This is a genomic window from Lentisalinibacter sediminis (assembly GCF_040706615.1).
GTDB classification, from domain to species: Bacteria; Pseudomonadota; Gammaproteobacteria; order Steroidobacterales; family Woeseiaceae; genus Lentisalinibacter; species Lentisalinibacter sediminis.
Genome location: NZ_JAPDRF010000001.1, coordinates 395,824 through 576,965, shown reverse-complemented (window position 1 = coordinate 576,965; position 181,142 = coordinate 395,824). Strand labels below are relative to the sequence as shown.

General features: G+C 67.9%; 175 protein-coding genes, 3 tRNA genes, 1 pseudogene and 2 riboswitches (1 of these 181 running past the window's edge). Of the genes and pseudogenes, 96 read left to right on the top strand and 83 right to left on the bottom strand.

Features of this window, described 5'->3' with window-relative positions; translation table 11 throughout:
• Positions 1 to 164 precede the first annotated feature (164 nt).
• Genes ACJMKX_RS02825 through ACJMKX_RS02810 form a run of 4 tightly spaced genes read right to left on the bottom strand, consistent with a single transcriptional unit; the run spans position 165 to position 2,144 of the window.
• A complete protein-coding gene (locus tag ACJMKX_RS02825) occupies positions 165 to 974 on the bottom strand; it encodes a peptidylprolyl isomerase (protein ID WP_405220740.1) in 810 nt (269 codons plus the stop codon).
• 35 nt (positions 975 to 1,009) lie between these two features.
• Positions 1,010 to 1,288, bottom strand: a complete 279-nt coding sequence (locus ACJMKX_RS02820; RefSeq protein ID WP_405220738.1) for a BolA family protein — start codon at positions 1,286 to 1,288, stop codon at positions 1,010 to 1,012.
• Positions 1,285 to 1,584 (bottom strand): YciI family protein, encoded by a 300-nt coding sequence (locus tag ACJMKX_RS02815; RefSeq protein ID WP_405220736.1) that lies wholly within the window; start codon positions 1,582 to 1,584, stop codon positions 1,285 to 1,287. Before ACJMKX_RS02815 ends, ACJMKX_RS02820 begins: the two co-directional genes overlap by 4 nt.
• A 2-nt stretch (positions 1,585 to 1,586) precedes the next feature.
• The gene (locus tag ACJMKX_RS02810) at positions 1,587 to 2,144 is read right to left on the bottom strand and encodes an inner membrane-spanning protein YciB (protein WP_405220735.1); all 558 of its coding nucleotides are present in this window, start codon (positions 2,142 to 2,144) and stop codon (positions 1,587 to 1,589) included.
• Between the two features lie 125 nt (positions 2,145 to 2,269).
• Between ACJMKX_RS02810 and ACJMKX_RS02805 the strand changes: the two genes are divergently transcribed.
• From ACJMKX_RS02805 to rluB, 4 genes are all read left to right on the top strand, one after another.
• Positions 2,270 to 2,890: an L-threonylcarbamoyladenylate synthase gene (locus ACJMKX_RS02805; RefSeq protein ID WP_405220784.1), complete on the top strand. Its 621-nt coding sequence runs from the start codon at positions 2,270 to 2,272 to the stop codon at positions 2,888 to 2,890.
• Between the two features lie 139 nt (positions 2,891 to 3,029).
• Positions 3,030 to 3,857 (top strand): segregation and condensation protein A, encoded by an 828-nt coding sequence (locus tag ACJMKX_RS02800; protein ID WP_405220782.1) that lies wholly within the window; start codon positions 3,030 to 3,032, stop codon positions 3,855 to 3,857.
• 21 nt (positions 3,858 to 3,878) lie between these two features.
• Positions 3,879 to 4,694: an SMC-Scp complex subunit ScpB gene (gene scpB / locus ACJMKX_RS02795; RefSeq protein WP_405220733.1), complete on the top strand. Its 816-nt coding sequence runs from the start codon at positions 3,879 to 3,881 to the stop codon at positions 4,692 to 4,694.
• 11 nt (positions 4,695 to 4,705) lie between these two features.
• Positions 4,706 to 5,572 carry a 23S rRNA pseudouridine(2605) synthase RluB gene (gene rluB, locus ACJMKX_RS02790; protein ID WP_405220731.1) on the top strand — a complete coding sequence of 289 codons (867 nt, stop codon included), beginning with the start codon at positions 4,706 to 4,708 and terminating at the stop codon, positions 5,570 to 5,572.
• Here rluB and ACJMKX_RS02785 read toward each other — a convergent pair.
• Genes ACJMKX_RS02785 through ACJMKX_RS02760 form a run of 6 tightly spaced genes read right to left on the bottom strand, consistent with a single transcriptional unit; the run spans position 5,544 to position 11,241 of the window.
• Positions 5,544 to 6,293, bottom strand: a complete 750-nt coding sequence (locus tag ACJMKX_RS02785) for a YciK family oxidoreductase (RefSeq protein WP_405220729.1) — start codon at positions 6,291 to 6,293, stop codon at positions 5,544 to 5,546. The genes rluB and ACJMKX_RS02785 overlap by 29 nt on opposite strands.
• The gene (locus ACJMKX_RS02780; RefSeq protein ID WP_405220728.1) at positions 6,290 to 7,129 is read right to left on the bottom strand and encodes a squalene/phytoene synthase family protein; all 840 of its coding nucleotides are present in this window, start codon (positions 7,127 to 7,129) and stop codon (positions 6,290 to 6,292) included. Before ACJMKX_RS02780 ends, ACJMKX_RS02785 begins: the two co-directional genes overlap by 4 nt.
• Before the next feature lie 3 nt (positions 7,130 to 7,132).
• Entirely contained in the window at positions 7,133 to 8,524 is a 1,392-nt protein-coding gene (gene rmuC, locus ACJMKX_RS02775) for a DNA recombination protein RmuC (protein WP_405220726.1), read from the bottom strand.
• Entirely contained in the window at positions 8,521 to 9,195 is a 675-nt protein-coding gene (gph, locus tag ACJMKX_RS02770) for a phosphoglycolate phosphatase (protein ID WP_405220724.1), read from the bottom strand. The genes rmuC and gph overlap by 4 nt, the downstream gene beginning before the upstream one ends.
• On the bottom strand, positions 9,192 to 9,923 hold the full coding sequence (gene ubiG / locus ACJMKX_RS02765; protein WP_405220722.1) for a bifunctional 2-polyprenyl-6-hydroxyphenol methylase/3-demethylubiquinol 3-O-methyltransferase UbiG: 732 nt from the start codon (positions 9,921 to 9,923) through the stop codon (positions 9,192 to 9,194). Before ubiG ends, gph begins: the two co-directional genes overlap by 4 nt.
• A complete protein-coding gene (locus ACJMKX_RS02760; protein WP_405220720.1) occupies positions 9,916 to 11,241 on the bottom strand; it encodes a TRZ/ATZ family hydrolase in 1,326 nt (441 codons plus the stop codon). Before ACJMKX_RS02760 ends, ubiG begins: the two co-directional genes overlap by 8 nt.
• Before the next feature lie 309 nt (positions 11,242 to 11,550).
• Here ACJMKX_RS02760 and gyrA point away from each other — a divergent pair, with 309 nt between their 5' ends.
• From gyrA to ACJMKX_RS02685, 15 genes are all read left to right on the top strand, one after another.
• A complete protein-coding gene (gene gyrA / locus ACJMKX_RS02755) occupies positions 11,551 to 14,106 on the top strand; it encodes a DNA gyrase subunit A (protein WP_405220718.1) in 2,556 nt (851 codons plus the stop codon).
• 46 nt (positions 14,107 to 14,152) lie between these two features.
• Positions 14,153 to 15,253: a 3-phosphoserine/phosphohydroxythreonine transaminase gene (gene serC, locus ACJMKX_RS02750; RefSeq protein WP_405220780.1), complete on the top strand. Its 1,101-nt coding sequence runs from the start codon at positions 14,153 to 14,155 to the stop codon at positions 15,251 to 15,253.
• 56 nt (positions 15,254 to 15,309) lie between these two features.
• The gene (gene pheA, locus ACJMKX_RS02745; protein WP_405220716.1) at positions 15,310 to 16,410 is read left to right on the top strand and encodes a prephenate dehydratase; all 1,101 of its coding nucleotides are present in this window, start codon (positions 15,310 to 15,312) and stop codon (positions 16,408 to 16,410) included.
• Positions 16,407 to 17,717: a 3-phosphoshikimate 1-carboxyvinyltransferase gene (gene aroA, locus ACJMKX_RS02740; protein ID WP_405220714.1), complete on the top strand. Its 1,311-nt coding sequence runs from the start codon at positions 16,407 to 16,409 to the stop codon at positions 17,715 to 17,717. Before pheA ends, aroA begins: the two co-directional genes overlap by 4 nt.
• A complete protein-coding gene (gene cmk, locus ACJMKX_RS02735) occupies positions 17,714 to 18,403 on the top strand; it encodes a (d)CMP kinase (RefSeq protein ID WP_405220713.1) in 690 nt (229 codons plus the stop codon). Before aroA ends, cmk begins: the two co-directional genes overlap by 4 nt.
• 114 nt (positions 18,404 to 18,517) lie before the next feature.
• Complete coding sequence (rpsA, locus tag ACJMKX_RS02730) at positions 18,518 to 20,200, top strand: 30S ribosomal protein S1 (protein WP_405220711.1); 1,683 nt, start codon at positions 18,518 to 18,520, stop codon at positions 20,198 to 20,200.
• 68 nt (positions 20,201 to 20,268) lie between these two features.
• Positions 20,269 to 20,601, top strand: a complete 333-nt coding sequence (locus ACJMKX_RS02725; RefSeq protein WP_405220778.1) for an integration host factor subunit beta — start codon at positions 20,269 to 20,271, stop codon at positions 20,599 to 20,601.
• A gap of 93 nt (positions 20,602 to 20,694) precedes the next feature.
• A complete protein-coding gene (locus tag ACJMKX_RS02720) occupies positions 20,695 to 20,994 on the top strand; it encodes a lipopolysaccharide assembly protein LapA domain-containing protein (RefSeq protein ID WP_405220709.1) in 300 nt (99 codons plus the stop codon).
• Positions 20,981 to 22,195: a lipopolysaccharide assembly protein LapB gene (gene lapB, locus ACJMKX_RS02715; RefSeq protein ID WP_405220708.1), complete on the top strand. Its 1,215-nt coding sequence runs from the start codon at positions 20,981 to 20,983 to the stop codon at positions 22,193 to 22,195. Before ACJMKX_RS02720 ends, lapB begins: the two co-directional genes overlap by 14 nt.
• 115 nt (positions 22,196 to 22,310) lie before the next feature.
• Entirely contained in the window at positions 22,311 to 22,598 is a 288-nt protein-coding gene (locus ACJMKX_RS02710) for a ComEA family DNA-binding protein (RefSeq protein ID WP_405220706.1), read from the top strand.
• Between the two features lie 106 nt (positions 22,599 to 22,704).
• A complete protein-coding gene (gene galU, locus ACJMKX_RS02705) occupies positions 22,705 to 23,577 on the top strand; it encodes a UTP--glucose-1-phosphate uridylyltransferase GalU (RefSeq protein WP_405220704.1) in 873 nt (290 codons plus the stop codon).
• Positions 23,574 to 24,116 (top strand): hypothetical protein, encoded by a 543-nt coding sequence (locus ACJMKX_RS02700; protein ID WP_405220702.1) that lies wholly within the window; start codon positions 23,574 to 23,576, stop codon positions 24,114 to 24,116. The genes galU and ACJMKX_RS02700 overlap by 4 nt, the downstream gene beginning before the upstream one ends.
• Positions 24,117 to 24,418: 302 nt before the next feature.
• Positions 24,419 to 25,216 carry a mechanosensitive ion channel family protein gene (locus tag ACJMKX_RS02695; RefSeq protein WP_405220701.1) on the top strand — a complete coding sequence of 266 codons (798 nt, stop codon included), beginning with the start codon at positions 24,419 to 24,421 and terminating at the stop codon, positions 25,214 to 25,216.
• On the top strand, positions 25,209 to 26,075 hold the full coding sequence (locus tag ACJMKX_RS02690) for a magnesium transporter MgtE N-terminal domain-containing protein (protein ID WP_405220699.1): 867 nt from the start codon (positions 25,209 to 25,211) through the stop codon (positions 26,073 to 26,075). Before ACJMKX_RS02695 ends, ACJMKX_RS02690 begins: the two co-directional genes overlap by 8 nt.
• Positions 26,072 to 27,382 carry a magnesium transporter gene (locus tag ACJMKX_RS02685; RefSeq protein WP_405220697.1) on the top strand — a complete coding sequence of 437 codons (1,311 nt, stop codon included), beginning with the start codon at positions 26,072 to 26,074 and terminating at the stop codon, positions 27,380 to 27,382. The genes ACJMKX_RS02690 and ACJMKX_RS02685 overlap by 4 nt, the downstream gene beginning before the upstream one ends.
• Before the next feature lie 155 nt (positions 27,383 to 27,537).
• Here ACJMKX_RS02685 and ACJMKX_RS02680 read toward each other — a convergent pair.
• A tRNA-Asn gene (locus ACJMKX_RS02680) sits at positions 27,538 to 27,613 on the bottom strand.
• A 62-nt stretch (positions 27,614 to 27,675) separates the two neighbouring features.
• The gene (locus ACJMKX_RS02675) at positions 27,676 to 28,875 is read right to left on the bottom strand and encodes a pyridoxal phosphate-dependent aminotransferase (protein WP_405220695.1); all 1,200 of its coding nucleotides are present in this window, start codon (positions 28,873 to 28,875) and stop codon (positions 27,676 to 27,678) included.
• 125 nt (positions 28,876 to 29,000) lie between these two features.
• On the opposite strand from ACJMKX_RS02675, the gene uvrB reads away from it, so the two are divergent.
• The 10 genes from uvrB to ACJMKX_RS02625 all read left to right on the top strand — a co-directional run bounded on the left by uvrB (position 29,001) and on the right by ACJMKX_RS02625 (position 36,772).
• Positions 29,001 to 31,025, top strand: a complete 2,025-nt coding sequence (gene uvrB, locus ACJMKX_RS02670; protein ID WP_405220693.1) for an excinuclease ABC subunit UvrB — start codon at positions 29,001 to 29,003, stop codon at positions 31,023 to 31,025.
• A gap of 59 nt (positions 31,026 to 31,084) precedes the next feature.
• Positions 31,085 to 31,159 (top strand) — tRNA-Val (locus tag ACJMKX_RS02665).
• Between the two features lie 238 nt (positions 31,160 to 31,397).
• Complete coding sequence (gene infC, locus ACJMKX_RS02660) at positions 31,398 to 31,931, top strand: translation initiation factor IF-3 (RefSeq protein ID WP_405220776.1); 534 nt, start codon at positions 31,398 to 31,400, stop codon at positions 31,929 to 31,931.
• Positions 31,932 to 32,039: 108 nt separating this feature from the next.
• The gene (gene rpmI / locus ACJMKX_RS02655) at positions 32,040 to 32,237 is read left to right on the top strand and encodes a 50S ribosomal protein L35 (RefSeq protein WP_405220692.1); all 198 of its coding nucleotides are present in this window, start codon (positions 32,040 to 32,042) and stop codon (positions 32,235 to 32,237) included.
• Positions 32,238 to 32,250: 13 nt separating this feature from the next.
• Complete coding sequence (gene rplT / locus ACJMKX_RS02650; RefSeq protein ID WP_405220690.1) at positions 32,251 to 32,610, top strand: 50S ribosomal protein L20; 360 nt, start codon at positions 32,251 to 32,253, stop codon at positions 32,608 to 32,610.
• Between the two features lie 36 nt (positions 32,611 to 32,646).
• Positions 32,647 to 33,636, top strand: coding sequence for a phenylalanine--tRNA ligase subunit alpha (gene pheS, locus ACJMKX_RS02645; protein WP_405220688.1), 990 nt, complete (start codon positions 32,647 to 32,649; stop codon positions 33,634 to 33,636).
• Positions 33,633 to 36,008: a phenylalanine--tRNA ligase subunit beta gene (pheT, locus tag ACJMKX_RS02640; RefSeq protein ID WP_405220686.1), complete on the top strand. Its 2,376-nt coding sequence runs from the start codon at positions 33,633 to 33,635 to the stop codon at positions 36,006 to 36,008. The genes pheS and pheT overlap by 4 nt, the downstream gene beginning before the upstream one ends.
• Positions 36,008 to 36,307: an integration host factor subunit alpha gene (ihfA, locus tag ACJMKX_RS02635; RefSeq protein ID WP_405220684.1), complete on the top strand. Its 300-nt coding sequence runs from the start codon at positions 36,008 to 36,010 to the stop codon at positions 36,305 to 36,307. Before pheT ends, ihfA begins: the two co-directional genes overlap by 1 nt.
• Positions 36,288 to 36,644, top strand: coding sequence for a MerR family transcriptional regulator (locus tag ACJMKX_RS02630; RefSeq protein WP_405220682.1), 357 nt, complete (start codon positions 36,288 to 36,290; stop codon positions 36,642 to 36,644). The genes ihfA and ACJMKX_RS02630 overlap by 20 nt, the downstream gene beginning before the upstream one ends.
• 51 nt (positions 36,645 to 36,695) lie before the next feature.
• Positions 36,696 to 36,772: transfer RNA gene (locus ACJMKX_RS02625), tRNA-Pro, on the top strand.
• 21 nt (positions 36,773 to 36,793) lie between these two features.
• Here ACJMKX_RS02625 and ACJMKX_RS02620 read toward each other — a convergent pair.
• On the bottom strand, positions 36,794 to 38,062 hold the full coding sequence (locus ACJMKX_RS02620; protein ID WP_405220680.1) for a hypothetical protein: 1,269 nt from the start codon (positions 38,060 to 38,062) through the stop codon (positions 36,794 to 36,796).
• Between the two features lie 245 nt (positions 38,063 to 38,307).
• On the opposite strand from ACJMKX_RS02620, the gene ACJMKX_RS02615 reads away from it, so the two are divergent.
• The 4 genes from ACJMKX_RS02615 to ACJMKX_RS02600 all read left to right on the top strand — a co-directional run bounded on the left by ACJMKX_RS02615 (position 38,308) and on the right by ACJMKX_RS02600 (position 45,339).
• Complete coding sequence (locus ACJMKX_RS02615; RefSeq protein ID WP_405220678.1) at positions 38,308 to 39,708, top strand: FAD-binding oxidoreductase; 1,401 nt, start codon at positions 38,308 to 38,310, stop codon at positions 39,706 to 39,708.
• Positions 39,705 to 40,796: a serine/threonine-protein kinase gene (locus tag ACJMKX_RS02610; protein ID WP_405220676.1), complete on the top strand. Its 1,092-nt coding sequence runs from the start codon at positions 39,705 to 39,707 to the stop codon at positions 40,794 to 40,796. The genes ACJMKX_RS02615 and ACJMKX_RS02610 overlap by 4 nt, the downstream gene beginning before the upstream one ends.
• Before the next feature lie 165 nt (positions 40,797 to 40,961).
• On the top strand, positions 40,962 to 42,653 hold the full coding sequence (ilvD, locus tag ACJMKX_RS02605) for a dihydroxy-acid dehydratase (protein ID WP_405220675.1): 1,692 nt from the start codon (positions 40,962 to 40,964) through the stop codon (positions 42,651 to 42,653).
• A 10-nt stretch (positions 42,654 to 42,663) separates the two neighbouring features.
• Positions 42,664 to 45,339, top strand: coding sequence for a bifunctional aspartate kinase/diaminopimelate decarboxylase (locus tag ACJMKX_RS02600; protein ID WP_405220673.1), 2,676 nt, complete (start codon positions 42,664 to 42,666; stop codon positions 45,337 to 45,339).
• On the opposite strand, the gene hisE is transcribed toward ACJMKX_RS02600, so the two are convergent.
• From hisE to ACJMKX_RS02555, 9 genes are read right to left on the bottom strand one after another with little or no spacing between them, the layout of a single operon-like run.
• A complete protein-coding gene (gene hisE / locus ACJMKX_RS02595; RefSeq protein ID WP_405220672.1) occupies positions 45,329 to 45,640 on the bottom strand; it encodes a phosphoribosyl-ATP diphosphatase in 312 nt (103 codons plus the stop codon). The two genes, ACJMKX_RS02600 and hisE, sit on opposite strands and share 11 nt — an antisense overlap.
• A gap of 4 nt (positions 45,641 to 45,644) precedes the next feature.
• Complete coding sequence (hisF, locus tag ACJMKX_RS02590) at positions 45,645 to 46,412, bottom strand: imidazole glycerol phosphate synthase subunit HisF (RefSeq protein ID WP_405220774.1); 768 nt, start codon at positions 46,410 to 46,412, stop codon at positions 45,645 to 45,647.
• On the bottom strand, positions 46,394 to 47,125 hold the full coding sequence (hisA, locus tag ACJMKX_RS02585) for a 1-(5-phosphoribosyl)-5-[(5-phosphoribosylamino)methylideneamino]imidazole-4-carboxamide isomerase (protein WP_405220772.1): 732 nt from the start codon (positions 47,123 to 47,125) through the stop codon (positions 46,394 to 46,396). Before hisA ends, hisF begins: the two co-directional genes overlap by 19 nt.
• A 5-nt stretch (positions 47,126 to 47,130) precedes the next feature.
• On the bottom strand, positions 47,131 to 47,739 hold the full coding sequence (gene hisH / locus ACJMKX_RS02580) for an imidazole glycerol phosphate synthase subunit HisH (RefSeq protein WP_405220670.1): 609 nt from the start codon (positions 47,737 to 47,739) through the stop codon (positions 47,131 to 47,133).
• 2 nt (positions 47,740 to 47,741) lie between these two features.
• Entirely contained in the window at positions 47,742 to 48,887 is a 1,146-nt protein-coding gene (hisB, locus tag ACJMKX_RS02575; RefSeq protein ID WP_405220770.1) for a bifunctional histidinol-phosphatase/imidazoleglycerol-phosphate dehydratase HisB, read from the bottom strand.
• The gene (gene hisC / locus ACJMKX_RS02570; protein WP_405220668.1) at positions 48,806 to 49,879 is read right to left on the bottom strand and encodes a histidinol-phosphate transaminase; all 1,074 of its coding nucleotides are present in this window, start codon (positions 49,877 to 49,879) and stop codon (positions 48,806 to 48,808) included. Before hisC ends, hisB begins: the two co-directional genes overlap by 82 nt.
• Entirely contained in the window at positions 49,876 to 51,195 is a 1,320-nt protein-coding gene (gene hisD / locus ACJMKX_RS02565; RefSeq protein ID WP_405220666.1) for a histidinol dehydrogenase, read from the bottom strand. The genes hisC and hisD overlap by 4 nt, the downstream gene beginning before the upstream one ends.
• Before the next feature lie 29 nt (positions 51,196 to 51,224).
• The gene (hisG, locus tag ACJMKX_RS02560) at positions 51,225 to 52,127 is read right to left on the bottom strand and encodes an ATP phosphoribosyltransferase (RefSeq protein ID WP_405220664.1); all 903 of its coding nucleotides are present in this window, start codon (positions 52,125 to 52,127) and stop codon (positions 51,225 to 51,227) included.
• A gap of 37 nt (positions 52,128 to 52,164) precedes the next feature.
• Positions 52,165 to 52,473, bottom strand: a complete 309-nt coding sequence (locus ACJMKX_RS02555) for a YerC/YecD family TrpR-related protein (protein ID WP_405220662.1) — start codon at positions 52,471 to 52,473, stop codon at positions 52,165 to 52,167.
• Positions 52,474 to 52,625: 152 nt separating this feature from the next.
• Positions 52,626 to 52,748, top strand: a riboswitch (SAM riboswitch).
• Between the two features lie 101 nt (positions 52,749 to 52,849).
• On the opposite strand from ACJMKX_RS02555, the gene metB reads away from it, so the two are divergent.
• Genes metB through metX form a run of 3 tightly spaced genes read left to right on the top strand, consistent with a single transcriptional unit; the run spans position 52,850 to position 56,505 of the window.
• Positions 52,850 to 54,037: a cystathionine gamma-synthase gene (gene metB / locus ACJMKX_RS02550; protein ID WP_405220660.1), complete on the top strand. Its 1,188-nt coding sequence runs from the start codon at positions 52,850 to 52,852 to the stop codon at positions 54,035 to 54,037.
• Between the two features lie 57 nt (positions 54,038 to 54,094).
• Positions 54,095 to 55,420, top strand: coding sequence for an O-acetylhomoserine aminocarboxypropyltransferase/cysteine synthase family protein (locus ACJMKX_RS02545; RefSeq protein ID WP_405220658.1), 1,326 nt, complete (start codon positions 54,095 to 54,097; stop codon positions 55,418 to 55,420).
• Positions 55,417 to 56,505: a homoserine O-acetyltransferase MetX gene (gene metX / locus ACJMKX_RS02540; protein ID WP_405220656.1), complete on the top strand. Its 1,089-nt coding sequence runs from the start codon at positions 55,417 to 55,419 to the stop codon at positions 56,503 to 56,505. Before ACJMKX_RS02545 ends, metX begins: the two co-directional genes overlap by 4 nt.
• A 29-nt stretch (positions 56,506 to 56,534) precedes the next feature.
• Here metX and leuB read toward each other — a convergent pair whose 3' ends face one another.
• The 6 genes from leuB to ACJMKX_RS02510 form a co-directional block, all read right to left on the bottom strand.
• Entirely contained in the window at positions 56,535 to 57,602 is a 1,068-nt protein-coding gene (gene leuB, locus ACJMKX_RS02535; RefSeq protein ID WP_405220654.1) for a 3-isopropylmalate dehydrogenase, read from the bottom strand.
• Positions 57,590 to 58,174, bottom strand: a complete 585-nt coding sequence (gene leuD / locus ACJMKX_RS02530; protein ID WP_405220652.1) for a 3-isopropylmalate dehydratase small subunit — start codon at positions 58,172 to 58,174, stop codon at positions 57,590 to 57,592. The genes leuB and leuD overlap by 13 nt, the downstream gene beginning before the upstream one ends.
• A gap of 4 nt (positions 58,175 to 58,178) precedes the next feature.
• On the bottom strand, positions 58,179 to 59,588 hold the full coding sequence (gene leuC / locus ACJMKX_RS02525) for a 3-isopropylmalate dehydratase large subunit (RefSeq protein ID WP_405220769.1): 1,410 nt from the start codon (positions 59,586 to 59,588) through the stop codon (positions 58,179 to 58,181).
• 11 nt (positions 59,589 to 59,599) lie between these two features.
• Positions 59,600 to 60,562, bottom strand: a complete 963-nt coding sequence (locus ACJMKX_RS02520) for a branched-chain amino acid transaminase (RefSeq protein ID WP_405220650.1) — start codon at positions 60,560 to 60,562, stop codon at positions 59,600 to 59,602.
• Between the two features lie 24 nt (positions 60,563 to 60,586).
• Entirely contained in the window at positions 60,587 to 62,164 is a 1,578-nt protein-coding gene (locus ACJMKX_RS02515) for a 2-isopropylmalate synthase (RefSeq protein ID WP_405220648.1), read from the bottom strand.
• A gap of 283 nt (positions 62,165 to 62,447) precedes the next feature.
• The gene (locus tag ACJMKX_RS02510; RefSeq protein ID WP_405220646.1) at positions 62,448 to 63,425 is read right to left on the bottom strand and encodes an NADPH:quinone oxidoreductase family protein; all 978 of its coding nucleotides are present in this window, start codon (positions 63,423 to 63,425) and stop codon (positions 62,448 to 62,450) included.
• A 224-nt stretch (positions 63,426 to 63,649) separates the two neighbouring features.
• Between ACJMKX_RS02510 and ACJMKX_RS02505 the strand changes: the two genes are divergently transcribed.
• The 8 genes from ACJMKX_RS02505 to ACJMKX_RS02470 all read left to right on the top strand — a co-directional run bounded on the left by ACJMKX_RS02505 (position 63,650) and on the right by ACJMKX_RS02470 (position 70,858).
• Positions 63,650 to 64,870 (top strand): acyl-CoA dehydrogenase family protein, encoded by a 1,221-nt coding sequence (locus ACJMKX_RS02505; RefSeq protein WP_405220644.1) that lies wholly within the window; start codon positions 63,650 to 63,652, stop codon positions 64,868 to 64,870.
• Between the two features lie 398 nt (positions 64,871 to 65,268).
• Positions 65,269 to 66,051 (top strand): DUF3450 domain-containing protein, encoded by a 783-nt coding sequence (locus tag ACJMKX_RS02500; protein ID WP_405220642.1) that lies wholly within the window; start codon positions 65,269 to 65,271, stop codon positions 66,049 to 66,051.
• Positions 66,051 to 67,430 carry a MotA/TolQ/ExbB proton channel family protein gene (locus ACJMKX_RS02495; RefSeq protein ID WP_405220640.1) on the top strand — a complete coding sequence of 460 codons (1,380 nt, stop codon included), beginning with the start codon at positions 66,051 to 66,053 and terminating at the stop codon, positions 67,428 to 67,430. Before ACJMKX_RS02500 ends, ACJMKX_RS02495 begins: the two co-directional genes overlap by 1 nt.
• A 12-nt stretch (positions 67,431 to 67,442) precedes the next feature.
• Positions 67,443 to 67,970, top strand: a complete 528-nt coding sequence (locus ACJMKX_RS02490; RefSeq protein ID WP_405220638.1) for a MotA/TolQ/ExbB proton channel family protein — start codon at positions 67,443 to 67,445, stop codon at positions 67,968 to 67,970.
• Positions 67,971 to 67,991: 21 nt separating this feature from the next.
• Positions 67,992 to 68,405, top strand: a complete 414-nt coding sequence (locus ACJMKX_RS02485) for an ExbD/TolR family protein (protein ID WP_405220636.1) — start codon at positions 67,992 to 67,994, stop codon at positions 68,403 to 68,405.
• A 74-nt stretch (positions 68,406 to 68,479) separates the two neighbouring features.
• A complete protein-coding gene (locus ACJMKX_RS02480; RefSeq protein ID WP_405220767.1) occupies positions 68,480 to 69,082 on the top strand; it encodes an energy transducer TonB in 603 nt (200 codons plus the stop codon).
• 34 nt (positions 69,083 to 69,116) lie between these two features.
• Positions 69,117 to 70,433, top strand: a complete 1,317-nt coding sequence (locus ACJMKX_RS02475) for a tetratricopeptide repeat protein (protein ID WP_405220635.1) — start codon at positions 69,117 to 69,119, stop codon at positions 70,431 to 70,433.
• Between the two features lie 104 nt (positions 70,434 to 70,537).
• Positions 70,538 to 70,858 carry a 2Fe-2S iron-sulfur cluster-binding protein gene (locus ACJMKX_RS02470; RefSeq protein ID WP_405220633.1) on the top strand — a complete coding sequence of 107 codons (321 nt, stop codon included), beginning with the start codon at positions 70,538 to 70,540 and terminating at the stop codon, positions 70,856 to 70,858.
• 26 nt (positions 70,859 to 70,884) lie between these two features.
• Here ACJMKX_RS02470 and ACJMKX_RS02465 read toward each other — a convergent pair whose 3' ends face one another.
• The 4 genes from ACJMKX_RS02465 to ACJMKX_RS02450 all read right to left on the bottom strand — a co-directional run bounded on the left by ACJMKX_RS02465 (position 70,885) and on the right by ACJMKX_RS02450 (position 74,910).
• Complete coding sequence (locus tag ACJMKX_RS02465; protein WP_405220631.1) at positions 70,885 to 72,048, bottom strand: acyl-CoA dehydrogenase family protein; 1,164 nt, start codon at positions 72,046 to 72,048, stop codon at positions 70,885 to 70,887.
• A 123-nt stretch (positions 72,049 to 72,171) separates the two neighbouring features.
• Positions 72,172 to 73,041, bottom strand: a complete 870-nt coding sequence (locus tag ACJMKX_RS02460) for a VOC family protein (protein ID WP_405220629.1) — start codon at positions 73,039 to 73,041, stop codon at positions 72,172 to 72,174.
• On the bottom strand, positions 73,038 to 73,685 hold the full coding sequence (locus ACJMKX_RS02455; protein ID WP_405220627.1) for an isochorismatase family protein: 648 nt from the start codon (positions 73,683 to 73,685) through the stop codon (positions 73,038 to 73,040). Before ACJMKX_RS02455 ends, ACJMKX_RS02460 begins: the two co-directional genes overlap by 4 nt.
• A gap of 1 nt (position 73,686) precedes the next feature.
• A complete protein-coding gene (locus ACJMKX_RS02450; RefSeq protein WP_405220625.1) occupies positions 73,687 to 74,910 on the bottom strand; it encodes a CaiB/BaiF CoA transferase family protein in 1,224 nt (407 codons plus the stop codon).
• 185 nt (positions 74,911 to 75,095) lie between these two features.
• On the opposite strand from ACJMKX_RS02450, the gene ACJMKX_RS02445 reads away from it, so the two are divergent.
• From ACJMKX_RS02445 to ACJMKX_RS02435, 3 genes are all read left to right on the top strand, one after another.
• Complete coding sequence (locus tag ACJMKX_RS02445) at positions 75,096 to 76,022, top strand: hydroxymethylglutaryl-CoA lyase (RefSeq protein ID WP_405220623.1); 927 nt, start codon at positions 75,096 to 75,098, stop codon at positions 76,020 to 76,022.
• A 139-nt stretch (positions 76,023 to 76,161) separates the two neighbouring features.
• Positions 76,162 to 78,219 carry a hydantoinase/oxoprolinase family protein gene (locus ACJMKX_RS02440; protein ID WP_405220621.1) on the top strand — a complete coding sequence of 686 codons (2,058 nt, stop codon included), beginning with the start codon at positions 76,162 to 76,164 and terminating at the stop codon, positions 78,217 to 78,219.
• 18 nt (positions 78,220 to 78,237) lie between these two features.
• Positions 78,238 to 80,160, top strand: coding sequence for a hydantoinase B/oxoprolinase family protein (locus ACJMKX_RS02435; RefSeq protein ID WP_405220619.1), 1,923 nt, complete (start codon positions 78,238 to 78,240; stop codon positions 80,158 to 80,160).
• Positions 80,161 to 80,184: 24 nt separating this feature from the next.
• Here ACJMKX_RS02435 and ACJMKX_RS02430 read toward each other — a convergent pair whose 3' ends face one another.
• The gene (locus tag ACJMKX_RS02430) at positions 80,185 to 80,529 is read right to left on the bottom strand and encodes a hypothetical protein (RefSeq protein ID WP_405220617.1); all 345 of its coding nucleotides are present in this window, start codon (positions 80,527 to 80,529) and stop codon (positions 80,185 to 80,187) included.
• 74 nt (positions 80,530 to 80,603) lie between these two features.
• Positions 80,604 to 80,753, bottom strand: a complete 150-nt coding sequence (locus ACJMKX_RS02425) for a hypothetical protein (protein WP_405220615.1) — start codon at positions 80,751 to 80,753, stop codon at positions 80,604 to 80,606.
• Between the two features lie 62 nt (positions 80,754 to 80,815).
• On the opposite strand from ACJMKX_RS02425, the gene ACJMKX_RS02420 reads away from it, so the two are divergent.
• Positions 80,816 to 81,469: a GntR family transcriptional regulator gene (locus tag ACJMKX_RS02420; RefSeq protein ID WP_405220613.1), complete on the top strand. Its 654-nt coding sequence runs from the start codon at positions 80,816 to 80,818 to the stop codon at positions 81,467 to 81,469.
• A 12-nt stretch (positions 81,470 to 81,481) separates the two neighbouring features.
• On the opposite strand, the gene ACJMKX_RS02415 is transcribed toward ACJMKX_RS02420, so the two are convergent.
• The 3 genes from ACJMKX_RS02415 to ACJMKX_RS02405 are packed head-to-tail and all read right to left on the bottom strand — an operon-like array spanning position 81,482 to position 83,764.
• Positions 81,482 to 82,066, bottom strand: a complete 585-nt coding sequence (locus ACJMKX_RS02415) for a peroxidase-related enzyme (protein ID WP_405220611.1) — start codon at positions 82,064 to 82,066, stop codon at positions 81,482 to 81,484.
• Positions 82,067 to 82,082: 16 nt separating this feature from the next.
• Positions 82,083 to 83,153 carry a TRAP transporter substrate-binding protein gene (locus ACJMKX_RS02410; RefSeq protein WP_405220609.1) on the bottom strand — a complete coding sequence of 357 codons (1,071 nt, stop codon included), beginning with the start codon at positions 83,151 to 83,153 and terminating at the stop codon, positions 82,083 to 82,085.
• The gene (locus tag ACJMKX_RS02405; protein WP_405220608.1) at positions 83,150 to 83,764 is read right to left on the bottom strand and encodes a glutathione S-transferase family protein; all 615 of its coding nucleotides are present in this window, start codon (positions 83,762 to 83,764) and stop codon (positions 83,150 to 83,152) included. Before ACJMKX_RS02405 ends, ACJMKX_RS02410 begins: the two co-directional genes overlap by 4 nt.
• Positions 83,765 to 83,966: 202 nt before the next feature.
• Here ACJMKX_RS02405 and ACJMKX_RS02400 point away from each other — a divergent pair, with 202 nt between their 5' ends.
• From ACJMKX_RS02400 to ACJMKX_RS02380, 5 genes are all read left to right on the top strand, one after another.
• Complete coding sequence (locus ACJMKX_RS02400; protein WP_405220606.1) at positions 83,967 to 84,467, top strand: TRAP transporter small permease; 501 nt, start codon at positions 83,967 to 83,969, stop codon at positions 84,465 to 84,467.
• 1 nt (position 84,468) lies between these two features.
• Positions 84,469 to 85,731, top strand: a complete 1,263-nt coding sequence (locus ACJMKX_RS02395; protein WP_405220604.1) for a TRAP transporter large permease — start codon at positions 84,469 to 84,471, stop codon at positions 85,729 to 85,731.
• Between the two features lie 82 nt (positions 85,732 to 85,813).
• The gene (locus ACJMKX_RS02390; RefSeq protein WP_405220602.1) at positions 85,814 to 86,296 is read left to right on the top strand and encodes a peroxiredoxin; all 483 of its coding nucleotides are present in this window, start codon (positions 85,814 to 85,816) and stop codon (positions 86,294 to 86,296) included.
• 8 nt (positions 86,297 to 86,304) lie between these two features.
• A complete protein-coding gene (locus ACJMKX_RS02385) occupies positions 86,305 to 87,321 on the top strand; it encodes an NADP-dependent oxidoreductase (protein ID WP_405220600.1) in 1,017 nt (338 codons plus the stop codon).
• Positions 87,321 to 87,986 (top strand): hypothetical protein, encoded by a 666-nt coding sequence (locus tag ACJMKX_RS02380; protein ID WP_405220598.1) that lies wholly within the window; start codon positions 87,321 to 87,323, stop codon positions 87,984 to 87,986. Before ACJMKX_RS02385 ends, ACJMKX_RS02380 begins: the two co-directional genes overlap by 1 nt.
• Before the next feature lie 99 nt (positions 87,987 to 88,085).
• Here ACJMKX_RS02380 and ACJMKX_RS02375 read toward each other — a convergent pair whose 3' ends face one another.
• Complete coding sequence (locus tag ACJMKX_RS02375) at positions 88,086 to 89,030, bottom strand: electron transfer flavoprotein subunit alpha/FixB family protein (RefSeq protein WP_405220596.1); 945 nt, start codon at positions 89,028 to 89,030, stop codon at positions 88,086 to 88,088.
• Positions 89,030 to 89,779, bottom strand: coding sequence for an electron transfer flavoprotein subunit beta/FixA family protein (locus tag ACJMKX_RS02370; RefSeq protein ID WP_405220594.1), 750 nt, complete (start codon positions 89,777 to 89,779; stop codon positions 89,030 to 89,032). Before ACJMKX_RS02370 ends, ACJMKX_RS02375 begins: the two co-directional genes overlap by 1 nt.
• A gap of 131 nt (positions 89,780 to 89,910) precedes the next feature.
• Between ACJMKX_RS02370 and ACJMKX_RS02365 the strand changes: the two genes are divergently transcribed.
• From ACJMKX_RS02365 to ACJMKX_RS02355, 3 genes and pseudogenes are all read left to right on the top strand, one after another.
• The gene (locus ACJMKX_RS02365) at positions 89,911 to 90,759 is read left to right on the top strand and encodes a sulfurtransferase (protein WP_405220592.1); all 849 of its coding nucleotides are present in this window, start codon (positions 89,911 to 89,913) and stop codon (positions 90,757 to 90,759) included.
• 259 nt (positions 90,760 to 91,018) lie between these two features.
• Positions 91,019 to 91,354 (top strand): annotated as a pseudogene (locus ACJMKX_RS02360) (hypothetical protein); the annotation flags it as partial.
• A 221-nt stretch (positions 91,355 to 91,575) separates the two neighbouring features.
• Positions 91,576 to 93,159, top strand: a complete 1,584-nt coding sequence (locus ACJMKX_RS02355) for an FAD-binding oxidoreductase (protein WP_405220590.1) — start codon at positions 91,576 to 91,578, stop codon at positions 93,157 to 93,159.
• A gap of 46 nt (positions 93,160 to 93,205) precedes the next feature.
• On the opposite strand, the gene ACJMKX_RS02350 is transcribed toward ACJMKX_RS02355, so the two are convergent.
• Positions 93,206 to 93,508, bottom strand: coding sequence for a YciI family protein (locus ACJMKX_RS02350; protein ID WP_405220588.1), 303 nt, complete (start codon positions 93,506 to 93,508; stop codon positions 93,206 to 93,208).
• Positions 93,509 to 93,676: 168 nt separating this feature from the next.
• Here ACJMKX_RS02350 and ACJMKX_RS02345 point away from each other — a divergent pair, with 168 nt between their 5' ends.
• Genes ACJMKX_RS02345 through ACJMKX_RS02325 form a run of 5 tightly spaced genes read left to right on the top strand, consistent with a single transcriptional unit; the run spans position 93,677 to position 98,782 of the window.
• Positions 93,677 to 94,192 carry a MaoC family dehydratase gene (locus ACJMKX_RS02345; RefSeq protein WP_405220586.1) on the top strand — a complete coding sequence of 172 codons (516 nt, stop codon included), beginning with the start codon at positions 93,677 to 93,679 and terminating at the stop codon, positions 94,190 to 94,192.
• Between the two features lie 32 nt (positions 94,193 to 94,224).
• Entirely contained in the window at positions 94,225 to 95,403 is a 1,179-nt protein-coding gene (locus ACJMKX_RS02340) for an acyl-CoA dehydrogenase family protein (protein WP_405220585.1), read from the top strand.
• Complete coding sequence (locus ACJMKX_RS02335; protein WP_405220583.1) at positions 95,400 to 96,587, top strand: CaiB/BaiF CoA transferase family protein; 1,188 nt, start codon at positions 95,400 to 95,402, stop codon at positions 96,585 to 96,587. Before ACJMKX_RS02340 ends, ACJMKX_RS02335 begins: the two co-directional genes overlap by 4 nt.
• A 40-nt stretch (positions 96,588 to 96,627) precedes the next feature.
• The gene (locus ACJMKX_RS02330; RefSeq protein ID WP_405220582.1) at positions 96,628 to 97,359 is read left to right on the top strand and encodes a hypothetical protein; all 732 of its coding nucleotides are present in this window, start codon (positions 96,628 to 96,630) and stop codon (positions 97,357 to 97,359) included.
• A 25-nt stretch (positions 97,360 to 97,384) separates the two neighbouring features.
• Positions 97,385 to 98,782 (top strand): MFS transporter, encoded by a 1,398-nt coding sequence (locus tag ACJMKX_RS02325; protein WP_405220580.1) that lies wholly within the window; start codon positions 97,385 to 97,387, stop codon positions 98,780 to 98,782.
• Here the strand turns inward: ACJMKX_RS02325 and ACJMKX_RS02320 are convergent.
• A complete protein-coding gene (locus ACJMKX_RS02320; RefSeq protein ID WP_405220578.1) occupies positions 98,776 to 99,252 on the bottom strand; it encodes a DUF3598 domain-containing protein in 477 nt (158 codons plus the stop codon). The two genes, ACJMKX_RS02325 and ACJMKX_RS02320, sit on opposite strands and share 7 nt — an antisense overlap.
• Before the next feature lie 238 nt (positions 99,253 to 99,490).
• Here ACJMKX_RS02320 and ACJMKX_RS02315 point away from each other — a divergent pair, with 238 nt between their 5' ends.
• From ACJMKX_RS02315 to ACJMKX_RS02305, 3 genes are read left to right on the top strand one after another with little or no spacing between them, the layout of a single operon-like run.
• Complete coding sequence (locus ACJMKX_RS02315) at positions 99,491 to 100,729, top strand: aminotransferase class I/II-fold pyridoxal phosphate-dependent enzyme (protein WP_405220576.1); 1,239 nt, start codon at positions 99,491 to 99,493, stop codon at positions 100,727 to 100,729.
• 44 nt (positions 100,730 to 100,773) lie between these two features.
• Entirely contained in the window at positions 100,774 to 103,428 is a 2,655-nt protein-coding gene (locus tag ACJMKX_RS02310) for a PD-(D/E)XK nuclease family protein (protein ID WP_405220574.1), read from the top strand.
• Entirely contained in the window at positions 103,425 to 106,850 is a 3,426-nt protein-coding gene (locus ACJMKX_RS02305) for a UvrD-helicase domain-containing protein (protein WP_405220572.1), read from the top strand. The genes ACJMKX_RS02310 and ACJMKX_RS02305 overlap by 4 nt, the downstream gene beginning before the upstream one ends.
• Here the strand turns inward: ACJMKX_RS02305 and ACJMKX_RS02300 are convergent.
• Genes ACJMKX_RS02300 through gspG form a run of 8 tightly spaced genes read right to left on the bottom strand, consistent with a single transcriptional unit; the run spans position 106,828 to position 112,364 of the window.
• The gene (locus ACJMKX_RS02300) at positions 106,828 to 107,568 is read right to left on the bottom strand and encodes a type II secretion system protein N (RefSeq protein ID WP_405220570.1); all 741 of its coding nucleotides are present in this window, start codon (positions 107,566 to 107,568) and stop codon (positions 106,828 to 106,830) included. The genes ACJMKX_RS02305 and ACJMKX_RS02300 overlap by 23 nt on opposite strands.
• Positions 107,568 to 108,050 (bottom strand): type II secretion system protein GspM, encoded by a 483-nt coding sequence (gspM, locus tag ACJMKX_RS02295; protein WP_405220568.1) that lies wholly within the window; start codon positions 108,048 to 108,050, stop codon positions 107,568 to 107,570. The genes ACJMKX_RS02300 and gspM overlap by 1 nt, the downstream gene beginning before the upstream one ends.
• Positions 108,047 to 109,327, bottom strand: coding sequence for a type II secretion system protein GspL (gspL, locus tag ACJMKX_RS02290; RefSeq protein ID WP_405220566.1), 1,281 nt, complete (start codon positions 109,325 to 109,327; stop codon positions 108,047 to 108,049). Before gspL ends, gspM begins: the two co-directional genes overlap by 4 nt.
• 3 nt (positions 109,328 to 109,330) lie before the next feature.
• Positions 109,331 to 110,269 carry a type II secretion system minor pseudopilin GspK gene (gene gspK / locus ACJMKX_RS02285; RefSeq protein WP_405220564.1) on the bottom strand — a complete coding sequence of 313 codons (939 nt, stop codon included), beginning with the start codon at positions 110,267 to 110,269 and terminating at the stop codon, positions 109,331 to 109,333.
• On the bottom strand, positions 110,266 to 110,880 hold the full coding sequence (gene gspJ, locus ACJMKX_RS02280; RefSeq protein WP_405220562.1) for a type II secretion system minor pseudopilin GspJ: 615 nt from the start codon (positions 110,878 to 110,880) through the stop codon (positions 110,266 to 110,268). Before gspJ ends, gspK begins: the two co-directional genes overlap by 4 nt.
• Positions 110,877 to 111,299 carry a type II secretion system minor pseudopilin GspI gene (gene gspI, locus ACJMKX_RS02275; protein ID WP_405220560.1) on the bottom strand — a complete coding sequence of 141 codons (423 nt, stop codon included), beginning with the start codon at positions 111,297 to 111,299 and terminating at the stop codon, positions 110,877 to 110,879. Before gspI ends, gspJ begins: the two co-directional genes overlap by 4 nt.
• Complete coding sequence (gene gspH / locus ACJMKX_RS02270; RefSeq protein WP_405220558.1) at positions 111,296 to 111,880, bottom strand: type II secretion system minor pseudopilin GspH; 585 nt, start codon at positions 111,878 to 111,880, stop codon at positions 111,296 to 111,298. Before gspH ends, gspI begins: the two co-directional genes overlap by 4 nt.
• A gap of 22 nt (positions 111,881 to 111,902) precedes the next feature.
• Positions 111,903 to 112,364, bottom strand: a complete 462-nt coding sequence (gene gspG / locus ACJMKX_RS02265) for a type II secretion system major pseudopilin GspG (protein ID WP_405220765.1) — start codon at positions 112,362 to 112,364, stop codon at positions 111,903 to 111,905.
• 96 nt (positions 112,365 to 112,460) lie between these two features.
• Between gspG and rrtA the strand changes: the two genes are divergently transcribed.
• The 11 genes from rrtA to ACJMKX_RS02210 all read left to right on the top strand — a co-directional run bounded on the left by rrtA (position 112,461) and on the right by ACJMKX_RS02210 (position 122,007).
• The gene (gene rrtA / locus ACJMKX_RS02260) at positions 112,461 to 113,090 is read left to right on the top strand and encodes a rhombosortase (RefSeq protein WP_405220556.1); all 630 of its coding nucleotides are present in this window, start codon (positions 112,461 to 112,463) and stop codon (positions 113,088 to 113,090) included.
• 76 nt (positions 113,091 to 113,166) lie between these two features.
• Entirely contained in the window at positions 113,167 to 114,099 is a 933-nt protein-coding gene (gene fabD, locus ACJMKX_RS02255; RefSeq protein ID WP_405220554.1) for an ACP S-malonyltransferase, read from the top strand.
• Positions 114,100 to 114,102: 3 nt separating this feature from the next.
• Positions 114,103 to 114,849, top strand: a complete 747-nt coding sequence (fabG, locus tag ACJMKX_RS02250) for a 3-oxoacyl-ACP reductase FabG (RefSeq protein WP_405220552.1) — start codon at positions 114,103 to 114,105, stop codon at positions 114,847 to 114,849.
• A 225-nt stretch (positions 114,850 to 115,074) separates the two neighbouring features.
• On the top strand, positions 115,075 to 115,320 hold the full coding sequence (acpP, locus tag ACJMKX_RS02245; RefSeq protein ID WP_405220550.1) for an acyl carrier protein: 246 nt from the start codon (positions 115,075 to 115,077) through the stop codon (positions 115,318 to 115,320).
• Positions 115,321 to 115,392: 72 nt separating this feature from the next.
• On the top strand, positions 115,393 to 116,634 hold the full coding sequence (gene fabF, locus ACJMKX_RS02240) for a beta-ketoacyl-ACP synthase II (protein WP_405220548.1): 1,242 nt from the start codon (positions 115,393 to 115,395) through the stop codon (positions 116,632 to 116,634).
• A 75-nt stretch (positions 116,635 to 116,709) separates the two neighbouring features.
• Complete coding sequence (locus ACJMKX_RS02235) at positions 116,710 to 118,074, top strand: aminodeoxychorismate synthase component I (RefSeq protein WP_405220546.1); 1,365 nt, start codon at positions 116,710 to 116,712, stop codon at positions 118,072 to 118,074.
• Positions 118,074 to 118,940: an aminodeoxychorismate lyase gene (gene pabC / locus ACJMKX_RS02230; RefSeq protein ID WP_405220763.1), complete on the top strand. Its 867-nt coding sequence runs from the start codon at positions 118,074 to 118,076 to the stop codon at positions 118,938 to 118,940. The genes ACJMKX_RS02235 and pabC overlap by 1 nt, the downstream gene beginning before the upstream one ends.
• Positions 118,941 to 118,959: 19 nt before the next feature.
• Positions 118,960 to 119,982 (top strand): endolytic transglycosylase MltG, encoded by a 1,023-nt coding sequence (gene mltG, locus ACJMKX_RS02225; RefSeq protein WP_405220544.1) that lies wholly within the window; start codon positions 118,960 to 118,962, stop codon positions 119,980 to 119,982.
• A gap of 2 nt (positions 119,983 to 119,984) precedes the next feature.
• Positions 119,985 to 120,620: a dTMP kinase gene (gene tmk, locus ACJMKX_RS02220; protein WP_405220543.1), complete on the top strand. Its 636-nt coding sequence runs from the start codon at positions 119,985 to 119,987 to the stop codon at positions 120,618 to 120,620.
• Between the two features lie 4 nt (positions 120,621 to 120,624).
• Entirely contained in the window at positions 120,625 to 121,650 is a 1,026-nt protein-coding gene (locus tag ACJMKX_RS02215; protein ID WP_405220541.1) for a hypothetical protein, read from the top strand.
• An 18-nt stretch (positions 121,651 to 121,668) separates the two neighbouring features.
• Entirely contained in the window at positions 121,669 to 122,007 is a 339-nt protein-coding gene (locus ACJMKX_RS02210; protein ID WP_405220539.1) for a PilZ domain-containing protein, read from the top strand.
• 18 nt (positions 122,008 to 122,025) lie between these two features.
• On the opposite strand, the gene ACJMKX_RS02205 is transcribed toward ACJMKX_RS02210, so the two are convergent.
• The 3 genes from ACJMKX_RS02205 to ACJMKX_RS02195 all read right to left on the bottom strand — a co-directional run bounded on the left by ACJMKX_RS02205 (position 122,026) and on the right by ACJMKX_RS02195 (position 126,069).
• Positions 122,026 to 123,078, bottom strand: coding sequence for a cyclic nucleotide-binding domain-containing protein (locus ACJMKX_RS02205; RefSeq protein ID WP_405220537.1), 1,053 nt, complete (start codon positions 123,076 to 123,078; stop codon positions 122,026 to 122,028).
• 148 nt (positions 123,079 to 123,226) lie between these two features.
• Positions 123,227 to 125,281 (bottom strand): 3-hydroxyacyl-CoA dehydrogenase NAD-binding domain-containing protein, encoded by a 2,055-nt coding sequence (locus tag ACJMKX_RS02200; protein WP_405220535.1) that lies wholly within the window; start codon positions 125,279 to 125,281, stop codon positions 123,227 to 123,229.
• A 47-nt stretch (positions 125,282 to 125,328) separates the two neighbouring features.
• Entirely contained in the window at positions 125,329 to 126,069 is a 741-nt protein-coding gene (locus ACJMKX_RS02195; protein WP_405220533.1) for an endonuclease/exonuclease/phosphatase family protein, read from the bottom strand.
• A gap of 204 nt (positions 126,070 to 126,273) precedes the next feature.
• On the opposite strand from ACJMKX_RS02195, the gene ACJMKX_RS02190 reads away from it, so the two are divergent.
• From ACJMKX_RS02190 to glpQ, 3 genes are all read left to right on the top strand, one after another.
• A complete protein-coding gene (locus ACJMKX_RS02190; protein WP_405220531.1) occupies positions 126,274 to 126,720 on the top strand; it encodes a TIR domain-containing protein in 447 nt (148 codons plus the stop codon).
• A 99-nt stretch (positions 126,721 to 126,819) separates the two neighbouring features.
• A complete protein-coding gene (locus tag ACJMKX_RS02185) occupies positions 126,820 to 127,842 on the top strand; it encodes an NAD(P)/FAD-dependent oxidoreductase (protein ID WP_405220529.1) in 1,023 nt (340 codons plus the stop codon).
• A 16-nt stretch (positions 127,843 to 127,858) separates the two neighbouring features.
• Positions 127,859 to 128,860 (top strand): glycerophosphodiester phosphodiesterase, encoded by a 1,002-nt coding sequence (gene glpQ, locus ACJMKX_RS02180; RefSeq protein ID WP_405220528.1) that lies wholly within the window; start codon positions 127,859 to 127,861, stop codon positions 128,858 to 128,860.
• A 27-nt stretch (positions 128,861 to 128,887) separates the two neighbouring features.
• Here glpQ and ACJMKX_RS02175 read toward each other — a convergent pair whose 3' ends face one another.
• The 4 genes from ACJMKX_RS02175 to corA form a co-directional block, all read right to left on the bottom strand.
• The gene (locus ACJMKX_RS02175) at positions 128,888 to 131,413 is read right to left on the bottom strand and encodes a TonB-dependent receptor (protein ID WP_405220526.1); all 2,526 of its coding nucleotides are present in this window, start codon (positions 131,411 to 131,413) and stop codon (positions 128,888 to 128,890) included.
• Between the two features lie 76 nt (positions 131,414 to 131,489).
• A complete protein-coding gene (locus ACJMKX_RS02170) occupies positions 131,490 to 132,533 on the bottom strand; it encodes a FecR domain-containing protein (protein ID WP_405220524.1) in 1,044 nt (347 codons plus the stop codon).
• Between the two features lie 10 nt (positions 132,534 to 132,543).
• Positions 132,544 to 133,155, bottom strand: a complete 612-nt coding sequence (locus tag ACJMKX_RS02165; protein WP_405220522.1) for an RNA polymerase sigma factor — start codon at positions 133,153 to 133,155, stop codon at positions 132,544 to 132,546.
• 222 nt (positions 133,156 to 133,377) lie between these two features.
• Positions 133,378 to 134,346: a magnesium/cobalt transporter CorA gene (gene corA, locus ACJMKX_RS02160; RefSeq protein WP_405220520.1), complete on the bottom strand. Its 969-nt coding sequence runs from the start codon at positions 134,344 to 134,346 to the stop codon at positions 133,378 to 133,380.
• Between the two features lie 141 nt (positions 134,347 to 134,487).
• Here corA and ACJMKX_RS02155 point away from each other — a divergent pair, with 141 nt between their 5' ends.
• Positions 134,488 to 135,240, top strand: a complete 753-nt coding sequence (locus ACJMKX_RS02155; RefSeq protein WP_405220518.1) for an SDR family NAD(P)-dependent oxidoreductase — start codon at positions 134,488 to 134,490, stop codon at positions 135,238 to 135,240.
• A 10-nt stretch (positions 135,241 to 135,250) separates the two neighbouring features.
• Here the strand turns inward: ACJMKX_RS02155 and ACJMKX_RS02150 are convergent, their stop codons facing one another.
• The 12 genes from ACJMKX_RS02150 to ACJMKX_RS02095 form a co-directional block, all read right to left on the bottom strand.
• The gene (locus ACJMKX_RS02150) at positions 135,251 to 135,646 is read right to left on the bottom strand and encodes a TraR/DksA family transcriptional regulator (RefSeq protein WP_405220517.1); all 396 of its coding nucleotides are present in this window, start codon (positions 135,644 to 135,646) and stop codon (positions 135,251 to 135,253) included.
• 115 nt (positions 135,647 to 135,761) lie between these two features.
• Positions 135,762 to 136,064: a P-II family nitrogen regulator gene (locus ACJMKX_RS02145; RefSeq protein ID WP_405220515.1), complete on the bottom strand. Its 303-nt coding sequence runs from the start codon at positions 136,062 to 136,064 to the stop codon at positions 135,762 to 135,764.
• A gap of 13 nt (positions 136,065 to 136,077) precedes the next feature.
• Complete coding sequence (locus tag ACJMKX_RS02140; protein WP_405220514.1) at positions 136,078 to 137,007, bottom strand: sodium-dependent bicarbonate transport family permease; 930 nt, start codon at positions 137,005 to 137,007, stop codon at positions 136,078 to 136,080.
• A 12-nt stretch (positions 137,008 to 137,019) separates the two neighbouring features.
• Positions 137,020 to 138,720 (bottom strand): Na(+)/H(+) antiporter subunit D, encoded by a 1,701-nt coding sequence (locus ACJMKX_RS02135; RefSeq protein ID WP_405220512.1) that lies wholly within the window; start codon positions 138,718 to 138,720, stop codon positions 137,020 to 137,022.
• Positions 138,713 to 139,012, bottom strand: a complete 300-nt coding sequence (locus tag ACJMKX_RS02130; protein WP_405220510.1) for a hypothetical protein — start codon at positions 139,010 to 139,012, stop codon at positions 138,713 to 138,715. Before ACJMKX_RS02130 ends, ACJMKX_RS02135 begins: the two co-directional genes overlap by 8 nt.
• Positions 139,009 to 140,475 (bottom strand): proton-conducting transporter transmembrane domain-containing protein, encoded by a 1,467-nt coding sequence (locus ACJMKX_RS02125; protein WP_405220508.1) that lies wholly within the window; start codon positions 140,473 to 140,475, stop codon positions 139,009 to 139,011. The genes ACJMKX_RS02130 and ACJMKX_RS02125 overlap by 4 nt, the downstream gene beginning before the upstream one ends.
• Positions 140,472 to 141,965, bottom strand: coding sequence for a monovalent cation/H+ antiporter subunit D family protein (locus tag ACJMKX_RS02120; RefSeq protein ID WP_405220506.1), 1,494 nt, complete (start codon positions 141,963 to 141,965; stop codon positions 140,472 to 140,474). The genes ACJMKX_RS02125 and ACJMKX_RS02120 overlap by 4 nt, the downstream gene beginning before the upstream one ends.
• A complete protein-coding gene (locus ACJMKX_RS02115; protein WP_405220505.1) occupies positions 141,962 to 142,321 on the bottom strand; it encodes a cation:proton antiporter subunit C in 360 nt (119 codons plus the stop codon). Before ACJMKX_RS02115 ends, ACJMKX_RS02120 begins: the two co-directional genes overlap by 4 nt.
• The gene (locus ACJMKX_RS02110) at positions 142,321 to 143,307 is read right to left on the bottom strand and encodes a DUF4040 domain-containing protein (protein WP_405220761.1); all 987 of its coding nucleotides are present in this window, start codon (positions 143,305 to 143,307) and stop codon (positions 142,321 to 142,323) included. Before ACJMKX_RS02110 ends, ACJMKX_RS02115 begins: the two co-directional genes overlap by 1 nt.
• 5 nt (positions 143,308 to 143,312) lie before the next feature.
• Positions 143,313 to 143,648 carry a monovalent cation/H(+) antiporter subunit G gene (gene mnhG / locus ACJMKX_RS02105; protein ID WP_405220503.1) on the bottom strand — a complete coding sequence of 112 codons (336 nt, stop codon included), beginning with the start codon at positions 143,646 to 143,648 and terminating at the stop codon, positions 143,313 to 143,315.
• A 4-nt stretch (positions 143,649 to 143,652) separates the two neighbouring features.
• Positions 143,653 to 143,928, bottom strand: coding sequence for a monovalent cation/H+ antiporter complex subunit F (locus ACJMKX_RS02100; protein WP_405220501.1), 276 nt, complete (start codon positions 143,926 to 143,928; stop codon positions 143,653 to 143,655).
• Positions 143,929 to 143,930: 2 nt separating this feature from the next.
• A complete protein-coding gene (locus ACJMKX_RS02095) occupies positions 143,931 to 144,428 on the bottom strand; it encodes a Na+/H+ antiporter subunit E (RefSeq protein ID WP_405220499.1) in 498 nt (165 codons plus the stop codon).
• A gap of 330 nt (positions 144,429 to 144,758) precedes the next feature.
• Between ACJMKX_RS02095 and ACJMKX_RS02090 the strand changes: the two genes are divergently transcribed.
• The 6 genes from ACJMKX_RS02090 (at position 144,759) to ACJMKX_RS02065 (ending at position 154,261) form a co-directional block, all read left to right on the top strand.
• Entirely contained in the window at positions 144,759 to 145,556 is a 798-nt protein-coding gene (locus tag ACJMKX_RS02090; RefSeq protein WP_405220759.1) for an ion transporter, read from the top strand.
• A 31-nt stretch (positions 145,557 to 145,587) separates the two neighbouring features.
• Positions 145,588 to 146,499: a transcriptional activator NhaR gene (gene nhaR / locus ACJMKX_RS02085; RefSeq protein ID WP_405220497.1), complete on the top strand. Its 912-nt coding sequence runs from the start codon at positions 145,588 to 145,590 to the stop codon at positions 146,497 to 146,499.
• A gap of 131 nt (positions 146,500 to 146,630) precedes the next feature.
• Positions 146,631 to 147,317 (top strand): tellurite resistance TerB family protein, encoded by a 687-nt coding sequence (locus ACJMKX_RS02080; RefSeq protein WP_405220495.1) that lies wholly within the window; start codon positions 146,631 to 146,633, stop codon positions 147,315 to 147,317.
• A gap of 226 nt (positions 147,318 to 147,543) precedes the next feature.
• Positions 147,544 to 148,740 (top strand): acetate/propionate family kinase, encoded by a 1,197-nt coding sequence (locus tag ACJMKX_RS02075; RefSeq protein WP_405220494.1) that lies wholly within the window; start codon positions 147,544 to 147,546, stop codon positions 148,738 to 148,740.
• 83 nt (positions 148,741 to 148,823) lie between these two features.
• Complete coding sequence (locus tag ACJMKX_RS02070; RefSeq protein WP_405220492.1) at positions 148,824 to 151,214, top strand: phosphoketolase family protein; 2,391 nt, start codon at positions 148,824 to 148,826, stop codon at positions 151,212 to 151,214.
• Between the two features lie 353 nt (positions 151,215 to 151,567).
• Positions 151,568 to 154,261, top strand: a complete 2,694-nt coding sequence (locus ACJMKX_RS02065) for a bifunctional acetate--CoA ligase family protein/GNAT family N-acetyltransferase (protein ID WP_405220490.1) — start codon at positions 151,568 to 151,570, stop codon at positions 154,259 to 154,261.
• 14 nt (positions 154,262 to 154,275) lie between these two features.
• On the opposite strand, the gene ACJMKX_RS02060 is transcribed toward ACJMKX_RS02065, so the two are convergent.
• The gene (locus ACJMKX_RS02060) at positions 154,276 to 154,926 is read right to left on the bottom strand and encodes a response regulator (protein WP_405220488.1); all 651 of its coding nucleotides are present in this window, start codon (positions 154,924 to 154,926) and stop codon (positions 154,276 to 154,278) included.
• Between the two features lie 316 nt (positions 154,927 to 155,242).
• Between ACJMKX_RS02060 and ACJMKX_RS02055 the strand changes: the two genes are divergently transcribed.
• Positions 155,243 to 156,667 (top strand): sigma-54-dependent transcriptional regulator, encoded by a 1,425-nt coding sequence (locus tag ACJMKX_RS02055; RefSeq protein WP_405220486.1) that lies wholly within the window; start codon positions 155,243 to 155,245, stop codon positions 156,665 to 156,667.
• Between the two features lie 45 nt (positions 156,668 to 156,712).
• Here the strand turns inward: ACJMKX_RS02055 and ACJMKX_RS02050 are convergent, their stop codons facing one another.
• Positions 156,713 to 157,633, bottom strand: coding sequence for a ribonuclease HII (locus tag ACJMKX_RS02050; RefSeq protein ID WP_405220484.1), 921 nt, complete (start codon positions 157,631 to 157,633; stop codon positions 156,713 to 156,715).
• A 217-nt stretch (positions 157,634 to 157,850) separates the two neighbouring features.
• Between ACJMKX_RS02050 and ACJMKX_RS02045 the strand changes: the two genes are divergently transcribed.
• Positions 157,851 to 159,179: an HAD-IA family hydrolase gene (locus ACJMKX_RS02045; protein WP_405220482.1), complete on the top strand. Its 1,329-nt coding sequence runs from the start codon at positions 157,851 to 157,853 to the stop codon at positions 159,177 to 159,179.
• 11 nt (positions 159,180 to 159,190) lie between these two features.
• Here ACJMKX_RS02045 and ACJMKX_RS02040 read toward each other — a convergent pair whose 3' ends face one another.
• Positions 159,191 to 159,913 (bottom strand): Crp/Fnr family transcriptional regulator, encoded by a 723-nt coding sequence (locus tag ACJMKX_RS02040; protein WP_405220480.1) that lies wholly within the window; start codon positions 159,911 to 159,913, stop codon positions 159,191 to 159,193.
• 266 nt (positions 159,914 to 160,179) lie between these two features.
• On the opposite strand from ACJMKX_RS02040, the gene ACJMKX_RS02035 reads away from it, so the two are divergent.
• A complete protein-coding gene (locus tag ACJMKX_RS02035; RefSeq protein ID WP_405220478.1) occupies positions 160,180 to 160,350 on the top strand; it encodes a hypothetical protein in 171 nt (56 codons plus the stop codon).
• Between the two features lie 44 nt (positions 160,351 to 160,394).
• Here ACJMKX_RS02035 and ACJMKX_RS02030 read toward each other — a convergent pair whose 3' ends face one another.
• On the bottom strand, positions 160,395 to 160,811 hold the full coding sequence (locus ACJMKX_RS02030) for a DUF6491 family protein (protein WP_405220476.1): 417 nt from the start codon (positions 160,809 to 160,811) through the stop codon (positions 160,395 to 160,397).
• A gap of 166 nt (positions 160,812 to 160,977) precedes the next feature.
• Here ACJMKX_RS02030 and ACJMKX_RS02025 point away from each other — a divergent pair, with 166 nt between their 5' ends.
• Complete coding sequence (locus ACJMKX_RS02025; RefSeq protein ID WP_405220474.1) at positions 160,978 to 161,739, top strand: glutathione S-transferase N-terminal domain-containing protein; 762 nt, start codon at positions 160,978 to 160,980, stop codon at positions 161,737 to 161,739.
• 35 nt (positions 161,740 to 161,774) lie between these two features.
• Here the strand turns inward: ACJMKX_RS02025 and ACJMKX_RS02020 are convergent, their stop codons facing one another.
• Positions 161,775 to 163,166 (bottom strand): FAD-binding protein, encoded by a 1,392-nt coding sequence (locus ACJMKX_RS02020; protein ID WP_405220472.1) that lies wholly within the window; start codon positions 163,164 to 163,166, stop codon positions 161,775 to 161,777.
• Positions 163,167 to 163,298: 132 nt separating this feature from the next.
• Positions 163,299 to 163,381: riboswitch (cyclic di-GMP riboswitch) on the bottom strand.
• Positions 163,382 to 163,615: 234 nt separating this feature from the next.
• On the opposite strand from ACJMKX_RS02020, the gene ACJMKX_RS02015 reads away from it, so the two are divergent.
• Both ACJMKX_RS02015 and ACJMKX_RS02010 read left to right on the top strand, forming a co-directional pair.
• The gene (locus tag ACJMKX_RS02015; protein ID WP_405220470.1) at positions 163,616 to 164,287 is read left to right on the top strand and encodes a hypothetical protein; all 672 of its coding nucleotides are present in this window, start codon (positions 163,616 to 163,618) and stop codon (positions 164,285 to 164,287) included.
• Between the two features lie 92 nt (positions 164,288 to 164,379).
• Positions 164,380 to 165,123, top strand: a complete 744-nt coding sequence (locus ACJMKX_RS02010) for an FFLEELY motif protein (RefSeq protein WP_405220468.1) — start codon at positions 164,380 to 164,382, stop codon at positions 165,121 to 165,123.
• Positions 165,124 to 165,129: 6 nt separating this feature from the next.
• On the opposite strand, the gene ACJMKX_RS02005 is transcribed toward ACJMKX_RS02010, so the two are convergent.
• Positions 165,130 to 165,567 carry a DUF6491 family protein gene (locus ACJMKX_RS02005; RefSeq protein ID WP_405220466.1) on the bottom strand — a complete coding sequence of 146 codons (438 nt, stop codon included), beginning with the start codon at positions 165,565 to 165,567 and terminating at the stop codon, positions 165,130 to 165,132.
• A gap of 101 nt (positions 165,568 to 165,668) precedes the next feature.
• On the opposite strand from ACJMKX_RS02005, the gene gdhA reads away from it, so the two are divergent.
• Genes gdhA through ACJMKX_RS01985 form a run of 4 tightly spaced genes read left to right on the top strand, consistent with a single transcriptional unit; the run spans position 165,669 to position 169,714 of the window.
• A complete protein-coding gene (gdhA, locus tag ACJMKX_RS02000) occupies positions 165,669 to 167,024 on the top strand; it encodes an NADP-specific glutamate dehydrogenase (protein WP_405220465.1) in 1,356 nt (451 codons plus the stop codon).
• A gap of 49 nt (positions 167,025 to 167,073) precedes the next feature.
• Complete coding sequence (locus tag ACJMKX_RS01995) at positions 167,074 to 168,498, top strand: phospholipase D-like domain-containing protein (protein ID WP_405220463.1); 1,425 nt, start codon at positions 167,074 to 167,076, stop codon at positions 168,496 to 168,498.
• 13 nt (positions 168,499 to 168,511) lie between these two features.
• Positions 168,512 to 168,928, top strand: a complete 417-nt coding sequence (arfB, locus tag ACJMKX_RS01990; protein WP_405220461.1) for an alternative ribosome rescue aminoacyl-tRNA hydrolase ArfB — start codon at positions 168,512 to 168,514, stop codon at positions 168,926 to 168,928.
• 57 nt (positions 168,929 to 168,985) lie between these two features.
• Positions 168,986 to 169,714: a hypothetical protein gene (locus tag ACJMKX_RS01985; RefSeq protein WP_405220459.1), complete on the top strand. Its 729-nt coding sequence runs from the start codon at positions 168,986 to 168,988 to the stop codon at positions 169,712 to 169,714.
• A gap of 10 nt (positions 169,715 to 169,724) precedes the next feature.
• On the opposite strand, the gene ACJMKX_RS01980 is transcribed toward ACJMKX_RS01985, so the two are convergent.
• The 4 genes from ACJMKX_RS01980 to ACJMKX_RS01965 form a co-directional block, all read right to left on the bottom strand.
• Positions 169,725 to 170,594, bottom strand: coding sequence for a hypothetical protein (locus ACJMKX_RS01980; protein WP_405220457.1), 870 nt, complete (start codon positions 170,592 to 170,594; stop codon positions 169,725 to 169,727).
• Positions 170,595 to 170,689: 95 nt separating this feature from the next.
• Complete coding sequence (locus ACJMKX_RS01975; RefSeq protein WP_405220455.1) at positions 170,690 to 171,472, bottom strand: class I SAM-dependent methyltransferase; 783 nt, start codon at positions 171,470 to 171,472, stop codon at positions 170,690 to 170,692.
• Positions 171,473 to 171,476: 4 nt separating this feature from the next.
• The gene (locus ACJMKX_RS01970) at positions 171,477 to 173,120 is read right to left on the bottom strand and encodes an FAD-binding oxidoreductase (protein WP_405220453.1); all 1,644 of its coding nucleotides are present in this window, start codon (positions 173,118 to 173,120) and stop codon (positions 171,477 to 171,479) included.
• Between the two features lie 71 nt (positions 173,121 to 173,191).
• Positions 173,192 to 174,466 (bottom strand): sterol desaturase family protein, encoded by a 1,275-nt coding sequence (locus tag ACJMKX_RS01965; protein ID WP_405220757.1) that lies wholly within the window; start codon positions 174,464 to 174,466, stop codon positions 173,192 to 173,194.
• A gap of 99 nt (positions 174,467 to 174,565) precedes the next feature.
• On the opposite strand from ACJMKX_RS01965, the gene ACJMKX_RS01960 reads away from it, so the two are divergent.
• Positions 174,566 to 175,903, top strand: a complete 1,338-nt coding sequence (locus ACJMKX_RS01960; RefSeq protein ID WP_405220451.1) for a pyridoxal phosphate-dependent decarboxylase family protein — start codon at positions 174,566 to 174,568, stop codon at positions 175,901 to 175,903.
• Positions 175,904 to 175,910: 7 nt separating this feature from the next.
• Here the strand turns inward: ACJMKX_RS01960 and ACJMKX_RS01955 are convergent, their stop codons facing one another.
• The 5 genes from ACJMKX_RS01955 to ACJMKX_RS01935 form a co-directional block, all read right to left on the bottom strand.
• Positions 175,911 to 176,303 carry a CrcB family protein gene (locus ACJMKX_RS01955; protein ID WP_405220449.1) on the bottom strand — a complete coding sequence of 131 codons (393 nt, stop codon included), beginning with the start codon at positions 176,301 to 176,303 and terminating at the stop codon, positions 175,911 to 175,913.
• A gap of 19 nt (positions 176,304 to 176,322) precedes the next feature.
• Positions 176,323 to 176,514, bottom strand: coding sequence for a carbon storage regulator (locus ACJMKX_RS01950; protein WP_405220447.1), 192 nt, complete (start codon positions 176,512 to 176,514; stop codon positions 176,323 to 176,325).
• A 107-nt stretch (positions 176,515 to 176,621) separates the two neighbouring features.
• Positions 176,622 to 177,587 carry an NAD(P)H-dependent flavin oxidoreductase gene (locus ACJMKX_RS01945; RefSeq protein ID WP_405220445.1) on the bottom strand — a complete coding sequence of 322 codons (966 nt, stop codon included), beginning with the start codon at positions 177,585 to 177,587 and terminating at the stop codon, positions 176,622 to 176,624.
• A 100-nt stretch (positions 177,588 to 177,687) separates the two neighbouring features.
• Positions 177,688 to 181,140 carry a translocation/assembly module TamB domain-containing protein gene (locus tag ACJMKX_RS01940; protein WP_405220443.1) on the bottom strand — a complete coding sequence of 1,151 codons (3,453 nt, stop codon included), beginning with the start codon at positions 181,138 to 181,140 and terminating at the stop codon, positions 177,688 to 177,690.
• Positions 181,140 to 181,142: the end of an autotransporter assembly complex protein TamA gene (locus ACJMKX_RS01935; protein WP_405220441.1), read on the bottom strand. The gene runs 1,680 nt beyond the window's last position; the window shows 3 of its 1,683 coding nt (coding positions 1,681–1,683); its start codon lies off the right edge, out of view; its stop codon occupies positions 181,140 to 181,142. The genes ACJMKX_RS01940 and ACJMKX_RS01935 overlap by 1 nt, the downstream gene beginning before the upstream one ends.

Sequence of the window (181,142 nt, the reverse complement as noted above, 5' to 3'; positions counted from 1 at the left end):
AGGTCGGGAAAAGCGTCCCCTGCGTGCGCGACTCGCCCCGTACGTAGCTCATAAAAAAATACCCGCCACTTGCGTGACGGGTATTTTCTATCGCCTGCGCCTCTTTGTCAGGGGTTTTGACACACCCTGCATTGGCGCCCTTTTTTCTGGCTTGTCCGAAGGCGTCAGTCGGCCGAGCCATCGTTGCCCGATCTCAGGCCATCCAGGTATTCCTGCAGCTTCTTCTGCTCGACTACCGGCCTCAGCCTGTCCTTCACCTCTTCGAAGGAAGGGGCCTCCGTTTCCCGCGAGTCCTCGCGCAGGATCACGTGCCAACCGAACTGAGTCTGAACCGGCTCGCTGGTATAGCTGCCGTCTTCGAGTGCCACGACTGCGTCAGAGAACGGCTTGACCATCGAGTCCGGCGGGAACCAGCCGAGATCGCCGCCGTTGGGGCCGGACGGGCCGGTCGATTTCTCCTTGGCCAGTTCGGCGAAGTCACCGCCTTCGTCAAGCTGGGTGATCACTGCCTTGGCCTCGTCCTCCGTCTCCAGGAGGATGTGACGCGCCTTGTATTGCTGGGGCTGGTATCCGGCCACCTGGGCGCTGTATTCGGCGCGGAGCTCCGTCTCGGTGGGCGGGTTCTCTTCCAGGTAGTTTCCGGCCAGGGCCGAAGCAAGGGTGGACATGCGCTGGAGCTTTATCTGAGCCGCGACTTCGGGGTCGTCGTCAAGCCCGGCCGCTTCGGCCTCTTCGGCAAGCAGGTAGAGGTCGGCGACTTCCTCGCGGAACTGCTCGCGCTGCTCGGCGGTGGCGTCGCCCTGTGCGCCCCGCATGCGATTTTGCATGTAGAGTTCGAGCACCTTGGCCTCCACCTCGGGGTCCGCCACCGCCCCGGTGTCGGACTGTGCGCAGGCTGCCGTGCTCAGCAGCACTGCAGTGGCAAGCACGAGGGCCTTGCCGGCGCCTAGCTGGCGCAGATACGTAGTCGTCATAATTGGTCCTCTGTTTCCGTGGTCGAATCTTGCCCTTAATCCCTCCGGGCTTCACCGGGGGCGAGGGCGGAAATACTGAGCGCGTGAATGTCGGTGTCCATCATGTCCCCGGCGGCATCGTAGACGAGTCGGTGCCGCTGGATGCGTGAGAGTCCTTCGAAAGCGCTGGCGGTCAGCCGCACGGCGAAGTGGCTGCGGCCATCCTGCGCGCCGGCGTGACCGGCATGCAGATGGCTTTGATCCCTGATCAGGAGGTCCTCGGGTTGCAACGCGTCCCGAAGCCGTTTCTCGAGCGCCGCCTGACGCTCCGTCACGGCAGGACCTTGTTGAACGGTTTCACGACCACTCGCTGGTACACGCCGGCTTCCACGTACGGGTCATCGTCGGCCCAGGCCCTGGCATCCTCCAGCGAGGCGAATTCGGCGATGACGAGACTACCCGTAAAACCGGCTTCGGCCGGATCCTCGTTATCGATGGCGGGGTGCGGTCCGGCGACCAGGAGGCGGCCTTCGTCGCGCAGCGTGCGCAGCCGCTCGAGGTGTCTGGCCCTCGCGCCGGAGCGCAGAGGCCCGCTGTTCGGTACGTCTTCACTGATGATGGCATACCACATCGTTATTCGGCTCCGCTGGTTGATTTGCGCTCGTTCCTGGAGACCATGACGGCCAGCCAGACGCCCTGGATCACCATGAAGGCGAGGGTCATACCCAGCAGCCCGAAGAGTTTGAAGCTGACCCAGGCGCTCTCGCCGAAACGGTAGGCGACGAAGATGTTGGCCGCGCCCGCCACGGCGAAGAATATGCCCCAGATCACGGTCAGTTGACGCCACTGGGCTGCGGAAAGTTCCACGGCGGATTGCAGCAGCCGCTGGATCAGGGGTTTCTCGCCGATGTAGAGGCTGCCGAGGCACACCGCGGCCATGGCCCAGTTCAGGAGAGTGGGCTTCCAGATCAGGAACAGGCTGTTGCGCAGTGCCAGTGTCACGGCGCCGAGTACCAGCACCAGCGCGGTCGAGATCAGGTAGATGCGTCCGACCTGCCGGGTGAATATCCAGTGGGCCAGCGGCACCAGCGGCATGGTGGCCATGAGGACGATGGTCGCGGTGTAGATGTCGGCCTGTTTGTAGGCCACGAAGAATGCGACCACCGGCAGATAGTCTAGTATCAGTTGCATGCGCTGGGAGTCTGTTTTGCGGTGAGTACCGTGATCCGCGAATGATAGCGCACACGCCGGCGCAGCCCCAACGCAGCGGTTCACGACAGTCGGATTTGTGTCTGCGTGACGGTAGAATGCCGGGCGTGTCGCAGATCATCACCATACACCCGGACAACCCGCAGAAGCGCTATGTCGACCAGGCGGTCGACATAATCCGCGCCGGCGGCCTGTTGGTATACCCCACCGACTCGAGCTATGCCTTCGGCTGCGAGATCGGCAACAAGAAGGCGCTGGACCGCATCAGGCTGCTGCGCCAGGCGGACAAACTCCACGATTTTTCGCTGGTGGTGCGCGACCTGTCGGAGATCGCCACCTATGCCCGGGTGGACAACTGGGCGTACCGGCTGTTGAAGCATTTCACGCCGGGACCCTATACGTTCATCCTGAAGGCCACCCGGGAAGTGCCCAACCGGCTGAAGAATCCCCGCAAGAAGACCATCGGCATCCGCGTACCCGACCACCCGATCAGCCAGGCGCTGCTCGAGGCGCTGGGCGAGCCGATGATGAGTTCCACGCTGCTGCTGCCCGGCGACGACGTGCCCATGACCGACCCGGTCGAGATCGCCGGTCGGCTGGGTAATCAGGTGGACGCGGTGGTCGACGGCGGGCCCGGCGGGATGGAGCCATCCAGCGTGCTGGATCTCACGGAGGGCACGGTGCATATCTTGCGGCGCGGGATCGGCGACGTCAGCGCCTTCGAATGAGGGGGCCGCGGCCCCGCCGGGATTACGTTAGAATCACCCTGTGTCCGAATCAGAGAAAAAGCAACCGGTCCTCCGGGTGGTAAGCGACCAGGGGGCGCCCAAGGCGGTGCCCGAGGATCTGCGGCCTTCCCAGGCCGAGATGCCGTTTGCCATCGTGGACGGCGAACCGGTCACCGAGCTGCCTCAGGATCTGTATATCCCGCCCTATGCGCTGCAGGTGTTCCTGGAGGCGTTCGAGGGACCGCTGGATCTGCTGCTCTATCTGATCCGGCGCCAGAATCTGGACATTCTGGACATCCCCATCGCCGAGATTACCCGGCAGTACATCGAGTACATCGAACTGATGAAGGAGCTCCAGCTGGAGCTGGCCGGTGAGTATCTGGTGATGGCGGCGATGCTGGCGGAGATCAAGTCCAGGATGCTGTTGCCGCGGCCGGTGGTCGAGGAGGACGAGGAACACGACCCGCGGGCGGAACTGGTCCGCAGGCTGCAGGAATACGAGCGCTTCAAGAAGGCGGCTGAGAATCTCGAGGAGCTGCCGCGCCTGGAGCGTGACGTCCACGTGGTGCAGGCCGAGGCGCCCGAACGCCAGGTGGTTACCAAGCTGCCGGACGTGACGCTCAAGGAGCTGATGGTGGCCCTCCGGGACGTGCTGGCCCGCGCCGAGATGTTCACCAACCTCCATGTGCAGCGCGAACCGCTGTCGGTCCGGCAACGCATGTCGGAAATCCTCACCCGGATCCGGGGCGTGCAGTTCACCCAGTTCGACAAGTTGTTCGATGTGGAGGAGGGCCGCATGGGCGTGGCGGTGACATTCATCGCTGTGCTGGAGCTGCTACGTGAGTCGCTCATCGAGGTGGTGCAGTCCGAGGACTTCGCCCCCCTGCACGTGCGGGCGGCCTCGAATGTGCGCGTTGTGAATGATGAAGGGGACGCGAGGGCGTCGGACGAGAGCGCCACGTCCTGAGCGTTCCCGCTAAAGTGACCTATGGATGAGACGAGTATCAAATATATTCTCGAGGCGGCGCTGCTTGCCTCGGCAGAGCCCCTGTCGATCGAGCAGATGATGTCGCTGTTCGACGAGAGTTCACGTCCGGAACGCAAGGATATCCGTGCGGCTCTCGACGAACTGGAGGCCGACTACGAGGACCGGGGCATCATGCTGGCCGAGGTGGCATCGGGTTTCCGTGTGCAGGTGCGCCCGTCGATCACGGCGATGCTGCAGCCACTGTGGGAGGAGCGCCCGCCGCGCTATTCCCGGGCGCTGTTCGAGACGCTGGCACTGATCGCCTACCGCCAGCCCATCACCCGTGGTGAGATCGAGGATGTGCGTGGCGTCACCGTCAGCCCCAATATCATCCGTACGCTGCTGGACCGGGAGTGGATCCGGGTACTCGGCCATCGCGACGTGCCGGGCAAACCCGAGATGTTCGGCACGACGAAGGTCTTCCTGGACTACTTCGGTCTGAAGCGGCTGGACGATCTGCCTCCGCTGGCCGAACTGCAGGATATCGAGGGCCTGAACGCACAGCTGGAATTCGCAACCGGCGACGAGCGCGATGCGATGGTGGCCAACGTCACTGCCCTGCGGGCCGGGGACGGCGACGGAGGCCCGGACGTGGCGGATGGCGATGAAGCAGAGGACGCCGCCGACGACGCGGGGATCAGCGACGGCGAGAGCGCTTACGAGGACACGGATGAATTCGCCGACGCGGACAAGGTCGCACAGGCCGAGGCCGGCGAGGAGAGCGAGGAGGCCGGGGAGGAAGAACGCGCCAGCGCGGGCGCGCCGCCCTCGAGCTGATACGCACCGTCATGGCTGAGCGCTTGCAGAAGGTGCTGGCGGCAGCCGGCCACGGTTCGCGCCGCGCGATCGAGCGCTGGATCAGTGACGGGCGGCTGGCAATCGACGGCCGCACGGCGGTACTCGGCGATACGGTCACCGGCGACGAACGGATCACCCTCGACGGCCGCCCCATTGCGGTCCGCCGGCCCGAAGCCGGTTCCCATCGGCACCTGATCTATCACAAGCCTCAGGGCGAGGTCTGCTCGCGGAGTAGCGAGTCCGGGCATGTCACCGTTTTCGATGCGCTGCCGCGGCTGCATCGGGGGCGCTGGGTGAGCGTCGGCCGTCTGGATGTGGCCACGAGTGGTCTGCTGATCTTCACCACCGACGGCGCGCTGGCCAATGCGCTCATGCATCCGTCCAGCAGCATCGAGCGGCGCTATGCGGTGCGCGTGCGGGGCACCCCTGCGGCGGAGGAGCTGGCACGACTGACCAACGGCATCGAGCTCGAGGACGGCGTAGCCGCCTTCGGCAGTCTCACGGAGAAAGGCGGCGAAGGTGTCAATCACTGGTACGAGGTCACGCTGCGGGAGGGCCGCAACCGGGAGGTGCGGCGGCTCTGGGAAGCGGTGGGTGTCGAAGTGAGCCGCCTCATCCGCATCGGTTACGGTCCGATACGTCTCCCGCGGGCGCTGCGCCGGGGACAGCACCGTCCCCTGACGGCGGCCGAGGCGGCAGCACTGTATGCGGCGGCAGGCCTGGAGGCCGCAGTCGAGGATCCGGACGATGTCGGGCCGGATCCGAAACGGCGCCGTCGAACGACCGGGCCGAAGACGGAGCGGCAGATCGGTCGCGTGGCGGGCAAGTCTACTGGGCGTCGAAAGACTCGCCGGTGACGCCCCGGCTATCGGGGCCGAGCAGGTAGATGTGGGGTGTCAGCACATCCTCCGGCGTGGCCAGCTTGTCCCTGTCCTCCGCCGGATAGGCTTTCAGGCGCATGTCGGTGCGGGTGGCGCCGGGGTTCACGCAATTGACCCGGATGCCCGCCTTCTCGGTTTCCTGCGCGAGCACCTGAGAGAGGCATTCCACACCGAATTTGGAGACGGCATAGGCGCCCCAGTAGGCCCGGCCCTGCCGGCCCACGCCACTGGAGGTGAAGACGATGGAGCCGTCCTCGGATTTTCGCAGCAGCGGCAGGCAGACCTTGGTCAGGACGAACTCCGCCGTCAGATTGACGTGGATAACGCGCTGCCACAGGGTGACGTCGTAGTGCTCGATGGGGGCGAGTTCTCCAAGGATGCCGGCGTTGTGCAGCAGGCCGTCCAGCCGGCCGAACTCGTCCGCGATGCTGTCCGCCAGGCTCGTGTAGGTTTCGCCGTCGGCCTTCTCGAAGTCCATGGGCGCGATGGAGGGGCGCAGGTGCCCGGCGTCGATGATCTCGTCGTAGACGGACTCCAGCTTGCTCACGGTGCGGCCGAGCAGGATCACGCGCGCTCCCAGTTCGGCGAAGCGCTTCGCCGCGGCACGCCCGATGCCGTCGCCGGCGCCCGTGACGAGGATGATACGCTCGGCCAGCAGGTTCTCGCCGGGAGTGTAGGTGCGGGGATCGAAGGTCACGGCTGCTCCTGATCTCGGGTCGTGGGGGCGCGCGCCTGGCCCCGGGCGGCGCGCCATGCGTGCCACAGCAATTGTAACGGATGGGCCGGCCCGCGGGTCCCGGCGCGGCGCCGCGCGCTCAGGTGGGCCTCGCTGACGGCGGCGACCATGGAGGTGACGGCGCTGGCGCTGCGGATTACGGGGCCGGCCCGTGCCAGTTCCTCGAGTCCCGCGTCCGCGAGTCCTTCCAGTACGCGCCGGAATCGGTCCTGCTCTGGCCACTTGCCGGGCGGCACCTCGTCCAGTCCGGCATCGGCGGCCATATCCCGGGGCAGCAGGAAGAGCTGCTGTCCGCGCGCCAGCGCGGCCGTGGTCTTCGCCATGCCCCAGGCGATGCCGGCATGCCGCGCGGCCGTGCAGCGGGACTGTTCAGCGGGATCGTCGCCGCGCGGCGCCGCGGCGAGCGTCAGCGCGGCGCCTTCCCGACGAAAGCAATACAGGCGCAGCTGGTCGGCGGTCTCCGGCGTCTCGCCGCGCCCCAGGGACTCTGCGCAGATGACGAGCTCTTCCAGCCAGGGGACGAAGGGCGAGGCCGCCGGCAGCACCTCCGCCAGCCCGCGGGTCAGGGGATGACGCGGCTCGCCGGTAGCCAGGCGGGCGAGCTCCTGTCGCCACCAGTCCAGCTTGACGGCGCCGATCGCCGGATCCCGGCTTCGCGCCGTGGTGGCGAGGATCGTATCGCGTAGCGCGCACAGCAGCCGGAACCGGCGCTCGGAGTCGCCACGCAGGAAATTGCCGATCAGTTCCTCGTCGGAACCGACCGGGAGCCTCGTCCAGTTCTCGGCGGTGTCGGTCACGGGTCAGGGGCGCGTTGGGCCGTCTGTGGGGTCTGCCGCGCCGTCGCCGCCGTCGCCGGTCGATCCGGCGCCCGAATCGGAGGTCGGCTCAGGATCCGGTCCGGCGGGTGGCTCGGTCTCCGGCGCCGACCCGGCCACCCGCGTGATCTCTTCGACCGGCTCGAGCGAATCGAGGGTTTTGCGGGTCTGTACGCCGAGCTCCCGGAACTTGCGGGCGCCGGGGAGCACGCTGCGTTCCAGCGAGCCGACGGCCGCGTTGAACGCGTTGACGCTGCCGGAGAGCTGGCGCCCGACCCGGTTCAGGTGGCTGCCGAAAGTGGCCAGCCGATCGTAGAGCTCGACGGCCAGTCCGCGGATCTCCTCCGCGTTCTCGGCCAGCGCCAGCTGGCGCCAGCCGTAGGCGACGGCCTTCAGCAGCGCGACGAAGCTGGTGGGCGTGGCGAGGATGATCTTCTGTCGCAGGGCCTCGTCCAACAGGTCCGGATTCTGGTTCATCGCCGCCGAGAGGAACTGATCGCCCGGGATGAACAGGATCACGAACTCCGGGCTGCGTGGAAACTGGGACCAGTAGTGCTTGCTCGCCAGCTCGCGGATGCGCTCCCGGACCTTGCGCTCATGGCGGGCGAGGGCAGCCGTGCGGAGCTGGTCATCAGTGGCTTCCACCGCCTCCAGGTAGGCATCCAGAGGCGTCTTCACGTCCACCACGAGCTCCCGCTCGTCCGGCATGCGGATGATCATATCGGGACGTATGCGCTCGCCGGCGCCGCCGCCCGTCTCCTGCTCGACGAAATCACAGTGCTCGACCATGCCGGCCAGCTCGACGAGGCGGCGCAGCGTGATCTCGCCCCACTGGCCTCGCACCTCCGGTCGGCGCAGGGCCTTCACCAGATTGCTGGTCTCGGCCTGCAGGGCCTGCTGGCTGGCCTGCATGGCTTCGAGCTGAGCGGTGATGCTGCCGTAGGCCTCCGAGCGGGCCTTCTCGAGTTCGCCGATCTGGCGTTCGGTCTTATCCAGCGCTTCGCGGATGGGTTTCACCAGATTCTCGACCGCCTTCTCGCGCTCCGACAGCGCGTGCGTGGCCTGCTGCTGCTGGGCGCCGAGGTTCTGCTTCGCCAGACGAAGGAAAGCCTCGCTGTTGACCCTTAGGCTGCGATGGGCCACGTCGCCGAAGGACTGCTGGAGACGGCTGGCGGCGAGGTCGAAGGCCGCTTCCCGTTCCGCCCGCAGCGCTTCCTGATCCTTCACCCGGCGCTCGGCGTCGTCGCGCTCGGCGGCCAGCCGGGCGATGCGCCCGCGGACGAACAGCCAGAGCAGGAGCAGCCCCAGGGCCAGCGATACTGCAGAAGCGATGCCGGCCATCCACGCGGGAACCGGTATCTGCAGCCAGTCACTCACCCGCGCGCTTCCTCCAGGATCGGCAGCAGGGCCACGGGATGCTCGATGACGAGGTCGGCCTGCCAGCCCCGGGCATCGTCCTCCGGCAGCAGATAGCCGTACGCCGCAGCGATCGTGCGCATGCCGGCCGCGCGTCCGGCCTCCACGTCGCGCAGGTTGTCGCCCACGTAGACACACTCCCCCGCATCCACGGCGAGCGCGCGTGCCGCGTGCAGGAGCGGCGCCGGATGCGGCTTGCGTTGCGCCAGTGCGTCGCCGCCGACCGTGACCCGGGACCGGGTGCTGAGTCCGAGCCCCTGTAGCAGCGCGTCGGTGAGGCCCTGCGGCTTGTTGGTCACAATGCCCCAGGGCAGGCCGACGGCCTCGATGGCCGCGAGGACTTCTTCCATGCCCTCGAACAGTCGCGAGCTGCGGTGGATGCGATCGGCGTAGCGTTGCAGGTATTCCTCATACAGGGCGCGGCGCGTCTCTTCGTCCCGATCCGGGAAGGCGAGGCGGATCAGGCCGGCAGCCCCGTTGGTGATATTCGCCCGCGCGAGGCGGTATTCGGGCGGGTGCGTGCCGTACGCCCGGCACAGCTCCGCCAGGGTGTCGGTCATGTCCGGCGCGGTGTCGATGAGCGTACCGTCCAGGTCGAACAGCCAGCCGGCGAAAGGCCTCGGCTCCGTCATCCGCCGGCGCCCCGCCTGCGGAAGTGGGCGATGTAGTTGACGTCCACGTCGTTCGTGAGACTGAAGTGGCGCGTCAGCGGGTTGTAGCGCACGCCGGTCAGTTCCTCCACGCGCAGGTCCGCCAGCCTTGCCCACGCCTCCAGTTCCGAGGGGCGAATCAGCTTCTCGTATTCGTGGGTGCCGCGCGGCAGGAGGCGAAGCACGTACTCCGCGCCGACAATGGCGAGCGCGAACGCTTTCGCCGTGCGGTTGATGGTGGAGAAGAACACGTGGCCGCCCGGCCGAACAAGGCGGCTGCATGCGTCGATGACGCTGCCGGGTTCGGGCACGTGCTCGAGCATCTCCAGACAGGTGACGACGTCGTAGGCGTCCGGGCGTTCGGCCGCCAGGTCCTCGGCGCCGCTCTCCAGGTACTCCACGTCCACGCCGGATTCCCGGGCGTGGCTGCGCGCCACGGCGAGGGGGCCGGGGGCGAGGTCGATGCCGGTCACCTCGGCGCCGGCCGCCGCCATCGCCTCGCTGAGAATCCCGCCGCCGCAGCCGATGTCGAGTACCTGGCGGCCCGACAACGGCGCCCGCTCGTCGATGTAGCCGAGCCGCAGCGGGTTCATCCGGTGGATGGGGGCGAAGTCCCCGTCCGGGTCCCACCAGGTCTCCGCCATGGCCTCGAACTTGCGGATTTCGCCCTCGTCGACGTTACCGCCGGTCTTCGCTTGCGGGTCATTCATGGTCGTAGTTCCAGATTTTCTCTCTCCATTCTGCGGCCCGGCCGCTGATATCGTCCAGGCGCAGGTGACTGAGCCGCCCGCGCTTGACCAGCTGTCTTCCGGCCACCCAGACGTCGCTGACCTGCGAGGCCTCGGCCGCGTAGACGAGCTGGGAGACCGGCTCGTAGACGGGCTGGGTGCGCGGCGCCGACAGGTCGACGGCACAGACGTCCGCCCACTTGCCCGGTTCCAGGCTGCCGATGCTGTCGGCAAGGCCCAGCGCCGCGGCTCCGTTCAGGGTGGCCATGCGCAGGACGGTATGGGCGGAGAGGGCGCTCGCGTCGCCGGCGGCCGCCTTGCCCAGCAGGGCGGCGGTGCGCATCTCGCCCAGCATGTCCAGGTCGTTGTTGCTGGCCGCGCCGTCGGTGCCGAGGGCCACGTTGATGCCGGCCTCGAGCAGGCGCGCGACGGGGGCGATGCCGCTGGCGAGCTTCAGGTTCGACTCCGGGCAATGGGCCACGGAGACGCCTGCGCCGGCGGCGAGCGCAATCTCCTCGTCGTTGAGACAGGTCATGTGCACGGCCAGCAGCGAGCCGTTCACGAAGCCGAGGCGCCGGAGCCGCTCCAGCGGACGGATGCCGTTGGCCTCCTCTTCGGCGGCCACCTCGGCCGCGGTCTCGTGGACATGCATGTGTACCGGCACGTCCAGCTGGTCCGCCAGGGCCCGCAGCTTGCCCAGGCTGGCCTCGCTCACGGAGTACGGCGCATGGGGCGCGAAATGGGTGCTTACCAGCGGATGGGAGGCGTAGCGGTCGTGCACGGCGATGCCCTTGGAGAGGTACTCGCCCGCATCCTTGGCCCAGGGCGTCGGCGCGTCCACCAGGATCATGCCCACCGAGGCGCGCATCTGCGCGGCGGCCACGGTCTCGGCGACGATATCCGGGAAGAAATACATGTCGTTGAAGCAGGTGGTGCCGCCCAGCAGCATCTCGGCGATGGCCAGCCGGGTACCGTCACGGACGAATTCCGCGTCGATCCAGCGACCCTCGGCGGGCCAGATGTGCTCGCGCAGCCAGACCTCCAGCGGCAGGTCGTCCGCCAGCCCGCGGAACAGCGACATGGCGGCGTGGGTGTGGGCGTTCACCAGCCCGGGGATCAGGAGATGATCGTCGAGATGGACGACGTCGGCGGCTGCGAAGCGGGCGCTCGCCCGCGCGGCGGGCTCCAGCGCGACGATCACGCCGTCACGGATGACCAGGGCATGGTGCTCCAGCACCGTGTCCGCCGGCGTCACAGGTGCCACCCAGCGGCACGAGATGATCAGGTCGCATTGCTCCATGTCTCTGAATTGACTGATGTTATAGGCAATGAACGGATGCCCGGGAAAGGGCAGGCAGCCTAGTATACAGGGCCGCCCGGCAGGCTCCGTGCCGGGCCGCCGTGGTCGGCGCCGGCGGGCCCCCGGCGGCTACGTACAAGTCCCGATTTATGCTAAAATTTTCCTCTGATCAGGAGCCAGAAAAATGCGCAGAAGTAGGCTATACCGGCTCCCGCCGCACGCACTGGCCGAGACCTGATTCCTGCAGCACGGATCGTCCGCCGGCACCCTGCAAGGGGAAGGCGGTGGACCGGTTTTATGTGAGTAGCCATGAGTGACATCGCCCAGGAAATATTTTCGGTAAATCTCGAAGACGAGATGCGCCAGTCCTATCTCGATTACGCCATGAGCGTGATCGTGGGGCGGGCGCTGCCCGACGTGCGCGACGGCCTGAAGCCGGTGCACCGGCGCGTTCTCTACGCGATGCGGGAACTGGGCAACGACTACAACAAGGCGTACAAGAAGTCGGCCCGCGTCGTCGGTGACGTGATCGGTAAGTACCACCCCCATGGCGACAGCGCCGTCTACGACACGATCGTGCGCATGGCGCAGCCGTTCTCGATGCGCTACATGCTCGTGGACGGGCAGGGCAACTTCGGCTCGGTGGACGGCGACGCCCCGGCGGCCATGCGTTACACCGAAGTGCGCATGGCCCGCATCGCCCACGAACTGCTGGCCGACATCGACAAGCAGACGGTCGATTTCGTCGAGAACTACGACGGCTCCGAGAGCGAGCCCTCGGTGCTGCCAACGCGCATCCCGAACCTGCTCGTCAACGGCTCCTCCGGCATCGCGGTGGGCATGGCGACCAACATCCCGCCCCACAACCTGGCCGAGATCATCGATGCCTGCGTGGCAGTGATCGACGATCCGGACATCGACGTGGCCGGGCTGATGCAGCACGTGCCGGGACCGGACTTCCCGACCGCCGGCATCATCAACGGCGCCCAGGGCATCTACAGCGCCTACAAGACGGGCCGCGGCCGCGTGCATATCCGCGCCCGCAGCCACGTCGAGGAGATCGGCAAGGGCAGCCGCGAGGCCATCGTGATCACCGAGCTGCCGTACCAGGTCAACAAGGCCCGGCTGATCGAGAAGATCGCCGAGCTCGTGCGCGAGAAGAAGCTGGAGGGCATCAGCGAGCTGCGTGACGAGTCCGACAAGGACGGCATGCGCGTCGTGATCGAGCTCAAGCGGGGCGAGGTGCACGAGGTGGTCCTGAACAACCTCTACAAGCACACGCCGCTGCAGAGCGTCTTCGGCATCAACATGGTGGCCCTGCACGAGGGTCAGCCGAAGCTGATGACGCTCAAGGGCATCCTGGAGGCTTTCGTGGCCCACCGCCGCGAGGTGGTCACCCGGCGCACGATCTACGATCTGGGCAAGGCCCGCGACCGTGCCCACCTCCTGGAAGGCCAGGCGGTGGCGCTGGCGAACATCGACGAGGTGATCGCGCTGATCAAGGCCTCGCCGTCGCCGGCCGAGGCGAAGGCAGGGCTGGTAGCGGGTCGCTGGGCGCCCGGTGCGGTCACCGGCATGCTGGAGCGGGCCGGCGATATCGACACCCGGCCGAATGCCGATCACGGGGTATTCGGCATCGTCGAGGAGGACGGGCAGCCCGTTTACCGCCTGTCGGAGACCCAGGCCCAGGCCATCCTGGATCTGCGGCTGCATCGTTTGACCGGTCTTGAGCAAGAAAAGATAATCAATGAATACAAAGAGATACTCGATAAAATTAGAGAGTATTCTCTTATTCTGGCCGACCCCGACCGGCTCCTCGCCGTAATCCGCGAGGAACTCCAGGCGGTGCGCGACCAGTTCGGCGACGAGCGGCGCACCGAGATCATGGAGGACCACTCCGACCTGACCATCGAGGACCTGATCCCCGAGGAGAACGTGGTGGTCACACTGTCCCACGGCGGCTATGCCAAGGCGCAGCCGCTGGACTCGTACCAGGCGCAGCGCCGGGGCGGGAAGGGCCGGGCGGCCACGCGGATGAAAGACGAGGACTTTATCGACAACCTGTTCGTCGCCAACACCCATGACACGCTGCTGTGCTTCTCGAGCCGGGGCAAGGCCTACTGGCTGAAGGTCTATCAGCTGCCCCAGGCGGGCCGCGGCGCGCGGGGCAAGCCCATCGTGAATCTGCTGCCGCTGGAGCCGGAAGAGCGCATCAACGCGGTGCTGCCGGTGCGCGACTTCGAGGCGGGCAAGTTCGTCTTCTTCGCCACGAGCCACGGCACGGTCAAGAAGACGCCGCTGGATGCGTTCTCGCGGCCTCGCTCCAACGGCATCATCGCCATCGACCTGCGCGAGAGCGACCATCTGGTGGACGTGGCCCTCACCGACGGCGACAGCGACATCATGCTGTTCGCGAGCAGCGGCAAGGCCATTCGCTTCAGCGAGGCCGACGTGCGGGCGATGGGCCGCGGCGCGGCTGGCGTGCGCGGTATCCGCCTGGCGGAGGACCACGAGGTGATCGCGCTCATCATCCTGTCGGAGGGCCTTATCCTCACCGCGACGGAGCACGGCTACGGCAAGCGCAGCGAAGCGGACGAGTTCTCGGTCCAGGGCCGCGGCGGTCAGGGGCTCATCGCCATCCAGACGTCCGAGCGCAACGGCCGCATGGTGGGCGCGCTGCAGGTCTCCGATGACGACGAGATCATGCTGATCAGCAACGCCGGTACGCTGGTGCGCACGCCGGTCGCCGATATCTCGATCCTCGGCCGCAACACACAGGGCGTGCGTCTGATCCGCCTGGGCGACGACGAAGCTCTCGTGGGCCTGGAGCGCATCGAGGCCCTCACGGAGGACGAGGACGAGTGACGGTCAGCCCGCACCGGCGCCGCCGTACCGGAGAAGCTGAATGGCAATGGCGACGGTAAGCGCAGGGGCCCGCGTCCATAACTTCAGTGCCGGTCCCGCAGCGCTGCCACTGGCGGTGCTGGAACGTGCACGTGAGGAGCTGACGGATTTCGCCGGCACCGGGATGTCCGTGATGGAACTCAGCCATCGCGGCGCCGCGTTTCGGGAGGTTGCGGAGCGCTCGGAGGCGGCGCTGCGCCGGCTGCTCGGCATCCCCGGGAACTATCGCGTGCTGTTCCTGCAGGGAGGGGCCACGCTGCAGTTCGCGATGGCACCCCTGAATCTCGCGACGCCGGATGCCATGGCGGACTACGTGGTGACCGGCAACTGGGGCCGCAAGGCCGTGGCCGAGGCGCGGCGGTTCTGCGGCGTGAATGTCGCGGCAGACGAGGAGGGCTCTGGCTATACCCGCGTGCCCGCCGCCGCCGAGTGGGAGACGCGCAGGGACGCCGCCTACCTCCACTACACGCCCAACGAGACTATCGGCGGCGTGGAATACCACTGGATACCGGACACGGGCGACGTGCCGCTGGTGGCGGACATGTCCTCCAGTATCCTCTCCCGCCCGCTCGACGTCGGCCGCTTCGGCCTCATCTATGCCGGCGCGCAGAAGAACATCGGCCCTGCCGGGCTGACGCTGGTCATCGTCCGCGACGACCTGCTGGAGACGGCCCGGGACGAGGTGCCGAGCATGCTCCGTTATGCCGTGCACGCCGAGGCCGGCTCCATGAGCAACACGCCGCCCACATTCGCTTGGTACATGGCGGATCTGGTCTTCGACTGGCTGCTGGAGCAGGGCGGGCTCGAGGCCATCGGTGCCGCCAACGCCCGCAAGGCGGAGACTCTCTACCAGGCCATCGATCGCTCGGATTTCTACGCGAATCCGGTGGATCCCGGCTCCCGCTCGCGCATGAACGTGCCGTTCACGCTGGCCGATCCGGCCCTCGATGCGACGTTCCTGGCCGAGGCCGAGGCCGCGGGGCTGGCCAACCTGAAAGGCCATCGCTCGGTCGGCGGCATGCGGGCGAGTCTCTACAACGCCATGCCCCAGGCGGGGGTCGATGCGCTGGTGGCCTTCATGGCGGAGTTCGAGCGGACCCGCGCCTGAGGTGTCCCTTGCCGCGCCAGCCGTTAGACTTGCCGCCTGAGAACAGGAAATCCCCGATGAACGAGCGCACACCGGCGCCGGATCTCACCGAGATCCGGCAACGCATCGACGAGATCGACGAGCAGATCCAGGCCCTGATCAATGCCCGCGCCGAGCAGGCGAAACTGGTAGGCGAGAGCAAGGGAGAGCTCGCCCGCTCGATCGACTATTTCCGGCCCGAGCGCGAGGCGGAAGTGCTGCGCGCGGTGCTCGCGCGCAACGAGGGCCCGCTCAGCGACGAGGAGATGGTGCGGCTGTTCCGGGAGATCATGTCGGCCTGCCTCGCCCAGCAGGAGCCGCTGAAGATCGGTTTTCTCGGCCCCGAGGGCACCTTCACCCAGTCGGCGGTCAGCAAGCACTTCGGCCATTCGGTGCGGGCGCTGCCACTCGCCACCATCGAGGAGGTCTTCCACGAGGTCGAGGCCGGCCATGCCGACTTCGGCGTCGTCCCCATCGAGAACTCCACCGAGGGCACCGTCAACCACACGCTGGACATGTTCCTGATGTCGCCGTTGAAGATCTGCGGCGAGATCGAGTTGCGCATCCGCCAGCATCTGCTCGGCAACCTGCCGTCGATGGACAAGGTGGAGCGCATCTGTGCTCACCAGCAGTCACTGGCACAGTGCCGGGTCTGGCTGCGGGAGTATCTGCCTCAGGCGGAACTGATACCGGTCACGAGCAACGCGGCCGGCGCGCGCCGGGCCCGCGACGAGGCGGGCACGGCGGCCATCGCGGGCGAAGCCGCGGCCGAGGTGTACGGCCTGGACGTGATGGTGGCGGATATCGAGGACCGGCCCGACAACACCACGCGCTTCCTGGTGATCGGCCGGGATCTCCTCACACCGAGCGGTGACGACAAGACGTCGGTGCTGGTGTCGGCCAGCGATACGGCGGGCGCCGGCGTGCTGCACACCCTGCTCGCGCCGTTCTCGAAGCACGGCATCAGCATGACCCGCATCGAATCGCGGCCGTCCCGGCGCAAGAAATGGGACTACGTGTTCTTCATCGATCTGGAAGGCCATGCGGACGAGTCGCCGCTGGCGGATGCACTGGCGGAACTGGAGGAGGGCACGTCGCTGTTCCGCGTGCTGGGGGCCTACCCGAAGGCGGTGCTGTGAGCGTCGGGGCGTTTCGCACGGTGCCCGGCGGAGTGCCGGCGGGCGAGATCAGGGTGCCGGGGGACAAGTCGATCTCCCACCGCTCGCTGATGCTGGGTGCCATCGCGGAGGGCGACACGAGGGTCACCGGCTTCCTGGAAGGCGAGGACTGCCTCGCCACGCTCGGGGCGCTCGAGGCCATGGGCGTGGCGGTGGAACGTGAGCCGGACGGCGCCCTGCGGGTGCGCGGTGTGGGTGCCGACGGCCTCACCCCACCGGCCGCGCCCCTCGATCTCGGCAATTCGGGCACGGCGATGCGCCTGTTCTGCGGTCTGCTGGGCGGCCAGCCGTTCCGCTCGGTGCTAACCGGCGATGCGTCGCTCGTGAAGCGGCCGATGGGCCGGGTCATCGATCCGCTGACCCTGATGGGCGTGGAGATCGACAGCGAAGCCGGTCGTCCACCGCTGGTGATCCGGGGCCGACGGCCGCTGGACGCCATCGATTACCTGCTGCCCGTGGCGAGCGCCCAGGTGAAGTCGGCGATTCTGCTGGCGGGCCTGTACGCCCGGGGCGCCAGCCGGGTGACGGAGCCGGAGGTGACCCGCGACCATACCGAGCGGATGCTCACCGCCATGGGCGCGAAGCTGCATCGCAGCGGTAACACGATCATGCTGGAGGGGCCATCCACGCTGCGCGGCATAGAAATCCCCGTGCCCGGCGATCTTTCCTCGGCCGCGTTCTTTCTCGTGGCCGGCGCACTGGCGGCCCGGGATGGCCTGGTCATCCGCAACGTGGGCGTGAATCCGACCCGCACCGGGGTGATCGGCATCCTCCGCGAGATGGGGGCGGACATCGGGATCGCGGGCGAGCGGCTCGCCGGCGGCGAGCCCGTGGCCGATATCACGGTGCGCCGCTCGGCGCTGCGGGGTATCGACGTGGACCCGGAGTTCGTGCCGCTGGCCATCGACGAGTTCCCGGTGCTGTTCGTGGCGGCGGCCTGCGCCGAGGGCGAAACGCTGTTCCGTGGCATCGGCGAGCTGCGGGTGAAGGAGAGCGACCGGATCGCCGCCATGGCCGAGGGCCTGCGGCGGCTCGGCGTCGAAGTGGAGGAGACCGTGGACTCCGCGCGCATCCGCGGCGTCGGACGGCTCGCGGGCGGCCGGGTCGACAGCCATGGTGATCATCGCATCGCCATGGCCTTCGCCATAGCAGGAGTTGCGGCGGAGGAGCCCATCGAAATTGGCGATGTCGCCAACGTTGCCACCTCGTTCCCCGGCTTCCCGGAGACCTGCCGCCAGGCGGGCTTCGGGCTGGAGACGCTGGCGTGAACACGGTGCCCGTCATCGCCATCGACGGCCCGAGCGGATCCGGCAAGGGGACGATCGCGCGGCGTGTGGCCACGGCGTTGGGATTCCACCTGCTGGACAGCGGCGCGCTCTACCGTCTGACCGCGCTGGCATCCGCACGCCGGGGTATCGACGTCGACGACGTAGCCGGCCTGGTGCGGGCCGCGCGGGAGATGCGGGTGTCTTTCGGCGCATCCGACGGGGCCGAAACGGTGTGGCTGGACGGCGACGAGGTGGGGGGCGAGCTGCGCACCGAGGAGTGCGGCCGGCTGGCCTCGCGGATCGCCGCGGTGGCCGAGGTGCGCGAGGCGCTCAAGGCCCGGCAGCGGGATTTCCGCGAGCCCCCCGGCCTGGTCGCCGACGGGCGCGATATGGGCACCGCGATCTTTCCCGCGGCCGCCCTGAAAATCTTCCTGACGGCCAGCGCCGAGGAGAGGGCTCGGAGGCGCTATAAGCAGTTGAAAGACAAGGGTATTGGTGTTACGCTTGCCGGCCTTGCCCGCGATATCGCGGAGCGTGACCGCAGAGATACCGAGCGATCGGTGGCGCCGCTGGTCCCGGCCGAGGACGCCATCGTGATCGATTCCACCTCACTGGGCATCGAGCAGGTGACGGAAAAAGTGCTCGGTCTGGCGGCGGAAAGGCTCGGCGACGAGCAGGCAGGGTAGTGCAGGTCGGACAGGGTAGTCCGGCTTTTATTTTGTGTGGACCGTCGGTCGCAGGAAGCGGCAGGCGTGTAATTTCAACGAGGGCTGCCTGCGGGCGGCATGGTTTCCAAATCAATGTCTGAATCATTTGCTGAGCTCTTCGAAGAGAGCATCGCCAGTCAACAGATCAAACCTGGCTCCATCCTGAACGGCAAGGTCGTTTCCGTTAACGAAGACGTCGTCATCGTCAACGCCGGCCTGAAATCCGAGGCGGTCATCCCGGCCGAACAGTTCCAGAACGAGAACGGCGAAGTCGACGTCGCGGTCGGCGACACCGTCGAGGTGGCGCTGGACGCCGTCGAGGACGGTTTCGGCGAGACGCGCCTGTCCCGGGAGAAGGCCATCCGCGCCCGGACCTGGACGCACCTGGAAGAGGCGTTCGAGAAGGGCGAGATCGTCAACGGCGTCATCAACGGCCGCGTCAAGGGCGGCTTCACGGTCGAGATCGACAACGTGCGGGCGTTCCTGCCCGGCTCGCTGGTCGACGTGCGGCCGGTGCGCGACCCGTCCTACCTCGAGGGCAAGGTACTCGAATTCAAGGTCATCAAACTCGACCAGCGCAGGAACAACGTGGTGGTGTCCCGCCGCGCGGTGGTCGAGGAAGAGTACAGCGCCGAGCGCGAGGCGCTGCTGGAGAGCCTGCAGGAAGGCCATGTGGTCAAGGGTATCGTGAAGAACCTGACCGACTACGGTGCCTTCGTGGATCTCGGCGGCATCGACGGCCTGCTGCACATCACCGACATGGCGTGGAAGCGGGTGAAGCATCCCTCCGAGATCGTCAACGTCGGCGACGAGATCGAGGTGAAGATCCTGAAGTTCGACCGCGAGCGTCAGCGCGTCTCCCTCGGCATCAAGCAGCTGGGCGCCGATCCGTGGCAGAACATCAGCCGGCGCTACCCGCCGACCACCCGCATCTTCGGCCGCGTCACGAATATTGCCGACTACGGCTGCTTTGTGGAGATCGAGGACGGCGTCGAGGGCCTGGTCCACGTCTCCGAGATGGACTGGACGAACAAAAACGTCAATCCCTCGCGGGTCGTGCAGGTCGGCGACGAAGTGGAGGTGATGGTGCTCGATATCGACGAGGACCGCCGCCGCATCTCGCTCGGCATCAAGCAGTGCAAGCCGAATCCGTGGGCCGAGTTCGCCGCCAACTACAACCGGGGCGACAAGGTCAGCGGCCAGATCAAGTCCATCACCGACTTCGGCATTTTCATCGGCCTGGAAGGCGACATCGACGGGCTGGTGCATCTGTCCGACATCTCCTGGGACGAGGGCGGAGAGGACATGGTGCGCAATTACCGAAAGGGTCAGGAAGTCGAAGCCATGGTGCTCGCCATCGACCCGGAGCGCGAGCGGATCTCCCTCGGCATCAAGCAGCTCGACCAGGATCCTTTCTCGTCCTGGCTGGCGCAGAACCCGAAGGGCAGCATCGTCAAGGGCACGGTCACGGAAGTGGATGCCCGCGGTGCCGAGGTCGATCTCGGCGGCGGCATTACCGGCTATCTCCGTGCCTCGGAGCTGGCGCGCGGACGGGTGGAAGACGCCCGCACCGTGCTGAAGACCGGCGAAGAGGTGGAGGCCAAGTTCACGGCGGTGGATCGCAAGAACCGCAGCGTGCAACTCTCCATCAAGGCCAAGGAGGCCCACGAGGAGCAGGAAGCCGTCGCGAGCTACAAGTCGGAGTCCGGCAGCAGTGCTTCCGGCACGACGCTGGGCGAGCTGCTGAAGGAGCAGATCTCCGGCAATTCCGACTGACAGGGGACCGGAGGCGCCCGGGCGGGAGCACTGCCCGGGCGCCTTGCGGATAGCGGGGAGCCGCGCGGCTGCGCGGGCGGAAGAAAGCGAACGCACCTATGACGAAGTCTGAACTGATCGAGATAATCGCCAGGAAGCAGAAGCATCTGCCCGCGAAAGACGTCGAGCTGGCGGTCAAGCATCTGCTCGAGATCATGAGCGATGCGCTGGCCCGCGGCGATCGCATCGAGATCCGCGGCTTCGGCAGCTTCTCCCTGCACTACCGTCCCCCGCGCATGGGGCGCAATCCGAAGACCGGCGAGGCCGTCGCACTCTCCGGCAAGCACGTCCCCCATTTCAAGCCGGGCAAGGACCTGCGCGAGCGGGTCAACGAGAGCCGACACCTCCCCATCAAGAACTGAACGGCGCGCGGCGGGCTTACCAATCGGCAGCCATCTGCACTAGACTCATGAGGGGGTGCTCCGCTGAGCCCCGCTGCTGATTCAGGTGCCGGTATGCTGCGCAAGATCGCGACCATCGTCCTCATCATCGCCCTGCTCGTGGCGATCATCGTCTTCACCTGGCTGAACACCCAGGAAGTCAGCCTCGATCTGGCTTTCACGACGGTCCAGACCCAGATCGCGGTCGCTTTCACCATCACCTTCGCCCTGGGCTGGCTGTTCGGCCTGTTCTGTGCCGGGTTCTTCGTCCTGAGATCGGTGGCCGAGCGCCGGCGGCTGCGCAAGAACCTGGCCGCCGCGGAGCAGGAGGTGAGCAAGCTGCGCAGCCTGCCGCTGCAAGATGCTGCCGAGTAACCAGGCATTTCTGCTTGCCGGGTTATTTCTGCTCATCGCGGCAGCCGGGTGGCTGTTCGGCCGGTTCGGCGAGAGCAGCCGTGAGCGGGAAGAGAACGGCGGCAATCTCAGCACCGACTACCTGAAGGGCCTCAATTTCCTGCTGAACGAGCAGACGGATCAGGCGCTCGACCTGTTCCTGAAGGTCGTCCGCGTCGATGACGACACCCTGGAGACCCACTTTGCTCTCGGCAGCCTGTTCCGCCGGCGCGGCGAGGTGGACCGCGCGATCCGCATCCACCAGAACATCATCGCCCGGCCGGATCTCTCGACGGAGCAACGGGACGAGGCGATGAACGCGCTCGCTCGCGATTACCTGCGGGCCGGCTTGCTGGATCGGGCCGAGAAGATGTTCGAGACGCTGACGGACAAGCCGGTGTACCGGGAGGACGCGCTGCTCGCGCTCTGCGGCATCTACGAGCAGGAACACGAGTGGGAGAAGGCGATCGAGACCGGCGAGCGACTCGAGGACAGTCGTGGTTCCATGAGCCGGCGGGTACCTCATTACTATTGCGAGCTGGCCGAGCAGGCCATGGAGCGCGGGGAATGGCAGCGGGCCCGGAACCTGCTGCGCAAGGCCCGCAGCCGTCGCCGGCCCACCGTGCGCGGCGCCCTCGACCGCGCCCGCATCGCGCGGGAGCAGGGGGACGCCCGTACGGCGCTGCGCCTCTATCGCCGCACTCTCGAGGAACACCCGGATTTCCTGGTGGAGATCCTGCCACGCATGGCGGATCTGCTGGCGGCCACCGGCAGGGTCGGCGAGTTGCAGCAGGAGATCGACGCGCTGATCCGGCGCGATGCAGACTATCGGACCGCCATCGCCTACAGCGCGATCCTGCACGACCTGCGTGGGCCGGTCATCGACGATTGCGTCGAGCACTACATTCTCACGGAGCCGACGCTGGCCTCTTTTGTGGCCGGCCAGGAACTCGCGACCGCGGGCAGCGAGCCGCGCCGGGAGGCCCTCGCGCGGATCCGCGAAGGCCTCGCCCTGCTCGCGCGGCGCTCCCCGCGCTATCGCTGCAAGGAATGCGGTTTCTCCAGCATGCAGTTGCTCTGGCAGTGTCCGAGCTGCAAGGCCTGGGAGACCCAGAGACCGGCCGAGAAGGTCCGCTTCGATTCCCTGCTGCGCCAGGGCGAGATCGCGCGCTCGCCGGCCTAATCTCCACGCTTCGGCGAGAATGACGGCCGGCTGCCGCCGCGCCACCCCGGCATGATCCTCCGGTATGCGGGCGCAGAGTCGTCGTCCGCGGAACCGTAACCGGAGGAACAGTGAAATGACCAGGAAAACCCCATGGATCACGGCGTTGCTCGCGGGCCTGCTGGCGCCGCTGGCCGCCGTCTCGGGCCCGGTGAACGTCAATACGGCGGACGCCGAGACCATCGCGGCCGAGTTGGACGGGATCGGCATTGCCCGCGCCCGCGCCATCGTGGCCTATCGGCAGGCGAACGGTCCGTTTCGCAGCGTCGACGACCTGCTGGCGGTGAAGGGTGTGGGAGAGCGCATCCTTGCCGCCAATCGGGACAACATCCGTCTCGCTGCCGCGGAGAAATCCGCCGAGTAGACCGGCCGGTCGCGCCCGGTCCCCGCCGCCCCGGGGCGGGGACCGCATGGCCAACCCGGGGTCCTCTCGCTAAACTGGTCGCGTCACCCAGAAGAGGAGCGCGACATTGAGCAAACCGGTAAGGACCGCCGTTTTCCCCGTCGCCGGCAGGGGCACCCGTTTCCTGCCCGCCACCAAGGCCAGTCCGAAGGAGATGTTGCCGGTCGTCGACAAGCCGCTGATCCAGTACGCGGTGGAAGAGGCCATCGCGGCGGGTGCGACCAAGCTCGTATTCGTCACGGGCAGCACGAAGCGGGCGATCGAGGACCACTTCGACGTCGATCCGGAGCTGGAGCGCGCTCTCGCCGAATCCGGCAAGCAACGTTTGCTGGATTCGGTGCGAAACACGCTGCCGGCAGGCGTGGATTGCGTGTTCATCCGCCAGGGCATCCCCCTCGGTCTTGGCCATGCCGTGCTCTGCGCCCGGCCTGCGGTCGGCAACGAGCCGTTCTTCGTCCATCTGGCCGACGATCTGATCGACGCCGAGGTGCCCTGTCTGAAGCAGATGGCGGCCGAATATGCCGATCACGACGGCAGTGTTCTGGCGGTTCAGGAAGTCCCCAGGGACAAGACTTCCAGCTACGGCATCGTGGCGGTGGAAGAGGATGCACCGGGGCGCCAGCGAATCCGCCAGATGGTGGAGAAACCTGCGCCGGAGGACGCACCGTCGACGCTGGCCGTGGTGGGTCGCTACCTGCTGGACCCGATGGTCTTCGACAAGCTGGAGAAGACCGAGCGGGGCGCCGGCGGCGAGATCCAGTTGACCGATGCCATTGCCGCCATGCTGGATAGCCATCCGGTCTACGCCTACACCTTCGAAGGCACGCGCTACGACTGCGGCAGCAAGCTCGGCTATCTGCAGGCGACGGTGGAGCTGGCCCTGAAGCACCCGACGCTGGGCGAGCCGTTCCGGGAGTACCTGCGGAGTCGCGCGGGATGATGGAGCGCCGGCTGGTACCCCTCGCCTTCGCGTCGGTGCCGGCGAGCGTCCTGCTCTTGCTGTGCCCGGCAATCGCGTCGGCGCAGACCTGGTCCACCGCCGAACTCAGGCAGTGCGTGGCGCTGGAGGACGACGGCGAGCGGCTGGCCTGTTTCGACCGTCTCGCGGCGGAGAAGCTGTCCGCGGCGGCGTCCGGGGAGGAGGGCTCCCGCCGCTACTCGACGCTCATGGAAGGACGCGGCGACAGGTCTGGCGACAGGAGGTCCGACGCCTACCGGGCCCGCTTCCGGGATATCCGGATCGTGGCGTTCGTCCACGAGCATCGTCGCGGCCGGGATTGGCGGCGTTACGTCAGCGACGACGGTCGCTACTGGCGGCTGCGGGACGATCAACCGGATGGCGAGCGGGAATTGCCCTTCGCGGCAGAGGTGATCCCGGACCCGGAGGCCGAAGGCGGCTATCTGTTGCGGCCCGAAGGAGACGGAGCGCCGATACGGGTATTGGCGGAGCGTGAACAAAGCGTATCAGAACCTGATTAAAGTCAATGAATTAGAGACGAATTCTCGACAGGTTCGAGAAAATTCCAACCCCGGCATAACGCTTTCGGAGATCGCTCCGGCCTGGCCGGCCGGGGCCGTCGGCGTCAGGCCTGGCGCTCCCGTCCGGCTGACCGACCGTTCTCCCTCCATGAAGCGCGACGTCCATCGCTCGACTCCTGGGTGGCGGGGACATCCGTCTGTATGATGAAACTCAGTCGCAGCTAGAGAGCAGTATCCTGGGAACCGCCGAGACGTCCCCATCGAGTTTCCTGACCCAGACCCTGAGCGGGGTCTATCAGGCCGTGGCGGCCAACCTGCCGTCGCTGGTCGCCGCATTGCTGATCGTCATCGCCGGCTGGTTCCTGGCCCGACTGGCACGCCGGGGCGCCCGCCGTTCCGCCGAGTTAGCCAATCGCCTGCTCGAGCGGACGCTCCGTCGGGGCTCCGCAGCGGGGGTGCGCATCTCACTCGCCTTCACGACGGTCACCGGCGAGATCGCTTTCTGGCTGGTGTTGATTCTGGCACTGGTGCTCGCGGCGGGCGTGGTCGGCATCGGTTCCATCGGGCAGTGGCTGAATCAGCTCGTGGCCCATCTGCCGAGCGTGATCATCGGGGCCTCGATACTGGTGGTCGGCTATTTCGCGAGTGTCTATCTGCGCGAGTTCGTCGCCTCCTCGGCCGAGGCGGCCGAGCTGCGCACCGCCGGACTGCTCGGCCGTCTGGCCCAGCTGGCCATTCTCGCCATCGCGCTCATCATCGGTCTGGATCAAGCCGGGATAGAGGTGGCGATACTGTTGATCGCCTTCGCCATCATCCTGGGCGGCGGCGTGTTCGGCGTGGTGGTCTCGTTCGCGGCGGGTTCCGGCACATTTGTCTCCAATCTCATCGCCGCCCGCAACGCCCGTCACGTGCTCCTGCCCGGCATGCGGCTGCGGGTCGAAGACGTCGAGGGCGAACTGCTCGAAATCTCCCGCACGCACATAGCCGTCGAGACGGATGAGGGACGGGTGCTGCTGCCCGCCCACCGGTTGGAGGCGGGCCGGGTGCTGATCCTGACCGCCGTCCGGGGGCGTGGCGAGGCGGGTCAGGACGGTGGCTAGGGACAGGGCCGGAAAGACGGCGAAAACACCGCGCTCGCTGATTCTGTCGTTCATCGACCGCCAGCCCGACACGGCGGCGCGAGCCCTGACCGCGATGGAGCCGGCGAAGGCGCGGGCCCTGCTGGCGGATATTCCGGCACGTTTCGCCAGCCGCGTGATCGCCCGTATGGGTCCCTCAGTCGCCTGTGAGCGACTGGCCGGCATGCCGCCAGACACTGCAGCCGCCGTGCTGCGGGGCCTGGCTTACCAGAATGCGGCGGGGCTCCTGCGCCTGATGCGCGCCGATTTCCGGGCAGCGGTCCTCGCAGAGCTGCCGCGGGCGGTGCGCCGCGATCTGCGTGCCACCCTCGACTTCCCGGCCGATACGGTGGGTGCACACATGACGCCTGCGATACTGACTCAGGGTGCCGCTCAGACGGTCGCAGACGCGCGGGAGCTGGTGCGCCAGGCCACGCGGGCGGAAAGCGGCTGCGTCATCGTGGTCGACGAACAGCGGCGCCTGTCCGGCCTCGTCGATCCGGTTCTGCTCCTGCGCTACAGCGGGCGCACGCCGCTCGGCGAGATCACTGACCGCAGCGTTGCGCCGCTGTCCGCACGGGCGCGTGTCGCGGCCATCCGGCCGCTGGAGGCCTGGGACCGTTACCTCAGCCTGCCGGTCGTCAGTCGGCAGGAACACGTCATCGGCACGATCTCGCGCAGCGCGCTGCGTGAAGCGCTGGCGGTCGAGTCCACTGCTGCCGGCCGTGCTGACGATGCCTTGCCGGTCGCGCTGGCGGATGCGTTCGTGGGTTTCGTCGGCGGCCTCCTGCAATTCGCCGATGGCCGGTCTGCCGGCCCCGACACGGGGAGAAGGACGTGACCAGCAACGATCTGGCGATTGCAGAGGACCTGATGACGCGGCGCTATCTGCGCGATTTCCCGGTAGAGGCAGCGCGGCGTATCGAGGAACTGGAGCCGGCGCAAGTGCTCGACGCCGTCGCACGTCAGTCGGCCGCCACCCTCGCGCCGGTGTTCGCATTCCTGATGCCTGACAGCGCGGCCCGGCTGCTGACGGCACTGCCTGACGGACTCGGCGACCGTATCCTGGAAGAGCTGCAACCGGCACAGACCCTGCGGATCATGGCCTCGCTGCCCCAGGACGAACGTGCCGGACGCCAGGCTCGGCTCGAGCCCGCCGTGCGCGCCGAGTTGGAACGTCTCGGTTCCTACCCGCCCGATACCGCGGGCCGGGTGATGAACCCGGGCGTCGGGGCATACCCGCGAGACCTGACGGTCGGCCAGCTGCTGCGCGCGCTGGGCGAGTCCGGCATGCTGACGGCGCGGTCGCTGTTCCTGGTGGACGGCGCCGGTCGCCTGAGCGGGCGGGCACCGCTGAAAGACGTTGCCCTGGCAAGCCGGGATCTGCCCCTCTCGTCGCTCGAGCTGCCGGTCAGTATGACCGTGCATCCGATGGATTCCATGGAAACCGTAACCCACGCGTTCGAGGGCTACCGAATCCTGGATCTGCCGGTGGTCGACGGCGAAGGCATCTTCCTCGGTGCGGTGACGCACGACGACCTCGCCCGGGCGGTCCAGGAGGACGCGTCTATCGACATCCAGACCATGGTGGGTGCCGGCCGCGCGGAGAAGGCGCTGTCCACCCCCATGTTCACCGTTCGGCGGCGCATGCCCTGGCTGCAGATCAATCTGCTGACCGCGTTCCTGGCGGCTGCCGTCGTCGGTCTGTTCGAAGCCACCATCGCCCAGGTCACGGCGCTGGCGGTCCTGTTGCCGGTAGTTGCGGGCCAGTCCGGTAACGCCGGCGCCCAGGCCCTCGCCGTGACCATGCGCGGACTGGCACTGCGCGAGATCAGCGTGCGCCAGTGGCTGCGGGTGGTACGCAAGGAGGTCATCGTCGGGCTGGTGAACGGCATCGGTATCGCCATTACCTGCGGGCTCGGTGTGTGGTTCTGGAGTCAGTCGGCCGGGCTCGTGGCCGTCATCTTCTCCTCGATGATTCTCGCGATGGTGGCCGCCGGCTTCGCGGGCGCGCTGATCCCGATTCTCCTGACCCGGCTCGGTCAGGACCCGGCCACCTCGTCCTCCATTGTTCTCACTACCGTCACCGATATCGCGGGCTTTTTCTCTTTCCTCGGCATCGCGACGCTGATGATGCAGTTTCTTTGACAGTTGACTGCCCGCCGAGGCCAGCCGGCCGTCGTAGCCTGTAGCTGGGCGGGATCGCTGCGTGCAGGCACGGACCGGCTCGTTCTGCCACGAAAAAGCCCGCACTGTGGCGGGCTTTCGAGGACATCTCCGGTACTACCAGGGATTCCGGAATCTGGCTCCCCGGGCCGGACTCGAACCAGCGACCAATTGATTAACAGTCAACCGCTCTACCAACTGAGCTACCGGGGAATGGCAGGACGCTGCGGCGCGCCGCAGCAGGCGCAGAATTCTGGGGGAGGCGGCAACCCAAGTCAAGTGACCGCGTCCCGGCCGGCAAGGGCCGATTCGAGCCGCCCGAGCGCGTCCCTCAGCGTCTCCAGGCCGCAGGCGTACGACAACCGGAAGTGTCCGGGCGTGCCGAACGCAGACCCGGGCACCACGGCGACGCCGACCTCGTTCAGCAGCATCCGGCAGAGGTCGGTGTCGTCGGCCATGCCGAGACGCGCGATGGCCTCCCGGGCATCGGCGAAGGCGTAGAAGGTGCCTTCGCCGGGCCGGCAGGCGACGCCGTCGATGGCGTTCAGGGCGTCGACCACGAAGTCGTGCCGCTGCCGGAATGCCTGGTTCATTTCGGCGACGCAAGACTGGTCGCCGGTCAGGGCGGCCAGCGCGGCGTACTGGGAGATCGTGCAGGCGTTCGAGGTGCTCTGGCTCTGGATTTTCTTCATTGCGCCGATCAGGGTCGCCGGTCCGGCCGCGTAGCCGATCCGCCAGCCGGTCATCGCGTAGCACTTGGAGACCCCGTTGATGGTTACGGTGCGCTCGAGCAGCGCCGGGCAGGCCTCGGCGAAGGAGGTGAACGGCTCGTCCGCCCACCAGATGTGCTCGTAGATCTCGTCCGTGGCGACGACGATGTCCGGGTGGCCGGCGAGCACCTCGCCCAGCGCGGCCAGGTCCTCGCGGCGGTAGCCGGCGCCGCTGGGGTTGCCGGGACTGTTCAGAATCACGAGCCGGGTCCGGGGCGTGATGGCCGCTTCGAGCTGCTCGGGCCGCATGCGGAAGCCGCTCTCGAGACCGGTCTCCACGATGACCGGTTCGCCGGCCGCGAGACGCACCATGTCCGGATAGGAGACCCAGTAGGGCGCCTGGATCACGGCCTCGTCGCCCGGATTCAGCACCGCCTGGCAGACGTTGTAGCAGATCTGTTTGGCACCGCCGGAGACGATGACGCGCTCCGCCGCATACTCCAGTCCGTTGTCGCGGCGGAACTTATCTGCCACGGCTTCCCGCAGCTCCGCAATACCGTCCACCGCGGTATAGCGGGTGCGGCCAGCGCGGATCGCCTCGATGGCCGCCTCGCGGATGTGCTCCGGCGTGTCGAAATCGGGCTCGCCGGCGCCGAGGCCGATGACGTCCCTGCCGGCGGCACGCAGCTCGGCGGCGAGAGCCGTGACGGCCATGGTAGGCGAGGGACGCACGCGGCTCAGCCGGGTCGAAACTGTTAGACTCAAACGTTTGCCTCCGGGCGGGTTTCTCCGCCGAATGGTACTGGAACGCTGTCGGGCCCCCAACCGGGAAGGCGACCCTGGTGATCCTGGCGATCCTGGCCACTACACATAGCTTCCCCACTCGAGCGATGTCCGAACGACACTTCACACTGGCTTCGAACTACGAACCCGCCGGCGACCAGCCGGAGGCTATACGCTCTCTCGTGGAGGGGGTGCGCGACGGGCTCGCCCGCCAGATCCTGCTCGGTGTCACCGGCTCCGGCAAGACGTTCACGATCGCCAACGTGGTGCAGCAGGTGCAGCGCCCGACCATTGTTCTGGCGCCGAACAAGACGCTGGCGGCCCAGCTCTACGGCGAGTTCCGCGAGTTCTTCCCCAATAACGCGGTGGAGTACTTCGTCTCCTATTACGATTACTACCAGCCCGAGGCGTACGTGCCCGCCTCGGATACGTACATCGAGAAGGACGCGTCGATCAACGACCACATCGAGCAGATGCGGCTGTCGGCGACCAAGGCGCTGATCGAGCGCCCGGATGCGATCATCGTCGCCACGGTATCCGCCATCTACGGTCTGGGCGACCCGGAGGCGTATTTCAGCATGGTGCTGCACCTGGTCCGGGGCGACCGGCTCGACCAGCGCACGATCCTGCGCAAGCTGGCGGAGATGCAGTACAAGCGCAACGAGATGGAGCTCTCCCAGGGCACCTATCGGGTGCGCGGCGACCTGATCGACGTCTTCCCGGCGGAATCCGAGCGCGAGGCGGTGCGCATCGAGCTGTTCGACGACGAGATCGAGTCGCTGGCCTGGTTCGATCCGTTGACCGGGGAGGTCACGGCCCGGGTGCCCCGGCTGACGGTCTATCCGAAGACCCATTACGTGACCCCGCGGGAGCGGCTGCTGGCCGCCATCGACGACATCAAGCTGGAGCTGAAGGAGCGGCTCGCGGTACTGCGGGACATCGGCAAGCTGCTGGAGGCGCAGCGTCTGGAGCAGCGCACCCAGTTCGATCTGGAGATGATCGCCGAACTCGGTTACTGCCAGGGCATCGAGAACTACTCCCGCTACCTCTCCGGCCGGGCGCCGGGGGAGCCGCCGCCGTGCCTGTTCGACTATCTGCCGCCGGACGCGATGCTGATCGTCGACGAAAGCCACGTGACCATCCCCCAGCTCGGCGGCATGTACAAGGGCGACCGATCCCGCAAGGAGACGCTGGTCGAGTACGGTTTCCGGCTGCCCTCGGCGCTGGACAACCGGCCGCTGCGCTTCGACGAATTCGAGGCGCTGGCACCCCAGACGGTCTACGTCTCGGCGACCCCGGGGCGCTACGAGCACGAGCATGCGGACGCGGTGGTCGAGCAGGTGGTCCGGCCCACGGGTCTGGTCGACCCCGCGGTGGAGGTGCGGCCGGTGCGCGCCCAGGTGGACGACGTGCTGTCCGAGATCCGGGAGCGGGTGGATCTGGACGAGCGGGTGCTGATCACGACGCTGACCAAGCGCATGGCGGAGGATCTCACCGAATATCTGGCCGAGCACTCGGTGCGGGTGCGCTACCTTCACTCCGATATCGATACCGTCGAGCGCACGGAGATCATTCGCGACCTGCGTCTCGGCGAGTTCGACGTGCTGGTGGGCATCAACCTGCTGCGCGAGGGCCTGGACATGCCCGAGGTCTCCCTGGTGGCGATCCTGGACGCGGACAAGGAGGGGTTCCTGCGCTCCGAGGGGTCGCTGATCCAGACCATCGGCAGGGCGGCCCGGAATATCCACGGCAAGGCCATTCTCTACGCGGACCGGATCACCGGCTCCATGCAGCGGGCGCTGGAGGAGACGGATCGCCGCCGGTCGAAGCAGGAGGCCTTCAATGCCGAGCACGGGATATCGCCCCAGACCATCCGCAAGCAGGTAGCGGACATCATGGAGGGTGCCCGTTCGGCGCCCGGTCGGGGCCGCGGGCGCCGGCGGGTGGCCGAGGACCATCCGGCGTGGGAGGGCATGAGCGAGGATGAGCTGCTGCGCAAGGCGAACCGGCTGGAGCAGCAGATGTACCGTCACGCCCGGGACCTGGAGTTCGAGGAGGCGGCGAAGCTGCGCGACGAGATCGAGCGCATCCGCCGCGTCGGGCTCGGGCTGGACGACGTGGCGGCCGGCTGATCGGCTTGCCTGCATTGGTGACAATCCGGTATCTTTGCGCACCCCTGCGAGGGGGAGGCGGGCGATTAGCTCAGGGGTAGAGCGCCACGTTGACATCGTGGAGGTCGGTGGTTCGATCCCACCATCGCCCACCAGTCGCATCCCGGCGGGTGCCTCCGGAGACGGCCAACAGACTGTTGCGGCGAGTAAAATTGCGCCGCTCCGGGCTTGTCTCCGGGCGGGGCCGGCGATAAAATTCCGGAATCTGCGAACGGTATACGGGCGATGGCGAGAGCGCCCGTGTCCGTGTTCGACACGGGCCGTGGGCACGCGCTTACCCGGGTCGGCCTCGACGGGCCGGCGGGACGGGTCGCGAGCCGCGGCCGTTGTTTATTGGAGGAACTTCGTATCGCTGCAGCAAAACGCGTCCGACGCAACGACGAGATCGATGCGTCGACGGTCAGAGTCATCGGAGCCGACGGGGACCAGGTCGGCGTACTGCCACTGTCCGAAGCACTCGAGCTTTCATCCGGCCAGAGCATGGATCTGGTGGAAGTGTCGCCGAACGCCGATCCGCCCGTGTGCCGGATCATGGACTACGGCAAGTACGTCTTCGAGCAGAACAAGAAGGCCCAGACCGCCAAGCGCAAGCAGAAGCAGGTCCACGTCAAGGAAGTCAAGTTCCGGCCGAATACGGACGAGGGTGACTACCAGGTGAAACTGAGGAATCTCACGAGGTTCCTCACCACTGGCGACAAGACGAAGGTGACGCTGAGATTCCGGGGCCGGGAGATGGCCCATCAGGAACTCGGCGCCAAACTGCTGGCGAGAGTACGCGACGATCTCGAGGAGCTCGCCACCGTCGAGCAGATGCCGCAGATGGAAGGGCGGCAGATGGTCATGGTGCTTGCCCCGAGAAAGAAGTAGGAGGGCCTTCAGGCCCGACATAAAGAGAAGTGGCGAGGACACCTGCGGGTGCCGAGCCCGCCTGATCCGGCAATGACCGGTACCGGGCCAGACAAAACGGAGACGACAATGTCGAAGATGAAGACCAACCGGGGCGCCGCCAAGCGCTTCCGCCGCACGGGCAAGGGTGGCTACAAGCGTTCCCAGTCCCACCTCAACCACATCCTGACGAAGAAGAGCACCAAGCGTAAGCGCCATCTTCGTCACACACTCCAGGTAGCCGACGCCGACGTACCGGCCGTGCGTCGCATGCTGCCGTACAGCTGAGGAGGGCAGGAACATGGCACGAGTGAAACGAGGCGTCATCGCCCGCGGTCGGCACAAGAAAGTGCTCGACAAGGCGAAGGGCTATTACGGCGCGCGGCGCAAGACTTACCGGGTGGCGAAGCAGGCGGTCATCAAGGCCGGCCAGTACGCCTACCGTGACCGCCGGAATCGCAAGCGCGAGTTCCGCGCGCTCTGGATCACCCGCATCAACGCGGCTGCGCGGGCCAACGGCCTGTCCTACAGCCGACTGATGAATGGCCTGAAGAAGGCCGAGATCGAGATCGACCGCAAGGTCCTCGCGGACATCGCTGTGCACGATCCGGAGGGCTTCGCCGCCATCGCCGAGCAGGCCAGGGCAAGTCTCTCCGCCTGACCGGGGCGGGGACCCCGCAGCGGGAACCCTGGAAGCATGCTTGATCTCGACGCGATCGAAGCGCGTGCGCGCGAGGATATCGCCGCGGCCTCGGACCTCGATGCGCTGGACCGCATCCGGGTCCGGCTGCTCGGCAAGAAGGGCGAGCTCACTGCAGCGCTGAAGAGCCTGGGCGGCCTGCCGGCCGGGGAGCGGCCGGCGGCAGGCCAGCGCATCAATGCGGCGAAGCGTGCAGTCGCCGATGCCATCGGCGAGCGCCGGGCGGCGCTGGAGGCCGAGGCGCTGGAGGCGGGCCTGGCGGCGGAGGCGCTCGACGTCACGCTGTCGGGCCGCGGTCAGCGTCCCGGCGGCCGCCATCCCGTCGTGCGTGCGCTGGAGCGCATGGAGGCGATCTTCCGCAACGCGGGTTTCCAGGTGCGCGAAGGGCCGGAGATCGAGGACGATTTCCACAACTTTACGGCCCTGAACATCCCCGAGAATCATCCCGCCCGTGCCATGCACGACACGTTCTATTTCCCGGGCGGCCACCTGCTGCGCACGCACACCTCGCCGGTCCAGATCCGCGCCATGCAGGCCGAAGGCGTGCCGATCCGCATCATCTCGCCGGGGCGGGTCTATCGCTGCGACTCCGACCAGACCCACACACCCATGTTCCATCAGGTGGAAGGCCTGGTGATCGACCGCGACGTCAGCTTCGCCAACCTGAAGGCGGTGCTGCACGACTTCGTCGAGCAGTTCTTCGAACGCCGCGCCACGCTGCGGTTCCGGCCGTCGTATTTCCCGTTCACCGAACCCTCCGCCGAGGTGGACGTGCTCTCCGAACAGGGCCGCTGGCTGGAGATCCTGGGCTGCGGCATGGTGCACCCGAACGTGCTGCGCAACGTCGGCGTCGATCCGGAGGAGTACACCGGTTACGCGTTCGGCATGGGCGTGGAGCGGCTGGCGATGCTGCGCTACGACGTCCGCGACCTGCGCACCTTCTTCGATAACGATCTTGCCTTCCTCGAGCAGTTCGCGGGCCGATGAAGATCAGCGAGACATGGCTGCGCCGCTGGGTGGATCCCGACGTGTCGACCGATGCGCTGGTCGAACGCCTCACCCTCGCGGGTCTGGAGGTGGACGGGACGGAGCGCTTCGGCGCCGGGCTCGAGGGCGTCATGGTGGGCGAGGTGCTGGACGTCGCGGCTCATCCGGGTGCCGACCGGCTGAGCGTCTGCCGGGTCGCCACCGGCGGCGACGAAGTACAGATCGTCTGCGGCGCTCCGAACGTTCGCGCCGGGCTGCGTTCGGCCCTCGCCCTGCCCGGCACCGTGCTGCCGAACGGCGTAAAGCTGAAGCGGGCCAAACTGCGGGGCGTCGAGTCGGCGGGCATGCTCTGTTCCATCGCCGAACTCGGTCTCGGCGAGGAATCCGACGGCATCATGGAACTGCCGGCGGATGCGAGCGCGGGCACGCCGCTCGGCGAACTGCTCGGCCTGCCGGATACCGTCATCGATATCGACCTCACGCCGAACCGGGGCGACTGCTTCAGTGTCCTCGGGGTCGCGCGTGAGGTGGCGACCTTCACCGGCGCCGCCCTGGCGGATCCGTCGGTGCCGTCGGTCGACGCCGCCAGCGACGACACTCATCCCGTCCGGGTGCTGGCCCCGGAGCGCTGCCCGCGGTTCATCGGCCGCGTCGTGCGCGGCATAGACGCCGGCGCCCGCACGCCCCTGTGGATGCAGGAGCGGCTGCGGCGCAGCGGCGTCCGCGCCATCCATCCCGTCGTCGACGTGACGAATTACGTGCTGCTGGAGTACGGACAGCCGCTACACGGCTACGATCTCGGACTGTTGCAGGGGGCGATACAGGTTCGCGCCGGCGAGGAGGGCGAGTCACTGGAACTCCTGGACGGACGCACGGTGGAAGTGGACGGCGAGATACTGGTCATCGCGGACGACCGGGGCCCGATCGGGCTGGCCGGCATCATGGGCGGCGGGTCCACCGCGGTGAGCGAGGGCACCGTCGACGTGCTGCTGGAGGGGGCGTTCTTCACGCCCGACGCACTCGCCGGCCGGGCGCGGCGCTTCGGGCTGCACACCGATGCTTCCATGCGTTTCGAGCGCGGCGTGGATCCGCTCGAGCAGCGGCGGGCCATCGAACGGGCGACGGCGCTGCTGGTCGGCATCGCCGGCGGCACGCCGGGCCCGGTGACCGAGGTCGCGGACGAAGCCTGCCTGCCGGCTCGTCCGGCGGTGCTCCTGCGCCGGCACCGGCTGGCGCGGGTCCTCGGGGTAAGCCTCGAGGACGCCGAGATCCGGGACATCCTGGCGCGGCTCGGCAATACGGTGACGCCGGTCGACGAGGGCTGGGAGGTCACGCCGCCCACCTTCCGTTTCGACATCGCCATCGAGGAGGACCTCATAGAAGAGGTCGCCCGTGTCCATGGCTACGACGAGATCCCGGAGATCCGGACGCGAGGCGCCCTGGGTCTGCCGGCGGTGACCGAGACTGCGGTGGACCGGGACCGGGTGCGCTCGGTCATGGTCGATCGCGGTTATCACGAGGCGATTACGTACAGCTTCGTCGATCCGAGGCGCCAGCAGGAGATCATGGGCGAGAGCGGTGGGCTCACGCTGGCCAACCCCATCTCCTCCGAGCTGTCGGTCATGCGCTCCTCGCTGCTGCCGGGGCTGCTGGAGGCTGTCGCGAGGAACGTGAGCCGTCAGCGCGCGCGGGTGCGGCTGTTCGAGATCGGCGTGTGCTTCTCGGGCGCCGAGGGTTCGGTGGTGGAAGAACCCCGGCTTGCGGCGGTGGCCTGCGGCGCGGTGCTGCCCGAGCAGTGGGGTGCGGAGGAGCGTCCTGCGGATTTCTTCGACATGAAGTCGGATCTGGAGGCCGCGCTGGCACTGAGCGGCGATGCCGCCGCCGTGCGGACGGAGCCGGCAGCCCATCCCGCGATGCACCCGGGCCAGTGCGCTGCGGTACTGAGGGGTGGAGAGCGGCTCGGGCATATCGGCCGGCTGCACCCGGCCCTGGCGTCCCGGCTCGACCTGCCGGAGTCGGTCTTGCTCCTCGAAGTGGATTTCACCGCTGCATTCGCGGCGAAAGTGCCGGTATCAGCGCCGATCTCGCGCTATCCGTCGGTGCGCCGCGACATCGCCGTGCTGGTGGCGGACGCGGTGGCGGTCGGCGCCATGGCCGCGGCACTGGGCGACGTCGGCGAAGGGGCGCTGCGGGAAGTTCGTGTGTTCGATGTGTACCGTGGCAAGGGCATAGAAGAAGGGCTAAAAAGCGTAGCTTTAGGCTTGATTTTGCAAGAAACATCGCGCACCCTTACCGACGATGAAGCGGATGCCGCCGTGCGTTCGGCAGTGCAGATTCTGGAACGGGACTTCGGAGCGAAACTGAGAGACTGATGGCACTGACGAAGGCAGCAATGGCGGAGTCGCTGTTCAACGAGCTGGGTCTCAACAAGAGAGAAGCTCGCGAACTGGTCGACCTTTTCTTCGAGGACCTCCGGTCCGCACTGGCCGCCGGCGAACAAATAAAGCTTTCGGGCTTCGGTAACTTCGACCTTCGGGACAAGAACGAGCGGCCGGGCCGCAACCCGAAGACGGGTGAGGAAATACCGATCTCCGCACGACGTGTGGTGACTTTCAGGCCCGGACAAAAATTAAAAGCCCGAGTGGAAGCCTATGCTGGAACCGGGAAATAACGACGAATTACCACCGATCCCGGGCAAGCGCTATTTCACCATCGGCGAGGTGAGTGACCTCTGTGCGGTGAAGCCGCACGTGCTGCGCTACTGGGAGCAGGAATTCCCGCAGCTCAAACCCGTGAAGCGCCGCGGCAACCGGCGCTACTATCAGCGCCAGGATGTGCTGATCATCCGTCAGATCCGTAGTCTGCTGTATGACGAGGGCTTCACCATCGGAGGCGCCCGGCAGCGGCTCACCGGCGAGGCAGCCAAGTCCGACGTTAGTCAGAGTCAGCAGATTATCAAGCAGTTACGCATAGAACTTGAAGAGATCATGAAGATTCTCCGGCGCTGATGCCGGGGTTGCAATGGCGGCTCGCGGGAGTATGATTCAGCCGCCGGTAGTCGGGGCGTAGCGCAGCCTGGTAGCGCACCACAATGGGGTTGTGGGGGTCGGAGGTTCGAATCCTCTCGCCCCGACCATTCGGTCTCTTTTCTCTCAGTTCAATCCCGGGCGAGCAGCTCGGCCGTCGGGTTGGCGTGGGCATCGCGCCGGAGTACCCGGTCCTCGATGCCGAGCAGGATGGGCTCGGCCTGTTCCCGGTAGATATTCACCTTGGCGTTATAGACGCAGCGGCACAGCCCGTGCTTGTCCGCGATCTCCAGCTTGCGGATGGAGTACTTGCCTGAGGCGAGCTTCTCGCCGGTGAGATAGCACTTGATGGCCGAGATGCGCTCGCCGGAGAGCACGAGGCCCTTCAGCCGACGCAGGTTGTGCTGCGCCTGATCGACGAAGCGGATGGCGTCCAGGTCGATGAGCCCGGTCCCGGGTGTCTCGTCCAGCGGGCCGCGGGCCTGGAAATCGCCCACGAAGATCTGTCCGGGCATGGCTCGCTCGATCATGCGCGCCAGCTCGATGGTGACTTCGCCCACGATGTAGTCGTGCACGGTCGGGTTGAGGCCGTCGGCCTGGTGAAACTCGTAGCAGCTGCCGACGTGGAAAGCGGCCCTGAGGCGCGGCACCGATGCGGTCTTCGCCTTGCTGCGGGCGATCGCGTTGTCGGCCAGCACCAGATGCATGAAGTGATACAGGTTGGTGTTGGAGTCCGCACCGCCGTCCCGGTTCCAGATATAGAAGCCGTCGCCGGTCGAGGAACGCGCGAAATTGATGCGCAGCTCGCCTTCCAGCATCTTGGCGTAGGCCGAATTCAGCGAATAGGACAGGCTGTTCAGCTGGGTCATCTGTTCGAACGGGCTCAGCAGGCTGAAACCCACGATGTCGAACAGCGCCACGGCACGATTCTCGACGTAACTGATGCCGTAGCGTTTCACCATCATGTCGATGATCCGCGTCTCCGCGGGCGTGCCGCGCAGCGGCTCGCGCAGGCGGATCAGGCGCGGTTGCACCTGGAGAAGGCGGGATACCTTCTGCATCTGCGCCGGGGTGAGCTGACGGCGGCCGGAGATCAGGTCCATGATGAAGCGTTCCGATACGCGCCAGCGGCGCGGCTCGCCGGGCGCCGGCATGGCTGTGTACTCGGCCACCGCATAGTGGGGCACGACCAGCAGCGCCACGCCGTCGTCGTGGATGCACCAGTTGAGGATGCAGTTCTGGCCGAGGCCCCATTCCCGGTGCAGTTGCTGCTCGAGCTGGACCAGGTTGCTGCGCTGGCGCAAATCCATGTCCGGCGGCAGTTCGGACAGCGTACCCGAGTACAGCGGGCCGGCGCCCGCCGGGCCGTGGTCGGCCGTCGAATAGTCATCCGGGTTCATCTCGGCTCCGATCGGAAGTCTTGCCGCCTGGCTCGTGGCCCGCGTTGGCGGGCAGCCCCTGTGCTGCCCGCGGGCCCCCGCGTGGCGGCGGACCCGCCCGACGGTAATGAAGAGACTGTGTGGATGCAAGCGGCCGAGGCAAAGGGCCGATGGGACGGCCGGCCGGTGCTAAACTGCGGTCGCGCCCGGGGCGGCGGCGCGACGGCGGTGGCCGGTGCAGTGCAGGCACGCAGAGCGGAGGCTCGATGAAAAGACTCGAGGGCCTGAAAGCGGCCGTGGGCGAGGGGGGATATCTGGATGACCCTGACGCGATGGCGCCCTACCTCGAGGAATGGCGGGGACGCTACCGGAGCGATACCCCGCTGGTGCTGCTGCCGGCGACTACCGGGGAGGTCGCCCGGGTGGTCGCCGAATGCAGGCGGCACGGCATCGGCATCGTCCCCCAGGGCGGCAACACCGGACTCTGCGGCGGGGCGGTGGCCGGTGGCGAAGACCTCCAGGTGATCCTGAGCCTGCGGCGGATGAACCGCATCCGCCAACTGAGCACGGCGGGAGACTTCGTAATCGCGGAGGCCGGCTGCGTGCTGGCCGACCTGCAGCGCGCGGCCGACGAGGTGGGCCGGCTGTTCCCGCTCAGCCTCGCCGCGGAGGGCAGTTGTCAGATCGGCGGCAACCTGTCGACCGACGCGGGCGGCATCAACGTACTGCGCTACGGGACGGCGCGGCAGCAGGTCCTGGGTCTGGAGGTGGTGCTGGCGGACGGGCGTGTGTGGAACGGTCTGCGCACCCTGCGGAAGAACACGGCCGGCTACGATCTGCGCGACCTGTTCATCGGGGCCGAGGGCACGCTGGGGATCATCACGGCGGCAGCGCTGCGCCTCCACCCGCGCCCGGCCGACGTCGCCACGGCCATGATCGCCATCGACGGCCCGGGCGAGGCGGTGGCGCTGCTGGAGGCCATGCGCGGCCGGCTCGGCGAGGAGATCAGCGCCTTCGAACTCGTCTCCGCCCGGGCCCTGGAATTCGTCCTCGCGCACATCGCCGATACCCGCCACCCCTTCTGCGAGGATCATCCGGCCTACGTGCTGATGGAGAGCACGGCCAACAACCCGGGTGAGGCCATGCCGCGCCTGGAGGCCGCCCTCGAGACGGCGCTGGACGAGGGCCTCGTGCGGGACGCGGTGGCGGCCGGGGACGGGCGCCGCCGGGATGCACTGTGGCGGCTGCGGCACAGTATCTCCGAGGCCCAGCGCTTTGAGGGCGTCAGTCTGAAGCACGACGTCTCCGTGCCGGTGGAGCGTATCGGCGAATTCCTCGAGCGGGCCGGCACGGCGCTGGCCGGCCGTTTCCCCGAGGCCCGGCTGGTGGTGTTCGGCCACGTCGGCGACGGCAATCTCCATTACAACCTGAGCCAGCCGGCCGCCGCCGACCCGGAGTCGTTCCGCGCCGCCGAGCCTGAAGTCAACGGTATCGTCTTCGACACGGTACAGGCGTGCGGCGGCAGCTTCAGTGCCGAGCACGGTGTGGGCCTGCTGCGGCGCGAGCAGATGCGCCGCTACCTCGACGAGACGGAACTCGACCTGATGCGACACCTGAAGACAGCCCTCGATCCGGCCGGGATCCTGAACCCGGGCAAGGTGCTGTGAGCGGTAAGGGCCGGGACGGGGCGGAGCGCGAGGTAGAGGCCGCCACCGCGCGTCTCGACGGCAACGGGGCCGCCGCGGGTGCGCCTGCCGACAGCGAGCAGCTCGCCACCGCGCGGCTGGATGAGGGCGGCGAAGCGGAGGGGGCGGGTGCCGCCAGCGGCGCCGAGCTCGCCATCGGCACGGTCATCGGTGGGCGTTACGAGCTGTTACGTCGGGTGGCGGGCGGCAGCATGGGGGTGGTCTACAAGGCCCTCGACCGCCAGCGCACTCTCGAGACCCACGAGCCGGCCTGGGTCGCCGTCAAGGTACTGAAACCCCGGCTCGACCAGCATGGACCGGCGTTGCGCGCATTGCAGAGAGAAGCGGAGACCGGGCTCCTTCTGGACCATCCCAACGTGGTGAGCTTCCATGGCCTGGGCAGGGACGGCAACCGTTTCTATATCGTGATGGACTGGCTGCCCGGCTGCTCGCTGGCGGACTGGCTGGATCGGCGGCCGGGTGAACCGATGCCCGCCGGCGATGCCCTGCACATCGTGCGCAGCATCGGTTCGGCTCTCGCCCATGCCCACGAGAGAGGCGTGGTGCACGCCGATGTGAAACCGGGCAACGTCATGCTGTTGCCGGGCGGGAGCGTGCAGCTCTGCGACTTCGGCATCGCGCGCCTGGACCGGGTGCTCGCGACGGGAACGGGCACCTTCGACCCTGGCGTTCTGAAGGCGGCCACGCCGGCCTATTCCAGTCCCGAGGTGCTGAAGGGGGAGACGCCGACGATCCGCGACGATATCTACTCGCTGGCCTGCCTCGCCTATCGCATGCTGTCCGGCCGCCGGGTATTCGGCAATCGGGATGCGACGGAGGCCGAGGCGGCGGGGGAGTCGGCGCGCCGCATCGAGGGCCTTAATGAGACCCGCTGGCGTGCCCTGGAGGCGGCGCTCTCGTTCTCCCGCTACGAGCGCCCGCCGGACGTCGGGACCTTCCTGCGTCCGTTCGCCACCGAAGGGGCCCGCCGATGCCGACGCACGCTGCTGGTGCTCGCCGCGCTGCTGCTGGCCGCCGCGGCGGTCGTCCTGCCGCTGGCCGCGTTCTGAGGGCCGCGGCACCGCGAACACGCCGGCGCCGGCGGCCCGTCGATCCGCTACAATGCGCTGCGGCCGGCGCAGGCGCGCCGGTGAGAATGGGCAGGCCGCGCAAGGGCAGCCAGGGCGATCAGGGCGACCAGGACGACGAGGGCCGGCGAAGTTGAGGGAGGCAGTGTGACCGAGCAGAAAGACAAGCGGCGTTATTCGCGCATCGTGGTGGAAGGCGTGGAGCACGCGCCCGGCCGGGCCATGCTGCGGGCGGTGGGTTTCGGCGACGAGGACTTCACCAAACCCCAGGTCGGTATCGCCTCCACCTGGAGCATGGTCACGCCCTGTAACATGCATATCGACGGGCTGGCCCGGTCCGCGGCAGAAGGCGCCGACGGTGCCGGCGGCAAGGCGGTCATCTTCAATACGATCACGGTGTCCGACGGCATCTCCATGGGCACGCCCGGCATGCGTTACTCGCTGGTCTCGCGGGAAGTTATCGCCGATTCCATCGAGGCGGTCACCGGCGCCCAGGGTTTCGACGGACTGGTCACCATCGGCGGCTGCGACAAGAACATGCCGGGCTGCGTGATCGCCATGGCCCGGCTCGACCGCCCCTCCGTCTTCGTCTACGGCGGCACCATCCAGCCGGGGCCGAAGCGCCGGGACATCGTCTCCGTGTTCGAGGCCGTCGGCGGGGTCTCCGCCGGCTCCATGAGCATGGAGGAGCTCGGCGAGGTGGAGCGCACGGCCATACCGGGGGCCGGGGCCTGCGGTGGCATGTACACGGCGAATACCATGGCCTCGGCCATCGAGGCGCTCGGACTCAGCCTGCCGGACAGCTCCGCCCAGGAGGCGGTCTCCGGCGCGAAGACCGAGGATTGCCGGCGGGCGGGCCGCGCCGTGCTCGGGTTGCTCGAGCGCGACATCCGGCCCTCGCACATACTGACGCGGGAGGCGTTCGAGAACGCCATCACGGTGGTCATCGCGCTGGGCGGCTCGACCAATGCGGTGCTGCATCTGCTGGCCATCGCCCATGCCGCAAACGTGCCGTTGGAACTCGACGACTTCACCCGCATCGGCAAGCGCGTGCCCGTGCTCGCCGACCTCAAGCCGAGCGGGCGCTACGTCATGAGCGACCTGGTGGCCATCGGCGGCATCCAGCCGCTGATGAAGATGCTGCTGGACGCGGGTCTGCTGCATGGCGACTGCCTGACCGTGACCGGGCGGACGCTGGCCGAGAATCTGGCCGAGGCCGGCACCTACCCGGCCGATCAGGACATCGTGCGGCCGCTCTCGAATCCGCTGAAGGCCGACAGTCATCTGGTGGTGCTGTACGGCAACGTCGCCCCGGCGGGGGCGGTGGCGAAGATCTCGGGTAAGGAGGGCACCCGATTCACTGGCACTGCCCGCATCTACGAGGCCGAGGAGGAGGCCCTGCAGGCCATCCTCGACGGCGAGGTGCAGGCCGGCGACGTGGTCGTGGTGCGCTACGAAGGCCCGGTCGGCGGTCCGGGGATGCGGGAGATGCTGAGCCCGACCAGCGCCATCATGGGCAAGGGCCTCGGCGACAAGGTGGCGCTGATCACGGACGGCCGTTTCTCCGGCGGCAGCCACGGTTTCGTGGTGGGTCACGTGACGCCCGAAGCCGCGGTCGGCGGACCGATCGGCCTGCTGCGCGACGGCGACCGCATCACCATCGACGGCGCCGCGTGCCGCATCGAGGCGGATCTCTCCGCCGACGAACTGGAGGCCCGTCGGGCCGACTGGGCCCCTTCCCGGCGGCCGCCTGCGCGCGGGCTGCTCGCCAAGTACGCCCGTCAGGTCAGCTCCGCGTCCCTGGGTGCGGTGACCGACAACTTCGACGAAGACGACTGACGGCGGCGGTATGGCAGACCTGACCGAGACGGCGCTCACGGAAGCGCCTTTCCAGGACGCGCGGGAACTCGGCGCACCCTCGGCCTGCGCGAACTCCACCTGGGTGGTGATGAAGTTCGGCGGTACCAGCGTCTCTTCGCGGGAAGACTGGCAGAGAATCGCCGGGCTGATCGGCAACCGGATGCGGGCGGGCCTGCGCCCCCTCGTGGTGTGCTCCGCGGTGGCCGGCGTCTCGAACGCGCTGCAGACCCTGATCGACCAGGCCATCGGCGGCGACCCGGAGCCCGTACTGGGGGAAATCCTCGAGCGCCACCGTCGCCTGGCGGACGAGCTGGAACTCGATGCCGACGAGGTGCTGGGCGAGTATTTCGACGAACTGCGCCAGCTCGCGGCCGGCATCCGCCTGATCCGCGAGGCGAGCCCGCGGGTGCAGGCCCGCCTGATGGGGCTCGGCGAACTCATGAGCACACGGCTCGGTGCCGCCTGGCTCGGCGCCCGGGGCGTCGATGCGGCCTGGACCGATGCCCGCGACTACCTGGCGGCGACGGGACAGCGGAACAAGAACGAGCGGCAGCATTTCCTGAGCGCGGTCTGTGCCCACGACACGGACCCGGACTTCCCGGAGCGCTTCGGGGCGGGCACCGGCGCGGTACTCACCCAGGGCTTCATCGCCCGCAACGAGGACGGCGAGACGGTGCTGCTCGGACGCGGCGGCTCGGATACCTCGGCGGCCTATTTCGCCGCCCTGCTGGGGGCGCGCCGGCTCGAGATCTGGACCGACGTGCCCGGCATGTTCAGCGGCAATCCGCGAGCCGTGCCGTCGGCGCGACTGCTGACGGCGCTGCACTACGACGAGGCTCAGGAGATCGCCTCCACGGGCGGCAGCGTCCTGCACCCGCGCTGCGTGCCGCCGGTGCGCCGGGCACGGATCCCGATCCACGTGCGCTGGACCGCGCGGCCGGACCTGGACGGCACGGTGATCTCGGCCGCCACCCGCGAGGCCGAGCCGCGAGTCAAGGCGATCTCGCTGCGCATGGGCCTCACGCTGGTGTCGATGGAAGGCGTGGCCATGTGGCAGGAGGTCGGTTTCCTGGCTGACGCCTTCGGCGTCTTCCGGCGCCATTCCGTCTCGGTGGATCTGGTATCCACCTCGGAGAGCAACGTCACCGTCTCCATCGACACCGCGTCCGGGGCGCTCGGCGGCGAGGCGATGGAGGCGCTGATCGAGGAGCTGGCGACCATCTGCCGGGTGCGGGTCATCGAGGACTGCGCGGCCGTCAGTCTCGTGGGGCGGAAGATCCGCACGATCCTGCACCGGCTCGGCCCGGCGCTGGAAGTCTTCGAGGAGCAGCGCATCCACCTGGTGACCCAGGCGGCGAGCGACCTGAACCTGACCTTCGTCGTCGACGACGAGCAGGGCTACCGGCTGGTGCAGAAGCTGCACAGCTCCATCATCGCGCCGCAACGACGCGGCGAGGCCTTCGGCCCTACCTGGGAGACCCTGCAGGCGGAGGGAGAGGAGGCCCCGGGCCTGCCGCCGATGTGGTGGAGCCACCGCCGGCGGCAGCTGCTGGCACTGTGCGAGGAGGACTCGCCGCGCTACGTCTACGACGCCGATACGATCCGGTCGGCGATCGGCCGTCTGCAGTCCATCGAGCACCTGGATGCGGTGTTCTACGCCATGAAGGCGAATTCGAACCCGGACATCCTGCGTCTGGTGGAGAGTGCCGGCGTGAATTTCGAATGCGTCTCGCCGGGTGAGATCGAACGGGTGCTCGGGCTCTTCCCCGACATCGATCGGCGACGCATCCTGTTCACGCCGAACTTCGCGCCGCGCCGCGAATATGCCGACGGCCTGGAACTCGGCGTCTGGGTGACCCTGGACAACCTGCATCCTCTGCGTGCCTGGCCGGAGCTCTTCCGCGACCGGGACGTCTTCATCAGGCTCGACCCGGGGCAGGGGCGGGGGCATCACGAACACGTGCGCACGGCCGGCACCCATTCGAAATTCGGCATCCCGCTGTTCGAGCTGGACGAACTGGAATCGCTGACCGCGGCCGCGGGCGCGCGGATCGTCGGCATTCACGCCCATACCGGCAGCGGTATCCTGGACCCGAGCAACTGGGCGGAGGTCGCGAACGAGCTCGCCAACGCCGCCTCCCGCTTTCCGGACGTGCACACGCTGGACCTCGGCGGCGGGCTGGGCATACCGGAAAAGCCGGGCGAGGAGCCCCTGGATACCGGCGAGCTGGCACGGCTGCTGGGCGAGCTGCGCCGGGCCTGGCCGGATTACCGCCTGTGGGTGGAGCCGGGCCGGTATCTGGTGGCCGAGTCGGGCGTGCTGCTCGCGCGGGTGACCCAGACCAAGGGCAAGGGGGCCGTGCGCTACGTGGGCATCGAGACGGGCATGAACAGCCTGATCCGCCCGGCGCTCTATGGCGCCTACCACGAGATCGTGAATCTCACCCGGCTGGGTGAGCCGGCGACGGAGGTGGTGACGGTAGTGGGTCCCATCTGCGAGAGCGGTGACCGGCTGGGCAACGACCGCCTGCTGCCGGAATGCCGGGAGGGCGACGTGCTCCTGATCGCCAACACGGGCGCCTACGGCTACACCATGGGCTCACGCTACAACCTGCGCGAGCCCGCGGCCGAGACCCTGCTCGGAGCCGAGCCTGTCAGCGGGTGAGGCTGCGGTGGCGGGCCTCGAGCTCGGCCGCCACATCCGCCAGATCGAGGCCTTCGACCGCCAGTAGAACGAGCAGGTGATAGACCAGGTCGGCGGCCTCGCCGACGACCGCGTTGCTGCCCGCGTCGGTGGCGCTGGCCAGCGCCGTTTCCACCGCTTCCTCGGCCACCTTCTGCGCCACCCGGGCCTTGCCGCCGGCCACGAGGCGTGCCGTGTAGCTCTGTGGCGCCTGGGTGTCGAGGCGCGCGCGGATCACCTGTTCCAGTTCCCGGAGGAAGGCCGGGTCCCGTTCTTCTGCCATAGCCTCAGACCCTCATCTCTATGCCGCGGTCGGCCAGCCAGCGTTTCAGTTCTGCGATATGGATCTCGCCGCTGTGGAAGACGCTCGCCGCCAGCGCGCCATCGACGCGGGCTTGCGCGAACGCCGCCAGGAAATGTTCGGGCGCGCCGGCGCCGCCGGAGGCGATCAGCGGGATGCCACAGACCCCACGCACCGCGGCGAGCTGGCCGAGGTCGTAGCCCTCGCGCACGCCGTCCTGATTCATGCAGTTCAGCACGATCTCGCCGGCGCCGCGGCGCTGGACCTCGGCCACCCAGTCCAGGGTCCGGCGGCGGGTCGCCGTCGTTCGGTCCGGGTCGCCGGTGTACTGATAGACGAACCAGTCGCCGTCTTCCTCCCGGCTGTCGATGCCCACCACCACGCACTGTACGCCGAAGCGGGAGGCGAGCCGGGTGATCAGCTCCGGGTCGGCGAGCGCCGGGCTGTTGATCGAGATCTTGTCGGCGCCCCGGTTCAGTACGCTCTCCGCGTCCTCGAGGCTGCGGATGCCGCCGGCGACGCAGAAAGGGATATCGAGCACGGCCGCCACCCGGGAGACCCAGCTGCGGTCCACGGAGCGTCCGTCGGGGCTGGCCGTGATGTCGTAGAAGACCAGTTCGTCGGCGCCCTCGTCCCGATAGCGCCGGGCCAGGTCCAGGATGTCGCCCACGTCCCGGTGATTGCGGAAGCGCACACCCTTGACGACGCGGCCGTCCCGGACGTCCAGGCAGGGGATTATGCGTCGCGCGAGAATGACCGCAGCTCCTCTCTCGTCAGCGTGCCTTCCAGCAGCGCTTTGCCGGTGATCGCCGCGGCGGCGCCCGAGCGCCTGAGCGCCTCCAGGTCGTTCACGTCCCGCACGCCGCCGGAGGCCTGCAGGCCGATATCCGGGAAGCGGGAGACGAATTCCCCGTACAGGTCCACGTTGGGTCCGGTCAGCGCGCCGTCCCGGCTGATGTCGGTGCAAAGCACGTGGTGCAAGCGCGGCTCGGTAAAGCGCTCCACCGCCTGCCACAGCGTCAGCTCCGAGTCCCGCGTCCAGCCGTGGCTGGTCACCCGGGGGATGCCGTGGTCGTCCAGCCGCACGTCCAGCGCGATCACGATCCGCTCCGGCCCCGCCTCGCGCAGCCAGCCTGTGACCGTCTCGGGGCGGTTCACCGCCAGGCTGCCGATCACCACGCGATCGACACCGCAGCCGAGCAGCCGCTCCAGGCGCTCCTGGTCACGGATGCCGCCGCCCACCTGCACGGTCATCGTCGTCCCGGCGGCGATCGCGCGGATAATGTCCAGATTGGCGGGATCGCCGGTGCGGGCCCCGTCCAGATCCACGACGTGCAGTTCACGGCAGCCGGCCGACTGATACTCCAGTGCGAGTTCCAGCGGGTCGTGGTCGTAGCCGGTCTCGGCGTCGAACTCGCCCTGGAACAGCCGCACGCAGCGCCCGCCGCGCAGATCGATGGCCGGCATCACGATCACAGCGCGTACTCCAGGAAATTCCCGAGCACGGTCGCGCCGTGGGCGGAGGAGCGCTCCGGGTGAAACTGGGTCGCGAAGAAATTGCCGCTCTCGAAGACGGCCGTGAACTCGCTACCGTACTCGGTGCGTCCGGTGGTGGTGTCCGCCACCGGCAGCGCGTAACTGTGGATGAAATAGAAATGTGCGCCGTCGGGCACGTCCCGCAGGAGTACCGATTCGCCTTCCTTGCGCACCCGGTTCCAGCCCATGTGCGGTACGGGCAGCTCCGGTGAGGCCGGCAGCCGTCGGGCGCGTCCGGGGACGACGCCGAGGCAGTCCGCGTCGTCCTCCTCGGAGCCGGCGGCCAGCAGCTGCATGCCGAGGCAGATGCCGAGCACGGGCTGCGCGAGCGTGGGGAGCAATGCGTCGAGGCCGAAGGAATGCAGCCGTGCCATGGCGTCCGCCGCGGCGCCGACGCCGGGCAGGATCACCGCGCGTGCGCCGCGGATTTCGTCGACGTCGGTGCTGAGGGCCGCGTCCGTGCCGAGGCGCTCCAGCGCCCCGGTCAGTGAGGCGATGTTGGCACCGCCGGAGCCGACGATCACGACGTCACGGGAGCCCGCCATGGCTACAGCGTCCCCTTCGAGGAAGGCAGGGCGTCTCCCTCGATACGCAGGGCCTGGCGCAGCGTGCGACCGAAACCCTTGAAGCAGATCTCCACCATGTGGTGAGCGTTCTCCCCCTCCACCTCGACGTGCAGCGTCGCGCGCAGCGCGTCGGCGAGGGAACGGAAGAAATGGGTCACCATCTCGGTGGGCAACTCGCCCACCCGGTCCCGCGGAAACGCGCCGCGGAAGACGAAATAGGGCCGGCCGGAGAGGTCCAGCGCGATACGGGCCTGGGCCTCGTCCATGGGCAGTACGAAGCCAAAGCGGCCGATGCCGCGCTTGTCGCCGAGAGCCTCGCGGATGGCTTCGCCGAGCGCGAGCGCCACGTCCTCGACGCTGTGGTGTTCATCGACGTGCAGATCGCCGTCGCAGCTCAGGCGCAGCGAGAAGCCGCCGTGGGTGGCGATCTGTTCCAACATGTGGTCGAAGAAGCCGATACCCGTGGCGATGCGGTTGCCGCCTTCCCGATCCAGGTCCACGGCGGCCGTGATGCGTGTCTCCCGGGTGTTGCGGGTGACGCTCGCGCGGCGGGGCAGGGCGCAAAGCCGATGGGCGATGCCGCTCCAGTCCAGCCCGTCCTCGCCCAGACGCAGGCCCGGGATGCCGATGGCCTCGGCGAGGCGGGCATCCGTCTCCCGGTCGCCCACCACGGCGCTGCGCTCGAGGTCCAGCGTGTTTGCCGCGAGGTATCGCGTCAGGAGGCCGGTGGCGGGTTTGCGGCAGGCGCAGCCGTCCGTCTCGAAATGGGGGCAGATGAACTCCTCGTCGAAGGTGATGCCCTGGCTGGCGAACAGCGCGCGCATGTGTTCGTGGGGCAGGCGGAAATCGTCTTCGGGGAAGGACTCGGTGCCCAGGCCGTCCTGGTTGGAGACCAGCACGAAGCGGTAGCCCGCCGCCTTCAGGCGCAACAACGCCGGGATGACGCCCGGAACCAGCCGCACCTTGTCGAGACGGTCCACCTGCTCGTCGGCAGGCTCCTCGATCAGCGTGCCGTCCCGGTCGACGAACAGGACCCGCAGCCCGCTCATGCGCGCACCGCCTGGCGGCCGAGGGCCGCGAGCAGCCGTTCGTTGTCCGCGGCCTCGCCGATGGTGATGCGCAGACAGTTCTCGAGCCCCGGCTCGCCGCCGAAGTCCCGCAGCAGCAGGCCGGCGTGCCGGGCGCGGGCGAGGGCATCGGTGCTGTCGCGGAATCGCACCAGCAGGAAGTTGGCGTCGCTCGGCCATACCTGCAAGACGGCCGGGCACCCCTCCAGCGCCTCGCGGACGCGCTCGCGCTCGTCGCATAGCGCACGGATGCGCTCGGGCATGATCCGGAAGGACTCGTTAACGACGGCGGCCGTGGCCGCCTCCACCGTCGGCGTCGGGATCGCGTAGGGCGGCATCACCTTGCCCAGCAGACGCACGACGGCGGGCCGGCCGAGCGCGACGCCGCAGCGGGCGCCGGCCAGTCCGTAGGCCTTCGACAGGGTGCGCAGCACCACCAGATTGTCGTGCGCGGCCAACAGGGCGGGGCAGGGGTCCTCGCCGCCGAATTCCACGTAGGCCGCGTCCAGCACCACCAGCCCGCGGCCGGCGAGCCCTTCGCAGAGCGCGCCGATCACTGCCGGAGGGATGCTGTTTCCCGTGGGGTTGTTGGGCGAGGTCAGGAACAGCAGTCGGCAGCGCTCGTCCCAGCCTGCCAGGAGGCTCCCGGCATCGACGCGGAAATCCGGCGCGAGCAGCGGCACCCGTCGTACGCCCGCATTCTGGATGTCGGCGTAGACCTGATACATGCCGAAGGTGGGCGGGCAGATCACGATGTCGTCCAGTCCGGGGCGGCAGAAGCAGCGGATCAGCAGGTCGATCGCCTCGCTGGTTCCCCGCGTCACGAAGGTCTCCTCCGGGCTCGCCGCGTAGTGTTCGGCGAGCAGCGCGGTCAGTGCGCCCGGCCGGGCCTCGGGATAGCGGTTCAGACCGCGTTCACTCGCGTCGCCGCCCGCTCGCCAGGGCGCCTCGTTGGCATTGAGGCGCACGGCGTCAGGCGCATAGCCCGCCGGTTCGTAGGCCTTCAGCGCCCGGATCTCCGGCCGCGCGAGTGCAAGCACCGCGTCGCTCATGCGACCGTCCGCCGGCGGATCTTCTCGAGGCGCAGGGTGACCGCGCGCGCGTGAGCGTCCAGCCCCTCGAGGCCGGCGAGCGTGACCGCGGTGGGCCCCAATCCCTCCAGCCCGGCGGCACTGAGCTCCTGTACCGTCATGTGGCGCAGGAACTGGTCGACGCCGAGACCGCTGTAGGTGCGTGCGTAACCGTAGGTGGGCAGCACGTGGTTGGTGCCGCTGCAGTAGTCGCCCATGGACTCGGGCGTCCACGGGCCCAGGAACACCGAGCCGGCATTGCGGATGCGGGGCAGCCAGCTGCGGGCGTCCGCCGCCTGCACGATCAGGTGCTCGGGCGCATAGGCGTTGCTGACCCGCACGGCCTCGGCGAGATCGTCGACGATGATGACGGCGCTGTGGGACAGGGCCTCGCGCACGATGCTACCGCGGCCCAGCGCCTCCGTCTGTTCCTCCAGCGCCGCGGCAACGGCTTCCGCCAGCGCCGCATCCGGCGTGACCAGGAAGACCTGGGAGTCCGGTCCGTGCTCGGCCTGGGACAGCAGGTCCGAGGCCACGAACGCCGGATCCGCGTCGCCGTCGGCGATGACCAGCACCTCGGACGGCCCTGCCGGCATGTCCAGGGCGGCGCCGTCCGGGTCCGCCGCCACCAGGCTCTTGGCGGCCGTGACCCAGGCATTGCCGGGGCCGAAGATCTTGTTCACTCGCGGGACGGACGCGGTCCCGTAGGCCATGGCGGCGACCGCCTGTGCCCCGCCCATGCGGTAGACGGCGGTGGCACCGGAGCGCCGCGCGGCGGCCAGCACCGCCGGGTCCGCCGTGCCGTCCGGGCGCGGCGGCGTGCACAGGATGCGCTCCGGGCAGCCGGCGATGGTCGCCGGGACGGCCAGCATGATGGCGGCCGAGGGCAGGGGCGCCGTACCGGCCGGCACGTACAGTCCCACTGCGTCGAGCGGATGGCTGAGCCGCTCGCAGACCACGCCGGGGGCGGTCTCCACCCGCACCGGCTGCGGCAACTGGGCGCGGTGGAAGCTATCGACGGTCTCGATGGCACGGTCGATGGCGGCGACCGCCTCACGGCCGAGCCCGGCTTCCGCGGCCGCGAAGGCTTCCTCCGGCACACGCAGTTCGTCGATCTCGGCGCGGTCCAGCTCGCGGGTCAGCCGGCGCACGGCAGCATCGCCGTCCGCGCGCACGGCAGCCAGGATCTCCCGCACGGTGGCCTCCACCGAGGCGCCGGCGGCGACCGCCGGCCGTCGCAGCAGATCCTCGCGGGCTGCATCGTCGAGTTCGTTCCATCGATAAAGGGTCAGGGACATGGTCGGCTCCGTCTTTCGTCGACTCCGCATCAGGCGAGCATTTTCTCGACCGGCAGCACCAGCATGGCGCTGGCACCGGCCTCTTTCAGATTCTCGAGGGTCTCCCAGAATACATTCTCGCGGCAGACCGCGTGCACGGCGACGCGGTCCTCTCGCCCCTCCAGCGGCAGGATGGTGGGCGCCTCGGATCCCGGCAGCAGCCGCGTGATCTCGGCCAGCGCGCTGCGCGGCGCATGCAGCATGATGTACTTGCTTTCGCGCACCTGCTGCACGCCCTCGATGCGCATCAGCAGACGCTCGATCCACTCGATCTTCGCCTGCGGCAGCTCGGCAGCGGTGCGTATCAGCGCCGCTTCGCTCTCGAGCACGGTCGCCACCTCGCGCAGCTGATTGGCCGCAAGCGTCGAGCCGGTGGACACCAGGTCGCAGATGAAGTCGGCCCGTCCCAGTCGGGGGGCGATCTCCACCGCGCCGGAAAAGTGGACGATCTCGGCCTCGATACCGGCCTCGCGCAGGAATCCCGCGAGCACGCCCGGGTAACTGGTCGCGATGCGCCGGCCGGCGAGAGAGGCCGGTCCCTCGTAGGGCAGGTCGTCGGGAGCGGCGATGCACAGCCGGCAGTGGCCGAAGTCCAGCCCGCGGATGACCTCGAAGTTGGACAGCGCGCCGTTGCCGTCACCGTGCAGACGCTTCTCGTGGATCACGTTCAGACCCGCGATGCCGAGATCACAGACGTCGTCGGCGACCAGGCCCGGGATGTCGTCGTCGCGCACCAGCAGGATGTCGATGGGCATGTTCTCGCCGAAGCAGAACAGCTGGTCCTTGCTCTGTGTGTACTTCAGGCCGCACCGGGACAGGAGATCGAGACAGTGCTCGGTCAGGCGTCCGGATTTCTGGATCGCGATCTTCAGCCGCGGGGTTTCGCTCTGCATTCGGGGTTCCTCGGGGAGACGCGTCGGCGGCTCCGTGTCATTCCTTGCGGGTTCGCTCCAGCGCCGTGCGGTAGCCGCCGAAGCCGTCGGCGAGAAACCGTGCTACCCGGCCGATTGTCGTCACGCTGACGCCGGTCAGCTCATTGATCCGGCGATAGGGCAGACCTTCGTCGAGCAGTTGCACCACACGCCAGCGGTCGACGAGTGCCTGCAGTTCTGCCGGCGTACACAGGTCGGCGAGCAGGGCGCGCATCTCGTCGGCGCCGCGCATGGCGACCAGTGCCTCGCACAGCGCCGTCTGCTCTCGCGCCGCCCGGCGCGCACTCGTCTCGCGGTTGGGTTTCATGCCGTACCAATGTATTAACGCGTTAATACATTAATGCAATTCGACGGCCCGGTCAACAGGGTCTGTGCTGCCACATCCGGCTCGAAGTAACGATTTCCGCTGTAACCAAACAACGGTTGACGGCGGCCGCGGACGGACACTATAGTCGCCGCTACTCATCGAGACCGGCTGAGGGAAGGGCCCGACGACGCCGGGGCAACCTTCAGGCCTAACCAGCCTGAAAAGGTGCCAACTCCTGCGGCAGCGCGAAAAAGGTGCTGAGCGAAAGATGAGTGTCCGAGCAGCGGTAGCGATACCGATGGGCGAGGCACCTTCCTCGAGTTCTCCGCAGAGTGGCCGCCTGAGTGCCGGGCCCGTGATCAGACGGAGAACATCCATGACACAAGGCCCCCAGAGTGCGACCCAGGCAGTCCGCGCCGCGCTGGAATCCGACGCGCAGTACGGCGCGGTCGTACCGCCCCTGCATCTGTCGTCCAATTACACCTTCGAGGGCTTCGGCCGGCCGCGGCAGTACGACTACACGCGCAGCGGCAACCCCACGCGGGACGCCCTCGGCCGGGCACTGTCGGAACTGGAGGGTGGTGCCGGCGCCGTAGTGACCGGGTCGGGTATGTCGGCCATCACGCTGGTGTGCCAGCTGCTCAAGCCGGGCGACCTGCTGATCGCGCCTCACGACTGCTATGGCGGCAGCTTCCGGTTGTTCCGCAATCTCGCGGACCGCGGTGCATTCGACCTGGAATTCGTCGACCAGACAGACGTGCGAGCGCTGGAGGATGCCTGCAGCCGCGGGCCGCGGCTGATCTGGGTGGAGACGCCGAGCAACCCGTTGCTGCGCATCACGGACATCAACCGGGTGGTCGCCCTGGCGAAGGACTGCGGCGCTCTGGTGGCCGTCGACAATACCTTCCTGTCGCCCGCCCTGCAGCAGCCGCTGGCCCTTGGCGCCGACCTCGTGGTCCATTCCACGACCAAGTATCTGAACGGCCACAGCGACGTGGTCGGCGGTGCAGTGGTGGCCGGCGACGAGGCACTGGCATCGGAACTCGCCGACTGGGCGAACTGTATTGGCATAACGGGAGCGCCGTTCGACAGCTATCTCACGCTGCGGGGCGTGCGGACGCTGTTCGCGCGGATGCGCCAGCACGAGGAGAATGCGGCGGCGCTGGCAGACTTCCTGGCGGGTCACGAACAGGTGGCGCGGGTGTATTACCCGGGACTGGAGAGTCATCCCGGTCACCTGATCGCCGCCCGGCAGCAAAGCGGTTTCGGCGGTATGGTCAGTTTCGAGCTCAGGGGCGGTATCGAGGATGCCCGCCGCATCGCGGACGGACTCGTCCACTTCTCGCTCGCCGAGTCGCTCGGCGGTGTGGAGAGCCTGGTCTGCCACCCGGCGACGATGACCCATGCGCCGATGACGCCGGAGGCCCGCACCGCGGCCGGCATCAGCGACAGCCTCGTCCGGCTGAGCGTCGGCATCGAGTCGACGACGGACCTGCTCGGCGACCTGGCGCGGGCGCTGGACGGCCTGGGCGCGCGCGGCGACCTGCGGGCGGTAGCCGGCTGAGCGGCGCACAGCACACGACGAATCAACGAAACCTCACAAGGGAGAAAGGACAGAGCGATGGCACTGGATAAAAGCAAGCTTCATTACGAGACACTGCAGATCCACGCCGGCCAGGAGCCGGCGCCGGGTACGAATTCGCGGGCGGTCCCCATCTACCAGACCACCTCGTACACGTTCGACGACACGGCGCATGGCGCCCGGCTGTTCGGCCTGGAGGAATTCGGCAACATCTATTCCCGGATCATGAATCCGACCAACGACGTGTTCGAGCAGCGGGTGGCCGCGCTGGAGGGAGGCGTGGCGGCGCTGGCGACGGGCAGTGGCCAGGCGGCCCAGTTCCTGGCCATCACCACGCTGGCGCAGGCGGGCGAGAACATCGTCGCCCGCAGCTCGCTCTACGGCGGCACCTACAACCAGTTCAAGGTCTCGCTGCCGCGTCTCGGCATCGACGTGCGCTTCGTCGAGGGCGACGCGCTCGAGGACTACGCGGCCGCCATCGACGAGAACACGAAGGCCCTGTACGTGGAGTCGATCGGCAACCCGGGCTTCGACGTGCCGGACTTCCGGGCGCTGGCCGACCTCGCCCACGACAACGGCATCCCGCTGATCGTCGATAACACGCTGGGCTGCTGCGGCTACATCGTGCGGCCTATCGACCACGGCGCCGACATCGTGGTGCAGTCCGCCACCAAGTGGATCGGCGGCCACGGCACGACCATCGGCGGCGTCATCGTCGACTCCGGCCGCTTCGACTGGTCGAACGGCAAGTTCCCGGTGTTCACCGATCCGTCGCCGGGCTATCACGGTTTGAAATTCGCGGAGGTGTTCGGGCCGGACGGGCCGTTCGGCAATATCGCCTTCATCATCCGTGCCCGCGTGGAAGGCCTGCGCGACATCGGCCCTGCGCTGAGTCCGTTCAACTCCTTCCTGCTGTTGCAGGGGCTGGAGACGCTGTCGCTGCGGGCCCAGCGCCATGCCGACAACTCGCTGGAACTCGCCCGCTGGCTGGGCGAGCAGGCCGATGTCTCGTTCGTTAACTACCCGGGCCTCGAGTCCCACCCCTATCACGAGCGGGCGAAGCACTATCTCACCAACGGTTTCGGTGCGGTGCTGACGTTCGGGATCCGCGGCGGCGCCGAGGCCGGCCGGCGCTTCATCGAATCGGTGGAACTGGCCAGCCATCTGGCCAACGTCGGCGATGCGAAGACGCTGGTGATCCATCCGGCGACCACCACCCATCAGCAGCTCAGCGAGGAAGAGCAGCGATCCGCGGGCGTGACGCCGGACATGATCCGGGTGTCGGTGGGCATCGAGCACATTGACGACATCAAGGCGGACTTCGAGCAGGCCTTCAGCAAGGCCCGGAGCCGGGACGCCGCATGAGCCTGCCGCACGGCATCGCGCGCTGGCTCTCCTCGGATACCCGCTACCGGGAGCTGCCCGGTCCGCTCCGCCTCGAGAGCGGTGAGACCGTGGACGACCCGGTGGTCGCCTACCGGACCTGGGGCACGCTGAACCGGGACGGCACGAATGCGGTGCTGGTGTGCCACGCGCTGACCGGCTCGGCCGATGCGGACGACTGGTGGGCGGGCATGCTGGGGCCTGGCAAGGCGCTGGACCCGGAGCGGGATTTCATCGTCTGCAGTAACGTGCTCGGCGGCTGCTACGGCACGTCGGGGCCGCTGTCGCCAACGCCGGACGGCGGTCGGCGACAGGGGGGCGACTTCCCCCGCGTGACGGTGCGCGACATGGTGCACCTGCAGCGACGCCTGCTGGATGCGCTGGGCGTCGGCCGGCTGGCGCTCGTGATCGGCCCGTCGCTCGGCGGCATGCAGGTGCTGGAGTGGGCGGCCTGCTATCCGGACCGGGTGGATGCCATCGCCCCCATCGGTGTCTCGGCACGGCACAGCGCCTGGTGCATCGGTATCAGCGAGGCTCAGCGCCAGGCGATCTGGCGGGATCCGCTGTGGCGGGAGGGGCATTACCCGGACGACGCGCCGCCACGCCAGGGCATGGCGGTGGCCCGCATGGTCGCGATGGTCAGCTACCGGAGCTGGGACAACTTCGAGAGCCGTTTCGGGCGCGAGCAGGCGAACCCGGAACTCTTCCAGGTGGAGTCCTATCTGCGCTACCAGGGCGACAAGCTGGTGGACCGCTTCGATGCGGCCGCCTATGTGCGTCTGACCCAGGCCATGGACAGCCACGACCTGGGCCGCGGCCGGGGCGAGCTGGAGACGGTGCTGGCCGGCATGCGCCAGCCCGCTCTGGTGGTCTCCGTCAGCTCCGACGTGCTGTACCCGCCCGCGGAGCAGCACTACCTCGCCGAGCACCTGCCGAACGCCCGCTACGAGGTCCTGGATACTCCCCACGGGCACGACGGTTTCCTGATCGATCTGGAGGCGCTGGGCGAACTGGTGCTGGATTTCCGCCGCGGCCTCGACACGCCGCGGGCGCTGGCAGCCGGCTGAAGCCGGCCGGTCGGCCGGTCGGCAGCGCCTCAGTCCTCGCCGAGCCGCTCGATCACGGCGGCGGTCATCTCCCGCGTCCCCAGGAAGGCATGCCCCGGCGCGGCGATATCCGCCGTCCGCGCGCCGCTGCGGATGGCTGCCGCCACCGCCCGTTCCACCTCGTCGGCTTCCTCGTGCAGACCGAGGCTGTAGCGCAGCAGCATCGCCGCGCTGGCGATGGCGGCGCAGGGGTTGGCCGCGTCCCGGCCGGCGATGTCGGGGGCCGAACCGTGGATCGGCTCATACAGGCCCCGGGTGCCGGCGCCCAGGGAGGCCGATGGCAGCATGCCGAGCGAGGCAGACAGCATGGAGGCCTCGTCGGTGAGGATGTCCCCGAACATGTTCTCGGTGACGATGACGTCGAAGTCGGCCGGCCGACTGATCAGGTGCATGGCGGCGGCGTCGACCAGCACATGCTCCAGCTCCACCTCCGGGAACTCCGCGGATACGATCTCCGTGGTGACCCGGCGCCACAGGCGGGAGGTCTCGAGCACGTTGGCCTTGTCCACGGAGGCGAGCCGGCCGCGCCGGTCGCGCGCGAGCCCGGCGGCGACCCGCACGATGCGCTCGATCTCGAGCCGGGTGTAGCGGCACAGATCCGAGGCGCTGTCGGCATCGCGGTGTTTCTCGCCGAAATAGATGCCGCCGGTCAGCTCGCGCACGACCATGAGGTCGGTGCCCTGCAGCCGTTCCGCGCGGATGGCGGAAGCCTCGTAGAGTTCCGGCAGCGGCCGCACCGGCCTGAGATTGGCGAAGACCCCCAGCGCCGAACGCAGGTCCAGCAGGCCCTGCTCGGGTCTGACCGGGGCCTCCGGGTCGGACCACTTCGGCCCGCCGACGGCGCCCAGCAGCACGGCATCGGCGCGTGTGCAGAGCTCCAGCGTATCCGGGGGCAGGGCGCTGCCGTGGCTGTCGATGGCGGCGCCGCCGACCCGCCCCTCATGCATCTCGAAGCGGTGACCGTGCCGCGAGCCCACGCCTTCGAGCACTCGCCGGCCGGCCTCCGTCACTTCGGGGCCGATGCCGTCCCCCGGCAGCAGGGCGATCAGGGCTTCCATGGTCGTGTCGTCTCGAAACGGGCGATGGCGTCTTCCTGACTCAGCAGGAAGCCGAGCTGATCGGTGCCCTGCATCAGGCAGTAGCGGGCAAAGGCCTCGATGCGGAAGCGCTGCGCGCGACCGTCGGGCAGGGTGAGCGTATTGCTCTCGAGGTCGAGAACCACGTTCGCGCCGGGATGATCCAGCAGCCAGCGGTGCAACTCGGCGGGCACGTCCACCGGCAGCAGGCCGTTCTTCAGCGCGTTGCTGCGGAAGATGTCCGCGATCTCGGTGCTGATGACGGCGCGGATGCCGTAGTCCGCGAGCGCCCAGGCCGCGTGCTCGCGGGAGGAGCCGCAGCCGAAATTATTGCCGGCGACGAGTATCGTGCGGCCCGCGTTCTCCGGATCGTTCAGCACGAAATCCGGGTTCTCGCTGCCGTCTTCGCGAAAGCGCCAGTCCGCGAACAGCGCCTCGCCGAGCCCCTCCTTGCTGGTGGTGGTCAGGAAGCGGGCAGGGATGATCTGGTCGGTGTCGATGTCGCTCTGGTCGATGACGAGCGTGGCCGATTCGATGCGGGTGACGGGTTCCATGGGCTCAGACTCCTTCCAGCAGCGGCCGCGGGTCGGCGATGCGGCCGGCGACGGCGGAGGCGGCGGCCGTCAGCGGACTCGCCAGCACCGTGCGGGCGCCCGCGCCCTGGCGGCCCTCGAAGTTGCGGTTGCTGGTGCTGACCGAGAGCTTGCCGCGGGGCACCGTATCGCCGTTCATGCCCAGGCACATGGAGCAGCCGGACTCTCGCCATTCGGCGCCGGCCGCACGGAATACCTCGTCCAGTCCTCTTTCCTCGGCCTCTCGCTTGACCTGCTGCGAGCCCGGCACCACCAGCATGCGGACGTTGTCCGCGACGCGCCGTCCGCGCAGGATGCCGGCGACCTGCTCGAGGTCCGACAACCGGGAGTTGGTGCAGCTGCCGACGAACACGACGTCAACCGGCGTGCCCGCGATCGGCCGCCCGCTCTCGAGTCCCATATAGTCCAGGGCTTTGGCGAAGGCCGGTCCCGGCCCCTGCGGTATCCTCTCGGTCACAGGGACGACCATGCCCGGGTTGGTGCCGAAGGTGACCATGGGTGCGAGGCTCGAGGCATCGATGCGCACCTGCCTGTCGAACGCGGCATCGCCATCGGTGGCGAGCGCCCGCCAGCGGGCCAGCGCCCGCTCCCATTCCTCGTCCTGCGGCACCCGCGGGCGTCCCCAGAGATACTCGAAGGTGGTGTCGTCGGGGGCAATCATGCCGGCGCGTGCGCCGGCCTCGATGGACATGTTGCAGATGGTCATCCGGGCCTCCATGTCCAGCGCGCGGATCGCATCGCCCCGGTATTCGATGACATGACCCGTGCCGCCGTCGACCCCGATCTCGCCGATGATGGCGAGGATGATGTCCTTGGCCGAGACGCCCGGTCCGAGCTGACCGGTGATCTCGATGGCCAGCGTCTTCGGCCGGCGCTGCAGCAGGCACTGGGTGGCGAGTACGTGGCCCACTTCAGTGGTGCCGATGCCGAAGGCCAGCGCGCCGAACGCCCCGTGGGTCGAGGTATGGCTGTCGCCGCAGACGATGGTCTTGCCGGGCTGGGTCGCCCCGAGTTCGGGACCGATGACGTGGACGATGCCGCGGGCGTCGCTGTCGAAGCCGAGCAGCTCGATGCCGAATTCCCGGCAGTTCGCCTCCATGCGGCGGATCTGGTTGGCCGCGCTCTCGCCGACGACCTCGATGTCGGCAAGCTTGCGCACCGGTGTCGTCGGTGTGGAATGATCCATGGTCGCCAGCGTGAGGTCCGGGCGGCGCACGGGCAGGCCACGCTCGCGCAGCACGCTGAAGGCCTGCGGGGTGGTGACCTCGTGGATCAGGTGCAGATCGATATAGAGGACCGCCGGCGTCTCGTCGGTCTCGGGCACGACCACATGCTGGTTCCACACTTTTTCGAACAGGGTCTGCGCGCCGTTCATGTCGATCGAACTCATGCGCTGGCGGCTCCGGTTGCCGCATCGGCGGCCTCCACCGGCTCCAGCCAGCCGCGGGTATCCGGTGTCTCGCCCGTGAACAGGCCGAAGAAGGCCTGCTGCAGGCGGGCGGTCACGGGGCCCCGGCGGCCTTCGCCGATCTGGATACGGTCCACCGAACGGATGGGCGTCACCTCGGCCGCGGTGCCGGTGAAGAAGAGTTCGTCGGCGAGGTAGAGCATTTCACGCGGGATGTTCTGGTAGACGACCGGCAGGCCGATATCCTCGGCCAGGCAGATCACCGTGTGGCGGGTGATGCCGTTCAGGATGGAGGAGGAGACCGGCGGTGTGTACAGGACGCCGTCGCGCACCAGGAAGAGATTCTCGCCCGCACCCTCGCTGACCAGACCGTCGGTGGACAGCGCGATGCCCTCGGCGAAGCCGAGCCGCTTGGCTTCCATGCTGATGAGCTGGCTGGACAGATAGTTGCCGCCCGCCTTGGCCATTGCCGGCATGGTGTTCGGGGCGACCCGCTGCCACGAGGAGACACAGACGTCCACGCCTTGCTCCAGTCCTTCGGCGCCGAGGTAGGCGCCCCATTCCCAGGCGGCCACGGCGACGTCGACCGGGTGGTCGTCTTTCGGGGACAGCCCCACCTCGCCGTAGCCCCTGAGGGCAATCGGCCGGATGTAGGCGCCGTTGTTCAGCTCGTTCTCGATGACGACCCGGTGGCACACCTGCATGAGCTCGTCGAACGGGTACGGGATGCGCATGCGGTAGATCTTCGCCGAGTCGTACATGCGCTGCACGTGGTCGTGCAGACGGAACACCCGGCTGCCGGCCGGCGTCCTGTACACACGGATGCCCTCGAACACGGACGAGCCGTAATGCAGGGCGTGAGCGAGGACGTGCACCTTGGCCTGGTCCCACGGCACCATCTCGCCGTTGAACCAGATGTACTTGCTCGCATGGATGGTCATACGAAACTCCTGACGGCCGGGCCGTTAAATGGTTGCGATCTCGCCGGTATCCGGCGCAGGGGTGATCTCCAGCCCCGACTGCTGGCGGCGGATGATCCGGTTGGTCACTTCCAGCCAGGCCAGGGCGCCGGCTTCGACTATGTCTGTGCTGACGCCGTGGCCACGGAAGGTTACGCCATTATATTCCACCGTGACCGTGGCCTCACCCTGCGCATCCTCGCCCTTGGTGACGCTGCGCAGGTCGAAATTGCGCAGCACCAGGTGGATGCCCGTGATCCGCTCCACGGCCTGGCAGGCGGCCGCGATCGGGCCGTCGCCCACCGCTGCCTCTTCCGGGCAGTCGCCGCTCTCGTGGCGCAGGCGTACCGACGCGGTGGCGGTTGACCCCGTGCCGGAGTTGACGTTCAGCACCTCCAGCACCCAGGGGCCGGGAGCCGCGCCCTCGGCATTCAGTATGAGTGCCTCGATGTCGGCGTCGTAGAGTTCCTTCTTGCGGTCCGCCAGCTTCTTGAACTCCTGGAATGCGCGGTTCAGCTCGAAGTCGTCCAGCTCGAAGCCGAGTTCGCGCACCCGGTCGCGGAAGGCGTGGCGGCCGCTGTGCTTGCCGAGTACCAGGTTGGAGCGGCTGATGCCGACGTCCTCCGGCCGCATGATCTCGTAGGTCGAGGCGTGCTTCAGCATGCCGTGCTGGTGGATGCCGGCCTCGTGGGCGAAGGCGTTCTCCCCGACCACGGCCTTGTTGCGGGGAATGTGGATGCCGGTGATGCTGGAGACGAGCCGGGAGGTGGGATAGAGGCGAGTGGTATCCAGGCCGGTGTCCGCGCCGAAGTACTCGCGGCGGGTCTTGAGCGCCATCACCACCTCTTCCAGTGAGCAGTTGCCGGCGCGCTCGCCGATGCCGTTGATGGTGCATTCCACCTGGCGGGCGCCGCCGCGCACGGCCGAGAGGCTGTTCGCCACCGCCATACCGAGATCGTCGTGGCAATGCACCGAGAGCACGACGTCGTCGATGCCCGGTACGTGCTCCTTGAGGTAGCGGAAAAGCTCGTAGAACTCGCCGGGCACCGTGTAGCCGACGGTGTCGGGGATGTTGATGGTCCCCGCACCGGCCTCGACGGCGGCAGTGACAACCTCGGCCAGATAGGGAAGCTCCGTACGGGATGCGTCTTCCGGCGAGAACTCGACGTCCGCGCAGAACTCCCGGGCCATCCTGATGGCGCCGGTGGCGCTCTGGATGATCTCCTCCTTGGCCATGTTCAGTTTGTGGGTGCGATGGATTTCGCTGGTTGCGACGAAGACATGGATGCGGGGCTTCGCCGCCGGCTCCACCGCTTTCCAGGCCTTCTCGATATCCTCAGGATTGCAGCGGGCCAGGCTGCAGACGGCGGGGCCCTCGATCTCGCTGGCGATCGCCCGCACGGACTCGAAATCGCCGGGGGAGGCCGCCGCGAAACCCGCCTCGATGACGTCGACCCGGAGTTCCGCGAGCGCCGTGGCGACCCGGAGCTTCTCCCGCAGCGTCATGCTGCAGCCCGGCGCCTGCTCGCCGTCACGCAGTGTGGTGTCGAAAATCCGGACCCGGTCGCCGTCGTCAGTGCTCATAGTTCTCTCCATCAAAAAAAAACCCCGCGACCTTTCGGATGCGGGGTTTGCCTTCTCGTTCGCCTTGCCTGTCGGCTACCCGCGCATCCTCCCGGGGAGGGCAAGAAGAAGGAGGCCGGACAGCAGAATGACACGCGGTGCGCGTGCCGTCGGGCGTCCGTTGTTGCGGGGTGCTTCGTTCATCGCGGCGATGATGTTGCATGCCCGCCCGGGTGTCAACTGCCAGGTTGTTGTTTTCGCTCGCATAGTTGCGCCTGACACCAATCCGGCCTGCGCTGCCGTCTCAGGCGACGGTGACGATCACCTTGCCGAGGGCCTTGCGCTCGGCCAGCGTCGCCAGCGCCTCGCCGGCCTCTTCCAGCGGAAAAGTCCCCGAGATATGCGGCTTCAGCTTGCCCCGGCTGACGTACTCGAGCAGCTCACGCGTGTTCTCCTCGTGGGCCTTCGGTTCCCGCTGGGTGAAGGCGCCCCAGAACACCCCGACGATCTCGCAGCCCTTCAGCAGGGCGAGATTCACGGGTACCTTGGGTATCTCACCGGACGCGAAGCCGATGACGAGCACGCGGCCCTTCCAGGCGATGGAACGCATGCACTGGTCGAACAGGTCGCCGCCGACGGGATCGTAGATCACATCGGCGCCCTTGCCGTCGGTGAGTTCCCTGACCCTTTCCTTCAGGCTCTCCTCGGTGTAGTCGATGAATTCGCTGGCGCCGTACTCGCCGGCGAGGTCGAGCTTCTCCTGGCTGCTGGCGGCGGCGATCACCCGCGCGCCCATCAGCTTGCCCAGTTCCACTGCCGCCAGCCCGACGCCGCCGGCCGCACCGAGCACCAGCAGCGTCTCGCCGGGCTGCAGCCGTGCACGTTGCTTCAGCGCGTGATAGGAGGTGCCGTAGGTCAGTATGAAACCGGCAGCCGTCTCGTAATCCATGTTGTCCAGGATCGGCACCACTGCGACGGCCGGCAGACAGATCTCTTCCGCCATGCCGCCATGGCCGGTCATGCCGAGGACACGCTGGCCCGGCCGCAGGTGCTCGACACCTTCGCCGATACCGATCACCTCTCCCGAGACCTCGCCGCCGGGGGAGAAGGGCATCGGCGGCTTCGACTGGTACTTGCCGGCCATCATCAGAATGTCCGGGAAATTCACGCCGCAGGCGTGCACCCGCAGCTTGACCTCGCCCGGGCCGGGTTCCGGGGGGGCGACCTCCTCGACGACGAGGCTGCGGGGCGGTCCGTACTCTTTACATAGTGCTGCTTTCACGTTTCCTCCGATGCCAGGGACGATTTCGTGACGCTCTCGCGGGCACGGGCGGTGCGCCGTGGCGCGAGAGTCTAGCATCGTTGCGGGGCAGGAGTTGCCGGCCTGGAGGCCGCTGGCACGTAGTCCGACCCCGCGTTATGCTCTCCGGGCTGCGCACCGCGTGCGGCCTGTCGATGAGGCAGCGGCGGCGCAGATCGTTTCCCTTCATCCAGAGCGGGGTCCGCATGAATTTCGAATATTCCGACAAGGTGAGCCGGCTGCGCGAGCGCGTGAGCGAGTTCATGAACGAGTACGTCTACCCGAACGAAGCGGCGTACGAGGAGTACATCGACGCGAGCGAGGAGCGCTGGGTCATACCCCCCCTCATGGAGGAACTGAAGGCGAAGGCGAAGGAGGCCGGGCTGTGGAACCTGTTCCTGCCCGAGAGCGAGTACGGCGCAGGCCTCACAAACCTGGAATATGCGCCGCTGGCGGAGATCATGGGCCGCTCGCCCATCGCCTCCGAGGTCTTCAATTGTGCGGCTCCGGATACCGGCAACATGGAGGTGCTGGTCCGCTACGGTAACGAGGAGCAGCGCCGCGAGTGGCTGGAACCGCTGCTCGAGGGCCGCATCCGCTCGGCGTTCGCGATGACCGAGCCGGCGGTGGCCTCGTCGGATGCCACCAACATCGAGGCCTCCATCGTCCGCGACGGTGACGAGTACGTCATCAACGGCCGCAAGTGGTGGACCTCCGGCGCCATGGATCCGCGCTGCGAGATCTTCATCTTCATGGGCAAGACCAATCCGGATGCGGATCGCCATTCCCAGCAGTCCATGATCCTGGTGCCACGAGCCACCCCCGGTGTCACCGTCGTGCGGCCGCTGACGGTCTACGGCTACGACGATGCGCCCCACGGCCACGCCGAGGTGGCGTTCGAAGAGGTCCGCGTGCCCGTGTCGAACCTGTTGCTGGGCGAAGGCCGCGGATTCGAGATCGCCCAGGGCAGGCTGGGACCGGGGCGCATCCATCACTGCATGCGCTGCATCGGTGCGGCCGAAAGGGCGCTCGAGGCGATGTGCAAGCGCGCCGACGAGCGGGTCGCTTTCGGTCGTCCGCTGGCCAACCAGGGCGTCGTCCGGGAGGCGATTGCGAATTCCCGCATGGAGATCGATCAGGCCCGGCTCCTGACCCTGAAGGCGGCCGACATGATGGACAAGGTGGGGAACAAGGTAGCCCGCGCCGAAATCGCGATGATCAAGGTGGTGGCCCCGACGATGGCGCTGAACGTTCTCGATCGCGCCATCCAGGTGCACGGCGGCGGCGGTGTCTGCCAGGACTTCAGCCTCGCCCGCACCTGGGCGAACCTGCGTACGCTGCGCATGGCGGACGGGCCGGACGAGGTGCACCGTAACAGCCTGGCGAAGCTCGAACTCGGCAGGCAGCGCGGCCTGCGGGGCGCGTGACGCGAGGCCGCCGGCAGGACTGGCGCGCCGGATCGCGTATGTTATGCTTCGCCGCAGTGTGACCCGCCGTAAGGCCGGGACGCCGGGCGTTTTTCGGTCTTGGCCGAACGCGTCGGCGGCGGGGGCGCGGATGCCGGTTCTCGGCCGGCGGCCTTCACAGTCGCAGCAGGGGAGAGTGCTGCAGGCAGCAGCAGGGCAGGTCGCTTGCGGCAGCGCCTCGCTGTGTTTCTGCACTCCCTCCTTACTGTAGTATGGTGTATGGCCGGTGGTGGCGGGGCAGCACCGTTGCTGGCATGGTGCCGGATTGCAACGCCGGTGTAGACAGCGCGGGCGGTCCTCAAAAGAACTGTCACGAATAATTATTAGGATTGTTGTCCGGACTTAACCAAGGAGCGTTCATGAAACCGTGGAATTCGAGAGCACGGCATCTGGCCGTTGCGATCGTGTCGACAGCGTTGATCGCCGGGGGCGGTGTCGCTGTGGCGCAGACCGTCGATTCCGTCCTCAGGGCAGAGCAGCAGCGCCTCGCGCAGAACCGGGAGGCTCAGCAGCGCATCGACCGCGTGGTGCAGCAGACGCGCAGTCTGGTCGATGACTACAAGGCGGTCACCAAGGAGATCGACGGGCTCAAGATCTACAACCGGCTGATGGAAGCGCAGACCGAGAAGCAGCAGGAACGGCTGGACGAGATCAACGAGTCTCTCGACAAGGCGAACGTGATCAACCGCCAGATCTATCCTCTGATGGAGCGCATGATCGAGGGTCTGGAGCGGTTCGTACAACTGGATATCCCGTTCCTGCTCGAGGAGCGCACCCAGCGTATCGAAACACTGAAGGATCTGATGGACGAGCCCAACGTGTCCGTCGCGGAGAAGTTCCGCAAGGTCATGGAGGCCTTCCAGATCGAGAACGAGTTTGGACGCACCATCGAGTCGTACACGGACACCATCGAGATCGATGGTGGCGTGCGCGAGGTCGAGTTCCTGCGTATCGGCCGCGTCGCGCTGCTGTTCCAGAGTGCCGACGGCAGCATGACCGGCGTCTGGGACCAGGAGGCGGAGAGCTGGAACATGTCCGACGAACACCGCAACGAGGTGAAGAAGGGCCTGCGCGTCGCCAATGAGCTGATCGCGCCCGAGCTGCTCCTTCTGCCCGTACCCGCACCTGAGGAGGCCGGCTGATGAAGAAGATCGTAACCATAGCCGCCGCCGGCCTGCTCGCATTCGGCCTCGGCAGCGGCAGCGCGACTGCGCAGGAAGCCGCCTCCCTGGACGAACTCCTGGACATGGTGAAGCAGGGCCAGGCGCGTGAAGCACGAGAGAACGAACAGCGTCTGGCGGAATTCCGCCGGCGTCAGTCCGAACAGCAGGCGTTGCTGAACCAGGCGAGGAATGAACGCACCTCTCTGGAGCAGCGCGGTGAGCAGCTCGAGGAGCTTTTCGAGGAGAACAACCGCAAGCTGGCCACGGCAGCCGCGGAACTCGACGAGCGCCTCGGCTCGCTGAAAGAGCTGTTCGGCGTCCTGCAGCAGGTGGCCGGCGATACGCAGAGCGTGTTCCAGAATTCACTCATCAGTGCGCAGTACCCGGGCCGTGAGGACTTCCTCGTGGAACTCGGTGCCACGATGGCGAGCAGCACGCGGCTCGCGTCCATCGAAGACATCGAGCGTCTCTGGTTCGAGCTGCAGCGCCAGATGACCGAGAGCGGCAAGGTCGTGCAGTTCGAGCGCAGCGTCATCCTGGCCGACGGCACGGAATCGGTCATTCCGGTGGTCCGCGTCGGCGCCTTCAACATCGTGGGTGACGGCTTCTATCTGAACTACACCTCCGAGACCGGCAACGTGGTCGAGCTGCAGCGCCAGCCGGAACAGGCGCGGTACACGAATTCGACGGCGGCCCTGTTCGATGTGGAGCAAGGTTCGGCGACCTTCGGTCTCGACCCGACCCGTGGCGGCATCCTCGCCCAGCTGGTGGATCGCCCGACACTGCGTGAGCGCGTCGACCAGGGTGGCGTGGTTGGCTACAGCATCATCGGCCTCGGCCTGCTGGGCCTGCTGATCGCGCTGGTCTCGTTGTTCAGTCTGGTGATCGCGGACCGCAAGGTGAGCGCACAGCTGAAGACCGACAAGCCGAACAGCAACAACCCGCTCGGCCGGGTGCTCGGTGCCTACGAGGACAACAAGAAGGTGGACACCGAAACCCTGGAGCTGAAGCTGAGCGAAGCGGTACTGAAGGAAGCGCCGAAGCTCAGCCGTGGCCTGCTGTTCGTGAAGGTGATCTCGGTCGTCGCGCCGCTGGCGGGTCTGCTCGGTACCGTGACGGGCATGATCAAGACCTTCCAGGTCATCACGCTCTACGGCGCCGGCGATCCGAAGCTCATGGCAGGCGGTATCTCCCAGGCACTGGTCACGACCGTGCTCGGTCTGGTGGTCGCCATCCCGATGGTGCTCCTGCACACGTTCCTGCAGGGCCGCAGCAAGCGGATTCTGAATATCCTTCAGGAGCAGAGCGCGGGCATCATCGCGGAGCACTCCGAAGCCGAACACAAGTCGGCAAGCTAGGGAGGCCGCACGATGGTCTGGCTCGAAGACGCACTCCTCGCCGTACGCGACTTCATGGAACTCGGTGGGCCGGTGCTGAACCTGATCGCGGTGACGATCTTCGTGATGTGGCTGCTGATCGTCGAGCGCCTGATTTTCTTCCGGGGCAATCTGCGGGCTCTGTCCCGCCAGGTGCTCGAGGACTGGGAGGCCCGGTCCGAGCGTCAGTCCTGGAACGCCCACCAGATCCGGGATGCGATGATCTCCCGGGTCTCTATGGCGGCGAACCAGGGGCTCGGCTTCATCAAGACTCTCGTGGCGCTGTGTCCGCTGCTCGGGCTGCTGGGTACGGTGACGGGCATGATCGAGGTCTTCGAGGTCATGGCGTTCGCCGGCAGCGGCAACGTACGCTCGATGGCAGCCGGCGTCTCCAAAGCGACCATCCCGACGATGGCCGGTATGGTCGGCGCACTTTCCGGCGTCCTGCTTGTCACAATATTATCGAGACGCGCTGAGCATGAGGTGATCATGCTCGAAGACTCGCTGACCATGGATCACTAGAGTTCACCAGAGGACCGAATAATGCGCAGACCGATCGGCGCCATGGGCGGCGCAGAAGAGGAAGAAAACGAGATCAACCTGACACCCATGCTCGACGTGGTGTTCATCATGTTGATCTTCTTCATCGTGACGGCTTCGTTCATCAAGGAAGCCGGCATCGATGTGAACCGGCCGGATGCTCCAACGGCGGAGCGCAAGGAGAACGCGAACATCCTGATCGCGATCAGCGACAACAACGAGATCTGGATCGACCGGCGGCGCGTGGATCCGCGGGCGGTGCGGGCCAACATCGAAAGGCTGCACGCCGAGAACCCGAAAGGCTCGGTGGTGATCCAGGCGGACAAGAAGTCCTTTAACGAGACGCTGGTCCAGGTAATGGACGCGGCGCGGCAGGCCGGCGTGTACAACGTCTCGATTGCTGCGAACGAAGACTGACGATGCCGCAGATGGCGGGCAGTCGGCCGTCGAGTGACAAGGGTTCCGATTTGCGGAACGGAGGCTAGAGTATGATCGTCCGGTATATCATCTCCATCGTGAGCGGCGTCGCCGTCACATTCGGGCTGCTGTTCCTGATGCAGTTCCTGATCGAGACCGGTGAGAGCGCGCTGACCGATCCGCAGAAACGCTATTTCCTCGACTTCGTCCGGGTGAAGAAGCAGGAAATCGTCAACATCGAAGAGCCGAAGCCGGAGAAGCCGCCGAAGCCGCAGCAGCCGCCGCCGGATACGCCGCCGCCATCCCAGGACGACATCGACCCGAACGCACCGTCGATCAACGTGCGGCCGCCGTCCTCGTCAACCGACGTGAGTATCTCCGGTCCCGGTACCCTGTCCTACACCGACGGCGAATATCTGCCTATCGTGCGCGTCGCCCCCATCTATCCGAGCCGGGCCTTGTCCCGGGGCATTGAAGGCTACGTTGACCTCGAGTTCACCGTGACCACGGCGGGTACCGTGAAGGACCCGGTGGTGATCTACTCGTCCAGCAGCCTGTTCAACCGGGCTGCGATGCGTGCGGTGCTGAAGTTCAAGTACAAGCCACGCGTCGTGGACGGCCAGCCGGTCGAGGTGCCGGGCGTGAAGACGCGCATCCGCTTCGAACTGGAGAACTGACCACGTCCTGGACCGCCATTAACGGGATTCACTGATGATGACGAAATTCTTCACACGGAACTTCCGCTTTGCCCTGCTGGCTGCCCTGGTTGGTGTCTGCATGGTGCCACTGGCACCCACGGCCATGGCTCAGGACGACCAGGAGGCGCGTGACAATCAGAAGACGCGCAAGGCGGAGGCCCTCAGCAAGGCGGTCTACGAGAAGCTGACGGAGGCGCAGGAGCTGGCGGACAACCAGCAGTTCAACGAGGCCATCCGGGTGCTCGATTCGCTCGCCCGCGACGACGATCTGAGCGACTACGAGCGCGCCAACATGCTGAACTTCTACGGCTTCATCTACTACAACCAGGGCAACACCCCGAAGGCGGTGGAGTCCTACGAGAGGCTGCTCTCGATCCCGGACCTGGAGCCCCAGCTGCGAACCCAGACCCTGTATACGCTCGCCCAGCTCTACGCGGTGCAGGAGAATTTCCCGAAGACCATCCAGCTGCTGAAAGAGTGGTTCCAGGTGGCGAATAACCCGGGTCCCCAGGCCTACGTCCTGCTCGGGCAGTCCTACGCCCAGACCGAGCAGTACGATCTGATGATCCCCCAGATCGAGAAGGCGATCGAGGTCGCGCGCGAGCGCGACACCGAGGTCCGCGAGGAATGGTGGAACCTGCTCTACTACGGCTACTATCAGCAGAACAACTTCGCCAAGGTCAAGGAGATCCTCAAGATCCTTCTTGCCGACTGGCCCAAGAAGAGCTACTGGACGGCGCTGGCCGGGGTCTACTCGGAACTCGGCGAAGAGAAGAACATGCTGGCCGCCTACGATGCCGCCTATACACAGAATCTTCTGTCCTCCGAGACCGAACTCGTGACGCTCGCGCAGCTCTATCTGCAGGGCGAGATTCCCTACAAAGCCGCCCAGGTACTGACCGAGGGGATGGAGAACGGCAATATCGAGGAGAACGGCAAGAATTACCGGCTGCTGTCCCAGGCGTGGCAGCTCGCTCAGGAGCCGGAACAGGCGGTTCCGGCCCTGCAGCAGGCAGCGCGGCTCAGTGACGACGGTGAGCTGAACGCGCGCCTCGCCGTGGCTTACCTGAACCTGGACCGCTACGAAGAGTGTGTCCAGGCAGGGCGTCAGGCGCTGGACAAGGGCGGTGTGCGTGAGCCGAACGACGTGCGCATCACCATCGGCATGTGCCAGTACAACCTGGATCGTTACCAGGATGCGCGGCAGACCTTCATGGCGGTCCGGCGGGACGATGAGTACCAGAAAATCGGCAGCCAGTGGATCAGCGTGATCGACGGCGAGATCGAGCGTCTCGAGCAGCTGCGCCAGGCCATCGCCCAGAACGAGTAATCGTCAGTGACAATTGCGGACCGGCGCACGCGCCGATCCGTTTCAGTGGTTTTTTTGAACTACGGCGCGTCGAGGCCGGCGCGCCTTTTTTTTGAGAGCGGAGAATGCCCAGGATCACCTACGTCAGCACCGACGGAGAACGCCACGACGTCGAGGTCGAGACCGGCTACACGGTCATGGAAGGCGCGATGGACAACAACATCGAGGGTATCGTCGCAGAATGCGGCGGCGCCTGCGCCTGTGCCACCTGCCACGCCTACATCGACGAGGCCTGGCTGGACAAGCTGCCCGACATGGACGATATGGAAGACAGCATGCTGGATGCGGCCTACGAGCGCCGGCCCACGAGTCGCCTTACCTGCCAGATCGAGGTAACCGACGAGCTGGACGGTCTCCTCGTCTACGTCGCCGAGAACGAACTCTGATCTGACCGCCGCAGCGGGCGGGTCCTTCAGCGCAGTCCCGTCTCCTGCCTTGCGATGACCATGCGTTGCACCTCGCTGGTGCCTTCGTAGATCTCAGTGATCTTCGCGTCGCGGAAATAGCGCTCCACCGGCAATTCTTTGCTGTAGCCCATCCCGCCGTGGATCTGCACGGCCTGATGAGTGATGTACATGGCAGCCTCGGACGCGAACAATTTCGCCACGCTGCCGTTCAGCGTGTTGCGGGCACCGCTTTTCTTCGCCTCGTCCTTCGCCCATGCGGCGCGCAGCGTCAGCAGCCGTGCGGCCTCCAGGCGGGTCTTCATGTCCGCGATCTTGGCCTGAATCATCTGGAAGCTGCCGATGGGCGATCCGAATGCCTCGCGCTCCCTGGCGTACTCCAGCGAGGCCTCGTAGGCGGCCCGCGCGATGCCGACCGCCTGGGCGGCGATGCCGATGCGCCCGGCATCCAGCACGGTCATGGCGATCTTGAAGCCCTGGCCCTCGTCGCCGAGACGATGCTCCGCGGGGCAATGGTAGTCCTGGAGTTCGATCTCGCAGGTGGCCGAAGCGCGGATGCCGAGCTTTGGCTCCGTCTTGCCGCGGCTGAAGCCTTCCTTCTTCGTATCGATCAGGAACGCGCTGACGCCGCCGGCGCCCTTGTCGGGATCGGTCATGGCGAACAGCACCAGATAGCGGGCAACGGGGCCGGACGTGATCCAGGACTTCTTGGCATTGATCACGTAATGGCTGCCGTCGTCGGACAACACGGCACGGGAGCGCATGTTGCCGGCGTCGGAGCCTGACTGGGGTTCGGTGAGGGCGTAGGCCCCGATCGCTTCGCCCGACGCAACCGGCGTCACGAAGGCCTTCTTCTGATCCTCGCTGCCGAACAGCAATATCCCATTGCAATAGAGGGAGTTGTTTACCGAGACGATCGTGCTGTGCGCGGCGTCCGCGGCGGCGATCTCTTCCATCATCAGGACGTAGCCGACGGCGTCGAGTCCCGCGCCGCCATACGTGTCGGGCACCTCGATGCCCATGAAGCCGAGTTCACCCGCCTTGCGGATGGTCTCCTCGGGAAACTCCCCGCTTTCGTCGAAACTGGCTGCGACCGGCGCGATCTCGTTCTGCGCGAACTCGCGTGCCGCGGCCTGGATCATCTGCTGGTCTTCGGTCAGTGAAAAATCCATAGTGAACTCCTTTTGTCCTCCCCGATTATACGGCGTCCGAGAGGCCGTTTGTGCGTTGCAGCGCGATGTCCCAAGGCCCGCTCATCGCTGTGGAGGCGGTGTCCAGATCGGCAGGTCGCAGCGTCAGGTCTGGATCAGTTCGACCAGCTCGCCGGCCGCGCCGGTGGTGAGGGTGCTGCGTGCGCCACGATACGGCGGGCCGGAGAAACGCCCGGCCGGCAGACCGTCCGGCAGTGCATCTGCGGCGAAGCTCACCATCGCGATGCCCGGCGGTAGTCCGCCGGGCGGGCAGTCCCGCGCAGTCGTCGTGGCAGGATAGTCGTCCACCTCGATCAGGGACTGGCCTGCCAGGGGCATCGCGGCAATGGGATGCATGGTGGCGGCCGGCAGATCGAGTGCGCGTGACAGCACCGAGATGCGGGCCTCCATGACGGGTGCCGCTGGCACGCCGAAGCTGCCGCGGTAGAACGCCTGCATGGCCTCCATGTCCGGGCCGCCGAGGATGACGATGAAGGTGCGGTCCACGGGGCAGGCCGGGCTGGGCAGATCGAACCCGGGCAGCGGCTCCTTGACCATGGTCAGGTAGAGCACTTCTTCTGCCGGCCCGATGACCTGCATCGCCCGGATGGCATCCGAGAAAGACAGGTCCTCCGGCGGGCCGACGATGCGGAACGGAGAGTCCTCCAGTTCGGCCGCCAGCCGGTCGACGTCCTCGACGATCAGCTCGGCGGCATTCCAGCCCCAGGTCGTCAGCGGCCGGTATTCGGGAGCCAGTCGCTGGGCGATGAAGCGGAAACAGAAATCGCCGCCGCCGGCCGGTCTCAGGAGTGCAGAGTCCGCACCCGCGAGGGCGGGCGCGCCCATGAAATCCGCCTGTGCGTTCGCCAGGCGCTCCTCGTGGAATCGTTCGTAGCCGAGGTAGTCCCGGTAGGTCTCCACCGCATGGCCGAGGTCGGGCACGGTGACGGTGACGCAGCGTATGGGCCCGATCACGGCCGCTTCGGCTCCGCCCGGTACCGCTCGAGATGGCCGAGCGCACTATCCAGACTGATGACTTCCGCGTATTTCGCCTGCAGGTCGAAGAGATTCGCTGCATGGGGCGCCGGGTCCCGATCCCCGACCGCCTCGCGCACCACGAAGGGCAGGAAGCCGTGCTGGATCGCGTCCACGGCGGTGGCGCGGATGCAGCCGCTGGTCGTCAGTCCGGCGATGAACACGGTATCGACGCCGAGGCTCGTGAGCGTAGAGGCGAGGGAGGTGCCGAAGAATGCGCTGGCGTACTGCTTGGTCACCACCGGCTCGCCGTCCACGGGTTCGAGACCGTCGGCGAACTCACCATAGGGAGAGCCGCGGTCGAGGCAACGCAGCGCCCCCACCTTGCGATAGAACACGCCGCCGTCGATGCCGCCGGGCATGAAGGCCACGTTGGTGTGGAGTATCGGGATACCGGCCTCGCGGGCGCCCGCGAGCAGCTTCCGGCAGTGGACCAGGGTATCCTCCACACCCGCGTACAACGGGCAGTCGGAGTCCAGGTAGGCACGCACGAAATCGACCACGAGCAGTGCCGGGCGTGCCCCGGGTTGCAACGCGCGACCGAAGCCGGCCTGCCGGTACTCGTCCTCGAGCCTCTCCGCCACCTCAGATCACTCCGTCCTCGCGCAGTGCCTGCAGGCGTTCGGCGTCATAACCGGGCAGTTCGGCGAGGACCTCGTTGGTGTGCTGGCCGAGGGCGGGGCCCGGACTGCGGACCGAGCCCGGCGTCGCCGAGAGTTTCGGCGCCACGTTCTGCATCTTCAGCGTGCCCAACTCCGGGTGCATCGTCTCTATGACCGCCTGGCGCGCCTGGAAGTGGGCATCCTCCAGCATCTCCGGGGCGCGGTAGATGCCGCCCGCCGGAATGCCGTGCTCCTCCATGAGCTCGATGAGTTCCTTCTGGTCCTTGGTGCGGGTCCAGTCCGCGACCAGCGCGTCGAGTTCCTGCTGGTGCGCCCCGCGCGCCGAGTGGTTGTGGTAGCGCTCGTCCTCGGCCAGCTCCGGCCGGCCCATGGCGGCGGTCAGGCGCCGGAAAACAGTGTCCTGGTTGGCCGCGATCAGCAGCAGCTTGTCGTCCCGGGTGGGGTAGACATTGGACGGGGCGACACCGGGCAGGATGGAGCCCTGCCGCTCGCGGATGTAGCCCGCCTTGTCGTATTCGGTGATGAGGGATTCCATCATATTCAGCACCGCCTCGTAGATGGCCGAGTCGACCACCTGTCCCTCGCCGGTGCGTTCCCGGTGATGCAGCGCTGCCAGGGCGCCGACGGTGGCGAAGGTGGCGGCGAGGGAGTCGCCGATGCTGATGCCTACCCGGCTCGGCGGCGCGGACGGGTCGCCGCATACGTAGCGCAGCCCGCCCATCGATTCGCCGACCGCGCCGAAGCCGGCCCGTTTGGCGTAGGGTCCGGTCTGACCGAACCCGGACACCCGGATCATGATGAGTCCCGGGTTGATCTTCTTCAGCTCTTCGTAGGAGAGATTCCAGCGCTCCATCGTGCCGGGACGGAAATTCTCCAGCAGGAAGTCGGCCTCGCGGACCAGGTCGCGGACGATCTGCTGACCTTCCTCGACCCGCAGGTTGACCGTGACGGATTTCTTGTTGCGCGCGATCACCGGCCACCAGAGGGACTTGCCGTGGGCCTTCTCCTGGCCCCAGTCGCGCATGGGATCGCCCTGGCCGGGCGGCTCGATCTTGATCACCTCCGCGCCGAAATCGCCCATCAGCTGACCGCAGAAAGGGCCGGCCAGCAGCGTGCCCATCTCGATCACGCGCAGATCGGACAGCGGTCCCCGGTTAGTGTCACGATTCGCCGATTCGCTCGCCATGGTTCTCCCTCTGAATGCGCATGGCGGCGCGGCACGCGCCGCCGGTTGGACCCCCGCTAGTGTATACAATTTTGCCGGATCTGAGTTAAGGGTTTCAGGATTCTCTTGTCTGCTTCAGACACTTGTATACAATAGACGGCGTTTCAGCGACCGTGACTCACCCAGTTGAGAATCGCCGACCTGCCATGAACCGCAGCATCTCCATCATCGAAGTCGGGCCCCGCGACGGACTGCAGTCCGAGCCGGAGATCCTGCCCGTCGAGATCAAGGCGGAATTTATCCGCCGCGCGGTGGATGCCGGCATACGGCGTCTCGAGGTCGCGAGCTTCGTCAATCCGAAGAAGGTGCCGCAGATGGCCGGCGCCGAAGAGTTGGTGGCGGCGCTGCCGCGCCGGGACGACATCACCTATATCGGCCTGGTGCTGAACCAGCGGGGCTTCGAACGGGCCCGCGACTGCGGCATCGACGAGGTGGGAATGGTCGTGGTGGCCAGCGATACCTACAACCGCCGCAATCAGGGCGTGAGCAGCGACGAATCCGTCGCGGCGTGGCTGAAGATTGCCGCCCAGGCGAAGGCGGCCGGTATCCGCGCCAACATCATGGTCTCGTCGGCGTTCGGCTGCCCCTTCGAAGGGGAGGTTGCGCCGGAAAGGGTCCTGGAGATCGTGCGACGGGTGGCGGAGGCCGGGCCGGTGGAACTGGCGCTGGCCGACAGCATCGGCGTTGCGGTGCCTTCACAGGTTCGCGACCTGCTCGGCCGCGTCGCCGAGGCGGTCCCGGGCATGCCGCTGCGCTGTCATCTGCACAACACCCGCAACACGGGGCTCGCCAACGCGCAGGCGGCGGTCGAGGCCGGCGTTGCGTCGCTCGATGCCAGCATCGGTGGTATCGGCGGTTGCCCGTTCGCGCCGGCGGCGACGGGTAACATCCCGACGGACGACCTGGTTTACATGCTGGAGCGTTCCGGCATCGAGACGGGCGTATCGCTGCCGAAGATCATCGAGATCAGCCTCTGGCTGGAACAGCAGCTCGGGCGGGGAGTTCCGGCGATGCTGCCGAAGGCCGGAATTTTCCCGGAGATGGCCGCGAAGCGGGTCGCTGCCGGGGAGTGAGGGCGCGGTTGCGGGCCGCGCGCAAAGCCGCGAGACTCCGGTTATCCTGTCCGGGGCTCAGGGAGAGACAACGACACGACTGTGGTACGGCGAACGCGGCGTACCGGTGGATATGAACCAAAGCCATTAAGGGGAAGCCATGGCCTACCGACTCGGCGTGGACGTGGGTGGCACGTTCACAGATCTGTTGCTCGTGGACGAGAAGAACGGGGATACCTGGACAGCGAAGGTCCCGAGTACGCCCGCGGACTCCTCCATCGGCGTTCTGAACGGCATCACCAAGATCTGCGATGAGGCGGGCGTAGATTCGAAGAAGATCACGCACGTCATGCACGGCACCACCGTGGCCACGAACACGATCCTGGAGGGCAAGGGCGCCACGGTCGGGCTGGTCACCACGCAGGGCTACCGGCAGGTGCTGCAGATCGCCCGTTCTTTCGTACCGGGTGGCCTCGGTGGCTGGGTGATCTACAACAAGAGCGCTCCGCTCGCGCCGCTGGCCCTGACGGTCGAGGCGGAGGAGCGGATGGGCGCCGACGGCAAGGTGGTCACGCCGCTCGACAAGGGCAAGCTCGAGAAGGAGCTGAAACGTCTGAAAGGCCGGGGCGTCGAAGCGCTGACGGTCTCACTGATCAACTCCTACGCCAATCCGGCCAACGAACGCGAGGTGGCCAAGGTCGCCAAGAAGGTCTTCCCGAAGATGCCGGTATCGCTGTCCTCCGAGGTGGTTCCGGAGATGCAGGAGTACGAGCGCACCATCACGACGGTGGCCAACTCCTACGTGCGCCCGAAGGTGGATGCGTACATCAACAACCTGCGCCGCAACCTGCGCAAGGACCTGAACAAGGAAGTGCAGCTGCACGTACTGCGCTCCGACGGCGGCCTGGCCTCGGCGACGCAGGCGCGGAACTACCCGGTCAACCTGCTCATGAGCGGTCCCGCCGGCGGCGTCTCGGGGGCCATCTGGGTGGCGAAACAGGCCGGCTATCCGAACCTGCTGACCTTCGATATGGGCGGCACCTCGACGGACGTGGCGCTGGTCGAGAATGGCTATGCACAACTTCGCCGCGAAACCAGCGTTGGCGACGTGACCGTGCGAGCGTCCTCCGTGGACGTGCGCACCGTCGGCGCAGGCGGCGGATCCATCGCCCATGTGCCCGAGCTCACCGGTGCCCTGCGTGTCGGGCCGGAGAGTGCCGGCGCCGATCCCGGTCCCGCCGCCTACAACAAGGGCGGCGAGGCCCCCACGGTCACCGATGCCAACGTGGTGCTGGGCTATCTGCCCACGGATGCCCGCCTCGGCGGCGACATGGAGATCCGCCGGGACCTGGCCGAGAAGGCCGTCAAGCAGGTGGCCGACGCGCTGGGATTGCCGCTGAAGCGCGCCGCCGAGGGCATCATCAAGCTGGTGAACGAGAACATGTTCGGTGCCCTGCGGCTGGTCTCGGTGGAGAAGGGCTACGACCCGCGCGATTTTGCCCTTATCGCCTTCGGCGGTGCGGGGCCCCTGCACGCGAACGCGCTGGGTCGCCTGATGAACTCCTGGCCGGTCATCATCCCGCCTGGCCCCGGCGTGCTCTGTGCGTACGGAGATGCCACCACGCGGATGCGCAACGAGGCGGCGCGTACCTACATCAAGCGCTTCTCCAATACGACGCCGGCCGGCCTCGAGAAGATCTTCACCCAGCTCGCGGCCCGGGCCTCGAAGACGCTGGACAAGGAAGGGGTGGCCAAGAAGGACCAGACCATCTCCTACCAGGCCGACCTGCGCTATCACGGTCAGGGCCTGACCCTCACGGTGGACGTGGACCTGGGCGAGATAAAGAAGAAGGGCCTGGACGCCATCGGCGACCAGTTCGACGAAATGCACCGCCAGCTGTTCACCTTCGCCCTGGACGAGGAGAAGGAACTGGTGAATCTGCGTGCGGTGGTGAACGGCAAGGCCACCACCGTGAAACCGGCGGTGATCGAGAAGGGCGGCAGGAGCGCGAAGGATGCCGTGATCGCCGAGCACAAGGTGTACGTGGACGGCAAGGATCGCGACGCGAAGCTCTATCACCGCTCGAAGCTGAAGGCGGGCAACCAGATACCGGGGCCGGCCATCGTGCTGGAGATGGACTCCACCACGCTGATCCTGCCCGAGCACACCGGCAAGGTGGACGAGTTCGGCAACATCCTCATCCGCCCCGATGCATGATTACGAAGGGAGCACGACATGCCTGCAAGACTAGTTGAGACCAAGCCGCGCAAGTTCAAGCGGGAGAAGATCGACCCGATCACGCTCGACATCATCGAGAACGCCATGCAGAACGCGCGCTGGGAGATGGACACCGTGCTGTTCCGCACCGCCATGTCGCCGGGAATCCGGGAGCAGCACGACGAGTTCCCGATGATCGCGAACGTCGACGGCAAGATGGTCGTCGGCCAGTTCGGCAGCTTCATCCACGGCTTCAAGGAAGCCTATGACGGCACCATCGAGGAGGGCGACATCTTCCTCACCTCGGACCCCTACGCCTGCAACGGCGCCGTCAGCCATGCCAACGACTGGCTGTTGCTGCGCCCGATCTTCAAGGACGGACGTCTTATCGCCTACTCGGCCATGTTCGGCCATATGACGGACATCGGCGGCAAGGTGCCCGGCTCGCTGCCCACCGATGCGCGCCAGATTTACGAGGAAGGCATTTGCGTGCCGCCGACGAAAATCTACAAGAAGGACGAGCTGCAGGAGGACGTACTGGAGCTGATCCTGCACAACTGCCGGCTGCCGCACTGGAACCGCTCCGACTTCAACGCGATTGTCGCAGCCGTGCGTACGGCGGAGAAGCGGGTCATCGAGCTCGCCGAGCGCTTCGGCGACGACATCCTGTACTCGGCGCTGGAGGACCTGCTGGACCGCAACAAGCGGGCGATGGCCAGGCTCATCAAGGATACGGTGCCGACGAAGAAGCAGGTGTTCGAGGACTATCTCTGCGACGACGGCCTCGGCATGGGTCCGTACAAGATCCGCTGCGCGATGTGGCGTGAGGGGAACAAGGTCATCTTCGATTTCGAGGGGACCGACCCCCAGTCCATCGGCTCGGTGAATTTCCTCCTCAACGAGGAGATGTTCAAGATGTTCTGCGGCGTGTACATGATCATGGTCTTCGACCCGCAGATCATGTTCAACGACGGTTTCTACGATTTGATGGAGGTGCGCATCCCGGAGGGCACCCTGCTGAAGCCGAAGAAGCCCGCAGCGCTGTCCTGCCGCACCCACGCGCTGGGCCGTATCTTCGACGTGCTTGGCGGACTGCTCGGCCAGGGCAACCCGGACTTCCTGTGCGCCGCCGGATTCTCCGACAGCCCGCACTTCATGTACTCGGGCTACGACAAGAACGGCGAGTGGTATCAGCTCTACCAGATCGGCTTCGGCGGCGTGCCGGGCAAGCCTTCCGGCGATGGTCCGGACGGCCATTCGCTGTGGCCGAGCTTCACCAACGTGCCGAACGAGTTCCTGGAGAGCTATTTCCCGCTGCGCATCGACGTCTACGAGACCATCCCGGACAGCGGCGGACCCGGTTTCCACCGCGGCGGCAACGCGCTGCGGGTGGGCTATCGCTTTCTCGAGGACGGCGAGATCTCTATCCACGACGACCGCTGGCTGACCTATCCCTGGGGCGTCAACGGCGGCCTGCCCGGCCAGCGCAGCCAGAAGGTGCTGATGCGCAGCGACGGCAGCGAGGAACTGCTGCAGTCGAAGTGCGACCGCATCGAGGTGCGAGAGGGCGATCTGCTCTACTTCGACACCTGGGGCGGCGGCGGCTGGGGCGATCCTCTCGAGCGGCCCGTGGAGAAGGTCGCCGCCGACGTGGACGCGGGACTGGTGACCGTGGACGGTGCGCGGCGCTACGGCGTCGTGCTGCGCTCGGACCTCAGCGTCGACGAGAAGAAGACGAAGGCCCTGCGTGCCCGCATGGCGAAGAAGCGGGGTTCGACCCAGCTGTTCGACAAGGGCGGCACCATCGAGGAGCTGAAGAAGCGCTGCAAACGCGAGACCGGCCTGAACCCGCCGCGGCAGCCGGAATTCAAGACCTGGGTGAAGGCCGACAAGCGGGTGCAGGTGAAGAAGAAGGGCAGGCGCAAGTCGAAGGCGGCCTGACGGACGTCCCGATTCTCGGCGGCGTCAGACGGCGATGGCGAAGCTTGGCTTCGTGACGCCGAGGAAGCCGGCCAGGAACAGGAGGCCGTAGAGGGAGTAGCCGTAGCGCAGGGCGTGGTTGATCGCGCCGCAGATGCGGTTCTCCAGTGCGGCTGAGCTACCGGATCGGGCCAGCTCGCCCATCGCGGGGATCAGCGGCAGGAAGGCGCGGTCGATGCCGACGGCAGCGAGGCACACGAGCCCGTACAGGCCGATCTTCAGCGCGAGCCAGCCGGGCACCGGCGCCTCGCTGCCGCTGCTGCCGGCGAGCAGCCACAGGGCCGCCAGCCCGCAGGCCAGGGCCACGGCGATCAGCCAGACGCGCTGCACGGCTGCGAGCAGGCCCTGAACGGGCTTGCCCTCTGCGGCTACCAGTGCGAGGGTCAGGTTGAGCCACAGGGCCGTCAGTGCCCAGAGCAGGGTGAGAGCCCAGCCGGGCAGCGGTAGCGTGCCGCCGAGGTGGCCAGGAGGACGCCGAGATCGGTGCCGAGCCAGAAGACGAGTAGCAGGATATGCAGATAGTCCAGCAGGCCGTAGATCGTGATGCCGCTCAATGGGGTGCTCCGCTTGCCGCCTCGGGCGTCTGGTGCGCGATCTTGGCCGGGGGGAGCGCAGGGTGAAAGCGGTCGAGAAAGCCTATGCGGCGGTCCGGGACGGCATCGTGTCGGGCAAGTACGAGCCGGGCACGCGCATTACCGAGCAGGAGGTGGCCGAGCTGGCCGGGGTCAGCCGCACGCCCGTGCGCGAGGCGTTGCGCCAGCTGAACGTCGAGGGATTGCTGGAATTCGTGCCGAACCAGGGCGCCGTCGTCACCAGCTGGTCCGAGCGGGAGCTGGACGAGATCTTCGACCTGCGTGCGGTACTGGAGTCCTTCGCCGCCGCCCAGGCGGCACGGCACGCGGATGCGCAGACGGTGGCCCGCCTGCGCTCGCTGGCCGAGCAGCAGGTGCAGGCCTCCCGGCAGCGCAAGCCGGGCTATCCCGCGCGCATCAGCGAACTGAACGACCGCTTCCATCACGAGATCGCCGAGGCGGGCGGCAACCGGCTGCTGCGCAACATCCTCACCACGCTGACCCAGTCGGCGCTGGTCACGCTGACCTTCCGCAATTACGACACCGAATCGCTGGTGCGCAGCGCCCAGCACCACCTCGAACTGGTGGCGGCCATCGAGGCCCGCGATCCCGACTGGGCGGCCTCGGTCATGCGCAGCCACATCCTGGCCGCCCGGCGCGTGTTCGGTCTGGCACCGCGGGAGAAAGCCGCGAGCTAGCCTCGGCCCGCTTCAGCCCCCGCGGTGGGTGGCGTGATACTCCCGGTTCGGCATCATGTCCACCGCCGTGGCCATCCGGTTGCTCATGTTGAAGAAGGAGGCGACGGCGGCGATGTCCCAGATATCCCGTTCTCCGAAGCCGTAGCTGCGCAGCTCCTCCCGGTCCTCGTCCACGATCTGCTGTGGCGTGACCGTGAGCTTCCGGGCGAAGTCGAGCATGGCCCGTGTGCGCGGCTCCAGCGGTGCCACCCGGTAGTTCATGACGAGCATCTCGCCGAGTTCCGGATCCCCGGACATCTCCCGCACCGCGGCACCGTGGGCGACCAGGCAGTAATAGCAGTGGTTGGCGGACGAGACCACCACGGCGATCATCTCCCGCTCCAGGGGCGTGAGGCCCGACTCCTCCAGCATCAGGTTGTTGTAGAAGCCGGCGAAGGCGCGCAGTTGGTCCTGGTCGAAGCTGTGAGCCTTCAGCACGTTCGGCACGATGCCGAGCTTCTCCTCGCAGACCCGGAAATATTTCGCCATGTCGGCGTCCAGATCGGCCGGGTCCGGCAATTCGATGTCCAGGGCAATGATGTAATCGGGCTGTGGCATGGTTGTCGTTCCTCCGTCAGTTGCGCTCGGCCGCCGCGCGTTCGGCCGGAGCTCCACCGGCCTCCTGCAGACGAGCCCATTCCCGTTTTCCCTCCTGTACCAGACGGTAGATCTCCCGGGCCTGGCCGCCGACGCGCTCGAGCAGCGTCTCGTGGGTGCCGGTCACTGCGGCGCGCCAGCGCTGTCGCTGTTCCTCGTCCAGCCGGTGGACCGCCACCGACTGGGCCGGCAGTTGTTCGGTCAGGATGTTCGCGAGAACCCGGCGCACGTCGTTGCGACTGTACTGCAGCGGGTCCAGAGCGTTCATGATCACGGCCTGCTTGCGCTCGGAGAGGGCCCGGAACCACCTGCGGTTCGCCACGATGAGTCCGGTGTCGAAAGCGTGACGGGTCAGCGTCAGGTGCCTGGCCTCGCGGGAGATGCCCGCGATGGCATACATGCCCGTGCCGCTCTGGCCGCTCTCGATCAGGCCGGTCTGCAGCGACGGGATCACCTCGGAAAAGGTGACCGGCGTGCTGTCGGCGCCGATGGCCTCCGTGAAGACCTGGGAGCCGATCGCGTTGGAGGCTCTCATCGGCCGGTCCCGGGCGTCTTCCGGCATGATGATGGGCGTCAGCCCGTAGATGTGGGTCCAGCCGACCTCGGCCCATTGCAGCAGTTCCATTCCCTTCGCCGCGAACAGCGCCCGGAACGCCGGGGTCAGGTAGTTGTCGATGACGAAGTCGACCTCGCCCACCGAATCGAACAGATACGGCGCGAGCAGGACGTTCAGCTCCGGCACCACCACCGCGAGGCCCTGCAGCGAGAAGCCGCCGATGTGCACGCGGCCGCGCCGCAGGCTGGAGAGCATGGTCTCCTCGCTGCCGAGCTGGCCCGTGACGAACATGTCCAGCTCGAGGTCGGTGTCGTTGCCGGCCTGGAAGCGCTCCTCGAAACGCAGCCAGCCCTCGTGCCAGGGCGTGCCCGGCGGGCTCAGGGCGGTGACCCGCACCCGCGAGGTATCCGGCGTGCTCTCACCGCAGCCTGCCGCGAGGCTCAGGAGGAGCGCCAGGGCGATGCCGACGACACCCGCGCCAACCCGTCTCACGCGGCCGCCATCCCGCGGGCGACGGCCGGACGGCCGCCGACCCCGTCCGCCCAGCGGCGGATGTTCGGGTAGTCCTCGAGCCTGCGCGGCAGCCGGTTGGCCGAGTTGGCGGCGCTCGGATAGGCGAGCACGTCGGCGATACTGTACTCGTCACCTGCCAGGTATTCCGACTGTTCCAGCCGCTCCTCCACGATGCCCAGCATGCGTGCGATCTGGCGGTGGACGAACTCGCGCACCCGGGCGTCCTGCGTACCCACCAGCTCCTCCAGCAGGAACTGATTGGCGAATGCATGGCCGAGATCGGTGGCGGCGAAGGCGGCCCACTGCAGCACGGCATAGCGGCCGGGGCCGGCGGCGGGCAGCAGACGACCCGTGCGTTCCGCCGCATAGATGGCCACCGGCAGCGTGCCGTAGATCATCCGGCCCGCGTGGTCGTCCTCGGGCTCGATGAAAGGGATCCGTCCCACGGGATTCAGCGCCAGCACCGAGGCGTCCAGGTGTTCCCCGGCGGCGAGATCGAGGATACGGATCCGGTAATCCAGGCCTGCCTCTTCCAGTGCGATGGCGGCCTTCTGACCGTTGGCCGTGGCGGCCGTGTACAGCGTGATCATCGTTTTCTGTGGGTTCCTCGACGATTCCCGGCGCGCCTGCAATGGTACGCCACGGCCGCGTGTACTGCAGCCGGCCGGCGCCATTCGCACTCGGCGACCGGAGTCTGCGATACTCGGCCCGCGGCGCGATGCCGCGCACGGGACGGTACCGAAGGAGCATGAAGTTGCCAGTGCTGAAAGGCCCGGGCCGAGGGGGCGGGATGTGAAAGCCCTGCTGGCCTCCCTGCATCGCGCCGAGCGGACCATCGTGATCGTCGCCTTCAGCGGCATGGTCGGCGTCGTGTTCGCCGATGTGCTGGCGCGGGAGGTCACCGGCATCGGTCTGCCCTGGGCGCGACAGGTCGGCGTCTATTTCAACATCGTCGTCGTCATGTTCGGGATCGGGCTGGCCTCGGCCAGCGGTTCGCATCTGCGTCCCCGTTTCGCGGACGGATGGCTGCCCGCGCGTTGGGAATTCCAGCTCGCGTTCCTGCAGCATGCGCTGTTCGCTCTCTTCTGCGTGGCCTTCGCCGTTATCGCGACCGACATGGTGATCACCAGCGCCCGGCTGGACGAGCGTTCCGAGATCCTGCGCCTGCCCGTGTGGCCCATCCAGGCGGTGATACCCCTCGTGTTCGGCGTGGCGGCGCTGCGCCACGGCATCTACGCGGTGCGGCCGGAACTGAGGCCGGCGCCGCCGGCGACCGGCACGGACGACAGCTGAGATGGGCGCGCTCTGGTTGCTCGCGCTGGTCCTCGTGCTGCTCGCCCTGCGGCAGAACCTGCTGGTCATCCTCGGTACCGCCGTCGCGTACCTGTACCTGTTCTACACCGAGGACGAGCTCGGCTTCATCGTGCTCGACGCCTGGGGCGCGCTGAACAAGGAAGTCCTGCTGTCGATACCGCTGTTCATCCTGGCCGGCAATATCATGGCCAAGGGCGGCATGGCGCTGCGGTTGGTGCGGCTGGTCAAGGCGCTCACCGGGCCCGTGCCCGGCGGTCTGGCCATCGCCACCGTACTTTCCTGCGCCATCTTCGCGGCCATCTCCGGCTCGGGCACGGTCACGCTGCTCGCGGTGGGCGCGGTGATGTATCCGGCGCTGCTGCAGGCGGGCTACGACAAGCGCTTCTCCCTGGGCGCGCTGACCTCGGCCGGCACGCTGGGAATCATCGTGCCGCCATCGATCCCGCTCATCCTGTACGGGGTGATGACGCAGACCTCGATCGCCGATCTGTTCATCGCCGGGCTCGGCCCGGCGCTGCTGCTGACCGGCCTGATGGCGGCCTACGCGGTGGCCGTGAACTGGCATCGCGATCGTCAGCCGATCGTGTATGCGGAGGTGCGCGAGGCCGCTTGGCACGGCGTGCTGGCACTGCTGATGCCCGTGATCATCCTGGGCGGCATCTATACCGGGCACTTCACGGCCACGGAATCGGCCGCCGTCGCCGTCGTCTATGCGCTGCTGGTCGAGGTACTGGTGCACCGGCAGCTCGGCCTCAGGGAGGTCGCCGAGGTCATGGCCGATACGGGACGGCTGCTGGGCGGGCTGTTCCCGGTGCTGATGCTGGCGCTGGCGCTGAACGTGTTCTTCACTTACCAGAAAGTGCCGGAACAGCTGGTGGACTGGCTCAGCGGCCAGATCGACAGCCGCGTGGCTTTCCTGCTGATCGTCAACGTCTTCCTGCTGATCGTCGGCTGCATCATGGATATCGGCTCGGCCATCCTGATCCTCGCGCCGATGCTGATGCCGCTGGCGGCCGCGCAGGGCATCGACCCCGTGCACTTCGGCATCATCATGGTGGTCAACCTCGAGATCGGCTACCTCACGCCGCCGCTGGGCCTGAACCTGATCGTCGCGCTCGGCGCGTTCCGGGAGAACTTCTGGCTCATCTGCCGGGCGGTGGTGCCGTTCCTTCTGTTGATGCTCGTCGGCCTGGCGGTGGTATCCTTCTGGCCCGAGCTGTCCCTGTTCCTCATCGACGACTGACGGACGGGGCGGCCGCGAAGAAGAATCAGCGGTGGTGCCTGCGCAGACCGCCGCATAACGGTTTCCACAGAGGAGAGAGCAAATGGCTATCAGTGCCGGAGAACGCATGCCGGAGGGAACGTTCGGCGTGATGACGTCCGAGGGTCCCGGGCAGATGACGACCGAGGAGCTTTTCGGTGGCAAGAAAGTGGTGGTCTTCGCCGTACCGGGCGCCTTCACACCCACCTGTTCCATGAATCACCTTCCCGGTTACGTCGAGCATGCGGCGGAATTTGCCGGAAAAGGTATCGATACCATCGCCTGCCTGTCGGTGAATGACGCCTTCGTGATGGGCGCCTGGGGCAAGGACCGCGGCGTCGGCGACAAGGTGCTGATGCTCGCGGACGGCAATGGTGACTACGTGCGCAAACTCGGCCTCGAGCTCGACGCGAGCGGATTCGGCATGGGGCAGCGCAGCCAGCGCTTCGCCATCCTGGTCGATGACGGCGTGGCGAAAGTCGTCAACGTCGAGGCGCCCGGGCAGTTCGAGGTGAGTTCGGCGGAGACGATGCTGGCGGCGGTCTGAGCGACGCAGTGAGCGCGTCGGTCAATCGCCGGGTCGTCCTCGCGCGCGTCCCGGAAGGGGTCCCGGTGCCGGACGACTTCCGTCTGACCGAGGGTGAGGCGCCGGATCCCGGCCCGGGCCAGTTCGTCTCGCGCACGCGCTGGCTGTCGCTGGACCCCTACGTGCGCGGCGTGATCTCCGGCCGCCATATCTCCGCCGACAAGGTCGGGCGGGGCGACGTCGTGGTGGGCAGCACCGTATCGGAGATCGTGGTCTCCCGGCATCCGGATTACCGGCCCGGGATGCTCGTCGCCGACCGCAACGGCTGGCAGGAGTACGGCCTCTCGGACGGGGAGGGGGTGCGCGTCCTCGATGCGGACGGGCCGCCGCCGTCGCTGGCCCTGGGGATCCTCGGCATGCCGGGCCTGACCGCCTGGGCCGGGCTGAAGTTTCTGGCCCGCCCCGAGGCCGGCGAGACTGTGGTGGTATCCGCGGCGGCGGGCCCGGTGGGCAGCATGGTCGGCCAGATTGCACGCCTGGGCGGCGCGCGGGCGGTCGGCATCGCCGGCTCGGCGGAGAAGTGCGACCTGGTGACCGGGACCTTCGGCTTCGACGAGTGCATCGACTACCGGCAGGAAGACTTGCGGGAACGGTTGGCGGCCACCTGCCCGGACGGCATCGACGTCTATTTCGACAACGTCGCGGGGGACACCCTGGCGGCCGTGATGGGTAATCTGGCACCCGGCGCCCGCATCGTGCTCTGCGGCATGATCGACCAGTACAATCGCAGCGGTCCGCCGCCGCCCGGACCCAACCTCGGGCCGGTGATCGGCGCCCGGGCCCGTATCCACGGGCTCGTGGTCTACGACTACTACGAGCGCTGGGGCGAATTCGCAACCGAAGCGACCGCCTGGTACCGGGACGGCCTGATCCGGGCCCGGGAGGACATCACGCACGGGCTCGGAAATGCGCCGCAGGCGTTCTGCCGCCTGATGCGGGGCGAGAACGTGGGCAAGGCCCTGGTCAGGATGGCGGAGGCAGGCTGATGCTCTACGATCTGCTCGTGCTGGTGCACGTGATCCTGTTCGCCTACTGGCTCGGCGGCGATCTGGGCGTCTTCTACGCCAGCCGCTTCGTCTCGAATCCCGACCTCGGGAGGGAGGCGCGCAAGACCGCGGCGGCCATCATGCTGGCGGTCGACATGTCGCCGCGTATCTGCATGGTACTCATCCTGCCCGCCGGTCTGCACCTGGCAGCTATCCGTCAGCAATTGCCGCTGTCAGGTGCGGTGCTGGCCCTGATGTGGGTCGCGACGTTCCTGTGGCTGGCGCTGGTGCTGGCAGTTCATTTCGTACAGGCGCCGCCGGCCGCGCGCGCGCTGCAGCGCACGGATTTTGCGCTGCGTCTCGTGGTGATCGCCGCCACGGCGGGGGCAGCGTTGTGGCACATCGTGGACCCCGGCTGGATCCGCGCCGACTGGATCGCGCTGAAACTCCTCCTTTTCGCCGTCACGGTGGGCTGCGGACTGGCGATCCGCATCGCGCTGCAGCCCTTCGGCGCGGCCTTCGCCAGCCTGATGGAGGAGGGGTCCCGGCCGGCGACCGAGGGGGCCATCCAGCGCAGCCTGACCCGTGCACGTCCCTTCGTCATCGTCATCTGGGTTGTGTTGGTGCTCGAGGCGGCGCTCGGTATCTTCCAGCGGCCGGTCTAGTCGCGGCGGCCGTCAGACGCGGGTGACGCCCGGGTGCGGCGCACGGTGACGCCCGCCGCACCCGCGGTCGATCAGGATCAGGTGTCCCTCAGCTGCCGATCAGCCGCCCACCTGCTCCTCGAGTTCCGGGATGGCCTTGAACAGGTCGGCCACCAGGCCGATGTCAGCCACCTCGAATATCGGCGCGTCCTCGTCCTTGTTGATCGCGACGATCGTCCCGGCATCCTTGATGCCGGTGAGATGCTGGATGGCGCCGGAGATGCCGATGGCGATGTAGAGTTCCGGCGCGATGATTTTGCCGGTCTGTCCCACCTGCAGCTCGTTAGGCACGTAACCCGCGTCGACGGCCGCCCGGGAGGCCCCCACGGCCGCGCCCAGCTTGTCGGCCAGCTTGAAGATGATCTCGAAGTTCTCCTCACTGCCGAGCGCACGGCCGCCGGACACCACGCGCGGGGCGGTAGCCAGATCCGGCCGGTCGGACGAGCCCGCCTGCAGCTCCAGCCAGCGCGTATGCGTGGGCAACTCGGCGCTGACCGAGGCCGCCTCGACCGTGGCGCTGCCGCCGTCGGCTGCCGCCTGGTAGGAGGCTGCGCGTACCGTGGCGACCAGCGTCTTGTCCGCGGACGCCTTCACCGTGATGATCGCGTTGCCGGCGTAGATGGGCCGCTTGAACTCGTACGGCCCCAGCACCTCCATGACGTCGGAGATCTGGTTCACGCCGAGCAGCGCCGCCACCCGGGGCATGAGATCCTTGCCGAAGCTGGTGGAGGGGCCGAGCACGTGGCTGTAACCGTCGGCGAGCTCGGTGACCTGGGGCGCCAGAACCGCGCCGAGCGCATGCTCGTTGGCCTCGTTCTCGACGGTCAGCACCCGGGCGACGCCGTCGATGGCCGCCGCCTGCTCCGCCACGGCAGAGGCGTCTTTCGCGAATACGGCGATGTCGATCTCGGCGTCGGCGATGCCGGAGGCGCATTTCACGCACTTCGGCGTGCTCGGGTTCAGGGATTGCCCGTCGTGTTCCGCAATGATCAGTATTCTAGCCATCAGACCAGCCCCTTTTCTTTCAGTGCATTTACGAGACCCGCGACGTCTTCCACCATGATGCCCTTCTGGCGCTGCGGTGGCGGCTCGTAGGCGGTGATCTCGAAGTCGGCTCCGACGCTGACACCCAGGTCGTCGGTGCTCATGGTCTCGAGCGGCTTCTTCTTCGCCTTCATGATGTCCGGCAGCTTCACGTAGCGCGGTTCGTTCAGACGCAGATCGGCGGTGACCACGGCCGGCAGGTCCACCTCGATCACTTCCAGTCCCACGTCCACCTCACGCGTGATCTTCGCCTTGCCGTCCGCGAGTTCCAGGCCCGAGCAGAACGTCGCCTGGGGCCTGTCCCAGAGCGCGGCCAGCATCTGACCGGTCTGGTTGGCGTCGTTGTCGATGGCCTGCTTGCCGAGGATGACGAGCCCCGGCTCTTCCTTGTCGATGATGGCCTTGAAGACCCTGGCGGCGCTGAGCGGATCCACGGCCTCACCGGTCTCTACCAGGATGGCACGATCGGCGCCCATGGCGAGGCCGGTGCGAAGCTGCTGCTGGGCCTCGCCGGGCCCGATGGAGACCACCAGCACCTCGCTGGCGTCGCCGCGCTCCTTGATGCGCAGCGCCTCCTCCAGCGCGATCTCGTCGAAGGGGTTGATGCTCATCTTCACCCCTTCGGTCTCCACGCCGCTGCCGTCCGATTTGACCCGGACGCGGACGTTGTAGTCCACGACCCGCTTCAGTCCTACCAGAATCTTGTCCACGAATACTTCTCCTCGGGGGTGCGCCCTCGCACCCTTGTTGGATGACACATGCAAACACGTTATTGTCACTGACCGACGCCGGACTGACAAGGTGCTGCAATGCAGCGAAAACGGCAACCGTCGACCAGACGATGTCCGAAACCCCGCTCATAGGCCCCGCCGAACTCGCTGCACTCGGGGCGGAGGATCGCCTGCGTGTCGTCGACTGCCGTTTCGTCCTGTCGGATCCGGATGCCGGGCGCAGGGCGTACGCGACGGGGCACCTGCCCGGGGCGGTCTACGCGCATCTCGACAACGATCTGGCGGGTCCGGTGACACCGCGGAGCGGGCGTCATCCGCTGCCGGACCCGGGCCACTTCGCCGCTGTACTCGGCGCCTGGGACATCCGCCCCGACACGCTGGTGGTGGCCTATGATGATGCCTCCGGGGCGCTGGCGTCGCGCCTGTGGTGGCTGCTGGGCTGGGTGGGCCACGGCCCGCGGCGTGTCCTGGACGGCGGCATCGATGCCTGGCTTGCCGCCGGGCTGCCGCTGACCACCGCCGAGCCGTCGCCGCCCCGCGCGCCGGCGTACCCGGTGCAGCCGGACCCGGAGCGGGTGGCCGGCACGGACGCGGTGATCGAGGCACTGGCGGCCGGGATCCCGGTGCTCGATGCGCGGGCCCGGGACCGCTTCCTCGGCCGGCAGGAACCGATCGACCCCGTGGCCGGCCACATCCCGGGATCGCTCAATCAACCGTTCTCCGCCAATCTGGATGAGGACGGGCGCTTCCTGCCCGCCGCCGAGCTGGCTGCCCGGCTCGCCCGCCTCGGCGTGGGCGAGGGCGGCAGCGCGGTGGCGCTGTGCGGCTCCGGCGTGACCGCGTGCCACACCATCCTCGCTGCCGCCGTTGCCGGGCTGCCCGAGCCCCGCCTGTATCCGGGCAGCTGGAGCGAGTGGATCCGCGATCCGGATCGCCCGGTGGCCACCGGGCCGGACTGAAAGGCGCGCACGCCGCGCCGGGAACCGGTGGCGGCGGCCGATGTCTTATTTCCGCCACAGCTCATTGATGCAGGATCATACCCGCCGCGGCACCCTCATATAAGACCTTTATTATCAATTGTTTATTTGGAGTTCCTTATTTGTTTTCTCGATCCCGGCAAGCGCTGGGGACCGGGTGCGGACCTCGTCGCAGGCGCTTCTCGAGCCCGCTAACGATTGCATCTTCGTGCGATCCGTCAGAGACTAGACTCCGCTCGATCGGTCGCACCTGATCCTGCGGGGACCCTCCCGCCAGCGAGCCTACCTGGTCACGGTGACCGGTGCCGCCGCGAGCCTCAGGACCGACTGGCGCATCGCATTCAGGACGCGGGATACGCGTCTCTGCCCCTGGGGCGACGGTGCGATCCTGGTCGACGATCCGATGCAGCGTGAGCTGCGGATCGCTTCGATCCGCGAGATCAGTGACCGCGACGTCGACACGCCGATGGTCCACTTCGGCCACAGGCAGGCCGACAAACAAAGGGCTCCGGAGCCGGCCGATGTGCCGGATGCCGGGGTCGAAGAGCTGGACAGGCCGATACCCGGCCCGCAATAGCGGGTCCGGCCTGTCTCGCGATCCGCGCATCATCTCCGTGCGGACCCGCCCGGGTGGCCCGTCAGGGTCACCCGGGTTTTTATTGCCCGGGTTTCGATTGTCCGCGCCCTGCCGCCCCTCGGCGGCACGTAACGGCGGATTTGACTTTCCCGTCCGAGGTCCTAAAGTGTCAGGCCATCCTGACACAGACTCGCGCGAGCTCGCGCACGAACAACCGCCCCATGGTCGCCAAGTACTCAGAAGAACAGGACCTGATCAGGCAGCTCGAGTCCATCTGTGGCGCCGGTTTCGTCTCGAACGACCCGGACGAGCGGGCGTTTTTCTCCCATGACGTGTACCGCAACGGGGCGACCGCCGCACTGGTGGCTGCCCCGGCCGATGCCGAGGAACTCGCGGCGGTCGTGGCGGCGACCACCCGCGCAGGCTATGCCGTGATCGCGCGCGGCGGCGGCATGTCCTACACCGACGCCTTCCTGCCCATCTGTGCCAATACGGTGATCGTCGACAGCCGGCGGCTGCACCGGGTGCTGGAGGTGAATACCGAGGACAACTACGTGCGCGTGCAGGCCGGCTGCACGTGGGCGGCGCTGAACGAACGGCTGGCCGAAGAGGGGGTGCGTACGCCTTACTGGGGGCCGCTGTCAGGCATACGCGCGACGGTGGGCGGCGCGCTCTCCCAGGGCAGCATCTTCCTCGGCTCCGGACGCTATGGCGCGGCCCAGGACAGTGTGCTGGGCCTGGAGGTGATCGCGGCCGACGGCAGCCGCATCGTGACCGGCAGCGCCGCCACGGGGCGGGCGCGTCCCTTCTTCCGCTACCACGGTCCGGATCTCACCGGCCTGTTCACGGGGGACTGCGGAGCGCTGGGCTTCAAGACGGAAGCGAGCCTCCGCCTGATCCGCCGCCCGGCCGCGACCGAATTCCTTTCCTGGTCGCTGCCGGACGCCGATACCCTGTTTCGGGCGATGTCGGCGGTGGTTCGCAGCGAGGCGGCCTCCGAGGTCTTCGCCTTCGACCCCTATCTGCAGTCGCTCAGGATGAAGCGCTCCAGTCTGGCCGAAGACGTCCGGACCCTGGGCAAGGTCGTGGGCGGCGCCGGCTCGCTCGCCCGCGGGCTGCGCGACGGCCTGCAGCTCGCCAGATCCGGCCGCGGCTTCCTGGACGATGTGCCCTATTCGCTGCACGTCAGCGTCGACGGCAGGGACGAGGCAGACGCGGCGTCCGCCGCGGCGGCCGTGCGCGCTGCGGTCGACGGTGCGGGCAAGGAGATCGACAACGCCGTGCCGAAGGTGATGCGGGCGAACCCCTTCGCCGAGGTGAACAGCATGCTCGGCCCGGCGGGAGAGCGCTGGGCCCCCGTGCACGGCATCGTGCCGCCTTCCGAGGCCGCATCGCTGTACGCGCGCCTCGAGGCTCTGTTCGAGCGTCACGGGGAGGAGGCGGAACGGCTGGGCGTACATCATGGTTACCTGTTCTGCACCATCTCCAATCACGCGCTCCTGATCGAACCGTGCCTGTACTGGCCCGGCGAGCGCACGGCCTTCCATGAACGGGTGATGGACGATGCTCATCTCGCTCGTCTGCCGCGGGGGGAGGATAACCCCGCGGCGGCAGCGCTGGCGGCGCTGCTGAAAGACGAGCTCGCCGAGCTGTTCCACGCGGCAGGGGCGACGAGCTTCCAGATCGGCAAGTTCTACCGTTACCGCGAAGGGAGGGATCCCGGTGCCTGGACGCTGCTGCAGGCCGTGAAGCGGCAGGTGGATCCGAACGGACTGATCAACCCCGGCGTACTGGGGCTCGCCTGAGCCGGCCTGCCGGTCCCGCACTGCCCGGGCCCGACTCCTGCCCCGCCTACCAGTTGCGGCCGCCGACCCAGCGGCCGGCGACGCCGCGGAACGGGCGGATGTCCGTCGCCTCCCAGAGCCCGGCGGCGTGATAGGGATCGCGTTCGAGAAAAGTCAGGGCTTCGTTCCGGTCGGCCACGTCGAGCACGTAGAGACTCCCCGTCATCTCGCCCTCCGGTCCGTCCAGCAGCGGGCCGGCGACCAGAATGGTGTCGAGATGCGCCTCCACGAAGTCGAGGTGAGCGGCGAGGTGGCGGCTGCGTATCTGCGCGCCGTCCGGTCCGTCCCGCAGCCAGGCTGCCATGGCCATCGGCATCTCCTTGCAAGTACACATCGGGCCGTGCAGATAGTAGCATTCGCCGGCGGCCATCCCGGCGCCAGGCGACAGGCAATAGCCCATACCCGAAAGCCCGCAGTCGACCGCCCGTAGTGGAGAGCCAACAGGAAGCGCCGCGCGAGAATGGCGCAGAGGAGAACCATGCATAGCAGCAGGGAGATCGGCCCGAAGCGTTACCGCGAGAGCTTCGGCCGCTACTTCGAGGAATTCGAGCCCGGTGCGGTCTACGAGCACCGCCCCGGCCGCACGGTGACGGCCACCGAGAACACCTGGTTCACCCTGCTCACGATGAACACCCATCCCCTGCATTTCGACGAGCGCTACGGTGCGGCGTCCGAGTTCGGCCGTAGTCTGGTCGCCAGCCCATTCACGCTGTCGCTGCTGGTCGGCATGAGCGTCAGCGACGTGAGCCAGAAGGCCATCGCGAACCTGGGCTGGAAGGAGATCCGGCTGCCCCATCCGGTATTCGCCGGCGATACGCTGTACGCCGAGACAGAGGTGCTGGAGAAGCGCGAGTCTCGCTCGCGCCCGGAGGCCGGCATCGTCACGGTGCGCACGATCGGCCGCAATCAGGACGGCGTCGTGGTGTGCGAATTCGAGCGCACGATGCTGATACCGAAACGCGGTCATGCCGTCGACGACCGCATCGATTACTGAATCGCCACAGCGCGACCGACCCCGGAGTATCCATGAGCGACAACGCCAGCAACGCCGACAACCGCTACAGCGCCCAGGAGGAAGAGGCGATCCTGGATGCCGTCGGGCGCTGGGTCGAGCAGGAGGTGCGGCCCATCGCACGTGAGTACGACCTGGCCGACGAGTACCCGCACGAACTCGTGGAACAGATGAAGGGACTAGGGCTGTTCGGCGCCACGATCAGCCAGCGCTGGGGCGGTCTCGGCCTGAGCGCCCGCACCTATGCGCGCCTGGTCGCGCTGATCAGCGAGGCCTGGATGGCGCCCACGGGCATCTTCAACTCCCACCTGATGATGGCGGCCTGCGTCGAGCGTTTCGGTAGCGACGAGCAGCGCGAGCGCTGGCTGCCCCGGTTCGCCACCGGCGAGCTGCGCGGCGGGCTCGCGCTGACCGAACCGGATGCGGGCACGGACCTGCAGGGCATCCGCACCACGGCGACGCGCGAGGGCGACGAGTACGTGGTCAACGGCACCAAGACGTGGATCTCGAACGGCCTTCACGGCGACTGCGTCGCGCTGCTGGTGAAGACCGACCCGGATGCCGAGCCACGCCATCGCGGTATGAGCCTGTTCATCGCGGAGAAGGGGCCCGGGTTCACGGTCGGTCGCAAGCTCGCGAAGCTCGGCTACAAGAGCATCGACAGCGCGGAGCTGATCTTCGACGGCTATCGCGTGGGCGCCGACGCGCTGGTGGGCGGCGAGGAAGGGCGCGGCTTCATCCAGGCGGTGGGTGGCCTCGAACTCGGCCGCATCAACATCGCCGCGCGCGGTATCGGCATCGCGCAGTCCGCGCTGAACCGGGCGGTGCGCTACTCGCAAGAGCGCAAGACCTTCGGCAAGCCTATCTGCGAGCATCAGGCCATCCAGCTCAAGCTCGGCGACATGGCCACGCGCGCCGAGGCGGGCCGGCTGCTGATGATGCAGGCGGCGGCCAAGTACGACCGCGGCGAGCGTTGCGACATGGAGGCCGGCATGGCCAAGCTGTTCTGCTCGGAGGCGGCGCTGGAGAATGCCACCGAATGCATGCGCATCCACGGCGGCTACGGCTACTCGCCGGAATTCGAGGTGGAGCGGCTGTACCGGGATGCGCCGCTGCTGTGCATCGGCGAGGGCACGAACGAGATGCAGCGCATCATCATCGCCCGGCAGCTGATCGAGCGTCGCCGTCTGTGAAGGCACCGCTGGCAGGACTGCGCATCCTCAGCGTCGAGCAGTTCGGTGCCGGTCCCTACGGCAGCCTGTATCTCGCCAACCTGGGTGCGGAGGTGATCAAGATCGAGCAGCCGGGCACCGGCGACCCGGCCCGGCAGATGGGAGCCTGGCGTCTGGGCGCGGACGACAGCGACTATTACCAGACTTTCAACCTGGCGAAACGCAGCCTCACCCTGGATCTGAAACGGCCGCGGGGGCGCGAGATACTGCACCGCCTGGTGGCCCGCAGCGATGCCGTGATGAACAACCTGCGGGGCAGCCAGCCGGCGCGTCTCGGCCTGGACTATGCCTCCCTGGCAAAGCGTAACCGGGCCATCGTCTGCGGCCATATCTCCGCCTACGGCCGGGACAACGAGCGCGCGGACTGGCCCGGTTACGACTACCTCATGCAGGCCGAGGCCGGTTTCCTCTCGCTGACCGGCGAACCGGGCACGCCACCGGCGCGCTTCGGGCTGTCGATCATCGATTTCATGACCGGCGTGGTGGGCGCGCTGGGTCTGGTGGCGGCGCTCCGCGAGGCCGAGCGGACCGGGGAGGGCGGCGATGTGGACGTCAGCCTGTTCGACGTGGCTCTGCACCAGCTGACCTACCCGGGCACCTGGTACCTGAACCGGGGCGCCGTCACCGGGCGCCTGCCGCGCGGTGCCCATCCGTACGCCTCGCCGAGTCAGCTGTGCCGCACCCGGGACGGCTGGATCTTCATCATGTGCATGACGCAGAAGTTCTGGGAGATACTGCTGGAGATCATCGGCCGCCCCGAGCTGGCAGACGACCCCCGCTTCCGCGACCTGGCGGCGCGCAACGATCACCGCGACGCGCTCACCGACGTGCTGGACGAGGTGCTGGGCGAGCGTGACAGCGCCGAGTGGCTCGAGCGCATGCAGGGCCGCATCCCGGCGGCGCCGGTACTCGACGTGCCCGGCGCGCTGGAAAATGCTTTCGCCCATGCGGCAGGCATGGTAGAGGAGACGCCCCACCCGGAGAGGGCATCGTTCCGCAGCCTCGCCAATCCCATCCGCATGGACGGAGAGCGGGCACCGGGCAAGACGGGCTCCGGGCTGGGCGCCGATACCTCGTCGCTGCTGGAAGAGCTCGGCTACACGACCGACGAGATCGAGACGCTCCGGCGCGAGGGCGTCGTCTGAGCCCGGCTGCAACCGACGGAAGGACAGCGAGAAGAGAACGATGAGCGAAGAACTGATACTGCAGCGCGATCACGCAAGCCTCTTCGGCCAGATCGCCTACCTGAGCGCGAAGCCGGGCCACGAGGGCACGGAGCGCGGGCGCGAGAACTTCCAGATCCACGTGCACGCGGACGGCTGCCGGACGGTGACGGCCCACTGCGAGATCGACGAGGCACCGAGCGTGATGCGCGACGTCACCTACAGTGTGGACGCCGACTGGATGCCCACGGACTGCTTCGTGCGCCTCAGCGTGGGCGACCGCTTCACCGGCAGCGGCTGGTTCCGTTTCGCCGCGGACCACGCCGAGTGCGAGACCTGGTCCGCCGCCGAGGGTCGCGTCACCCAGCGCATGGAACTCGCGCGTCCGCTGGAGACTTTCCAGAACCATGCCATCGCCTGCGACGCCTGGCACCTGCGGCTCTACGACCGGAGCCAGGGTCCGGGGCTGCAGGTGATCGAGCCCATCCTGCTGTCCTCGCCGGACCACCGCGGCGCCACCGGCCCGATGCTGTTCTCCATCGGCATCGGCGTCGAATACGTCGGCGAGGAGACCATCGAGGTCCAGGCGGGCACTTTCGACGCACTGCATTTCCGTTTCGTGTCCACGCCGGGGCTGCCTCAGGAGCATCCGCCCTACGACGTCTGGTGTACCCCCGACGAGTTCCTCTTCCTGCGCGGCCTCACCGGCGGCTACATGCGCACCCATTACGAACTGGCCAGCCTGCGCCGCTGAGCGCGCTCCCGGCCCGGAGACGACCATGACCAACCTGGCTCCCGTCGGCACCCGCTCCACCTGGCTGTTCTACGGCTGGGTGATCGTCGCCATGGCTTTCGTCACGCTGTGGATTTCCAACGGTATGACCTTGAGCGGACTCACGGTCTTCGACAACGAGCTGCTCGCGGCGCTGAACCAGCCGGAGAGCATCGGGCCGATCCGGCAGATGGCCGAGGAGGGCGGCCTGCGCGGCTGGGCGGCGCAGCAGATCCTCACCGACGAGGGCGAGATATCCCGCGCCGCCTACAAGTTCCGCGACACGTTGACGCTGCTGTCCGCGGGCCTGATGGGTCTGCTGGCCGGGGCGCTGGCCGATCGCATCGGCATCCGTCCCCTGATGGTGTTCGGCCTGCTGCTGCTGTCCGGCTGCAACCTGATGTACGGGCGGGTGGACACGATCTGGGAGATGTATGGCATCCACTTCCTGTTCGGCATCGTGCTCACCACCGCCGGGCTGATCGTCAACGTCATGCTGGTGTCGCGATGGTTCGTTCGACTGCGGGGCGTCGCCATCGGCATCACGCTGGCCGGCACGAGTCTCGGCAACGCGCTGCTGCCCACCATCAACACCCTTCTGATCCAGTCGGAAGGCTGGCGCGCCGCCTTCGGCTGGATCGCCATCCTGCCGCTGCTGCTGATCCCGCCGCTCCTGCTGCTGGTCAGGGACAAGCCCGCCGACAAGGACCTCGCGCCCCTGGGCGGAGTGCAGACCCGGGCCGGCCGCGCCTCGTCGGACGACCTGCCGGGAATGACCTACGCCGAGGCGCTCAGAAACCGGAATCTCTGGCTCATCGCGCTGATCGCGTTCTGTACCTTCTACGCCATTCTCGGGGCCGCCTCGAACCTGTTCCTGTACCTGAACGGACGCGGTTTCACGCCACAGACTGCCGCGGCCGGCATCGGCCTCGTGTTCACGCTCGGCCTGGTCGGCAAGATCGGCAGCGGCGTGCTGGCCGACCTGATCGGCAAGAAACAGGTCTTTATCCTTGGGCTCGCCGTGATGTTCGGGGGCAGCCTGCTGATCCTCAAGCCGGGTGCGATCTGGATCGGGCTGGTGCTGTTCGGTTTCGGCTGGGGCGGGCTCTACACGCTGCTGCAGCTGCTGTGTGCCGACATCTTCGGGCTGAAGGCGCTCGGCAAGATCATCGGCACCATCACCATCCTGGACGCGGCCGGCGGCGGGCTGGGACCGTTCCTCACCGGCTACTTCTACGACCTGACCGGCAACTACGAGCTTTCGTTCGCCGTCATCGCCGGACTGGTCGGAGCGGCGCTCATGGCGGGGCTGCTGATCCGGATCCCGGAGCTGCCGCCCGGAGCGAGCGCAGAGGACAGCAAGGGCGGCGGGCGCGACCAGGGTCCGGCCGAGCCGGCTCAGTAACCCTGCCAGCTGTCGCTGACCTTCTCCTCGTCGATGAGGGTGCGACGGGCGATCTTCCCGGCCTTGATCCACTGCCAAACCCGGCAGCGGAAGCGGCCGCAATCGGACATCTGGATCATCTCGTAGAGATAGAGATCGGGCTCGCCCTTGCGCACCCAGTTCAGCATCAGCGTGCGGTTGTAGTCGTCCAGCGCCACTTCCGCGGCCCAGCCCGTGATGAGCTCGTTGTCGAACCAGACCCGCCCGTCCCGATAGGTGGCCGGGAAATCCCGGGTCTCGGTGCTGCCGTCCTCCCAGGTGTAGAGGTTGGTCTGGTGATAGGGGTACTCGCCCTGCGCCGGGAAGCGGCAGATCAGGCGGCTGCGGTGCTCGTCGATCTTGTTGCCCTCGGCGTCGGCGTGCCGATACCAGCCGTCCCAGACGCCTTCGTTAGCGGCGAGCAATGGCATCGCTTTCCGGATATCGGTCATCGGTTCCTCCGTTACGGTGGTGCGGCCGGTCGTGCCGGTCCGCCGGGAGTATACCGTTGGCCGCGGGCGGATGTGCCGGCCCGGCGAATCGGGACCGCGGGGGAGCGCTGCCGGGCGGACGGAGAGGGCGATTCCGTGGCAGAATCCGACAGTATAGTGGCGTGGGTCACTGAATCGGGCCGCGATGCGGCCTAGGATTATTCGGCACGAACAGGCCCGGACCGTTGGGAACAGGACCATGACGAGACCCGTATTCGATTCCAGCGCAGCCCTGCACGACGTCCGCTACGAGATCCGCGGTCAGCTGGCGCGGCGTGCCCACGAGCTCGAGAAGATGGGCTACGAGATCGTCCATCTGAATATCGGCAATCCGGGCCGTTTCGGCTTCCGCACGCCGGAGACCATGCGCCTGGCGATGATCGAGAACCTGGCCCAGTCGGAAGCGTACTCCCACCAGAAAGGCATCTTCCCTGCCCGCGAAGCCGTGGTGATGCAGCAGCAGAGCCGGGGAGTGGCGGGCGTCACGGCCGAGGAGGTGTTCATCGGCAACGGCGTCAGCGAGCTGATCGACCTGACCCTGCGGGCCATGCTGAACCGGGACGACGAGATTCTGGTGCCGAGCCCCGACTATCCGCTGTGGACGGCGGCGGTGACCCTGAACGGCGGCCGCGCGGTGCACTATCCCTGCCTGCCGGAGAACGGTTTCCTGCCGGACCCGGACGCGCTGGAGTCGCTGATCACACCGCGCACCCGGGCCATCGTGGTCATCAATCCGAACAATCCCACGGGCGCCGTCTATCCACGGGAGTTGCTCGAGCGGCTCGCCGCGCTCGCCGAGCGCCACCGGCTGATCATGCTGGCCGACGAGATCTACGACCAGATGGTCTACGACGACGCCGAGTTCGTCCCCATGGCGACCCTGGTCAACGAGACCCTTTGCATCAGCTACAGCGGCCTCTCCAAGGTCTACCGGGCCTGCGGCTATCGGGTGGGCTGGGCCGTACTGAGTGGCGCCCTGGAACGCGCGGGCGGCTACATGGAGGGGCTCGAGCTGCTGGCAGCACTGCGGCTGTGCAGCAACGTTCCGTCCCAGTGGGCGGTCCAGACCGCCCTGGGGGGCTTCCAGAGTATCCGCCAGCTCGTCGCACCCGGCGGCCGGCTCTACCAATCCCGCCAGACCGTACTCGACGCCGTGGGGGCGAGCCGTTATCTCGAACTGGTGGCGCCGATGGGTTCGATGTACGCCTTTATCGGCGTGAATCCGCGCCGCTACCCGGGCTTCGACGATCAGGCCTTCGCCCTGGAGCTGCTCGAGAACCGGCACGTACTGGTGGCACCGGGGACGAGCTTCAACACGCCGTACCGAAACCACTTCCGCATCACGATGCTGCCCGATTCCGACACCCTGGAAGAGGTTTTCGGGCGCATCGAGGAAGTCCTGGAGAACGGTGTGCGCGGCCGCGTGACCGTTGCTTGATGCTTTTCGAGGAAACGAGGCCAAATTACTGATCTTTATTGATTATGGCTGACGATTCGGTAGCTGAGTGTGCCGTGGTCGTCACCGCCAGCCGGCGCCTGGCTCGTCATCTGCGTCTGCGCCACGCCGCCGGGCGCGCCGCGGCCGGAGCCGCGGCATGGCTGGCCCCGCGCTACGTCCCCTGGGACGTCTGGCTGGCCGAGGCCTGGCAGGCGGCGGCTTACCGTCCGGAAGCGCCCCTGCCCGCGCCCGTGCTTACCCCCCGCCAGAGCCGCCTGCTATGGGAGCGGGCGGCGTCGCGGGCGCTCGGGGAATCCACCCTGGCCGCAACCGGCGGCCTCGCGGCCCAGGCGGCGGCGTCCTGGCAGAGGGCCTGCGACTGGGGGGTCCCGGCCGAGGCCATACGCGAGGCGGCCCGCTCACCCGACGCCACGTTCCTGGCCGGCGCCATCGCCTATTACACCGCGGCCTGCGCCGAGGGCGGCTGGCGGGATCCGGCGGCACTGGCCGCTGCCCTGGCCGCGCGGTTCCGCCGCAGCGAGGCGACGGCGATGGTCGACGGGCCGGTCACATTCGCCGGTTTCGAACGCCCCGCGCCGGCGCAACGGGATCTGGTGGACGCCATGAGGGAGGCCGGCGTCCCGGTGACGGTGGAGCGTGCCGAGGGCAGGTCCGTCGCCGCTACGGTCTCGGTGCGTGACGCGCCGGACCGGGATGCGGAGCTGCGGGCGGCCGGTGCCTGGGCCCGCGAATGCCTGCTGGCAGAGCCGGGACGTCGAATCGGCATCATCGTCCCGGATCTGGCGGGCCGGGCGGCCCGGGCCGGCCGTCTGATCGGCGAGGGCTTCAGCCCCGGCTGGCAGTTGCGCGCCGACGGAATCAGCGGCATCAATGTCTCGTACGGCCGTCCGCTGGCGGACTACGGTCTCATCGATGCGGCGCTCGGCGTGCTCGGCCTGATCCGGGACGATCCGGACTTCGCCGTGCTCGGCCGGCTTTTGCGCAGCCCGTTTATGGCACCGAGCGGCGGCGACGGGCGGACGGCCCTGGAGGTCGCACTACGGGATCTGCCCGACCGCCGCTGGGACCTGGCCACGCTGCCGGCGGCCCTGGGGCGATCGGCCGAGCGCCTGCCCGAGTCCGCCACGGCATTCGTCGGGACCCTGGCGGGCGTCGCCGCGCAGCGAGAAGACTGGCAGGCGCGCGCCATGCCCGCCGTCTGGGCCGAGCGGATGGATACGCTGCTGACGGCAGTGGGCTGGGGCCGGGAAACCGCCATGGACAGCGAGACCTGGCAACTGGTCAATGCCTGGCGCAACGTCCTGAATCAGTTCGCTGCCACGGGACCGGTCAGCGGGCCGGTCAACGGCCACGCCGCCTTGGCGCAGGTCGCCGCCATCGCGCGCGAGACGCTGTTCCAGCCCGAATCCGACGACGAGGCCGTGCAGGTGATGGGCATGCTGGAGGCCTCCGGCATGACCTTCGATGCGCTGTGGATCGCGGGACTGGACACCACTACCTGGCCACCGCCGCAGCGGCCCGACCCGCTGCTGCCGATCGGCCTGCAGCGGGACTACGGCATGCCCGATGCGACGCCGGCGGACACCCTCGATTACGCGCGACGCATCTATACGGCGCTGCTGGGGTCGGCCCCGGAAGTCGTGGTGAGCTGGCCGCGCAGGGAGGGCGATGCGGAGCTGACGCCGAGCCCGCTGCTCGCCGATCTGCCCGCTGCCGGCAGCGTCGCAGAGGTGCCCGTCTACGCCGAAACCCTGGCCGGCGCCGCGACGCTGGTGCCGGTGGAACCCGATCCGGTGCCGCCGCTCGCGGCCGGCGAGACCCTGCCGGGCGGGCACGGCGTGCTGTCCGCCCAGCGCACCCAGCCCTTCGATGCCTTCGCCCGCTACCGGCTGCGGGCCGAGCCACTGGAGACGCCGGTGGCCGGTTTGTCCGCGCGGGAGCGGGGCACGGTCATCCACCGGGCGCTGGAAGCAGTCTATCGGCGCTGGCCCGACCGGGACCGGCTGGCCGCGGCGGGCGCGGAGGATCGGGCGCGAGCGGCGGGAGATGCGGCGGAGCGCGCACTGGCCCGCTACGGCAGGGGGGCAGATGCGCGCCTCGCCGGCCTGATCGCCCTCGAGAGCGAGCGCTGCGCGGCTCTGGTCACACGCTTCATCGAGGCGGATCTCGTCCGGCCCGGCTTCCGCGAGGTGATCTGCGAGGAAGCCAGGGAAGTGGCCGTCGGACCGCTGCGGCTCTCCATCCGGCCGGACCGCATCGATGCGATCGACGGTGGCTGGGCGATCATCGATTACAAGACCGGCGCCACCGGTACCACGACCGGGACCGACCCGGAGAATCCGCGCCAGCTGCAGCTCGTGGTCTATGCCATCAGCCAGCCCGGGCGGGTGCGCGCGCTGGCCGTCGGCGTCGTCCATCCCCACCGCATCGGCTATCGCGGCGCCCGGGATGCCGACCTCGAGTGGCCGGGCACCGGCGTGCAGTCCGTCGATGACTGGGCGGCACTGCTGAACGCCTGGAAGGCCCAGGCCCACGGGCTGGCAGAGGCAGTGGCAGCGGGCGACGCACGGGTGAATCTCAGCCTCGGTCTCGACGATCAGCGCCCGCTGGCCGTGCTCAGCCGGGTGGCGGAACTGACCGACCTGGCCGACCTCGCCGACGGAGAGCAGGAACCATGAGCGCTCGGCCCATACCGGACCAGGCCGAGCGCGATGCGGCCCTCGACGTGGAGCGTTCCTTCATCGTCCAGGCGCCGGCGGGTTCCGGCAAAACGGAGCTCCTCATCCAGCGCTACCTCCGACTGCTCGCCCGGGTGGAGCGGCCGGAGGAGATCCTGGCGATCACGTTCACGCGCAAGGCGGCGGCGGAGATGCGTACCCGCATCCTCGTGGCGCTGGAGCGGGCCCGGGCCGGCGAGCCGGGCGGTTCGGAGCACGAGCGGCGCACGCTGGCAGCGGCGGGCGAGGCGCTGCAGCGGGACCGGCGCAAGGAATGGCAGCTGACCGCATTCCCGGAGCGCATGCAGATCATGACGCTGGATGCGTTCAATGCCCGCCTGTCGGCAGCGCTGCCGGTCACCTCCGGTCTCGGCGGCCGGATGCGCATGGTCTCGGAGGCCGGCGAGTCGGGCATCTACCGGGAGGCGGCCCGCGCCACGCTGGACTGGGTCGCGGAGCGGGGAGAGACCGGTGCTGCCGTGCGCGGACTGTTCCGACACCTCGACAACGACGCGCTGGTGTGGGAGCGCTCGATCGCCGAGATGCTGGAGAGGCGGGACCAGTGGCTGGCCATCACCGGGACCGGCCCCTCCGGCCAGGAAGAACGATTGCGGCGACACTTCGAGCAGGCCATCGCGATGCTGGTGACCGATCGCCTGCGGGCCGTGGACCGGGCGCTGCCGGAGGCCGTGCGGGAGCCCCTGCTCGAACTCGCCCGTTTCGCCGCCGGCCACCTCGCGGAAGCCGGGCGCGAGACGCCGCTGGCGGCACTGCACGGCGGCGACGTGTGGCCCGCCCCCGACGCCCGACAGCTCGCGCAATGGCAGGGGCTGGCCTGGCTGCTGATCGCGCCGAGCAGCGGCAACTGGCGCAAGCGTGCGGACAAGAACCTGGGCTTCCCGCCGGGCAGCGACCGGGAGAAGGAGGCGCTCGCTGCCGTGATCGAATCCCTGGCCGGGTGCGACGGTCTCGAGCGCCTGCTGGCGGAGGCCGGCAAACTGCCGCCGCCCCGCTATGCGTCCGAGCAATGGGAGGCTCTCAACTCCCTTCTGCACGTACTGCCCCGGGCCACGGCCGAGCTGAAGACCCGATTCGCCGCCCGCGGACTGGCCGACTATGTGGAAGTGGCGCTTGCGGCCCGCGCGGCCCTGGGTCCGCCCGGCGAGCCGACCGATCTGGCGCTGGCGCTGGATTACCGGATACGGCATCTGCTCATCGACGAGATGCAGGACACCTCGCTGGGCCAGTACGCGCTGCTCGAGAGCCTCACCGCCGGCTGGGACGGCCGGGACGGGCGTACCGTGTTCTGTGTCGGCGATCCCATGCAGTCGATCTACCGCTTCCGGGAGGCGGAGGTCGGACTTTTCCTCGCGCTGCGGGCGCGAGGCATCGGTCTGCTCCGGCCGCGGGAACTGGTACTGCAGACCAACTTCCGCTCCGGCGGCAACCTGGTGGACTGGGCCAACCGGGCCTTCGCCCGGGTGATGCCGGCGGAGGACGACCTGGCCACCGGCGCCATCCGGCACAGCCCGTCGCGAGCGGCGCCGGGCCGGGAAGGTCTCGGCGAGTGCCGCATCCACGCGTTGCTGGATGCCTCGCCCCGGGAGGAGGCGGAGACCGTCAGGGCGCTGATCCGGGAGGCCCTGGCAGAAGCCGGGTCCGGCGAGGTGGCGGTGCTGGTACGCAGCCGCACCCACCTGCGTGAGCTGCTGCCCCTCCTGCGGGCGGACGGCGTCATCTACGAGGCGCTGGAGATCGACCGGCTCACGGATCTGCCGGAGGTGCAGGATCTCCTGGCGCTCACCCGCGCCCTGATCCATCCTCTGGACCGCGTCGCCTGGCTCGCGCTGCTGCGGGCGCCCTGGTGCGGCCTGTCGCTGGCCGGGCTGCACGCACTGACGGTCGGCGATCCGGCCGGCCCCGTCATGGCCCTCACGGCCGAAGACGCCCGCCTCGCGCGCCTGGACGCCGACGAGCGGCGGCGGGTCGAGTGGCTGCGCGAGCGCCTCGCGGACGCACTGGAGCACCCGGGACTGCGCTCCCTGCGCGAGCGCGTGGAACTCGCCTGGTTCGCGCTGGGCGGACCGACGCTGCTACCCGGCGGCGCGGAAGCCGCGAATGCATGCCGCTATCTCGACATCCTGGAGAACCTGGAAGCAGGCGGCACCCTGCCCGACGTGGCGGACCTCGAGTCACGTCTGGACGAGGAACGGGTGTCCAGCGCCGGCGCCGGCGCCCGCGTTCAGGTGATGACCATCCACAAGGCGAAGGGCCTGGAGTTCGATACGGTCATTCTGATGGGACTCGGCCGCAAGCCCCGGGGCAATCTCCGCGCGGTGCTCAACTGGCTCACCCTGCCGGACGAGGAAGGACGCGAACATCTGCTGCCGAGCCCGATCGGCGCCCGCGGCGAGCGGGACAACGATCCCCTGCATGAATTCATCCACGGCGTGGAGGTGCAGAAGCAGCGACTGGAACTCGACCGTCTCCTGTATGTGGCATGCACCCGTGCCCGGCGCACCCTGCACCTCGTGGGCCATACTCGCAGCCGGGACGGCAGTCCGCAGCCGCCACCGGCCGGCACGCTGCTGGCTCGTCTCTGGCCGGCAGTCGAAGCCGACTTCGCACGGGCCGCGGAGGCGGGTGCCGGCGGTGATGAAGCGCGCAGCGGGGGTGACCCGGGTGCGGAGCTCGTGACTCCGCGGATCCGCCGCGCAGCGGAGCCCTATCGACCCGGCGAGCTGCCGGCGCCGGTGGCGTCGCCGGCAGTGCGGTTCGCGTCACCCGATGCGGAAGAGGCGATCGAATACGCATGGGTCGGCCGCGACCTGCGCCACGTGGGCACGATCGTGCACGGCTGGCTGCAGCGCATGGCGGGCTGGCCGGAGGCGGCAGTGGCGCAGCGGCGGCTCGACGATCTCGACGAGCGGCACGCCTCGCTCCTCGCGGCTGCCGGGGTCTCGGCGGACGGGCTGGGGGAGGCGGCGAGCCGGGTCCGGGCCGCCCTGCGGGGGACGCTGGAGGACCCGGCCGGACAGTGGATCCTGTTCGGGAACCATCGCCGCGCGGCGACGGAACTCCCGATCGAGGGCATCGCCGACGGACAACTGCTGCGCGTGGTCATCGACCGCTGCTTCGTCGACGAGTCGGGCACGCACTGGGTGGTGGACTACAAGACCTCGCTGCACGAGGGCGGCGACCTGGAGCGATTCCTGAGCGAGGAGGCCAGACGCTACGGGGAACAGATGGCCCGTTATCGGCGGCTGTACGCGGCGGTATACGGCGAGACCCCGCTGGGCCTGCTGTACTACCCGCTACACGGGCGGGTGGTGCCCATGGACGAGGTCGCCGCCCGGCGCGTCAGAGACGGCCTGCCAGGCTGAACTCCCGGCGTCCGGCCGCGTCCGGCGAGCCGAGGAAGCGCAGCGAGTTAGCGAGAGCGGCAGGCGCGCCCGGCCGCGCCTGGACCTGGCCGCGGAGCTCGTAATTCCGCTCGCCGGTCACCGCGATCTCCCCGGCCACCTCCAGCGGCCCGCCACCGTCTGCCAGCACGCCGCGCAGGCTGCCGTCCTCGGTGGGCAGAAACTCCACCCGATAATTGCCGATGGAATTGCTGCCTGCCGGTCGGTACACGAGCTCCTCGACGCTGACGGTGCCCACCAGTTCGCTGGGCCAGCCGTCGTCGAAACGCCCGCGCTCGATGTCCGCCCGGAGGCGACCCTCGGCCTGCGCCACCGGCATGATCCGGGAGACGCTCTCCAGCGGCACGGAGGCCTCCAGATCGGCGACGCTCAGCACTCCGGTGACGCTCAGCGCGACGTCCCCGCGCACGCTGCCGCCCGGGAGTTCCGCCTCGATCCGGTAACCCGCTGCGCCGCCCAGCAGCGCCGCGGGCCGGAACTCCCAGCTCAGCGGCGCCAGGAAAATCCCGCCGGCGGAGGCGCGTGCCGCCCGGCCGCTCCAGATCGTGCCCTCGACGCCGGCAGCGCGGAACTCCGCGGGGGCAAACCAGGCCACGGCGAGACGCGCGGGGAACAGCGCGAGGAGGCCCAGTAAGAACGCCGCGGCGGCCGCCGCGATGAGCAGACGGCGGGGAAACACTAAAGCGCCCGTTCCAGCGTCAGCGTGGCATCCACGCGGCCGGGCTCCGCACGATTGGAGAAGGAGGCGGCGCCGATGTCGATGCCGTGCTGGCTGCCGAGCTGGCCCAGCCATTCCACCAGCGCGTCGAAGGCGACGTTCTCGAAGCTGACCTGGATGGAATCGCCGTCCAGAGGCCGGCTGCGTTTCAGCGTGGTGCCGAGCCCGCGCTGGCGCACGGTGCTGTCCACGACCACCACCAGTGACTGCCCGCCCGGCGCGGACGCGGCGGCGGCGCCCGACGGCGACGGGAGACGGCCCTGCAGCTGGCGCAGATCGGTAACGAGTTCGCGCTGGCTCTCCACCTGGTTCTCGAGCCGGGTATTGGCCCGGTCGAGGGGCAGCCAGACGCCCAGATAGATCACCACCACCACCGTGAGCAAGCCTGCCAGCGCCACGAGCATCTGCTCCCGGGGAGCGAGGTTCTGGAACCAGTCCTTCATGCGCCTGCCCCCTGGATCTGCAGGCGGCTGCGGACGCTGCCTTCCTGCTGGTCGGTGGACTGGATCCGGGCGGTGAAGCGCCCGCCCTGGTCCACGAGCTTGCGCAGCCGGTCCAGCGTCGCCACGTCCGGCGCGGTGAGCCGGATGTCCATGACCCCGTCGCGATAGCTGATGGCCTCGATGCGCGTGCCCGAAGTCTGGCCCATTGCGGCGCTGATGCTCTCCAGTGTCGCGAGGAATTGTCGGGGCGTCTGCTCGGTGCTGCCGCCCTGGCCGAGACGCGCAAGCTCGGAGTTCATCTGCGCCCGGGGATCGCGTACCTCGCGCACCCACGGGAAGGCGGCGCGGAAGGCCTCGACCACCTCGGCCCGCAGCCGCTCGTCTTCCGCCCGCAGCTCGGCGTACCTGAGACCGCTGCCGATCAGCGTGAGCGCGATCAGCGCCGCCGCCAGCGCGGCCGCGGCGCGCCACGGCCGCAGCAGCGAGCCGGTGGCGCTGCGCGGCGCATAGCGGCCCTGCAGAAGATTGATGCCGCCGCCGGCGGCGACCGTGACGGCCAGCCGGGGCAGGGCGCCGTCGGGCAGCAGCTTGACCTCCAGACTGTCCAGCTGCTGGCGCAGCGCCTGGAATTCCAGCTCGTGGCGCCGGGCGACCTCCGGATCGCTGTAAACCAGCACGTGCCGGGGGACGTCCGCCGTGTCGCCGACAGACTCGCCGTGTTCGTCCGGGTCGTCCAGCGCGCCGATGGCCGCCAGCGCGTCGCCGGGGCGAAATCCCTCCAGCGCGAGTTCCATCGAGGCGCCGTCGTTCAGGATGATGCGATCGTCCTCGATCAGCGCGCTCAGCGTGCCGGGGATGCGGGCGAGGCCCTGTGCCTCACTGAACACACCGGCCGGCTCCATGCCGGCCTCGCGCAGACGCGCCAGAAGGGTGTCGAGGAACTCCTGCTCGACCACCGCCACCGGGATACGGCCGTTGCTGCGCCGCTCGCCGGCGGCGAAGTGGAGCCGGTCCACGTCCTGGGCCACCTGTTCCTCCAGGGCAAAGGGCAGGGCCTGCAGCAGCCGGGCACCCTTGGCCGGGACGTCGGCCGAAGTCAGCAGCACCTCGGTGGCGGGCACCAGGACTTGCACGCGCCGGTCGCCGGCCGCCGCGGCGGCCTCTGCCAGCGTGCCGTGGCCGGGTTCGCCGCGGCGCGCACCGCTGGAATCGACCGCCAGCCAGTCCGTCTCGCTCGCGTCAGCGCCCGCTACGCGGATGACGAAGATCTCGGCCATGCTCTATTCGGTGCCAAACGTCCTCAGGATGGGCGACACGTCGCCCTGGGGGCCACGCTGCAGGAGACTGTACATGGTGAGCCTGACGGTGCCAATACGAACAACACTCTCCAGGCGAAAGTAATTCGTTGATTCGCCGAGCGTATTCAGCACCTCGGGCTGCACCAGCGAGGAGAACGATGCCGTGACGTCGACGAAGCCGCCGTCCTCCCGCTCTGCCAGCAGGCGCTCGGCGTCGGCGGCGGTCACGTTCTCGTCCAGCGACTGCAGCACGGCCGGTGTGGCCGTGTTCACGTTGATGGTCGTGCGCCCGGGCAGCGCGGTCACATGGGGTCGCAGGATGCGGTAGATGTCCGGGTCCATGCCGGCAACCGCCGCGAGTTCGCTCGCGCTGGCGACGTAGATGTTGGCGCTGCGATAGGGCGGCACCCGGCCGGTGTATTCGCCGTCCTCCGCGCCGTCGGGGAACAGGGGTTCGGTATCCGCGTCCAGCCAGTCGGCCACGGCGCCGGCCAGCGAGGGTGGCAGACCGAGCGCGAGGAGCAGGCGTCGGAATTGCTCCAGGGATGGTTCGTCGATGGCCCCGTCCGTTCTCAGCAGGTTGTTGATGTTGAAGCGGCCCTGCAGATCCGTGAGCCCGCCGGCGATCTCGCCGCTCATGCCCGCGCCGTCCACGGGCAGGGGCGGCAGACGCTGGGCCCAGATCTCGCCCAGGTGATCGGTGTCGGTCTCCTCGGCATCCTGGCGCAGGATCATGCCCACCCATTGCTCGGCGCCGAGTGCCACCTGGGCGGCCTGTTCCCGCCAGAGCAGATTCGTCGTGCGTCGGACGTCCAGCGTGGTGTCCCAGGCGAGGCTGACGGCGTACAGGGTGCAGAGCGCCACGATCAGCATCGCGAACATCAGGGCGACCGCCCCGCGTTGCCGCGCCGGGGTGCTCACTGGATCACCTCGACGACGCGGCGGATCTCGCCGAGCTCCTCCACCACCAGCACGATCTCGACGGCCCGCGGTCGCAGTGCCAGACCGAGGGCGCCGGCGCCGGCGTCCGGCGGCCACTGCTCGGTCCACTCGTCACCGGAGAGATAGCGGATGCGGATGTCTTCCACGCCTTCGAGCAGCGTCACCTCGGCGGGCTCCGTGCCCAGCGTGCGGTCCATCACCGGCCATTGCCGACGGATGAGGCGGTCCTCCTCGATACGATAGGCCACCCGCTGCAGCGCGGGGCGGGGCAGCACCAGAGGGTTCGACCAACCGCCCCGGCTGAGCTCGACAAGATCGAGGGAGCGGCCATCGGCGCGCAGGACCGGCAGGCGGCCGTCCCCCAGTTCGTCGCGCACGGGCCGCGGCGTGAGCTGTCCGAAGTCGAGGGTCATGCGCTGCACGGTGCGCTGCAGTGCCTGCAGGCGACTCATCTGCTCGCTGACCACGCGGGAGGCTTCCACCACCCCGTTCAGTGTGGTGTAGGCGGCCGCCGCCAGCGCGGCGAAGATGGCCAGCGAGACCATCACCTCGATCAGTGTGAAGCCGACCTGGCGCGGCGCCTTTCTCACCGGTCTGCCCCCTCGCCCAGCGGCAGCGACCAGGCCAGGTTGGCGGCCCCCGGCGGTCCGGGCTCGCCGATGAAACCGCTGACATTGCGCACCACGTCCTCCGGCCGCTCGGCCAGGGAGACGGCGATGTCGATGCGGCGCAGGCTCTCGACGCCGGTCTCCGAGACCACGTATTCCCAGCGCCAGAGCCGATCGGCCATCTCGGTCTCGCCGTTCGAGCGGCCCGGGTCGGGGAATTCGCCGCTGAGCCGAAGCTCGGTGATCTCGTTCAGGCCCACGTACAGGGCAAGGGTGCGATCCCGCAGACTGCGCGAGGTATCGATACTCTGTGTGCCCATTGCCAATACCGCAGACAGGCCGAGGGACGCCACGGCCAGCGCGATCAGCACCTCCACCAGGGTGAAGCCCCGCGCGTTCAAGGCTCGTCTTCCGTAACCAGCTCGACCCGGCCGAGGAAGTCGCCGGTGAGTTCCGCGCGGGCGTCGTCGAAATCCCGGCTCAGCGTCAGCTCGAAGGGTGTCGCATCGCCGCTGGAGAGCAGCAGCACATGGGGCGTGGGACCGGGGTCCGGCCCGTCGTCCGGGTCGCGGCGCTGGCGGTCGCCCTCGATGGCTTCGAACAGACGGATGTCGCGGGACTCCAGGGTGAGGTTGATTCGCAGGTCGTCGGCCAGGGTGCGCTCGCGCAGGATCTCGTCGCCGGACAGCTCGATCCAGGCCCCCGTCTGCGGGTCCTGCTCGTAGAAGCGGTAGCCGTGCAGTCCGAAGCGCAGCCCGTAGTCCCGGCTCTGCATGGCCGCTTCCTCGGCCGCGAGCTCGATCAGCGCGGCCAGGCGGCGTGCCTCCCTCTGGAGTTCCCGATCGTCCTGCAGGAGGCCGATGCTCGGCAGCACCGCCGCTACTGATATGCCGAGGATGACGATCACCACGAGCAGCTCGATCAGGGTGAAGCCCCGAACGGACGCCGGGCGTGGCGTTTCCTCCGCCGCGCGGGACATCATTGCCGCTGCGGTGGCCGGGCGATCACTCGTCCAGCGACCAGTTCCCCCGGTCCGCATCGATGCCCTCACCGCCGGGGCGCCCGTCGGCACCCAGCGTATAGATGTCGATCTCGCCGTGCTGACCCGGGTTCAGATACTGGTAGACGTTATCCCAGGGGTCTTTCGGCAGCCGGTCCAGATACCCGCCGGCCCGCCAGTTCTTGATGTTCGGATCGTTGGGACGCTCTACCAGCGCAGCGAGTCCCTGCTCGGTGGTGGGATAGCGGAAGTTGTCCAGGCGATAGAGCTTCAGCGCCGATTCGATGCTGCGGATATCCTGCTTGACCTTGGATATCTGGGCGTCGTCGATGCGGCCGATGACGTTCGGTGCGATGATGGCCGCGAGCAGGCCGATGATGACCACGACGACCATGATCTCGATCAGTGTGAAGCCCGCCTGTCGGGTCGCGCCCGCGGCGCCGCGGTCCGGCGCTTCGCAAGTCAGGTAATGTTGCACGATATCTCTGCTCCGGGGAAAACCAGGAAAGCCACGTGTACAGCGTTCGGGCGCTGTCCTTCAATCAACGAAATTGTAGCAAACATGGGGTTACGAACCGGCAATTCCGCTGACGGCTGGTGGGACGCCTTCGGCGGCGCGAAGGTTCCTTTCGCCGTGCTCGCGTGCGCAGCTCTCGTGGCGGCTGCGACGGGAGACGACGGGGCGGCTGCGCTGCGCTACAGCCGGGCGGCCGTAGCCGGCGGCGAATGGTGGCGGCTCGCGACGGGGCACCTGGTCCATCTCGGGCCCGGTCACCTGCTGCTGAACCTGGCCGGGCTCGCCCTGGTGGGCTGGGTGGCCGGGCGCGAGTACGGGGCGACCGGCTGGTGGGTCATTGCCGCCATCTCGGCGGCAACCCTCGTCGCCGCGCTGTATCTGCTGCATCCCGGCGTCGCCTGGTACGTCGGCCTCTCCGGCGTCCTGCACGGGCTGCTGGCGGGAGGGCTCGTGCCGGCCCTGCGTCGCCGGGATCCTGCCGCGGTCATTCTCGCGGCACTGCTGGCCGGCAAGCTCGCGTGGGAGGCGATGGCCGGGCCCATCCCGGGCGCCGAGCAGACGGCCGGCGGCCCCGTGCTGGTCGAAGCCCATCGCTACGGTGCGCTGGGCGGCGTCGTCGCCGGGTTCGTCGCATCGGGATGGTCGCGCCGGAGGCGGACGTCACAGACGTTATAATCCCGCCACCCGCGTCGGGGGAGGGGCCGCCCCGCCCGGCGCCGGTGTCACCATCACCACCGAGGGGGAGGATCGTGTGAAGACAGCTTTCGTGTTTCCGGGCCAGGGATCGCAGTCCCTCGGCATGCAGGCCGAACTCGCCGAGGCATTCCCTGTCGTGCGCCGGACTTACGAGGAGGCCGGCGAGGCGCTCGGGCGTGATCTCTGGAGGCTGTCGCGGGAGGGTCCGGAGGAGGAGCTCGGGCTGACGGTCAACACCCAGCCGCTGATGCTGACGGCGGGCGTGGCCGCGTGGCGGGTCTGGGAGGAGCGGGGCGGACCCGCGCCGGCGTGGCTCGCCGGCCACTCGCTGGGCGAATATACCGCGCTGGTGGCGGCCGGCGCGGTGCCGTTCATCGCCGCGGTGACGCTGGTCGCGGCGCGGGCCAGGTTCATGCAGGAAGCGGTGGCGGAAGGAGGCGGTGCGATGGCCGCCATTCTCGGTCTGGACGACGACGCCGTCCGCGCAGCCTGTGAGCAGGCGGCGCCCGCCGGTGTGGTGGAGGCGGTCAACTACAACGCACCCGGCCAGGTCGTAATCGCCGGCGAGAAGCCGGCCGTCGAGCGCGCGGTCGAGGCGGCGAAGGAGAGCGGCGCGCGTCGGGCCATGTTGCTGCCGGTCAGTGTGCCGTCTCACTGCGCCCTGATGCGGCCGGCGGCGGAACGACTGCGGGCGGCGCTGGAGGACGTGTCGGTCGATCCGCCCGCGATACCGGTGGTCAACAACGTCGACGTGGCGGTCGAGTCCGATCCTGCGGCGGTCGCCGATGCGCTGGTGCGCCAGCTCTACAGCCCCGTGCGCTGGGTGGAGACGGTGCAGCGCTTCGCGGCCGAGGGTGCCGACCGGGTGGTCGAATGCGGTCCCGGCAAGGTACTGGCGGGACTGGGTCGGCGTATCGATCGCTCGCTGCCCCATGCCGCGCTGGACACGCCGGCGGTCCTGGACGCATTGCTGGAAGAAGAGGTGTAATCGATGGCTGGAATCTTTGCTGCCGACGTACTGGAGGGGCAGACAGCCCTCGTAACGGGTGCCTCGCGGGGCATCGGCGCCGCCATCGCCGACGGGCTGGCGGCCGCGGGCGCCCGGGTGATCGGCACCGCCACCTCCGAGGCGGGCGCACGAAGTATCGGTGAACGGCTGGGCGGGCAGGGCGAGGGCGCCGTGCTGGACGTCTCCGACCCCGCCTCGGTGGATGCGTTGACGGGCGCGCTGGAGGCGCCGCCGGACATCCTGGTGAACAACGCGGGCATCACCCGGGACAACCTGCTGCTGCGGATGAAGCCGGACGAGTGGGACGAGATCCTGCAGACCAACCTGTCCGGCGTCTACCGCATGAGCAAGGCGTGCCTGCGGGGCATGATGAAGAAGCGCGCGGGCCGCATCGTCAGCATCGCCTCGGTGGTGGGCGTGATGGGCAACGCGGGACAGTCGAACTATGCGGCCGCCAAGGCCGGCATCATCGGCTTCTCCAAATCGCTGGCGCGCGAGGTCGGTTCCCGCGGCATCACCGTCAACGTCATTGCACCCGGGTTCATCCGCACGGACATGACCGGCGCGCTGGAGGACGGTCAGCAGGAAACACTGCTCGGCCAGATTCCTCTGGGCCGGCTTGGCGAGGCCGCGGACATCGCCGCGGCGGCGGTATTCCTGGCGTCGCCGGCGGGCGCTTACATCACCGGCGAGACCCTGCATGTGAACGGCGGTATGTATATGATCTGAAAGGCCTCCGGCCCCGGATGCCGGTGCTGTAGAATGGGCGGCCGGTTTTCCAATACAATACCGGCCCTCGGAAGCGCCGGGGCCCGAACGGGGCGGCGCAAGGGGTGTTCGCGGCAGCGGCTGCGTTCAGGTGAAAGCCGGGGCCGGCGCGGATCGCCGATCGGGGGACTCTCCGCGGTCCGGCAGTAGAATTCAGGCAGTCTCTGCGAAGGAGAAACAGAAGCAATGAGCAGCATTGAAGAACAGGTCAAGAGCATCGTAGCCGAGCAGCTCGGGGTGAAGGAAGAAGAGGTCACCAACGATGCTTCTTTCGTCGATGACCTCGGCGCCGACTCGCTGGATACCGTGGAACTCGTCATGGCCCTCGAGGAGGAGTTCGAGACGGAGATCCCCGACGAGGAAGCCGAGAAGATCACCACGGTCCAGCAGGCCATCGACTACATCAACGCCCGCAAGTCGGAATCCTCCTGATGTCACGGGCACGGGCCGGCGCGGTGCGCCCGGCCCGCGCTTCCCTTCCACCCATCCCGAACAGGTAATCCCGTGGAGAGACGCCGCGCAGTCGTGACCGGACTCGGCATCATCTCGCCCGTCGGCAACACCGTCGACGAGGCGTGGAAAAATGTCGTGGAAGGCCGCCCGGGAATGGCTCCCATCACGGACTTCGACCCGGAACCGTTTGCCACCCGTTTCGCCGGCCTGGTCAAGGATTTCGATCCGGAAGCGCACGGCATCCCGAAGAAGGAAGCCCGCAAGATCGATACCTTCGTGCAGTACGGCGTCGCCGCCTGCAACCAGGCGCTCGCGGCCAGCGGCCTCGAGGTGACCGACGACAACCGGGGCCGGATCGGCGTGGCCATGGGCGCCGGCATCGGCGGCATCGCCACCATCGAGGCCAATCACGAGAAGTACCTGAACCAGGGGCCGCGGCGCATCTCGCCGTTCTTCATACCGGGCGCCATCATCAACATGATCTCGGGTCACGTGAGCATCATGCACGGGCTGACGGGGCCGAACCTGGCCGTCGTCACCGCCTGCACGACCTCCACCCACAGCATCGGACTGGCGGCCCGCTCCGTCGCCTGGGGTGACGCCGACGTGATGCTGGCGGGCGGCGCGGAATATGCGACTACGCCGCTCGGACTCGGCGGCTTCTGCGCGGCCCGGGCACTATCCACCCGCAACGACGAGCCGCAACGTGCCAGCCGCCCCTTCGACCGGGACCGGGACGGCTTCGTGCTCGCGGACGGCGCGGGCTGTCTGGTCATCGAGGAGTACGAGCACGCCAAGGCACGGGGTGCGTCCATCCTTGCCGAAGTCGTCGGTTTCGGTATGAGCGGCGATGCCTCCCACATCACGCTGCCGCCGGAGGACGGCGAGGGCGCCCGCAAGAGCATGGCGGCGGCGCTCGGCGATGCCGGGCTCAACCCGGACGACGTCGATCACCTGAACGGCCACGCCACGTCCACGATTGCCGGCGACATCGCCGAGACGGTCGCCGTCAAGCGCTGCTTCGGGGACCACGCGGCCTCGCTGCCGGTCAGCGCTACGAAGTCGACCACTGGCCACCTGCTCGGCGCCGCGGGAGCGGTCGAGGCCATCTTCTCCATCCTGGCGATCCGCGATCAGGTGTTGCCGCCGACCATCAATCTGGACAACCCGGACCCGCAGTGCGACCTGGACTACGTGCCCAATACGGCCCGCGATGCGAAGCTGCAGGTGGCCATGTCGAATTCCTTCGGCTTCGGCGGCACCAACGGCACGCTGATCTTCCGAGCCGTCTGACGGCATCCGGGCATGCAGGCGGTGCCATGGCGCCGCACGACCATCGCTGCAAGACCATTGCTGCACGACCCACCCATGAAGCCGGTACGTGAACTCGCGGCGAGCGCGGATCTGCTCGCCATGCACGACGCATGGCCGGAGCGCTATCCCTTCCTGCTCGAGAGCGTCGAGGGCGCCAATGCCCAGGCCCGCTACGATCTGCTGTTCGCATTGCCCGGAGAGAGCCTGCGGCTGGAGGCGGGAGGGCGGCTCGCGGCGCCGCCGGATGTCCCGGTCCGTGGCGGATTCCTGGACTCCCTGGACCTGTGGTGGACCCAGGATCGGAGTGGCAGCGGCGAGGCGCCGTTCGCCGGCGGCTGGTTCCTGTACCTGGGCTACGAACTCGCCGCCGAGATCGAGGCCGGCCTGCAACTGAGCGCGCCGGCAGGCCTGCCCGTTGCCCTCGCCACCCGCGTTCGGGGCGCCCTGATCCGCGACCGGCAGAGCGGCCGCACCTGGGCCGTGGCGGAGCCCGGCAGCGAAGGCAGCCTCGACCGTATGGCCGCCGACGCCGCCGCGGCGAGGAGCGGTGCCGACGAGGGCCGGCCAGCGCTCGCCGGCCCCGCGGTGGAGGAGCCCCCCGAGGACTATCTTGCGGCGGTCGCCGCGGCGAAGGCCCACATCGCCGAGGGCGACGTCTATCAGGCCAACCTGTCCCGCCTCTGGCGCGGCAGGCTGGCCGAGGGAATGACGCCGTCGATCATCTACCGCCGGCTGCGTCGGGCCAACCCGGCGCCCTTCGCCGGCCTCATGCGAGTCGGCGAGCAATCCGTGATCTCCTCCTCGCCGGAGCGACTCCTGCGCCTGGCCGACGGGGTCGCCTCCACGCGCCCTATCGCCGGCACGCGGCCGCGGGGCGCCAGCCGCCATGACGACCGGGCGCTCAGCGCAGAGCTACTGGCGCACCCGAAGGAGCGGGCCGAGCATGTCATGCTCATCGATCTGGAGCGCAATGACCTCGGCCGCATCTGCCGGCCCGGCACGGTCCGGGTCGACGAGATGATGACGATCGAGACTTACCGCCACGTGCACCACATCGTCAGCAACGTGACCGGCGAGCTCGAGGCCGGCGTGACACCCGGCCGTGCCATCGGTGCCGTCTTCCCCGGCGGCACGATCACCGGCTGCCCGAAGGTCCGCTGCATGCAGATCATCGCCGCGCTGGAGTCCGGTCCCCGCGGCGCCTATACGGGCTCTTTCGGTTATCTCTCCCGGGACGGGAATCTGGACCTGAACATCCTGATCCGCACCGTCGTGACGGACGGCACGGAACTGACCCTGCGGGCCGGGGCCGGCATCGTCGCGGATTCAGAGCCGGAGCACGAGCTGGCGGAGACGCGGGCCAAGGCGAAGGGGCTGCTGCTGGCCCTGGGGCAGGGGCAGGGCCAGGGCGCGGCGTGATGCGCTGGCATTACCTCGAGGGCGAGGCCGACGCGCCGGGGCCCGACGACCGGGGGTTCGCCTACGGGGACGGGCTGTTCGAGACCATCGCGGTGCGCGACGGGCGGCCGCGACTGCTCGAGCATCATCTGGAGCGCCTTCGACTCGGTGCCGACCGACTCGCGCTGTGCCTGCCGGCGCGCCAGCGCATCGAGGCATTCGTCGCCCGGGTCGTCGGAGGGATACCGGCCGAGGACGGCCGGGCCGTCCTGAAACTGGTGGCGACCCGCGGCGACGGCGAGCGGGGCTATGCCTATCGGCATTCGGATGCCCGGCTGCTGGCGGGCATCGGGCCCGCCGGCGTCTGGCCGCGAGAGCGTCGGGAGCGCGGCGTCGCGGTGCGCTGGTGCCGTACGCGCCTCGGCCGTAATCCGGCGCTGGCAGGCTTAAAGCACCTCGATCGGCTGGAACAGGTGCTTGCCCGGGCCGAACGGGACGATCAGGATAGGGCGGACAACAGGGCGGACAACAGGGCGGACGATGTCGCCGAAGGCCTGATGCTGGACGGCGACGGCCGGGTGGTCTGCGCTACCATGAGCAACCTGTTTCTGGTGCGCGGCGAGAGATTGATCACACCGGCCATCACCCATGCCGGCGTGGCCGGCATTATGCGCGGGCGCGTGCTGGAGCTGGCCGACCGGCTGGGGCTGGAGACGACGGTCCGCGACGTGCAGCCCCCGGAGGTCATGGCGGCGGACGAGCTCTTCCTGACCAACAGCCAGTATGTGCTCTGGCCGGTCGCCCGTCTGGGCACGCGCGAGTGGACACCGGGTCCGCTCAGCGCGAGGATCGCGGCCGCGCTGGAGGCGGCGGGACTGACGGAATGACAGCGGAAATGACAGCAATATGACGAGGCTCCTACTGGCGGCGCTGGCCGGCATGCTGGTCCTGGCGGTGGCGCTGGGCGGCACGCTGCTGTGGGCGCGCGCCGAGCTGCATCGCCCGCTCGCGCTGGAGGCGCCCGCGGTCGTGGAGATCCCGCCCGGGACGCCGCTCGCGAGAGTGACGGCCGATCTGGAGTCGAGGGGCATGCTGCGCCATCCGGCCGTCCTCTCCTGGTACGGCCGCCTGTCCGGCGAGGCGGGGCGGATCAAGGCAGGCGAGTACGTGCTGCAGCCGGGCGTGAGCGCGGCGGAGGCGCTGGCCAAGTTCGTGGCCGGCGACGTGCGCCTCTACAGCTTCACCATCGTGGAGGGCTGGACCACCGCCGAGGCGGTTCGCGCGCTGCAGGCGCACCCGGCGATCGTCGCGACCCTCGGGCCCTACGAGCCGGCCGCATTGCTGGAAGCCGTCGAAGCCGCGGAGGAGCACCCGGAAGGACTGCTGTTTCCGGAAACCTACCATTTCCCGCGGGGCAGCGAGGACGTGACCATCCTGCGCCGGGCCTACGCACTGATGCAGAAACAGCTGCTTGCGGCATGGCAGTCACGGCGCGAGGACATCCCGCTCGGCTCACCCTACGAGGCACTGATCCTCGCGTCGATCATCGAGAAGGAGACCGCCCGGGAGGACGAGCGCCGCCGCATAGCGGGTGTCTTCACGCGGCGTCTCGAGCGGGGCATGCGCCTGCAGACCGACCCCACCGTGATCTACGGCCTGGGCGAGGACTGGGACGGCAACATCCGCCGCCGGGACCTGCGCACCGATACGCCCTACAACACCTATACCCGTGCGGGTCTGCCGCCGACGCCGATCGCGCTGCCGGGCCGTGCGTCCCTGGACGCGGCGGTGGATCCGGCGCCGGGCGAGGCGCTGTTCTTCGTCGCCACCGGCGAGCCGGACGGCAGCCACGACTTCTCCGTCACGCGGGAAGAGCACGAGGCCGCCGTGGAGCGCTACCTCGAGCGACTGCGCGAGCGGAGGCGCTGAGCATGGCCAGAGGGCGCTTCATCACGGTGGAAGGCATCGAGGGGGTCGGCAAGAGCACCAACGTGGGGTTCATCTGCGAGCGTATCGGGGCCGCGGGCTACGGCGTCGTCAGCACCCGGGAGCCGGGCGGCACGCCGCTGGCCGAGGACATCCGCGACGTGGTGCTCGCCGAGCGGGAGGAGCCCGTGCCGGCGCCGGCGGAGCTGTTGCTGATGTTCGCGGCCCGGTCCGTGCACCTGGAGAACCTCATCGTGCCGAGCCTGGAGCGCGGCGACTGGGTGGTCTGCGACCGCTTTACGGATGCCACCCTGGCCTATCAGGGCTATGGACGCGGCCAGGATACCGGCCGGATACGCCAGATCGCGGACATCGTCCACCCGGGCCTGTGGCCGGATCTCACGCTGCTGCTGGACGCGCCGCTCCCGGTGAGCCGACAGCGCAGCCGGGAGAGGGGTACCACAGACCGCTTCGAGAACGAGCAGGGCGCCTTCTTCGAGCGGGTCCGCGCCGGGTATCTCGCGCTGGCGCAAGCCGAGCCGGAACGCTACGCCGTAGTGGACGCCAGCCGGCCGCTGCAGTCGGTGCAGAAGGAGATCGCCCGTCATGTCGATCGGCTCATGATTGATAAATTAGATTAGCAAAGTGACAGAAATTATTGATCAAAAAGAAATTACGTGGCTCGATGATACCTGCGAGAGCCTCGAGCGCAATCGCGTGGCCGGGCGTCTCGGCCATGCGTTGCTGCTGAGTGGCCCTGTCGGCACGGGCAAGCGGGCACTGGCCGACTGGCTCTGCGCGCGTTACCTCGCCGGCGGCAGCGGCAATGCGACGCGGCCGGTCTGGCCCGCCTCGGGACGGCAGCATCCGGATGCGATGCGGATCTCGCCGGAGGAGGGCAAGGCGCGGATCTCGGTGGACCAGGTGCGGTCCCTCGTGGCGAATATCGGCCTGAAGAGTCATGCCGGCGGCGGCAAGGCGGCACTGATCGAGCCGGCGAACGCCATGACGCTGAACGCGGCCAACAGCCTCTTGAAGACTCTGGAGGAACCGCCCGGGGATGCGCTCATCATCCTGGTGGCGGACACGCTCTCGGGCATGCCGGCCACCATCCTGAGCCGTTGCGCGACGCTGCGAGTCCCGCTGCCGCCGCCGGCTGCGGCCCTCGCCTGGTTGCAGGCACTGAGCGACGAGGCCGACTGGCCCGAAGCCCTGGCGCTGGCCGGCGGAGCGCCCCTGCGGGCGGTGGCCTACGTGCGCGACGGCAAGGCGGAATTGCCGGGGCGCTTCCGCGACGACCTCGGCGCCGTCGTGGCAGGCCGGCTGGGCTCGCTGGAGGCGGCGGCACGCTGGGCAAAGGCCGATGCCGTATTCGCGATGGACTGGCTGGAGCGGCTGATGAGAGACCTGATCCGGGGCCGGGTCGCAGGGCGTTCGCAGGCCCCGGCGGGGGTCATGCCGGAAAGCGTGCTGCAGCGCATGGACAGCCGAAATCTGTTCTGTTATCTAGATCGCCTGACCAGGCTGCGAAACCAGCCTCCCGGCTCGGCGAACGAGCAGCAGGTGGCGCTGGAATCGCTGCTGATCCCGTGGGCCGAAGGATTCCGCGGGGAGCAGGCGGGCCTGGAACGCTCACCGACCGGCGCATCCGCCGGCGGTGGCGCCGGATAATTGTCGAGGGATTTGATCATGTCCAAGCCGGGTCTACTGACGCTGACGATCAAGGACAAGAGTGCGTTGTATCTGGCGTACATGCCGTTCGTGCACAACGGCGGCCTGTTCATACCCACCAACAGCTCCTACCGGCTGGGCGACGAGGTGTTCATGCTGCTGAACCTGATGGGCGAGGACGAGAAGATTCCGGTGGCCGGCAAGGTCATCTGGATGACGCCCAAGGGAGCGCAGGGCAAGCGGACCGCCGGCATCGGCGTCCAGTTCTCCGAACAGGACCAGGGCAACACCCAGAAGAAGATCGAGAACTATCTGGCCGGCGCGCTCAGCGGGGACAAGCCCACCCACACCATGTGAGGCCGCGGCGGCTGCCGGTCAGGGATTGCGCGCGCTGTTGATGCCGCCCCGCAGGACGCAGGCGTTGAAGCCCCGCTCGCTCAGGATGTAGGCGCCGGCGGAGCTGCGCCGTCCGGTGTCGCAGCAGACGACGTAGCGCTTGTCCTTTTCCAGCGTGCCGAGCTTCAGCCGGATGAAGTAGAGCGGGATATTCACCGCGCCTTCCTGGTGGTAGTTGTCGAACTCGCTCGGCAAGCGCACGTCCAGCCACTGGCCCCCTTTCGCCACGATGTCCTGGGCTTCCGTATAATCCACCCACTCGAGCATGGGCTCGTTCAGCAGCGTGTTGAAGTCTTCCTTGCCGAGGCGCATCACCGAGCCGTCGGTCATCATCGTGACCGTCGCATTGCGCTTGGCGTCGGAGATCAGGGCCTCCTCGCCGAAAGTGTCGCCCACGGCCAGTTCGGCCAGCCGGATGCCTTCCTTGTTCAGCGGCGTCTCCCGAGTGACCGCGCACTTGCCGCGGGTGATCACGTAGAAATAGTCGCCCTCGGCGCCCTGCTTGATCACCTGGTCGCCGGCCTTGTAGTTGATCTGCTGCATGCGCATGAAGATCGCCTGGATATTGGCCGGCGGGATCTTGTGGAATGCCTTGGTCTGCAGCAGGGTGGTCATCCAGTCGTCCCCGCCTTCGGTCTGATCGTCGCGCAGCTCGCTCACCTCGTAGGAGCCGGTCTGGTCCCAGGTCAGCATCACGTCCAGCAGGTCGCTGTCGATGTTGAGATACTGGATCTTCGTGCGGGTGCGGGCGGTGTAGCGCCGGGGCAGGATGGGGGAGAGCGGATTACGAGCCTCCTCGGTACCGCCCTGGATGGTCTCCACCACCTGATTGCCGTCCACGAGTTCGACGCTGCCGCTGACGATGTAGAGAGTGCGTTTCTCGGAATCGCCCTCGCGGAACAGGTTCTGATTCGCGTCGAGTTCGTGGACCTGGGTCTTCTTCGCGAGCGCCGACAGGTTCTCGCGCTTGAGTCCGTCGAGCGGAGAGAAACCCTTCAGCAGGTTCGGATCTACCTGTCCTCGTTCCGTCATGTTATCGCCAGTTCATCCGTGGTGGGCCGCCGGCCGGCCCTGTGCGCGGGCGGCGGTAAGAGAAAACGTCGACTCCCGGGTGGCGCATTGTACATTCAATGGCTTGGCAAGATCAGGAACGCGTCCCAATTTCCGCTGACGTCGGCGTTCAGTCCTCGCCGGAGGAGAAGGCATCCCAGCCGTCCGCCGGCCGGAACCGCTGGCCGTACTCCATGGCGAACTTCTCCAGTCGGCTGCGGATCTCGGCGACGCCGCGGGAACGGGCGTAGTGCAGCGGGCCGCCACGGAAAGGGGCGAAACCGGTGCCGAAGATAACGCCGGCATCGAGGAGGTCCTCGTCCTCCACGACACCTTCCGCCAGGCAGGCGACGGCCTCGTTGACCATGGGCAGGATCAGCCGGTCCTGCAGGTCCGGCGGCTCGGGTCCTTCCGCGTCGGACTGCTTGACGGCCTTGCCGTCCTCCCAGCGGTAGAAGCCCTGACCGGATTTCCTGCCCAGATTGCCGGCGTCGACCATCTCCCTGAGTTTCTCGGGCAGCGGGTAGCCGTAGGCATCGGCCAGGATCGTCGAGACGTGCCAGGCGACGTCCAGCCCGACGCTGTCGGCAAGCTCCACCGGGCCCATGGGCATGCCGAAATCCACGGCTGCCTGGTCGATGATCTCCAGGGGGACGCCTTCCTCGTGCAGGCGCATTGCCTCGCCCATGTAAGGGGCCAGCACCCGGTTGACCACGAAGCCCGGCGAGCTCGCGCACTCCAGCGGATACTTGCCAATGGTCTTCACGAAGGCATGACCGGCGTCGATCGCAGCCGCTTCGGTATCCGCGCAGCGGATCACCTCCACGAGCGGCAGCTGTGCGACCGGATTGAAGAAGTGCAGGCCGATCAGCCGTGCCGGGGCCGAGAGCACCGTGCGCAGCTCCTCCAGGCGTATGGAGGAGGTATTGGTGGCGAGCACCGCGCCGTCCTTCATCTTCGGCTCCAGCTCCCGGTACAGGTCCTGCTTCGCCTCCTTGTCCTCGAAGATGGCCTCGATCACGATATCCGCCCCGGCCACGCCGTCACCGGCAACGTCCGCCCGGAGCCGGCCCTTCGCCGCCTCGCGTTCCGCGTCGTCACGGATGCGCTTGCCGAACAGCTTCTCCGCCCGCTCGAGTGCGGGCGTGATGTACTTCTCCTCCCGGTCCTGCAGCGTGACCTCCAGGCCGCGCAGCGCACACCAGGCGGCGATGTCGCCGCCCATGACGCCGGCACCGACGACGTGCAGCTGGCGGGCCCGGGGCGCATCGCTGCTGCCCTGGGCCTTCAGCCGGTTCTGCAGGAAGAACACGCGCACCAGATTGCGTGAGGTGTCCGTGCACATGAGCTCCGCGATGGAGCGTGCCTCGGCCACGTAACCGCCGTCCGGGCTGCCGCCGTGTTTCTGCCAGAGGTCGACGATAGCGTAGGGGGCGGGATAGTGGTCCTGGCGCGCGCGCTTGGCGACCCGCGCGCGCATCTGTTTGGCAACGAAGGGTCGCACCGGCGCCAGGTTCAGCAGCTTCTGGGTGAAACCGGCGCGGCTGCGGGGCGGGCGCGAGCCGATGATCTCCCGCGCCGCCGCTTTCCAGTTGTCCCGCGCGACCAGGCGGTCGACCAGTCCGGTCGCCTTCGCCTTTTTCGGCGTCAGCGATTTGCCGGTCAGCATGAGCTCCATCGCCGCGGTGACGCCGGCGATCTGCACCGCCCGGACGGTGCCGCCGAAACCGGGATGGATGCCGAGCTGCACCTCGGGCAGGCCGATGGTCTTGCGGTCGCTGTCCACGGCCAGGCGGTAGTCGCATGCCATGGCGAGTTCCAGACCGCCGCCGAGGGCGTAGCCGTCGATTACGGTGACGGTGGGGCAGCGAAGCGCCTCGAGCCGGTCGAGCACCTGCTGGCCCAGGCGCACCAGCTCGAAGGCCTGCTCGGTGGACTCGATGCGGGTGAACTCGTTGATGTCGGCACCCATGATGAAGCCGCTCGGCTTCACCGAATAGATGACCACGCCCTTGGGCGGGTCGTCCTCGATGCCGCCGATGATCGCGTCGAGTTCGCGCAGGACCGGCGCGGACAGCACGTTGGCACCGCCGTCGGCCTTGTCTGCCGCCAGCCAGAGGACGCCGCTCGAATCGGTCGACCTGCGCCAGTGCTCGAGTTCGCCGCGTGCGTTTTCGTCGCTCATTGCCTGCTCCTTGCCGTTTTCGGCTTCGTTCTTCCGAATTCCTCGTTTCAGGCCGCCTGCACCGAGAAGTCGCAGACCAGTGGCAGGTGGTCCGAATAACGGACCTGCGGGATCTCGAAATGCTCGATTTGGATACCCTCCTGGTAGAGGATGAAATCCAGCTCCTTGCGGGGCGCCCGGCTGGGGTAGGAGGGCGCGCCGGTGGCATTCGCGCTCTTCAGGCCGGTGGCCTGCATGAACAGATACATCTCGTTCTCGCCCCAGAAGGTATTGAAATCGCCGGCCACCATCACCGGCTTCTCGGTTTGCATCACCAGGTCGTGCAGATGGCGTAGCTGCAGGTGGCGATGCCGGTACTTCAGCGACAGGTGCACCAGGAAGACAGCGAAATCGTCGAGCTCCAGTTCGATGATCAGTCGTTTGATGCCCGTGTCGAAGTAGTGGAAGCGCTCGCCGTGGATACCGGGAGCGGCCAGGAACGCGTTGCCCTGTTTGCGGATGATCGGCAGCAGCTTGTTGACCGAGCTGGCCCCGTACTTGATCTCGTAAGAGGTATTGTGGCCGAGCGCCCGGGCGATCTCTTCCGCCTGGTTCACCCGCCGGCTGCGGATGGAGCCCGTATCCACTTCCACCAGGCCGACGATATCCGGGCTCACCGACTGGATGAACTCGATGATCCGGTCCAGGTTCGTCCGGTTGCCGAGCAGGTAGCCCGCACCCGGGACGGGCACGTGCATGGATGCACCGCCGCCGACTCCGTAGCGGATGTTGTAAAGCAGTAAGCGCATGCCTGTTCCCGGCGTTCGGAGGGGGCAGTCGGGCGGGCCGGGACGTCGCCGGCGCTGCCGACTCCCCGGACAGCCTGACTCTACCGGATGATAGCAGGTCGGGCGGGCCCGAGATGCAGTCCCGGCTGGGCCGGGCATGCTGGCCCCGCGGTCACCGGATTCGCTACACTACCCGTGTTCCGAGCCGGCCGCCGGAGGTCTTTCGTGTCCGAAGATAACCCGATACGGGTGTACGTCACCCACACCTTCAGCGAGAGCGACGATTACCTGCGCCTGTTCGAGTACATCGAGAGCAACCCCAATTTCTTCTATGTGAACACGAGCAAGCCGGAAGAGCTGCCCTCTGGCGGCAGCGAGGCCTTCAAGGCGGCGCTGCGCGAGCAGATCGAAGCCGCGGAGACCGTCGTCGTTCTGGGCAGCCTGTTCGAGAAGAAACGGGACTGGATCCAGTACCAGATCGACGCCGCCCAGGCGCTCGGCAGGCCGATCATCGCCATGAAGCCCTTCGGCGGCGTCCTGCCGATGCCGGCCGAGGTGTCCCAGGCGGCCCGCGAAGAGCCGGAATGGAACGAGCGTGAAATCGTGGACGCCCTCAAACGCGCGGCACGGAACGAGGATACCAACCGCTGGGAGGTCATCGACTTCCCCTGAGGTCCGCCCGGCGGCGGGCACTCGCAATGGAAGCAGTCGAACGGCCGGGGGACGGGTTCCCCGCGGCAGGATTTTGTCCGGAGGAGTGAACCGAGAATCATGACAATCAAGACCGATGCGCTGATCGTCGGGGCGGGCCCCTGCGGGCTGTTCCAGGTATTCGAGCTGGGGCTGCTGGGTCTGCATGCGGAGGTGGTGGAGACCATGCCCGTGGTCGGCGGACAGTGCGCCGAGCTCTACCCGGACAAGCCGATCTACGACATCCCGGCCATCCCGGTGTGCAGCGCGGCCGAGCTGGTGGAGCGGCTGATGGAGCAGATCAAGCCGTTCTCGCCCGGCTTCCACCTGGGCGAGGAGGTCACGGAAGTCTCCGGCGAGGGGCCATTCCACGTGAAGACCAGTGGCGGCAAGGAGTTCGAGACGAAGACCGTCATCATCGCGGGCGGCGTCGGCTCTTTCCAGCCCCGGGAGCTCCGCGTGGAGGGCGTCGACGAACTGATCGACAAGCACGTTTTCTACCGGGTGCGCGATCCCCGCCGTTTCACCGGCAAGCGGGTGGTCGTACTCGGCGCCGGTGACTCGGCGCTGGACTGGGTGCTGGAGCTGATCGACGCGGTCGAATCCATGACGCTGGTGCATCGCTCGGATCAGTTCCGGGCGGCACCCGCCTCGGTGGCGCGGATGCGCGAGCTGGTGGCGACCGGCAGGATGGACCTGATCGAATTCGGCAACGTGAGCGCCATCGAAGCCGACGGCGACACGCTGACGTCGGTGACCGTGTCGGTGAAAGACCAGGAGGACCGCCGCGTCGAGCTGGACGACCTGCTGGTGTTCTTCGGGCTGGCGCCGAAACTCGGGCCCATCGCGGAGTGGGGCCTGGACATCAACCGCAAGACCATCAACGTGGACACGGAGAAGTTCGAGACGAACATCCCGGGCATCTACGCCATCGGCGACATCAACCACTACCCGGGCAAGAAGAAGCTGATCCTGAGCGGTTTCCACGAAGCTGCGCTGGCGGCCTTCGCGGCCAAGTCGTTCATCGAGCCGGACAAGAAGGTGCACCTGCAGTACACGACGACCAGCCCGATCATGCACAAGCGCCTCGGCGTGGACGACTGAGGGGACGACGACGGGTATGGCAACGACGGCCGGCATGGCGAGACCCTCCCGCCGGCCCGTCGTGATCGCCCACCGGGGCGCCTCCGGCTACCTGCCCGAGCACACGCTGGAGGCCAAGGCGCTGGCCTACGGTCTCGGCGCCGATTACCTGGAGCAGGACCTCGTCGCCTCGAAGGACGACGCGCTCCTGGTCCTGCACGACATCCATCTGGACCGGGTCACCGACGTGGCCGAGCGCTTTCCCGACCGGGCCCGGGCGGACGGGCGCTGGTATGCCCGGGATCTGACCTTGGCCGAGATCCGCACGCTGCGGGTGACCGAGAGGCTGGACCGGGAGGGCAGGCAGGCAAACTATCCTTTGCGATTCCCCGCTCGCAGCGGCAACTTTCGTATCAACACGCTGGCCGAGGAGATCGCGCTGGTCCGCGGCCTGAACGCTTCGACCGGTCGGCGGGTCGGCATCTACCCGGAGATCAAGCGCCCGGCCTGGCACCGGGCCGAGGGGGTGGACCTGTCCGCACTCCTGCTCGCCGCCCTGGCAGAGGCCGGCGTCACGTCCCGCTCTGACGCCGTCTACATCCAGTGTTTCGACGCCGACGAGCTGCGCCGCCTGCGCGATGAGTTCGTGACCGACTTCCGGCTCGTCCAGCTCATTGGCGAGAACGACTGGGGCGAGTCCGACACCGACTACGATGCGCTGAAGACCCCGGAGGGGCTGACCGCACTCGCCGCGACTGCCGATGCGATCGGTCCGTGGGTCGGCCAGCTCTACACACTGGACGGCCGCGGGCGCCCACGGCCGGGACGCCTGGCGGCCGACGCCCACGCGGCGGGGCTCGCGGTGCATCCGTATACCTTCCGTGCCGACGATCTGGCCGCCGGTTTCCGCGACCTCGAGGAAATGCTGCGCTGGTTCGTGGCCGAGCCGGGCGTCGACGGCGTGTTCACCGATTTCCCCGACCGTGCCGCCGCCGTCTTCGACGAGCTGGGTCTGGTGCGCCGGGTGCCGCGTCCCTGAGGGAACGGCGGCAGAATTCCACGAGAATTACTCGAAGCGCCAGGCGACGCCGAGCGAGGGCACCAGCGGCAGCCAGTAATCCGTCTCCTCGACCAGTACGCGTCCGCCGTCCTCGCCGGTGACCGGCGTGTAGTCCAGACAGCAGGGGTTGCGGCCATTGTACAGATTGGTGACCTCCAGGTAGGCCTGCAAGGTGCCCCGGGCGAGACGGAACTCCCGCCCCAGTCGCAGATCGAGGCGGTGGAAGTCCTCGTAACGGCGGCGGTTGCGAGCCTCCGCGATCACTTCGGGTTCTGCCTCACCCTCAACCAGCAGCAGGCGGGTCTTCGGCCAGCCCGTGTGCACGCTCGCCGCCAGGCTGAAATTCCAGGGGCCGGCCGACCAGTCCAGGCCGAATTTCACGGCGTGGGTCTGGTCCCAGCTGCGCGCCACCTTGCCGTCGTCGAACCGGTCGAGTACCTCGGACCAGGCGTAACTGGCCCACCATGACAGGCCTTCGTCGCCGGGCCGGCGGGTCAGCAGCAGCTCCGCGCCCCGGGCCGTGGCCGACTCCGGGTCCAGGCGAATGCGGTCGGGCTGCAGCTCCGGCAGCAGGGTCAGCGGATCGGTCAGGTTCTCGAACCGGGCCGCCAGGCTGCGCATTTTCTTGCGGTAGAGCTCCGCCCGCAGGCGGTAGGCACCGACATCCTGGATGGCGCTCAGGATCACGTGCTCCGAGCGCTGCGCTTCCTCGAAGTCCGGTTGGCCGTCCGCCACCTTGAGTTCGTTCAGCTCCTGGGCCTGGTAGAACCGCCCCCAGCTCAGCCGCAGCTCCGTTCCCGGACGGGGCCGCGCGAGCAGGGACACGCGCGGACTGATCTGTTCGTCGTCCGCGGCGGTGGTGTAGGTCTGCTGGTCCCAGCGCAGACCGCCCTCCGCGGTCAGCCAGTCGTTGATCTGCCAGCGACGCGCGAGGTACATCGCGAACTGGGCGCCGCCGGGTGACAGCGAATAATCGCGCACCTCGCTGCCCGCATCCGTAACGCCGGCGAGGCCGGCGAACAACGGGTCGACCAGGCGCTCGCTCGCATACTCATAATCGCCCTCCACGTGCTTCAGGTCGAAACCGGCGCGCCAGAGGGACGCCTCGCTGCGCTGCCAGGTCCAGTCCTGCTTCAGCCCGAAGATACGGAAGTCGCGTTCGTCGCGGATGACCCGACCGCTCACCACGCCGGGGCGCTCGACGAAGCCGGCGCGGGCGTTCTCGATCAGGCTGGCGGATAGCACCGTGGAGGCACTGAGCCGCGCCGTCGCGAGCCACCCCAGCTTCAACCAGAGATAGCGGTTGTCGTAGCGGGCGTCCGCCGCCGTCGTATCCCCCGAATCGCTGACACCGATCTTGTCGCGTGACACCAGCGCATTGCCGCCGAGTCGCAGGCGCGGGCCGATGTCCCGCTCGGCGTGCAGCAGCAGGTCGAGGTAGCGGGGGGTGCCGAGATCCGGATTGACGGCCTGCAGCATGAGATCCAGGTTGCCGCGGCGAACAGCGGCCAGCCACTCGCCGTCGCCCGCCTCGAAGGTGCCGAGGGAGGTCACTCCCGCATGCAGGAAATCGACCCTCACCTCGGTGCTGCGGGGCGCCACCGGCCGGCGTATATCGATGTCCATAACCGCGCTCATGCGGTCGCCGTAACGGGCCGGGAAGCCGCCCGAGTAATAGTCGATGCCGCCCACCGCCTGCATGTCGAGCATGCTCACGACGTTCTGGAAGTCCTTCAGGTGGAACGGCTCGTACAGGCGCAGCCCGTCGAACAACACCAGCGTCTCGGTCTCCTCGCCGCCGCGCACGTGGGCGCGGGCGGAGACGCCGCCGCCGGCGACCCCCGGCAGGCGTTCCCCGGCCCGCAGCGGGTCGTCGGCCAGATTCGGGAGATCGAGCAGCCGTTCCCGGTCGAGGAACGTGTGTGATCCGGGACTCTCGTAGACCAGCCGGTGCAGACTCGAGGTCACCACCAGGTCGGGCAGGGCCCGTGGGGCGCGCGGTATCCGGATATCGGCCACCAGCACCTGTCCCTCGCGGAGTTCCAGCGCGCGCTCCGCCGACAGGTAGCCCTCGAGACGGACCCGCAGCGTATGGCTGCCGGGCGCGACGTCCCGGATCAGGAATTCCCCCGCCCGGCCGGTTCGTCCCCGGCCCGCGCCGTCCACATAGATCTCTGCACCGCCGAGCCGCCCGCCGTCCGCGGCACGGACGACGCCGGTGACGGCTGCGTCTGTCTGCGTGGCCCTGCCGCGGGCACTCACTACCAGCAGACGGTCGTCCGGCCCGCTCACCAGCGCCAGACCGGAGGCGGCGAGCACCTGGCGCAGGGCATATTCCCGGTCGCTGGCGGTAGGCTCCCTCGCCACGCGCAGCCCGGGCGGGACGACGTCACTGGAATAGATGACCGGCAGATTCAGAGAGTCGATGTAGTCGGCCAGCGGACGGCCCAGCCAAGGTTCCCCGGCCGCGTGGAGCAGCAGCGGCAGGCAGAGGAGGAGGGCGGCCATCAGGCCCGGACGAAGGCGATCCATGCGGGAATTCTAGTGGCTCCCCGCAGATTCCGCATGACCGCGGTGCGCCCTGACGGGCAATGGTGATGGGCAATGGCTATGGACGATAGACCTCCAGTCGGCCGCCCTCCACGCGATAGGCGAGGGTCGTGGTGGCCATCACAGCCTCCAGCGCCTCGCCGGGGGTCATACCCTCCACGCTCCCGGACAGATCCACCGCCGCCGCGGCGGCGCCGGTAGCGCCCGAAAAGTGCAGCTCGAGCCCGAGTTCGCGCGCCGCCCAGGTCAGGAACTCGCCGAGCCTGCGGCCGCCTGCCGTCTCGAAAGCGGGCGCCACCGACTGCGCCCAGGCCCAGGACGGATCATCGGGAGAGACCTCGCTGGTCTCGATGGCGCCGGCGGCGGTCACCCGGGCGGCCCGGCCGGCGGGAGCAATGTGATGACCCGGTGCCGCGGCTGCAGGATCGGCGCCTGCGGCCCCCGCGGGCGCGATGGCGACTTTGCCTTCGCGCACGCGGATCAATGCCGCCTCGGCCGCCAGGCGCACCTCGAACTGGGTCCCCAGATCGGTCGCCGTCGCATAAGGCGTCACGATCGTCACGCCGTCGCCCGCGGGACCGGCCGCGGCGGTGTCCACATACACCGCACCCGCCACGAGCCGCATCCGCGCATCCGCGGCGAGAATCAGCTGCGTGTCGTGATCCACTCTCACCGAGGTGCCGTCCGCCAGCCGGAGGGCGGCACGACCGGCACCATCGGTGGAGAGGAGGGCCCCGGCCGTCAGCTCCGCGCCGGGACGCAGCCTCGCGCCGTCCGCTCCACTGAGCTCGCCCTGCACGAGAGCCACCGTCGCCACCGGCGTGGCCGGGGCGACCGTCTCCGCCGGGAAGCGCGCGATGAGGATGCCGGCCAGGGCGACGCCGGCGGCGACCGCGAGGGACAGCTGCCACCGCCGGCGCGCTTGCCTCGCCTGCCGCTCCCGGGTCGCATCCCGCCACGCTTCGTGAACCGTGCCATGCACTCTGTCCCGTGCCCCGGGCGGAATGGGCCGCCGCGGCCTGCCGTGCGCGATCAGGCGGGCCGTGGCCTGGTCGGCCGGTCGTGCCTTCCCGTCTCTGTCGGACCGATTTTCTTCGCTCATCGCTCTATTCTCAGTTGTCCGCGAACAGCCGCGGTGCAAATCCCCAGCGGCGCTCGAAACCGTCCCGGAAAGCCTTGCGGGCCCGGGTGAGGACCGACTCCGCGGCCTTCTCGCTCAGCCCCAGTTCGCCGGCGATCTGAGCGACGCTATGGCCCTGCATGTACTTCCACTCGAGCACCCTCGCGTAGTTGCCGGGCAATTCTCCGAGCGTGGCCTGAACATAGCGGGCGATCTCGTCGCGGTGGCGCTCGGTAAGCGGATCGTCGTCACCCTCGCTGACCCGTTCCAGCGCCGCGTGGATCTCGGTGTTGTCCTCCACCGGCTGCGCGAAGGAATCCTCGCGCCCGGACTTGCGGAAGTACGCCGACAGCTCGTTCCGGCAGATGCTGCACAGCCAGGTAAACAGCGGGGCGTCACCCCGGTAACTGTCCATCCTGTACATCACGTTGCAGAGCGTCCTTTGCACCACTTCCTCCGCCACGGCCTCGTCACCATCGGTCCGGCTCAGCACGAATCGGAACAGACGCGGGAAATACTCCGAAAAAAATTTCTCGAACGCCGCTTCGTCTCCGCGGCCCACCCGTATGGCCAGGGCTTTGTCGATACTGATCTGCGTCGTCATTCCTGGCCTCGAGGGCTCGTGACGTTAGAGGCGCCGAGGCGCCGAAATCCTTCGCGCGCGCCGGAAACTGCAGAGGATCGGCCGGGGAACAGTCCGGTACCTTTTCTCGATAACACTCAAGGTAAGTATTGTAAGATATTGATAAAGATTGAGTCGAACAGGGTCGTGATCTCTACAGATAGACCTGCACCGCTGTTCCGGCCCGGACCCGTTAATCCGGCATTACAGCCAGCCCTTGCGGCGGAATATCGTGAGCAGCGTGACCACCACGGTGCCCATCGTTCCCAGCGCTGCGAAGTAGCCGTAGCGCCAGTCGAGCTCGGGCATGTAATCGAAGTTCATGCCGTAGATGCCCGCGAGTATGCCGAGCGGCAGGAAGATCACGGTGACGATGGTCAGCACCTTCATGATCTGGTTCAGGCGGTGGCTCGTCAGCGAGATGTGGCCGTTCATGAGATCTACGGCCAGCTCCTGGTAGAGCTGCGAGAGGCTTGCCAGGCGCTCCATCTGCTCGAAGGCATCGCGGAACTCGTGCTCGCCGCGTTCGCCGATGTAGCGCGAATCACCCTGCATCAGTTCCGCCATCAGCGTCTGCTGGTAGGCGAATACGCGGCGCAGCTTGCGCAGATTGGCGACGTAGCCCAGCAGCTCCGCCAGCAGTTCGTCCCGGGGCTGGCGGAACATCTCGCCTTCCAGCGTCTCGAGACGTCCCTCCAGCGCAAGCACGATGGGCGCGTAGCGGTCTGCGATGGTGCGACAGATACGGTAGAGGACGTGGGCCGGACCCCGGTCCGTCGAGAGCGTACCGGCTTCCGCCTCGGACCAGATGCGTTCGATGCTCGGCGAGATTTCGTCGCGTCGCGAGATGAGGAAGTTCTCGCCGAGGAAGAAGCCGATCTGTATCGTCTCGAACTCGATGTCCTCCGATTCCGCACTCAGCCCCTTCAGCAGCAGGACGAGATGGTCATCGAAGACTTCCAGCTTCGGTGGATGGCGGTCGCGCTGGACATCGGCCACGGCGAGGGGATCGAGGTTGAACCTGTCGATCAGGATGTGATTCTCGTAGTCCCGTTCCTCGGCATCGAGGTCTATCCAGAGCCACTCCCGACTGCCCGGCTCCCAGCGACGGATGAGTTCGTCGCCGCCGAACTGCGTCGTGTTCGTTGCCGGATCGTAGGTCAGTACGCGCATGGACTGTCTCCCGGGCGCCGTCGCAGAGGCACGCGGCATCGTTGCCTTGGAAAGGGGGCCATTCTAACCTGACGGCCGCCGGTCGCCCGGATGGGTTGCAGGCGCGCAGCGAGACACGGCGACGAAGAAGGGGGACGACGAATGGCGGCAGCGACGAAGGTGGGGCTGATTACCGGCGCGAGCCGGGGCATCGGTCGTGAGACGGCGCGACGGCTGGCGGCAGCAGGCTACCGGGTAGCCGTGCATTGCGGCCGGCAGGAGGATGCCGCCAGGGCGGTGTCGGCGTCGCTCACGGGCTCGGGTCATGAGGTCTTCCGTGCCGACCTGGCGGACCCCGATGCTGCCGCCGGACTCGTCGAGCGAGTGGCGCAGCATTACGGGCGTATCGACCTGCTGGTGAACAACGCGGGAGTGTTTCTGCACCACGACCCCAACCAGGTCGACCTCGCAGCCTGGCGTGCGGCCTGGCGGGACACGCTGGCCGTGAACCTGGTGGCAGCCGCGGACCTCGCGTTCTGCTGCCTTCCTCACTTCCCGGAGAGCGGCGGCAAGATCATCAACGTCTCGTCGCGGGGCGCTTACCGGGGCGAGCCGGAATCCCCCGCCTACGGCGCCAGCAAGGCGGGCATGAACTCGCTTACCCAGTCGCTCGCGAAGGCGCTGGGCGGCCGCGGCATCATGGTCTACGGGGTGGCCCCGGGCTGGGTGGAGACCGACATGGCGGCGTCACATCTGCACGGGCCCGGCGGCGATGCCATCCGCGCCCAGAGCCCGCTCCACCGGGCCGCGCGGCCGGAGGAGGTGGCAAACACCATTGCCTTTCTGGCCGGCGAGGAGACGGACTTTCTGAGCGGGGCCATCATCGACGTGAACGGCGCCTCGTACTTCCGCTGAGGGCCGCCAGTCAGAGCGTGCGGTGCTGCTCCTCTCTAGCCGGGTTCTCGGCGTGCTGCTGACAGCGCAGGCATCGTGCTGCCGAGGGCAGGACGGCCAGACGATCGGGCTCGATCTCTCCGCCGCAGTCCACGCAGTAGCCCCAGGTGCCGCGCGCGATACGCAGCAGCGCGCCTTCCACTTCGCGCAACTCTTCCACGTCGCGGGTGATTTCGGCGAGATCCAGGTCCACCAGCAGATCCGCCACCGCCTTCTCGCCGCTGTCCGACACCCGGCCGGCGAGCTCCTCGTAATGCTCGGCATCGGCCTTCACCAGTTCGCGCTGGATGTCGCGGCGCAGCGCCTGCGAGCGCTCCTGCAAGGCACGCTCTGCGTCGTTTCTGCTTGTTGCCGGGGATTTGCTCATGACTGTCCTCCGTTCTCCGCTCGTCCGTAGCGCCGGCCAACCGCTGTCGGGCCCGGCGTGCCCCCGCCGCGTCATCCAGCCTGAGCCGCACGCCCGGGACTGTCAACAGCCGGGGTCAGAACTTCTCGGGCCGCAGTACGTAGACGTCCGAGAGATACAGGATCATGGCGTAATCCCGGTAATAGTTCTCGCGCAGGTGATCGGCGATGCGTGCCGCCACCGCCGGCTCGCAGACCACCTCCACGCGGATATTGCCGCTCGTGGTCCAGCCGGCATCGCGCACACCTCGGCTGCCGCTGCCGCGTGCCTCCACGATCGTGTAGCCGCCGGCGCCCAGACGTTTCAGATCGGCCGTCAGGCTGGCCTCGATGACGGCCTCGGTGACGATGGTCAGCAGTTTCTTCGTCTCGGGCTGCACGTCTCGATCCTCCTCAACCGTGGATCGCGTTGGCCATCAGATGGTACAGGGGTATGCCGAAGAATATATTGAACGGGAACGTGATGCCGAGGGACACGGTCAGCGACAACGTCGGATTGGCCTGGGGCACGGCGATACGCATGGCGGCCGGGGCGGCGATGTAGGAGCAGCTGCCGGCGAGCACGCCGAGCAGCATGCTGCCGCCCGGCGACAGACCGATGGCCCAGCCGAGGGCGGTGCCTGCGGCGGCGAGCGGTACTGGCACGATCAGGCCGAAGGCGACCAGGAACACCCCGTAGCGGCGCAGGCTCTGCGCCTGGCTCGCCGCGATGAGGCCCATCTCCAGCAGGAACAGCGCCAGTACCCCCTTGAACAGGTCGAAGAACAGCGGTTCCAGCGGCGTCATGGCCTCGGGTCCGGTGGCCCAGCCGATCAGCAGGCCGCCGAGCAGCAACACCATGCTCTTGCCGAGAAAGATCTCGTGGGCCAGTGCGCCCCAGCGCATGCCACTGCGGAGCCCGCGCGCCAGCAGGATGCCGACGATCAGGCCCGGCATCTCGAGCAGTACGACGAACAGGGGCATGTGGGCTTCGAAGCTGACGCCCTTGCTGCCCAGGTAGGCGACGGCCACGGCGTAGGTGGCCACGCTCACCGATCCGTAGTGTGCCGCGATGGAGGCAGCGTCGGGCCGTTTGAAACGACCGACGTAGAGCAGAACCGGGAAGAGCAGGAGGGGCAGGGTGATCCCCATGGCGATCACTGCGACCATCTGCGGCAGCACGCCCCCGAAAGGCTGCTGGGCCAGTTCCACCCCGCCCTTCAGGCCGATGGTGAGCAGCAGCAGCATGCTCAGCAACTCGTAGATGGCCGGAGGCAGCCGCAGATCCGAGCGCAGCAGGCCCGCGGTAAGGCCTAGCAGGAAGAACCAGATGACGGGATCCATCCGGGTACCCCGTCAGAGCAGATAGACAACGATGTAGGCGATGAGCAGCACCGCGATCCAGAGCGCGGTCACACCGATGGGCCAGGCCTGGGCGAAGACGCCCCGGTCCTCGCCGGACTCGCCGGCGCCGAGATAGCGCCGGCCCATCCGGCCGAGGTCGCCGCGCACGCGCTCGACCGTCTCCCGCAGCAGGCCTCCTGCCTCGCCGGCTGCGGCGCCGATGCCGTAGGCCACACGATACAGCGCCACCCGCCAGACCCAGTCCGTGTCCAGGCTGATCGTACGGGTCCGCTGCATGAGCGGCAGCAGCAGGAAGAAGGCGAGACCCGAGAACAGCAGCAGCTGCAGGTAGAAGAGCACCTTGCCCGGCTTGTAGGGCTCGTAGTCCACCGGGTAGGGCAGCAGCTCGTAGAGGGGCTGGGGATACACGCCGAGGACGATGCACAGCACCGCGAACAGCACCATCGCGGCCGCCATATTCCAGGGCGCGTCCTTGGGCCGCAGGCCGGAGTCCTTCTGGAAGAACACGAACCACGGGAACTTGATGCCGGCGTGGAGGAAGACGCCGGCCGAGGCGGCTGCGAGCAGGTACCAGACCACCACCAGGTGCTCGCTGGCCGCAGCATCCGAGATCATCGACTTCGTCGTGAAGCCCGACGTGAGCGGGAAGCTGGAGATCGCGAGCGCGCCGATGATGCCGCAGACCGTCGTCAGCGGCATCGTGCGGAACAGCCCGCCCAGATCGGTGCACTTGCTCTTGCCGGTGCGATAGACGACGACGCCCGCGCTCATGAACAGCAACGCCTTGTAGATGATGTGGGCGAAGGCATGGGCGGCGGCGCCGTTCAGCGCCATCTGGGTGCCGATGCCTACGGCGCAGACCATGAAGCCCACCTGGTTGACGATGGAGTAGGCGAGGATGCGCCGCGCGTCGTTCTCGAGCAGCGCGTAGATGATGCCGTACATCACCATGTAGACGCCCACCCCGATCAGCACCGGCTCGCCGGGAAACAGGAGTATCAACGCGAGGACGGCAGTCTTGGTGGTGAAGGCCGACAGGAATACCGAACCCGTCGGACTCGACTCCGGATAGGCGTCGGCCAGCCAGGCGGAGACCGGCGGCGCCGCCGCGTTGATGAGGATGCCGATCAGCATCATCCAGGTGTCGAAGTTGGTGGCGAGAACCGGCATGATGTCGATGGAGCCGGTGTGCACCACGGTGCCCTCGATACCCACCTTCAGGATCACGCCGCCGATCAGGTGCATGATCGCGTAGCGGATGCCCGCCGCCCGCGCCGCGGGCGTCCCGCCCGCCCAGACGATGACCGTGGAGAACAGCGCCATCAGCTCCCAGAACAGGAACAGCGTGATGAGGTCGCCGGCGAAGCTCACGCCGATCGCTCCGGCCGCATAGGCATTGGCGGCGGCGAGCTCGTACCAGCGTGCCTGACGGAAGGAGAACAGGCCGCCCGCGAACGCCATGATGGCGAAGATGGTCGCGAACAGGCGGCGGACGTCGCTGCCTTCCACCGGTTCGATCTGGTAATCCAGGAAGGGCACGGTGACGACGACGCCGTCCGGCACCTGCCAGATGGCCCACAGGGTCGCCAGCGGGGCCAGCAGCACGATGGCCGAGCGCACGTGCCCCCGTGTCGGCCCGATCAGCAGGGCTGCGACGATCAGGATGACCGCGGGTGGCAGATACTCAGGCATCCCGGTCCTCCATGTCTTCGAGGTAGCCGCCCTCGAGGTAGTAACCCTCGTCGCGCTTCAGCGAGTAGCCGAGGGCCTTCGCCACCAGCACCATGGCCAGACAGGAGAAGAACCCGAAGACGGCGCCGAACGCGAGCCAGCCGTCCACCACGAAGTGCCCTTTCACCGGGATGAAGAACTGGGCGACCACGGTGAGTGCGAGCACCACCCAGAAACCCCGCCACAGCCGCCGGATGTTCTCCGGCCTGGCGAGCCAGTGATCCCGTTTGTCGTGTTCCGGTTGCCCGCTCATTGCCAAACCTCGATCAGCTGCCGTTCGAGCGCGATGACCGGCCCGTTGAAGAAGAAGAACAGGATCGTCAGCGCCGCTGTCACGGTCAGCGCCAGCACCGCGGGGAAGGGCGCCTCACCGTGTTCCTTCGCGCCTTCCGGTTCCCGGCCGAACCAGGCCAGGTAGATGATCGGCAGGAAATACAGCGCGTTCAGCGCCGTGCTTGCGATCATCGTAAAGATGGCCACGTAGTTGTCGGCCTGGAAGGCGCCGGCCAGGATGTACCACTTGGAGACGAAGCCGCCCGTCGGCGGCACGCCGATCATGCTGAACGCGCCGACGGTGAAGGCGGCCGTGGTCCACGGCATGCGCCGGCCGATGCCCGCGAGCTGGGCGATCTCCGTCTTCTTGGCCGCTGTGTAGATGGCACCGGCCGCGAAGAACAGCGTGATCTTGCCGAAGGCGTGGGCCACCATGTGTAGGGCCGCGCCGACCTCCGCGAGCGGTTTCAGGATATCCGCCGCCAGCACCACATAGGAGAGCTGGGAGACCGTGGAGTAGGCCAGCAGGCGCTTGATATTGGTCTGGCGCAGGGCCACGGCACTGGCGGCGACGATCGTGAAGGCGGCGGCATACAGCAACCACTGGCCGCTCGGCTGGCCGAACAGGTAGTCGACGCCGAAGATATAGACGATCAGCTTGGTGATCGTGAACACGCCGGCCTTGACCACGGCGACCGCGTGCAGCAGCGCGCTGACCGGCGTCGGCGCCACCATCGCGGCGGGCAGCCAGCGGTGCACCGGCATCACGGCCGCCTTGCCGACGCCGAACACGAACAGGCCGAGCAGCAGGCCCAGCAGCGGACCGCCCAGCTTGCCCTCCAGGATGCCGCCTGGCGTGAAGTCCCCGGTGCCGGCCGCGATGTAGGTCCAGATGATGGCCGGCAGGAACAGCCCGATGGAGGTCGTCAGCAGAATGCCGAGATAGACCCGGGCCGAGCGGATCGTAGCCGCGTCGCCCTTGTGCGAGACCAGTGGGTAGGTGGAGAGGGTCAGCACCTCGTAGAAGAGGAACAGGGTGAACAGATTCGCGGCGAAGGCGACCCCCATGGCCGCAGCGAGGGCGATGGCGAAGAATGTGTAGAAGCGGGTCTGATTCGCTTCGTTGTTGCCCCGCATGTAGCCGATCGAGTAGATCGAGTTGACGATCCAGAGCCCCGATGCCAGCGCCGCGAACAGCATGCCGAGGGGCTCCACGCGGAAGGCGATCTCGATGCCGGGGACCACCTCAGCCACACTCACCGCCGGACGGGCGCCGGCCATGACTTCCGGAAGCAGGCTCCATACCACCACGGCCAGCAGCGTGGCGGTGACCAGGGTGACCGTCTCGCGCAGGTTGGCGTTCAGGCGCCCGGCCAGCAGGATGCCCAGCGCACCGGCGAGCGGCACCGCGAGGGCCGCCAGGATGGTGGCCGCCCCGGTCACGGCGAATACCCCAGCAGGATATCGGCGCCCTGGCCGGCCAGCGCCAGCGGCACGTCGGGCGAGAGACCGAAGAAGATATTCGCCAGCGCCGCCGCCCAGGCCGCAGCCACCAGTACGACGGGCGCCTCGGCCGTCCTCGTCTCTGCCGTCGCCGGCTCCTCGAAGTAGGCCGCCTCGACCACCCGCCAGATGTAGGCCAGCGCCATCAGCGAGGACACGACGATGACGGCGGCCAGCGCGGGCCCGTGGCCTTCGGTGGCGATGGCCGCGGAGAGCAGGTACCACTTGCTCACGAATCCGGCTGTGCCCGGCACGCCGATCAGGCTCAGCCCGGCGAGTACGAAGGCACCCATGGTCCAGGGCATGCGCCTGCCCGCGCCGCGGATCTGCTCCAGCCGGACGCCGCCGCAGCCGGCAGCGAGTGCTGCTACGGCGAGGAACAGTGCACCCTTCGCCAGGGCGTGGTTGAACATGTGCAGGATGCCCGCAGTCACGCCGGTGGCGGTGAGCAGGCTCACACCCAGGGTCATGTAGCCGATCTGGGCCACGGAGGACCAGGCGAGCAGGCGCTTCAGGTTGCGCTCGAACAGGGCCACGCCCGAGGAGATCAGCAGGGCGAGGACGGCGAGCGGCATCAGGAACAGCGCGAACTGCAGGCCGTGCTCGGCAAGATTCGGCTGGAACACCATGAAGTCGAAGCGGATCAGGACGTACAGCGAGACCTTGGTGGCGCAGGCCGCCAGGAAGGCCGTCACGATATGCGGTGCGTATGTGTAGGCGTTCGGCAGCCACAGATGCAGCGGGAACACCGCCGCCTTCAGTGCCAGCCCCGTCGTCACGAAGCCGGCGGCCACCAGCACGGGCCGCAGATCGCTCACCTGGCCGACCCGCTCCGCCATGTCGGCCAGGTTCAGGGTACCGGTCATCATGTAGATGAGGCCGATGCCGATCAGGTAGAAAGTGGCGCCGATCGTGCCCATGACCAGATACTTGAATACCGCCGGCAGCGCGCGCCGGTCCGGGCCGCCGGCCACGAGCACATAGCTCGCGAGCGAAGAGATCTCCATGAACACGAAGACGTTGAAGGCGTCGCCGGTCACGGCGATGCCGGCAAGGCCCGACAGGGCCAGGAGCCACGCGGCATAGAAGAGCGGCTGGCGCTCCTCCTCGATCTGGGAGTCGATGCTGCGGGCGCCGGCGAGCAGCGCCATGCTGGAGGCGCCCGTGACCAGCAGCAGGACCAGCGCGTTGAACGAGTCCACCACCAGTTCGATGCCGAAAGGCGCGGGCCAGCTGCCCATCTCGTAGTGGGGCCGGCCGCCGGCGAGTACCGCCGCCGTCAGGCTGACGGCGATGGCGAACGCGCACAGGCTGGCGGCCGTCGTGGCGGCCCAGGCGAGCCGGTGCGGCCGCAGCAGCATCACCAGCGGCGCGGTCAGCATCGGCACTACGACCTGAAGTGCCGGGAGGTGCTGCTCCAGTGCGGTCACTGTCCCCCGAGCTCCCTGACGATGTCTTCCTCGACGGAGCCGAACTCCTCCTTGATGCGCACGATGATGCCGAGCCCGAGCGCCGCCGTGGAGATGCCGACCACGATGGCCGTCAGGATCAGCACCTCGGGCAGGGGATTCGAGTACAGGACGTCCTCGTCACCGGGCTTCAGAATGGGGCCGGTGCCGCCTTCGACCTTGGCCATGGTGATGTAGAGCAGGAACACAGCCGACTGCATCAGCGCAAGGCCAATGAGCTTTTTGAAAAGATTGCGCTTGGCGATGACCGCGTAGATGCCGCTCATCAGCAGCAGCGGGAACACCAGATAGTGGTACAGCCCGAGGAACTCCATCATCAGAATCGCTCCCGGGCGGCGAAGGCGTGGAAGATCGTGAGCAGCACGCCGGTGACCGTGATGCCGACCCCGGCCTCGATGATCAGCAGCCCCATCTGCTGGCCCTTGACCGGGTCGCTGGCCAGCACCGAGTAGTCGAGGAAGTTCCCGCCGGCCAGCATGCCGGCAACACCGACAGCACCGTAGAGCAGGGCGCCGCCGGCGGTGAGGCCGTTCAGCACCCTGCGCGGAATAAGCCGCAGCGCGCGTTCTTCCCCCTCGAGCAGCGCGTAGAGAATGATGGACGATGCGATGATGGCGCCGGCCTGGAAGCCGCCGCCGGGGCTGTACTCGCCGTGGAACTGCACGTAAAGACCGAACAGGAAAATGAACGGTATGAACAGCCGGCCGACGACGCGGGGGATCAGATAGTGGCGCAGGCCGTTCTCGCCGCTGGCGATCATGCCCGTTCCCTCGGACTTCCGGGACGGCCGCACGCCCAGGATGAACATCACCCCGATGCCGGCGGTGAAGACAACGAACACCTCGCCCAGCGTGTCGTAGCCGCGGTAGCTGCCCAGCACGGCCGTGACGATATTCGGAATGTCGATGAACTCCGGCGTCTTCTCCAGATAAAACGGTGCCACGTGGACGTGCACCGGCGCGTCAGGGTCGCCGTAGCTCGGCATGCCGAGGGTGGCATAGCCAAGGACCAGGGTGACGGCGACGAATATGCCGATGGCGACCGGCCGGTAGGCCGAAGGAGTGCGTTCCTTCTCGGCGGTGAGCGCGAGCGCGCCGAGGAAGAACACCGTCGCGACGCCGGCGCCCACGGCGGCCTCGGTCAGGGCTACGTCGGCGGCGTCCAGCAGGAAGAAATTGATGGCGATCAGCAGGCTGTAGATGCCGGTCAGCATCACCGAGACGAACAGGTTGCGGGTCTTGACCGCCGCCAGCGCCGTCACGACCAGCAGTGTCAGCAGGAACGCGCTGAAGATCTCCGTCATGAACATCAGGAGCCGTCCTCCGCCTCTGCGTCGTCGCCTGGCTCGTCGAGCGTCTTCGTCCCCGCCAGCAGCGCTGCGCTGGCCAGGGCGTTGGAGGCGGTGGGGCTGGTCAGCATCAGGAATACGAGTATGGCGACCAGCTTGAAGGTGGCCAGCGAGAGCCCCGACTGAAGCATGATGCCGACCAGGATCAGCGGCGGCCCCATACTGTCGGTCACGCTGGCCGCGTGCATGCGCGTGAACAGGTCCGGCATGCGCAGCACGCCGATCCCGCCGATGAAGACGAATACGCCGCCCGCGGACATGAGGACCCAGCTCGCGATGTCCAGCGCCAGCTCCACGCCGTCAGCCTTCGCCGCCGGCGGGCTGGCGCGAGGCCCGGTTGCGGAAGAACTCGAGCACGGCCAGCACGCCGGTGAAATTGATCAGCGCGTAGGCCAGCGCCAGGTCCAGGAAATCCGGGCGGTCGTAGAGGAAGGCGATCACTGCCGTCAGCAACACCGTCTTCGTGCCGAACATGTTCACCGCCAGCACACGGTCATAGAGTGTGGGGCCCAGCAGCGCCCGTACCAGTGCGAGGCCCATCGTCACGATGACGGCGATGCTGACCACGTAGTACATGCTCAGCGCCTCCGCAGCGCGGCCACGCGACGGTCCATTTCACCGCCGAGCAGTGACTCCGCCCCCGCGCGGGTCAGGCTGTGGACCTTCAGCACGCCGTCGTGCACGTCGAGCGTCAGGGTACCGGGGGTGACCGTGATGGAATTGCCGAGGATCGCCTGGTCCATGGGATGGTCGGCAGTGGCGCGAATCTCGATCACCGTGGGCTCGATCGGGAGCCCGGGGCTCAGCACCGCCCGGGAGACCTGCAGGCTGGATAGCACCATCTCCTTGAAGAGCCAGACCAGGTAGCCGATGTAACCGACCCCGTAATTGAGCGCGTATGCCTGCCGATGGAAATGCCCCATCCGGTAGACCAGATAGATGGTCAGAAGACAGGAGAAAGCGCCGAGGCCGAGGAGCAGTGGCTTGTACAGCCCGGACCACAGCAACCAGGCCGCGACCAGGGCGACGAGCAGCAGGAGCTTCTCCGCGTTGGACGATGTGCGGCTGCTTTGCATGAGGAAGCTTCCCCGAGTCGAGTGATTGCGTTGGCGTCGCGGGTGCCATCATCGGCGCCCGCATCCCCCGTCCATGGCGACCGCAGAAGATACCGTCCCGGACGCCCGGTTTCTAGCGCACAGGCGCGCCGGCCGGCCGCGTGCTGGCCGGTCGGTACGTCTCTCGTCATGCTCCGGAGGGAGGAGCGGCTCGGAGCATAAGGAAAAGGAAATATGAAAACAATATCTAGTCTTAAATAGCCGGAAAGAGTTAACCTGTCTCGCTGGCGTCCCGGCTGGCAATTTTCTGGAGACACGCGCTTGGAGACACCCGACCACTGGCGAGGCCGGATGGGCCGCTGGATAGAGACCGGCTGGCCGCACTATCTGATCCTGAGCCTGATCGTGGCCAATGCGGTCACGCTGGGCCTGGAGACGTCCGATGCCGTCGTGGCGCAGGCGGGCGGCTGGCTGCGCGCGTTCAATGCCATCGTCATCGCCGTATTCAGCGTCGAGATCCTGATCAAGCTGGTCGCTTTCGGGCCGCGATTCTTCCGCAGCGGATGGAATGTCATGGATTTCCTCGTGGTGGCCATCTCGCTGGTGCCGGCCACCGGTCCGCTGTCCATCCTGCGGAGTCTGCGCATCCTGCGGGTGCTCCGGCTGCTGTCTACGGTGCGCCGGCTGCGTCAGCTGACCGAGTCGTTGCTCTCGGCCATCCCCAGCATCGGCTGGATCACCTTCATGCTGGGTCTCGTCTTCTATGTGTTCGCGGTTATCGGCACCGAACTCTTCGGCGAGCGCTTTCCGGACTGGTTCGGGAACGTCGGCGCCAGCATGTACACGCTGTTCCAGGTGATGACGCTCGAAAGCTGGTCGATGGGCATCGCCCGGCCGGTGATGGAGGCCTATCCCCACGCCTGGCTCTATTTCGTGCCGTTCATCCTGATCTCCGCGTTCACGATCCTGAATCTGTTCATCGGCATCATCGTCAACTCCATGCAGGCGCTGCACTGGGAGGAAGAGGAGAGCCGCCGCCAGGAGACAGAGGCCAAAGCCCACGCCGAGCGCGAGGAGATGCTGTACCTGATCCGCGAGACGGCAGAGCGGCTGACTCGCATCGAACGGCGCCTCGGGCGCGAATCATAAGCAGACGGGAGTCCCCGTCCGGAGACCGGTCATGCGCCATCTGAATTACGGGCATCTTCAATATTTCTGGGTAGTGGCCCGCGAGGGCAGTATCGCCCGCGCGGCCGAAGTGCTGCACGTCACGCCGCAGACCATCAGCGGGCAGCTGAAATTGCTGGACGAGTCCGTGGGGGAGCGGTTGTTCCGCAAGGCGGGCCGGCGACTGGTGCTCTCACGCACCGGCCAGATGGTGTTCGAGTACGCCGACGAGATATTCAACCTGGGCGCGGAGCTCGCCCAGGTGGTGCGCGGCCGACGGCCCGACGTGCCGCGGCACCTGAACGTCGGCATCGTGGATTCCATCCCGAAGCTGGTGGCGTGCCGCATCATCGCGCCCGCCCTGGAGGCGGAGGATGCGCCCCGCATCCGCTGCCAGGAAGGCACGCTGGACCGCCTGCTGGGAGAGCTTGCCGTCCATCGGCTGGATCTCGTGCTGTCGGATCAGCCGCTGCCGGCCGGTCTCAACGTCAAGGCCTACAGTTACGTGCTGGGGGAGAGCGGCACCTCTTTCTTCGTCAGCGAAGCCCTGTACGAGCGCTATCAGGGGGATTTCCCGGCGGTTCTCGACGGCGCCCCCATGTTGTTGCCCAGCCAGGGCACCGCGCTGCGGCGCCGGCTCGAGGAGTGGTTCGAGGCCAATGGCCTGGTGCCCGTCGTGGCGGCCGAATTCGACGACAGTGCCCTGCTGAAAGCTTTCGGCGAAGCCGGGGCAGGGGCGTTCGCCGGTCCCACGGCCATCGCCGATGAGATCTGCCGCACCTACGGTGCCAGCATCATCGGCTCGACGGAGGAAGTCCGGGAACGTTTTTACGCCATCTCCCCGGAGCGGCGCCTGAAGCATGCGTCGGTGGTCGCCATCACCGAGGCAGCGCGGGAGCAGCTGTTCGGTGCCGGGGAATCGTAAGATTCGGGAATACCTACAGCCGACGCGCTAATACTTCGATCTGCTCGAAGTAAATTCAAGGCACAACCCGCTGGTCACCATCGCTCCGCATGGGCAATCTTCACCCTCAACCCCCGGCAAGGAGCATGCCCATGGACCTGAATCGTGCACTGGAAGGCCTGATGAGGAGCGGTATCGGCGGTAGCCTGGCGGCCGGGCTCGCCGGCGGCCTCGCCGCCAACGCAATCAGCGGCAAGAAGACCCGGAAGCTCGCAGGCTCCGCACTGAAGATCGGCGGGGCCGTCGCCGTCGGCGGGCTCGCGTGGAAAGCCTATCAGCGTTATCGCGCCGTGGATGGCGGCACGGCGGCGACCCCGGCACAGTCGGGAACCTGGCAAGGCCTTACCGAGCGCGGCTTCCAGCCGGCAGAACCGGCCGCGTGCCGCCACCGGGACCTGCTGATCATCCGGGCGATGATCGCAGCCGCCCACGCGGACGGCCACCTGGACGACAGCGAGCGCCGCCGCATCTTCGACCGCATCGACACCCTGGATCTGGATGCGGCCGAGAAAGGCCTCTTGTTCGATGAATTGCGTCGGCCTCTCGACGTGGCCGAACTCGCGGCCGCCGCGAGCACACCCGAGCTCGCCGCCGAGGTCTACGCCGCGGCACTGCTGGCCGTCGACGAGACCCGGTCGATCTGCCGGGCCTATCTGGCCGAACTCGCCGAGGCGCTGGCGCTGCCGACTGCGCTCGTGGTCGAGCTGCACCGCAGCGCCGGCCAGTCGATCCAGGCCGTCACCGAGGCTGCGGCCGGAGCGAATCACCGAGCTGCCTGATGCCCGCCTGGGCCGGGGTACGGTGTCCACGGCCGTGCCCCGGCCATTTTTTTCCGTCGAGAAATGCCCCCGCAGGCCAGTCGTAATTGCGCTGCATTGCCCCGGCATCCTGTTATGCGAGGAAGGACCGGTTCGCAATTTCACCGGTTCCTTTACCGGGACCGCCTTTACCGGCACCATTCGCCGCATGCTGCCGACCGGCGCAGCCACCGTCCGATGATCCACGATGAGCATTCTGGTACTGAACAGCGGCAGTTCCTCCATCAAGGTCGCCCTGTTCGCAGCCGAGACCCTGGCGCGGATCGGAGGAGGGGCTTTCGAGCGCATCGGGACCGATGCGACGATGTTCTCCTGGTGCAGGGGCGAGGCCGCGGCGGCGGCCGACGCACACGAAGCGCGGTTGCCGATGGCGGATCATCGCCGTTGCCTCGAGCATCTGTTCGACGCGCTGCCGGAGCTTGCGCCCGGGGCGGAACCGACGGCGATCGGCCACCGCGTCGTGCATGGCGGTGACCGCTTCGCCGCCGCCGTCCCCGTCGACGGTGCCGTACTCGAGGAGATCGAGCGCACCAGCGTCCTCGCCCCGGTGCACAATCCGCTCAACCGGCTGGGTATCGAGGTGGCCAGCCGCCGCTATCCGGATACCCCGCAGGTTGCCGTGTTCGACACCGCCTTCCACCAGAGTATGCCGGCCAGGGCCTGGCACTATGCGCTCCCGCAAGGGATCGCCGCTGCCCGGGGCATCCGCCGCTACGGTTTTCACGGCACATCCCACCAGTTCCTCGCACGCAGCGCCGCCGGCATTCTCGGCAAACCGCTCGGCGAGACGAGGCTCATCACCCTGCACCTCGGCAACGGCGCCAGTGCGACGGCCGTGCGCGGCGGACTGAGCGTCGATACGTCGATGGGGATGACGCCGCTGGAAGGTCTTGTCATGGGCAGCCGCTGCGGCGATATCGATCCGTCCGTGGTCACGTATCTGCAGCGCGAAGCCGGAATGAGTGCGGTGGAGATCGACGAGTTGCTGAACGCTGAAAGCGGTCTGCGCGGCCTCGCCGGCGTCAACGACATGCGCGAGATCCACCGTCTGCGCGCCGCGGGTCACGAGGGGGCGAAACTCGCGTTCGAGGTCTTCTGCTACCGGGTGAGGAAATACATCGGCGCCTATCTCGCGGTGCTCGGCGGGGCAGACGCCATCGTCTTCTCGGGCGGGATCGGAGAGAATGACGCCGCCGTGCGCCAGGAGTGCATTGCGGGGCTCGAGGGTCTCGGCATCGTCGTGGATCCCGCCCGCAACCGGGTGGCGGCCGGGGACGGCGACGCCATACATGACGACGGCGCGTCGGTGGCGCTGCTGGTGATCCAGTCCGACGAAGAGGCGGAGATCGCGAGAGAGACGCTACGCGCGCTTGCTCCCGGATAACGAATTCGGGGTGCGGCGCCCGGGAAACAGGACAGGGCGCTTGCGCCAGGCAATGAAATAACGAGGCCGGAAGGAGGTCAGGGATGAACAAACAGACGGACAATGCGAACGCCGGGGCCGTCGACGAGCAGGAACTGCAGGCCATCGATGCCTTCTGGCGTGCCTGTAATTATCTCGCCGCCGGCATGATCTATCTCCGTGACAATCCGCTGCTGCGCGAGCCGCTGCGGCCGGAACACATCAAGAACCGCCTGCTCGGCCACTGGGGCGCGAGCCCCGGCCTGTCACTGATGTACGCGCATCTCAGCCGCCTGATCCGGCATCACGACCTCGAGGCGATCTTCCTCGCCGGGCCGGGCCATGGCGCCCCCGGCGTGCTGGCCCCCGTCTATCTGGAGGGCACCTATTCGGAGATCTACCCGGACAAGAGCCAGGACGAGGAGGGCATGCGCCGCTTCATGAAGCAGTTCTCCTTTCCCGGCGGCGTCGGCAGCCACTGCACGCCGGAGACCCCCGGCTCCATCCACGAGGGCGGCGAGCTCGGATACAGCCTCTCCCACGCCTTCGGCGCCGCATTCGACAACCCGGAACTGCTGGTCGCGGTGGCCGTCGGCGACGGCGAAGCCGAGACCGGACCGCTGGCGACGGCCTGGCACTCCAGCAAATTCCTGAATCCCGTGACGGACGGGGCAGTGCTGCCCATCCTTCATCTGAACGGCTACAAGATCAACAACCCGACGATCCTGTCCCGCATCCCCGAGGAGGAACTTGCGAATCTCTTCCGCGGTTACGGCTGGGTGCCGCATTTCGTGACCGGAGACGATCCGCTTGACGTCCACCGCCAGATGGCAAGCACACTGGACGAGTGCCTCGGCCAGATACGCGGGATCCAGCGCGAGGCGCGCGGCAGCGGGCGCGCCACGCGGGGCCACTGGCCGATGATCGTCCTGCGCACGCCAAAGGGCTGGACCGGGCCGGAGAGCGTGGACGGGCATCGCGTGGAAGGCTACTGGCGGGCCCACCAGGTACCGATCCCGGGCGTGCGGGACAATCCGGAGCGACTGCGCCAGCTCGAGGAGTGGCTGCGCAGCTACCGGCCCGAGGAGCTCTTCGACGAGAGCGGCGCACCGCGAGCAGAGCTGCAGGCGCTCGTGCCGGCCGGCAACCGGCGCATGAGCGCGAATCCGATCGCCAACGGCGGGCTGGTCAGGCGCTCGTTGCGGATGCCCGATTTCCGCGAATTCGGCCTCGGTGTCGAACGTCCGGCGGTCACCGTCGCGGAGAACACGCGTCCGCTGGGACGATTCCTGGGCGAGGTGATGCGTCGAAACTCGCGGAGTTTCCGGGTCTTCGGACCGGACGAGAACAGCTCCAACAAGCTCGACGCCATCTACGAGGTCAGCAAGAAACTGTGGCTCGCCGACTATCTGCCGGAGGACGAGGACGGCGGCCAACTCTCGCCGGACGGCCGCGTCCTGGAGATGCTCTCCGAGCACACGCTGGAGGGCTGGTACGAGGGTTACGTGCTCACCGGTCGCCACGGCTTCTTCTCCACCTATGAAGCCTTCGTCCACGTCATCGATTCCATGTACAACCAGCATGCGAAATGGCTCGCCATCAGTCGCGAGATCCCGTGGCGTGCGCCCGTCTCGTCGGTGAATCTGCTGATCACCTCCACCGTGTGGCGCCAGGATCACAACGGCTTCACGCACCAGGACCCGGGCTTCCTCGACGTGGTGGTGAACAAGAACCCGGAGGTGACGCGCATCTACCTGCCGCCGGACGTGAATACGCTGCTCTCGGTCGCCAATCACTGCCTGCGCAGCACCGACAACATCAACGTCATCGTCGCCGATAAGCAGCAGCATCTGCAGTACATGGACATGGACGAGGCGATCCGCCATTGCACCAAGGGGATCGGCATCTGGGACTGGGCCAGCAACGACCAGGGCAGTGAGCCCGACGTCGTGATCGCCGGGTGCGGCGACATCCCCACACGGGAGGCGCTGGCCGCCACCGCGCTGCTCAGGGAGAGTTTCCCAGACCTGAAGATACGCTTCATCAACGTGGTGGATCTGTTCCGGATGCAGCCCGATACCGAACACCCCCATGGCATGTCCGATCGGGACTTCGACAGTCTGTTCACGGTGGATCGCCCGATCGTATTCAACTTCCACGGCTATCCGTGGCTGATCCACCGGCTGGCGTACCGCCGCACCAACCACCGTAATCTCCACGTGCGCGGCTACAAGGAGAAAGGGAACATCAATACGCCGCTGGAACTGGCCATCGAGAACGAGATCGACCGCTTCAGTCTCGCCATCGACGTAATCGACCGCCTGCCGCAATTGCAGGTGGCGGGCGCCCACGTGAAGGACAAGCTCCGGGACCGGAAGATCGACTGCCGTCATTATGCGTACGAGCATGGCGTCGATGCGCCGGACCTGCAGCAGTGGACATGGCCGTTCTCGTGAACGGGCAGCGATGGCCTGGAGCGGCGTCCAGCGATGAGGAATTGCTCGAGAAAGGTCGTATAACTGCCTGTTAGAAAGAATATTGTGCCGAGTGACTGCATACTGGCTGGGAATTCTGAGACGCACCTCGAGGAGGTCCGCGGCCTCGCTGTCAGTTTTCGGGTCCACCATATTTTAACATAATATATATTATGCGCGGTTATGGGACGGGTCGGCACAGGCCCTCAATGGCGGAATCCCGCCTCCCCGAAGTCAGGACAGGACTCCGCCCGGTGTGGATCCGATGCGGTGGCCGCGGATTCCGGTTACCCTCTGCGCTCCGCCTCCCAGCCACACCCTGAAGGACACCACTGATGGCACGCCGCGGCGCCACCACGGCCGAGATCTCGCCCCTGTTCGAACCTCGCTCCGTGGCCCTCATTGGTGCCAGCGAGCGGCCCGGTTCGCTCGGGACGGTCACCTACCGCAACCTGCTGGAGGGTGGGTTCGAAGGCCCGATCCACCCCGTCAACCCGGCCCACGAATCGGTCCAGGGTCAGGCCTGCGTGGGCAGCGTCCGGGACATCGACGGCGAGGTGGACCTGGCGGTCATCGTGACCCCGGCCGCCGCCGTGCCGGGCGTACTGGAGGAATGCGGCGAGGCGGGCGTCCCGGTCGCGGTGATCCTCTCGGCCGGTTTCCGCGAGGCGGGCCCGGAGGGACGGCAGCTGGAGGCAGACGCCCTGGCCGCGGCACGGCGCCACGGCATCCGCTTCATCGGCCCTAACTGCCTCGGCATCCTTCGTCCCGACGCCGGGCTGAATGCGAGCTTCAGCCAGGTGATGGCCCGGGAAGGTCATATCGCGCTGGTGTCCCAGTCCGGAGCGCTGTGCACCGCCCTCCTCGACTGGGCCGCGCCGCGTAACATCGGTTTCTCCTGCGTGGTCTCCAGCGGCACGGCAGCGGACGTGGATTTCGGTGAGATCCTCGACTATCTGGTGGTGGATCCGGCGACCCGCGCGATCATGCTCTACGTCGAGGGCATCCACGACGCCCGCCGTTTCATGAGCGCCGTGCGCGCGGCCTCCCGGGCGAAGCCGGTGATCGTGATGAAGGCGGGACGCCACGCCGACGCCGGCCAGGCGGCCATCTCCCACACCGGCGCCATGGTGGGCTCCGACGACGTCTTCGACGCGGCCGTCAGCCGCGCAGGCGTGGTGCGGGTACACAACTACGTGGATTTCTTCGCCGTGGCCGAGACCCTGCACTTCGGCGTGCGCACCCGCGGGCCGCGGCTCGCCATCATCACCAACGGCGGCGGCCCGGGCGTCATGGCGGCGGATTTTCTCGCGGACAAGCGCCTGCCCCTGGCGAGGCTGTCGGCAGAGACCCGTCAGAAGCTCGACGGCGCCCTCCCCCGCGCCTGGTCCGGCGGGAATCCGGTCGATGTGCTCGGGGACGCGGGTGCGGACCGGTACGGCAAAGCCCTCGAATTCGTGCTGGAGGACGACGGCTGCGACGGCGTCCTCGCCATTCTCGTCCCCCAGGCGATGACCCAGCCGGAACCCGTGGCCGAGGCCGTGGCGGACATCGTGGCCCGGGCGAAGAAGCCCGTGCTCACCTGCTGGATGGGCGGCCGCTCCATGGAAGCCAGCCGGGAGTCGTTTCGTGCCCGCGGCGTTGCCACCTACGCAACACCCGAGGCCGCCGTGGAGGCGTTTTCCGCGGCGGCTGCGCACCGGGCCAACCAGCAGATGCTGCTGCAGGTGCCCGAGCCCCTCGGACGGCGGGAGCCGCCGGACCGGGAGGGTGCGCGGCTGATTATCGACGCCGCCCTAGGCGAAGGCCGCCGGGTGCTGGACGTGATCGAATCCAAGGCGCTGCTCAGGACCTTCGGTATCCCGATACTCGAGAGCGTGCCCGTCGGCAGTGCGCGTGAGGCCCTCGTCCTGGGCGAGCAACTGGGATTCCCGCTGGTGATGAAGATCCACTCACCCGACATCTCGCACAAGTCGGACGTGGACGGCGTGCGTCTGGGCATCGCCAACGGCGCCGAGCTCGGCATCGCCTATCGGGAACTCGTGCGCTCGGTGGGGGAGCGCATGCCGGATGCGCGTATCAGCGGTGTGCTGCTGGAACGCATGTGGCGTCCCCGGAACGGCCGGGAGATCATGCTGGGCGTGATGAACGATCCGGTGTTTGGCCCGGCGGTCACTGTGGGGCTGGGCGGGACGCTGGTGGAGGTGATCCGGGACCGGGCAGTCGGTCTCCCGCCGCTGAACCGTTTCCTGGTACGACGCATGATCGAGCAGACCCGGGCGTCACGCTACCTGGACGCATTCCGCGGCAAGCCGCCGGCCAACCGGCGCGCGCTGGAAGACGTGATCCTGCGTCTCTCGGACATGGTCTGCGAACTGCCCTGGATCGAGGAACTCGACATCAACCCGCTGGTGGTGAACGAGAACAAGGCCGTCGCGCTCGATGCCCGGGTGGTATTGCGCGAGAGCCGGGCCTCCGCGCGGGAATACGGTCACATGGCCATCCACCCCTACCCCAGCAGTCTGGTCGGCGAGCACGTGCTGCGCGACGGCACGCCGCTGGTGATCCGACCCATCCGGCCGGAGGACGCGCGGCTCGAGCAGGCGTTCGTCAGCAGCCTGTCGGAGCGCTCGAAGTACTTGCGCTTCATGTACGCCATGAAAGAGCTCACGCCGGCGATGCTCTCGCGCTTCACCCAGATCGACTACGACCGGGAGATGGCGCTGATCGCGCTCACCGACGTCGACGGCGCCGAGCGTCAGGTCGGCGTTGCCCGGTATGTGACCTACCTGGACGGCCGCGGCTGCGAGTTCTCCATCGTTATCTCCGACGAGTGGCAGAACCGGGGCCTCGCAACCGAGCTGCTGCGGCGCCTGATCGATGTCGCCAGGGAACGGCGTCTGGAGGAGATGGACGGCGTGGTGCTGCGGGAGAACCGGGGCATGCTGGCACTCGCGAAGGATCTCGGGTTCCGGCGCCGCACCTCGCCGGACGACCCTGAGATCGTCCAGATCACGCTGTCGCTGTAAGGGGGGCTGCGGCGCTAGTCGTCGACCCGGGTCAGCCCCTCCCGGATGGCATAACGGGTCAGCTCCACCACGTTGTGGAGGTCCAGCTTGCGCATGATGTTGCGCCGATGGGTTTCCACGGTGTTGGGCGCGATGTGCAGCTTCTCGGCGACCTCCGCGGACGTCAGACCCTCCGCCAGCAACTGCAGCACCTCGCGCTCCCGGTCGCCGAGGACATCCCAGGCCGAGCCCCGTGGTGCCTCCGTGTCCTGGATGATCTCTGCCGCCTTGCCCGCGGCGCCGGGGCAGAGATACGTGGAGCCGCGACTCACGGCGTTCAGCGCCGGCCGTAGTTCCGCATAAGCGTTCTCCTTGAGTACGTAGCCCGACGCCCCGGCCCGGAGAATCTCAGCCATCAGCCCGCTGTCGTTATGACTGGAAATGGCTATCACACGCACGCTCGTGTGGCGTTTCAGGAGACGCCGGGTGGCTTCCACACCATTCAGATCGTCCATGGCGACATCCATGACGACGATGTCCGGCACCGCCTCGAGACACAGCTCGAGCACCTCGAGTCCGCTGCTAGCCTCTCCGACGATCTCGATGCCGTCTTCGCGCTCCAATATCGAGCGGAGACCCTCCCGCATCAGGTTGTGATCGTCCGCGATCAGGACCTTGATTCCCAAGCCCTCACCCCTGCTGTGCAATCCTGAAGTATCTCCCAGCCGCGCGCAGAAAACATCAGCGAATACCCTCACCTCGGCCGGGGGTGGCAACACCGGTAGATCCGCCCGTCCTGAAGCCCCGGCGCGCTCCGCGGACATTCGGCTCGCTTGAGAAATCGCAATGCCCGCCGGTGTGCTACATGACAGCTTCAGGGAGGGCACCGCGTGAGAGCGCGGCACTATCTGGGCAGCATTGATGGGAAAGGGGATCATGAATCGATCGAATGGATCGCGGCAGAGCGATGAGCCTTGCCGCAACGGCAACGTAGCGCCGAGCGTGGAAGATCTCGCGCCGGCCGAGTTTCCAGCGAACGAGAGCGATGCCGGGGTTCCCCTGCGCGGGTCGGAGCGCCCGCGCGCGCTGATCGTCGACGACGACGACGGCCACAGCCGCGTGTTGCAGGGACTGCTTGTCCGTGAGGGTTTCGACGCGAGGCTCTGCTCCTCCTTTGCCGACGCGGCCCGCGAGCTCGGCGGCGCCGCACCGGCGGTGGCCTTCCTGGCGCTGGGCGTCGGCGACGGCGACGTCCTCGAGCTGCTGGATCTGCCAGGCCTGGAGGGCTGCGACGAGATCGTCCTGATGCACGAGCAGGACAGGCCCGGACGCATCCGCGCCGGCATGTCGCGTGGCGCAGGCTACTTCCTGGCGAAGCCGTTCGACGAGGCGTTCCTGACCGACCTGCTGCGGCAGATGGTCGAGTGGCCCCGGCGCGAACGCCGCCAGGCGGCGAAGGCCGCTGCGGCTCCCCCGCTCGACCAGTTCGGCGATCTGCGCGGGAGTTCCGGCATCATGCGCGAGCTGTTCTGCGTGCTGCGCAAGGTGGCCGCGGTCGAGACCTCGGTGCTCGTGACCGGCGAGAGCGGCACGGGCAAGGACCTGGCCGCACGCACCATCCACCGCTTCAGCGACCGGGCCGACGGGCCTTTCGTCGCCAAGAACTGCGCGGCGATACCGCCCGAACTCTGCGAGAGCGAGTTGTTCGGCCACGAGAAGGGCAGCTTCAGCGGCGCGAGCCATTGTCACCGAGGTCTGTTCGAGCAGGCCCACGGCGGCACGCTGTTCCTCGACGATATCACCGAGATGCAGGCCGAACACCAGGTGAAACTGCTCCGGGTACTGGAGAGCGCGACCTTCCGCCGCGTGGGCGGCGAGAGAGACCTGCCCGCGGACGTGCGCATCATCGCGGCCAGCAATCGGGAGCCGGGCGAGGCGATCGCCGACGGCAGCCTGCGCGAGGACCTCTACTATCGGATCGCACGCTTTCCCATCGACATGCCGCCGTTACGCGAGCGTGGCGAGGACGTCGAGGGGCTGGCGCGCTACTTCCTGCAGCGGCTGAACGAGCGCGAGGGCGCCTCGAAGACCCTCGGCCGCGATGCGCTCGAGGCCATCGCGGATTATCCCTTCCCGGGCAACGTGCGCGAACTGCAGAGCCTGATCGAACGCGCCTTTCTGCTCTCCCCCGGCGAAATACGCGCGTTTCATCTGCCGCCCCTGACCGTCGAGCCGTCGGTGGCCGGGAATCACATCCGGGTGCGGGTCGGCTCGTCGGTGCAGGAGGCCGAGAAGGCCCTGATCCTGGCGACGCTGCAGAGCCACGAGAACGACAAGACCGCCGCCGCGGAGACGCTCGGCATCAGTCTGCGCACCCTCTACAATCGCCTCAACAGCTACGCCGAGGAAGGCAACCGGGCGAGCTGACGCCTCGGCTCGGCTCGCGGACTGGCGGGCGGCGAAGGCGCCCGCTCAGCCGAGCCGGGCGACGAGTAATTCTGCAACGGCCGCGGCCACCGGGGCGCTCAATCTCTCCCCGTGGCACGCGGCACAGGGACCCCCGCCCGGCACCGGCCGCCCCTCCTCCGCGTAGCCCACCGCCTGAAATGTCCAGTGGCCCCTCAGGTTCTTCACCTGCCCGATGTGGCAGCCCACCGCGTCGAACACGGCGTGAAGGTCCTGACGGAGTTCCAGCAGCTGCAACCGCCGTGGCTCGGCGATCCGTTCCGACGCCTCGAAACGGAAACGTGCGACCCCGGACCCGCCCGGGGCGAACAGCGTGGTCAGCGGCGCAAAGCTGCGGCGGTGGTGCGGGGTCGGGCCGTGGCGCAGCAGGCCGAGGTAATGCTCATCGGTACCGTAACCCACGTTGGTCTCCCAGCCGTAGCCGGGGCATTCGGCTGCGAGTTCCCTCATCAGGCGGTCGCGGGCGACCTTGGCGATTACCGAGGCCGCGGCCACGGACAGCGAACGGCGGTCGCCCTTGACGACGGTCCTGACCCTGCAGTCGAGCTGCGGTGCGGCACGTCCGTCGACGATGGCCGCGTCCGGCGGCAGGCCCAGCGCCGAGACGGCCCGCTGCATGGCCAGCAGGTTTGCGCGGTAGATGTTGAGGCGGTCCACCTCCTCGACGCTGGCCATGCCGACCGCGGCATCGCCCAGGCCGAGGATAATGTCCCGAAAGCGTTCCCTCTGGTCGGCGCTGAGCAGCTTGGAGTCGGTCAGCCCACGCAGCCGGCGGGGCTTGGCGCCGGGCGGCAGGACCACGGCGGCGGCGACCACCGGGCCGGCGATGGGCGCGTAGCCCGCCTCGTCGATGCCGCAGACACGACCCTCGAACTCGCGCTCGATACTCAGCGTGGGCCATTTCGGGAGGGGCGTGCGGGCGGGCATCCTCCGGCGAGGTTAACCGAAACGGAAGGGGCTGTCTCGTTGTCCGCTTCGGTGCTGCTCCCGGCCGTCCCGCAGGGCCATTGACGAAGCTCAATGCAGCCTGCCGGCGCGGCTCCGACACTGACTCATGAAGGAAATCGGCGCGGCACGCCGCCGCCATGCTGGCAGGCCCGGCGCTGCACCGTGCGCCGAGCGTAAGAAACGGAAGGAGGCAAACTTGGAGCCGCGTGGCGCGGACAGCGGCGGACCACTGCGGACGTCCGGATTCGCTGCAGCGGTGTTCGACCTGGATGCCGTGCTGACCGGCACTCGGACCCTGCATGCCGAGGCATGGAAGCAGGCCTTCGACGGATTGTTCCGCACGATCGAGTCGCAAGCGGAGCGTCCGTTCTCCATCGAGACGGAATACGCCGCCTGCTGCCACGGTCGGCCACGGCTCGACGCCGCGGCCGCGGTGCTCGCAGCTCGCGACGTCCACCTGCCGAGGGGTGCGCCGGACGACGCCCCCGGTCACGGCAGCATCCACGCGCTGGCACGGCTGCAGCACGGGATTTTCCTCTGCCTGCTCGACGCCCGGGGCATCGATCCTGACTCCGGCCTCGGTCTCGTAGCAGAGTTCCGCCGGCGAGGACTGCGTACTGCGGTGGTGTCGCCGAGCGATAACTGCATACAGGTACTCGCAGCAGCCGGCGCGCTGGAACTGTTCGATGCGAAACTGGACGGCAGGGATGCGGAACGGGCCGCCCTGTCGGCGAAGCCCGCGCCGGATTTCCTGACCGTCATGGCCCGCGAGCTGGATGTGGCGGCCCGGCGGTGTATAGCGGTGGAAGACTCCGCGGCCGGGATCAGGGCAGCACGCAAGGCTGGCTACGGTCTGGTGATCGCGCTTGATCGGGACGGGACGGCCGAGGCAGAAGCGCTCACGGGTCTGGGTGCCGACACGGTTCTGGACGATCAGTGGCTTGACGAACTCGACGTGGAACTCGCCTCGCCTCTCAGCTCGCCACAATCGAAAGCTCTGGAAGATCGTCTTGGAGCTGCTGCTCCCGCGCTGTTCGTGGACTTCGAGGGCACCCTGGCGTCGAAAGCGGGACTTTCGCCCGACGGCCCGCGGGCCGGGCGGCTCAGGCGGACCCTCGCTCGGCTCGCCCGCCGCTACCCGACCGCGGTGATCAGCGAGTGCGATCTGGAGGCTCTGCGCCGCCAACTCGACGTGCCCGGCATCGTCTACGCCGCCAGTGACGGCCGGGACGTGGAGCTGCCGGACGGACGCCGCGAGCCCCGGCCACAATCTGCGGAGGGCATCGCCTGGGACCGGGGTGTCGCGTTGCAGCGGTTGCTGGACATCCTCGACCTCGCCGAGGATCACACGGTCGTCCCGGTCTATGTGGGAGACGACATCAGGGACGAGGACGGGTTCGCGGCAATCGACGAACGCGGTATCGGAATCTCGGTCGGACGCTCTCCCGGGTCGACCATCGCGCCCTTCACGCTACCGGACCAGGAGGCGGTGTGTCGGCTGCTGGCGTGGTTAAGCCGGCAGTAGCCGGTGACAGCTCAATCCCGCGCGAGCGCACGCAGCTTCTTACGGTCGCAGCAGAGGTGTTCGCCCCGCTCTGGCGACACTGCCTGCAGGATGCCGTCGCGCTTCAGCTCGGCCACGATGCGGCTGACGCTCTCGGGCGTCACGCCGAGCACCTCGCCCATGTCCTGGCAGGTGAGCAGTTCCACCTCGCCGTCCCCGAGGCCGTCCTCCAGGTTTTCCAGGTACAGGATGAGCCGCGCCACACGGCTCCTGATGCGGCCGGTCGAGAACTCCGTGATCCACACATCTGCCTGGCGGATATGCCCGTGTAACGACTCCAGCAGTTCGATGTAGCGGTGCGGCCTTTCGTCGCGCAGACGCCGCAGGTGGCTGGCCGGCCAGCATCGAACGTCCACATGCCCCAGTGTGACCGCACTGTGGGGAGACACGGCTTCGTCCCCCTCCGCGACCGGCATGCCCAGGACGGAGCCCGGCCCGTGCAGTCCCACGATGCGCGCTCGGCCGTTGGGCAGGTGCCGCACCAGCTTCACGAGGCCGTCGCGAATGACGTACACACTCGAGGCCTGGCTTCCCTCGCGCAGCAACATGGTCTCTGGCTCGAAATGTCTCTCGGAGGCCACCGAGACGGGAGTGCCATTCGCTCCCGCGGTCGGGTCTCCGTCGCCCGAGTCCCGTAACAGCCGGTTCTCGGGGATTATCTCTCTCGTGTCGACCGTATCGACAATCTGCATCATTCCGGACATTTTCCCGCGTCCCCTTGCGTCCCCTTGAGGCGATTCATACTGATTCCGGGGACAGATCCTCCCTTCGCCGCAGCGACTCGTCTGTCCCGCCCGTTCAGTGTGGCGGCAGGCGGTGCCGCTACCAATACCGGAATGGAGGTATAGGATCGTCGTGAAACGCTGACTGACGCAGGCCGGGCCCGTCTCGCGGGCCGCGGGACGGGCGTATTGAGAATCCGCAATGTAGGCCGGAGGCGGTACGGGCTAGGGTCCCGCCAATGGAAATTAGCAATTATTACGTTCCCGTCGCCCTGATCCTGCCTCTCATCGCAATCCTGGGCATCCTGTTCGTCACCCTCGGCATGAGTTTCGTCCTGCGCCGGCGGCGCAGGCGGGAAGAGCCGCAGGCCGACGACCGCCGACAGGACGGGGAGTCACGCTCGTCGTGAGCCGTCCCAGCCCGGCAGCCGATTGCCCGAGTTGCCGGGGGTTGCTAGCTGCCCGCCATCTCCCTGAGCTTCTCTGCCTGCTCTTCCGTTACGGGGTAGAAATGGCCGAGGCCGCAGGAAGCGCCCGGTGACAGGCCGAAGCCGATGCTCTGCATGACCGTGATGATGTCCATATGGCAGAGCTGGTTCAGCGAGGTCCGGTACATGAACGTGTCGTGCAGCGACAGCCCGGTGCACCGGTACGGCAACTGGTTGCGGTAGATGTCGCCGTTGCCCATGTGGAACAGGATATTGCGATCGTCGACCACCTCGGAACGCTCGATCCGGAGCAGACTCAGGCACTGCTGCGGCGGGCCCGACACGAGGTCGAGCGATTCATTCATCTTCTTGTCTTCTGCCGTCGCCTGTCCCGCCGCGAGCAGCAGGACACACGTCGCGGTGAAGAGAGCCGTGGTTCGCATGATTCCTCCCGATGAATGCTATGGCGCTACGCTAGGCCCCCCTGCCCGCGCGGGCATTGAAGAAGCGCAATCGAATCCGGGTTGCGGCGGTATCGTATTGCGTCCGCCGGGCCGCGGCCGCATCATCGCGTTCCACCGTTGCCCCGCCACGACCGAGGGAGTCCCGATGATCCACCGCACGCTAGACGTCCTCTCCTCCACCGCCACCTCTTTCCTGCGCGGCTTCAACGGCATCCAGGCCCACCCGGCTCTGGACAAGCCGGAGAAGATGCTGGAGCTCTACGAGTTCGAGGGCTGCCCGTTCTGCCGTCTGGTCCGGGAAGTGCTGACAGAGCTGGATCTGGATGCGGTCATCTATCCCTGCCCGAAGGGTGGCGAGCGCTTCCGGCCCGAGGTTCTGGCCCGAGGCGGCAAGGCGCAGTTCCCGTTCCTCGTGGACCCGAACACGGGAGCCAGCATGTACGAGTCCGCGGATATCATCGAGTACCTGTTCGTCACCTATGGCCGGCGCGACGTACCCCTGCGCTGGCAGGCGCAGAGCCTGCAGAAGTTCTCGTCCACGTTGGCCGGCATCCCGCGCTTCACCGCGGGCACCCGGGCCCGCCCCTCCGGCAGTCGTCCGGAACGGCTGCTCGAGCTCTACAGCTTCGAGTCGAGCCCGTTCGCGCGTGTCGTGCGCGAGCGGCTGTGCGAGTTGGAGATCCCCTATATCCTGCGCTCGGCGGGCCGGACGCAGGCGAGCGACTGGGTGCCGCCCGTCGTTCGCGACGCACTGGGCATGGAAGGCCAGCCGGAGCTGGAGAACCGCCGCGCACTGAAGTCCCGCGCCGGGCGCGTCTCCATCCCTTACCTGGTGGATCCGAACACGGACACCGAGCTGGCGGAGTCCGGCGATATCGTGGAGTACCTCGACCGCACCTACGGCTGACGCACGCCGCTCTCGTGTAGCCCCCCCCCGCGGTTCTAGAGGAAGAACTGGGCCAGGTAGGGATTGAGCAGGCGCCCGTCGGGATCGAGCCGCCGGCGCATCTTGCGGAAGAACTCGAGCCGGCTGCCCAGCGAGGCGGCGACCTGAGCGGTCGACAGTCCGTCCGTCTGGTCCAGGAACGGGATGCCGTTCCATTTCTCGGCGAAATCGGCGAACTCGAGCACGAAATCCTGCCATTGCGGACGGGGCGTGCTCACCGCCCGCAGCACGAACACCGGTCCGTCGAACGAGGGCGAGAGCAACGCGCTGCGGTCCTGGGCAAGCCGGTAGCCGACGGTGGGCATGTCGCAGCGGAACCGCGTACGGGCGTAGTAGTCCCGACAGAATTCCCGGTAGGCCTGCACGATCAGCGGGAACTCGGCCGCGGGGAAACACCAGCTGGAACACGCGAGCCGCCGGCCGCTCCGCCCCCCTGCACGGTCACCGCCCTGCTCTACCGCCGCGCTGCCGGCGTGGACGGGGGCGCTGAACAGCGTCTGCCCCGCACCGTTGATGCGGTCGATCATGCCGTAGCGCAGCGCCGGGATCGGCACGATCCAGGACATGGAGTTGGTCATCGCCGGCAGAATCGTGCTCTCGCCCCAGTCCTTGATCTTCCACAACAGGCGGTTGACCTGGGTGTCTTCGTCGCCGTTGCGGCGGAGTTCCAGATACACCTGATCGCGGAACGGCAGCAGGTAGAAGCGCAGGCCAAGGCTCGAGCCCAGCAGCCGGTCGGTGACGGCGGCCAGCTCGGCCGTGCTGCAACGCCGCCGCCGGATGGTGAAGGGGCTCATGGGCCGGACCCGCAACGTCACCTCGTGGATGACCCCGAGCAGACCGTAGCTCAGCCGGAACATGTCCAGCAGGTGCGGGCGGGACGCGTCGACGGTGAGCTCGCCGCCCTCGGGCGTCACGACCTTCATGCTGACGACCTGGCTGGAGAACAGACGGGTGCCGGCGCCGGTGCCGGGCCCGATGCAGGCGCCGGCCACTGCCCCGCCGACCGTTCGGCCCATCAGATCATGCCCGCCGGCCAGTTCGAGCCCGTAGCCCCCCAGTTCGTCGGCGAGGCGCTGCAACCGGAGTCCGGCCTGCACGGTGACGTGCTCGTCACCGATCTCGAGCACCCCATCGAGGGCCGTCATATCGATGACCGTGCCGCCCTCCGCCGCCGAGCAGGGCGTCGACGCGCTGCCGGCACCCATCGGACGGAGCGGTGCCGGGAGGCCCGACCCCGTCTGCAGCAGATCGCGCAGCGCCTCGGGCGTCTCGGGCTGGAGCACCGGCAGCACCGGCGTGCGGCGGCCGGCGCGCCGTGACGTGCCGGATCGAACATCGCGGTGGATCCAGTCGCGGACCCGGTCGTGGCTGGCTGCATCTCTCATCGGTGTCGTTCCTCCGCGGGACGGATCCCGCCAACGGACTGCGGCACGTTGCCGGTCATCGGTCCCGGAGCGGGAATGAGCGGAGGATGGCCCGGATGGGCGCGCGCGGCAGAACGCCGAATCGCGCTTCCGTCTGGCAGCTCCGCTGTCCCGGCAACGGCCGGGGACCGGTGGCTTTGCGACCCGCCCTTTCGAACGGTGTGCCTTTTTCAAACGAGGGCCGAGCGTCGCACGGTGCCGACAGACTGTCAATCGTGGGCAGAGCCCGACAGGTTCCGGCACGGCATGATGTCAAATCGCCGCGCGTTTTCCGTGCCGAACGAGGCAGCCTGACCCGCCGTTGCAGGGCCAGGCGCCTTCGGTTTGCCACTATGCCGGGCCCTCCCCGATGCTGCTTAAATGCCGTGGGTAACCGTCAAGAGTCCGGGAAGAAGAAATCGGGGAGAGCGATGTACATCAATCCGGAGTCCGTCCTGCGCTGGCTACACATCCTTGCGATGGTCTACTGGCTGGGCGGTGAATGGGGCGTCTTCCAGACGTCCTACAACGTGGCGAATCCGAAACTTTCACTGGACGAGCGCCGGCGGCATATGGAGACCGCCTACCGGATCGATATCCTCGCCCGCACGGGCATCATCCTGCTGCTGCCTCTCGGCCTGCACATGGGCTTCAACCTGGGAGTGCACGACTACGGCGGTGGCTGGCTGTGGATCGTGTGGATCCTCGCCTTCGCGTGGCTGTCGCTCACCTGGGCCGCGTTCGTGTACCGGGATACGGACCGGGGGCTGCGGCTCACCAAGATCGACGAGGCCATCCGCTACGTCGTCATCCCTGCGCTGTTCCTGGCCGCTATCTGGTCGTTTGTCACGGACTGGCCCTTCCGCGCGGACTGGTACTCCACCAAGGTGCTTGTCTACAGCCTGCTGCTGGTGATCGGTCTCGGGCTGCGATTCATCATGCGCCACTGGGTGCCGATCTTCCGCGAGCTCGCCGAGAAGGGGCCGAATCCGGCGCTGGAGCAACGGCTGGCGTCGGAGCTCGCCATCGGCCGCGGCATGGCCTACGTGTACTGGATCGGCATCGCCTCCGTGGCCTTTCTGGGCGCGACCAAGCCGTTCTGACGTGGACGTCGCGCCGCCATTGGCAAGACCCGCGTAAAAACGGGACAATGCGCGCGGGTTGAGCCGGGCGCCGGCGGCGCTATATCGGAGACATGAGCGGAGAAGAAATCAGCCGGATGAGCCTGGACGAGCTGCTGGTGCGCAACCGCAGCCTGCGCGCGCAGTTCAGCGACGATCCCGGCCTCCAGGAGGAACTCCAGGCACTGCAGCGCTGGCAGGCGGGCCGCCTGGAGCGAACCTACGCGGACCTGCAGGAGCGCGAGCGTTATCGCCCCGGCGTCGAGTTCTTCCTGGAGGAGCTCTACACCGACAAGGACTACCTCCCCCGCGACACCCAGCTCGAACGCGCCTCGCCCATCCTGAAGCGCATGCTGCCCGCCCAGGCCCAGGAGTCGATGCGGATGGCCGTGCAGCTGGAGGTGCTGAGCCAGGAACTCGACGGCGAGATGACGCGGGCGCTCGGCGCGGGCAAGGCGATCGACGAGGAGAGCTACGCCGAGGCCTACCGCACAGTCGGCCGCCGGGAGGACCGCGAGCGCCAGATCGGTTTCATCCTCGAGGCCGGCCGGGACCTGGAGCGCCTCGTGAAACTGCCCATGATCTATACCCTCATCCGCATGTCACACGGCCCGGCCCATCTGGCGGGCTTCGGTGCGCTGCACGACTTCCTGGAAGACGGCTTCAGGGCCTTCCGGGCCATGGGCGGCGCCGAGGAATTCCTGCAGACCATCGAGGACCGGGAAACCCGTCTCATGGAACGGATCTTCGCGGAGCATCCGCAGCCGTTCCGGCTCACCGACGACGACGAGGCGCCGCCGGCGGAGTCGCCGGCCTGAAGCCCCCTACTCGTCCCGCTGCAGGATCTCGATCAGCTCATCGGCCTCTTCCGGGTCCACCGGATGGAAACTGCCGAGACCGCAGCCGGCCCCGGGCCTGAGGCCTCCCGCAAAATCGGTCAGCACCGTGATGACGTCGAGATCGCACAGGCGCCCGGTGGGCACCTTGTACATGAAACGCTCTTCCCGGCCGAGTCCCGGGCACGCGCGCGGCAGCTGATTGCGATAGATCGTGCCGTCCTTCATGTAGAAGAAGATGTTCTCGTCATCGATGACCTTTGTGCGTTCGATGCGCATCAGCACTACGCAACGGACCGCCTCCGGATCATCGGCGGCGACATCGGTGGGCTTCGCTTCCCGCGGACCGGTGGCGGCACAGCCTGCGAGCAGCAGTATGGCCGCTGCGGCCAGCACGTTTCGTGGCCAGTTCCTGTCCATGTTCATAACCTTCTCCTTGTCCCGGCTTCCGCCGCGTATCCGTATGCCTGTTGGTATAGTACCGCGTGACCGCAGCCGTCAAGCAACCGGGAGAAGGAGGCCGGACGATGGACAGTGCTAAACCGGAGAGGATGCTGAAGGCGTTCATGCAGGGGCTGGAGAAGCGCAACGCCCACGAGCCCGAATTCATCCAGGCCGTCTGTGAACTCGCCCGCTCGGTGATGCCGCTGGTCCATGCCAATAGCGCCTACCGCCAGGCGCGCATACTCGAGCGCATGACGGAGCCGGACCGAATCATCGTCTTCCGCGTCACCTGGGAAGACGACAGTGGCAACGTGCACGTGAATCGGGCCTGGCGCGTGCAGTTCAACCGCGCGATCGGCCCCTACAAGGGCGGCCTTCGTTTCCACAAGACGGTGAACCAGAGCGTGCTGAAGTTCCTCGGCTTCGAGCAGACCTTCAAGAACAGCCTGACGGGCCTGCCGATGGGCGGCGGCAAGGGCGGCTCCAATTTCAATCCCAAGGGCAAGTCCGATCGGGAAGTGATGCGGTTCTGCCAGAGCTTCATGACCGAGCTCTTCCGTCATATCGGTCCGGACGTGGACGTGCCCGCGGGAGATATCGGCGTCGGCGGCCGCGAGATCGGCTACATGTTCGGTCAGTACATGCGCCTGACCAACGAGTTCGAGGGGGTGCTGACCGGCAAGGGCCTGTCCTACGGCGGCAGCGCGGTGCGCAAGGAGGCCACCGGCTACGGCGCAGTGTACTTCCTGCGCAACATGCTGGAGCGCGCCGACGAAGCCCTCGAGGGTAAGCGCATCGCCATCAGCGGCGCCGGGAACGTGGCCCTCTATGCCGCAGAGAAGGCCATCCAGGAAGGGGCGAAAGTGGTCACCCTCAGCGACTCTCACGGCCACATCCGCTGCGAGGCCGGTCTCGAGGCTGACGCTCTCGCGGAGATCAAGGAGCTGAAGTTCCGCGCGCGGGGTCGCCTCGCCGAGCTCGATGGCAGGATCAGCGGGATCGCCTACACAGAGGGCGAGGCGCCCTGGGGCGTGCCCTGCGACGTCGCCATGCCCTGCGCCACCCAGAACGAGATCGACGCGGAGGCAGCCGCCACGCTCGTGGATCACGGGCTGCTGGCGGTCGTGGAAGGAGCGAACATGCCCTCCACCGAGGAGGCCATCGAGTGCTTCCGCAAGCATCGGGTCCTTTTCGCGCCGGGCAAGGCCGCCAATGCGGGGGGCGTGGCCGTGAGCGGGCTCGAGCAGACCCAGAACGTGGCCCGGGTGAGCTGGCCGCGCAATGAAGTGGACCGGCGCCTGAAGGAAATCATGCGCGACATTCACGACAAGTGCACTCACGAGATGGAAGACGACGGTGGCATCGACTACCTCGACGCCGCCAACCGGGCCGGATTCCGCAAGGTCGCGGAGGCCATGCTGGCCTACGGCGTGGTCTGAATCCGGCCGCTACGTTGCCCGCGTTGTCCGGGCGGGCGAGAATGCTCTCATGGAGCTCCCCGACCTGCTCCTCCGCTGGCTCGCCGTCGCAACCCATGGCCTGCTGGCGGTCATCGGAGCGATACATGCCCTGCTGTACAAGCGCGATCCCCGTTCGGCGCTCGGCTGGATGGTGGTCTGTCTGGCGATCCCGTTCCTCGGCCCGCTCGGCTACTACATGTTCGGTATCAACCGGGTGCGCACACGGGCCAAGAAGCTGCGCGGTGGCCATTTCCGCATCGGTTACGAGAGCGGCGACATCATCACCCAGGAAGACCTGGCAGAGCACGAACCGGGGCGCGGCCATATCGGTGCCGTCGTCTCCCTGCGTCCGCTCCTCGAGGGCAACAGCGTCAGCGCCCTGCACAACGGCGAGGAGGCCTATCCCGCCATGCTGGAGAGTATCCACACGGCCGAACGCCAGGTGCTGCTCTCCAGCTACATCTTCGAGAACAACCTCACCGGCCGCCGGTTCGTCGACGCCCTGACGGCTGCGCGGGACCGGGGCGTCTCCGTCCGGGTCCTGGTGGACGGCATCGGCGAGCTCTACTCGTGGCCGCGAATCAGCAAGCTTCTCGCCCGTCGCGGACTGCCGGTGGCCCGCTTCCTGCCGCCGCGTCTGCTGCCGCCCACGCTGCACCTGAATCTCAGGACCCACCGCAAGATCCTGGCCGTCGACGGCCGCGTGGGTTACACCGGCGGCATGAACATCGGTGACCGCCACGTCGTCGGCGAGGACGGCCGCCGCCGGGTGGTGGATATGCATTTCCGGCTGGAAGGCCCCGTGGTGCGCCAGCTGGCCGATGCGTTCTGGGACGACTGGCTGTTCGCCACCGGCGAGCCGCCGGAGGAGACGCCCGAAGCCGACTGGTCCGTGGCAGCGGGACGAAAGCGCTGCCGGGTCATCACCGACGGTCCCAACGAAGACCTGGACCGCATCGCCCTCGTGATGCAGGGCGCCATCGCCGACGCCAAGCGCAGCGTCTGGCTCATGACGCCCTACTTCCTGCCCTCCCGTGAACAGGTGGCCCTGCTCCAGGCCGCCGCCATACGCGGCATCGAGGTGAGCGTCATCCTGCCGGCGAAGAACAACCTGATCTACATGCACTGGGCCACCCGCAACTCGCTGCTGGAACTGCTGCAGTGGGGTGTGCGCGTGTACTACCAGCCCGGGCCATTCGTCCACACGAAACTTTTTCTCATCGACGATGACTATTGTCAGATAGGTACGGCCAACGTGGACCCGAGGAGCCTCCGGTTGAACTTCGAGCTGGCCGTCGAGATTTTCGATTCGAGTTTCGCACGCAGCATGATCGAACACATGGAAGTGACGCGGGCCCGCTCCCGGCCGGTGAGCTATCGGGATATCGCCGACCGCTCGGTGCCGGTGCGGTTCCGCGACGCCGTCGCCTGGCTGTTCTCACCCTACCTCTGAGGTCCGATGCCACATGGTCAGACTGACGGAGAACATCGTGCTACCCGACGACGAGCTGGAGATGAGCGCCGTGCGCGCCGCCGGTGCCGGCGGGCAGGCCGTGAACAAACAATCCACCGCCATCCACCTGCGGCTGGACATCCCTGCCTCGTCGCTTCCGGCCAACGTCAAGCGGCGGCTGCTCGATCTCGGCGACCAGCGCATCAGCAACGAGGGCGTGCTCGTCATCAAGGCCCGGGAACACCGCAGCCAGCGGCAGAACCGGCGCGAGGCCGTCCAGCGGTTGCGCGAGCTCGTGCGCCTCGCCAGCGCCTCGCGCAAGCCCCGCGTCCCCACCCGGCCCGGTCCGGCCGCCAAACGGCGCCGCGTGGATGAGAAAAAGCGCCGCGGGACGGTCAAGTCCCTGCGGCGGAGTCCGCCCCGGGAGTGACCGGGGCAGCTTTCGTCTGTACCGCAACGTCCCTACCCTGCACGGAATATGAATAGTATGGATAAGATTCGTCACGGTCGCCCGGACCCGGTCACGCTGCCTGCCCTGTGGGTCGGCGTGCTGCCGATCCTGGTCGTCAATCTCTGCCTCGTGATCAGCATCCAGGCGCAGACCATCCCGAACTGCATCCCCTACCTGGAAGGCTGCACCTCGGTGAGCGCCGCCGGGCGTAACCCGCCGTCCATCTACCTGTTCCGCCTGGTGATGCTGCCGACGGCGGCGGCCCTGATCCTGTTCTGGGTCATCAATCACCGCTGGCTGGACCTGCTGCGGGGCGAGCCGGAGACCCGCGGCACGGTGATCCTGTGGCTGGGCGTGATCGGCGCCGTGTTCCTCGGCGTGTACGTGACCTTCCTCGGCACCGAGGGCGACTTCCAGCGGCTGATGCGCCGCTACGGCATCTACGTCTTCTTCGCCTTCACTGCCCTGGCCCAGCTGCTCACGGCCAGGGACATGCTGGCCAGCGCCACGAAACGGGGCGACCGGCGCATCCGGCTGCACGCCCTCATCATCCTGTGGCTGTGCGCCGGGATGCTCATGATGGGGCTCACGAACGTCGTGCTGAAAGCCATCCTGCCCGACCCGGATCAGGCCGAGAACGTCATCGAGTGGAATTTCGCCATCCTGATGCAGGCCTTCTTCCTGATCGCGTGGCGCTCCTGGAAGCACACGGGGCTGGAGGCGCGGATGCTGCTTCGCCCGCCGGAACGGCCGGCCGACGGCTAGCCGACCGGACTCAGGCGCTCACGCGCTTCGTCAGGAGGCGCTCCAGGTCCGCTACCTCCTCGTCCAGGAGGAAGGCACGCTGGTCCCGCCAGCCGGTCATCATGGTCAGGGCTGACTGGTTTACCAGCAGCGTGTCACGCTCCTCCGCGCTCGACACGTCCCAACCGGGCACGACGATCACGGAACGGATGGTGAGCGCCCGACCGAGCCCCGCCTCCAGCTCCCGGGTGAGGCGCGCAACCAGACTCCGCCAGTCCTTGAGGGTATGCGGCTCGCCTCCTTCGGCCCCGAACACGACGCTGCCGGCCTCCAGGCTTGCCGTCCGGTCTCCCCGCGGCGGCCGATCGATCACATGCACCGCATACAGGCCGTTTGTGCCGAGCACGATGTGGTCGATGCGGGTATCGCCGACCGGCACGCAGTGGAAGAGGTAGTTGCCACGGGCCGCGACATACTCGAGGCGCTGTGCAGTGGCGATGTGGGCATTCAGCGACCGCGCCGCCCGCAGCCGGGTCTGCAGGAGGCCGAGCAGCACGCGCACCTCGTAGGCGGCCACCGCCGCCAGGAACAGCGATACCAGCCACCAGGCCCAGGGTTGCAGGTCCGACCACCAGCGGTCGCTGCCGGCGAACAACAACGCCACGAAGACACTCAGCAGGACGAATGCGGCGGCCAGGTGCATCGCGGCACGGATATCCGTGTCCCGCAGCTGACGGCGGAGATCATCGCCGGGCTCGGTGCGTATGCCCACGCCGAGAGGTGATGGCCGGCGCAACAGGCCGCCCGCGACCTGCCAGCACTTGCTGGTCAGCAGGAACGCTGCGGCGAACGCCGCACCCGCGGTGAGAGAACTGACGATATGCGGATCCGGATACAGCATCCTGCTCCTGGTACGGATACCGCGAACATTGTAGGGCGCTCCGCGAGGAGACTGTCGTGAAACGGGTCACATCCCCGGTGCCGCCTCGGGTTACCTCAGCCGGGCTTGCGGAATTTCAACACCAGCCGATCCGTGCGACCCCGTATCCCCGGGTCGTACATGGGGGTGAGGCGTGTGTCCTGCGGGTTACTGAGGATGTCGCTGCGCTCCACCAGCTCGAATCCCGCGGCCTCGATCTCACGCGCGAGCCTCGCCTCGTCGATGCGGTGCAGCCGGCCGATCTCCGCGGTCGTGATGTCCGGGCTGCCTGCGTGATCCACCACGCCGAGGATGCCGCCCGGGCGGAGCGCCTCGCGGATGCGGCGCAGCATTCCGGGGCCGTCGATGCGCGGCCACGAGCCGTCGTCGGGCCGGAAATAGATGTCGTGATAGGCCAGAATCAGCAGCGCCACGTCGACGCTCCCCGCCTCCGGCTCGATGCCGGTCACAGGACCGTCCAGCCGTTTGACGTTGGCCAACCGCCCGCCGGCATAGCGCGCCGCGATCTCCTCGGCGGCATAGTCCAGATAGGCCCGGTTGTTGTGGGCGATGACCCGCCCGGACGGCCCGACGATGCGCGCCGTGATCTCCGTGTAATAGCCGCCGCCGGAGAAGACGTCCAGCACGGTCATGCCGGGTTCGATGCCGAAGAAGGCGAGTACTTCGCCGGGTTTGCGAACGGCGTCCCGCTCCCGGTCCGCGGCGGGGCGTGCCTCGGCTGCGAGTGCCAGCGTCACCGGATCGCTCCCCGCAGCACCCGGATCATCCGCAACATCATCTCCGCAGCCCGCGACCAGCAGAAGGGCCGTGAGAAGCGCAATGGCCCGCCGGAGGTTCATGGGCTCACTCCTGCGCCCCCGCGAGCACGCCGCCCCGGCGGCCCAGCAACACACCCGGATTGAGGATGCCCCGGGGATCGGCTGCCCGCTTCGCGCCCGCCAGCATCTCCGCGTAGAGGTCGGGGCGTTCCCGGTCGTAGCCGGAAGGGCGATGGTCGCGGCCGACACCGTGGTGATGAGTGACGGTGCCGCCGCCTTCCACGACCAGCCCGTTGGCCGCCAGCTTTATGTCGCGCCAGTGAGCGAGCATGCGTTCCGGCGTGCTGGCGGCGTAGAGCGTGTAGTAGGGAGCGGGCCCGTCCGGATAGACGTGGGTGAAACGGCAGGTGATCTCACCGTCGCGGCCGGTGGTGCGGCGGATGGCCTCGCGGATGCCGGCCGTGATACACGCATGGAATTCCGGGAACGCCGACCAGGTGCAGGCCGTCTCGAAGGTATCGACGATCACGCCGTGGGGCACGAGCACCTCACGATAGAAGGGCATGCGCAGGAATGCCTGCCGCCAGGCCGCGGCGGCGGCGTCGCGCCCGCCCTCCCCCTTGCTCTCGCGCTTGTCGTCCCCCCGTGCGCCGCGGCTCTGCCCGCCTGCGTCGGCACAGATCTCCAGCGCCCGGTCCAGGTTGGCCTCCTGGGGATGATCGGCGCTCTCGAAACCGAGCACCAGCAGCGCCGAACGGCCGTCGCCGACGCCGTTCATCAGTGCCTCGCCGGGGTCCAGCAACCGACAGTTGGCGGGATTCAGCCCGCTCCTTGCGACCTGCCGCACTGCCTCGGCGCCCGTGTCGAAGTCCTCGAAGCGTACCGTGGCGGAGGCCCGGTGACGGGGCACCGACTGCAGCCGCATCCAGGCCGCCGTCACGATACCCAGGATGCCCTCGGAGCCGCAGATCAGACGCTCCGGCTGCGGCCCGGCGCCACTGCCCGGCAGGCGCCGGGTGGTCATCCGGCCCTGTGGCGTCACCATTTCCACGCTCTGCACGAACTCGTCGATGTGGGTGTACAGCGTGGCGAAATGGCCGCCGGAACGGGTAACGATCATCCCGCCCAGGGTCGCCAGCTCGAAACTCTGCGGGAAATGCCTGAGGGTGAGACCTTCCGGCTTCAGCGCCGCCTCGAACTCCGGGCCCCGCGCCCCGGCCTCGATCAACGCACAGCGGTCCTGCTGGTCGACGGCCCGCACCCGATTCATGCGCGACAGGTCCAGGCTGACGACGCCCGGGTAATCGTCGCCCACGTCGGGCTCCACGCCGCCGCAGACCGAAGTGCCGCCGCCGAAGGGGACCACCGCCGCCCCCTCGCCGTCGGCCCAGTCCAGGAGTCGCTCCACGTCCGCGGCATCCTGCGGGTAAGCCACCAGATCCGGCGCATGGGGTACCTGTCGCAGGAAGGCCCGGGCGATGTCGGCGTAGCTCTGCCCCATCGCATGGGCCAGCCGATCGGTATCGTCCGCGGTGACGAGCCCGGCGAGGCCGTCAGGGGCCTGCAGTCGGGCCGCCGGCAGTTCGAAGTCCGCCGCCTGCGGCACCGTCAGTGGTTCCGGCAGGCCGCCGAAGCGCGCGCCGGTCATCCGACGGACGGTCTCCGCCTCCGCTTCGGTGGGCCCCTGCCCCTCGAATCCCCAGCCCCAGAATTTTCGCCTGGCGCTCATGAAGGCCCCTGGGAGGCAGACTGCACAGAGCTCGAAGTCTTATAACGAATGAGCCACATCCGATTGATATATCAAATGATTGGCCGTTCGGTGGCTATGCTGCCGCTGAACCTGGGCATCCTGGCGAGCCCGACGACGGACACTGCCACGTAGCCCCCGAGTGCAGGCCAGACGGCAGCGTCCGCGAACCAGTCGGGTTCGGCCTGCGCGAGCCAGAGGGCGCCCAGGGGGACGGCGACGAGGAGGCGCACCAGCTCCAGCCGCACCGCGCTCGGTCGTCCCTCGTTGATCACGGCGAGGTTATAGACCAGGAACCAGAACAGCAGGCAGAGAACCAGCGTGGTCGGGAGCGCTGCGCTCGTGAAAACCGCGCCGATGGCCGAGGACGCCAGCACCGCCAGTACGAACTGGCCCAGCAGATACGGTCTCGCCCCCGCTGGCAGGCCGGGGTCGAACTTCTCGAAGCGCTCCGGCGCGACGTTGCCTCGTGGCGCGTCCCGTACGTCCGGCGGCCTCCAGCCGGTGCGCCGGAACCACAGCCCGAGCTTGTCGCGCCACCGGCGCGTGCGCACGGCGTCCTGCCAAAGGTAGTGGTAGACGTGCAGGTTGGCGTAGAACGGATTCCAGCTCCTGAGCGGTTTGCGCACCCCGTAAACGACCGGCTCTTCGTCCAGTTCTTCCTGGAACGTGCCGAACAGCCGGTCCCACAGGATCAGGATGCCGCCGTAATTCTTGTCGATATAGCGCTCGTTCTGCGCGTGGTGGACGCGATGATTCGACGGCGTCACGAACACCCGGTCCACCCAGCCCAGCTTGCCCACGTGACGGGTATGGACCCAGAACTGGTAGATGAGGTCGATGGCGTTCACGGTGATGAAGACCTCGATCGGGATACCCACGAGGAACATCGGCAGATAGAAGACCCAGCTGAGCAGGAACCCGGAGCTGGTCTGGCGCAGCGCCGTCGAGAGGTTGTACTCCTCGCTCTGGTGATGGACCGCGTGGGCCGCCCACATGACGCTGATCTCGTGGCCGAAGCGGTGGACCCAGTAGTAGCAGAAATCCCAGAACAGGAGGGCGCCGGCCCACATGGCCAACCCTGCGGGGCTGAAATCGAACAGCGCCATGTCGAGAGTCGCGATCGCAAAGTAATCCAGCACGAACGCGTAGATGGCAATATTGACCACTCGCGTGAACAGCCCGATGGTCGTGCTCAGCATGCCGGCGCTGAGGCTGCCGATGGCATCGTTCAGGCGGTAGTAGCCGGTGCCGCGCCAGCGATCGATCGCCACTTCGGCGAGCAGCGCGAGAATGAAGAACGGGACGGCCAGGGCAATCAGGTCCATGGCGCACATGATAAACCGGCTCCGCTGCGCGACCAACGTCTGGACGCCGAGCTACCGGGCCCGGTAATGTCCCGCCACCGTCCCCGGGAGACCCCGCCGATGTACACCGAAACGGAACTCGAGGCCCTCGCCCGCGCTGCGGCGGAACTCGCTGCCGGGCTGCCCGCCGACCCCCAGCGAGAGGACCCTGCGGCCGATCCCGCCCTGGTGCAGGTGCTGCTGGACACGGCGCGGCGCCTGCACGACAACTTCCCCTACCACCACCCCTTCTACGCGGGCCAGATGCTGAAGCCGCCCCACCCGGTGGCCCGCCTTGCCTACGCCCTCGCGATGACCGTCAACCCGAACAATCATGCGCTCGACGGGGGCCGGGCGAGTTCGGTGATGGAAAAGGAGGCGGTCGCGCAGCTGGCTGCGATGTTCGGCTGGGACACCCACCTGGGCCACCTCACCGGCGGGGGCACTGTGGCAAACATGGAGGCGCTGTGGATCGCGCGGGAGAGGCATCCGGAGCGGGGCATCGCCGCCTCCGCCATGGCCCATTACACCCACCGGCGGCTGTCGGACGTCCTGCGGATGCCTTTCACCGAGGTAGCCGCCGACGCACACGGACGAATGGACCCGGATGCCCTCGAGGCGGCGGTCGGCGGCGGCGGCATCGGCACCGTGGTGGCGACGCTGGGCACGACCGGCACCGGCAGCACCGATCCTCTGCCCGAGATTCTGGAGGTTGCCGCCCGGCACGGCCTGCGGGTACATGTAGACGCGGCCTACGGAGGCTATTTCCGGTTGCTCGACTCGCTCTCGCCGGAGGCAGTCCGCGCGTTCGGCGCCGTGGGCCGGGCGGATTCCATCGTCATCGACCCGCACAAGCACGGCCTCCAGCCCTACGGCTGCGGGTGCATCCTGTTCCGCGACCCGGCGGTCGCCGTCCACTACCGACACGACTCCGCCTATACCTATTTCACCTCCGACGACCTGCACCTCGGCGAGATCAGCCTGGAGTGCTCTCGCGCAGGCGCCGCCGCCGTCGCACTCTGGGCCACCCAGCGCCTGCTGCCGCCGCAGCCCGGGGGTGAATTCGCCGCCGGGCTGGCGCGCTGCCGCGAGGCCGCCGTGGCCCTGCACCGGGCCCTCTCCGACGACCCGGCATTCCTGACGCTGATGCCGCCGGACCTGGACATCGTGGTCTGGGCGCCCGCGGCCGGGAGTGCGGGCGCCGTCAGCCGGGCATCGCGGCGCTGTTTCGAACGGGCGGCCGAACGGGGCCTGCACCTGGCGCTGATGGAGTTGCCCGCAGCGCTGGCGGCCCCCTGGTGGCCCGGCATGGCGTTCGACGAGGAATCGGTGACCGTCCTGCGCTCGGCGCTGATGAAGCCGGAGCACGACCGCGCGCTGCCGGCCATCCTCGAATCCCTGCGCGCGGCGGCCGGCTGACAGCGCGTCAGGCGGCGCGCAAGAACAACCGCATCAGCGCGAGCCCTGCGAAAAAGCTCATGAAGGCACCGGCAAAGGTCAGGGCGAAGTAGCCCGCGGCCGTCAGCAGATAACCGCCGCGCACGTACTGGACCAGTTCCAGCGTGAGGGTGGAGAGCGTGGTGAAGCCGCCGCAGAAGCCGGTGGCCAGCAGCAGACGCGCGTTACCGCTGAGGAGTTCGGTACGGGCCGCCATCTCCGCCAGCATGCCGATGAGCAGGCAGCCCAACAGGTTCGCGCCGAGCGTGCCGAAAGGGAATACGATCGCCTGGCGCTGGAAGGCCACCGTGAGGCCGAAGCGCGCCAGCGCCCCGGCCGCGCCGCCCAGGGCCACCATGATCAGGGCCGACAGACTGGTCATGCCGCGGGCGGGCCTGCGCCTACTCTTCGTCGCCCGCGTCGGCGCCGGAATCCCCGCCCACTTCGCCGTCCTGTTCGGGGGTGCGGATCTTCACGTCGGAAGGGGCCTCGAATCCGAGCCTGATCTCGTTGCGCCTCACCCTGATCACGGTCACCTTCACGTCATCACCGATGCGGATGGATTCACCGGCCTTTCGCGCAAGAATGAGCATGATTGCCTCTGCATCGAGCCCGGGCTCCGTCCGGAGCCTCTCGCGGGCTCCCCTGCAGTATAGGGCATGAGCGGGGCGGCCGGCATCCCGGACGCCCGGCCCGGCTTTCAGTCGAGCGCGAGTCGGCGCTTCGTCTCAGCGTACTCGCCGGCGAGCCGCTCCACCAGGTCCGCCACCGGCATCACCTGATGGATGCTGCCTACTCCCTGCCCGGCGCTCCAGATGTCCTTCCAGGCCTTCTTGTGGCTGTCGCCGCCGCTGCCGAAGTCCATGGCGTTCTTGTCCGCCTCCGGCAGGTTGTCCGGATCCATACCGGCGCGGGCCACGCTCGGCTTCAGGTAACTGCCGTGCACACCGCTGAACAGCGACGTGTAGACGATGTCGGACGCCGCACTATCCACCAGCATCTGCTTGTAGTCCGGCATCGCGTTCGCCTCGTCGGTGGCGATGAAGCGGGTGCCGATGTAGGCCAGATCGGCGCCGATGGCCCGGGCGGCGAACACGTCGCCGCCGTTCGACATGCAGCCGGACAGAATCACCGTGCCGTCGAAGAACTCGCGGATCTCCTTCACCAGGGCGAACGGGCTCAGGGTGCCCGCGTGCCCGCCGGCGCCGGCGCAGACGGCGATGATGCCATCCACGCCCTGCTCCGCCGCCTTGCGCGCATGGCGCAGGTTGATGACGTCGTGGAAGACCAGGCCGCCGTAGCCGTGCACGGCCTCCACCACCTCGCTCGGCGGGCGCAGGCTGGTGATGATGATGGGCACCCGGTACTTCACGCAGGTCTCCATGTCTGCCTGCAGTCGGTCGTTGCTCGCGTGCACGATCTGGTTCACGGCGAAAGGCGCCACCGGCTTGTCCGGGTTGGCCTTGCGGTACGCGTCGAGCTCGCCGGTAATGCGCTGCAGCCATTCGTCCAGCATGGACTGCGGCCGGGCATTCAGTGCCGGGAAGGCGCCGACGATGCCGGCCTTGCACTGGGCGAGCACCAGGTCCGGAGTGGAAACGATGAACATCGGCGCACCGATGACGGGGAGGCGCAGGTTCCCCTGCAGCTGTTCGGGCAGAGCCATGGATTCTTCCTTCGCTGTGACGGGCGGCAGCTGCCGGCGGCGGCCGGACGGTGCCGCAGCGCATGGTAGGCAGTGCCGTGCGCAGCCGCAAGCGGCGGAGTCAGTCCCTCTCGACCCGGTAGACGAGATCCACCGCATGCTGCTCGCCCGACCGGGACTCGAGCCGCAGTCGCTCGCTCAGGTCGTAGCGCACCAGCAGCGTGCCGATGGAGTCGAAGATGCCCCAGGCGTACTCCAGGTAGAGGTCCTCGCTGAGGCGTTTGCCGGCCAGCACCCGCCCGTCGTCGGCGCCGCCCTCCACCGCGAGGGTGTCCAGGCCCACTTCCTGGCTGACCTGGGAAGCGATGGCACCGGCCCGCGACAGCCCCAGCGACAGCGCCGCCCGGTTGAGGACGTTGCCTTCGGCCGATGTGGTGCCCGCCAGTGGCCGGCCGGTCAGCAGATAGGACAGAGCCTCGGCTTCCGGCAGCGGTGGCTCGGAGAAGACAGTGGAACTGGGAGAGCGCACGGTACCGCCGATCCGCACGCCGGCCAGCACCTCGCCGGTGTCGCGCACGGCGCGGATATCGACCGCGGGATTGGTGAGCGGACCCGAGAACGCCAGTTCGCCGCGCTCCACGGTCAGTTCCTGACCGTAGGCCTTGTAACGGGCGTCGACGAGACTCAGGCGGCCGAATCCCAGCCAGGGCCGCTCACTGCCCCCCGTCAGCCGCAGGGAACCGGTCAGATCCGTCTCCAACCCGAACCCGCGCAGATGCACGGACTCCCCGAGGGCCACCTCCAACTCGACGAAAAGTGCCGGGCCGAGACGCTCCTCGCCGGCTTCGGTGCGGCCGTGCACCACCGTATCCGGACTGGTGCGAACCGCGTCGCCGCCGAGCTCGCGCAGGGTGATGTCCGCTTCCGGCACTTCGATGGTGCCGCGGACCTCGAGGCGGCGCTCGTCGAGCAGGATATCGAGATCCGGGCTGGCGGTGGCCTGCATGTCCGGCAGCCGGACGATGACGAAATCCTGCCCTTCCACCGAGAAGCGGCTGATCCAGCCTGCCTCGTCCGCGCGCTGGGTCGTGCCGCGGATGCGCACCATGCCGTCGCCGGAGCGGGCGCTGCCCTCGTAGTCGATGACGCCCGCCTCGTCCTGGCGTGCGACCAGCTCCAGCTCCGTGATCTCGATGCCCGCATCGGGGAACAGAAAGCCGGCCTCACGCAGCCGCAGCGCGCCGCCGAGGCGGGGCTCGCGGCGCCTGCCGGCTATCTCGACCCGGCCCATGACGTGTCCCCGGACCTGGGCCAGTTCCGGCACCAGCAGCGGCACCATGGAGAGTTCCCGGAAGTCCAGCCGTAGCAGGCCATCCACCGGCGCCGCCGGATCGAACAGATCCGCCGTCTGCAGCCATGCCTCTCCGTCGCCCTGCTCGCCGAGATCCAGCTCCGCCTCGATGCGGGCGGCGTTGCGCTCCACCGAGGCTCTGGCGGTGAAGGAACGAATTTCGAGGCCTGTCTGCCGATCTTCGTCCAGCATCACTTCGACCCGGGCGTCCTCGACGGTCAGATCGGCGCTGCCGTCCAGAACGCCTGACTGCCAGGTCAGATCGGCCTTTCCCGCGGCTTCCCCATCGAAGCGCGATCCCGCGGGGAAAAACGGTGCCAGCAGCGCGACCGGCACCCGGCGGGCAGTCGCGCTCATCCGTGCGGCCTCCGCATCCCGACTCGCTTCCAGGCACAGCGTGCCGCGTCCCTCGCCGGTCAGGCAGGCCAGGCCCAGCGTGATCTCGGGCGGCGCCACGGTCAGGGCGACCGACTCGTCCAGGCGCCAGTCGCCGACTTGCGGCTGGGTGATACGCAGGGCACGCAGCTGCCCCGACCATGCCCCGTCGGTCAGGCCGCCAGTGGCCTGAAGGCCGGCGGTCCCGGAATCCGCCTCCAGCTCCAGCGCGAGGTCGTGGGCGTCCGGCGAGCCTTCCGCCCTTACGCGGACCGAGGCGAAGCTCACCTCCCCCGCTTCGACTTGCGCGGCCACGAGCCGCAACCGCGACCCCGTCGCCGCAGGACTCACCTGCAGGCGGGCCGCGCCCACCGACAGCCCTTGCCCGCGCAGACCATCGGTCTCGAGCGTCCCCTCGACCACCGGCTCGGCAAACGAGCCGGACAGGGCCACATCGCCACGCAGGTCGCCCTGCACGAGCGGCCAGACCGTCTCCACGCGCGGGGCCTGAACCGTGAGCTTCAGGTCCGGCTCCGGTGCCAGGCGCCCGTCCAGGGTGAAACGGTTCTGCCCGACGGCGAGTTGCACGCCCCGGGCGGCGATCTTGCCAGGCTCGCCGAGTTCCACTTCCCCGCGACCCGCGAGGGGCTCGTCCCCGTAACGGCCGGTCAGTTCCTCGATCCGCAGCATCCCTCCGGGCGCCGATTCCGCCGGCCATTGGCCGGTGCTGCGGCCGCTGGCCGAGAGGGTTCCCTGCAGCGGCGCTCCCCATGCGCCGGTCTCGAGTTCCTGAAGGCGGAACGCCACGTCCCACTCCCGGGATGGCAGCAGCCCAAGGCTGCCATCGGCCTCCAGGCTCCCCGCTTCGCTGGCGAGCCGCAGGCGCTCGACCTCGAGGGTCTCGAGGCTGCCCCGGCCCGTGGCCCGGGCGTTCACGGCGGGGATGCCTGCCGTCGCCAGTCGTGCTCGCGCTTCGGCCGTGTAGGCGTCCAGCCAGCCTTCGAGCGTGACCCGGCCCTCGGCCACCGTCAGGATCCGATTGCCGTCCAGAGGCAGCTCGAGGGTCGCCACTTCGTTCCGCAGCCGCGCATGGAAGCCGGCCTCGCGGAGTTCCACCGTGCCTTCCGTGCGCACCTCTTCCGGCTGGCGCAGTCGGTGCGTCACCGTCCACGCATCGGCGTCACCCTCGAAACGGCCCGATCCCGCCAGAGCCGGCCCGGCGTCGTCGCCCCCGTAGCCCCAGTCCGCGTTCAATCGCAGCCGGTACGGCGGCACCAATCGGGCCTCGCCGCGCGCCTCAAGCCTCAGCCAGTCACTGTCCAGCACGAGCCGATCCGCCTGCAGCCGGCTGCCCCGCATCGCGGCCGCGACTTCGATTGCCCGGGCCGAGCGGGACCAGCCCGGAGCGCTCACGCGCACGTCTTCCAGCCGGCCTTCCTCGATGGCGAGCGGTACCGGCATGCGGAACCGGAAGCGCCCGCCGGGCTGCTGCGGCTCTTCCGCCCCACCCGCCGCCTCACGCGCGGCGATAGTCACCGACACGCCGAGGGCGCGCAGCCGCTCGAGCCGGATGTCCCGGCGGATCAGGGGCCAGGGGTCGAGTTCCAGTTCCAGCTGCCGCACCTCGACGGTCACCGCCTCGCCGCGCCACGCTCCTCCCCGGAGCACGACACCGCCGGCCAGGGTGCCGTCCACTTCGCCCAGTTCCAGAGCCGACGGCAGATAGGGTTCCGCCACATCCAGCGCCAGGCGCAGGCCGGCGGGCGTCGCCACCACCAGCGTCGTCAGGACGACGGCGGTCGCGATCAATCCAATCAGCAGGTACAGGATGGCGCGGAAAAGGCGCATCA

Bases quoted from the DNA above. Each gene is read 5' to 3' on its own strand.
- rluB (WP_405220731.1), top strand. From the start codon at position 4,706: ATGGCTGAGCGCTTGCAGAAGGTGCTGGCGGCAGCCGGCCACGGTTCG.
- ACJMKX_RS02200 (WP_405220535.1), bottom strand. From the start codon at position 125,281: ATGAGCGACGAAAACGCACGCGGCGAACTCGAGCACTGGCGCAGGTCG.
- ACJMKX_RS02440 (WP_405220621.1), top strand. From the start codon at position 76,162: ATGGCCTACCGACTCGGCGTGGACGTGGGTGGCACGTTCACAGATCTG.
- pheT (WP_405220686.1), top strand. From the start codon at position 33,633: ATGAAGATCAGCGAGACATGGCTGCGCCGCTGGGTGGATCCCGACGTG.
- ACJMKX_RS02555 (WP_405220662.1), bottom strand. From the start codon at position 52,473: ATGAAACCCAACCGCGAGACGAGTGCGCGCCGGGCGGCGCGAGAGCAG.
- ACJMKX_RS02350 (WP_405220588.1), bottom strand. From the start codon at position 93,508: ATGGCCATGGCAGCCTGGCTGCGGGACGGACCGGACGGCGCGCAGATA.
- ACJMKX_RS02330 (WP_405220582.1), top strand. From the start codon at position 96,628: ATGAGCGAAGAACTGATACTGCAGCGCGATCACGCAAGCCTCTTCGGC.
- hisA (WP_405220772.1), bottom strand. From the start codon at position 47,125: ATGCCGGCCATCGATCTGCGCGGCGGGCGCTGCGTGCGGCTGTTCCAG.
- ihfA (WP_405220684.1), top strand. From the start codon at position 36,008: ATGGCACTGACGAAGGCAGCAATGGCGGAGTCGCTGTTCAACGAGCTG.
- rpsA (WP_405220711.1), top strand. From the start codon at position 18,518: ATGTCTGAATCATTTGCTGAGCTCTTCGAAGAGAGCATCGCCAGTCAA.
- gspM (WP_405220568.1), bottom strand. From the start codon at position 108,050: ATGAAGGACTGGTTCCAGAACCTCGCTCCCCGGGAGCAGATGCTCGTG.
- arfB (WP_405220461.1), top strand. From the start codon at position 168,512: ATGGTCAGACTGACGGAGAACATCGTGCTACCCGACGACGAGCTGGAG.
- ACJMKX_RS02050 (WP_405220484.1), bottom strand. From the start codon at position 157,633: ATGCCCGCCCGCACGCCCCTCCCGAAATGGCCCACGCTGAGTATCGAG.
- ACJMKX_RS02150 (WP_405220517.1), bottom strand. From the start codon at position 135,646: ATGAGCAAATCCCCGGCAACAAGCAGAAACGACGCAGAGCGTGCCTTG.
- ACJMKX_RS02395 (WP_405220604.1), top strand. From the start codon at position 84,469: ATGGGCGCGCTCTGGTTGCTCGCGCTGGTCCTCGTGCTGCTCGCCCTG.
- ACJMKX_RS02340 (WP_405220585.1), top strand. From the start codon at position 94,225: ATGAGCGACAACGCCAGCAACGCCGACAACCGCTACAGCGCCCAGGAG.
- glpQ (WP_405220528.1), top strand. From the start codon at position 127,859: ATGGCAACGACGGCCGGCATGGCGAGACCCTCCCGCCGGCCCGTCGTG.
- ACJMKX_RS02475 (WP_405220635.1), top strand. From the start codon at position 69,117: ATGATGACGAAATTCTTCACACGGAACTTCCGCTTTGCCCTGCTGGCT.
- leuD (WP_405220652.1), bottom strand. From the start codon at position 58,174: ATGGAACCCGTCACCCGCATCGAATCGGCCACGCTCGTCATCGACCAG.
- ACJMKX_RS02325 (WP_405220580.1), top strand. From the start codon at position 97,385: ATGACCAACCTGGCTCCCGTCGGCACCCGCTCCACCTGGCTGTTCTAC.
- ACJMKX_RS02005 (WP_405220466.1), bottom strand. From the start codon at position 165,567: ATGAACATGGACAGGAACTGGCCACGAAACGTGCTGGCCGCAGCGGCC.
- ACJMKX_RS02700 (WP_405220702.1), top strand. From the start codon at position 23,574: ATGATGGAGCGCCGGCTGGTACCCCTCGCCTTCGCGTCGGTGCCGGCG.
- ACJMKX_RS01985 (WP_405220459.1), top strand. From the start codon at position 168,986: ATGGATAAGATTCGTCACGGTCGCCCGGACCCGGTCACGCTGCCTGCC.
- ACJMKX_RS02710 (WP_405220706.1), top strand. From the start codon at position 22,311: ATGACCAGGAAAACCCCATGGATCACGGCGTTGCTCGCGGGCCTGCTG.
- ACJMKX_RS02035 (WP_405220478.1), top strand. From the start codon at position 160,180: ATGGAAATTAGCAATTATTACGTTCCCGTCGCCCTGATCCTGCCTCTC.
- ACJMKX_RS02465 (WP_405220631.1), bottom strand. From the start codon at position 72,048: ATGGATTTTTCACTGACCGAAGACCAGCAGATGATCCAGGCCGCGGCA.
- ACJMKX_RS02205 (WP_405220537.1), bottom strand. From the start codon at position 123,078: ATGACGGAACGAGGACAGGTAGATCCGAACCTGCTGAAGGGTTTCTCT.
- fabG (WP_405220552.1), top strand. From the start codon at position 114,103: ATGGCTGGAATCTTTGCTGCCGACGTACTGGAGGGGCAGACAGCCCTC.
- ACJMKX_RS02010 (WP_405220468.1), top strand. From the start codon at position 164,380: ATGAGCGGAGAAGAAATCAGCCGGATGAGCCTGGACGAGCTGCTGGTG.
- hisC (WP_405220668.1), bottom strand. From the start codon at position 49,879: ATGAGCGACGCGGTGCTTGCACTCGCGCGGCCGGAGATCCGGGCGCTG.
- serC (WP_405220780.1), top strand. From the start codon at position 14,153: ATGGCGACGGTAAGCGCAGGGGCCCGCGTCCATAACTTCAGTGCCGGT.
- ACJMKX_RS01975 (WP_405220455.1), bottom strand. From the start codon at position 171,472: ATGAACCTCCGGCGGGCCATTGCGCTTCTCACGGCCCTTCTGCTGGTC.
- ubiG (WP_405220722.1), bottom strand. From the start codon at position 9,923: ATGAATGACCCGCAAGCGAAGACCGGCGGTAACGTCGACGAGGGCGAA.
- ACJMKX_RS02810 (WP_405220735.1), bottom strand. From the start codon at position 2,144: ATGCAACTGATACTAGACTATCTGCCGGTGGTCGCATTCTTCGTGGCC.
- ACJMKX_RS02620 (WP_405220680.1), bottom strand. From the start codon at position 38,062: ATGAACCCGGATGACTATTCGACGGCCGACCACGGCCCGGCGGGCGCC.
- ACJMKX_RS02130 (WP_405220510.1), bottom strand. From the start codon at position 139,012: ATGAGCGGGCAACCGGAACACGACAAACGGGATCACTGGCTCGCCAGG.
- ACJMKX_RS02800 (WP_405220782.1), top strand. From the start codon at position 3,030: ATGCCGTTTGCCATCGTGGACGGCGAACCGGTCACCGAGCTGCCTCAG.
- ACJMKX_RS02210 (WP_405220539.1), top strand. From the start codon at position 121,669: ATGTCCAAGCCGGGTCTACTGACGCTGACGATCAAGGACAAGAGTGCG.
- ACJMKX_RS02415 (WP_405220611.1), bottom strand. From the start codon at position 82,066: ATGCCACAGCCCGATTACATCATTGCCCTGGACATCGAATTGCCGGAC.
- mltG (WP_405220544.1), top strand. From the start codon at position 118,960: ATGACGAGGCTCCTACTGGCGGCGCTGGCCGGCATGCTGGTCCTGGCG.
- ACJMKX_RS02390 (WP_405220602.1), top strand. From the start codon at position 85,814: ATGGCTATCAGTGCCGGAGAACGCATGCCGGAGGGAACGTTCGGCGTG.
- ACJMKX_RS02040 (WP_405220480.1), bottom strand. From the start codon at position 159,913: ATGATGCAGATTGTCGATACGGTCGACACGAGAGAGATAATCCCCGAG.
- ACJMKX_RS02090 (WP_405220759.1), top strand. From the start codon at position 144,759: ATGGGCCGCTGGATAGAGACCGGCTGGCCGCACTATCTGATCCTGAGC.
- ACJMKX_RS02505 (WP_405220644.1), top strand. From the start codon at position 63,650: ATGAATTTCGAATATTCCGACAAGGTGAGCCGGCTGCGCGAGCGCGTG.
- ACJMKX_RS02065 (WP_405220490.1), top strand. From the start codon at position 151,568: ATGGCACGCCGCGGCGCCACCACGGCCGAGATCTCGCCCCTGTTCGAA.
- ACJMKX_RS02760 (WP_405220720.1), bottom strand. From the start codon at position 11,241: ATGGAGCAATGCGACCTGATCATCTCGTGCCGCTGGGTGGCACCTGTG.
- ACJMKX_RS02380 (WP_405220598.1), top strand. From the start codon at position 87,321: ATGCTCTACGATCTGCTCGTGCTGGTGCACGTGATCCTGTTCGCCTAC.
- ACJMKX_RS02305 (WP_405220572.1), top strand. From the start codon at position 103,425: ATGAGCGCTCGGCCCATACCGGACCAGGCCGAGCGCGATGCGGCCCTC.
- ACJMKX_RS02310 (WP_405220574.1), top strand. From the start codon at position 100,774: ATGGCTGACGATTCGGTAGCTGAGTGTGCCGTGGTCGTCACCGCCAGC.
- ACJMKX_RS02320 (WP_405220578.1), bottom strand. From the start codon at position 99,252: ATGACCGATATCCGGAAAGCGATGCCATTGCTCGCCGCTAACGAAGGC.
- pheS (WP_405220688.1), top strand. From the start codon at position 32,647: ATGCTTGATCTCGACGCGATCGAAGCGCGTGCGCGCGAGGATATCGCC.
- ACJMKX_RS01995 (WP_405220463.1), top strand. From the start codon at position 167,074: ATGGAGCTCCCCGACCTGCTCCTCCGCTGGCTCGCCGTCGCAACCCAT.
- lapB (WP_405220708.1), top strand. From the start codon at position 20,981: ATGCTGCCGAGTAACCAGGCATTTCTGCTTGCCGGGTTATTTCTGCTC.
- ACJMKX_RS02020 (WP_405220472.1), bottom strand. From the start codon at position 163,166: ATGAGAGATGCAGCCAGCCACGACCGGGTCCGCGACTGGATCCACCGC.
- gspL (WP_405220566.1), bottom strand. From the start codon at position 109,327: ATGGCCGAGATCTTCGTCATCCGCGTAGCGGGCGCTGACGCGAGCGAG.
- leuC (WP_405220769.1), bottom strand. From the start codon at position 59,588: ATGAACGGCGCGCAGACCCTGTTCGAAAAAGTGTGGAACCAGCATGTG.
- leuB (WP_405220654.1), bottom strand. From the start codon at position 57,602: ATGGAAGCCCTGATCGCCCTGCTGCCGGGGGACGGCATCGGCCCCGAA.
- ACJMKX_RS01940 (WP_405220443.1), bottom strand. From the start codon at position 181,140: ATGCGCCTTTTCCGCGCCATCCTGTACCTGCTGATTGGATTGATCGCG.
- ACJMKX_RS02070 (WP_405220492.1), top strand. From the start codon at position 148,824: ATGAACAAACAGACGGACAATGCGAACGCCGGGGCCGTCGACGAGCAG.
- ACJMKX_RS02615 (WP_405220678.1), top strand. From the start codon at position 38,308: ATGAAAAGACTCGAGGGCCTGAAAGCGGCCGTGGGCGAGGGGGGATAT.
- acpP (WP_405220550.1), top strand. From the start codon at position 115,075: ATGAGCAGCATTGAAGAACAGGTCAAGAGCATCGTAGCCGAGCAGCTC.
- ACJMKX_RS02030 (WP_405220476.1), bottom strand. From the start codon at position 160,811: ATGCGAACCACGGCTCTCTTCACCGCGACGTGTGTCCTGCTGCTCGCG.
- ACJMKX_RS02520 (WP_405220650.1), bottom strand. From the start codon at position 60,562: ATGACCATCCATGCGAGCAAGTACATCTGGTTCAACGGCGAGATGGTG.
- hisD (WP_405220666.1), bottom strand. From the start codon at position 51,195: ATGTCCCTGACCCTTTATCGATGGAACGAACTCGACGATGCAGCCCGC.
- gph (WP_405220724.1), bottom strand. From the start codon at position 9,195: ATGACGGAGCCGAGGCCTTTCGCCGGCTGGCTGTTCGACCTGGACGGT.
- ACJMKX_RS02490 (WP_405220638.1), top strand. From the start codon at position 67,443: ATGGTCTGGCTCGAAGACGCACTCCTCGCCGTACGCGACTTCATGGAA.
- ACJMKX_RS02135 (WP_405220512.1), bottom strand. From the start codon at position 138,720: ATGCCTGAGTATCTGCCACCCGCGGTCATCCTGATCGTCGCAGCCCTG.
- ACJMKX_RS02720 (WP_405220709.1), top strand. From the start codon at position 20,695: ATGCTGCGCAAGATCGCGACCATCGTCCTCATCATCGCCCTGCTCGTG.
- ACJMKX_RS02315 (WP_405220576.1), top strand. From the start codon at position 99,491: ATGACGAGACCCGTATTCGATTCCAGCGCAGCCCTGCACGACGTCCGC.
- nhaR (WP_405220497.1), top strand. From the start codon at position 145,588: ATGCGCCATCTGAATTACGGGCATCTTCAATATTTCTGGGTAGTGGCC.
- rrtA (WP_405220556.1), top strand. From the start codon at position 112,461: ATGGGGTTACGAACCGGCAATTCCGCTGACGGCTGGTGGGACGCCTTC.
- ACJMKX_RS02235 (WP_405220546.1), top strand. From the start codon at position 116,710: ATGAAGCCGGTACGTGAACTCGCGGCGAGCGCGGATCTGCTCGCCATG.
- hisH (WP_405220670.1), bottom strand. From the start codon at position 47,739: ATGGCGGGCTCCCGTGACGTCGTGATCGTCGGCTCCGGCGGTGCCAAC.
- ACJMKX_RS02095 (WP_405220499.1), bottom strand. From the start codon at position 144,428: ATGCAAAGCAGCCGCACATCGTCCAACGCGGAGAAGCTCCTGCTGCTC.
- ACJMKX_RS02630 (WP_405220682.1), top strand. From the start codon at position 36,288: ATGCTGGAACCGGGAAATAACGACGAATTACCACCGATCCCGGGCAAG.
- ACJMKX_RS02485 (WP_405220636.1), top strand. From the start codon at position 67,992: ATGCGCAGACCGATCGGCGCCATGGGCGGCGCAGAAGAGGAAGAAAAC.
- ACJMKX_RS02450 (WP_405220625.1), bottom strand. From the start codon at position 74,910: ATGGCGAGCGAATCGGCGAATCGTGACACTAACCGGGGACCGCTGTCC.
- ACJMKX_RS02170 (WP_405220524.1), bottom strand. From the start codon at position 132,533: ATGAGCGAAGAAAATCGGTCCGACAGAGACGGGAAGGCACGACCGGCC.
- tmk (WP_405220543.1), top strand. From the start codon at position 119,985: ATGGCCAGAGGGCGCTTCATCACGGTGGAAGGCATCGAGGGGGTCGGC.
- ACJMKX_RS02495 (WP_405220640.1), top strand. From the start codon at position 66,051: ATGAAGAAGATCGTAACCATAGCCGCCGCCGGCCTGCTCGCATTCGGC.
- ACJMKX_RS01970 (WP_405220453.1), bottom strand. From the start codon at position 173,120: ATGAGCGCCAGGCGAAAATTCTGGGGCTGGGGATTCGAGGGGCAGGGG.
- corA (WP_405220520.1), bottom strand. From the start codon at position 134,346: ATGCGCGTACTGACCTACGATCCGGCAACGAACACGACGCAGTTCGGC.
- ACJMKX_RS02435 (WP_405220619.1), top strand. From the start codon at position 78,238: ATGCCTGCAAGACTAGTTGAGACCAAGCCGCGCAAGTTCAAGCGGGAG.
- ACJMKX_RS02100 (WP_405220501.1), bottom strand. From the start codon at position 143,928: ATGTACTACGTGGTCAGCATCGCCGTCATCGTGACGATGGGCCTCGCA.
- ACJMKX_RS02025 (WP_405220474.1), top strand. From the start codon at position 160,978: ATGATCCACCGCACGCTAGACGTCCTCTCCTCCACCGCCACCTCTTTC.
- ACJMKX_RS01955 (WP_405220449.1), bottom strand. From the start codon at position 176,303: ATGACCAGTCTGTCGGCCCTGATCATGGTGGCCCTGGGCGGCGCGGCC.
- ACJMKX_RS02140 (WP_405220514.1), bottom strand. From the start codon at position 137,007: ATGGATCCCGTCATCTGGTTCTTCCTGCTAGGCCTTACCGCGGGCCTG.
- ACJMKX_RS02345 (WP_405220586.1), top strand. From the start codon at position 93,677: ATGCATAGCAGCAGGGAGATCGGCCCGAAGCGTTACCGCGAGAGCTTC.
- metB (WP_405220660.1), top strand. From the start codon at position 52,850: ATGACACAAGGCCCCCAGAGTGCGACCCAGGCAGTCCGCGCCGCGCTG.
- ACJMKX_RS02115 (WP_405220505.1), bottom strand. From the start codon at position 142,321: ATGATGGAGTTCCTCGGGCTGTACCACTATCTGGTGTTCCCGCTGCTG.
- ACJMKX_RS02375 (WP_405220596.1), bottom strand. From the start codon at position 89,030: ATGGCTAGAATACTGATCATTGCGGAACACGACGGGCAATCCCTGAAC.
- gspH (WP_405220558.1), bottom strand. From the start codon at position 111,880: ATGATGTCCCGCGCGGCGGAGGAAACGCCACGCCCGGCGTCCGTTCGG.
- ACJMKX_RS02015 (WP_405220470.1), top strand. From the start codon at position 163,616: ATGTACATCAATCCGGAGTCCGTCCTGCGCTGGCTACACATCCTTGCG.
- ACJMKX_RS02815 (WP_405220736.1), bottom strand. From the start codon at position 1,584: ATGTGGTATGCCATCATCAGTGAAGACGTACCGAACAGCGGGCCTCTG.
- ACJMKX_RS02500 (WP_405220642.1), top strand. From the start codon at position 65,269: ATGAAACCGTGGAATTCGAGAGCACGGCATCTGGCCGTTGCGATCGTG.
- ACJMKX_RS02155 (WP_405220518.1), top strand. From the start codon at position 134,488: ATGGCGGCAGCGACGAAGGTGGGGCTGATTACCGGCGCGAGCCGGGGC.
- pabC (WP_405220763.1), top strand. From the start codon at position 118,074: ATGCGCTGGCATTACCTCGAGGGCGAGGCCGACGCGCCGGGGCCCGAC.
- ACJMKX_RS02075 (WP_405220494.1), top strand. From the start codon at position 147,544: ATGAGCATTCTGGTACTGAACAGCGGCAGTTCCTCCATCAAGGTCGCC.
- metX (WP_405220656.1), top strand. From the start codon at position 55,417: ATGAGCCTGCCGCACGGCATCGCGCGCTGGCTCTCCTCGGATACCCGC.
- ACJMKX_RS02175 (WP_405220526.1), bottom strand. From the start codon at position 131,413: ATGGATCGCCTTCGTCCGGGCCTGATGGCCGCCCTCCTCCTCTGCCTG.
- ACJMKX_RS02365 (WP_405220592.1), top strand. From the start codon at position 89,911: ATGTCCGAAACCCCGCTCATAGGCCCCGCCGAACTCGCTGCACTCGGG.
- ACJMKX_RS02405 (WP_405220608.1), bottom strand. From the start codon at position 83,764: ATGATCACGCTGTACACGGCCGCCACGGCCAACGGTCAGAAGGCCGCC.
- scpB (WP_405220733.1), top strand. From the start codon at position 3,879: ATGGATGAGACGAGTATCAAATATATTCTCGAGGCGGCGCTGCTTGCC.
- ACJMKX_RS02080 (WP_405220495.1), top strand. From the start codon at position 146,631: ATGGACCTGAATCGTGCACTGGAAGGCCTGATGAGGAGCGGTATCGGC.
- ACJMKX_RS01965 (WP_405220757.1), bottom strand. From the start codon at position 174,466: ATGGACCTGATTGCCCTGGCCGTCCCGTTCTTCATTCTCGCGCTGCTC.
- ACJMKX_RS01950 (WP_405220447.1), bottom strand. From the start codon at position 176,514: ATGCTCATTCTTGCGCGAAAGGCCGGTGAATCCATCCGCATCGGTGAT.
- gyrA (WP_405220718.1), top strand. From the start codon at position 11,551: ATGAGTGACATCGCCCAGGAAATATTTTCGGTAAATCTCGAAGACGAG.
- ACJMKX_RS02185 (WP_405220529.1), top strand. From the start codon at position 126,820: ATGACAATCAAGACCGATGCGCTGATCGTCGGGGCGGGCCCCTGCGGG.
- ACJMKX_RS02545 (WP_405220658.1), top strand. From the start codon at position 54,095: ATGGCACTGGATAAAAGCAAGCTTCATTACGAGACACTGCAGATCCAC.
- ACJMKX_RS01960 (WP_405220451.1), top strand. From the start codon at position 174,566: ATGTACACCGAAACGGAACTCGAGGCCCTCGCCCGCGCTGCGGCGGAA.
- rpmI (WP_405220692.1), top strand. From the start codon at position 32,040: ATGTCGAAGATGAAGACCAACCGGGGCGCCGCCAAGCGCTTCCGCCGC.
- rplT (WP_405220690.1), top strand. From the start codon at position 32,251: ATGGCACGAGTGAAACGAGGCGTCATCGCCCGCGGTCGGCACAAGAAA.
- ACJMKX_RS02470 (WP_405220633.1), top strand. From the start codon at position 70,538: ATGCCCAGGATCACCTACGTCAGCACCGACGGAGAACGCCACGACGTC.
- ACJMKX_RS02355 (WP_405220590.1), top strand. From the start codon at position 91,576: ATGGTCGCCAAGTACTCAGAAGAACAGGACCTGATCAGGCAGCTCGAG.
- gdhA (WP_405220465.1), top strand. From the start codon at position 165,669: ATGGACAGTGCTAAACCGGAGAGGATGCTGAAGGCGTTCATGCAGGGG.
- uvrB (WP_405220693.1), top strand. From the start codon at position 29,001: ATGTCCGAACGACACTTCACACTGGCTTCGAACTACGAACCCGCCGGC.
- ACJMKX_RS02110 (WP_405220761.1), bottom strand. From the start codon at position 143,307: ATGACGGAGATCTTCAGCGCGTTCCTGCTGACACTGCTGGTCGTGACG.
- ACJMKX_RS02195 (WP_405220533.1), bottom strand. From the start codon at position 126,069: ATGCGCTTACTGCTTTACAACATCCGCTACGGAGTCGGCGGCGGTGCA.
- hisG (WP_405220664.1), bottom strand. From the start codon at position 52,127: ATGCAGAGCGAAACCCCGCGGCTGAAGATCGCGATCCAGAAATCCGGA.
- ACJMKX_RS01945 (WP_405220445.1), bottom strand. From the start codon at position 177,587: ATGGCTCTGCCCGAACAGCTGCAGGGGAACCTGCGCCTCCCCGTCATC.
- ACJMKX_RS01980 (WP_405220457.1), bottom strand. From the start codon at position 170,594: ATGCTGTATCCGGATCCGCATATCGTCAGTTCTCTCACCGCGGGTGCG.
- ACJMKX_RS02445 (WP_405220623.1), top strand. From the start codon at position 75,096: ATGAACCGCAGCATCTCCATCATCGAAGTCGGGCCCCGCGACGGACTG.
- ACJMKX_RS02165 (WP_405220522.1), bottom strand. From the start codon at position 133,155: ATGACGACGCAGATCAGTATCGACAAAGCCCTGGCCATACGGGTGGGC.
- ACJMKX_RS02600 (WP_405220673.1), top strand. From the start codon at position 42,664: ATGGCAGACCTGACCGAGACGGCGCTCACGGAAGCGCCTTTCCAGGAC.
- ACJMKX_RS02825 (WP_405220740.1), bottom strand. From the start codon at position 974: ATGACGACTACGTATCTGCGCCAGCTAGGCGCCGGCAAGGCCCTCGTG.
- ACJMKX_RS02515 (WP_405220648.1), bottom strand. From the start codon at position 62,164: ATGAGCACTGACGACGGCGACCGGGTCCGGATTTTCGACACCACACTG.
- pheA (WP_405220716.1), top strand. From the start codon at position 15,310: ATGAACGAGCGCACACCGGCGCCGGATCTCACCGAGATCCGGCAACGC.
- hisE (WP_405220672.1), bottom strand. From the start codon at position 45,640: ATGGCAGAAGAACGGGACCCGGCCTTCCTCCGGGAACTGGAACAGGTG.